Source organism: Roseivirga echinicomitans (assembly GCF_001592935.1).
Taxonomy (GTDB): Bacteria; Bacteroidota; Bacteroidia; order Cytophagales; family Cyclobacteriaceae; genus Roseivirga; species Roseivirga echinicomitans.
In genome coordinates, this window is record NZ_LRDB01000050.1 from 173,015 (window position 1) to 403,700 (window position 230,686).

Here is a 230,686-nt window from a genome sequence, read left to right on the forward strand (position 1 = left end):
CAATTCTTTTTTCATTGATTAAGGCAGCTGTCTTTTCGATCATACTGGCCTTATTGACCATGTATGGAATCTCTGTAACGATGATTCGCTCACGCCCAGAAGGCATGGTTTCAATTTCTGACTTTGCCCTCAACATTACCCTACCTCTACCTGTTTCGAAGGCAGATTTCACACCCGTATAACCATAAATGGTTCCTCCGGTTGGGAAGTCTGGTGCGGTAATGTGCTGCATCAATTCTTCTAAAGAGATATCGTTGTTTTCTATATAGGCGATGGTACCGTTCACTACCTCTGTAAGGTTGTGAGGTGCCATATTGGTGGCCATACCTACCGCAATCCCTGAACTCCCATTCAATAATAGGTTCGGAAGCTTTCCAGGAAGTACTGATGGCTCCTTTAGGGAATCATCAAAGTTGAACTGGAAATCAACCGTGTCTTTATTAATATCTGTTAAAAGCTCGTCTGCAATTCTTCTTAGCCTGGCCTCGGTATAACGCATGGCTGCAGGAGAATCTCCATCTACAGAACCAAAGTTTCCTTGTCCGTCAACCAACGGGTAACGTAAAGACCAAGGTTGGGCCATACGCACCATAGTGTCGTATACTGATGAGTCACCATGTGGGTGATACTTACCCAGCACCTCTCCTACGATTCTGGCTGATTTTTTATATGATTTGTTCCAGTTTACCCCAAGGTCTAACATACCAAAGAGTACTCTTCTATGAACGGGTTTTAAGCCGTCCCTTACATCTGGTAAAGCTCTTGAAATAATCACCGACATGGAATAGTCGATGTAGGCTCCCTTCATTTCATCTTCAATATTGATAGGGATGATTGTTTCGTTCGTTCCTTCTGCCATTTAGTCTAAAAATAGTTCGAAATATAATGTGGCAAGATACTAAATTTTGTTGGAGTAAAAGGGTAAAATACAGACTAAAAATGGCGGTTTTTAATCGTTTCTTCCGCCATATTTCACTTTCTTCTTTTTGTTCTGGCCGAACTGACCTGCACGTGGATTTTGTGGTTGAAATATAGACCTTCCACGATAGATTCTACCGTTGAAAACATGCTCCATTTGTACACGGTTGGCTCCATGACGATTCCTTGGATAAGTTGGGTACTTAATAAGTGCACCAATATCAATAGTGAAGAGGCTTAGCGAGTGCGCTGTGGTAATGAATTCATCGGATAGACTGTATTTTCTCATCTCGAAAGAAGGGCGTAGATAGAGCTTAAAATACTTCGAAACTTGCTTCTCCATAATAACCCCAACATTGAAGAAAGGGTCATAAGTCACCAAATCTTGATTAAGGTCTGACGCTTTAGTTTTCCAAAATCCCCCACCTGCATCAATCATGAAAGAGAAATCCATAAACGTATAGGCGTTGTAAGTCAATGACGCAAAGAGTTTTGTGGTAGAAATCTTGGTTTGAGGCACATTGAAATAGCCTAATCTATCATCTACTTCTTGATAATTAACCATGTTGGTGAATTTCAATGTTCCAGAACTAATTCCCACTCCTACACGCAGAAACTCTTTATCGGACATTACTCGCTCACCCGTGGTTTTTAGCCTCAGTTTGTCCACTTTATTTAGCGAGAAGGAAAGCCTCAACGTGAAAGGATTCACAGTTCCACTGTTTTTGTAAATAACAGAAGAGGTATCTGTTCTTACAATTTGAGAATCATCATCAATTCTATAAATACTCGTTGGAGTAAGGTCATTGAACCAGTTAGAGTATGCATGATAAGGTCCAGAGGTAGATTCTTGACCAATGGGGACAATATAAAGTTGATCGCCTCTCGGGTTGCGGACTACCGATACATCTGTCAATTCATTTTCATACAGAAAAAAGCCAGAGCCCTTTTCTAATTGCAGATTGAACTTGTTCAGCATTTCTCGCATGGGGCTTACCATTTTCACCTCTTCCTTTTCTTTGGCTTCGCCTGGAGTAAAAGCCTGCACATCGCTTTTATTCTTCTTTTTCCAAAATTGAGCATTTACCTCAGCAGAGGCTAATGAAGAAAGCAGCACCAGTAGAAAGAGTAAGCGTCCGTGTTTCAAGATTTGCAATGTTTAGACTAATAAAGAAAAACTATCGGATTTATTATCAAAGACAAATAAAAAAGGCCGCATCACTGCGACCTTTCTGACTTAGTATGTTAAGGTTGATTAAGGTTTCTCTGTTACTAACTCCGCCATCATTGCATCAATCTTCGCTTTAGTGTCTCCACCGCTAGCGTATGCTTTTTTAACAGCGTTGTATGCTGATGCTCCCAATGAGTATTTAGCCAAACTGTTTACTACGACTCCCGCAGCATCTGTTCTGTCTTTAACTCTCTTCTGAACAATCCCGTAGAATTGCTTTTCAAAATCTGTTGCATCTGCAGGCAATTTATTGATATCTCCTTTTGCAGCAGCATCTAGTTCCGCATATCTATTACCATCTATTCCATCTTGCTTTTCAATCAGATCATTAACATATGGGCTAATTTTGTCCGTGATAGCTTTTTGTGCCAACATAATAATGGCATAGTCTTTCATGTCTTGATCAGTGATTCCTTGAGCTCTTACAGCGGTTGAAGTCAAAGTCACCATCAAGCAAACCAATACAGCTTTCGTTAAATTTTTCATCATGTTTTCTCCTCTTAGTCGGTTAGTGTTAATTTTGATTCTACAAATAATAGCATTCGATCAAATAATACAAGAGAAAAATTGCCTAATGCTTCAATTGACCTCTATTTTTTTTCGTACGGTGGAAGAGTTAGTACTATTCAACGATCTTTTTAGTTTAAAGAATATAAATGCTTAATTACAACGAAATTAAAAGGGAGGTGAACTGAATGTTCAGTTTTTAAAATGAAAATTTAAATAATGACACTAAATAGCACAATGAAAAAAGTATACTACCTCTCTACTTGCTCTACCTGCAAACGAATTATGGACGATTTAAACCTATCGGGTTTCGAGCAACAAGACATTAAAACAAATGCCATCACTGCTGATCAATTGGATGAGATGAAGGATATGTCGGGTACTTATGAATCCCTCTTCAGTAGAAAAGCAATGAAATTCAGATCGATGGGACTCAACGAAATGACTTTGGGAGAAAAGGATTACCGCAAATACATTTTAGAGGAATACACTTTTCTAAAGCGCCCCGTATTTATAGTAGACGGTCAGATCTTTATAGGAAACAGCAAGAAGGTAGTGGAAGAACTAGTAGCCTTATTAAACTAAGGCTACTACCCTATTCTCTTTAACTCCTCGATTGTAGCCAATGGATCAAGTGATTTGAATACAAAGCTACCTGCCACAAGTACATCGGCACCAGCCTCCATTAATAATGGCGCATTGGTAGCATTCACTCCTCCATCAATTTCAATCAGGGTTTTAGCATCGTTCTCGGCAATGATCTCTTTGAGCTGACGTACTTTCTTGTACGTGTTTTCAATGAACTTCTGTCCGCCAAAGCCTGGGTTAACCGACATGATACAAACCATGTCGATATCGCAAATGATATCCTCTAGTAATTGAACATTAGTATGTGGATTCAAAGCTACTCCTGCTTTACAGTCCAGCGACTTAATTACTTGAAGTGTTCTGTGTAAATGATCACAAGCTTCATAGTGCACCGTAATGGTAGCAGCTCCAGCATTCCTGAAGTCTTCTAGGTAACGATCAGGCTGTGCTATCATCAAGTGAACGTCCAACGGCTTTTTTGCATGCTTGTTAATGGCCTCGCAAACGGGCAAACCGAAAGAGATATTCGGCACAAACATTCCATCCATAATGTCAATATGAATCCAGTCGGCTTGACTTTCATTCAACATTTCAACATCGCGCTGCAAGTTGGCAAAGTCGGCAGCTAATACAGAAGGGGCAATTATTGGAGCATTCATGCGCCAAATATAAGGCTAATATTTTATGATCTTCTTCTTGAAACTGGTTCTTTGACCATCGATTTTTAGAATATAGACCCCCGACATTCTGTTAGTCAGATCAATCTGCACTCTGTTGTTATTCAATTGCGGTTCAATTTGAAAGCTATTGAGCTGCTGTCCATTCATATCTACCAAGCTTACGCTAACGGATTCGCTTAAAAACCCATCGGGGAAAACAAGGTTGATGAAACTGTCGGAAGTTGGGTTAGGATAAACCAGCACTTGATTTTCGAGTGGTTCAGGCACAAAAGCCAGCTCATAGGCTTTAGCGTAATTAGGAATACCATAGCCTATTTCATAATCAGGCGTATCATATTGATGCGCACTCCTTCTAATTAAATCTAGCAATTGGAGGTTGGTTAAGTCGGGAAAGGCTTGCCAAAGACCAGTAGCAAAACCCGCCATGACGGGACCAGAAAAAGAAGTACCATTTTGAAATGCAATGTTTCCAGTAGCCGTAATCACTGCCGTCCCTTGGCCTAAAGCACTCACATCAGGTTTTACACGATTATCCGCAGAAGGACCAAAACTGCTAAAACTGGCCCTAATACCAGCGCCATCGACTGCCCCGACAGACAATACGTTTTTACTATCGGAGGGGGCGGTGATAAAATGCCAAACTTTATTTCCTTCATTACCTGCGCTATTGATGAGTGCAATACCTTTAGTGGCTGCTATGTTTGATGCTTTTGTAATGACTGTTGTTTCGCCATCCATATCACTATAAGTATAACTCATACTAGCATCATCAAACGTACTGTAACCCAGGGAGGTATTGATGACATCAACACCAGTACTATCGGCCATTTCTGCTGCAAATAACCAATTGTATTCTTCCACACGATATTCTCCTGCCGCTTCGGTTACACATAAAACATAGTTGGCTGCTGGTGCTGCACCGACATAGACATTCGCTTGATTAGCAGCGAGAATGGATAAAACCCTAGTGCCATGTGACTCATTATTTTCAATATTAGTCGTATTGGTCACAAAATTTTTTTTCATCACAATTCTATTGGAACTAATTAAAGCTTGTAGCGACCCAATTTGACTCATGTTCTGAAAGCCGCCATCAAAAACCCCAACCAACATTCCTTGTCCCTCAAAGCCTTCATCATGCATCTGATCAATGCCAAGCATGTTGTTTTGAAATTCTGTGGCTCCTCCATCAGCTAGTTTACCATTGACCTCACTCCCACCCGCACTGCCTACAGGTATTTGGCCTGGAGCTACATATTCTATTTTTTCAACAAAAGTTAAAGCCTGAACAAGATTCACTGATGAGGATTGCATTTCTACCAAAACCCCATTCATCCATTTAGTAGGGTGTATCGTTTTGATGCCTAAATTGTCTAATGCGTCTATATAGGATTGATTTACAGGAAGATCATTTTCGGCAATCGGAATGTTCTGCCGCTGTCTCCGGTCAATGGCCCTTTGTGAAAGGAAGTTAAGGGGGCTACTAATGGAATATGAAGAGTTGAATTTGTCGGTAAAGAAAACCATGTATCGATCTTGGGCAGAAAGCCTAAAACCAATGAGTAATAGAATTAGAATAAGGTTAGTTTTCCTATTCATTTATAAAACCATGTGCATAAATGGTTTCCCTGTAAAATCGTCCTGATTCAATACGTTCTTTGTCCAAACACTCTTGCCGAGAACATATTTTCACTACGTTATAAAGCTTAGAAATTAAGCCAATGCTATCCGCATAAATCTCCCTTCTAATATCCCTGAAGGTAATTCCATCTTCATCATTTTCTTGCTCAACCGTCAAAGTATATGTAGTCTCCAAGTCATTATTTACCGCAATATTGGTAAGCACTCCAAAGTTTAAAATCTTAAATTGATCTACTGCCTTAGTATTAAAGATGTTTCCATCCCAAACGCGCCCCGCCTGCGATGGAAAAACCATTTTAACAACAGAAATATTGTTTTCAATAGAAACAGCCCTGTCCTTTTCGATTCTGGCAGTCCATACTGAATCTAAAACCCAAGGTTGAGTGTCATTGGTGCGGCTTAATCTGTGGATAATTCTAGATTCTTCTCCCTGGCTATTAATGAACGACTCATGTACCTCTTCTCTCAATTGATAGATAAGCGTATCACTAATGTCCACGGCCGAATACCTGATTTCTCGTACATTGTACTCTCTATATTTATTCTCAGCCATAAAGAAATAGCTTTTTCCTCGGTCAGCATCTAAGGCCGGAATTGGATCTTCCCCCGACTGACAAGCCGAGAAAGCCAACATAACAACGAAGAAGAAGAGACAGACTTTTTTCCACATAAAACAAATATAGAACTTCAATACAAACGTATTATCAAAACGCTCAGTATAAAAAAATGGTACTGCAAAAACATTGCACTACCATTCACTTTATTTTCTCAAACAAATATAAGGGTTTAACTTATAGATGTCCTTACTTTTTGGGTGTATTCACGCAAAGCGGTTTTGAAATCCACATCGCTACTTTGCATCTTTTCTAAGATAAAGATGGCAGCAAATACGTGGGTGAGCTGTTCACCTTCATCTTCGCCCTTAATTTCTATGGCTGGTTTAAGCTCTTCCATAAGCGCCTCTTCAGCCGCTTTTAAATCTTCTAAAGCTACTTCTTCAACCAATTTCTTTATAACAGGGATCTTCATTTCAGTTCAATTTAGCAATGAGTTCTACCACTTGGTCTTCCTTGTTCGAAGCAATGGTGTCTACCAATTCTCCATTCTTGAAAATAGCGAAAGTAGGCAAATTAGACACTTTACCCAGATTACGTGCAATGGGACTTTCCTCAGCATCAACATCCAAAAACCTAATACCCTCAAAGCGATCGTCTGCCGAAAGCCTTTTGAATTTTGGAGAGAATAGCCTGCAACTGCCACACCAGCCAGCGAAATACTTTACCACCACTTTTCCATTTTCGCGAATTTCATTTTCGAAATTCGTATCGTTCACTAATTCAACTGCCATTTTTGATCTGATTCTTTGATAAATATGCTTAAAACTCAATTCTGAAACTGTTGCGACAAATTAATCAGAAGCTTCTGAATTGTATGCAAAACAGCATTAATTCTATTAGTTTTGCCAGCATTCCGAATTCAAACAATCAATTGATTATAGAAAAACTCAATAGGCATGGCATTAAGAACTTTTGTAAAAGTAAGCGGTATAAATAACCTGAGTGATGCCCGTTATTGTGCGGGAATGGAAGTGGATCAGCTTGGATTTGAAATTGAAGAAGGCGCTTCTAATTATACTGATATTCAAAAATTTAAGGAGATTAGTGAATGGCTTTCTGGCGTGGCCTATGTCGGAGAAATCACATCTACAGGCACTGCCATTAAAACACTAATAGATGGTTATCAGCTAGATGCCATTCAGATTGAAAACATTAGCCAAATCGCAGAAGCGTTGGAAACAGGCTTGCCTGTTAGCTTTTTGGCCCATGATATGGAAGCCGTAAGGGCCGCGTGGGAAGCTTCAGGGAAACAGTTGGCTTATGTGCTCTTCGATGCTTCTGAAATTAAAGAGGATGTTTTAATGGGCTTATCCAAAGATATCCCGATGGTTTTGGCTTCGGGCTTTGATGCTGAAACCGTAACCGAATTGGTGAAAAGCGACTTAAAAGGAATTGCCATTCAAGGTGGAAATGAAATTAGACCAGGGTACAAAGACTTTGATGAAATGGCTGACATTCTAGAAACTCTTGAGATTGATGATCTTGCCGATGAATAGTTTCCTTTACAAAACGCTAAAAAACTTTTTCTATATTGGCCTGAATTAATTGATAGACCATGAAAAATTTTTTATTCGTTGCCTTATTCTCTTTTTGCGTTTTAGGCTGTACGCCTCAACCTGCTGAAGTAGTTGACGTCCCTTCTACCACTTTCATTCTTGTGCGTCATGCTGAAAAAGGTACTGATGACCCTAGAAACCCTTCATTGAATGAAGAAGGAAACTTAAGGGCAGAAAAACTGCAGAATATGTTGTCTTCGGCTGAAGTTGGAGCCATATATTCATCCCCTTATAAAAGAACTAGAGAAACAGTAGCTCCCCTAGCTTCCCAGCTTGGAATTGAAATTCAAGAATACAATCCTAGTGAAAACACATTTGCGGATGAGGCTTTGAAGAGCTACCAAGGAAAGACAGTATTAGTGTCTGGCCATTCTAACACGGTTCCAGGGCTAGCCAACTATCTTTTGGGTGAAGAGAAATTCAAACAATTGGATGAAAGCGAATACAGCAAAATCTTTATTGTTACTGTTGATGAGATAGGAAAAGCCAGCGTAATGGTTTTGAATTATTAAATGCTTTTGCTTTTTGCCTCAACAGATTTGACCTGACGCAAGTAAATTAGCCCAATCAATGAGCTAAACAGTGTGATTAGGAAAAATAACGAGGCAAAAGCCATTGCTGCATTTTGATCTAAAATAAAGAGATCGGCACCCAAAACCATTACTCCTTCTCGTACGCCAAGCCCACCAGGTAGTGAAATTGGGAATGCGGCAGCCACTGAGGAAGCTAGGAATAACGTGAAGTAGTCCAAATAACCATCAGTAACTCCAAGACTTTTCAGCATAAGGTAGGCGCACAGCACTTGCAGGATTTGCGAACCTAACGATTGTAGATTCGTAATATGGTTTACCTTTTTAAAGGTTGGGAAAACGAACCGTACTAAAACATAATAACAAGGGTAAGCGATGATAAGTCCTACCCAAATCAAAAAACCGTAACCTTCTAAAAGCCCATAGGCTTCTCCGCCAATAAGCGCTAACAAAAAAGCCAAAAAACCCAGCGCCACTACCCCACTAATTCGGTCAAGTAATGTGGCGGAAATTAGGCCTTTCAGTGGTGTTTTGTATCGTTTGTTAAGTAAGTACACTTTATACCCATCTCCCCCAATACCCCCGGGGAAAACCTGATTATAGAGCATCCCAACATAATAAAGTTTGAGATTGAAACGATTATCGAGATGAAGTTGAATGGCCCGAAAGAAGTGATTTAACCTGAATGCAGCGAGAAACTTGGAAGCGTTAAATGCAATTATCGCTAAAACGAGCCATCCAAATTTTACCCCAAGAAGTCGGTTTTTATACTCTTCTAAGTCGATTTCACCAATTACAAAGTAAATGGCTACTGCAGCTATAACAAGTTGAGCCGCTAGCTTAAGCCACTTTTTACGCTTCTGCTTGTCCAACAAAGACTTCTTTTAAACGATAGACTTTTTTGTCTTGCGACTCATAGTATGTACGCATCATCAGTTCGGCAATAATCCCAACTGTAATGAACTGAATACCTCCCAGCAATAGAATAGCCCCTAAAAGCAATAGCGGTCTGCCCCAAATATCCTCTCCGTAACCAAATTTTACCACCAAAAGGTAGATGTTGATAATCATTCCGATGGTAAAGGTTAAGATGCCCAAGCCTCCGAAAAGGTGCATTGGCTTTCTGAAATACTTCTGAAAGAAAATCATCAGCATTAAATCGGCCATTACTTTAAAAGTACGGTTGATGCCGTATTTAGACTCTCCATGAATTCGAGCGTGATGATTCACATTTACCTCGGTCATTTTAGCACCTTGGAGCTTGGCCAAAACGGGGATAAATCGATGCAATTCACCATAAAGCCCGAGGTTCTTGGCGATGTCTTTTTTATAAATTCTTAATGAACAACCGTAATCTGAAAGACGAACATCTGTCAGGTTTCTGATCATCCAATTGGCTATTTTACTCGGGAACTTACGCAGTACAAAGCCATCTTGGCGATTGGCCCGTATACCAGCCACTACATCAAACTCGCCTTCTTCTAGCTTAGCAAGCATTTTAGGAATGTCGGCAGGATCGTTTTGCAAATCACCATCCATGGTTACGATGTATTCACCTTGCGCCATATCAATACCGGCAGACATGGCGGTACTTTGCCCATGGTTCTTATTGAAAATCAAAAGTTTGGTGCGGTTGTTCGCAAAAGATTTGACGTTTTTTACGGTATCATCAGTAGAGCCATCGTCTACCAAAATCAACTCGTAATCAATGCCTTCTAAGGCCTCGTATTCTTTCTGACAAAGGGGAATAACGTTGTCTTCTTCGTTGTAAACCGTAACAACTACAGATAGCTTCATAGTATATTTTTCTGCTTGCAAAATAAATGCTTTCAATCTTGAATACCTAACAGGACGTTAAGAGACTGAAAATGGTTCAAATCCATTCTTGATCATTGTGTGTACGTTCATCCACTACTTCACCCGTGTGCAGTGTGGCGGCCGGCTCAAAGAGCATTACCCAAACTTCTTCCCCGTTTTCTGTTCTCGGGTTATGCTCTACTCCTTTAGGCACAATAATCATTTCCCCTTCCTTAATTGTTTCTGTTCTGTCTCTAAATTCCATGATTAACGTACCCTTCCACACCAAGAACATTTCGTCTTCATTTTCGTGACTATGCCAAACAAAATCATCTTTCAGTTTGGCCAACTTGACCAATTGGCCATTGAGTTCTCCCACTATTTTTGGTGTCCATTGGGCTGAAAATTTTGAAAACTTTTCTGAAATATTGGCCTTTGTGTTTTTCATAAGTTGAAGCGATTATTTGATTAAGCCCGATCTATGGCATATATTTTTATCAGTTCGTTTTTACCTCTTAGTTCTTCTTCGCCCAATAGTTCGTGTACATATCCATTTTGATGACTGATTTTGTCATAGTAGCATTCTGATACAAGTAAAAGGCGATCATAATAATTACATTTTTCTTGAATTCTAGAAGTGATATTCATCGTGTCGCCATGGTAGGCTATTTCTCTTTTAATTTCGCCCACTTCTGCTGAAGTCACATCTCCCTTATTGATCCCTGCTTTAAAAACAGGAATCTGCCCATACTTGGTGATATAGTGATTCTTGCGTTTACTCAGCTGATCCTGAAAAGCCCAAAATGCTTTTATACAGACACTATAGTCCATGACTGGGGTTGTTTTCCAACTTAGTACTACCTCATCTCCCACATATTGATATACTTCAGCTCCATACTGCTGTACAACCTGCAAATCGAAGAAACAGTCTTGAATAAACTGACTATACCGAATATGACCTAATGTTTCGGCAATTGTGGTTGAACTCTTCAGGTCTATAAACATAAACACCCTGTTTTCTACACGTGGTGTATAGAAATCACCTCTGAGCAAACGCCATAAATTACCATCACCTAACGATAGGTTGATTTGCCTTAAAATGGCCATTACAAAATTGACTAAGACGGAATAAAAGAAAACCAATATGACAGACGGGTTTCGCAGGAACTGCCAAAAGTCAATGGGTTCATTAAAGTCAAATGTATTTTTGATCATGAAAAATGCCAGTACAAACATGATGGACATAATGGCAACATTGCTGATTAGGCCAAAAAGCTCTAATCTCCACAGCGGAATTCGTCTGTATAAATTACGTTCGATCTTAATTTGAGCCAAGCCAAAGAGTATCCCAGCCAAGGGACCGAAAATCATAACCAATCGTAAAGCATGAACTGGCTCTGGAGTGGCAGGTGCATTTACTGTGACCCCATAACTACGCATGACTACCCAAAAAGCAATGGCAATGATCCAACCAATGATGTAATCTCGTAATATCTTTAGGTTTCGTTTGTTCATGTAGGGTATTGAGCTGGCTAAGTTAAATCAGATATGTTTAAAGGCAATTTTTGAACCAATGCAAATTGACAGCATTATCAAACATTTACTTCAATTGGAGGTTAAGCAATTTGTGACGTACTCACCTAATAAGCATTGCTCATTTTTTAAAAGTATAATTATTCAAACTAATATTTAATATATTTGGCCCATGCCTCAAAGCGACACAAGGTTTAATTTGACGACCCCATTTTTCCTTGGCACTTTGTTCTGTTTTTTAATTTTCTCCTGCTCAGAACCAGAGGTTTCTAATACTGTTACGCTAGAAGTAAAACACATTGAGTTACAAAGTCCTGAAGATATCCTTCCTTTGAAGGATTCATTGGTGGCTCCTCTGCTATATTCCCACATCAAAGGGATCGATACGCTTGAGGTTAACGAAAAGAAAGACAAATTCATTTCTGCAATTCTACCTGCCATTTTGGTAGCGAAATACAGGATTGAACAAAACAGAAATAAGGTTAAAAAACTATTAAAGAAAGAAAATTGGACCGCTCAAGACAGCACCTTTTATAATCACCTCTGTTCGGAATACGGAACCGACAACCAAACGGTTTTACTAAACAGAATGGTTGTCCATCCCAATAGCATTATTTTGGCACAAGCCATTATTGAAAGTGGTTGGGGCAGTTCAAGGGTTTTTCAAGAAGCCAATAATATGTTTGGGGTTTGGTCATATAGCCTCAATGAGCCAAGAATAGCCGCTAAATTTCAAAGAGATGGAGAAACCATCTATTTACGTAAATATGATGATTTTGCAGATTCGATTGAAGATTACCTAAAGACGGTGGCGAGAGTGAATGTCTACCGAGAATTTAGAGCTGCAAGACTGGTTACTTCAGATCCATTTAAGTTAATCACCCACTTAGCCCATTACTCCGAAAGACGTGAAGAGTATGTTATAGAGCTTTCTGCCATGATTCGATTCAATGGGCTAACACAGTTCGATAGGTATATTCTCGACCCTTCATACATCAATTTAAGCGGCAGTATCCAATGAAAAAGGTCTTATTCCTCAGTCTGTTTCTTCTTTTATCTACTAGTGCCCATATTTTGGCCCAAGATATCCAGCATGAAATCACTTCACTGGTCTACCATAGGTTTGGGGATGATCGTTTTCCCTCGACTAATATTGATACCAAAATATTTGAAGAACACCTGAAATTTTTGAAAGCTGAAGGTTATACTTCGCTTACCATTTCAGAAACAGTAGATGAAGTAAACAATAGTAGATCCCCAAAAAGAAAATTAGTGGCCATTACAATTGATGATGGCTATAAAAGCTTTTATAAAAACGGGCTTCCATTGCTGAAGAAATATGGCTTTAAAGCCACATTATTTGTCAATACAGAGTCCATTGGCTATGCGGATTATATGACTTGGGAAGAAATAGCTGATGCCCAGAAAGCAGGCGTAGAAATTGGTAACCACAGCCATAGTCATCCTTTCTTTTTAAGCGTTTCTGAACAAACTAGAAGCAGCTTTTTCAAACAGGAAATGCAAGAGAGCCAGGAACTAATGAAAGCCAACCTCAACTTCACCCCAAAGGTTTTTGCCTATCCCTATGGAGAGCACGATGAAGAAATGAAGACAATTCTATCAGAAATGGGTTTTAAAGGTGCCGTTGCTCAAAATTCTGGAGTGATAACGGAGTATTCGAATGTATATCAGTTCCCCAGATTTCCTATGTCAGAATCGTATGGTGATTTAGATCAGTTCAAAGAAAAAATGAAAATGAAGGGCATGGCGATCAGTGAAGCAGAGGCCATTTCTTCTGGAGATGGCAATAGTGTGAGAAAACCCAAAGTCAGTATAGCGTTTTTCAAAAATGACTTGGTTGTAGAATCAATGCAGTGTTTTGTTCAGGGCAGCAGCTGCGCGAAGACCATGAAAATTACACAAGATGGAAAAGTAGCACTTTCAATTCGCCCCGAAACAGATTTAAAAAGAAGAAGAACACTATTCACGATCACTGTACCCGACTCAAAGGGAAACTGGCATTGGTACAGTTATTTGTGGGTGATCCCTGAAATTCAGTAATCAAGCGTTTAACACCTAATTACTCCCCAATTCCTTGAGTAATTGCTTGTTTGCAGGGTGCTCATTAAAACTGTCGAACTCCAAAAAGTAATTCCCTGGATCGTAACCGACAAAGCCTGAATATTTGCCTTCTTCATCCTTAGAGATAGTATTCTCTCTCAGTTCGAAAGGTTTTTGGCCTTGCACATAGTTAAACCAACCTTCTAGGTCGTTGACGATAAAGCCTACGTTTACCGCTTTGTCCTTCGCATAAGAATGCATTCCCCTACTCACATCTACCAAACCTATATAACTGTCGTCAGTGGTTCTGTAAATCTTTGTCCATACCTGATCTGCGGCCAACTCAAAGCCCATTACATTCTCATAGAAATTCTGAAGTGGCAATAAGTCTTTGTAATACAGCCAGGTAATTGAAGCATGAAAACCCAGCGTTGTTCCCTTATGATTCGCAGTCGTCAATACATCATGGGTATTGGCCAAATAAGGAATAAAGTTTTCATTCTCTTGGTCTTGCTTAAATACTTCAAATTCAAGCAAATAACCTTCTGGATCAATGGCTACAAAGCCATCGTGCGGGCCTCCCTCCTTTGGTTTGTAAGTGTATTTGATCTCTACCTTCTTTTCTTGTAAGTAGTCATACCATTCTGCCAACTGGCGGGTGAGAAAAGCTACAGCCACAGACTTGGGTTCATCAGCGGAATGCATGCCTTTGGCAGCATCGACTAGTGTTAGGAAAGATGTGTTGGAGATCTTTAAGATATTGGCGTTGTCATATTGGGCTACAATTGCCAAGCCCATGACTTCAGTATAAAACTCAGTAGCCTTTTGTATATCCTTGTAATAGAGAAAGACATTACTTGCCTTGATACCAAAATCGGTCAATCTGCTGTAATTGGTATTGGCAGTGAGTTTATCATTAATTCCTTTGGCCGAATAGCCCAGCAAGCACCCAAGTCTTCTGGCAATTTCTTGCCTTTCTGCCCCTTCATATAAGCCAGACTTCTCTAAGCTACTTCTGTCCGCCTTCAATTGAATATAGGCTTCATAACTATTGCCCTTGTACAAAATGAGTATTGCTTTCCCTTCGGCTATTTCCGCATCGAACAAATCGGTTTTAATCAGTTCAGTTTCTTGGACTAGCTTCACACCGTACTTGTCGGCTATGGCTTCTGCCATGGGTAAAAACGCATCCATTTCAGCTGCTGTCATCGGTTCGCTGAAAGCAATTTGCTTTGCGCCACTATCCACCATTTCAGCAAAGGCAGCTAAACTCCCGAGCTCATTACTGAACTTTTCTGGAGTACCACAACCCATTAAAAAAGCGGCAATCAAGACAATGGTTAAGGCTTTAGATTTCATTTTTACTTTTTTGTTGAAAACAATGGCGGGTGTTGCTCATCAAAGTCTGTCACATTTTGATACGCTTTGGCCAAGGCTAAAATCACTCCCTCATCGTACAAATTACCAATAAGTGTTAAGCTTGTTGGTCTATTGCGTTGATCGAAACCTGTTGGAATGGCGATTACAGGATGCCCCGTTAAATTGGTCGTCAGCAACTGGCTTCCGCGAGAAGTTTGGGAAATGATCACATCGTACTGCATAAACAAAGCATTCACTTCTTCAATCAGCTGTCTTCTTTGACGGTTGGCCTGTATGTATTCTACAGCTGGAATAAAGCGGGCTTGTCGTAATGAGTTGGCCCGCGAGCCTTTGGTTTGTTCTACCATACTGTCTGCATCGCCTGAACGTACCAGGTCATCAAAGAAGGCACCTGCTTCGGCACGAAGAATGATATCGAAAACATTGAATGGATAGTCAGTTGGTAATTCTATCGCAGTAGGCGTAATTCCCATTTCTTTAAATACAGCCAAAGCCGACCTGATGTTATTGCCTGTGGCGGAAGAATCTCGATCGATGTCTCTTTTCAAATAGGCCACTCTTAACTCGCTCGGCTTTTTGGTCGAACGATTAAAAGGCACATTGCTGGTGGTTGGGTCCTTTGGATCTTTACCATAAATGGCGTTGAAAACAATTTCACAGTCTTCAGCAGAACGACACATTGGGCCGATTTTATCCATCGACCAACTCAAACTCATTACACCATAGCGACTAACACGACCATAAGTCGGTCTTAAGCCTGTAATTCCATTTCTAGACGAAGGTGAGGTAATCGATCCCAAGGTTTCCGTACCCAATGAAAAGCCCACCAAGCCTGCTGAGGTAGCTGAACCTGGTCCAGCGGAAGAGCCACTTGCGCCTTGATTCAAATCCCATGGATTTTTGGTCTTCCCACCAAACCAGACATCTCCCCTGGCCAATGAGCCAGAAACCAGTTTCGCAATTAGCACCGCTCCTTGGGCTTCTAATTTCTTTACTACACTCGATGTATGATTGATCATTTGATGCTCATAAGGAGCAGCCCCCCAAGTGGTAGGATAACCTTCAACAGCCATCAAATCTTTCACCCCATAAGGAATACCATGCAATAGGCCTTTATAGTTTCCAGCAGCAATTTCCTGATCTGCTTTTCTGGCTTGTGCCATACCCAGTTCTTCCGTTAGGTTGATCACACTTTGAAGCTGAGCATCATAACGCTTTATACGATTGACATACAACTCCGTAAGCTCTACCGAAGTGATTTTTCTGTTCTTCAAAAGCGAAGCCAGTTGCGGAATACTATAAAATGCAATCTCCTCTCTATTGGCCGGCAATGCTACATTTTCAGGAATAACGAAGGCTGCGTTGGCCTGTGCTACTGGAAACTCAAAACCAGCAGGATGCGGATCGAAAGTCATCGCAGGGAAAGTTTCGTTGTAGGTTTCGTATTTCCTCAGGGTATCATAGCCACGTTTATTTCTGCCCAAGTATTGGTACATCGTGTCAATGGCGTCTTTATCGAAATCCAAGCCCATTAGCTTTTGGCTGCTTCGGACATCTTTTTTCGTAAAACCATATTCGTTGGTTTTACAGCCTACGGAAATAGCCAGAACAAAGCATACGGCCATGATGAGTGTGAATTGCTTCTTCATTTTAAGGTAGATTATAAGTTTAGCCAATAAGTGAGTTTAAATACCAATGCCCTAGATTTTGACCTTCCAATATCGATAAAACCACCATCTTCAGTGGCTAAATAATTGTCGGTGTAGACCAGGAAGAAATCGGATACTGGGGCAAATCGCCATTGAATTCTTGAGTTAATATTCAAGTTATCAATTTGGCTATTGTATTGTACAAAAGTGGTCCAGAAAAGCTTTTTTGTAAAGGTAAAATCAAAACGCGGCCCAATTAAAATCAGATTAGCGTCATTGTAGGGTTGCGGTAAGCGAATGCGGTTATAAGCGAAATTAATGCTTGTAAAACCTAGCGGTTGATATCTTAAAGAGACACTTCCTTCCAAATTCAAACGTGTTCCATTGTAATACTCCCCCGACCTTGTGCTGAGTGAATAAGAAACAGCCTTCCTTTGGTCTGATCGAAAACTGGCAATAAAGAGGTAGGTGGTATAATCTGTATCGCTGGGTAGCGCCAAACCGCCTGAACCGCTCGGGTCGAAACCATTGAAAAGGTAAGTGTACTGTTTTCTCAGTCGAAAACTGAGCGAAGTAGAATTCTTCCAATTCACATCATAGAGCAAGTTGGCATCCCAATCCAATAAGCCATATTCAGCATTGCCCACCATATCGAAATCAATACCTGGCCCATGTCGCTGAACTCCGCTATTGGCTGGAAAAAAGGAATACCGTGCCGTGCCATTGAGCTGTTTTACATTTCGTCTTCTTACAAAACCAACTTCTGGGTTATAATTTGCACCTACTTTTTGAGAGAACAAGTTCGCAGAAAGCTTGGGCACCCCATATGACAGGTTAAAGCCCGCAGCATAAGCCTCATCGGGTTGCACCTGATCTATGGATTGATGATAGAAGGCCTTTCCTGCCCATCTATTATTGGCTGAAGCCATGTTGTAATCCATGCCCACGGTTCTATTCCATTCCGTAAAGTTGGCAGCGTCATAGGCCTCTTCTTTCTGAAAAGTCTGCTTGTTCACCAGCAAGAATGAAACATTGGAGCGATTGAAAACCTTTTGCTGAAGCGATAGCACAGAGAAATTATAAGAAGGCAGCCCAATGCTTTCATCACTTCCCGCCTGCATAGAAAGAAAACCGAGACGCAAGTCATCATTTACTTTCCCGCTCAAACGTGTGCCTACTGGAATTGGGTTCTGAACGTTCTGACCAGTATTTTCATCCCGCGCCACCCCTATTCTTCTAGAGAAAAATGGCCGGGTACTACTCGTTCCATAAGCCGCAAAAAGGTCAGCATTTTCTAAAAAGAACTGGCGCCTTTCAGGAAAGAAGATCTCGAAGCGGTCTAAGTTCGTCACCTGCTGATCTACTTCCACCTGCGAGAAATCAGGGTTCACCGTAACATCAAGGTTTAAACTGGGCGTTACCGCAAACTTCAAATCAAAACCTGCATCAAAACTGTTTTCGGAAAGGCTTTCATCGAGGTAGTTCTTCTTGGTGCCTGCCGCCAAATAAGGAATGAAGGAGATGTTCGAGCCGGGTTTCTTGGTGGGCTCATCCCAATTCAAGGTGCGCATAGTACCCAAATTAACGATAGAAAAATTACGAGAAATAGGCGACCAAGTAGAGCGCTCAGTGTATTCACTGTCGATTCGATAGAAATTCACATTCCATTGGCTTTGATCTTCGGTAAAGCGCAACGTCTTAAAAGGAATGGCCATTTCTGCCACCCAATACCCATCATATTGTTTGACTACGCCTTGCCATTTATTGTCCCAGTCCAAGCTAAAGGCGCCATCTCCAGATCCTCCATTGGCAATTAAACCTTCCCTGCGGACGCCAAAAGGATTAATACCAAAAAGCACCGCATTGGTATTGTCCTGAAATGGGTCAAAAATAACAGAAAATGAATCGTTCGCTTCTCCCCTAAAATCTCTTCTGAGCGATGGTGTAATGTAATTTCTCTCCCCATTCGGGTTTCTCATTACACCCGAAACATAGATGAACTCATCATCATACAGTATTCTTGCCGTGGTTTGCGCCACTGCCAAGGAAGAATCATAAGGGAAATACTGTTTGAAGTTATAAGCCGAATCGGCAAAAGCCCAAGCAGCTTCATCAAGAACACCATCAAGCACGATAGGGCCAGTAGTTCTTCTAATTTCTAATTCCTGACTGAAAGATGAAAGCCCAATAAAAAGTAAAAACAGGGCCAAAGATGTTTTGAACATTATACAAAACTAAAATTTGCCAGTCATTTATAAGTCCAATTTACATCAATGGAAAATAAAATTTGGCACATTATGCCTACGCTCTTAATAGGACATTTCTGATTTGAACAACGGAAATCTATTACATCCCCCTTGAAAGACGGTAAAAAAATAATGGACTTCCCGCAAAGAGAAGCCCATTATCATGTTATAAATATATATTTTGGTTATTCCGCTCTCAAGGCCTTCACAGGGTTCGATTTAGCTGCCCTGATGGCATGATAGCTAATCACCAATGTGGTTAAGCCAAAGGCCAGGGCTGCGCTTAAAACAAACATGTCTGCACCTATGCTAATTTGGTAGGCAAAGTCTTTGAGCCAGTTGCTCATTAAATACCAAGTAAGCGGCACCGACAATACAATAGCGATGATCAACTGCCACGAAAAATCATTGAACAGCATTGCGAAGATTTTGAGTGGTGATGCCCCCAATATTTTACGGATTCCGATCTCCTTCACCTTCGTATTCACAATAAGAATAGTAAGCCCTAATAGCCCTATACTGGCAATCAACACACTTAATACGGTAGCTATGCCGACAATTTTATTTACCCTTGCTTCATCTTGATACATTAATCGCAACTTCTCATCCACAAAATCGAACCTCAATTCTTCGTTAGGGAAAGTGGAAGCCCAAGCCTTATCTAGTATGGATTTCACTTCTAAAAGGCTCGTTCCAGTATATTTGAACACCAATTTTGGGGTAGGCGAATCGTTAATACTAATATCATTGATGCCAGAAAATATGGTTTGGTCATTTTGTGTAATTACTAAAGGACGAACCTCGCTATGCAGCGACTCAAAATTGAAATCTTCGGTAATACCAATAATGGTGTTATTACCAAAGTCCTGCCCCGGAAGCTGCTTTCCTATGGGGTCAGTTAAACCGAAATAATCCACTGCGGCTTGGTTCAGAATAATGGATTCTCGCTTGTCTAAATCCAATGCAGGGTCAAAGTCTCTGCCCTCTTTCATTTGAATGCCAAAACTCGAAATATAATAAGGATCAACCACCAACAGGTTGAATTGCTTAAAGGCATCATTGTTATCATTGAAACCCACTTTCATCCATCCATTAGCACCGAAAATATGGCTTCCCATGGCGACATCCGAAACATCAGGGTTCGATTCTAGCTTGGTCTTCAATAGTTGACCGTTTTTAAAGCCAGAGGTAAAATTATCGCCTAAACCCTGTGCTTCAGGGGCTGGGTACAAAACCACAGAGACCATCGCATCACGATTGAAACCCAAGTCTTCGTTCTGAATAAAATTGAGCTGTTTTTTCATGATCAAGGTGCTTGAGATCAGGAAGACTGTAAGCAATAATTGAAAGACCAAGAGTGATTTTCGTAACACGTTCTTTCCGCCCATGCTGGACGAGCCACCACGAAGCACATTGGTTAATTTAAGGCTGGAAAGCACCAAAGCAGGATAAGCACCCGTAGCCAAACCGATGCCCAAAGCCATCACCAAATACACCCAAAGCGATTCAAAATCGAAGGGCATGACTAAATCTGTATTGGCCAAGTTATTGAAAAGCGGCAAGAGCAAATAGGCCACCACTAGTCCAATGACCATGGCAATAAAGGTGATCAGAACACTTTCCGAAAGATACTGCCAAACCAAACCTGATTTCTGTGCACCTACCACTTTTCTTACCCCAACTTCCTTGGCGCGTTTCATGGACTGCCCCATGGAAAGCGTGGTGTAGTTGATACAAGCAATCAAGAGTACAAGCAAGCCAATGGCCCCAAGCACATATACATATTTAGGATTGCCAACAGGCATATTTCCTAATGGAAATTCAGGATTCAGGTGAATGTCGGTGAGGGGTTGTAAGCCCAAAGTATACTCTCCTTCTTCTACCCTGTCGCCCAAAGCGGTTTTGACCATGGCAGGCAGTTTTTCTTCCGTAGCTGCGAGCGTAGAGTTCTCTCTAATCAGTACAAAGGTTTCTGGAGAAACATTGAACCAAGCTTGCAGTGCTTCTTTTCTATAGAGAATATCATCATTCTTGTTCGAGATCATCATGTCAAAACTGAAGCCTGTATTCTTGGGCAAGTCTTGCATAATGGCCGACACGTTGAATACGCGGTTCTCCCCATTGATCTGTACCGAAATGGGTTCGCCAATAGGCATTTTGCTTCCAAAGTATTTAGTCGCATAGGCCTCGCTGATGACGATGGACGTTCTATCCGCCAATGGCTTTTCTTGATTTCCATTCACAATAGGAAATGAAAACATCTCAAAGAATTCTGGACTGGCTATGGCAATGGGCTCGTTGATTCTTGCACCTTCTTCCCCCACCAAAAAATTATTACGGTTGTATTGCACCGCCATTTCTATATCGGGAATATTGTCTTCGAGCGCCTTTTCTAAAGGAAGTGGTGAGTTGGTGTAAAAGAACTGTTGGTCACCACCGTAATCTTCTAATGTCCAGGTACGGTAGATTCTATCTCCTTTTTCATGGAATTTATCAAAGCTTACTTCGCGCTTTACATAAAGTGAAATGAGCAAAAAGCAGGCGATGCCAATGGAGATTCCGGTTACATTTAAGAGGGTATTTACCTTCTGCCGCCAAAGTACCCTTGCGGCAATTTTAAAGTTGTTGCGTGTCATTGTTACAATATTTGAGTTGAACCTTGTTGTTTTCTTGATATTGGACCATTTGAAAAAGCGCAGCACATTCCAAGCGTAGCGCCAATTGGCCCTTCGTTTTCCATGGGTTTGGCAATTGACCTGATAGATCTCTTCTAAGTCGCCACTGATTTCTTCCAAAAACTCTTCCTTGCAGAAGAAGGTCAGGAAGCGATAGCTCCAGCGCGGTGGCTTTATGGATTGTTGTTCCTTCATTAACTGCCGAATGAGATGTTGGGAATGCGGTTGTATAAACTCATGCGCTGCTCTTGCACTTCGTCCAAAGCCTTTTTACCGAAAGCCGTGAGTTCAAAAATGCGTTTTCTACGGCCTCCCCTTTCATTCGTAGGTCCACCCATTTCGGAAGTGACAAAACCCTTTTCATCCAAGCGCCTTAAGGCAGAATGGATGGCACTAATATTTACCGATCGGCCTGTCTCTTTGGCGATATCGTCCATAATGCCCACCCCATAGGCTTCTGGATAAAGGGCGCCTACGGTAAGCAGCACCAGTTCTTCAAATTCTCCGAGGTATGTTCCTTTCATGCGTATGGCGGTTAGGTTATTACTTACGCAAATATAAAAGAAGTATATCTTTCACTTATGTACAACTAATTAACGGTAGTTAACACTGGGGAGGTATTGAATTGTGGAATATATGTGTTGAAGTGTGGATGTGTTGAGGTGTTGAAGAGTGGTTAGTGCTCGGTGCTCAGGGTTTAGTGTTTAATGTGTGGAAGTGGCAAAGTGTTGAAGTGTTGGGGTGTGATGAGGCAAACTCGTCAGACCTCTGAAAGTAGTCGGACGTGTGGCTTGTATTGGTAGAATCAAACACCTCAATTAACTATTAAATTAGTTGTTCGGTCGGTATGTTTTCTGCAATTTCCCGACTCAATCGAAAAACCATTACAAACACTACGCATGAAAACCTTCAAATACATTACGCTTACCCTTCTTGCCATCATCCTTTGGGCCGTTTTTATCATTTATGGTATTTCCGATGGTTTCATTTTAAAAAGCCTTTCTAAAGATGAAAGCCCAGAAGCTTTTGTAGAAGCCACCAAAGCGCAAATCGAGCAAGAGTTTGTCGGCAATATGGCCATGGTGTTGGTGGAGAATGGAAAAGTAGCGGAGCAGTTCTTCCATTCTGAGGATAAGCCCGTGCATGAAAACACCGTTTTTCAAATGGCATCGGTCAGTAAATGGGTGACTTCTTGGGGAATTATGTCACTCGTGCAAAATGGCCAGTTGGATTTAGATCAACCGGTGGACGACTACTTAACGCGTTGGCATTTACCCGCCAGCGACTTTGACAATAGTAAAGTAACCGTGCGCAGGCTGCTCTCCCACTCTGCTGGTTTGGTGGACGATTTGGGCTATGAAGGTTTTGGGCCCGATGAAACAGTGCAAAGCCTCGAAGAATCGCTTACGAAGGCGGCCGATGCAGGCTATTCAGATGGCGTGACCAAGGTGGGTGTAGCACCAGGAACGCAATACATGTATTCTGGAGGCGGCTATACTTTGCTACAATTGCTGATTGAAGAAGTCTCAGGTCAATCTTTTCAAGACTACATGACAGAGACGGTTTTTAAACCGCTGGGCATGAACAACTCTACCTTTGATTTAGCCCTGCGCCCTGACCTTGAATTGGCCACGCTTTATAAATCTGATGGTACTGTTTCTGCTCCTTACAAGTTTACTTCATTGGCCGCTGCCTCGCTGTATACTTCTGCGGCAGACTTAACCAAGTTCTTATTGGCCAATATCAACCCGAACCCAGTATTGAAGCCTGAGACCATCACACAAATGACCCAAGCGGAAACCTTTATTGGTCAAATAGGCGTCTATGGCATGGGACCTCATTTGTACAGCCAAAACGCTGAAGATTCTTATGTGATTGGACATGACGGCAACAGCAATAGACCGACCGTAAATACTGCGGCTCGCATTGATTTGATGGCTAAAAACGGCATTATCATTATGGAAATGGGCAGCCCTAATATTGCTTCCACCCTAGCAGACGAATGGTTATTTGAAGCCGCTGGCATTGCCGACTTTGTGGTCATTCAGCGCAATATGTCCTATTTGATTATGCTCTTCAGCATTGGTGCCCTTTTGATGATTATTGGCGCTGTGGTTTTAGCGAGGAGGAAAAGAGGTTAGATGGTAAGATCAATAGAAGCGGCTAATTAATCATCAGTTGAACGAGCAACCCAATAAAAATAGCGAGAGTAAAGCTTAACAGCGTCCCGATTAATATGTACTCTGTTTTCTTTTGTTCTTTGCCCTTCTTTAAATCGCCAAATCGAAAAACTGATTTTGCAGCGAGTAAAAAGCCTATGGGTTCCCATTGGTTGAAAATGATAAAGGTTAAAATGAGTAGTCGTTCTATGATGCCAATCCATTTGCCCGCATCTTTTAGGCTTTCTTGGTTTTGTTTATCGCTTAATTGCTCTTGCCATGATTTGGTGAGGTAGCCAATCAGTACACCTGATGGTAGCGCTACTATAATGTATGCAATAGCGATGATGAGGAACGTTGAATGAAATTCAAAAGAACTTAGATCAATCATTGCTGCGATTGGTTTTGGTATTAGCAGCATCCATAGCAAGATAATGCTGATAAAGTGAGCAAATTGATCGCCTAGATAAATCCACATGTTGTCTTTCTTGATGCTGATTTTTATCCAATCGATAATACCATGCGCAATGGCCATGGCAATTGGTGCCCACCAATTCGCCCAGTCGGCTATAAAGAGATAAGTCAACACCGCTACGATGACGAGGTGCCACCTGAATTGGGAAGACCTTGGGCCATTTTCTCTCTTGCCCTTGACCATGCCGTTGGTTTGAAAAACAAAATCGGCCAAGAGGTGAGCTATTATAAGTCTCAGTAATAGGGTTATACTAGATTCATCCATTTCAATTGTTTTTCAAATCTTTTCAAATAAGGCTTTATGGCATCTATCTTACTTAAGTTTAACCTTTTACTAATTACTCTTTGCGACTTACCTAGTATTTTCCCTATCTCTTCTTGAGTAGCCTCTGTAAGTAGAAGTGATCTATAAACAGCGTCTGCTTGCGCAGTGGTCCACCTGTCTGTGATTACCTCAATTAATGGTACTACGGCCTCTAACTCTGCATTGATCGATTCATCGTTGGTTTTGATTTGTATGAGTGTTCCTTTTTCTTTCATTTTATCGAAGGCCCTTCCAGAAATGGTAAATGGCTCGCCAGATGATTCGCTTAAATTATTTCCATTAGGATAATCCTCTAGTACACCAATACCAAGAGACATTCTGGCATCCCACTGCACTTCTTTACTCCCCTTCTTGTTGCTGTACCTCTTTAAACCTGCCTTAATAATTAATAGTACAAGTAGTGCTTTATTTGCTTGACGAGATATAGACTGAAAACTATCGCCTCTATAAATATCTAGAATGAAATGTTCATCTTGATGTTGTTGTATATCATCACCTATTTGATGCAGTACTTTTTTAAAATCAGCTGTGATTAGTGTAGACCCTACTATATCTCCTGTAATTACTGCTTTTATCTTATTGTTCATAGCTACAATTTAGAACCTTTAAAGGTTCTAAACAAGTAATAGAACCTCTATGGGTTCTATTACAAAGCCTACATTATTTGGTGCTATCTCTACTTTAGTACCTTCAGCAGTTCTAAGCGTGCTTTAGTACCTTTAGGAATACTAACAGTACTGAATCTAATATGTCGTTTGGAACATCAACCTGACCGGTAACTGCTGCCGTGATTCGTGCTTCTAGCCTAGCAGACGAATGGTGAGTTGAAACTGCGAGTATTGAGCCATCTTTTTGTTAAAGGTAAGGTGGTTTTGGGAAGAAGGAAAAGAGGTTAGATGGATAAAATCACTAAAAACAGCTAATTAATGATTAGCTGAACGAGCAACCCAATAAAAATAGCGAGCGTAAAGTTATTCGGTGTAAAACCTCTCTGTAATCACCTTCTATAGCTGTAGACCTAATAATATCACCTGTAATAACAGCAGTAACTATCTTCATAGCGTTGATTTTATAACCTTCTTGCGTTATAAACAAAGAATATAACCTTTAAAGGTTCTAAACAAGGGATAGAACCTCTAGTGGTTCTATTTAGTTAGCTTCTTGTAGTCCTCTTACATCAGTCTGACCAGTAACCGCTGAGGTAATCAAGGTTTCCACCCTAGCAGACGAATGGTGAGTTGAAGCCGCTGGCATTGCCGACTTTGTGGTCATTCAGCGCAATATGTCCTATTTGATTATGATCTTCAGCATCGGTGCCCTTTTGATGATTATTGGCGCTGTGGTTTTAGCGAGGAGGAAAAGGGTTTAGATAGTTGGGGGGATTTGTTGAGTGTCAATTTTCAATTGAAAGAGTTCTAGTTGATTCCTATCAATATCATCTTGAATTGTAATATACTTTCCATATATCCAGTTTTCAAGTCTCGTTTTGACATGTTGCAACGTTCTTTCCAAGTTTGTCAAGCTTCCAAAACACAGAAAATTGAACCCAAAAGCTATGAGCAATGTCGCTTCGGAATAGTTTAAAGTGTCTTCAAGATTATTGATATAACCCATATGAAAACCCAGCAACATTAGGCCCGCCCAAGCAGCGACAAATAAAACCCTAACCCATAAATAGATGCTTCTGAACCTTCTTTCTAGCTTCGTTTTAACTTCGATTTTCTTAGCTATAAGATCAACGAGCTTTTTGTGCCTGCTTTGAGCTTTTTCCTTATTTTCCTTGAATTCTTCTGGAAATCCCCCTTTAGCACCAATATCTACTTTTCCCAAAGTGGTTATATAGACTATGAGAGCAAAGAATAGTATCACAACTATTAAAACAATAAGCCATTTAGGGACTTTGACTTCATCATGTGCCATAATCGCTAGTTGATATGATACTTATAACTCTGCTTGATTAAGCTCATTAAGTAATCCAAGTCACTATCTGGGGTTACAACTACTTCATAGTCCCCTACTCCGAACGTTCCAATATTTGATACATCTCTAAATAGATTTTTAGGATCATCCAATGCTCCTTTTTTCAAATTGATTCTGAGTTTGAGCTTGTTTTTCTGTACCTCAAAATCCGTAACGATTCGTTTGTTGAGTTTGAATCCAATGTACTGTTTGACTGGATTGATTTCGATATTGTCTAATTCTAAAATTCGATCTCTAAAGGCGGTTGCCAACTCTCTAATCTCAGGGTTGCCTTTCTGATAGTGATCTTCTTCCGTATAAACCACTATCTCCTTGCTAACCTGTTCTGCCCTCTCATCTTTTGAGCTTATGGTTTTCACGCTCTCCTGGCTAGTGGGCTTGTGTTGATTGAGAATGACTGTGTCATTTGAATATTTCTTGATCTCCCAAAGATCAAATGGTAAGTCTTTAAATTCGATACTTTGTTTTTGAAAGGTTGTAAACTGAGGTGATATAAAAATTACTTTAGATTGACTCCAATCCACATCACCTTTTTTCAAAGATCTATTGGTGCATTCCTGATATTCTAAGATAAAATCAGCCTTATTATTTAGTAATAATGATAGATAAGAATAGCCCTGATCAATAACAGAATAGCTATGGCCTTTTTTGTACTCGATGATTACAAATGACTGGGACTGTTGGTCAAATCCAAGTGTATCAACCCTAAAGTTATTCAACTGAAATTCAGTCTTTACAAACTCAAGTCCAAATAGAACTTCTAAGTTATCTTCAACTAATGATTGAATGTCCTTTTCCAGTTTAAAAGGAGTGTTTCTAACTTCTTCGAGTTTAGATTTATTGATTTTGTATAAGTCCATTTATCTCCCTATTTCCGTGGCATGCAATGTGAATGAATCTGCATGATCATTTGTGATCAGTCCTTTATAAATCTTGTCAACCTCAGATTTGACTAGCCAACGTGAACCAATGAAATTCTTTTTAAAGAGTTCATCAAATGTGTTGCTGGATAATGTGGAATCTTCAATGTCCGCACGATATAAAATCTTGTCTCTTCTGCCCATTTTTGTGTAGGAATCTAAATCGCATATTTGGAGGTGAAACCCACTAGATTTTAGTGGACTATATTGATCAACCAATCTATCTGTTGGTCTTAGGAATGCACTACAGTGTGGACATCTATATTCATAAGATGATCCATCACAATAACCTTTGGAGCATATTTCTCGCGTCATTCGCTTAAGTTGATCGTCAAGATTGGTTGCTTGACTCCAATACAGAGCGTCACCGTCCCAGAGCTTATATTGTATGTGAACAAACCTGATTTTATCAGTTGCATGATCATAAACCTCATATATTAAATCGCAGCCCAATGCTTGCTCTACTTTACCAGGATGTGCGAATCTCACACGCAATAATTTGTTATCATTTAACTGATAATCTTTGTGTTTTCCATAAGCTTCTCTAAGAATTGGCATGTCCGAGGGGATATTGAAATCACGCATCAAAATTTCATTCTCAGTAAACATCATCTGTTGAGATTCGAAATAATTCAAAGCCTTATTTAGACGTTTTATTCTTCTATCAATCGCATCTGTCTCACTCTGTGAGTTTCTTTTAGATATTCTCAAACGATTAATATCATCACTTATCAACTTGACTGGGCTTTCACCTTCGGCAGCAGCCAATTGACTGTATTGTCTTACGATCTTAGGATCTTTGTTTTGTTTGATTAAACCGATGTCATCATGGAAAACCTCTGGCTCAATGTCTTGTGCACGTTGAATTGTCTCAGAATATGAAGGCTTCTTACCTTTTGCCATTCCAAACATGTCTCTTATTGCATTAAGAGCAGCCCATAAGTTGTTAAGTTGCTTTGATGATTCGGTCATTAGAAAATACTTAGTACCCTAATTCCTCCATTTCATTCTTTAATTTCTCAAGCCAGTCAATAACTTCACCTTGCTCTTTCAGCTCCCAAATTTTATCATCTAGCTTCCGTAATTTTTTTACGGCCTCTTCATTATCCTTATGATCTATAATGACTTTGGAGATAGTTGTTGCTAAAATCCTTTTTCCTCTTAATTTAATATCCCCAACAAAATTGGCATATCGATCTTGTGCCGCATAGCCAAATGGGTCTCCCCATTTAGAGCAATTGTCAAAAGCTGCTCTTACTATTCCCTCAAATAAGAAGGCTGGATCATCTTCATTTAAAAAATACATAATATATTATTTTGGATACAAGCTATAATTTACAATTCCCCTTTAAAAGCGGAATCCAATAAACTGGCCTTCAATGACTTAAGGTTATTTATTTTTACTTCTATTTCTTTGATTAGCATATTACTGCCATCATTTACTGTCCTAACTTTTTCATTGATTATTTCTTGATCTTTAGGGTCTATGGGGTATTTAATAATAGTCTCTTTCAGCATACTTGAGTTAACACCTGCTTGGCCGATCCATTTTTTGCAAATTCTGAGAAAATAGCCCTGCTGGTGAAGGTTCATTAAGTAATTGACTAAGTATTCAGCATTTATTTTATTCTTGTCAACTCGTATTCTAGTAAGATGATTACTGAAACCATAATCATAATCTTGATCAATCAGTGCTGTTTTTCCAACAAGCTCTTTACTATTTGTGTTATTGAATAAAATATCGCCTGATTTGAGTTTACTCTTCTTAAGATCTACTTTCCTGTTATCTATTTTGATGAGTAAATCAAAATTTAGCTTTCCTGTAAAGTCAATATTATGCGTTCTTAAATGAACAAACCCATTAGGTTTTTCATTGGATTTATTACAAGCAAAACCAGAAACCATCTCAGTTATTAAATTTTCTAGCTTATCTTCTTTCAAACTTATAGTCCTATTTAGCTCTCTATCTAATACACTTTTTCTTAGCTTTTTAGTTAGATTTTCTATTAGAGCATCATCCTCTTTGATTACATCTAAAAGATCTTTGGGGCTTTTATATTCGATTGATATTTCCTTGCTTGGATTCTTTGCTGAGAGATCGAATTCCTTGATTTCATTTACATGAACAGTCCAATCCTGTTTTCCTTTGTTTCTATTCTTTGGGTTTTTATAGAGCCTGACAAAATCAGCCATGTGTTCATCACTCAAAGGCTTATTCTTGGTCAGTTTGTAAGGAGGTTCTACTTCGTAATACCAAATGTCAGAAGTAGCTCCTTTTCGTTCGAAGAAGATTACGTTTGTCTTTACTCCACTATAGGGTAAAAACACGCCACTCGGCAGACTTAGTATAGTATGAAGATTGAAGTGATGTAGCAAATCCTCCTTTACTTTAGCAAAAGCTGCATTGGTTTGAAAAAGCACTCCTTCTGGCACAACAATGGCGGCTTTGCCATTCAGTTTCAGCATCTTCATAAAGTGTTGTAGGAAGAGGAGTTCCGTAGCATTGCTCTGGACTGGAAAATTTTGCTGAATCTGACTCTTTTCCTTGCCGCCAAATGGAGGGTTTGCAAGAATGATATCGTGCCGTTCTTTTTCCTGAATATCTCGGATGTTCTGAGTTAATGTATTCTGCTTGTAGACATTAGGGCTTTCAATGCCATGTAATATCATGTTCATCATGCCCATCACGTAACCAAGTGATGTTTTCTCAAAGCCAAAAAATGTATCCTCCTGAATCGTTTTAAGCTGTGTCGTGTTGTAAGACTCACGTTTTTCAGATTGCATCAAAAACTCAAATGCATCCACCAAAAAACCTGCACTTCCGATAGCACCATCGTAAATACTCTGCCCTACTCTAGGTTCTATTACTTCTACAATTGATTTGATTATTGCTCTAGGGGTATAGAATTCTCCTGAGTTTCCACCGTCACTACCCATGCCTTGCAAGAGCCCTTCATACACCACAGATAATTCATGTAGTTCTTCTTGGCTTTGGAAGTCCAAAGTATCTACTATGTCTAGTACCTCTCTAAGCGTATGCCCGCTAGCTATTTTGTTATCTAAATACTCGAAAATAGCCCCGATTTTATACTTTGGAGATTTAGGATGATTTATGCCTGATTTAGAAAAATCCTTTAAATATGGAAATAAGTGATCATTTACGAAATCATTCAGATCCTTCCCAGTATCAACTTTCTTTTTTGGAGTGCCATCATCATTCTTTGGACATGCCCATTGAGACCATCTAAATTGGGGCGAAATAATGAAATCATATTTTTCACCATTTAATTCAGCTGTATCGTACTTATTCTCTTCATAGTCATTAAAAAACTTAAGGAAAAGCACCCAGCTTATCTGTTCGGTATAGCCCATCGCTCCATTGATACCATCATCCCTTCTCAGGATATCCGTAATGCGATTGACTTTATTTTGTATCTCTTTTATACTCATAGGTTGTCTCTAAAAAAACTGTAAAGGTGTGTGATGTCTTCGGATATTTCAATAGCTGGAATTTGAGCGATCAACTGATCTAATTGTGTTTCATCAAAACCATTTGCTTTGTAAAATGGATGAGTTAATGGCTTACACCTGTATTCTGCTACGTCTCCATTCCCGTCACAATTATTGCCAATAGCAGGAATATTATTGGGAAATGCTCTTTGAAGCTCGGGAGACATGTCAAAATGATTGAATGCCGAGTTACTGATTAAATAATTTTCAATTTCTCTACGTTTCCAACTCAATAGAAAATAATTTGGCTGGTTTCCTGATTGATTTCTCAGCCTTTGAAACTCTTGCGGAATAGTTACACGGTGATCTACTCCAACTAAATTGACCCCTAAATCATCTTTATCGCAAAGGGCAAATATATTTCGAGTTTGAATTTCACGTCCATCGACTGCTATGATAAATTCCTTGACAAATCTGAGTTTACTCTCTCCAAATATCATATTTGGATTGTTATATCCAGAGTGCCTTTTCACTGGAATAATTTTATCTAAGATTTCAAGGCAACCAACACCTAATTTCTTGACAGATAATTTTTTAAAAATTGTCCAATCATCCTGATCATCAACCAGAACTATATCCATTATTCTAGAAGCAATGAAATATTGTTGATCAGTATCACCTATAATATCTGATAGCCTTTTAAGTAACTCATTTATAGCCAATCCGGTTTCTATTCGTCCGCTCTTGATATATCTGATTCGGTCAAAATTTGAATTCAATAATGAATCGGCTGAATGAGTTGTAGTTAAAACTCTTCCTTCAATATCATCCAGTCTATTCCAGAGCTTTTTAACATTCTTATAGTATAAATGGGAGTCCACTTCATCTAAAAGAAAAATGGTGTTTGGGGCATCGAACAAATCAAGCAAAGCGTACATGCTTAATAATTGATATTCCCCATCACTTAAGTACTTGAATTCTAATCCTGAACTGAACTTCAATTGAGATTCGTGCATTTCAATGTTCGAGAGCCATCCATGAGAACTCAAAGCGAAAAATGAGAATATTTTAGAAGCATCCTTATGGGTAAAAATGTCAAAGACGTTATTTGAATCTAATTTCACCCACCTTTTTACGAGATTGTCATTGTTTCTGAAATCAAAATCTATTTCTAACCCTTCAATTAGATTTTCCAATGTTTCATGAAAGTCTGTCTTCCTCAGCAATTGAGCTTCAGGATCAAACTCACCAGTTTCTTCAGCTGCGATTTCAGCTCTAATCTTTTGAGTATAATATTTACGCACTCTGAGCCTGAACCAAAACTCAGAGGACTCATCATCTCCCAAATCGTTTTCTGCTATGTAATTATGATCTACCAAGTATCTTCTTACAAAACCATCACGTTTTAGTTGACTCGCAAAGAAAATGAGAATTCTAACCCAATCATAATTGAAGTAAAAAGACTTAATAGATTGACCTTCTTCCCTAATAAACCGTGTGCTTTTCTTTTTATAAGTATTGAATAGATCACTGAACAGCTCATTCTGACCAGAAGAGAAGCATATTATTTTTTGGTCTTCATTGTCAAGGTAATCTTCAAATATGGATTCCAAAATTGAAGACTTGCCAGAACCATTTTCACCGATGAAAGTCGTGACACCTTGATTTAAGGTAAAAGTTTGTGGTCTCCGAACAAGTTTGGAAGTAAATGTTATGTCCATAGTTAACTAGCCTTGTAAATTTGTTCTTGAAGCTCATAGTAAGCTTCTTTTAATTTTTTTAAGTCACCAAAAATCAATTTGGCATCCTTTGGAGTACCCAGTTTCAATTTTACTAAGTCTCCCAGTTTATCTTTAGAAAGCTCATCTTCTCCATATTTTTCATAATGATCAAGTATAAAATCGATAAACTCCTTCGCCCTTAAATCCGAATAGACTGAAAGCGTTTGTGTTTGGCCTTTCACATGAATGACTCTTTCTTTCCTTGTTTTTATGTCGGACCTAAAAGAAATATGCGCTAACACATCAAATATGTCCACTTGAGGAGAAGCTACCATTAATCTTAAAGCATCTAATTGTTCTTTGTCAAAACCCAATTGCCCCAACTTTTCTAGAAGAGCAATTCTGGTTTCTGGATTCGACCAGGCTTGCCTTAACTGATCTTCATTCTTAAATAGATTAGGAAGGTTACCAACCAATTTTTCTAAAAATTCTCTGACTGTAAGCGGCTTACCATTTTCATCAATATAACGTGTTTCGACATTAGTCACTTTTAGACTATTCCCATTACTCAACTTGATTACCAGTTTTTCTTCTGGTTCTTTAAATGTACTGGGTTTTTCTGGTGGCGTTTTATACTTCTTTTTTTTTCTTGGTTCGCTTGCCCCTCTTTCTTCGGTATCTACTTCTTCCTCTGGTGGGCCATCCCAATCACTATCATAAAAGGCATTTGTAGCACCAGTGAAATCGATAATAGTGAAGAAATCCTTTCCATCAAAGAGTCTCGTTCCTCTACCAATAATTTGTTTGAATTCAACATGTGAATTGATTGTCCTGACTATTACAATATTTCTCACATTTCTGGCATCAACCCCGGTAGTAAGCATTTGCGATGATGTAAGTATCGCAGGAATGTCTTTATCATTATTTTGAAAATCTTCGAGATACCCAATTCCTATTGAACCTTCATCCGATGTTACACGAACGCAGTATTTTGGATCACCAATTTCCTTATGATTGTTGATCATATCTCGCATGGTCAAGGCATGCTCCTGATTTACGCAAAACACAATGGTTTTGTCCATTGGTTCAATTTGATTGAGAATTGCTCTTGCAATAAGATCGGTACGCTCATTTACGGTAATAATGCGTTCAAAATCTTTAATCTCATAGCGTCCTTTTGTCACAGCTCCCTTGATGACTTCATTGTCATTTGTATGAATATACTCATCAATGTTTGTTGTGATCCTTTTGACCTTATATGGCGTTAGAAAGCCATCTGAAATTCCGTCCTTTAGTGAATACTCATAAATTGGCTTACCAAAGTATTTGTATGTATCAACATTATCTTCTCGTTTTGGAGTAGCAGTAAGTCCCAAATGAACAGCTGGCTTAAAGTGATCAAGAATTAGTCGCCATGAACCTGCTTCATTAGCACTTCCTCGATGACACTCATCAATTATAATAATATCAAAAAAATCTTCAGGGTATTGACGATAGTACCCTCCTATATTCTCCTGCTCTTCATTTTCTCGATCTGCAAGTGCCTGATAAATTGCAAAGAAGATATATGCGTTAGTTGGAACTTCCCCATTCCTTTTTCTAACCTCTTCCCCATTAATTTTGATTAGATCATTTTCATAAGGATTAAAAGTGTTTATCGCTTGATCAGCAAGTATATTTCTATCAGCTAGAAACAATATTCTAGGTCTTCTACTCTCGCCATCTTTATTCCATTTACCCTCTAGAAGCTTATGTACAATTTGAAAGGAAATGAATGTTTTACCCGTACCTGTTGCTAGAGTAAGTAACATTCGATCTTTGCCTTCAGCTATATTTTCCATCACTTTGTTGACAGCAATCTCTTGATAGTATCTTGGAGAAAAAGAGCCTGTTAAATAAAATGGGATTGACAAAAGCTTCTTTTTTAAATTGTTTTGCTTGTCAAAATTCAGATTGAATAATTCCTCAGGATTGAGGAATTCATCAACATAATCACCCTTCCCTGTTCTTATATCGAACAAATAGAGTTGTTCACCATTGGTGGCATAGACTATATCAATTTTGAGTTTCTCGGCATATTCAATTGCTTGTTGCAATCCATCAGTTGGATGTTTACCAATTTTTTTTGCTTCAATAATTGCTAGGTTTGATCCGTTATATCGTAATAAATAATCCAGAAAAAGTCTCTTCCCTCTTTTATCACCAATCAACTTCCTACCGTCTGTGAAATAGTATTCACGAACAATATACCCTTCGTCCCATCCAGCATTTTTAAGCAATGGATCAATATATTTTGCTCTAGTATCCGATTCTGATAAATGTCTATTCATACCTCTTATGAGCTAGTAAATCTTTTGCATCAACATCCAATATTTCAGCAATACGATATAAATCCTCTAAACTTGGTTGTCTTCTATTTTGAACATATGAATTCACCATGTTATAGCTCTTTTCGAGCTTTTCAGCGAGCCAAGTTTGCTTGATTCCTTTCTCTTCTAAAACTGCTTTTATGCGGTTCATCAGCGCTTAGACTTTATGAGAATCGAATATAATGAAATGAAAGATTATTATCTCATTTAATGAGATAATAAAAAGTTAAATTGTAATCATTAAATAACTTTAATCAAGTAGAAAATGGAATTTGATCAGTTAGAAGATCTAACTCACAGGGTAATAGGCCAAGTAAACGATGATTTGATCAGTTATCTAAAGACAAAACCCAGCGATGGATATCAAAATGGATGGGAGCAAATATTGGATCAGGCTAAAGAGATATCACTCCATGAGTTTGTCTTTAAATATGAATTTTCGTTCATGGATTTATTAAGAGAATCATTTTTAAAAGCAGATTTAAATGGCCGAAAAATTAAGAAAGCAGCGGTTTTGTATAATAAGGAGTTTGAAGGAATCGAAGAAGAATATGAAAGGGACTTTTACGATAGCTATGATGATATTGATTTTAGAAAAGCTCTAAAATATAGCTTGATACAATTTCACCAATTAATTAGAGAGTGGTGAAATTAACCGCAAACCCGAAAACCTTTAAATGATTAGTTCTGACTGTTCCAAAGGAAGTAGTCTACCTCCTAGTCAACCCATAAAAAACGGCCACTTCGTTGACGAAAAGCTGGTGAAGCTTATGGCTGGCGTAAAATTAATTATCACCGAATTTATTAGATAATTCTGCCATTTCAAATTTTAATAATGTTCTCTTGATGCTTCAATAATGATGAAGCCAATGAATTTTCATAATCTTGTAGCGCAAACGAATACCCATTTTATGAAGAAGTTATTATTACTGACCACACTATTCATTTTCAGCCACACCCTTAAAGACGAGACCGTTTTTTGGGGTCAAATTGGTCACCGTGCTGTCGGTCATATTGCTGATGGTATGTTGACTAAAAAGGCACAGAAGAATGTGAAACGAGTTTTAGGTACTGAAACCCTGGCCGTAGCAAGTACTTGGATGGATGATATTAAATCTGATCGCTCTTTCGATTACGCCAGTGCTTGGCATTATTGCACCATCCCTGAGGGCATGACCTATGAAACTGCACCAACGCAAGAAGGTGGTGATGTGGTTTGGGCCATAGAAAAGGTAATCAAAGAATTAAAAGCGGGTGGCCTTACGCCTGAGCAGGAAGCGACTAACCTTAAGTTCCTAGTGCACCTTGTGGGCGATATCCACCAACCTATGCACGTAGGCAACGGAGAAGACAGAGGCGGAAATGACACGAAAGTGGAATGGTTTGGCAGCAACACCAACTTACACAGCGTTTGGGACAGCCGTATGATTGAGGGCAAACAATACAGCTATACTGAGTTTGCGGATATAGTAAACCACCCCACAAAAGAGCAAGTAAAGGGATGGCAGGCCGCCACGGTTCGCGATATGGCCATGGAGTCTATGAGCTACCGCGATAAGGTGTATGACATTCCTGAAAACGGTAGATTGAGTTATGAATACTCCTTCAAATATTTCGATATCGTAGAGCTAAGAATCGCCCAAGCAGGTGTTCGATTGGCAGGTATTATCAATGAGATTTATAAGTAGCTAGTCTTACGGGTCGCTCCTACGGAGCGTAATTTTCACTTTATACGTTTTTACAAACAGTTCGCCCCGAAGGGGCTTTAGGCTTGTGGTTTGGCGGGAGGTGCGACCCTGCTAGGGTCGAGGTTTGCACTGCACTGTTATTTTTACAAATGTATGACCCCGCTGGGGTCTGAAGGGTGTTTTGCAGATGTTTACTCTATAAACGCATGACCTCGATGGGGCTTTGGGCTCAACTCGAAAATTGATAGTCAAAAAAGCCCTGGACTACTTTTTCATATCAGTCAACACCCCGTAAAAGCTGGTACAGATCACTTTTACCAAAACCTTGAATCCCGTAGGGATTCCACATTTATAGCAATGTTAGTATGCGTAATAGTACCAACCCTGAAGGGGTTGTATATTCTATTCCTTCAACCAGTCAATGGGAGGTGCGACCCTGCTAGGGTCGAGGTTTGCTCTGCACTATTTTTTTTACAAATGTATGACCCCGCTGGGGTCTGAAGGGTGTTTTGTAGATGTTATACGCTATAAACGCATGACCTCGGTGGGGTTTTGGGCTCAACTCGAAAATTGATGGTCAAAAAGGCAAGGACTACTTTTTCATATCAGTCAACACCCGCTAAAAACTGGTACAGATCACTTTTACCAAAACCTTTAATCCCGTAGGGATTCCACATTTATAGCAATGTTAGTATGCGTAATGACACCAACCCTGAAGGGGTTGTATATTCTATTCCTTCAACCAGTCAATGGGAGGTGCGACCCTGCTAGGGTCGGGTTTTGCACTGCATTATTATTTTTACAAATGTATGACCCCGTTGGGGTCTGAAGGGTGTTTTGTTGATGTTTACTCTATAAACGTATGACCTCGATGGGGCTTTGGGCGTGGAACTCAACTCGGAAATTGATGGTCAAAAAAGCCCTGGACTCCATTTTCATATAAGTCAACACCTCGTAAAAGCTGGTACAGATCACTTTTACCAAAACCTTTAATCCCGTAGGGATGACCTGTTGGTAGCAGTGAATTAATCACTGCGTTAAGCTCCGTAGGTGCGACCTATTGGGTGGCCTTTTTCATTTATATTTTAGCTCTCTAGTTGATTTTCAACTGAAGACTGTTTTATAGATTTTTCATCCTGAGTGAAGCGAAGAAACTATAATTAAACCCAATACGCTGTACTCACTACTCAATACTCAATACGCTGTACTCACTACCAAATACTCTTTACCCAATACTCCTTTACTTCTGCTGCAAACTCTGCTTCCCTCCTAGAATTCTTTCTGAACGGAAAAGGTTGTCTGCCGCTTGCAAGATCTTCATTTTCAATTGTGCATTGTAATCAGGATTATTCTTAAGGAAGTCACGTACAATTTTCACGGCTGAAGCTGAATTGTAATTGCCCAAAGTTTGGTCCGTCCAACGGGTTGGGAAGAAGATATCTCCCGTTTCTTGAATCTCTTTAAGCAATTCAAGACTTGGCAAAATGTACTTTTCAGAAGACTCTTTTCTCAACGGATGATGCAAAGCACCCAAAGCAGAAAGCACCCAAGACTCGGTTTCGCGGTTTTTCGCATCCTTCAACGACTCAAAGAATGTATCGCGTACCTGTTGTGAGTTAGAAAGCGCAGGCATCACAAATTCGAATCTACGTTTGGTGTCAGGGTTTTTGATGGAATCCAGTTGCTGTTTCAGAATGGCATCTGCCCGCTCTGGTAAACGAATGGCCAATTGCGAAGCCAAACCTACTTTATCATTCTCTGATAAATTGAGCCCTTCCACTTTGGCGCCATTCCAAATGTCGTACAAACGCCCGGTGTTGTTATCGGTAATGGTCACATTACGGAAGGCATTAAAGAAGACTTTCTTTACACTTGGTTTATCCGACTTGGTTTCCATTAAGAAATATAAGGTGCGCTCCAAGTCGGGTGCTACGCTGGTCCTTTCGGCTTCGGTTAAATATGACCAATAGATATTATTCATTTGGCCTAAAACCAAGTTCAAAATCAGCTCATTCTCTTCTTTGGCAATGACCCATTTCACCATTTCTATGTAACCCACGCGAGGAAGTTTTCCGTCAAGGAAATTCTCATAGAGGTTCACAAAGGTGGTTCCCTTTTCAACGTCCGTCATGCGCGAATAACGTTGCGTCACCATATTCATATCGGCTTCAAAGAGGCCATAACCTCTTCCATCGGCATTCAGAACAATATCGCCCAATCGTAGAATAGGCAGGTCAACATTCAAAACCGCTTGTTTAGAGGCGAGCTTCTTGTATACCTTGGTTTGATCGAGCCAAGCCGCAGCACTAAAAACCTGTGGCCAGGTGCGGTCCTTTCCAGAAGGGTCAAACTGACTTAACTTGATTTCGTTGAGCATCCCCTGCTGACGAACAAGCTCCAACTGAAACTCGGGACGGCCAGCCGTATTCACCCAAACCTCACTCCATGTTTTCAAATCTTCTGGCGTTTTCTTGTCCAGAATATTGATCAAATCGGGCCATGTGGCATTGGTGAAAGAATAGGTTTTCAAGTACTCTTGCATGCCTTCTTGGAACAATTGTTCTCCAATGAGCATTTCTAGCTGACGCATCATAATGGGTGCTTTATTGTAAATAATGGCACCATACATTTGCCCCGCTTCGTTCAGGTTGTTCAGTTCTTGTCGGATTGGATTTGCCCCTTCCGTTCTGTCCACGCCATAAGCTGACGGATAATGACGCACCAAGAAATTTAACTCATGGTCGATTTCTGGAAAGCTTGGGTTCACCATTTTGGCGGCCATAAAATTGGCAAATACCTCTTTGGTCCACACATCATTGAACCAGTCCATAGTCACCAAGTCACCAAACCACATGTGGGCAGTTTCATGTGCAATTAAACTTGCTCTGCTCAATAACTGAGATTGCGATGGATCTTCATCCAAGAAAAGGCTATTGGCTTGGTACTGAATAGCGCCTACATGCTCCATTCCGCCATATTGGAAACTAGGAATGAGTGCAAAATCGAATTTCTTAAAGGGATAATCAATCCCTGTGTATTCTTGTAACCATTGAATTGAAGCCCCGTGTAGATAGAAAATCAAATCGAGGTTTCTGGCTACTTTTGCGCTGTCAGTTTCCCTGTGGAGCATGGTCATTTCCATTCCTCCCACATTTTGAGTTTCGGTTTTGAATTTACCTGCCACAAAAGAGAACAAGTAAGTACTGATCAAATCAGACTTTTCAAACTGAATGTTCTTTCGGCCATCTTTTACACTTAAAAGTGCCACAGGGCCATTGGCTATGGCCGTCCAGCTTTCGGGCAAGTCTAAGGTCAGTTCGTAGGTCGCCTTTAAGTTGGGCTGATCAAATGAAGGGAAAAGCGTACGTGCTCTGTCTGGAACCAACAGCGTGTACATAAACTCTTCCTTACGGTTGAGCGAAGTTTCTCCCGCAAAGAAATTGATCTCAATAATGTTCTTCCCTCTTCTCAATAAATCCTTACTAATAATGATGTGCTCATTCTTGAAATTGATTTCAGCCGATTGATCATTGACAATAATGCCTTTAAGCTTGTCAGCCGATTCTCTAAAATCTAAAAGCAGGTCTTCAGAATTGTCACTCAAGTTGAAACTCAAAGTTTCCAGCGACTGAATGGGTTGCGTAAGGGCTGCTGGCACCCTGAATTCAAGGTTATAATTGATATTGGAAACAATGGCTTTTCTAGATGTGGCCAAGGCCAGCGAAACCCCATTCTCAATGCCTCCAGACTCATCTTTGCTGTTACACGAAAAGATCAAAAAGGGAAGCAGGCAGATTAAAAGTAGTTTTTTCATATCAGAATAAAGTCTTTTCTCAATTCAGGAGGAATGCCAAAATGCTGGTCAACAAATCCATCCATGTCTTCTTTGGTTTCTTTGGAAAGCAAGCCGTTCAGTTCTTCTAAAGCCAAGCCTCCAATCATGTAAGGTGGCATAAAATTCGTCATCAAACGATCTCCCTTAAAAGAAGCAGCCACTTGAAACTCCGTCATTTCTTCTTTGGGTGTGCCATGAATCATACAATGGGACATCCACTTCTCAGGATCTTCTGGGTTTTCCTCAATGCGTTGCTGCATGGCCGAAAAATCCATATTGTTCATCATGTAATTGGAGAGGTTCTGCATGCTTTCCACAGAGAGGCTATCCTTCATTTTTTCATAGCAAACGCTGCACATGCCGTATTCGAAAAGCACTTGGGTGGAATCAAGGTGAGGGTATCTTTTAAATACCTTTTCGATCATATAAGAGCGATCGCCTTTTAACAACTCATAATCGCATTGAATGCAATGGGTGATATAGCCTTTGGTATCTGAATTTCTAAATATCTCGGGAATGGGAAGGCCTTCTTGCGGCACTTCGTCATTGAATTCTTCTTCGTACATCGTATTTCTTGTTCTTTCTGAGAAATGTAAAGCTTAGTTTTTCGCCACTAAAGTAGGCGAAGCCTGTGCGGCAGGTAAAATGAGCGTATCGGCAATATTCACATGCGCTGGTCGGGTAACAATAAAGCAAATAAGGTCTGCAATATCTTCTGCTCGAAGGGCATCAAAGCCCTCATAAGCCACTTTGGCTCTGTCTTTATCGCCTTTAAAGCGTACCAGTGAAAATTCAGTTTCCACCAAACCTGGGCAAACCTGAGACACCTTCACTCCTGTTCCGTTCAAGTCCATTCGCATGCCCGTATTAATAGCATCTACGGCATGTTTAGAACCGCAATACACATTTCCTCCCGGATAGGCTTCCTTGCCCGCAATAGACCCAATATTGACTACATGACCAGCACCTCGCTCCACCATATTTGGCACAATGGCTTTGGTGACATACAAAAGACCTTTGACATTGATGTCAATCATGGCATCCCAGTCATCAATATTGCCTTCGTGAATTTTGCCCAAACCATGTGCATTTCCAGCATTGTTGATCAACACATCAATCTGTTTCCATTCCGTTGGAAGTGAATGAAGGGCTTCCGCTACCGCAGCTCTATCGCTCACATCAAAAAGGAGTTCTAAGGTTTTTACGTCCACTTTTGCGGATAATTCTTGCAGTCGTTCCTTTCGTCTTCCACAGATAATCAATTGATAACCTTCCTTGGCCAGTGCTTCGGCAGTAGCCCAACCAATACCAGAGGTGGCTCCGGTAACCATTGCTATTTTGCTCATTCCTGTTCTAAATTCTTAAGGTTCGAATTTAGAAGAAATATGGGGAAGTATGAAGGTATTATTTATGATGTGAGTTGTGTTTTGGAATCGTTCCCATCTATTAAAGCCATTTCCCACTAGATGTAATACCTAAAGGTTATACAGCATGAATGTTACTACGAACACTCCTCCTTGGAGAAGGAGGTTGGGAGGATTGGGCTTTGGTCTCTGTAAAGAAGTAACTCTAATCCCCCTACCCCCCTTTTCGAAAAAGGGGGAAGTGCCCCAGTACTAACTTTTACTATAGCACTTTTAATAACTAATGATCGCTCACTTCTCTGCACTTCTATTAAGGGATCTTCCTTAGCAGATGAAGCCACTAAAGGCTATGCAGCACAAATATTTGCACGAACACTCCTCCTTGGAGAAGGAGGCTGGGAGGATTGGGCTTTGGTTTTAGTAAAACAGTAATTCTAATCCCCCTACCCCCCTTTTCGAAAAAGGGGGAAGTGCCCCAGTACTAACTTTTACTATAGCACTTTTAATAACTAATGATCGCTCACTTCTCTGCACTTCTATTAAGGGATCTTCCTTAGCAGATGAAGCCACTAAAGGCTATGCAGCACAAATATTTGCACGAACACTCCTCCTTGGAGAAGGAGGTTGGGAGGATTGGGGATTTGGTATTAATTTAACAGTAACTCTAATCCGTAAAGTGGAAATAGATAGAGAAGTTGTGCGTGGTAATTTGGCCTATGCCGTTGGAGTAGAAGTTGTTCGAAGGGTTTAACACATTCGTCAAGCCTCTGGAGTAGCGTATTTCAGGTTCAAGTTTGAAGAACTCAAAGTAATTTTCGAAACCAAAGCCAATTTCAGCCTTCAAGTTTCCTTTCCTTATTTCAAGTTTATCCACACCACCTAAATCTTCAGCTTTGCCCGAACGCATAGAGGCACTTACACCCGCAATCACGTACATTCTAAGATTATCGCGTCTGATGGAGCGGTATTTAACGAAGATACCAGGTTCTATTCGCGTGCTTTCAATCAGCTGCTCATCTACAGTGCCATCGGTCATATTGTACTGCACCAATTGCTGATAAAGACCAATTTTCACTGGCACAAACCTCAGGGTCAGTTGATCGTCTAATCTGAAATTGAGCATAAAACCCAAGTTAAATCCAGAATTCTGCTTAGATACGATGGAAGTTACGTCATCGTAATCGGGTCCATCAAAAGCATCGGAGTATTTTATTCCGTAGTAGTTCTGATGATAGCCCAAAAAGAAGCCATAGTTCACTTTTTTATCATCACTACCAATGCGGTTGAGCTTTACGGGAATTTTTTGCCCCAAAGCAACATTGCAAATAAATAATGCTAAACAGAAAACTATTTTTGACCGATGTATATTGAGCTTATACCAAAAGTTAGTGGCTTGCATTCAGTTTTGTTAAATCCTACTTCCCCTAAAATATTCAAAAATCTTTCACCATCGGGAAAAGCGGCTACCGATTCTGGCAAATAAGTATAAGCCGATTGATCTTTAGACACCATTTTTCCAATGACAGGTAAAATCGACTTAAAGTAAAAATTATAAAGCTGCTTCATTGGGAAAGTTCGTGGTTGCGAAAACTCTACAATAACTACCTTCCCTCCTGGCCTCAATACGCGGTGCATATCGCTCAAACCTTGCTTTAAGTTCTCGAAATTCCTTACGCCAAATGAAACGATCACGGCATCAAAGGTATTGTCTTCGAAGAGTAACTTCTCTGAATCGCCCATCTGCATATCTATGATATGATCAAGGCCCTTTTTCTCCATCTTCTGCTTACCGATTTCCAGCATTCCAGCAGAAATATCAACCCCTACTACACGGTCTGGGTTAAGGGCTAAAGCTTCAATAGCAAAATCTCCCGTTCCAGTAGCAATGTCCAAAATCTGCTTCGGCTGATGAGGTTTCAGCATTCTAATGGCCTTTTTACGCCACAGAATATCGATGCCTAGGCTTAAAAAATGATTCAAGAAATCATACTTGTGGCTAATGTTATTGAACATTTCAGCCACTTGCTCTTTTTTACTTGCTTGGTTCTCTTTGTAAGGTACAACCGCCATTTTTTCGAATTTGGGTGCAATAATACGAAGGAAACAGGGGGGATAAGAGTTTTGTTGCGATTAATTGCGGTGAAAATAGTGAGTGATCGCAGATTTATGGGGGTTATGGGATGGCGCAGATTAGATTGCTTTATACAAGTCATGTAGGGACGTGATATTTAACTTATTTAAGATTCAGTAAATTAATGAGTTCAAGACACCTTCATGAAATCTAGTTGTGTGCTCTAATAACTTTTCAATAAATTACATGGGATATGAACTCCATAAACGTGGCGCCTATATTAGGTTATAAGCAATTACCCTTATCAAAAATCGGTTGAACTTGTATGCAAACATTTAAAAATGAATGATAAACCGACATACGAAGCGTTGGAAAATCAGATTGCTGAACTCAAAAAGCAAAATGAAGCGCTACGATTGCATACCTCATCTCAAAGCGAAGTAGAAACAAAGGAAAGTAGGGAGTACATTCATGCCATCCTTAACAATATGGGTGATGCAGTATTCGTGAAGAACAATAAAAGTAAGTTGATCTTGGTGAACGATGCTTTTTGTGAGCTGTTCGGACTTTCAAGGACTCAAATAATAGGTAAAACCTTGGCCGAAAATGTATCTCCTGATGAACGAAAAAGTTTTTTGAAAATTGACAAGAAGGTACTTTCCAGTGGGCTCGAAAATATAAGCGAAGAGTCACTTACGGTAGACGGAGGCCAAACGCATATCATCTCAACACGGAAGTCACGGTTTATTGATGCTAGTGGGGAAAAATTTATTGTCGGAGTAATTCGTGATATTTCCGAACACCAAAAAGCAGAAGCAGCATTAAAAGAAAGTGAAGCCCGACTTAGGGCACTGAATACCACAAAAGACAAATTGTTCTCTATCATAGCGCATGATTTAAGAGGTCCGTTCTATAATATCATAGGCGTTTCGCAGCTGCTTATTAATGAGGTGAAGGACACTGAGAATGAGGCGACTCAAAAACCTATTGATATGATAAATTCAATAGCCAAAAACACGTTTTCTTTGCTTGACAACTTATTGAATTGGGCTAGAACTCAATCTGGTGAGCTTAATTTAGTACCCGAAAAGATCATTCTACCCGTTCTTATTCATGAAATAATAGAACTTAATAAACCGCTTGCAAGGGCCAAAGATATTACGCTGAATTATACCCTAACCGATGACATCGAGTTATACACGGACGAAAACATTTTAAGAACTGTTTTACGAAACCTCATTTCAAATGCAATTAAATTCACACATTTAGGAGGAAATGTCAATATTTCAGCGAACATCAAAAACCACCAGGTTGAAGTTGCTGTTGCTGATAGTGGCGTTGGCATGAACCAAGAAACGTTGAATAAACTTTTCAATCTTTCAACCAATGCAACATTGCCAGGCACCGCGAGAGAAAAGGGTTCTGGTTTGGGTCTAGTGCTCTGCAAAGAGTTTGTAAAAAAGCTTAATGGGGACATTTGGGCGGAAAGTGAAGTAGGAAAAGGAAGTACCTTCATATTTAATTTGCCTTTGAGTGCTTAATAAAATAAGTGATCTCGTCCCCTATTGGTGTTCCATTAAGAATAGGCAAGAAACCTTCTGTGAGAAATGAGTAATGACAGTAATGAAATAGAGATCCAGTTTTTAGACCATGTAGCAATCCGGGTGAAGGATTTAAATCAATCTGTTGAATGGTATCAAAAAGTCCTTGGCCTCAGGAAATATCAATTACCAGCATGGGGAGAATATCCGATTTTTATGCTTTCAGGGAAGACGGGAGTCGCTTTGTTCCCAGCAACGGTTACCGATCCACAGCTTGATCTAACATCAAAAAATGTAAAAATAGACCACTTTTCGTTCAATGTCACCAACGATAATTTTGAGAAAGCAAAAAGGAAATATGCAGCATTGAACCTCGAATTCACTATTCAAGACCATCATTATTTTCATTCAATTTATACCAAAGACCCCGATGGCCATACCGTTGAATTAACTACAATTGTAACTGACGAGGGAGAATTCTACGAATAAGAAACACACTGAATCCCACTAATACTCGTTTGTAACGAGTATTTACATTTCCTCAGCCCTGAAAGGGTTTCATACCAAAACGAAGGCGCAACCCTTCGAAACACCCACCCCCTATCCTTATTTAGTCCTGTAAGGACGAAACAACCTTCCGACAAAAAAAAACGAAGGGTAAAAACCCTTCGCATAACTACCTGACATATTCAATCGCCCCGAAGGACGGAATATTAATTACTTCAATGTACTCTTATTATAGTACTCCATCGCCTTTGGCAAGGCAGCGTTCAATCTTTCAATCCTAGTTTCATGACTTGGGTGCGTAGAAAGAAACTCTGGTGGGGCTTGACCGCTACTGCCTTCCGACATTCTTTCCCAGAACTTAGGTGCCTCACTCGGGTCGTAACCCGCAATCGCCATAAAAGTCAAGCCCAATTCATCGGCTTCTGATTCATGCGTTCTTGAGAATTTCAAAAGTCCAATATCTGTTCCAATACCTACTGCCTGAAACACCATTTGCTGTGCCAAAGTTGGGTCTTGACCCAGCGCCACTGCACCGATGCTTAAACCTACTTGTTTGGCATAACTCTGATTCATTCGCTCCTGACCATGTTTGGCTACCGCATGCGCTACTTCGTGTCCCATTACTACGGCAACACCCAAATCATCTTTACAAATAGGAATGATTCCAGTATAGAAGGCCACTTTACCTCCTGGCATTGCCCAAGCGTTAACTTGCTCACTTTCAATAAGGTTGAACTCCCAATCGAAACCATCCAAAAGACCTTCATAACCATTGTTGTTCATGTATTGCTCCACCGCTTTTTGAATTCTGGTGCCCACACGTTTAATCATGGCCACTTGCGCTTGATTATCCGAAAGCTTCACGGAATCCATTACTTGCTTGTAAGCATCAGCACTCATGGCAATCACTTCATCACTACTCACAACTCCAGTAAGTTGTCTTCTGCCTGTAATTGGCACAGTAGTACACCCAATCACTAAGGCTACTATAAAACTAAGTGCTACTAATTTTCTCATCACTAAAAGTTCTCTATTATTAAAAATGTATCTCCCTGAATAACAAGGTCTATTGTTATATTCCTTCGTTTCACAAAAATGATCATAAATGACAGGTTGTCAAATCAGATCGAAATTTTAATTTTGTGCTGAGGTTGCCTTTTGGTTATTCAACCCTAACTAAACTTATCCGAATGAAGATTGTTGCCATTGGACGTAATTATGCTGAACATATTGCTGAATTAAACAACGAACGCCCGACAGAACCGGTGGTATTTCTAAAGCCCGATACAGCCGTATTAAGAAATAGCGTACCTTTCTATCACCCTGATTTCTCAAATGATGTTCATTTCGAGGTAGAAATACTTTTGAAAATTAGTAGAGAAGGAAAACACATCGAGAAGAAATTCGCCCATAAATACTATGATGAAATTGGCGTGGGAATTGATTTCACTGCCAGAGATGTTCAGCAGCGCTGCAAAGAAAAAGGATTACCTTGGGAAAAAGCCAAGGCTTTTAATGGCTCTGCCCCTATTTCTGAATTTGTGAGCAAGGATAAGTTTGATTTGAATAACATCAACTTTAGCTTGCAGCAAAACGGTGAAGTAAAACAAGACGGAAATACCAATATGATGCTTTTCAGTTTTGACGACATCATTGAGCATATTTCGAAATACTTTACGTTGAAGAAGGGAGACATTATTTTTACCGGTACACCTGCGGGCGTTGGAAAAACGGTGATTGGCGACACACTTACTGCTTATATAGAGAATGAGAAAATGTTGGAAGTTGAGGTTAAGTAGATTTCATTTTATTCCCCTTTTGTTTGTTACCGTTTCGACCTTTGCCCAATACAGCAAGATCGAAAAAGGATATTATCAATTCCCCATCCAGCCAGAACGCACCAATTATCTGGCGGGAAATATGGGTGAATTGCGTGCCTCGCATTTCCATGCTGGGCTCGACATTAAAACCAATGGTGTGGTAGGACTAGATGTGTACTCCGCTGCCGAAGGTTATGTTAGCCGAATTGCTGTATCTACAGGCGGTTATGGTAATGCTGTTTACATGGTTCATCCCAATGGCACCACAACGGTATATGCCCACTTACAGCGCTTCAATAAAGAACTGGCGAAGTACGTACTGGAAAGCCAGTACAAACAAAAGTCCTTTGGCGTAAACCTATTCCCCGATCGCGGTCGTTTTAAACTGAAAAAAGGCGAAGTATTGGGCTACTCAGGAAATTCAGGATCATCTACAGGCCCACACCTTCATTTCGAAATCAGGGATGCCAGACAAGAAGTGCTTGATCCCCTCAGAATTGGCTTCACTGAAATTAAAGACAAAATCGCACCTATTGCGGAAAGAATTGCCTTGAAAACCATGGACATCAATTCAAGGGTAAATGGGCAGTTTGGTAGATTCGAATTCAACCTAGAAAAGCGAGGCAACGAATATGTGATTACTGACACCATTCGCGCAGCCGGAAAAATTGGCTTTGAAATTTGGGCACACGACAAACTGGATGGAGCAGCCAATAAAAATGGTGTCCCTGAAATTGATGTGTATCAAAATCAAGAATTGCTCTTCAGTCAAAGAATTGATTCTGTCAACTTCTCTTTACAAAACAACATTAAAGTCCACACCAATTACAAGGCTGAACAAGAAACCAACAGACGATACAACAAACTCTATGTGGATGATGGCAATGGCTTAGGTTTTTACAATGGCATCAAGAACAAAGGCTTCTTCCACCCGAAGCAAGACTCCATTTACCTTTTCCAGATTATAATGGCCGATGCTTATGGAAACCAACGCAGGGTTTCATTCAACGTAAAAGGCGCAAAGGCCTCTCCTGCCGAACTCGCACAAGTAGACCGCAGAGATCATTCCTATCTATTAGATAACACGCTTCAAATCAATAGGAAGCGTAAAGGCGAGCTGAACAATATCACTGTATATACCCAGCAAGGTTCGCACATTTTAGAGCCTGCTTATTCCGATGGTGAGGAAAACGTTTACTTGGTTGACTTGAATAGAGGCCTTCCAAAAACAATTGACTACGGAGATGATCAAGAGGAAATGGAATTCATGGATATGATTCCTTCCGAAAAAGAACACTCCTACCTTTCTAATTCCTTTTCGGCTGCTTTCGGCAAAAACACTTTGTTCGATACACTGTATTTAAAGGCAAGGCACTACATCGATGAGGAGAAGAAGATTGAAATATTGCAGATTGGTGATGACGTCTCGGCTTTAAGGGGAATCGTTGAAATTGAGCTTGTACCACTTTTACAATACGATTCCTTAGAACAATTTCAGGCCTACGCTTTAAGCAGCTCAGGTAACGCTAGCTTTGTGGGTGGTACTTGGAGCGAAGGAAAAATCAGGTTTGCCATTTCATCTTTAGGCAATTTTACGCTGAAGAAAGACTTAACACCACCGACCATAAGGCAACGCACGTCAAGCAATGGTATTCTCTATTTCAATATTGACGATGAGCTTTCGGGCATTAAAGATTACGAGGCCACCATTAACGGAGAATGGCTTTTGATGAACTACGACCCCAAGAGAAAATTGATTTGGTCAGAAACTTTAGATAAGAGCAAACCATTGAAGGGAGATTTTGCTTTAACAGTAACAGATTACGCTGGAAACAAGAAAACCCTAACGTTAAAACTTTAATTATGGCATTACAAGCAGGCGATAAAGCCCCAGATTTTGAAGGAATCGATCAAGACAGTAAGCCCATTAAGCTTTCGGACTTTGCTGGAAAGAAATTAGCCCTATTCTTCTACCCAAAAGACAATACCCCCGGCTGCACCGCAGAAGCATGCAACCTTAGAGATAATTATAATGCCCTTTTAGAGGCTGGATACGCAATTGTTGGGATTAGTTCGGATTCGGCAAAGAAGCATCAAAATTTTATTAATAAATTCGCACTACCATTTCCGCTAATTGCCGATGAAAACAAGAGTATTCATGAGCAGTTTGGGACATGGGTAGAGAAGTCGATGTATGGCAGAACTTATATGGGAACTGCCCGCACAACATTTATAATTGATGAAAACGGAGTGATTGAAGAGGTAATTGCGAAAGTGAAAACCAAAGACCACACCGCTCAGATATTGAAATAATTTTTAACCAATCATTAATACAGCGTGAATAAACCTAGTATTGAAACCCTAGAGAAAACAGCTTCTCAGGTAAGGCGTGATATTGTACGTATGGTACATGCCGTGAACTCTGGTCACCCAGGAGGCTCTTTAGGATGCACCGATTTCCTTACTGCTTTGTACTTCAACATCATGGACATCAAAAAGCCATTTGATCCAGATGGAAGAGACGAAGACATGTTCTTTTTGTCGAACGGGCACATTTCTCCGGTTTGGTATAGCATTTTGGCCCGCAGTGGTTACTTCCCTGTGGCCGAGCTTGCTACTTTCCGAAAGTTAGATTCTAGGCTTCAGGGCCACCCTGCTACCGAAGAAGGTTTACCTGGAATTCGTGTAGCTTCAGGTTCATTAGGCCAAGGCCTATCTGTAGCCTGTGGTGCTGCTCAAGCTAAAAAGCTGAACAAGGACGACAAGCGTGTGTATGTTTTGATGGGCGATGGAGAACTTGACGAAGGTCAGGTATGGGAAGCGGCCATGTATGCTGCTCACTGTAAAATCGATAACCTTATTGCTACAGTAGATTACAACGGTCAGCAAATTGACGGCCCTACTTCTGAAGTAATGGACCTAATGGATTTGAAAGCCAAATGGCAAGCCTTTGGTTGGGATGTGATTGAAAGCGATGGTAACGACATGAAGTCTGTCATCAATGCCATGAGTTTAGCAAAATCACTTTCTGGTAAAGGAAAGCCAGTAGTTAACCTGATGAAAACCGAAATGGGTGCTGGTGTAGACTTTATGATGGGTTCGCACAAATGGCATGGTGTAGCGCCAAACGATGAACAATTGGCTACCGCTTTGGCCCAGTTAGAAGAAACCCTTGGAGACTATTAATAAGCAGCAATGACGAAATTAACATACACAGAAAAAAAAGATACGCGTTCTGGCTTCGGTGCTGGTTTATTGGAATTAGGACGTACCAACCCTGAAGTAGTGGCGCTTTGTGCCGACCTTGTGGGTTCTTTGAAAATGCAGGATTTCATCGATGAATTTCCTGAAAGATTCTTTCAAATAGGTATTGCTGAAGCGAACATGATGGGTGTAGCTGCTGGTTTGACCATTGGCGGTAAAATTCCTTTCACAGGTACTTTCGCCAACTTCTCTACGGGTCGTGTTTACGATCAAATCCGCCAGTCGATTGCTTACTCTGGTAAAAACGTAAAGATTTGTGCTTCTCATGCAGGATTAACTTTGGGTGAAGATGGTGCAACACACCAGATTTTGGAAGACATTGGTTTGATGAAAATGTTACCGCACATGACGGTGATCAACCCATGTGATTACAACCAAACCAAAGCGGCTACCATTGCCATTGCTGAATTTGAAGGCCCTGTTTACTTGCGTTTTGGAAGACCAAAAGTGCCTGTATTTACACCAGCCGATCAGAAATTCGAAATTGGTAAAGCCATTAAAATGATTGAAGGAAATGATGTAACCATCTTTGCTACGGGTCATTTGGTATGGGAAGCCATTGAAGCAGAAGCGGTATTGGCCAAAGAAGGTATTAGCGTGGAAGTAATTAACATTCACACCATTAAGCCTTTAGACGTTCAAGCGATTATTGAATCAGCTAAGAAAACGGGTTGTGTAGTGACTGCCGAAGAACACCAAATGAATGGTGGTTTGGGCGATAGCGTAGCACAGACTTTAGCGCTTAACCTCCCTACCCCATTAGAAATGGTAGCGGTGAATGATTCTTTCGGTGAAAGTGGAACACCAGAGCAATTGATGAAGAAATACGGTATCGATGCTGAAAACATCGTGAAAGCCGTTAAAAGAGTAATGAAGAGAAAGTAATTCCCCTTCAACCCCTAAAATACTAAAAGCCCGATTCATAAGAGTCGGGCTTTTTTTATGTTGGTTGAATTGTAGCCCCCTGCCCCCTGGTTCTTGGCACTCCCGCTCTGATCAGACGGACTCTCACGGTTTCGCTCTTCAAGCTTCAACCTCAGAGTGACGGTTATTTTTAGCGTCATTCTGAGGGAATTCACTTGTGGATACACAATATGAATGACCGAAAGCTCCGAAGCTTCGGAGTGTCAGTGCTAAGCTCTCCCTCTCCGAACAAACAGACTCTAGCGGTTTTGCTCTCCAAGCTCAACCTCAGAGTGACGGTAATTTGTAGATCTCCATGTTCTTTGCGGTGAAGAAACCAATTCCCTGAAATACCACAAAGGCCGACTAGGTTTATTAATTTAGGGCTTGCCAATGAACAAGTCTACCTTTAAGCTCCGCCCCTTTTTATACAGTTTATTCATAATGATTGCCTTGGTGATTATTACAGACTTTGCGCTACCCGGAAAAGCCTTTACAGATCAGGTGATAAAAGTCCAAGCGGAACGACAACAGTATTACAATGCGGCCCAGAACTACCATTATTCATACACGCTAACTACTGGGCAACACGATTTTTCTGTGTCGGAAGAATTTGCCGAAACGGTCAATGAAGGAGATACCGTCAATTACCGTCTTTCCCGCATATTCAAGGAAGTTAATCGCTATCAGCTAAGTGCGGCTGAGAACATTCACACTGATTCTTTAAGGCGTTATTCTGGCCTGATCCTTCCATTGCTTATGCTCTTGGTCATGGGACTCGCTTTTCGACACGGAAAAAGAATGAGTGTGCTAATTTTTGTTTTGCAAGCACTCACCTTAGGCGACTTGGTGTTTTTGATGATGTGATGGGGCCAATTCGAAGCGTCATACTGAGCTTGTCTCAGTATCCCTCAATATTAACCTCCCTTTGCGTTTCTCCGCGTTCTTTGTGGTTTAATAAAGGTTAGTTATTTGCTTTCTCATTTTTAAAATCAGGCTTTTGCTCGTATTTTGACCCTATGACCAGAGAAGAAGCACGAAACATTCTAGCATCAATGACCAAAGGTGACAGCCTTTTGCGTCATGCCCGAAGTGTAGAATTGGTAATGGAAGCATATGGAAAGCATTTTGGAGAAGATCCAGAAGAATGGGCCATAACAGGCATGCTCCATGATGCCGATTATGAAGCGTACCCAGAAGAGCATCCCAACAGAATTGTGAGCATGCTTAGGGAAATGGGTGAAGAAAAAATCGCACATGCTATTTCAGCTCATTACACCAAATGGGGCGTTGAATATGAAACCAAGCTGGACAAAGCCTTACTCGCCTGCGATGAACTGACGGGTTTTACCATTGCTTGTTGCCAAGTTCGGCCAGAAAGCATTGAGGGTTTGTCGGCTAAATCGGTAAAGAAAAAGCTCAAGCAGAAAAGCTTTGCTGCCAAAGTAGAGCGTGATGAAATAGAAGCCGGAGTAGCACTCTTAGGTGTTGATCTGACCGAACATATAGAATTCATTATCAAAGTGTTAGAAGAGAACAGAAAAGAGCTGAATCTTTAATGAAAAAGCTAGTTGTACTTTCTGGGGCAGGCATAAGTGCCGAAAGTGGTTTGAAAACTTTTCGGGATGCAGACGGACTTTGGGAAGGTCATTCAGTCACAGAAGTAGCCACACCCGAAGGCTGGCATAGCAACCCAGCACTGGTGCTGGAGTTTTACAACCAGCGTAGAAAGCAAGCTTTAGAAGCCAAACCCAACAAAGCGCATGAAATTCTCAAAGAATTAGAAGCCCATTTCGAGGTAAGCATCATCACCCAAAACGTGGACAACTTCCATGAACAGGCGGGCTCAAGCCAAGTGATTCACTTACACGGCCAGCTTTTTCAGAGCCGTAGCGTGGCCAATGAATCATTGATTTATGAGATGGATCATTGGGAACTCAAACTCGGAGACCTTTGCGAAAAAGGATATCAGCTGCGTCCTAATATTGTCTGGTTTGGGGAGGCCGTTCCCATGATGGATATCGCTGCGGAAATTACCCAACAAGGCGATATCCTTGTGATTGTGGGCACTTCACTTGTGGTATATCCTGCTGCCAGTTTGGTGCATTATGTGGGCAATCACGTGCCTGTGTATATTGTAGACCCACATCAACCAGAAATTAGCCGTAGATCAAATCACCATTTTATTCAGGAAAAGGCCACTACTGGAATGGCATCGCTCAAAGAAATTTTACTTACAGATTACGCTTGAGTTTTGTAAAAAGAAAAAAAACTTCCACTTTTACGTCATCATGAAGTTATGAGAATTGTGTTTACCATAGTTGCCGTCAGTGCACTGGTCGCAGAAGCGAGCAAGTAGAATAGCTCGTACCCCTATTACTCATATTTTTACCATAATTTTTCAAGACAACAATGACAGATTTTTCAAAATCTTCTATTAAGAAGTTTATACACTATTTTAAAATAGCCATTACCGGTAAGGAAGAAGACTTCACTACTGGTAGCATTCGCAAAGCCATCTTTATGCTTTCCATTCCAATGATTTTGGAAATGCTGATGGAATCTACTTTCGCTTTGGTCGACATGATTTTTGTGTCACAGGTAAGTACCAACGCTATTGCCACGGTGGTACTCACCGAGTCAGTAATCACTTTAGTTTATGCTTTGGCCATTGGCTTGAGCATGGCGGCCACCGCTGTTGTAGCCAGAAGAACTGGCGAAAAGGATATGGAAGGTGCTTCTAAAACTGCAGTTCAAGCCATATTTCTAGGTACAATTATCGCCACAGTGATTGGTATTTTCGGCATTATTTATCCTAAGGAAATTCTCGGTTTAATGGGTGGAGAACCCGATTTGATAGAAGAAGGCTATCGTTATACCCAAATCATGATTGGGGGAAATATAACAGTAGTACTTCTTTTTCTAATCAACGCCATTTTCAGAGGTGCGGGCAACGCCTCCATCGCCATGTGGACCTTAGTGCTCTCTAACGGCATTAACATTATCCTTGATCCGATGTTCATTTTCGGTTTTGGCCCTATTCCAGCCTATGGCGTGGAAGGCGCAGCCATTGCTACCAACATCGGCCGTGGAGTGGCGGTAATAGGACAGCTCGTGGTGCTCTTTATGGGTGGTAGTCGCATTAAAGTTGGGCTTAAGGATTTGGTATTCCGAGGCAAAATCATGTGGGGTTTGATCAAGGTTTCTTTGGGCGGCATTAGTCAGTTCATTATTGGCACCTCTTCTTGGGTAATACTGACCAGAATTATTTCAGAATTTGGCAGCGATGTGTTGGCGGGTTATGGCATTTCCATTCGAGTAATGATGTTTACCATGATGCCCGCTTGGGGAATGAGTAATGCTGCAGCTACACTTGTTGGACAAAACTTAGGCGCTGGTCAACCTGATAGGGCTGAGAAATCAGTATGGACAACAGCTAAATACAATGCCATTTTTATGGTGAGTATTTCTGTGATCTACCTGCTATTTGCCAAAACCATAGTGGGCTGGTTTAAAGGTGATATTGCCGTGGTAGAAGCTGGAGCCTTAAGTTTACAGGTAATTGCGGCTGGTTATGTATTCTATGCCTATGGAATGGTGCTCACGCAGTCCTTTAATGGGGCGGGAAATACCAAAGTGCCTACGGTTATCAATTTCTTTTGCTTTTGGCTATTCCAAATTCCGGTGGCTTATGTTGCCGCGCTGGTGCTTGGCTGGGGTCCATTGGGTGTTTATTTGGCCATAACCCTTTCCGAAACCTTAATCGCGGCTGTTTCATGGTATTGGTTCAAAAAAGGAAAATGGAAAACCTTTAAAGTTTAGTATGCTACAAATTTGCTAGGAACGCCTTATATTTATATATTAAAAATAAGGCGTTTTTTTTATGGCCAATTTTAACCCACTTTTATGAATCCATTACATTTGATTCACTTCATAATTTCGAAGCCATGAAAAAGCAAGCTCTTTTACTCACCCTTTCTATTCTCTTCTGTTTTTCTTGCGAAAAAACAAGTGCACCCACACTAGAAATGAACTCAATTGCTGAAGCCTATGTAAAGCTGGTGTTGGAAATTGGTCAATACGACTCGGACTTTGTGGATGCCTACCATGGCCCAGAAGATTGGAAACCAAAAGGTGAAAGGCTAGCAGAACTTCCTTCCCAAGACTTTATTGAGAGGGCCTCTACCCTTTTATATCAGTTGGAAATGATAAATAGTGAAGGTTTTGGTGAGCTTGAACAGTCACGACTTAACATGATGAATAAGCAGTTGGTGTCTGTAAAAACGAAAGTGGAAATGTTGGCTGGAAAATCCTTAACCTTTGATGAAGAAGCAAAACTATTGTACGATGCAGAACCACCTCATTATGATCAATCCCATTTCGATAGTTTACTAAACTACCTAGACCATGCACTTGAAGGAAATGGCTCCATTTCTGAGCGATTTGTAGCGTATTCTAGTCAGTTCATAATACCAAGAGATAAATTGGACGCTGTATTTAAAGCGGCCATTACAGAAGCTCGAAAGCGTACTGATTTGCACTTCAACCTTCCTGAAAACGAGAATTTTGCTTTGGAATATGTGAACGATAAATCTTGGTCGGGTTATAATTATTATCAAGGCGAAAGCAAGAGTTTGATTCAATTAAACACCGATTTCCCAATTTATATTGAAAGAGCCATTGATTTGGCTTGCCATGAAGGCTACCCTGGTCATCATGTTTTTAACGCTCTGCTCGAGCAAAACTTAGTGAATGGTAAAGGCTGGATAGAGTTTTCAGTGTATCCGCTTTTTTCTCCTCAATCACTAATTGCAGAAGGAAGTGCCAACTACGGTATCGATGTGGCTTTTCCTGGCGAAGAAAGAATCAATTTTGAAAAGGAAGTGCTTTTTCCTTTGGCGGGTATTGATCCCAACATGGCAGATCAGTATTATGAAATTCAAGAATTGCGTTCTAAGCTAGACTATGCAGGAAACGAAGCGGCTAGAAAGTACTTGAACAAAGAAATCAGTAGAGAAGAAGCAGCCATATGGCTTGAAAAATATTTGCTCTACGAACCAGAGCGCGCTTTGCAACGCACCCGTTTTTTCGACCAGTACAGAAGCTATGTAATCAATTATAACCTCGGCAGAGACCTAGTGGATGAATATATCAAAGCCCAAGGGGGAACCGCAGATCATCCTGAACAACGATGGGCAATCTTTAAGAGTTTATTGAGCAACCCACACACCGCAAGTGGGTTGAAATAGTCGATATTATCTATTATTAAGAGGGAAGATTACTTATTACTGATCTTTCTATTTTTATCTAAACCAGCTTCGGCTACAGTGACTAATAAGGCCAACTTGATGGCGTCAGCACCATTTTTGTTTAACCACCATTCCGTCAATGAATGTCCGTCTGAGCCTACACCACCACGCCCCAAAGTAACCGCTGGAATCCCCAAGGCGATTGGGATATTAGAGTTAGTAGAACCTCTCGTCAATGAAGGTTCTTCCCCAAAATACTCAGTAGCTGCCATAGAACGTTGTACCAAAGCAAGGCTTGTGGCCAATTCGCCACTTGGCCTATCTCCTATTTGCTCAAGCACTAAAGTAAGTTTCTCGCCTTTGATTCCACTGTTATTGTAATCTACCAAGGCACGGTTCATGGCGTCTTTGAATATTTTGTCAATTTGATTTAAGCGATCAGGACTTACCGAACGCATATCCACTTCCATCCATGACTCAAAAGGAATAGAATTCACCGAAGTTCCTCCGCCCATTCTTCCTACATTAAAGCTTGTTCTTGGTCCCTCTGCTGTGAACTTAGAAGCATCTTGCGTAAAGTAATCAATCGCTTTTCCAATGGCATGATGAGGATTCCCCAAACCAAAGGCACCCCAAGAGTGTCCACCCGGCCCTTTGAAAATGGCCTTGTATCTTTTTGAGCCCAAACCCTGATTGTTCACTCGACCAATAGAACCTCCATCAATTGAAATCCATGAGTCAATTCTCACTTCGCCTGCTTCGAATAAATGACGAACACCTCTCAAATCGCCCAAGCCTTCTTCGCCCACAGTGCCTACAAAAAGCAAGTCAGCTTCTGTCTGTATTTCAGCCTTATTCAAAGCCCTTAAAGTAGTCAATACTACCACCAAACCTCTCGTATCGTCACCGATTCCTGGGGCGTACATCGTGTCTCCTTTGTACTTTACTTTTACATCCGTCCCCTCAGGGAAAACGGTATCTAAATGTGCATCTAAGGCAACAGTTCTGCCTCCTTTGGTGCCTTTCTTTAAAGCCAATACATTCCCGACTTCATCAATCCACACCCTATCAGCACCAGCTTCTTCCAGCATTTCCTTATACTTTAAGGCACGTTTGGTCTCCTTAAATGGAGGCGCTTCAATTTCTGTCAGTAATACCAAATCACTTTGAGATTGAGCCTCAAGTTCATCTATGACCTGGAAAGCCTTCTCCAGCTGCTTTTCCAAAGTAAGGTTCTTAATTTCTTTTGTATAGGCCTTTTCAACCTCTGCCTTTTGGGCAAAAAGATTGACGCTTAAGAATGTCACAAAAAGGAGGGCTATCAATTTCTTCATCATTGGGGTCTTTTATTTGGAATCAAGATAAGGTATAAATCTGAGTTGATTCACGGGTTTTTGATGAACGACATACCTTTGTCCGCTCCCTTTCCTTCTTCTCTTGCCTTAACTCTCATTTTCAACTATCTTGAACAGGTAATTAATTATTTAAACCACCAAATCTCTGATCCCCATGAAAAAGCTGACCAAAGAAGAAGTAAATCCAGAAATCTACGATCTGTATGATGACTATGCCCACAGTAAGATTGATAGAAGGCAATTTATGGAGAAGCTTTCCATTTATGCCATTGGTGGCATTACCATAACCTCCCTTATGGGCTTTATGATGCCCAATTATAAAGACACCATGTTGGTAGCTCCAGACGATGAAAGAATCAGTTCTGATTATATCAATTATGAATCGCCAAAAGGTGGCGGAACTATCAAAGGTTTGTTATCTAAACCCAACAATTCGAGCGGTAAACTACCGGGGATAGTTGTGGTGCATGAAAACCGTGGGTTAAACCCATATATAGAAGATGTAGGACGCAGAGCTGCTGTAGATGGCTTTATCACTTTGGCACCCGATGCCCTCACTCCACTGGGGGGGTATCCTGGTAACGATGATGAAGGTAGAGCCATGCAAAGCAAGCGCGATAGAAATGAGATGTTAGAGGATTTCATTGCTGCTTATGAGTATTTACGCAATCATCCAGACTGCAATGGAAAAATAGGCGTTGTGGGTTTCTGTTTTGGTGGTTGGATCGCCAATATGATGGCCGTGAAAGTACCTACTTTAGGCGCAGCAGTTCCTTTCTATGGTGGCCAGCCTTCGGCAGAAGATGCTGCCAAGGTAAAAGCTCCACTAATGTTACAGTATGGCGGTTTAGATACACGAGTGAATGCGGGATGGCCTGCATACGAGGAAGTATTAAAAGCAAATAATGTGAAGTATGAGGTATTTATTTATGAGGATGCAAATCATGGCTTCCATAACAATACCACACCTCGTTATGATGAAGCTGCTGCTACTTTAGCCTGGTCAAGAACCATCAAGTTCTTTAAGGATAATCTGGTTTAACTGATCATTCTTTCTTAATACAAGAAGTTATTACGCCCCTTCAGGGCTTATTAATTATATGTTGAACATATGGAATGGGTTGTACCCATTCCTATGATATTCCGCCCCGTTGGAGCTTTTTTTGGTGAAACAGTATTTAGTCTAAAATAGAAATCACTCTACCTATTAGCCCTGAAATGGCGTAACAACTAAACGAAGGGTGCAACCCTTCGACAAGTACAATCTACTTTCTTCAAAAGCCCTGAAGGGGCTGGATATAAAAACACATCAATCCTTTCAGTAGAAGTTTTCAAATAGTTCGTAACTATAAAAAAATGGCTCCCCTATTCATTAGAGAAGCCATTTTTTTTTATAGAATGATTGAGATTACATCTCAAATTCATTGATCAACTTTTCCTTTAGGTCTAGGAGTTGCTTCTTTTTCCCGAGGTTAAAACGCTTGTGTTCCCAACGGCTCATAAAAAAGCCAATGATAAAGAAACCAGAGATCAAAATAATGTTGAGTAAAGACTTATCGCTATTCAGCACAGTGTACATGGTAAATGCAATCACAATCAAGCAGAACCAAATCATAGATTGAGAAAGCTTAATGCGGTAATTGATGTTCTCGATCGCATTCTCTAAATCTCCCAAAATAGAAACATCCGTTTGCTGATCTCTTTTGATTCTTTGTGAGCGCATGAACAAAATATAAGCCCCTACAATCATCATCATAGCCCCCATACTCAACGCAGCTACATTACCACTGTTTTTCAGTAAGTGTGATATAATTACCACGCCTCCCGCACATAGGTTAGAGACGATAAGTATCACTTCCGAGAAACTGGTCTTTCTTTTTGTGCCCATTTTCTTCGCTTTAATTCTTCTGTGCAACGCATCTTCATTAATCACATAAAGTGCCTCATCGTTCTGCGTATCCCATATTTTTTTCATTTCCTTAAATTCCATGGCGATCATGATTTTTCTGATTTCGTGGTTAAATGTTTCTTGATTCGGTTGATCTTCACTCCTACATTACTTTCGGAAATTCCCAAAATCTTGGACATCTCTTTATAGCTGAACCCATCCAATAATAAGAGGGTGAGTGAACGGTCTACCTCATTGAGTTGGGCAATTTCCTCATACAACCAAGCCAGCCGATCGTCTGGCGGTTGATGACTTTCAATGATGTGCTGACTAACATCAATCGACTCATGTCTATCTTGGTGCTTTCGCTCCTTGGTAGTCCATTTGATGGCCGTGTTTAGCGCAACGCGATAGAGCCAAGTGGTTACCGCTGATTGCTGTTTAAAACTCGTCACAGACCTCCAAACCTGAATCGCGATTTCTTGAAAAAGATCATCTCTGTCTTCTTCGTTAAAGGCATAGGACCTTACTATTTTAAATAGTAAAGCTTTGTGCTGCTTTAACCAGGTTTGAAAAATGTGATTGATTTCGTTTTCCGTCATTTTGCCTTATTCTCAAATTACTAGTACCAACAGGCAATGGATTTCTTACACAAGGACGTAAATTTTTATAATTTCATACGCAGCACAATAAGGAGTTCCTTGTTTTATAAAGTCGAAATCAGGTTTAATCCCTACCTTTGCTGCCATAATTTTCAATCCTTTGTTTTATGAAAGAAGAGGCCGATAAACAGCTAAGTCAGGAAGAAATACAACGCTGTATTGAAGTAATGGAAGCCCTTATTGGCGATACCAATCAACTCTTTGAAATGCCCGAGGAGCAACGAGTGGCCTTATTTATGGCCGCTGGAAAATTAACTCGTCCCGACCGTGAAGAATTTGCAAGGCGCAGAAAGGACGCCAAAAAAGCCGCCAAGCGTAAAATGATTGAGCGTGATAAACACGCTAGAAAAACCACTGGTATTCGAAGTGCCCGAGAGCAAATTGTTTTTGAAGCGCCAAAACTCATTTCTTTGGTTGAACCGGAAAAACTGGACACACCAGAACTGGAATCACCAAGAAACTGCTACGTCTGCAAAGCGGTATACACCAAAGTGCACCATTTCTACGACACCATGTGCAAAGATTGCGGTGACTTCAATTATGCCAAACGATTTCAAACCGCAGACCTTACAGGCCAAGTAGCATTAGTTACTGGCTCTAGGCTTAAGATTGGTTATCACATTACCTTAATGCTCTTAAGAGCGGGCGCTACCGTGGTGGCCACTACCCGATTCCCTGTTGATTCTGCCATTCGCTTTTCAAAAGAGGCAGATTATGCCGACTGGGGTGATCGTCTAAAGATTCACGGCTTAGATTTAAGGCACATTCCGAGTGTGGAGATCTTCTGCAATTACATAGAGCAGAAATACGATCGACTCGATATTCTGATTAATAACGCGGCACAAACCGTAAGAAGGCCTTCTGGTTTCTACCATCACCTGATGGAGAATGAGGAAAAACCCATTGAGAAACTCACGCCTTATGTGAAAGACCTTTTGGCCGATCACCATTATTGTTTACAAGAATTGAGGACACTTTCTTCAGGTGCTTCGGACAAGAAGAACAATGCCCTTTCGGTCACTTGGCATGCACCAGAACCAGGTATTGGAATAAGGGCTTCTGCACAATTATCGCAGATCCCATACAGTTTCGATAATTCGCTTCCTACCAAAGAAGTATTCCCTGAAGGTCAATTAGATGCAGATTTGCAGCAAGTCGACTTAAGAAAGACCAACAGTTGGCGTTTGAAGTTGGGTCAAATTGAAACACCTGAAATGGTAGAAGTACAGCTCGTAAATGCCGTAGCGCCCTTTGTGCTGTGTAATCGCCTTTCGAATTTAATGCGAAAGGAAAACACGGGCATGAAGCACATCATTAACGTTTCAGCCATGGAAGGCAAGTTCCATCGTTTCCATAAAGAAGACCGACATCCGCATACGAACATGGCCAAAGCTGCCTTGAACATGATGACGCACACTTCTGCTTCTGACTTTGCCAAGGATGGTATTTATATGAATGCTGTAGATACGGGTTGGGTGACTGATGAAGACCCTGCAGAGCTCTCTAAAGCCAAACAAGAGGTACACGACTTTCAACCACCATTGGATATTGTAGACGGAGCCGCCCGAGTAATGGATCCTTTGTTTGACGGAATCAACACTGGAAAACACTGGTGTGGAAAATTCTTAAAGGACTACAGACCAATAGATTGGTAAACTAAACTTAAACTAAAAAAACAGCCCATTAATGAAATTCATTAAAGGGCTGTTTTGATATATAGGCTCGCTGTTACTCGCTTCTTAGTGCATCTACTGGATTGGACCTGGTGGCCAAAACTGATCGGTAACTCACGGTCAGTAATGCAATCGCCATGGTCATCAACCCCGCCACAATAAATGCGATTGGGCTGATGTTCACATGATAGACGAATCCATTCAGCCAGTTTTTCATGATCCAAAAAGCAAAGGGGCTGGCAATGATAAAGGCCAAAAACACCTGCTTCGCGAAAGTGGATGAAAGTAAATAGAACAAGCTCAACTGACTGGCGCCTAACACTTTTCGGATACCCAATTCCTTGATTCGTTTTTCAACCGTAAACGAAGCCAAACCAAATAGGCCCAAACAAGCCACGAAAATACTGAGCCCAGCCCCTACCTTGTAAATTACACTGGCCTGCTGCTCTGCCTGATAAAAGTTCGCCAATTGACTGTCTAAAAAGTGTGACTCCATGGCCGTGGCTTGATCGAACTTATTATGCACCTCTGTAAGGCCAGTCACCATATTCGCCATATTGCCCGAAGCTTTTACCGTAAAGTAATCTATAGTACCCGCAGGGTTATTCCAATAACCAAGAATCATTGGTGCTACTTTATTGTGTAGTGACTGAAAGTTGAAATCCTCTACCACACCAATGATCTGTACTCGTATACTTCTACCTTGTGAAGTTAATTCTATGGTTTCTCCAATTGGGTTTTCTAAACCAAAAGTAGCCACAGCTGTCTCATTCAGTAATATTTTAGTGCTATCAGTAGCGTCAATGCCAGTAAAGCTCACTCCATCCTTTAATTTAAAACTGAAAGTCTCAATCAGGTTTTCATCAAAGCCCATATAGAAAACGTCCACCGAATCCCGAGTCTGTTGATTTACATTGTTGGTGACTGCTGTAACTTCATCAATATTTTTCCATTCCCCTGGTACGCGAGTGGAAACAGATACCGATTCCACTCCTGTCACTTTAGCCAATTCGGTACGCATGGCTTTAAAGTTTTTTCTAACATTTGCATTGTTGATGTCAATTACTACCAAATTACTATCATCAAAACCAAGGTTCTTATCGTTGATATAGTTCATTTGCTGGGTTACCACAATGGTTGAAATGATCATGATAATGGAAAGCGAAAATTGTGCGATCACCAATATTTTACGCAAAGCAAATGGACTGCTGGTTTTGCGCTCCCCTTTTAGTACATCCACTGTTTTAAAACGGGTCATGAAAAAGGAAGGATAAATTCCAGAAAGCAAAGCGATAACAGCGGAAAGCCCAAGTAACATCGGTAAATATTCTCCTAAAGTAGCCCAGCTAAAGTCGAAATTCTTTTGAGTAAGATCATTAAAGAAAGGCATACTGAGGTCAGTAAGACCAATGGAGACAATTAGGGAGATTAATGTGATCAGCAAAGACTCCATTAAAAATTGAGTGACCAACTGCTTTTTAACGGCTCCTACTACCTTTCTTATTCCAATTTCTTTAGCCCTAAAAACAGCCCTAGAAGTAGCCAAATTCATATAGTTTACCGAAGCGATGACCACCAAAAATATAGCAATGGAAATGAAAATAAGGATATAACTCTTGTCGCCACTGGTTTGCGCTATACTTCGCTCAATGTCGGCTGATCCGAAATGGATATCAGAAAGCGACTGCAATTCAAAATCAACCATATCAGCGAAAGGTGCTCCCATTCTTTCATTCGCAATCGCTTCGGCTTTCTTTTGCACATCGGCAATGTCGGCTCCCTTGGTTAGCACTAAATAGGAACTAGGCCCAATTTGTTCCCAACTGGTGAGCATCTGTTGCCATTGAGGTTCAGAATAATTTTGCGAAATCAGCACATCAAATTTAATGTGTGAATTGGCTGGGGTGTTTTTTGAAATGCCTGTTACTTTAAATTCTCCTGCAAATGGCGAGGTGATAGTTCTGCCTAGAGCATCAGTTGTACCAAAGTATCGAATGGCTTCATTTTCACTCAACACCACAGAATTGGGCTCAGCCAATGCGGTAGCCCTATCTCCTTCCAAAAACTCAAAATCAAATACTTCAAAGAAAGATGGATTAGTGATAAAGTAATTCCTTTGAGCAAAACGCACCCCATCAATGGTGAAATTCATATGCCCACCTCGCATAAACAAGGTAGTGGCCTTGGTTACCTCTGGCAATTCTTCCACTAAAGTAGAAGCAAAGACTGCAGCATTAACAGCAAATTTTCTGGGTGCTTCTCCTGTCTTATCCACCGCAATTATGCGCACAATATCATCCGCTTTACTGTGGAATTGATCAAAGGAAGTTTCATCTTTTACATAGGTGAGCAAAAGTGTGGCTCCAGTAATACCAATGGCCAGGCCAAGGATATTAATAAAGGCGTAGCCTTTACTTCTAGCAAGGGTACGAAAGGCGATTTTAAAATAGTTTCTAAGCATGTTGTGTTGTTTTTGAGTTTATTTTATTCGCTTTTCAAGGCGTTTATTGGGTTGGCTTTAGCAGCTTTAATCGCCTGCAAACCAACGGTAAATAGTACAATCGCTAGAGAGATGACCAAAGCGACCAGAAAAGGCAACACTCCAATATCGGTACTATAAGCAAAATTGGAGAGCCATTCTTTGCCTGCGCCAAGCGCTAATGGAATTGAAATGACCGCAGCAATGGCCAATACCATTAAAAACTCCTTGAGAATAATGAAATTGATATTGGTGCCAGAAGCGCCCAACACTTTACGAATACCGATTTCCTTCAATTTTCGCTCAATTACGAAAGTGACCATTCCGAATAAGCCTAAAGCAGTGAGTACAATACTCACCATAGAAAAGAAGCTAATGGCCTTCAGTAACCTGGTTTCGCTGGCATAGAACCGCGCAAACTCATCATTGATAAAGCTGTAGGTAAATGCCTGATCTGGTTCAAATTCGGCCCATTTGCTTTCTAAGAATGCAAGGGTTTCAGTAATGTTTTCTGCCTTCATGTTCACGGATAGGTTCCATAAATTTCTGTTGGCAATTCTAAACGCTACTGGACTAATTTTCTGATGAAGTTTTTGAAAGTGGAAATCCTTCACCACGCCTATAATCTTCATTCCCCTGTTATTCGGGTTGTAAAGCGTCACTTCATCTTCCATCGGATTATCTAAGCCGAGTTGGGCAATAAAAGCCTCGTTTACAATAAGCGCACTGGAGTCTGATGAAGATTGAGGATCGAAATCTCTACCGTTCACCAGCTTCAAATCATAGGTTTTTAAGAAATCGAAGTCTACTCCAAAGATGGTGGTTACTGCACTCAAGTCCGGATTGGTCTTGGACATCATCGGTCCAGAGTTATTCGTATAGCCGCTTCCTAATACATCCGTGCTGACCGATGAAGCCACAACGCCTGGGTAGGCATCAATTTCACTTTTGAAGGACCTATAATTTCTACTTAAGTTTTTGGTCGAAACACTGAAAGTAATGACTTGGTCTTTGTTAAAACCTAAATCCTTCTGATGTAGAAATTGGTTTTGCTTAAAGGCGATTACCGTAACAGCGATCAAAAAGAGTGAGATCACAAACTGAACAAACATTAATGTTTTACGTGCCCTTCCTCCTTTCAAGGATTCACGAGCCGAAGCTTTAAGCGCCTGAGAAGGCTGGAAAGACGATAGCACCAAAGCCGGATAAAGACCAGAGAACAGGGAAGTAAAGAGCACAACCCCCAGTAAAACAGGCAGCAATCCTTCATTCATTAAAGTGGCAGTAGTAAATTCTTTGCCTGTAAGCTGATTGAAAGAGGATAAACCTACATCGATTAACAGAATAGAAAAAATTGCTGAGATGACCGTGACCAGAATGGCTTCACCCAAGAACTGGCGTATCAATTGCCCTCGGTGCGCCCCCATTACTTTCCTCACTCCAACTTCCTTCGAGCGCCTCGCTCCTTTTGCGGTTTGCAAATTGATGTAGTTGATACAGGCCACCACTAAAATGATAATGGCAATAAACAAGAGGGTTTGAATGGCCGAAGCACTTCCTGAAGCGAAAGACATAAACTGTATGTCTCCAGATTTTAAATACATATCTGTTACAGGAAAAAACTCGTAGCTGAAGTCACCTTCAAAACCTGGTTCCTTCGCTAACTTTTCATTCTTTAAACTTCGTATGTCATCAATACTAGTACCTGCTATGGTTTTTACATAGGTATAAAGCGAGTAGGCATAACCTTTGGCAGGCTGCAAGCCACTAGGAAAAGTCATTTCCCAAGGAATGATTGCTTGAAACTTGATGTGTGAGTTCTTTACATCAGCAGCAATCCCCCTCACTACCAATGCTTTGTCAGACAAAACCCCAGCCATGGTCACTGTTTTTCCAATGGCATTGGAAGTACCGAACAAGGCAATAGCGGTGCTTTCAGTAATGACGATGGAAGAAGGATCACTCAGTACTTGCGCTGCGTTTCCTTCTATTAAAGGGAAGCCAAAAAACTCAAAGAAATTACTGCTCGCATACCAATAGTCGATGCTTAGTTTTTTGGTTGAATTATCTTCTGGATAAAAATCACTGCTATTATTTCTGATAATCGCAGCTTCTTTAACTCCCGCATAGTTGCTCGACAAATCTTTATAGTCATCTTCTACCGAAAGCCCCACCTTTCTTGAATTCACGCCCGTTTGAGTGCCATATAGAAAATAGGTGTTCTCCTTTTCAGGAATGAAATCATCCATGGCATACTCATACTGCACATAAAGCAGTAAAAGCAGACTGCATGAAATACCTAAAGTAAGACCAATGAGGTTGGTGCCCGTTACCAGTTTGTTTTTCCAGAGGTTCCGGATAGCGAGTTTGAAGTAATTCTTAATCATATCTTGAGTATTTGACAATGCTCTAATGGCCAATTTTGAACCAACATTTTATTTCACTGTATATCAATAAGTTACGAGCAATCAACCCAATGTAACCCCTTTCAATTGTCCATCAGTAAAACAGGAGTGCCCAAAATTGGGCACTTTTCAATACATTCATATTACTAAAAGTAAATGAATCAGCATATTGTAAGCTTGGTATAAATTTGGTGCTTTAGGCAGTTATGAAAAACAAAGGTCGAATTCTAATTGTAGACGATGACAATTATGTGATGCTCTCCATTCGCATTTTATTGGAGCAGCATTATGACGATGTTCGGGGCATAAACAATCCGCTTCAAATTGAAACGGCCTTGGCCGAAAATGAATATGACCTTATTATTCTGGACATGAACTTTAAGGCAGGTGAAAGCTCTGGAAATGACGGATTATATTACCTCAATCAAATTAAGAGCATTTCCCCAGAAACTTCTATTGTGCTCATTACCGCTTATGGCGAAATCAATCTGGCCGTAGAAGCCATAAAACTGGGGGCCTTCGATTTCATTACCAAGCCATGGCAAAATGAAAAGCTGCTGACCACGGTTTCGGCTGCTTTTCAACTGAACAAATCAAAGCACAAGGTCAAAGAATTAAGTTCGAAGCAAACGGTATTGAATGCAATGCTCGATGCCCCCTTCACTGAAATTATTGGTGAATCGGAGAAGATCAAGCAAGTTTTTCAACAAATTGAAAAGGTAGCCCATACGGATGCTAATATTCTGATTACAGGTGAAAATGGTACTGGTAAGGAATTGGTCGCTAGAGCGATTCATCGTGCTTCCAACCGCTCTAAATCCATTTTTGTGAATGTTGATATGGGTGCCATCACGGAAACCCTTTTTGAAAGCGAACTCTTCGGGCATAAAAAAGGCGCCTTTACCGATGCTAAAACCGACCGCATTGGGAAGTTTGAGGCGGCCAATGATGGTACTTTGTTTTTAGATGAAATCGGCAACCTGATCAAGCCGCTTCAGGCCAAAATGTTACGCGTTATTCAGGATCGTCAGATTGTGCCTGTTGGGTCCAATGATGCCAAAGCCATTGATGTCCGTTTGATTTGCGCAACCAATGCCAATCTTCCCGAAATGGTGAATGAAGGCGAATTCAGGCAAGATCTACTGTTTCGAATCAATACCATCGAAATCCACCTTCCTCCCCTGCGCGAACGCAAAGAAGACATTGCGGTGTTGGCCGAGCACTTCATCAGTTTGTATAAAACCAAATATGGGAAGAAAGGCCTCTTTGTACCCGAATACGTCATTACCAAACTCGAAAAATATGATTGGCCTGGCAATATCAGAGAGCTTCAGCACAGCATTGAGCGTGCGGTCATCATGAGTGACGGCAAACAACTCCATGTTCAGGATTTCAATCTCAACAGCCAAAACACCAGCGACAACGCACAGGTAGAGAGCTTTAACCTTGAAGAGCTAGAAAAATGGGCGATTGAGACCTGTATCAAAAAGCACCAAGGAAACATTAGCAATGCGGCTGGAGAATTGGGGCTGAGCCGTGGCGCCTTGTACCGTAGAATGGAGAAGTATGAACTCTAAGCATTTTCAAATTCAGATTATTGTTAGGCTGCTGCTCATCACTGTGGGCTTGGCCTTTTTGCTGTTCTACATTTTTGAGGACCGTAATTACATCCGCTTGTTCTTTATTGTCATTTTCATCTTGTCGGCCCTGATTGAGCTTTTCTACTACATCAACCGGACGAACAAGGACACCAAGAACTTTCTTGAAGCCATTCTCCACAACGATTTCACCTTAAAGTATTCAGCGGATCATAAAGGAAAAAGTTTTGGCAAGCTCTACGATAGTTTCAATCTGGTAAACCAGAAATTCATCGTGGCCTCTCAGCGTGAAGCCAACGAATATCAGTACCTGTCGGTGTTGGTGCAGCAGCTCGAAATTGGCGTGCTTTCTTATGACGATAAGGAAAGAATTCATTTGGCGAATAAGGCACTCAAGCAGCTATTGGGCAAAGAAGAACTGATCACATTGAACAGTATAAAGACAATCAGTTCAATACTTTACGATACCATACTTCAACTAGAAATTGGCCAAAGCGAATTGCTGAAAGTGACAATTCATGGCAAGGAGTTTCAGCTTTCCATCAAGGCCTCTGTCTTCAAATTGAGAGGAACAAAATTCACATTAGTTTCTATTCACGACATCCATACCGAACTGGACAATAATGAAATGCTGGCTTGGCAAAAGTTGATTCGTGTGCTGACTCATGAAATCATGAATTCGGTGGCGCCTATTACTTCGCTCTCTTCAACGCTCAACCATATTGTAAGTCAATCACGCACTTCAGGTCAAGATTTGACCGAAGCCCAACTCCAATCCCTACAAGAAGGCCTCGATGCCATAGAGCACCGCAGTGCAGGGCTCATGACCTTCACTGAAGCCTACAGAAGCTTAACGCGTGTACCCCTGCCCCACATTAAACCCGTTGAAGGTCAACTTTACTTTCAGCGCATTGCTTCGCTTTTTAAGCCTACGCTGGCCCAAAGTAATATTCAGTTCCATATGGAGCTTCCCAAAGAAGCGTTCACCTTACACATCGACTCAGATTTGATGGAGCAAGCGCTGATTAATCTATTAAAGAATGCCAAAGAAGCCGTGGTAGCCAATACCGGAATCATCCGCCTAGCAGTAAAACAGCCAAGCCTATTGGAAGAAAAGATGGGTAGTTTTCAAATTTCTATTACGGATAATGGTGGTGGCATTCCAGCCGAAATTCAGGAAAATATTTTCATTCCTTTTTACACCACAAAATCCAGTGGCTCTGGGGTTGGGCTCAGTTTAGTCAAACAAATCGTGCAAGCCCATAAAGGTGAAATTGGCTTTACTACCGATCGAAACAAAGGAACTACTGAGTTTATGATTAAGGTGGCGGGAAGCGTTTGAGTATAGTAAAGGAAGGATTCGCAGAAACTATTTAGGAACGTCATTGCGCCTTTGTTGTAGTTATAGAGCAAGCCTAGTGAGGCTCTCAAATCGGAGCGTCATTGCGAACGCTTACGCCTTAGCTTTCACTGTTGGCCGTAGCCTATAGCGAAGGACTCAGCGTTGGCGCAGAAGCAGACTTCGCAATAGCGAAAGGCTGTTACGAAGCAATCTCTCGTACTACAAGTCAATATTGAAATTGCTTCACGTAAACACCATCACTTCGAAAAACTGCAGCAGGTTCGCAACGCTTGCGCTGAAGCTTCACCGCGTTCGCCTTAGCTTTAACGGTTGCGAAGCGAAGGCGCAATGACGGTTAACGCAGGCTTCTGAAGCAATTTCTAACTATTTCACCAATCCTTAATGTCATCATAAAGGTCTTCCCAATCTGGATTCATAGATTCTACCAACTCTATTTTCTTAACCCGTGATCCCCCTTTAATTCTTTTCTCTTCTTCTATTGCAGATTCTATATGACCGAAAGCCTGATAATACACGAGTTTATAACACTTGTACTTGGCAGTAAAGGAATTTGGTAAATGTTTTTCACGATGTTGAATAATTCGTGAAACCAAGTCAGAGGTGACTCCTGTATAAAGTGTAGAATGGGTTAAGTTGGTAACTATATATACAAAACCTCCTTTAGGCATAAACTCAAATTAATGAAATTCATTGAGATTGCTTCATTTTATCTTGATCACACCTAACCGCAAACGCCCAATCGGACCGTCATTGCGAGAAAACTTTCTTGCGATAGCAAAGAAAGGTGACGAAGCAATCTCTTGTACTACAACGCGACATTGAGATTGCTTCACGTAAACATAATCACTTCGAAGAACTGCAGCAGGTTCGCAATGACGGGTAACGCAGACTTTATTAGTATTTTAATACTAAATAGCCAACGAATGTTACTGTTCTAAAATTAATTTCGCTAAACTTATAACTTGTTAATAGGTGCGTATAGTACACCGTATTGGGGTGCTAACGCTCACTTTTTGTAAACTATTGGAAATATATCGCTCATAAATGTGAGCTATAGCCAACGTTAGATACCATCTCGCCAGAGATAGAAACAGATAGATGCGCGAACTCAAATTCCTTAACAAGAAGTTTACTTCACAACTTTCAACTGATGAAATCAAACAGGTAGTTGGTGAACTAGAAGAACGGGAAATTCTTGAAAAGTCAACAACAGAAGATGGGTTTAGAATCGTAACGAAAGCGAACAATCACTTTGGTTACGGTTTAACTTTTATGGCAAGACTCGAAGAGAGGAATGACGGACGAACTGACGTAACTATTAAAACTGAAACTCGCCATGACTTCTTTTGGCTCAACTTGATTTTTGGCGGTCTAACACTCTCAATTTTGCTGTTTGAGAACATTCGAATCAACGGTGAAATTCAAAGTCTTTCGAACAGGCTCTTTTACGCTCTAACTGCTGGCATTATCACAATACTGCTTAACGCCTATATGATATTTCTTCCAGCTCGATTTCTGAACAAGAAAGTTATAGCAAGAATTAAATAGAACAGCACGGTATCTAACAGACGCTGATCGTTGTGCGTCATTTAAAACCAATATGAAAACTAATTTCGAAATTGAAGATAATAACTCGGTCAATTGGAATGGACAACATATTGACCTACACAATAATTTTGATTATGCTGGACTAGTTGAAACGGAAAAGGATATATCTATCGTATTTGGACGGACCAATGGAAATTGGATTAAGAAAAATGAATTTAGAACGGTAAATTTTGAATTCAAAAATGTTAGCTATAAATCTATTGAAGATGGCGACCCTTTGGCTTCTGACGAAGACAAAATTCAGCTAGCCGAAATATCGTTTTTCCCGAATAATGCACGGGAAATTAATAACTCGATTATACCACAAAAAAAACCTAATCCAAATGATGACTTGATATTATTTTTTGAGGACGGAAAAGTGATTCGTATTGGTAGTGAAGAGATTAAATTGATTGCGGAATAAAAACGAACGCACAACAAAACCTATAAACAATACGGGCTTTGAGCTTAATCGCAAGGTTTGCGTATTTTTATAAGGTCCGCAAAATCTTTTGGATTTTGCTTTTTGGCTGGACAAAGAAAAAAAGAAAAACTAAAGATTTCGCTATGTTCGTGGCGGAAAGCAAACGCGAGTTTGCCCCCGTACTGTTCATAGCTCAACCGTTCGCTCAACCCCAATTACATAAGAACCTCTCCCTTCCCCCAACTAAAACACCCTTGAACCAATAATTTTCACCGTTACCTTCCTTCATTTTATAAGCTATTGATTAGTTTAGCAGCCTGAAAAGAATCCCATGAAGTCAAACGTTAATCGTATCATCGCTATTCTCGCCATTATCATTGTCAATATAGGCTGCGATCAAATCACCAAAGACATGGCGCGCGAGCAAATTGAATACAATGAGCGCATTGAAGTCATTGGCGATAATCTTATTCTTACCAAAGTTGAAAATTCAGGCGCTTTCTTAGGTATGGGTTCCGACCTATCTCCTATTTTAAGAGGTATTCTGTTGCTAGGCTTACCAGGCTTGGTCATGCTTGGTATTTTCGTGTACCTTCTTGTAGAGAAAAAATTAACCAAATTGGCCATTGTTGGCCTTTCGTTTATTGTAGGCGGTGGTATTGGCAATCTGTATGACCGCATTCTTTATGGCTCGGTGACCGATATGGTGCATATAGATTTAGGTGGAGTTTTTAGAACAGGGATTTTTAACGCTGCCGATGTATCTGTAATGATTGGCACGGGCTTAATTCTGCTAGAGCAATTTTTGACCAGAAAAGACCACAAGAAAGTAGAGGAAGCTAGTTAATTCACAACACCAGCCATAACAACAAGGCCACAATTAAGAGGATTGCTACCCAGCTAATTGCCTTGGACTGCGAAGGAAATTCATAAGCACAGATAGGGCAAACTTTGGTTGTTGAGTCAATTTCCATGGCGCATGAAGGACATTCTTTTTCCATTTGTGCAATTTATGAAAATATAAAAGCGCAAAAGCGTCTCACTTTTCTATTTATACCTGAAATACAAGTAGTTTTGCACCATGCAAACTGCCCATAAAAACCAAGAGGAAATCCTCGCCAAGCTTCGTATAGAAAAACTCAACCCGATGCAAGAAGCGGCTCAAGAAGCCATTCATCAGCATCCGGATGTAGTGTTGCTTTCCCCTACGGGCACAGGAAAAACCTTGGCCTTTTTGCTTCCAATCCTTCAGGGTTTAGATATCAATTGCGCTGAAGTACAAGCTTTGATCTTGGTACCCTCTAGGGAATTGGCCATTCAGATTGAACAGGTGATCAGAGAAATGGGAACGGGTTTTAAAGCCAATGCCGTGTATGGCGGGCGCCCTGCATCGAAAGACAGAATGGAGTTGAAACACAGGCCTGCTATCCTTGTGGGTACTCCCGGCCGTGTAGCAGACCATTTAAGACGTGAAGTTTTCCCTGTAAACGACATCAAAACATTGGTGTTAGATGAATTCGATAAGTCTTTAGAAGTGGGTTTCGAACTGGAAATGCTGGAGATCATCGCTTCGCTTACCCATGTCCAGAAGAAGATCTTGACTTCGGCCACCAACGAAACCGAAATACCGGGCTTTGTTAAACTCAAGTCACCCCAAATTCTTGATTTTTCAGATAATGGCGACTCTTCGCTAGAAATCCAACTGGTGCTTTCACCGGATAGAGATAAGCTAGAAACGCTCGTTGATACCCTCAATAGACTTGGAGACCAGCCGGGCATTGTGTTCTGCAACTTTAAAGATTCTATCGAACGCATCAGCCAATACCTTTTCGATCATGAAATTAACCATGGCGTGTTCTATGGTGGAATGGAACAAATAGACCGTGAAAGGGCACTCATTCAGTTCCGAAATGGCACTTATCAGTTGCTATTGGCGACAGATTTGGCCGCCAGGGGTATTGATATTCCAGAATTGAAATTCATTATCCATTATCACTTGCCTAACTCTGGGCCAGAATTCACTCACAGAAACGGTAGAACGGCCAGAATGAACTCAGAAGGCACGGCTTACGTGTTGCAATGGGAAAAAGAAGAATTGCCTGATTTCATTTCGGACCTTAAGCCGAAAAGCGGCCGAGTGCGTGATGTATTGGAAGGAATTTCAGCCCCTTCTCCATTGATGAGAACCCTGTTTATTTCGGGTGGAAGAAAGGACAAAATATCGAAGGGCGATATTGCTGGACTCTTCTTTAAGCAAGGGCAATTGCAGAAAGATCAGCTGGGCATGATAGAAATTAAAAACGATTGTGCTTTTGTTGCGGTAGCCGCCATAGAAGCCAAACGCTTGATTAAGAGCTTAAACAACACTAAACTGAAGAACAAAAAGGTAAGAATTACTGAAATTTAATCATTAGTTGTCCCCTATTTTTATTCTGGTTCGTCAATTCAATAAAACATGAAAAAGCTAAACCTTTCTCTCCTATTCGTTTTGTTTTCGTTTACCGCTTTTGGTCAAAACACCTTAAAGCTTGGTACTAACAAATCTCCCAAAGCAACTTTGGCCGATGTCGCTTGGATCAGTGGCCATTGGCGTGGCGAAGCCTTTGGAGGGATTACAGAAGAAATTTGGTCTCCTCCTTTGGGCGATTCCATGATGGGCTCCTTCAAACTGGTTTCGGAAGGCAAAACTACTTTTTACGAAATCTGCCAAATTGTAGAAGAGCAAGGCTCACTGTCCTTTCGCCTAAAGCATTTTAATAGCAACCTGACGGGCTGGGAAGAGAAAAACGAACGAGAGGAGTTTCCGTTGGTCAAAGTGGAGAAGGATGCTGCTTATTTTGATGGTTTTACCATCAAGCGAATTTCTGAAAATGAGATTCATATGTATGTCGTCATCAGCGATGAAGGAAAACCGGAAGAGGTTGAATTCAAGTATTTTAGATTCAATAACAAGTAAGTTCAGCACTCTGCCTGAACTTTTATAATTACTGATTTCAAATCAAAAAATGCTGGCCACTTCAGCGTTTTTTGAAATTTAAAGTCGTCTCGGAGTTCATTTTTACCTATTTTAGAAGAATTACGAACTATCTTGACCTTTATGAACAACCTCGAATACTGGCCAATCTTTATTATTCTGTCTATTGCCTGGGTAGTGCCTTTGGTGCTTTCTAGGCTAGAAATATCAAAAGTACCTTCCGTAATTGTCGAAATTGTAATGGGGGTTTTGGTTGGCCCTTTTATATTGGGTTGGGTAGAAGAAACGGCCATTACCAGCTTTTTAGCGCAAACAGGTTTCCTATTCCTTATTTTCTTGGCAGGAATGGAAATTGACGTCAATAAAATTATTTCATCATTTCCCCGAGGCCGCATCAAGTTTGTCGATTTAGTCAGTAACTCTTTGCTGGTCGCGCTCTTTATTTACTTTGGGTCATTATTGCTTTCCCTGCCCTTTGCTTGGCTAATGAACCAATTTATGGAGGTGGACATCGTATTCTACATGTTCCTATTGCCTACCGTAGCGCTCAGCATTACGGTTCCGATATTAAAAGCGGAAGGAGAATTGAAGCGTAAGTTTGGCCAAATCCTATTAATGGAAGGCGCCATTGCTACGGTAATGAGTATCATATTGATCTCCATTTATTCAGGCGTACTGAAAAAAGGATTTCAAGTAGAGTTGCTTCTTTTCGCCATCATTTTCATTGTATTCATTGTGGTTTACTGGCTTGGAAACCGAATGATGAAAGTACGCAGCTTTCAGCAATTACTGTATAGATTAGAACATGCAGCAAGCCAGATCCGAGTGAGAGGCGCTGTAGCACTACTCCTTTTCTTTGTAGTGATTGCCCATTTAATTGGCACTGAGTTGGCCATGGGTGCCTTTTTTGCAGGCACATTGTTGAGTCTTTTTGTAAGTAAGGAACGTTCGGCATTGCTGTTTAAGCTGGACGGCATGAGTTACGGCTTCTTTATTCCCATCTTCTTTATCATGGTTGGGGTGAATTTAGATTTATCCGCGCTGACGCAGTTTCAAGAGTCGATTCCGTTTATTCTTACCTTAATGGTGGGTTTTTTTGTTACCCAGCTTATTCCCGCTTTAATTATGATTAAAGTATTTGGGCTGAAGAAGGCTTTGGCTGGAGGCGTATTGCTTACTGCTAGAATGGGATTGACGATTGCAGCAGCTCAAATCGGACTTTCGTTAAACGTAATTAGCTCTGCAGATAATGCGGGAATTGTAACTACGGCCATTCTGGTGAGTCTAATTTCACCTTCTATTTACAAGATCTTTAATAACAGTAAAGAAGAGCACCATAACATCTATGTTTTTGGCGGAAGCAGAGCAAGCTTGTATTTGGCGGAAAGGCTTAAAATGCATGACATGTCATTTATCACGCTGATTCAGAAAAAGGAAATATTGCCTGAGTTCGATAAAAAGAGTTTGAACTATAAATTCATTGAAAACCTAAGTGCCAGTGTGGTAGATGGATTAAAACTCAGAACCGCAGACCTCGTCATTGTGCTCACAGAATCCAATAATTTGAATCAGGAGCTGACGCGTTACATTAAAAACGAACTAAAGCACAGCAAAATCATAACCAGAAAACAGTCTGCTACGCACGATCTAATTGATCCTCAAGGGGAAATCAAGTTCATCGATCATGATGTGGTCTTGGCCAGCCATATTGAAAATATGATTGCCAGTCCAGATTCAGTTTCTTCGCTTTCTGAAAGTTTTGGAGATTATCGTTTAGAAGAAATAAAGATCACGCGCAGCGATATCAATAGAAAGCTGGTGAAGGAAATCCCATTCCCCCCATCGGGCTCTTTGGTAATTCAAAAACGAGCTGGGGAAGTCTTTATCCCACACGGAAACACGCACTTATTGGTGGGTGATATCATGACCGTAATTGGTAGCCATGCTGCGCTGGCCGAGTTTAGGAGCATATTAGAAAAATAGCACGCTTTTTAAGACGTGCTATTGAATATTGTTTAGCTTAAAGAAGTGCTCGCTTTATTTTTCTGAAGCGTATTTCTTCTTAACGTAGCTTGGAAAATGCTTTTTCAACTTGTTCACCTTTGGTACGGCAACGTTGATGATGTAAGGATTCCCTGGGTTGAGTTCGTAATAATTCTGGTGATAATCTTCAGCCAGCCAAAACTCAGTATAGTCCGTTACCTTAGTCGCAATTGGACGGTTATAGTCTCCAGACTGATTCAGTTTTGAGATGTAATCTGTTGCCAGTTTCTTCTGATTTGCATCATGATAGAAAACTTCCGTACGGTACTGCGTTCCTACATCTGGCCCTTGACGGTTTACTTCAGTTGGATTATGCGTGTAAAAGAAAATTTCTAAAAGCTCTTGATACGAAATCACTTTAGGATCGTAATAGATTTGTATCGCTTCGGCATGAGTTGATCTACCATAACTTACATCCGCATAGGTCGGATTCTTCTCCTTGCCTCCCGTATAGCCTGAAACCACATTATTCACGCCATTCACTCTTTCAAAAACGGCCTCTGTACACCAGAAACAGCCTCCAGCAAAAGTGGCCACTTCACTGCCTTCTTGAACTTCAGTAGCAATATTAACCAACTCTGTTGAAGTCATTCCAGTGCAAGAAGAAACTCCAAAATTGAGTAATAAACTGGTAATCAATGTATAAGCTATATGCATTTACTTTTTGTTTTATCTACTGTCCTAACGCCATCCACAAGGGATATGTTTTTAAATACTGTCGTTCAAAATACTCTTGAGGTCGGCTGGTGAGTAATTCACTGATTTTAGGGTTTTATTATCTGCTGTTCTGTACACCAAAAAATGACCATCAGCTTTTTCTATATAGCTTTCGGTTCCATCTTTATCCATGTAATGTTTTTGGGTGGCTTCAGCTTCCTCTATGGTTTTGCAGGTTTTGCTCATATTAGAACGCTGAACCTCATCAAACAACGTCTTGAAGCTGTTGCCCATTCCAAACTCTAAAATGGCACCAGACAGGACATATTGAATGTCGCATAAGGCATCGGCTATTTCAACTAGATCGTTATCTGCAATGGCTTCTTCTAGTTCTTTCAATTCTTCTGCAATTAGCGAAACACGAAGTTTACATCTGTCAGCAGATGGAATTTGTGGTGTTTCTAAAATTGGGTGCTTGAATGTTTTATGGAATTCAGCAACTGAATTGAGTGATTGTGGTTCTTTCATGATAAAAATAAAAAGGCCTGTTAATACAGGCCAATGTTAAATAATTATTTGCGGTTGGTGAACTAGTTATTGTCTTTTTTAAACTTTGGAGGTGTTCCTCCTTCAGGAACAAAGATTAAAGCAGCTGAATTCAAGCAGTAGCGTAAACCTGTTGGCGCTGGGCCATCTTCGAATACATGCCCTAAATGAGAACCACTTTTGCTGTCTACCACTTCCCATCTTACCATTCCTTCGCTCGTATCCTTCACTAACCTGATCGCATCATCAGATATTGGATCCCAAAAACTTGGCCATCCTGATTTCGAATCATATTTGGTATCTGAACTAAAAATGGGTTGCAAACTGGCTGCAGAATAGTAGGTCCCTTTTTTATAGAACTTATCGTATTGGCCAGAGAACATGGTTTCTGTTGCTTGTTGTCTTAGTACAGCGTATTGCAAAGGGTTTAATCTTGCCTTCCACTCTTCCTCCGTTAACTGAATTTCGTATTTCGGTTTGTCTTGATCTAAATCTACTCCAGATAGTTCATCTTCTTGACCCCTGAGCGTGATAACACTGGCCACAAGTAAAATAGCCAAACCACTAATTAATATTATTTTGGTTTTCATGCCTCGTTTTTTTTAGTCTAACCTAATAAACGTAAAAATAGTTTGAACGGATCGGAATGAATTGGATGAGTGGTCTACCAGGCGATACTTTGGCTGAAAAAGCCTGTACTTTCGGGAGCTTCCGTTTCTTTATTAATTGGATAAAAGAAGATGTTAGGAAGCTTTACTTTTTTCCATGGAGCAATCATAGCCAATGCCTTCTTCGATCTCTGATCTGATTTAAGTTGGCTACTTGCATGCATAGGCTTTGAATTGTCGTAAAGCATAATCGAAACACCATCTGGTTTCAAACACCTCTTCAACTCCTCGTAGGCCAACTCCTGAACATCCTTTTCATAATTATTGATATAGTCAAAAGAGAACAACGCTTCTACCGAACTATCGTCAAATGGCAAATGATCTACATCTCCCAAAACTAGAATCGTTTCTCTCGGAAGTTCGTCCTTAACCGCCAACAACCTTGACAATGAAAAATCCATATGGAAATAGTATTTGAATGATCTACCATAAGTAAGGTTATGAATAGAGTCTACATCGTGCGTCACTACACTCATGAAATATTCACCTCCTTTGGGAAGAAGTCTAGCCAATTGAGTTATTTTTTCTTGGCTTATCGGGTTACTATTAAGTTCTTTTGAAGGTTTTTCTATGAAATTACCCTCTCCTATTCCATAAGTTTTATAAAATTGGGCAATCTCCTTTGGAGATACTCTTCTTAAATGATTGGCCGTTCTGTTTTTAGAAACAATGGCTGTATTCCGCTGTAGGTAACTAATGTTGTTTATAATAGGGTATATGTAAGTTTGGTTTGAAGTAACCAAAGCAGCCGTCAATTCAATATTTACAGGAGCCCCTGGATAGAAAAATAAATCACCGTGTTTAATCTGAGCATTCAATGAAACTAACTCCTTTTCTGTCATTAGCCTGAGTGACTTTTTTGTAAACGGACAAACCAGTAATCCTTCCATATCTTTTAGTTCTTTCACGGTAGTTGTATTTAATACACCAATACAGGCAAATGCCCTACCATATGCTAAAAAAGAGTTTTTGAGTGTATTTTGCTCAAAAAAATTCCCAAAATGGGAATTCAGTCCTTAATCAACACCCAGTGCCAAACAAAGGGTGTGGATGTTTCATACCTTTCGTTTCTTAAGCCTTGCCTTCTTGTTCGACCTTAATATACTTATGCCCGGCCAAAAGGATACTTGAATAAAAAAGTTCTTTACCAACAGTACTTACATCATTCACATACTTGATAATACGCTCAGATTTTTCCTGAGATTCATGCAGCTTACCTTCAGCGTACTTCAATAATTTTCCTCGAATTTCTTTAGTCTTTGTCATTGTATTTATGTTTGGGAATTCTATATCTTCTTAAGCGATTAATCCATCATTTTGTTTCAAAATCTATTCGATAAATAAAACAATTATTTCAGTGGTTTAACCTTACCAAGGTAGAGCTTTAAACATCTCGCCCAATACCCAAAGAAAGGTATTTTACATACCTAGTTATTGTGTAATGGTAAAACTAAAGTGGTAAACCGAACCACTAGGCAAAGAGGCCATAGTTCGGCTGGTGGGTTTGAGTGGTAAATTGAATCACCCTACGTTTGGAATAATACTGATTAATAATTCTCTGAATATCAGGCGTATCAGGATAATTTGTGATAATGTTCTTCACATCATCAATGGTGTCGAAAGCCAGATCGGTTTCATAGAAGCCAAAACCTAAGTACTTCCCATTTTCTACCAAAGCCACGGATTTCTCAGTGTGGGTTCTTCCCTGCCCCAACAGGCAAAACGACTGAGAGTTTTCTTTAATGCTTTGTATGGCTTTTTTGAATCTTTCGCGCTGTTCTTCGCTTCCTTCCCCACCTGTTTTTATCGAATAACCAAAATACATCATCATAGACGCAGGCAGACTGCATAGCTCGGGGTCAAGCTCAAACTTCTTTACCAATTCGATCAAGTAATCGCGTGCACGATCGAAAGATGTAAAGCCGATCAAAGGCAAGGTACCTTTCATCTTTTTGCCAATCGATAAGCGATCGAAGCCCTTACCATCTTGGTAATGATAGAGGCCGTATTTGGCATTGGTGAATTTCTGTGCCTTATTATAAATCGGGAAATGTTTTTTGATTTCTGATGACTCAAATAAGAAAGCGATCATTTCATCCCCGCATTCCTCATAAGAAATGTCGTACAGCTTGTCTTTCAATCCTTGTTTGTACACTACATCGGTATTCGAAAAATGGCCCTTTACCCGTTTCTTAATATTGTTGGCCTTCCCTACATAAAGAATTTCACCATGTTGATCATGAAAATAATACACCCCAGTAAATTCTGGTAAAGCATCAAAGGTGGCTTTAGGCAAATGAGGTGGTAAAAAGCCTTCCTTTGAATCTTTCTTTAGAAAGGCCTCAATATGGTTTTCATCATTTTCGATAATGAGGTCCATCAACTCAACAGTTGCTTTGGCATCGCCCATTGCCCTGTGACGCGCATGGTTAGCAATTCCAAAATGATCGCAGAGGTTCCCTAAACTGTAGGACTTCAACCCTGGAAATACTTTTCTAGAAAGCCTGACTGTGCAGAGTTTCTTGAGGTTTAATGTTCCTCCAAGTTGTTGAAACTCATTTTTAAGAAATGAATAATCAAAATTGACATTGTGCGCCACAAAGATGTTTCCTTCCAACATTTGGTAGATTTCTTTGGCCACTTCAAAAAACCGTGGCTCATCTCTTACCATTTCATTTGAGATGCCCGTTAGCGCAGTAATATTCATTGGAATCACTCGTTCGGGATTCAAAAGCGTCTGATATTCGTCCACTACCCGCTTTCCATCATGAATTAGAATGGCTACTTCGGTGATTTTTCCGTAATTGGCAGAACTGCCCGTGGTTTCTATATCGACTATGGCGTACACAGCTTCAAATTACATAAGTTTTATTTTCAATACGTAGCATTAACTCAATGAATACAATCCTTGTTAAGAAATACTCTGGCGAACTCGTTCCATTTGAAATAGAAAAATTAGAAAACTCCTTGTTCAAATCTGGCGCAAGTCCAGAACTCATTGAGGAAATCACCCAAGAAGTACTCGGTTGTTTAGTCGAAGGAATTTCAACCAAAGAAATATACAAAAGAGCCTATGGCATTTTAAGGAAGTCATCCTATGCCTTGGCAGGGAGGTACAAACTTAAAAAAGCCATTCTTGAATTAGGGCCATCTGGTTATCCTTTCGAAGCTTTTATTGCTCACTTATTTGAATACCAAGGTTACAAGGTTCAGTCAGGAGTAGTATTGGATGGTAAATGCGTATCGCATGAAGTGGATGTGAGGGCCGAAAACGATACTGAAATTCACTTTATGGAATGTAAGTACCACAGCAACCCCGGCTATAAATCAGATGTAAAAATTGCCCTTTACGTCCATTCTAGGGTCAATGACCTGATTGCACACTACCAGCCTAAGTTCCCTAACAAGAAGTTTACAGGATGGATTGTAGACAACACCAACTTTACCAGCGATGCCATCCGATATGCAGAATGCAGCGGACTTAAAATCATGGCTTGGAGTTACCCTTCCAAAGGAAGTTTAAAGGACAGGATTGAAATTTCTGGCCTGTACCCTATCAGTTGCTTGGTTTCGCTTACAAAGGCGGAAAAGCAAGTGCTCCTAAAAAAAGACATCGTGCTCTGCCAGCAGCTTTTAGACTCTGACGAAGCGCTTCATCTTATTGATCGAAGAAAGCACAATAAGGTGTTAGAAGAATGTCGAGAAATTACGCTTCCAATGGCTTCTCTGGCTTAACTAAATTGAAGAGATAGCTAAATAACACCACCAAAATACAACCGAAAGCATTGTACCAAAGGAAGCCCATGGTAAAGATTCCTGCAGCATCCTGCGTATTCAAATAGTGAATCACAATGATTACTATTTGACTGAGTATAGCGCCCATAAACACGGCATTGCTCCTAATTTTCTTAAAGAAGAATGCCACCACAAAAATACCTAAAACGGTTGGATAGAACAAGGAGCCAATCAAGTTGACTGCCTCTATCAGGTTATCAAAAAGAGATAAGGTAGACGCCACAATGATGGCGAGTATCCCCCAACCAAGAGTAAAGAGTTTTGAATACCTTAAGTAATGATTATCATCACCATCCTTTTTTACTGCTCGCTTATAAAAATCGATTGTTGTCGTGCTCCCAAGCGCATTCAATTCAGAGGATGTAGAAGACATCGCTGCTGAAAAAATAACCGCAAATAGTAAACCTACGATACCAATAGGCATGTTTTTCTGAACGAAATCCATGAAAATATAATCCGTATCCTTGGTTTCTGATCCTTCAACAGCCTCTCCAACCAGTGTAATCGCCCTACTCCTAACTTCATCAGATTTGGTTTGAAGTGCATTAACAGCTGTCTTCGCCTCTTCTATAGCAAGCTCATCTCCTGTTCTTACCGCTTCATTAAGCCCCTCAACCGCTGTGAGTTTTTCTGCAAATATTTCCGAGTATTCATCTTCAAAAGCCCTGAAATCATCAGCCCTATCGGTTTCGTAAACTTGCTCTTTCAGCGTTTCATTAAAAAATATTGGGGGTTGATTATATTGATAAAACACAAACACCATTACACCAATAAAGAGAATGATAAACTGCATTGGCACTTTTAGTAGTCCGTTCATCATCAGTCCTAAACGGCTCTCAGACAAGGTTTTTCCAGATAAATAACGTTGCACTTGAGATTGATCCGTTCCAAAATAGGACAAGAAGAGAAAAACCGCACCCGTCATTCCTGACCAAAAACTGTACTTATTTTTGAGGTCAAATGTAAAATCAACCACGTTGAGTTTACCCATTTTACCAGCTACACTTAGGGCATCATTCATGCTCACTCCTGAAGGCAGCGAATTCAACACCAAAATACCAGCTAGGATCATTCCCCCCATCATTACTGCCATTTGCGTCTTTTGGGTTTGTGTAACAGCCTTGGTTCCTCCAGACACGGTGTAAATAATTACTAAAACACCTATGATGATATTCGTTGCTCTTAGGTCCCAATCAAGCAGTGATGATAGAATAATTGATGGTGCATAGATCGTTATCCCAGCTGCAAGGCCACGTTGTACTAAAAAGATAAAGGCCGCAAGCATACGGGTCTTCACATCGAAACGTGTTTCAAGATATTCGTAAGCAGTATAAACTTTGAGCTTATAATAAATCGGTAAAAAGAACACCGAAATGATAATCATGGCGACTGGAAGGCCAAAATAGAATTGTATAAAGCCCATACCCTCTGTATAAGCTTGGCCAGGGGTAGAAAGAAAGGTGATGGCACTGGCTTGAGTGGCCATTATTGAAAGGCCAATGGCCCACCATTTCACATCGTCACCACCACGTAAATAACTATTAATGTTATTGTCGCCACGAGTTTTCCAAACACCATATACTACAATAGAAATCAATGTGCCGAAAAGCACTACCCAGTCAATCCAACTCATGCGTATGCGATTGTAAACCAGTAAAACAATAGAATTAATACAGCCAATGTACCCATCAGTAACCAGTACATTCCAGACCACTTCTTAAAAAATGGAGGTTTAGCATCCCTCGCTTCTTGTTCTGTTTGCGCGCTCATTAGCGTTTCTTTTCGATTTGATTCAGCTTGGTGTTCTTTGGTTTCTCGTTTCCAAGCGAAATCATATTACTAAAAATTCTAAAGGCTCCTGGAACACCTGCTGGTAATTCTCTGAACCATGAGTAGCCTGTATACACAAAATAGCCTTCGCCATATTGACCAACGATCAAGCCACCGTCATTCGGTTTGTCACCTGGGTCATTGCTGGAAAGGATTGCTGTATATTTTTCGTCCCATTGGTTAGGGAAATAAAGCCCTCGCTCCTGCACCCAACCTTCAAAGTCTTTTTCGGTAATCTTATTGGGCCCATTGATCAAAGGATGATCAGGCGCTAAGATTCTCACTTTAGCGTCTTCCACCGTTACCCTATCTCTTGAGATTTGAAAAGGATAAGGCCCAATCTCTGGTTGATCCCTCATGCTGGTGTTGTATTGTGCAATCACGGTACCGCCTTGCTTTACATAGGCCATTAAATCAGGTTGAATAAATGGCATTCTATCTACAGTGTTATAAGCACGCACACCAATGATTACCGCATCAAAATCAGCCAAGCTTTCTGCTGTTATCGTGTTCGGATCAAGAATAGATACGGTATAACCAATTTGTGTTAAGCTTTCTGGAACAGCATCACCTGAGCCCATAATGTAGCCCACGTACTGACCTTTTCTTTCCAAATTAAGGCGCACCACTTTGGCCGTACTTTCAGGGAAAATCGTTTGTCTAGGAATATGCTTGTAATCAATCACTTTCAAACCTTGGTGATATGACTTGCCATTGTAAGTTACTTTGGCCGTTACCTGCCCTTCTTGCTGTGTTGTTGGAGGCAATACCTGAAACTTGAATCGTGCTTCTTCTTGCTTTCCTTTGAGGTTATAGTCAAAGCTTTCAGGGCTTGATTTCCAGCCCGAAGGCAAATCCAAGCTTACCTTTCCAGAAACATTATTGGTACCGGCTTTCACGACCACATTCACCTCTTTGGTTGAGTTGTCGGCAAAGACCAACACGCTTTCAGCAATGTTTACATATACTGGAGGGGTCATTACAAATGGTCTGTATACTTCTCCGTCTACCCTATCATTCTCTTTATAAACCACCGATGTAGCATAAGCATAAGGCTTTCCGTTGATGGTTAAATTAAAAGTAGCGTTGAGTACATCTGTATTTTGAGCAAGCCCAATCAATGCTTGATCATCTACCCTATACATTCCTACAGTTCCTTCTTCGCGAAGCCAATAAGGTTCTGAGTTTGGAAGCTCAGGCAGGGTAAATTCTAAATTCTTTCTGAAAGACTGATTATTGGCCAATGACTGAGTGATTGTGGCTTTCTGGTTTAGCTCAGGGAAATCAATTGAATTGAGCGACACCTTAACATCCGAACGGTTAATGGCTTCAACACTAATTCTTAGCTTCTCTCCGCTTACTTTAGTTTCCTCGTCAGCAACTACTTCTAAATAAAGCCCAAGTACCGATTTGATGACCAAATCTAGTTCTTCCAACTTCACTTTCTTCCAATACTCATCTTCGATTGTCACCAATTTCTCACGGGCTTGCAGTAAATCGTCAATAATTACGGAAGGGTTGCTGAGGTTATAGTTCTTATTGGCTTTAGCGAGTAACGTGCCTATTTCAGCACCACCTTTTACCCTCGACCATGAAGAATTGATCCCTTCAAAAATATCGGCCTTTGGCTTTTCACCTTTCCAATACATCAATACTTCTTTGCTTTCACCTCTTCGGCCTGTGCTGCCAAAGCCTTGAGATTTATGTTCACTACGACCTAAGGATGAGATTTCGTCATATGAGAGGCCTAAAAGTGGGTTGTAGGCTCCAAAATCAATGGTATAATAACCAGGGGAACCATCAAACTCTTCTCCATCATTTCTACCACCAAAGTTATAGCCATTCCAATAGAGTGTTTGTGGTTGCCAAGGCTGAACATACTTCAACTGTTCAGGGTATTTGGTGGGGTCGTTGGCCAAATCAAAGGCTTGCATGGCCAAACGGGCCGAAGCCGTGTGATGACCGTGCATACTTCCGCTCGGTACCAAAGTGGTATCGAAGCGCGTAATGATAATATCTGGACGAAAACGTCTGATGTTCCAAACCACATCGGCCAAGGCATCATCCTTATCCCATACATTCAATGTTTCGTTCGGATCTTTCGAAAAACCAAAGTCATTGGCTCGAGTGAAAAATTGCTCTCCGCCATCTCTTCTTCTGGCAGCCAATAACTCCTGAGTCCTGATAATTCCTAAATACTCACGAATTTCGGTACCAATTAAGTTTTGTCCCCCGTCACCACGCGTCATGGCCAAATAAGCCGTCCTCATGTTCTTTTCATTCGCCATATAGGCAATCAGTCGGGTGTTTTCGTCATCGGGGTGAGCCGCCAAGTACAGCACCGAACCCAGTACTTCCAGTTTATTGAGGGCTTGCTTTATTTCAGCGGCATCCAGTTTTTTGGGTGCCTGCGCTTTGGTTACTGTTGAAAAGACAGTAAGCAGAATGCAGAAGAGCATTAGTTTAGAAAGGTGTTTCATTTTGGTTTTGATGAGTAACTGGGCTTGTAACGGGTTCTAAGTTATCAGGTTCTATTGATTATCCGAGTGGCAATTCTGTTAATGGAGCATATTTTATCGATTTAAAAGAGAAATGTCGAACAAACGACTTCTTCTCCAATTCTACCACCGAATATTCCTTTTCAGACCTTTTTTGATTTCATTCCCATTCTTGAGCATTATCAATTAGATTTGCAGACAATTCATGAACAAGCAAAAGTCACTTTTACTGATCCTCGTTTTAGCCGTTGCGGTGTGCTATGCCAACATTAGCGGTTTGGATGTTTACGCATTGGATGAAGCCAAAAATGCAGAAGCGGCCAGAGAAATGTTTGAGAGTGGCGACTATGTGGTTCCCTATTACAACTACCAACTGCGCACCGACAAGCCACCGCTTCATTATTACTTTATGGCTGCGGGCTATGCTATTTTTGGAGTAACCGAGTTTGGCGCACGCCTCTTTTCTTCCTTAATGGGCGTTTTCACCATCATGATTACCTTTCTATTTGCTAGGAAACACTTTGGCGAAAAAGCAGGGCTGAATGCTGCTCTAGTGCTTATTTCGTCTATTCATTTGGCACTGCAATTCCATATGTCGGTGCCCGACCCCTATTTGGTGTTCTTTATGACTTGGGCGTTTTATTCGTTTTACGAAGCCTACAAAACCAATAATAAATGGCAGTTGCTGTCTTTCTACTTTGCCATTGGCTGCGGTGTGCTCACCAAAGGACCTGTAGCGATAGGATTACCGGGCTTGGCGGCTCTGATTTTCCTCTTCTCCCAAAAAGACTTTAAATGGAAAACGATTTGGCGATTACAACCCTTTGGCGGTTTACTGCTCGCCCTATTGATTTCTGTGCCATGGTTTTATGCCGTGCATATTCAAACTAATGGCGCTTGGACAGAAGAGTTTTTCTTCAAACACAATTTCTCTCGTTTCTCCGATTCAATGGAAGGCCATAGTGGAAGTCCATTGTTGACATTTGCCTTTGTGTTTGGTTTGGGCATGTTGGCCTTTATTCCGTTCTCAGTGCAGTCGTTCAAAAATGCATGGAAGGAAAAACAGGACAGCGCAATGATGTATGTGCTTATCTCGGCTTCCGTGATTGTTGTGTTTTTCGCGATTAGCAGCACCAAGCTGCCCAACTACACGGTTCCGTCTTATCCACTCATTGCCATTTTAATTGGCGCTTACATTGCTAAAATAGACAACCAGTGGTTCGCTAAACTCGGAAACCGAATTGGTCTGTTTTTCTACGCTATTCTGCTGATTGTTTTCCCTATTGGCATCTATTTCGCACTCCAAGGCGATAAGTCTTTAGGTGAGCTGACGAATCTTGCGTTTTACTTTATCCCACTGTCTGTGGTGGGTGTTTTCATTTTCAAACAAGGTATTGCTAGAAAGAGCATAGAAAGCGTATTGTGGATGAACATCAGCGTTTGGTGCGTCACCATTATGCTTTTCTTCCATTTGATTTTTCCGCAAGTAGATGGGCAGAACCCTGTTCAACAGACTTTGCCAGAAATGGACACGAGCAAAATGATCATTGCCTTCAAACGACTTAACCCTGCATTCGTTTTTGCGCTACAGCGCGAAATTCCAATGTATAATGATGTGGAAACCATCAAGCAAATCATGGGAAGTCAGCCCAGTGGCTATTTGATTTCTCGAACTGAATTTCAAGAAGAACTGGAAAGCATTCCTGGTTTAGAATTTCAGGATAAAGCCAGAGACTTGTTTGAAAACCCTACCACTTTAGTGATGAGGTGGGGAATGGATTACTAAACCACTATCGGCTGAGATCACCATGGGTTTGTGAAATAATGAAACTATTTATACAGTCCATTTAACAACCTCAACTTTTGGAGGGTTTTCTAAATAATAAACCATTTTGGAGCTTAGGTCTATCGGCATAAGGCTTCATAATGTACCAAGCGATAAGCGCAGCGAGTATTCCAAAAACACTTCCAATATAGATATCTCTCAAGAAATGTTGTAATATATAAACCCTTGATATCCCGACCAATACAGCAGCTATAAAGATCAATACATTTAAAGTTTTATTCTTGCAAATACTAATTAACACAAAAGCCAAAGTAAAGGCCGAAGCGGTATGTCCTGAAGGAAAACTATCGAAACCACGGGTATTGACTCCTTCCACAAAATTAAGGCGATCTACCTGATCAGCAAAGAAGGTTTTGGGTCTTGGCTCACCATCGAATAACCATTGTTTGAAAATATGAACAAAGACTGTTTGCAGTGCAATGGCAATCAGCATATAGTAGAACTTGTGCAGATTGGTGAATAAGAAATACAAGGCTACAATGGCCAGCAAAACCCCATCACCAAGGTAGGTCCAATACTGAAAAAAGAAATCACCAAAACTAGTATGTCTGTCATTGAGCCAAAGCACAAAGTCGCCATGGTTGGTCATCAGCATCAAAACCCCAAAAGCCAGTACATAAACAAGTACAAGCCACTGCATTCCTTTGTCTATGAAGGGTCTATTTTCCATGGTCGAATCTAAATTTCATGTATTTAATGTTTTCACCAAGGTCATAGAATTTCTCTTCAAACTTGGTTTTAATGCCGTAATGATCATTCATGTACTCTGAATCATAGAGGTTACGGGTGTACTCCAAATCAATGATATCGTTTCGCTCACTTAACAGCTCAAGCGTATAATCGAAAAGCGGTGTATTGTCTGTTTTAAAGAAGACTTGACCATTTTCTGTAAGTAATTCCTTGTAGTACTCAAGGTATCGAGGCGATGTAAGTCTTCGTTTCGCATCACCATCTCTTCTGAAAGGATCGGGAAAAGTAATCCAGATGGTTTCTACTTCATTGGGCGCAAAGAAGCTTTCAATGCTTTGAATTTGAGCCCTCAAAAAGGCCACATTGGTAAGGTTCTCTTCAATGGCTTGCGTGCTGCCCACCCATAATCGATCGCCTTTCACATCAACGCCTACAAAATTTCTATTGGGATAAACCCTGGCCAAACCAGTCGTGTACTCACCTCTCCCACAGCCCATTTCAATGGTAATCGGTTGCTCATTTTTGAAGTATAACTTGTTCCAATTTCCTCTGAGTTGGGTATAGAGTGCCTTATAATCTTCCAGAACATTCTCACGCTCTTTTAACTCTTCAAACCTCTTCTGCTTCTGTCTCGACATTTATAACGCTTCTATTTCGGCCACCACAAAGGTACTACCTCCAATATAAATCATGTCATTTTTTGTGGCTTTTGACTTGGCCAAAGCAATTGCTTCGTTTACGTCCTGTACAAAGTCTGCTTTCAGGTGAAAAGGGCTTGTCAATTCCTCAATCCGCTCCAACTTCATGGCCCTAGGAACTTTGGCTTCGCAGAAAATAAATTCCGCTTGGGCTGGCAAACGTGGAATCAAGGTGTCCAACTTCTTATCGTTGACAAAGCCCAAAACCATGTACAGCTTTTCAAAAGAACAGGACTCTATTTGTGGAATGATATAATCGAAGGCTTCTTTATTGTGCCCCGTATCGCAAACAGTCAATGGAGCTTCAGAAAGAATTTGCCACCTGCCTTTTAGGCCTGTCTGAGTGCTCACATTGGCCAGTCCGTGGATCAAGGCTTCTTCGGAAATCTTCCAGCCCTTATTTCTTAACACATTGACAGCGGCCAATACGCCTTTAATGTTTTTGGCTTGGTAAGTTCCTGGTAAGTCAAGTGAGTAATTGGCTGTGTTCAAGGGCTCTTGATCTGCAAATATCAACTCGGAATTCATCTCTTTCGCCCTCTCTGTAAAAACAGGAGTTGTTTCACTTTGGGACTCTCCTATAACCACAGGAATATTTCGTTTTATTACTCCAGCCTTCTCAAAGGCAATTTCTTGTAAAGTATTGCCCAACATGTCCATATGATCGAAGCCAATATTGGTGATCAGCGAAAGTTCCGGAATGATGATATTTGTGGAGTCCAACCTTCCCCCCAAGCCTACTTCGATGATGGCAATGTCTACTTGCGCTTCGGCAAAGTAATCGAAAGCCATGGTCACCGTCATTTCGAAAAATGAAGGGTGAATTTCATCTATGGTAGGTTGAATTCTTGCTACAAAATCAACCACATTCTGTTCGGGAATTGGAGAACCATTGATTCTAATTCTTTCCGTAAAACTCTTTAAATGCGGGCTAGTATAAAGCCCTACCTTATAACCAGCCGATTGAAAAATAGAGGCCAACATGTGAGAAGAACTTCCCTTCCCATTGGTACCCGCCACATGAATGGACTTAAACTTATGTTGAGGGTTTTTCACGGCCTCGCAAAGTTTTAATGTATTGGTGAGGTCTTTCTTAAAAGCCACATTCCCCACCCTCTGATACATGGGTAAAGATGAAAACAAATAGTCGAGCGTCTGTTGATAGTTCACTACGCGAAGATAGTGTTTCGCTCATTATTTGCCGCTAAATCAAGCCCCTTGTTCTCCATTTCTTATCACTTAAAAAAAATAATTCATTTCCATACGTGTGGTGACAGCATCAATCGTCATAAGGATACAACAACAAACTCAAAAACATGAAACAGCAACATTTACTCTTAATGCCTTTTGCAATTTTAGCCCTTTCAGGTTGTTCACTAGATGACATCACGGGAAATGGCCCGATCATTAACGAATCACGTGTGGTGGATGATTTTCACTCTATAAGACTGCAGATTGAAGCAGACGTTTATTTACTTCAAGACGATGAGCAAACGCTCAGGGTTGAAACCCACGAAAATCTACTTTCTATTGTAGACACCTATGTGAGCAATGGCGAGCTCATTATCAAAAGCAATCACAATATAAAAAGGGCCAGAAGGTTGAAGGTCTATATTTCGGCTCCGGATTTCCAAAACATTACACTAACAGGATCAGGAGATATTGAAAGTGAGAATTGTTTGGATTTGGACAACCTGAATCTAAAGATCACTGGCTCAGGAAAAATCAACCTCTGCGGAATGGTTGACAGCCTCACTGCTTCAATTTCGGGTTCTGGAGACATTAACTCTTACGGATTAAATGCGAAGGACGTTGACGCTAGCCTTTCAGGTTCTGGAAATATTAAAGTGACTGCCGAAGAAAGCCTAACCATCAAAATCTCAGGCTCCGGAGATGTTTATTACAAAGGAGATCCGCAGATCAATTCTAAAATATCGGGCTCAGGCAGAGTAATCCGTACTTATTAGACATTACAAAGAGAGGGGTAATTTACACGACATTCTCCCCTCTTTTTTATTCTCACAAACCTCGATTCCCTTTCATTTAGACTATAAAAATCAGGTCCATAAATTTAAATGCTGATAAAGAAATACTACTTTGACTAAAATCCACTTAATTGTGATTATGGAGTCATTTCAATCGTTTCTAGCAGTAGTTCCTTGGTGGGGCTGGGTTTTATTTTTCTTATTCGTCCTTTTCTTAAGGGATATTATTCAGCGCAAGCACACCATCACACATAACTTCCCAATAGTCGGACATATTAGATATATGCTGGAAAAGATTGGTCCAGAACTACGACAATATATAGTAGCGAATAACCGTGAAGAACTTCCCTTCAACAGAAGTCAGCGCACATGGGTTTATGCCTCTTCAAAAAGGCAGAACAACTATACTGGGTTTGGTTCAGACCAAGATCAGGCATCTCCTGGTTATGTGTTCATTAACCCAACCATGCTACCTTATAACCCAGCCCCCAATCACCCGAATAGAACTCACATTGACCTAATTCCCTGCGCCAAAGTAATGGGGCAATACAATAAAAGGAAGAGGTTATTTCGCCCTAAATCCATTGTAAATATTTCGGCCATGAGTTTTGGCTCTTTATCCGCCAAGGCCATAGAATCATTGAACAAAGGCGCCAAAAAAGCGGGGTGTTATCATAATACCGGTGAAGGCTCTTTATCCTATCATCACCAACATGGTGCAGATATCGTCTTCCAGTTTGGTACAGGTTACTTCGGAGTTAGAACGCCAGAAGGCAATTTCGATATGGACAAGATGGTGAAATTGGTAAACGATTTTGATTACATCCGGGCCATTGAAGTTAAGCTCTCTCAAGGCGCCAAGCCTGGCAAAGGAGGCGTTTTACCAGCTTCCAAAATCACCAAAGAAATTTCAGAAATCAGACACGTCCCTATGGGGCAAGATGTAATTTCTCCGTCTAGCCACACCGCTTTTACAACTATTCCAGAGTTACTGGATTTCATCGAAGACATTGCCAACAATACTGGCTTGCCTGTTGGCTTTAAATCTGCCGTAGGAAAATTGGACATGTGGGAACAACTGACTGACCTGATGGTAGAACGTAACATTGGGCCAGACTTTATCTCCATTGATGGCGGTGAAGGCGGAACGGGTGCTGCCCCTCCAGCCTTTGCGAATCACGTAGCATTACCTTTTGTTTTTGCTTTTGCACAGGTGTATCAAATCTTTAAAAGAAAGAACCTAACGGACCGCGTGGTATTTATCGCTTCGGGTAAATTGGGTTTCCCTTCTAGTGCATTAATGGCTTTTAGTATGGGCGCAGATTTGATCAATCTAGCGAGAGAAGCCATGCTTTCCATTGGCTGTATTCAAGCGCTTTCATGTCATACCAATACTTGTCCAGCTGGAGTGGCCACACAGAAAAAGTGGTTGCAAGCAGGCATAGACCCTACGCTTAAATCAGAGCGTTTCTATAATTATGCTAAAACACTAAGAAAGGAAATTCTTGAAATTACGCATGCTTGCGGTTATGAGCATCCTTGCCAAATGGAAATGACGGATGTGGACATGAGTATGGGTGACAATAATTACACCACTACCCTGCGTCAGATCTACAATTACGAAAAAGTACCTGTCGACTTTATCAGCATGAAAAAATTGATTGAATGTGAGCATTTAGGTGGTCAAGACGGTAAGGCTTAACCCCCTATCAATTGCTTCCTCAAGAACTTCCATCAAAAATAACTGAGTTTGTTTGCTATTAACTATTTAAATAGTTTAATTCGGATAAAACTTAGTTACTATGAAAAAATCAACATTATTACTTGCTGCGCTGCTATTTGTTGCGTTCTCATGTTCCGATGAAGATATCAGCCTTGAACCACTAGACCAAGTGGGCCAAGTGGTGGGTATCGCTGGAGAGCAAAATTCGGATGAAGTTTTTCTTATTGTAGAGGAGCCCCCTACTTTCCCTGGAGGCACGGACGCCTACAGCAAACACCTTTTAACCAATCTTAAATATCCGGAACAAGCCAGAAAAATGGGTATTGAAGGAAATGTATTTGTGTCTTTTGTGGTGACCAAAGAAGGTAAATTGGAAGACATCAAAGTGGTAAGAGGTATTGGAGCGGGTTGCGATACCGAAGCGGTACGCATGCTACTTACCTCTCCTGATTGGATCCCTGGTAAACAACGTGGCCGACTGGTAAATGCCAGAATGAATTTACGCGTAGCTTTCAAATTGTCTGGAAGTGAAACCAAAGTGGATGAAGGATCACAAGCAATAGTAAGATCTCTCTCTAGTTTAAAATAACACCTCTTTCTGTCAGAAGGGTGAATGGTCAAGGTCAAAAACACTTGGTCAGATAAATGGGCGCCAATAATTATTGGTGTCCGTTTTTATTTTTAGCCGTTCCTACATTGGTTATCTTTGGACATGTTCCGAACCGAATTAAGCCCGAAATCCTCTTCTCATAAGATTCAGTTATCAACCCCATTGATTTCCATAGGCTCCTGCTTTGCGGATAATATTGGGAAGAAGCTTTCTCAGCATAAATTCAAAATTGAGCAGAACCCATTCGGCACGATCTTCAACCCCCTCTCCATTTTCGAGTTGATAGAAATAGCACTTGATGAAGAACGATTACCCGAAAGCAGTTTTTTGGTTCGTGATGGCATCCATTTCAATTACAAAGTGCATTCTGAGCTTCACGGAAAATCTCAAGAACAGCTGGAGTCTCACATTAATCATCAGCGCAACCGACTCACCAAGGCACTTCGGAAATCAAATACCCTGATGATTACTTTTGGTACCGCTTGGGTGTATGAAGAAAAAAAGACGCAGATGCTCGTGGCGAACTGCCACAAAACTCCCGCTGGCCAGTTCAACAAAAGGCTATTGAGTCCTGATGAGATTACCAATGCTTTTATGGTCCTGAAAGAACAGCTTCAAGATCGACACCCAGCACTGAAGATAATTCTCACCGTAAGTCCTGTGAGACATGTCAAAGACACTTTGGAGCTGAACATGGTGAGCAAAAGCATTCTGAGATTGGCTTGTCACCAGATTAGTACTTATGCCGATGAAGTGGATTACTTCCCTGCCTATGAACTCCTAATGGACGATTTGAGGGATTATCGCTTTTATGAAAAAGACATGTTGCATCCCAACGATTTAGCCAAAGAATACATTTGGGGGAAGTTTATGGACGTCTACTTCGATAAAGAAACGAAGGCCTTCATTAAAAGCTGGGACGAAATCCGTAGCGCCATGAAGCACAAGGCATTTCACCCCGAATCTGATGCACATCAGAAATTTCTTCAAAAGACCATCGAAAAGCTGGAACAGCTTAAGGGGCTGGTGAAGGTGGAGAAGGAGCTGGCGAAGCTTCGTAGTCAGTTAAGGGTTAAGGGTTAAGGGTTAAGGGTTAAGGGTTAAGGGTTAAGGGTTAAGGCAAACTTTTTTCAGGAAATTGAGTTCCCTACCTCACTGTTTTTTCGTTATTCTTTACCGATTTCCTTATCTCCTAGTTCGCACTTGCAGTGCGGACTGATCTTCCAATATTACGCTTATCGTTAAGGAATAAGATAGGCACGCACAACATGTGCACACCAGTGATGTTCCCATAACACACTTTTTGCCTCCCGTCCTAGTTCGCACTTGCAGTGCGGACTGATCTTCCAGTATTACGCTTATCGTTAAGGAATAAGATAGGCACGCACAACATGTGCGCGCCAGTGATCAACTGTTTCCCCTCGTAACTAATAACTAATACCCCATAACTACCCCCCAAATTTCCCCCTCAAGGCGGCCAACTTACTGGCCAGATCTCCTTCGGATTCTTTCTGAACTTTGGCTTTTGGTTGAGGTTGAGATTTAGGCTTTTCGCTTCTTTTCACCTGAGGTTTTGCTTCGCCTTTCATCGACAATGAAATTCGTTTCCGGCTGGCATCTACTTCTAGTACAGTAACTTCTACGCGTTGCTGTACGCTCACGATATCGGCAGGGTTGCTCACAAAAGTATCGGACAAATGGCTGATGTGCACCAAGCCATCCTGATGCACTCCAATGTCTACAAATGCACCAAAATTGGTCACATTGGTCACAATGCCCGGTAATTTCATGCCTGCCCTAAGATCTTCCATATTATTGACGCCCTCCATAAAACTGAAGGCTTCGAATTGTTCCCTGGGATCACGGCCAGGTTTGGCCAGTTCGCTTAAAATATCCTTTAGGGTGGGTAATCCAATTTGTTCGGTGATGTAATTCTTCAGGTCGATTTGCTTTCTCAGCTCCTCTTTCTGAATAAGGTCAGTAACAGAGCATTTCAAATCCTTCGCCATTTGGTTGACAATGGCATAAGATTCAGGGTGCACCGCACTCTCGTCCAATGGATTGACGGCTCCGCGAATCCGCAAGAAACCAGCCGCTTGCTCAAAGGCTTTTTCACCCAAACGGGTTACATTTTTAATCGACTTCCTGTCTTTAAACGGGCCGTTCTCATTTCTATATTCTACAATATTTTTGGCCAACTGAGGCCCTAAACCCGCTACATAAGTCAGCAATTGCTCAGAAGCCGTATTGACTTCCACGCCCACAGCATTCACACAACTCATCACCACATCATCCAAAGAATGCTTTAATGCGCCTTGGTCTACATCGTGCTGATATTGTCCCACTCCGATGGATTTCGGGTCAATTTTCACCAATTCAGCCAATGGGTCCATCAGCCTACGACCAATAGATACCGCTCCACGCACGGTAATGTCTTCATTCGGAAATTCATCTCTGGCAATTTGCGAAGCAGAATAAATGGATGCGCCACTTTCATTCACCATCACCACCGTGATGGATTTTGGCAAGCCTAATGTGCTTAGAAAAGTCTCTGATTCACGGCCTGCGGTTCCATTGCCAATAGCGATGGCTTCAATATTGAACTTCTCTGCCAAGTGCTTAATGGTAGCGCCTGCTTTGGTGGTTTGTCTTTGTGGTTCGTGTGGGTAAATCGCTTCAAAATGAAGTAAACTTCCTTGTTTGTCTAAACACACCAGCTTACAGCCTGTTCTAAAACCCGGATCGATGGCCATTACATTTTTACTGCCCAAAGGAGCTTCCATCAGCAGTTCTTTCATGTTTTTGGCGAATACATCAATGGCTTCTTCATCCGCTTTCTTCTTGGAAATCATGCGCAATTCCGTTTCCATACTCGGCTGAAGCAAACGCTTATAACAATCTCTAATGGCCAACTTCACTTGCTCGGCACTTTGTGAATGTCCTTGGATGAGTTGACGATCCAGCAGCTCAATCGCATCATCTTCAGGAGGGACAGTGTCCAACATCAGGAACATTTCGCTTTCGCCCCTACGCATGGCCAAAACTCGGTGCGATGGAGCTTTCGCTACGCCCTCTTCCCATTCAAAGTAATCTCTGTATTTCTGTGCTTCTACTTCCTTTCCCGGATAAACACGGGCTTTGAAAACGGCTTTCTCTTGGAAGAACCTACGCATTTTGGCCCTCACTTCTGGATCTTCATTCATCCACTCAGCCATAATATCACGAGCGCCTTGCAAGGCCTGTTCAATATCTTCTACCTGCTTTTCAGCATCCACAAAGTCAGCGGCTTTGGTGTATGGATCAGCATTGGTTTGTTCAAAAATAAACTTTGCCAAAGGCTCTAGTCCTTTCTCGCGGGCTATCGTGGCCTTCGTTCTGCGCTTTGGTTTATAAGGCAGGTAAATATCTTCTAAACGCGCCATGGTTTCGGCCTCGTTTACTTGTTTCTCTAATTCGTCTGTAAGCTTTTCTTGTTCTTTTAACGACTTTAAAACCGCCTCTTTTCTTTTGTCCAGTTCACGCAGCTGCAACAGTCTATCACGAATGTCAGCAATTTGAACTTCATCCAAACTGCCTGTTAATTCCTTTCTATATCGGGCAATAAAGGGCACTGTTCCTCCTTGGTCAAGAAGGTCTACCGTAGTGGCTACTTGCTTTAGGTTTACTGAAAGTTCTTTGGCGATTCGCTGAAAATGTGCTTGCATGTACTGGTCGTGTTTTAAAGGCAACAAAACTAAACAAAGATGAATTGCGAGAAAGGGTTTGAGGGGAAAAGATGTAAACAATTCAGAGTTTAGAATTTAAGGGTACAAAGTTTAGAGTTTAAGGGTTACGAATAGATTCTTCTTTGGAAACGTTAAGGTTTTTCGATAAAGAATATACACCGAAAGAGTATATACTCATATTACTCATAAGGGCTGGAAAAAAATAAAATCACCGTTAGACAATCTAAATATCAAAGTGTAGATTTATAAAGTGAGTATTAGCCAACAGTTTATCGTCAGCTAACGCTCATATTAAGTAAACCATTAGAAATATAACGCTCATAAAAGTGAGCGATACATAACATTAGTGGCAAGGCTATGACAACAAATCGCACAGAAAAAAAATGAATGAAAAGGAAATAAAGATATGAATCCAACAACCTTTGCACGACTATATTCAATTTTTAACGCAAAACGCTGGCACGACAAGGAAATGCACGAAGTTGTGTTTCGTAATTTCTGTGAGTTACTTGGCAACCTGAATGATAAGCAGCAAAATTTACTCCTTGAATTAGCTGAAAGATATACTTGGTTAACATTTACTGAATACCAAGGTAAATTAGTTCATATTTTCAACACCATAATTCCTCAAGAAGAAATCCATAATCTAAGCAAGATTATTTTGTTTCCTGTTATGAAACCTAAGGACGAAGAAGTGACAAAGAGTGGACACGGGGTTCTAATTATTTTAAGAGGGGTTAGACCTTTTTTTGAAAGATATAATCATTTAGAGTTTAAAGAAATTGAAGCATTTGATAAACTTGAATTACCATTTACTTTAGCAGAAAACGAGAGGATTTTTCTATTAGATGACTTTTTAGGAACAGGGGACACAATTAAATCAACAATTGAACAAATTTTATTAAACCCAAATATTACTTTAGATAAGATAAGAGTTATTACTGTTGCTTCACACCAGCAAGCCGTTAATTACATGGAAAGTATTGGTGTGAGATACTACACTGAAATAGTTACCCAAAAAGAAATTAGCGACCACTATACAACCCCTGAACTAGAGGAAAAAACAGCAATTATGAAAGAAATTGAAAAACTATTGCCTTCAAAGAAATATAGTTTCGGCTATGGACAATCAGAAGGATTGATCACTTTGTACAGGACACCAAATAATACCTTCCCAATCTTTTGGCACGATTATGAAAAAAATGAAGTAAACTATAAAGCACCATTCCCAAGATACTAGATATGGAAAAAGAAAATCTTTATATACTGCTAGATGTGATTTTTAGAAATGGTTCCCTAAAAAGACTTGCTAGGAAAGGAGTAGATTACAATGAAATTGCAAATCAAACTCAAATAGCCATTAAAGATGAATTAGTTAGTTACAACAAACAAAGAGTTATTTTAACTCCAAAGGGTTTAGAATTATTAAAGCAATTAGAAATCACTTATAAAAAAACCACAAAAAGTGAATGGATTGAGAAAGACGAAAAAAACCGTTTGGGTAAAAATAGAAGAGAAAAAAACTTTATATTTATACCAAGACAAAACGAGCTTACTTTTTAGTTCTTTCTTAAAATACTGTGTTGACTTTGGTTGACACCGGAGCAGTGAGTCACTGCTCTGTAATTGAATGGGTTTTCAAGCCTTCGGGTTTAAGTGGGGTTCCGCTGAGGCTCCACCCCGCTTAAACCCGTATTCACTAACTGAGTCGGGGGTATTGCCCTCGACTCATTAACGATTTTAAGAGATGAAATTTGAACAGTATAAGCAAGAATTTGAAATTAAAGCTTCCCAATCAGGATATTCAGCGGAAAACATTGTCCTTTGCTTAAATTACGCAAAACCATTATTAGATAAAGGCTTTCCAGTTATTTATAACACCTCTCATTTATCTGTTTTAGTTGGCTATAGAAAGGATTACATCAAGCGTGCAGTTGTTTATACACCTTACTTTTATAGAGACTTTGAAATAAAGAAGAAGAATGGGAAGATGCGAAAAATTTCAGAGCCTCTTCCCAGTTTGAAAGAAATCCAAGATTGGATTTTAGTGAATATTCTTGAAGTAGAAAAGGTAAGTCCTTTCGCAAAGGCATACAGAAAAAAGGTAGGTTTAATTGAGAATGTGAAATTTCATAAGAATCAGCCTAAAGTTCTAACTCTTGATTTAAAAGATTTTTTCCCTTCAATCAAAAGAGAAAATATAGAATCAATATTTCGTTCATTCGGATATTCAGCATTAATCTCAAACCTACTCTCTAAACTATGTACTAGGGACGGTTGTTTGCCTCAAGGTGCACCTACTAGTCCATATTTATCAAATATTTTTTTTAAAGGTGCTGATGATATAATTATTAAACACTGTTTGGCTAACGACATTAGATACACAAGATATGCTGACGACTTGAGTTTTTCAGGAAACTTTGACGAAAAAACGTTGATTGAGTTAGTTGAAGATACTGTAAGACAATTGGGTCTGACATTGCACCCCGATAAAATAAAATTAATGAAGCCAAACGAACGACAAACAGTTACTGGAATTGTCGTTAATGAAAAGCCTCAAGTTGTTTTCCATAAGAGAAACAAATTAAGACAAGAAATGCACTATATAATTAAGTTTGGGCTTCAAGATCATATGCAACGTAAAAACATAAAATACAGAAATTATATAGAGCATTTATTGGGTAAAATTAATTTTATACTACATCTCAACCCTAAAGACATAGAATTTAAGAAATACAAAGAACATTTAATCGGACTTAAAAAGTAGTAATTATGACTCCAAAAAAGCCCAGCCACTAACAGGCGTTTGGCTCATTGGCGGGTGATGTGGTTAATTGAACATTCTATCTGGCATCAACATTTGTAGTGTATTGACAGTTTCGTGCTTCAAAATCCGCCACAGCGCCAAGCGCCAAAACGTTAAAGTAATGGTTCGGTTATTTTTGGAAAGCAACCATATTATTAATTCCCTAAGTTCAACGTCAATATAGAGTTAAATGCTTAACCCAAACCTCCAAACCATTAAAGACAATATCTACAAGCCATTGGGTTTTGAACTGACCCATTTCACCCTAGAAAAGGAAAGTCAAGAATACGGAGCCTGCACATTCCAGCTTAATGGTTTACAGATTGTCAGCAGAAACGCGAAGGTCACTCCTACTAAAATTGGGCAGTTTGTTACGCTTTGGAAACGATTGAACAATGGCCCCATCCAGCCTTTTGATGCTTCGGACCAGATCGATTTTGTAGTCGTCAATGTGCGTTCCGACAATCAAATTGGGCAGTTCATTTTCCCTAAAAAGGTGTTGGTAGAAAAAGGCGTTTTCTCCAGTGCTTCCAAAGAAGGAAAAAGGGCCATTCGGGTATATCCTTTATGGGACAAACCTCTGAGCAAGCAAGCCCTCAAAACACAGCAATGGCAATTGGATTACTTCCTGGCCATAGATGAGGCCGGTAAAACGGATGTGCAACGCGCCAAAAAACTGTATTCAAAAGCCTCAACCTAATCTTCATAGAGGCTAAATAAGGGCTCACACTGGTCTTAGCGTCTCGCTGAGACCCCACCTAATATTAAATTATCTCTTTCAACCTAAGCAACCGCACCCACTAATCTTCGTTTGCAACGAGGATTTAAGCCCACCCCTACTAATAAAATCTAATAAGCTTTGTATTTTAGTCTTAGCGAGACGCTAAGACTAGTGGATCTGCAACGCGCCAAAAAGCTGTATTCAAAAGCCTCAACCTAATCTTCATAGAGGCTAAATAAGGAGTATGATTTGTCTTATTGACGGGCTTCGTCTATCTTCCTGTCATCGTCCCATTAGCTTGGGCGCATTTGATTCTATTCTACTAAAGAAACGCTTATGAAAAAATCATCGGTACTGAATATAGCGGCTTGCTTTGCGCTGCTCTTTTTGGGCTTTTTACCCATGGCCAATGCACAAAAGGCCGTTCCTGTATTCGAAAATGGCGAAGCACAGATTGTTCCCGCCTTCAACGATCCTGAAAAATGGATTCGACATGACCTTTGGGTTGAAACTGAATTTGACACGGATGGAGATGGCAAACCAGACCGCATGCACGTGGATGTCACCCGTCCGTTCCAAACCGATACTGAAGGTTTGAAACTGCCGATTGTCTACGAATCGAGTCCTTATTTTGCGGGAACCGCTTCTTTGGCTGACGGTGTTTTATGGAACGTGAAACACGAATTGGGTGCCACCCCACCTGCAAGGGTAAACCCTACGGTAACGCGCAGAGGCGAGCGACCAATCATTTCAAACTCTCAGATCAAAACATGGGTGCCACGCGGCTATATCGTGGTGCATTCTTCCTCACCGGGCACAGGGCTTTCTCAGGGCTCTCCTACCGTGGGTGGCGACAATGAATCCTTAGCCCCAAAAGCAGTGATAGACTGGCTGAACGGAAGAGCAAAAGGCTACACCAGCCCAGATGGAAATGAAGAAGTAAAAGCATTTTGGAGCACCGGAAAAGTGGGCATGACGGGTACTTCCTACAATGGAACATTGCCATTGGCAGCCGCTACTACGGGGGTTGAAGGTTTGGAAGCCATTATTCCTATTGCACCGAACACCTCCTACTACCATTATTATAGATCAAATGGTTTGATCAGGTCTCCGGGAGGCTATTTGGGCGAAGACATTGATGTGCTTTATGATTTTATTCACAGCGGTGACGAATCGAAACGTGCTTATAACAATAAGACCGTAAGAGACACGGAAATGAAAAACGGCATGGACAGGATCACGGGCGATTACAATGATTTTTGGGCAGGCCGTGATTACTTGAATGATATGGGGCCGATGAAGGCTGCGCTCTTGATGTCGCATGGTTTTAACGATTGGAACGTGGTGCCAGAGCATAGCTTACGTATTTCTGAAGCCGCCAAGGCAAAAGGCATTCCTACTCAAATATATTACCACCAAGGCGGACATGGTGGCCCTCCCCCAATGTCGATGATGAACCGTTGGTTTACGCGCTATTTACATGGCGTTCAAAATGGAGTCGAGAATGATGCGAAAGCTTGGATTGTGAGAGAAAACGACCCCAATGACAAGCCCACTGCTTATGCCGATTACCCAAATCCAGAAGCCAAACCTGTGCAGTTCTTCTTGTCCAAAGGTGCTCCGAAAGCAGGTGGCATCAGCACAAAACGTTCGGCTAATCAAGGCAAAGAGACTTTAGTAGATAATTACTCTTTCTCTGGTGCCACTTTAGCCCAAGCTGAAGTCACCGAACATAGATTGCTCTATGTTTCTCCAGTGCTTACTGCCCCAGTGCATATTTCTGGAAAAGTGAAGGTTTCCATTAAACTAGCGAGCAGTAAACCAGCCGCCAACCTCTCGGTTTGGTTGGTTTCTTTGCCATGGACGGAAGGTAGAAATTCTAAAATTACCGACAACCTGATTACCCGTGGTTGGGCCGATCCTCAGAACTATAAATCATTAAGAGAAAGCGAGCCTTTGGTACCGGGCAAGTTCTACGAAATGTCTTTTGAATTGCAACCAGACGACCAAATTATTGCCGCTGGACAACAGATTGGCGTCATGATTATGTCTTCCGACCGTGAGTTTACGCTTTGGCCAGCCCCAGGCACCGAACTCACCGTTGATTTAGACGGTACTAGCATTTCTATTCCTATTGTAGGCGGCACAGCCGCTTTTGAAAAGGCGGTGAAGGAGTAGTGAGTACTTTGTAATTGATATTAAGTAAAAAGGATTAAATCCCGTTTCTTCTGATAGAAGGGACGGGCCTTTTTGTTGAAGATTAGCACATTATTTATTACTAAACGGTTAACTTTAAAGTGAGTGATAGCCAACGTTGTACACAATTAGAAAAACTCATAGAATTTGAAGAAAATTATTTTACATCCATTAAAAGGAATAGAATTTGAGAATAAAGAAATTTTGGAATTGGGAACTTCTAAAACTGAATTAATTCAAAAATTTGGCAAAGCTTCAAGCGGAACTGACAAACAACTATTCTATGATGATTGGGAACTTAGAATTGACTTAGATAACTCAGAAAAAATAGAATTTATTGAATTCATTTATGGTCCTTTCCCTGAAAAAACAGAAATTAAGTTATATGGAATTAATCCTTTCAAGACTGATAGTCATAGTTTAATTGAAATTTTGACTAAAAATAATGTAGGTGAAATTGATACAACTGAGGAACCTTACTGTTATGCTTTTCTTGAATCTTCGATAGGGATTTTTAGAGATTCTTGTGAAGTTGATATTGAGGAAATGATATCTGAAATGAAAGAAAACGGAGATTATTCCGATAATGAAGAATGGGTTTTGGAAGACAAAGAAAAAGCAAAATACTTTTGGACTATCGGTTTAGGAAAAAAGATTATTATAAGTAATAACTGTGTACAACACGGTGTATAAAACATAGCTAATAAATGCTTAACCGAAAGGTTTGTGCTTATTTATAAAGTCCGCCAAATTTTTAATTTGGCTTTTAAAAAGAGAAAAGTTAAAAACAAAATATAAAAATTTGGCTCTGTGTTTATCCGAAAAGTTAGTGTCTTTTTACACGCTACGTTTCATACACAAACCGTTAGGTGTAATTTAAAATAACAATCCGAAATTGAAGAAAATATGAGCAAACACATTGATGCAAGTCCTGAAGCGGGAAAAGAATTTTATCAAAACTTCCACGACAAAGGAAAGGTAGTGATGTTGAACTTACTGAAATTTAGAGAAACGGCTGACTATACAAATTTAGAAGAATTAAAACCTACTAAAAACATCAGTGGAGAAGAAGCCTATCAATTATATATGGACAGCACTCTACCCGAATTAGAGAAAGCTGGAAGCCGAATTATCTATTTTGGAAAGAGCCGAAACTTTCTGATTGGACCTGACTCGGAAAAATGGGATGCGGTTTTGTTGGTAGAACACGAGTCTGTTTTGAAATTTATGGAATTCGCCCAAAACCAAGATTATCTTAAAAAAGCGGGACACAGAACAGCAGCGTTAGAAGATTCTAGATTGTTACCAACGAATGAAATAAAAAACTACACCTAATCGAGTAGACGGCCTCGCCAGTTGTAACTGACGAGGTGCGCCTCTCACACCACCTGCCGTACGGGTCTCGTAACAGGCGGTTCGTAAAGCATAGAATAATTGCTCTTTACACCAACTATCCCTTTCCGCTACTTTTAAGTATAGGCTATCATATGATTCCTATACGAATTTTTACTTCACAATACGTTCAGCCCTTCGTCAATTCGTGAGAACTCTGTAGTCCTTACAGCTCATGTCCCATTGACTACTATGGCCTCTGCTGACTTCTCCTTAATGTTCTCGACATCAGGAGATCTCCCTCGGTAAGGTAAATTGCTTTCCGGCTAACACTACCTGATCTACATGCTGTCCATATCCATCGAGACTGGGCTTCACAAAGATGTGCTTGTTCACCCTGTACAACATGCCTCTGTATCAGGTTCCTGTTCGTTAGTTCAGCCATTTGTAGTCCTGCTTACTCCAGATGTAACTTCACAGTTACCACCCTTGCAGCTTACTAATGCTTCCTCTCGACAGGCGCATAGGAGACTTTCACTCCATTAACTATATTTACCATTCAAGGCACACACAAAGCATATAGCTCATGGCGGGTGAACGGCTACCACCAAGGTTTTCGCTCCGTAGCAAACTTGGGTTTCGGTGGATAGGAAAGTGCTTCGAAACCGCCACAAGCCATATGCAAACCGTTGTGCTTCATTAGGGTACAATAAACCTTCCTACTTAACAATTGTAAATGGACTTCCATATTTTCTGTAAGGAACTTGGGAGACAAATATGATTAGTGGATTTGGTTTTGGAAAAAGCAGAATAAAAAATGGAGCTAACGGACAATAATGAGTATCGATTAACAACTACTTATGAAAACATACTTGAATCTATTAATGAATAAGCAGAATTTAATTTCAAATGTGATTTTATCTATTCTCTTTTTTTATTCTTTCTTTCTTATAGGACAAGCCTACATACAAGGACTAGATATTGGAAATTGGATTTGGGATAGACATCAAAATTTATTTTCTTGGTATTCTCGTCCTCTTTTTATTATTCCTGCCTGCTACTTCGCATATCATCATAAGTTATGGCACACAGGAGCGTGGATGGCTCTCATGTTTGCAAGTTTATTCTGGTTTTCTGCCCCACAACAAGTGTCTGAAAGTGTACAAGCATACCTAGAGTGGGAAAACAAATTATTTTTTAATGGAGATTCTATAGTTCCTTTAGTAGTCTTAATAGCAGGTGTATTAGCTTTTTTGTTTGGACTTTTTTATGCATTCTATAGACGAAACATGTGGTACGGCTTACTAGTATTTAACATAGGAACACTTCTTAAAATATTTGTGAGTTTGACTTGGGGTAAAGAAACAGGAGTGACGGCCATAGTCCCATCGCTATCAAGTATGTTATTTATTAATATTGTTGCATGGTTACTTTGGAAGAGAACAAAGAAAAAGAAATTTGAAAAGAAGTCTAATTGAAATGAAAACTGAGATTAATGATAAGTGAAAGTTCGTGAGACTTTTGGAGTGGAATAAACAAAATAAGAGGGATTAAAAAATAACGAAAGCACAATCGAGTAGAAGGCCGTGAGCCATAAGCCCACGGTGCGCCTCCCTCTGGTCTTAGCGTCTCGCTGAGCCCCCATCTAATATTATGATTGTAATTGTCTCTTTCAATCTGAGTAACCACTGCTACTAAAAAATTTAATCAGCTTGGTCTTCTAGTCTTAGCGAGACGCTAAGACTAGTGGGGGACTGAGAGTAATAGCCTAAAAATGGTTAAAACCATTGATCAAAACATTCATTCCTATAGCCCACGGTTTAAACCGTGGGCTATGTGCTCCCCTACCAATTTCAACCGTTTTAACGGTTTCTACTGATAGACCGAGCATTCCATTGGTATTCTTCACCAACAGGCCACCTAAGTTGAAAAACACAATAGTCATCAGAACACCCTCATAGCCTACTCCATTTAGATGATGAAAGTATTTTTAATAAATTACATGAGTTATAAGCGTCACAAAAGTGGTGTGTACACAAGGCTGTGCGTGATTGAAGTAAATGAGAATAAAAAAACCAATATTATTAATAGTCATAATTGTATTAGTCTTTATTAGGACGTATACAGAAAGCTATCTTGTACAATTAGGCTTGAATAATTAGGAATACTCAGATTTTTACAGATGCACAGTTGTTGGATGCTTTTTAAAATTCAAGTATCAAATACTCTTAGACATATTATCCTTTGGGATCTATTTCCTTTTGTCAAAACAATATCTAAGCTATGACAATAAGAAAGGACTATTATCATCTGCGATATTTGTTCTAATATTCATGTTGACTGATTTATATGAGATAATTGGAAGCTATATTGGAATCTTGACACCAGATTTAATTTTACGGACATTAGAATGGAATGACTCCCTTTACTGGTCTTTTGAATACTTTATAGGAATGTTAATTTCTATTTTCATAATGACTTTAGTAGTGAAGAAAATAAAAAAACGAACACACAACACAATGTAAAAATGCATTAAACGCTTGTTACACTAATCCATAACCATCATTTGAAGATACCTTCGATCACATTGAAAACGGAAACATTGGAACTGGGCAACCTCAGTCCTGAAGAATTTTGTAATTCAATCCACCAATATTTAATCAAAGCCCCGTCAAATAGCAGCCCAGGCAGTAAAATATTTGTTAGTGGAGAGGTGAATATTACTGACCAAGAATTTATCATATATCCTATAGTCCATGATGCATGGAACAGAGTCATTCTTTTGAATATGATGGGCAAGGTGAGTGATAGACAAATCCAATTACGTTTTGTAACCCCCATAACATCACTGGTCATTCCAGTACTCTGCAATGGATTTTTTCTCTATATACTCTTATCAGAAGGGTGGAGAGAAGTTGCTTGGCTCACTTTACCTTTCTCGGGGTTATTATTCATCATCGGTTTTCTTTTCTCTAGAAGATTTTACCGTAAGGACCTTCGAAATCATATAGAATTTATAACCAAAATGAATCCTCACTAATCCTAGTTTTTAACGAGGATTAGCTCCCCTACATAAAGACTAACACTTTATAAAGCAGACGTCACTCGACACAACCGAGCGACTGGGTGAGTGCAGTAGCCTATAAAATGGTTAAAACCATTGATCAAAACATTCATTCCTATAGCCCACGGTTTAAACCGTGGGCTATGTGCTCCCCTACCAATTTCAACCGTTTTAACGGTTTCTACTGATAGACCGAGCATTCCATTGGTATTCTTCACCAACAAGCCCCTTAAGTTGAAAAACAATATAGTCATCAGAACACCCCCATAGTCTGCTCCATTTAGATGATGAAAGTATTTTTAATAAATTACATGAGTTATAAGCGTCACAAAAGTGGTGTGTTCATAACGTTGGAATTCATTAACGATGCTCAATATGAATAATACAACCCTTAAAAAATTCAAAGATTACTTTGCCCAAATGGAGTTCGATAACGATACTATTTTAGAAGCCATCTATTCAAAAAACGTAGTATTTAAAGACCCCATTCACGAAATAAATGGAATTGAAAAACTCAGTGAGTACTTCAAGAAATTAAATGATAATCTAACTGAAGGTTCATTTCAATTTATAGATGAATCTACCATTGATAATAAGGCCTATTTGAGTTGGGAAATGCACCTTAAATTAAAAAGACCTAATAAAAGCGTTAAAGCATCTGGGATTTCCGTACTGACAATTGAAGAAAAGATAATTAGCCAAAGAGATTACTTTGACGCAGGAGAATTATTCTATGAAAACATTCCTGTTTTAGGAGGTGTAATCCGTTTCTTAAAAAAGAAATTAGCGGACTAATCAATATTAGCGCCTATTTTTAAAGGTTATAAATACCAACCCTCCCTCTGGTCTTCGCGTCTCGCTGAGACCCCATCTAATATTAAAAACAGAAATGTAATTAGCCCTTACAATCTAAGTAACCACCCCCACTACTGAAATCTAATCAGCTTTGTCTTTTTTCCGCCCTTGTTGGTGTTCTTCACCAACAAGCCGCCCCACTAATCTTCGTTTGCAACGAGGATTTAAGCCCACCCCTAATAATTAAAATGTAATCAGCTTTGTCTTTTAGTCTTAGCGAGACGCTAAGACTAGTGAGGCGACTGAGTGTTATAGCCTATAAAATGGTTGAAACCATTGATCTAAACGTTCATTCCTATAGCCCACGGTTTAATACCTCATCATCAAATTTCCAGTTATCTGGGTATGAAACCACAACCTTGAGTAGAATTCGAAAAAGATGATTAGACCAGAAAAAATAACGTCCACATTAACTTTAGTGAATGTTTAAAAAACTTATGCCAATTACTTTTGTAAGTATTAATGAAAAAAGTAATTCAGAAAATTATTCGATTTTTTATTTTATTACTAATCACTTTATCAATGAGTCTAGGTTCCTCCAATCAGGCAAGGGCACAACAAATGATAGATTCTTCTCAAATCTATATTCATGCTGAAAAAGAAAGTTTCAAATCTCAGTTTATTCAAAAAGCAGCCGCCATTTTTGGCGCAAAAAACATTCTTGAGAAAAAAATCAGTAAGAATAAGGTAGATCAAAAGCCTGCCAAGTTATCCAAATCAATAAAAAAGAATTTGGATGTAACTGAAACTACAAAAAAAGGAAGACAGACTTGGACCTTGAAGCCAAGAAATAAAGCATCTGAAAAGGTTATTCTCTATTTGCATGGTGGAGCGTATTATTGGAATATCTCCAAATACAATTGGTCGTTTGCAGAAAGGTTAATGCAGGAAACGAATGCAACTGTAGTAATACCCGATTACCCCTTAGCGCCTGACGCTACTTGCGATCAGGTGTATGAATTCGTATATGAAATCTATGAAGAACTAATTGCAAGACATAGTACGGAAAATATAATTCTAATGGGAGAATCAGCAGGCGGAGGCTTGGCATTAGGGTTTTCAATGTTTCTGCGCGAAGAGAAAAAGCATCAACCTTCACAATTAATATTACTCGCTCCATGGTTAGATGTATCCATGAGCAATCAAGATATTTTGGCCGTTGATGAAAAGGATAAAATACTAGGCATAAAAGGGCTTCAAATGGCCGGGATAGGATACGCAGGTCAAACGAAACTGGATAATTATAAAGTAAGCCCCATCTATGGTGACCTAGCAGACTTACCACAACTTTCAATTTTTGTCGGAACGCATGATTTACTTTTAGCAGATGCTAGGAAATTAAAAGAGAATGCTAAAACCTCTGGTGTTTCTATAAATTACTTTGAGTACCCTAAGATGTTTCATGTCTGGATTCTATTAAATAAATTAAAAGAAGCTCAAGTCGCAACCGCACAAATCATATCACTAATTAATGATTGAAACTAAAATAGATGCTAATAATACAAAAGCAGCATTAACAAAACTGGCTAGACTAAATAAAAATGACACAAAGAATGAATAAGTCGAAAGAATTCTGGGATATGGCTTCAAAAAATTATGATAAAACAGAAGAGCGTTTTGAATACATTCACACTAAGTCCAGGGAAAAAACTAAAAAATTTCTTAAGAGCGGTAATATTGTTTTGGACTATGGTTGTGGCACTGGTACAACATCCTGTGAACTCGCCAATCAAGTCAAAGAGATTCATGCTATAGATATCTCATCAAAAATGATTGAAATTGCAAAAGAGAAAGCATTCTTCAATAAAGTTGAAAATGTAAATTTCAAACAAACAGATATCTTTGATAAACGTTTCGGCAAGGAATCATTTGATACAATTCTAGCTTTCAACATGTTGCACACTGTTCCTACCCCCCAGGTTGTTATGCAGAGAATACATGAATTATTAAAACCTGACGGCTTATTTATATCTATAACCCCTTGCTTACGGGATAAAATGTCTTTTTTAGTTAGAACTCAGATTCTACTTGTTCAAGTATTGTGTAAAATCGGAATAATTCCCATAGCTATCAGAAGACATAAAAGTTCTGAATTAGATAATTTAATGGCAAATGGAAATTTTCATACCATTCACACAGAAAAAATATTTAAAGGAGCTACCAGTTATTTTATGGTAGCAAAGAAGACGGTTGAGATATGAAAAAATTATCAAAAAATCAGTCACCGAAAGGTATTTGGGTTTGCTCGTTCTGGTCTTAGCGAAAAACTAAGACTAGCGGGGTGAGTATTCTCAATAGGCTTAAAAACTCACAAATCATAGTGCGCGTCACATAACGTTAGCAAACATATAAAACCAAGATGAATAAATTTTTATCGATTTTCTTAATCTTAGTAACCTTTTTTAGTTGTAAAAACAACACTATTTCATACTTTGATCAAGAACCTCCTTCTACAATTCCTAAGTTATTTGCACCATCAATTGTTAATACTGCCAATATCGAACTTAATGTGGTTTTTAATTATGACAATACAGAAATGTTCTTTTCAAGAATTGTGGACAACAGCTTTGTTATTCACCATTCTGAATTAATTAATGGCAAGTGGTCTGATATTAAACCCATTAAAATGTATGACGATAATGTCTTAGTTTCAGTTGCTTGTGACCCCACAATTACCAAAGATGGAAAGACAATATATTTTCTCGGTGTAGACCCTAAGCTTTATAAAAATGATGTTACTCGAGAAGAACTTTACGCGATACCACCAGATATTTATGAAAGTAAAAAAGTGGACGGTAAATGGGAATTAGCCTCTAAAGTGGATTTTTTGGTTTCCACCGAATATTTAGAAACATATCCTGTTGTTACAGCGGATGGGAGTTTATATTTCCGCTCAAATAGACCAAGTGCTACAGGAGGAATGAACACTTATCGTGCACAATATTTAGGAAATGAAAAATTTGAAACACCTGTTATTATAGACACTAAGACAGAGAAAAAGGAACTAATAACTTATGTTTCACCAGATGAACGATATGCCATTACTAACGGACAAGGTAAATTTCAAATGACGTTTAATGATAATGGTGAATGGACAAAACCGAAAGAAATACCATTAAAATATGAAAGCAACTGGCGCTATTATTGTCCATATATGTCTTCTGACGGGAAATATTTCATCTACTCCAGAAGATATAATAACCCTAAAAAAAAGGGATGGGCAGGTGTTGAAAAAGGGGAAGTTTATTGGGTAAACGCTGATGTACTCTTCAATACAAAAATAGAATAAAACATTTGCTAACAATGGTCAGCGCAAAACCGAAAGGTTCGTGAGAAAAAACCCGTTACAACTCATACACAAACCGTTATAAACAATTAAATTCTCCACCATGATCTTACAAATGATAAAATTGAAATCCAATCTTCCTGAAGAAGAATTATTGAAAAGAGCAAAGGAAAGAGAACCTCAGTTTCAAGCTATCCCAGGGCTCCTTCAAAAATACTATGTAAAGACTGATCAATCTGGTGAATATGGAGGCATTTATGTTTGGGATTCTCCAGAATCACTGCAATCCTATCGACAATCTGATTTAGCCAAAAGTATTCCTGAAGCCTATGAGATTAATGAAGCTCCAACTATTGAAATAATGGATATTCTTTTTCAACTAAGAGAATGAAAAAATTAGTATCGAATAGCAGAACTCAATTGTTACATACGGAATTCCGCCCTTGTTGGTGTTTTTCACCAACAAGCCACCTAGAGGTGAAAACACCAACACCATTAGATAATTGTCTCTAAACGACTAACTTTAAAGTGAGCGTTAGCCAATGTTGTGCGTAATTAAAAACATGATTGAGTGGGTTTAAAAGAAAAAATTAGAACAATGATCAGTAAATTCAAAATACTGAACAAAGAAGAAATTGAAACCCTTGTTGAAAAGACTATTGTACATGAGTTTAAAAAAGGGACACTGTTGTTAAGAGAAGGACAAGTTCCAACAAAGTGCTTCATGGTAGTTGAGGGTTGTGTTAGAGAGTATATAATAAAAGATGGAGAAGAAAAATCTACGGCTTTCTTTATGGAAGGCGATACATTTACACCTCATTCCATTGACAGTAAACCCTCCAAATATTATTGGGAATGTACAGAGGATTGTATTTTAACCGTTAGTAATAAGAGTTATGAAGAAGAGGTACGTGCCTTACTTCCTCGACTTAATGATGTATTTCAAGAAATTGCTATCGATAAGTTAAACAAATCAAAAGAGGAATGGAATCATTTTATTTCTTCGTCACCAGAAGAAAGGTACCTGAATTTACTTGAAACAAAATCTCACCTCCTAGAGAGAGTCCCCCACCACCAGGTAGCTAGTTACCTTGGAATTAAACCACAATCATTAAGTAGAATTCGTAAAAGAATCTTAGACCAGAAAAAGTAGTCCGCAAATGATTCTTGGTTGACTTTCGAAAGCCTCCTTGGTATAATCAAAGATATCCTTTTCATTGATTCGGAAATCTAATCTCGTCCGTGAAACTGAGAAGAAACAATGCCCATTAACTTAAGTGAATGTGTAAAAAATTCATACCACTTAATTTTGCTGTATAAACATCAGAATTAAGACAATGAAGTATGAGAAAAGTTAAGATCTACCGGCACAAGCTATCAATATTGTCGGTTTACACTACTATTCTGGTAATTGCTTCCTTAACATTTTCAAGTTGTTCAACACACCATGCGGTTCGATTAAGAAATAAGAATAATAAAGAATCGAGTGCTTTTCAATGGAAGGATATTAAAACAAGTCGAGATAGTGAAGATGAAAAATGGACTATCTATTCCCGAAACATCAAAGGAACCAATTACTCAGAATATAAGATTGAAGGAGAAATAAAGGCATCATCAAAAGCATGTATTGCAGCCTTTAAACAGGACATTCATACTCAAGCCGCTGATTTGAAAAACAAGAAATATCCAACTTATGAAATCGTCAGTGAGTCAAATGACAGTCTCTTAACCTACGTCATTCACAATGAACCTCTCCCATTGAAAGACACTGAAATGAGTGTCATGTACGTCTTTTCCAATAATGAAGGCGGAACCACAGGAGTAACATGGCATGAAGCATGGGAGGTGAATCCAGTTCCTCCTTTTAAAAAACTAAGCCGAGTGGAGACGTTCAGAGGCTCTTGGGGTTTCGCCCCCACATCTAGTTATGCTACCCAAGCAGTTAACAGCGTACAATTTGACCCGAAAGGAATGCCCTTATGGCTGATTAAACCAATGGTAATCAAGTTTTTAAAAAGCGGATTGAAAAACGTTAGAGTGGAAACCACCAAAAAAACATGAAGGCTGTAATTTGCACAAAATATGGACCACCTGAAGTACTACAAATTCAAGAAGTAGAAAAACCTGTCCCAAAGGATAATGAAGTACTCGTGAAAGTTTATGCTAGCACAGTAAGTGCCGCTGATTATAAAGTGAGGAGCTTCGATCTTCCAACCTCTATTTGGCTCCCCGCTCGATTATTATTGGGGCTTAGAAAGCCTAGAAAATGTATTTTAGGAATGGAATTATCAGGTGTTATTGAATCTGTTGGTAAAAATGTAAAGTCATTTAAGGTTGGAGATCAAGTTTTCGCAGCTACCCTACAAACATTTGGCGCTTATGCAGAATACATATGTTTACCTAAAGACGGACCAATTGCTTTAATCCCAATTAATATTAGCTTTAAAGAAGCTGCGGCTATACCTATCGGTGCTCGAACCGCATTTCATTATCTCAAAACAATAGGTCAAATTAATATAGGTCAAAAAGTGCTTATATATGGAGCTTCGGGAAGTGTAGGTACCTATGCCGTACAATTGGCCAAATATTTTGGCGCAAAAGTTACCGCCATTTGTAGCACGGCTAATATGAGTCTGGTAAAAAGCCTGGGTGCTGATGAAGTGATTGATTATACGAGACAGGATTATATTAAACAATTAAAAAAGTACGATATCATATTTGTTACCGTAGATAAACTCCCCTTTAGTATATGTAAAAAGGCTCTGGACTATAAAGGGACTTATTTAAATGTGGGTAGACCCTTAAAAAACCTTGCTATGCTGTGGGCTTCCTTAGCAAGTAGTAAAAAAATTATTGTGGGTGAAAACTCTCCAGAGAATTCAGAAGTGCTTAATATTTTGAAAAAAATTGTAGAAGAAGGACAACTTAAAGCGGTTATTGATAGAAGCTACCATTTGGATCAGATCGTGGAAGCACATCAATACGCTGACCAAGGACATAAAAAAGGGAATTTGGTAATTACTGTAAATTGATAAAACGTGTGGTAGCACTGTATATAGCTAATAGGGCGTATCTTGGTTAACGAAAGTTTAAGGCTATTTACCAACACTGCCAAATTAAAAATTTGGCTTTTACAATGGATAAGGTAAAACAAAACAACAACTCGCATGCTTAAAAATTATATAAAAGTCGCTTTCAGAAGTCTACTGAGACAACCAGGCTATACTGCCCTCAATATTATAGGGCTAACCGTTGGAATTGCCTCTAGTCTTATCATTCTACTGTACATTTTTCATGAAACGAGTTTCGATAAACAGCATTCAAAGGGTGATCGAATCTATCGGCTTTCAACGGCCATTATTACGCCTGATAACTCATTCAAGTCAGCAACTATGACAAGTCAAGCTGCATTTACGGTTAAAAATGAAAATCCAGAGGTAGTACAGGCCGCTCGAATGCAAGGCCTAAGTGACCAAGGTGGAATGCGATTTGATTTCAATCAAGTGAACTACTATCAAGAAAATGTCTATGCTGCTGACTCCACGATTTTCGAATTATTTGATTACGAATTTATAGCTGGAAACCCTGAAACGGCACTGGAGGCTCCGAATTCCATTGTCATCAATAAGTCCATGGCCACCAAAATATTCAAAAATGAAAACCCAATTGGTCAAACCATTAAAAGTGGTGTCAATAGGGAAATGTCTTTGCAAGTAACAGGCGTATATAAAGACATGTCTAACGCTTCTCATCTTATTGCTGAGGCATTGATTTCTTGGAAGTCTGCCTTCCCAGATGGAGATACAGGTTGGGGACAGTGGGGTGTTTTTTCTTATGTTTTAGTGAATGAAGGTGTAACGCAGGAAGCGTTGCAAGCCAAGCTTGATTTGACAGTTGCTAAATACATAGATCCAATTTTTGATCCGCTTAACATCGAGACTAAAATGATACCAGTCCCGCTAAAAAGTATCCATTTGAATTCAGATTTCGATAATGAACCCGTTCCTGTTGGCAACATTCAGTATGTGCAAATATTCACTGCAATAGCAATTTTCCTTATCATTATTGCCAGCATCAACTATATGAACTTGGCCACAGCACGATCTACCAAGCGAGCAATGGAAGTGGGTTTAAGAAAAGTAATGGGTGCCCAAAGAAGTGGTTTAATAGGTCAATTTTTGACTGAATCAATTCTAATTACGCTCATATCCCTCATCTTAAGTGTTCTTGTTATAATTGCTGTTGTCCCTGCTATTAACAGTATTGTGGGTACTCATTTGGCTATCGAGGGATTACTAAACACGAATGTGATCTTGGCGGTCATAGGTATTGTATTTGTTACAGGGTTTCTAGGTGGCTGTTACCCTGCTTTCTTTTTGTCTTCTTTTCAGCCAGCGGCTGTGCTTAAAGGAGGTGCAGGAAAATCTGGAAGCAAATTATTAAGAAAATCCTTGGTGACGATACAGTTTGCCATTTCCATCTTCATGCTCATTGGCACTTTGGTTATTTATAGTCAAATGCAATTTATCAGGAACAAAGACTTAGGTTTTGACAAAGAGCAGATGATGCAAATCGACTTTAGAAGTACCGCAGATGCAGAGAAATGGAATGTGCTTAAAAATGAATTAGTCCAAAATGCCAATATAAGTGGAACCGGATCTTCGAGTTCAACTCCCGGAAATGGTTATTCTAAAAGTGTACATCTAATCGAAACTGAAGAAGGGCCAATGGACAACCGTGGAATAAACTTTTATTGGGTTGACTATGATTTCTTTTCTACCCTAGGTGTTGATGTGGTTGAAGGGAGAAACTTCTCATCGGATTATCCTTCTGATTCTTCTCAAGCCGTAATGGTAAATGAAGCCATGGTACGAAGAATGAATTGGACAAACCCCATCGGTAAAAAAATTAATTTGTTTGGAAATGATTCTATACCCTCTGCTCTAGTGGTTGGTGTGGTGAAAGATTTCCATCAACAGTCACTTTACGATCCAATCACTCCCTTGATGTTCATTCCAAGCCTTATAAATGGTTCTGCCATTGTTAAAATCAATGGAAATATCACAGCTACAATCGACTTTATCGAGGCCGCATGGGAAAGAACATACCCAACCACAGCATTTGAATATGTATTTGTTAACGAGCGATTCATGGAAAGTTACGAGGCTGACGAAGTACGTGGAAAGCTATTTTTAGGCTTTTCTGGCATGACCATCTTGATTGCTTGTTTAGGATTATTGGGCTTGGCATCCTACACGGCTGAGCAGCGTTCTAAGGAAATTAGCATTAGAAAAGTGCTTGGCGCTAATACGCAAGGCCTGATTAAACTACTCGTCAAAGACTTTGTGATTCTCATTATTATAGCTGCCATACCAGCGTCAGTCTTGGGCTATTTTTCTATGATGAGTTGGCTGGAAAGTTTCCAATTCCACATAACTCCTGGGTTTACAATATTTGCAACTGTACTGGTAGGTACTATTGTATTAACGGTGCTTACTACTGGTTATCACACTCTTAAAGCCGCTACTATTAACCCTGCACAGAAGCTGAGGGGTGAATAAGGAATCGAACAAATATGAATATGTAGATCTATTCTGGGTGGATACACAGATTATTGAGAATCTCAGGCCCAAATAGGTCAGAACGTATAATGTAGGCAAATCAAGAAATAGAATCTCAACTCACGGAGGAGTTCTCAGTCTAGCTTGGTTGTCATCACTGATGAATCATCTAGAATAATTGAACATAGTTATTATCATCACGCACAAATTATTTTGATAGAGAAAATCATAGCTTACTATTATTAGAGCATACAACAGTGCATGAAATTAGCCATATCCTTTTGTTTGTAAATGCAATGGTAGTCGTTAATTAAGCGATTACTAACTTTATACAAACCAGCTGTCTGTAATCTTGAAGTATAGAATATGACCTACCACCAACAAGCATCTAATAAGGGTTTGAAACAATATATCAGATGTTTTTGGTGGTTGGATAACGATTCATCCGAAAATCTTGAATACACGATTTACCCCACTAATCTTCGTTTGCAACGAGGATTTTGCCTCCCTTGTTGGTGTTCTTCACCAACAAACCCTAATTCTGGTCTTCGCGTCTCGCTGAGCCCCCATCTAATATTAAAAACAGAAATGTAATTATCTCTTTCAATCTAAGCAACGACCCCTACTAATAAAATCTAATCCGCTTAGCCTTTTAGTCTTAGCGAGACGCTAAAACTAGTGGGGAGAATTAACGTATCAACGCTTCATAACAGCCTTTATCGCATCATAGGCATTTACGAATCCGTGCCCACTTTGGTAATCAAAGCCCTCAGCCCCTATGTCTTCAGCAGTCTCTATCAGAATTTCTTTGATTTTCCATGGCAGTAAATCAGGATTTGCCGAGAACATTAACGAAACAATACCAGCCATATGCGGGCTAGAAAGAGAGTTTCCATTGGCCTTGTTCAATAAGTTACCTTCCGGATCTATGCAAGGTATCTCGAAGTTTAGTGTAGCAAAATCCGGCTTGGCTACCGTGCCCTCTTTATAGTAATCAGTATTCCATTCCACTGGCCCTTGGCTACTGAATACTGGTCGTTGCCCATCTTCACCCACTCCGGCAACTCCTAGCACCACGTTGGGTATATCCTCTGGCGTTCGCATCTGAACAGGAATCGCTGCCTCACTTGCTCCTGAAGCAAAATTCCCCGCACCTGAAATGAATACAACACCGCTCAATGTCCCGTGTTCTAGTACCTTTCTCCAATGGGTTCGGAATTCACCAAGGTTGGGCTGAGAAAAACTCATGCTATAAGTATCAGCGCCTTGCTCTATCGCCCATTCAACGGCTTGTTCAAAATTTGAACTTCCAATGACTGGCGCCCATTGTGAGTCCGGGGCAATGCCTACCGCCTGATTTGTATTGGTTTCAAGTGTCCCAGAAATCAACGCTGCGCACATATTTCCGTGAATGTTGGTTCCTCTTCGAATATTGGGTTCGTTCAGGTTGGCAAGTCCTGCATCAAAATTATAACCATGATAATCATCTATGAAGCCGTTATTATCATCATCCAAACCATTACCGGGTATTTCTCCGTCATTGGTATAAATAGTCTCTGCCAAAGCTGGAATATCTAACTTAAACCCAGAATCATGGACCACATTCAGTGTTCCTTTTCCTGTGATGCCAAACTCACTCCATACTTCTGGCGCACGGATTCTTTTAATATTCCAAGGATAGGATTCTACACTTTCAATGTCAAAACGAGAAACGGGTTTGCTTTCGATAAACTCCGGCCCCATATCTTCCCTTTTGGTATAGGATGGAGGTCGTTTCACAAATATTTTGTCTACTCCTTCTAATGCTTTAATAGAATTCAAGCCTTCTGTGGTAACCGTACAGGTGAAACCGTTGATAATCCAATGCTGTTTTACAGCCAAAACCTGTTCGGCACTTTCAAGAGCGTTGAGTTGGCCCTTAACTTTATCAAAAGACGTATTGCTCAATGCCTTCAAGGCCGACACCACTTCCACCCTTAGCTCTCCCCGCTTTCTGTCATTGAATTCTTCCGCCTTTTTTAAAAAAGAATCTTCATGCTCCAAATATTGATTATCGAACCATACTACAATCGTTTGCAAGCCGTCTGTTGCAATATAGGCAGGGTCTAGCCAAACAGTGTGCTCATTATTTACGGAGCACATTGTAATGGTCGATAACCACAAAGCGCTTATGATCATTAATATTGAAGCTTTCATAGTGACAAGTTATGGTTATTTCAGTGAAACATTTCGCCCCTGCTGATCCTTTACATCAACAAGCCACCAGACCAGAAAAACACAAACACTGTTAGGCAAATTATTGCTAAACGTTTAACTTTAACTGAGTCTTAGCCTAAGTTATAGTGCTTTGAAATAAGATGAGAAAAATAGACATTACTATATTGATATTGGTCTTAAGTGTTCTGAATTGTTTTGGTCAAAAACAAAAAGACGAGCCCACCAGCTACCTAGATGATTTATCTTTTGAATGGATAAATGATTTGGATACACTCAAGCTTGTGGCCAAAAACGAATTATTCACCCCTATTGAAATCTACTTTACGTCAAGAGAAACTCAGGAAGAACTAAGGTCTTTTCTACTAAAACCTAAAGACAGTTTAGAGCTCATTAAATATCATGGGCAAATACCTGAATCTACATATAAATCAAACTTTGCAGACAGTATTCGCATAGGTTATGTTTTTGGACATGATTCTGTAATTGAGCCAGATTTAGATTATTTGTACAGACTACCATTTAAGCGGAGAAAAAAGTATGAGCTAAGCCAAAGTTTCAATGGTAAATTTTCTCACAACAGCCTAGAATCCAAGTACGCGTTAGATTTTCAGTTAAATATAGGAGAACCCGTTTATGCTGCTAGAGAAGGCACTGTGGTGAAAGTAATTGATTGGTTTACCAAACAGGGTGGAAAGGAATTAATAAACGCTGCTAATAAAATCATTGTGCTGCACTCAGATGGCACATTAGCGAATTATGTTCATTTAGACTACAAAGGAAGTTTTGTTAAAGAAGGTGACAAAGTCGAAAGGGGACAAAAAATTGGAACCTCAGGATTGACCGGATATACACGCGGCCCTCATTTACATTTTGTAGTGCGAAAAGGAAGAGATATTTCAATTCCCATATACTTTGAAGGTTATGAAGGTAAAGTGCCAAAGATAGGGAAGCGGTATAAAGTATATTGAGGCAGTGCAACTAAGTATGTGAGGGTTAGCTATAAGTACCAATAATTAATAGAGCATCGTGACTAAAAACAAGTTTAGTGGAAAGTTGGGGGAATTGATTGAGAGAGCAGAACGTGGAAATGAAGAAGATGTCGATTATGTAATAAGCCATCTCACTGATAATTCTACTTTAGCCATGACTCGTTATGTCGACTTTGCTTTAAGCTTAGTAGAAAATCAAAAAGGAATATCACGTTTAGAGTATTACTTGTTTAATGGAACTCTTATTCAGCGCAATTATTGTTGCTTGTTTTTCAATCGGAGGTTAGATTATGAGCTTGTCGATCGAGCTTTCAGGGCAGGCTTAATAGATGAAATACAAGCATTTTCAAGGTAGACAAACTCAAGAATACCTGTTATTTAAGAGTGCTACACAGCTAAAATCATGTAAAAAGCATTAAAACTAATTTTTTAATTGACCGTTCGCTTATTGGAAAATCGCAATGAGAAAATTTAATTGTATAATTCTATCTCTGTTCATCGTCACTTTAACTAAGTGTGCAGCGCAACAAACCTTAGCGTTTAAAACAATTTTAGACGCGACCAAAACGAGTAACACTCCTTCAAAATTTACCAAATTCATTGAACCCTATGGATTTTGTTTTGTCGAGGAAAAAGAAATGCCAACGTTTACCTACTATACCCACTTTAAGTGTGGAACCAGTGATATAGGCACCGAAGGCATCAGGGTTAATTTTTCAGTATCAAATGATGGCTCTTTAAATTCTTCATTCTTGACAAGAAATGAAGGTATGGTTTCCGGATTCAAAAAAGAACTTGAAGAATTTAAGTTTATTGAAACCCAAGAAAACGTTGATTTATCAAGACAGAATGCCAAATGGTACACCTCTGACAATTACCCTGAGATATTAGTGTTGTGGGAATATAATCTTGACGAGAATAACAGAAAAGTTTGGCACATAGGTTTTGTATGGAATACACCCCAAAATTAGGTCGCCTTTAGCCCCCCACTGATAAATTAAAACAGAAAACGAACTGTGTTAATATAGAATTTCTACCTTTGTGGTCTGTTTAACTAATGCCACATATTATCTGTGTCTTTCTCAAAAGACAAACTCGACAAAACGAGTAACCAACGCATAGAAATCGCATGATTTCGTACTGCGCAGATAAGCATATCCACTTATTTCAACAAATTTTCAATAGAAGCAATTGATTACAAATCGCTTGCTTTATCACTTTGCAATGTGCTTTACATTTCAACAGTGATGATTATACAATCATTAGAAATGAACAGTAAACAGCTAATAAGCAGAAACATAGAAGCATTCTATAATAAAGCATCAGAAGAAACCAGGCTTGACAAAGGCATGGGAGTATTTGAATTTGAAAGAATAAAATCACTTATAGAAAAACACATCCCATCGTCCTCTTCAACAATAATAGATGTGGGTGGCGGTACAGGAAAATACTCCGAATGGCTCGCCAAAAAAGGACATCAAGTACATTTAGTGGAGCCCGTTGCTAAACATATAAAATTGGCTCAAAATAGAGCGAACAGGTTAAAAGACACGTTTTCTATTCAACGAGGTGAGTCTCGAAAACTAAATTTTCAAAATAATTTTGCCGACCTCATCATCCTACACGGACCACTTTATCACCTACAAAAAAAGGAAGATAGAGATTTGACCATTAGTGAAGCAAAACGAGTGTTGAAAAATGGCGGAATCATACTGGGTTTTGCCATCAATTATACGGCCTCAACGCTGGTTGGGCTTTTAAATGGTTTGATTCATAAAAGCCCATTTTTTGAAATGTGTAAAGCAGAATTGACATCAGGAATACACAATCCACCAGACGATTTTCCTTGGCTTTTGGCCGAAGCCTATTACCATACGCCTGAACAACTCAAAAACGAGTTTATGGACCAAGAATTAATCTACCTGAATACTTACGCGGTGGAAGGCATGGCTTGGTTAGACAAAGCCTACTTTACGAGTATGCTGAATGACCACCGAAAAAAAACATTACTAGAACTCATCCGCGTCACAGAAAACGATAGCTATCTTTTACCTTTTAGCCCACATATGATGATCGCTGTACAAAAAAATCAACTGATGGAAAGTAAAGAAAAGTACCACAAAGCACTGATAGACAACAATGGTCAACTCAATGAAATTGACCTTGGGGAAACAATTAGACTCTCAGAAAAGGAAACACAACAGATAATTGCACAGCTTTTATCAGAACATAAAATAGAATATGTCGAAAACGGAGCTTGTAATTATAGCATTATGAAAAGGGCGAATAAGAGCGGTAAAAACTGGTGACAAGGTTTAAGCAATACTGTCTCATTCTGGTCTTAGCGTCTCGCTGAGACCCCACCTAAAATTAAAAACTGAATTGTAATTATCTCTTTACAACCTAAATAACCACCACTACTAATAAAATCTAATCTGCTTTATCTTTTAGTCTTAGCGAGACGCTAAGACTAGTGTGGGCTGTCTATGGTTAACACCTCTCCTCCGAACAAACAGACTCTTACGGTTTCGTTTTCAAACTCAACCTTAGTTGACGGTAAATTGTAGATCTTTGCAATTAATACACCCCTTTCCGCCTTTGTTGGCGTTTTCACCAACAAGCCGCCTAGCCGCCAAAGGCTAGAAAAACACAATCACCATTAGACATTTATTACTAAAGGCTTAACTTTAAAACTGAGCCTTTATTCAAGCCGTTATGTCCAATTCAGTAAAACCGCACCGCCCTTAATAGCATGAAGAAGAAACAAACAAAACGAATACTCAAACTCACGTTTATTCTCGCCAGCATCGCCTCCTTGTTTTTCGTGCCTTGGATACTGGTTTGGGCTTGGATCTTACCACTGCCTAATACCGTTCAAGAACAGGTAAATGAGGCCCTTGATCATGGCTTTGAAGGCATTATCGTCTACGTGGACGAGGCAGGCAAAGCACCCGCATTTTATACCGCGGGCTGGCATGACAGAGAGAATAAAATTCCTGCTAAACCACAGGCTTTATTTAAGCTGGCCAGTATTAGCAAATTATATAACGCGGTGGCCGTCACAAAGCTTGCGGCTGACGGACGTTTGTCACTGGATAAAACGCTAGCTGATTACCTTCCAGAGCTTGTAGGCGGCATCGAAAACGCTGACAAGATCACCTTGAGAATGATGGTGCAGCACAGGAGTGGCATTCCCAATTATACAGACACACCTGATTATTGGGCTGCCCCAAAAGAAAGCAGCAAAGAAAACCTCGAATTAGTGCTTGGTAAGCCCGCCAATTTTAAACCCGATAAGGACTACGAATACAGCAATACCAATTATCTATTGCTTGCCGAAATCATGGATAAAGTGCTAGGCTACCCTCACTTTCAATTCATTCAGGAAGAAATTCTAAACCGACTTCAACTGAAAAACACTTTTGCTTCACTTGATGACGTTAATATAGATGATGTAATGAGTGGCTATCATGTCGGACATCCTTTTGACTTAAAGACCGACAAACAAGGAATGTTGGCTTCAGCACAGGATGTCGGTATTTTCTTGAGGGCGCTCAACGATGGGTCATTGTTTGATGAAGGAGAGCAATCCATCTATTCATCCATTTACGAGTATGAACATAAGGGATGGGTCCCTGGCTATCAGAGTATTGCCAAATACCACAAAGACATTGATGCGGTGGTGATTCAGTTTACAAACACCACTGACCCGAAATTATACAACTGGAATTTAGCGGACATTATACATGCTCGAATAGTAAAAAAACTGAGGCGTGGAAAAGACTCATAAAATGTAATCCATCCGCCCAGCCGCCCTTGTTGGTGTTTTCACCAACAAGCCACCTAAAGACAACGCTCTTCCCCACCCCAAATAATTTTTGTTACCTGTTGCATCCTTAGCCCGAGACTTTGAGCTATTCTTATGTAACTCTAAAGGGGTGGGAAAATATAAATCACCATTAGATATTTATATCTAAACGATTAACTTTAAAGTGAGCGTTAGCCAACGCTGTGTGGATTAGAAGAACAAAATATGAAAAGTGAAAATTGGATTGATGTAAACGATGATAAGATGGGTGCTGACAGGTACTTTGAACTACTTGTTAATGACTTCCCAATGATCCGAAATGAAATACAAGAAGAAGACTCTGACATGATTCACATGAGAATGGAATGTTTCGCAGATTACACGATTAAACAAATAAAAGGAGACAACGATAGGGAACTCAAAAGATGCTTTGACTTTCAAGAATCTAAAATTGACTTGATTAATTCTGACTTGGAAAATGCTCTAATTGTTTCCTACTGCGAATCAATGCTCTTGGGTGAAGTAGCAAAAAAAATGGATAGAATAGTCGATATAATGCCAGATAAATTGAGAAGAAAATACCTTGATTATGAAGCCTATTACAACAAGTTGGGTGAAACTTCAAAAAAAAGAACGCCTCACAACAATGGCTAAAAATATGGTTACGTTAGGCAAAATTAAAGATCGAATTGGTGATTCCAACTGGTTTTTATATGTACTTAAACTAGAAGAAAGCAAGTATTATATCGGAATAGCCATTAACCCTGAACAAAGATTCTCTGAACATCAAGAACAAGGGAAGAATTGCTCAAGTTGGTGTAAGAAATTCAAAGCATTGGAAATCTTGGAAATTGTTGATACTGGACATAAGAGGATGAAAGATGCTACGCTATTGGAGGACATTTTAACACTCAATTATATAAGAAGATACGGCACAGTTAATGTCAGAGGCGGAAGGTATATTGGAAGTGAACGTAAAGTTCAAAAATCCTCTGAGCATCATTTGAAAAGAGGTTATATAACAGTGATGCATAGACTTCTCGAACAATTCAATATTACATTTCACGAAATAAGTGAACTGGGTCTCAATGACTTTATTATGGATATCAGAAATGAAGCATTTTTAAAAAATATCATCGCGATAACATCTCACTCAGAGAACCCGAAAACTACACTTCTTGAAAAAATAACCAAAGCACAATCGAGTATACGGCCATGAGTGATAAGCACAGTGGCTCTATCTCCCTTTAATCCAGCCGCCCTTGTTGGTGTTTTCACCAACAAGCCAACTAAAGACCAACGCTTTTCCCTACCCCTAATCATTTTCGTTGGCTGTTGCATCCTTAGCCCAAGACTTCGAGCTATGCTCATGTAACTCATAAGGATTGGGGAAATATAAAATCACCCTTAGACAATATAGACCTTCAATAAACTTCCTTATAGCGACCTTGGGTTCTATGAGGAAGTTTCAATAAATTACATGGCACTTGTGATAACTGGCAGAACTTATAATGAATATGGACTATAAATTTAACGATGTAGGAAACGAAGATACTTCAATTGAGTTCTCAGCTCTTGGTCATAATCTTTCAATTACATCTTATGATTACGAAGAGGGGGCCGAAAACAACTGGGTGAACATTCAAATCAACAAAAATGATATTGACGAGCTAATTATTGCTCTTACGAACATTAAGAATGAGATTTCGGATTGGGAGAAGAAGGCAAAGTCTTGACTATGAACTCAAATGAACGTTTTCTATATCAGCACCGAATTCTCAAACTAAGTGAGAACAAACTCGAACAGTGGAACCGAAACGAAGAAGTTGATAAACTAATATTTGCAGCGGAAAACGGCATGTTTAACATTAGACTTAAATGTATTGAATTTCTTTCAGGAAGAATTGCTGAACATGATGTTAAGAACCTTTTAACTTCTATGATTTCAGATGATGTTGAAGCCGTATCCGAAGCTACAATGAAAGTTTTGGAACAGTCTGCAACATCTGAACTCTTAGAATTGATCAAACGAACTCGAAAGCATTGGAAAATCAAAAGGAAGAAAAGACCAGCGAATTCCTACATTACGAATGTCCAATTTGGAGACACAGGAAAAGCACGACCTAGCGAACGCCTAATGAGCAGACTAAGAGATCAACAACGGACTAATCAACCGCCATATGGATTCTAAAAACAATTGTCAATAACGTTCCGCCCTTATTGGTGTTTCACCAACAGGCCTCCTAAAGATAACCCTCCCCACCTCTTTAATTCCACCCCTCCATAAGCCGAAAAAATAAAGATTAGTTGATAAGTCGATAGTGATTCTTAAATTAGGATACTAATAAGCAAACGTTTGCAGGTCAATCCCCAAATCCCCATTGACTTTTGAACCATGACAAATTAACCTATGGAGAAAAAACACCTTAGCGATATTGCTATCGCCCAAGCCGCTGACATCAAACATATTAACTCGATTGCCGCCAAAATAGGCCTCTCAGAAGATGACCTGGAGCATTATGGCAAATACAAAGCGAAGCTTCCACTCAGGCTTATCAATCAAGCTAAAATCGAGAAGAGTAACCTTATCCTTGTGACCGCCATGACACCAACTCCTGCGGGAGAAGGAAAAACCACCACGTCAATTGGGCTCACAGAAGGACTCAATAAAATAGGAAAGAAAACAATTGTCGTACTGCGGGAGCCTTCATTAGGGCCTGTATTCGGTATTAAAGGCGGTGCAGCAGGTGGCGGTTATTCACAGGTAATTCCTATGGAGGACATCAACCTTCATTTTACAGGAGATTTTTCAGCCATTGAAAAAGCCAATAACCTGCTTTCGGCATTGCTTGACAATAACATTCAAAGCAGAAGCAATAACCTGAATATCGACCCAAGAACCATTGCATGGAAACGAGTGATGGACATGAATGACAGGGCACTACGACAAATCACGATTGGTTTGGGAGGCACTGCCAACGGTATTCCTAGAGAAGATGGCTTCAACATCACTCCCGCTTCTGAGGTAATGGCCATTTTGTGTATGGCTGTGAGCTTCGCTGACCTAAAGAAGAGACTTGGAGATATCTTTGTCGGCTACACTTTCGACAAGCAGCCCGTTTTCGCAAGAGACCTCAAGGCTGAAAATGCCATGGCCATTTTGCTTAAAGATGCCATTCAACCCAACTTGGTGCAAACCCTTGAAGGCAACCCAGCCATTATACATGGCGGTCCCTTTGCCAATATTGCGCAAGGCACAAATACCATTATTGCAACTAAAATGGGGCTTTCTCTAGCCGATTATGTGGTAACAGAAGCGGGTTTCGGTGCCGATCTAGGCGCTGAGAAATTCTTAGATATCAAATGCGTATCTGCAGGTTTAAAACCCAAAGCGGTAGTGCTTGTGGCCACGATTAGGGCTTTAAGGCACCATGGAGGCGCTAAACCAGAAGAATACAATACGCCATCGGTAGAAAGAGTGGAGAAGGGTTTTGCCAACTTGGCCAAGCACATAGAAAACATTAAAAAGTTTGGCATCAGTCCGCTGGTGACCATCAATGCCTTCCCTTCTGACACCGAGGAAGAAGTGAAATTTATTCAGCAGCACTGCGAAGCAATGGGTGTTCAGGCCGTGGTAGCCGATGGCTGGGCAGACGGTGGCGCTGGAATGACCAACTTGGCGGAAGCTTTGGTAAAAGTGGTCGAGGCAGATGAGAGTAATTTCAAACCTTTATACGACTGGAAGTCCCCTATTCGAGAGAAAATTGAAACCATCGCCAAAGAGATTTACGGTGCAGACAAAGTAGACTTCTCAAAAAAGGCTCAGCTTCAAATGAACAAAATGGAAAAGCTAGGATTTGGCGAATTCCCAATCTGCATGGCCAAAACCCAGAAGTCTTTGAGCGATAACGAATTCCTTCGTGGAAGGCCAACCAATTTTGATGTAGGCGTCAGAGAATTTGAATTTGCAGCCGGTGCTGGCTTTATCATTCCAATTCTCGGACAAATGATGCGTATGCCGGGCTTACCTGCTGTTCCTGCCTCAGAAGGCATGTCTATTGACGATGATGGTGTGATTTCAGGCTTGTCCTAAAAGTATCAAAGCATGGCCATTCCTGTTCAAGCAGTTGAAATAGTTCGCATCGGACCAAACGCTCCCGAAACCAAACCTGATTTGGTGGTTTCGGAAGAGCCACTGGAAATCCGTCTTGGACATGGGCCTGTGGATAATCGACAGCAATTCAGCTTGTCGGTCACCATGCGTACGCCTGGCAACGATGAAGCGCTTTGTCTAGGTTTTCTTTATACCGAAGGCATCATCAATGCAATGGATGAGGTCATCAGTGTCAAGTATTGCGAAGATTTGGGCAGAAACGAAGGCACGGAGAACCTGATGCGCGTTGAATTAAAACCATTCGTGGAAATTGACAACGAGCAATTCAAAAGGAACTTCTACACCACTTCCAGTTGTGGCGTTTGCGGAAAGGCATCCATCGATGCGATTAAAGTAAGCTGCGAAGCCCTGTCTTCAACGCCCATTCAGATGGGAAAGGAAGTGCTATTCAGCCTACCCGATCGACTGAGAGCCTCTCAAAATGTATTTAAACATACAGGGGGGCTTCATGCCGCTGGTCTCTTTGATGTACATGGTGAACTCATTGTGCATCATGAAGATGTCGGCAGGCATAATGCCTTGGACAAGCTCATCGGTTCAGGACTTATTAAAGGGAGTCTACCCTTCTCAAACTCCATATTAGTCTTGAGTGGACGTATCAGTTTCGAACTAGTACAAAAGGCTTTAAGGGCTGGTATTCAAATCATTGCAGCAGTAGGCGCTCCCTCAAGTCTGGCCGTAAACCTAGCCGAAGAGTTCGGTATGACGCTGGTCGGATTTCTCAAAACAGATCGATTCAATATTTATACAGGAAAAGAAAGGGTAATGGTATGAAGCTAAGAATTCAAGGGAACAGTATTCGAGTCAGACTCACCCAAACCGAAGTGAACCAGCTTGGTGAAGGCGTAGATTGCATCAGCAAATTAGACTTCCCCAATGGTCATCGCTTAAGCTATCAAATTAGCGTTGCGGCTGAGCTAGGTTGCACTTTCAGCGACAATACAATCACCGTTTTGCTCCCTGAAACTGAAGTCAGAGGCTGGGCCACATCAGATCAAGTGGGAATCAAGGGAGATTTGAGCTTAGAAAATGGAGATAAATTGAGTATTTTGGTTGAGAAGGATTTTAAATGTTTGACGGAAAGAGCTGAAGATGAAAGCGATCTATTCCCAAACCCGAAAGAAAGTCATTAACAGTAATTAAGTAAGATGTCAGAAAATCTTAGTGCATTATCCGGTAGAAAAGGTTTGGAAGAAAACCTCTTCGAACAATTGGTTGAGAAATCTAAAGTGACTGGTGCGCCAGATAACGAAGAACTGAAGGCCTTGGCCAAAAAGTACCTGATGGGTGAAGCCATTACTTATGGCACCGCTTCCTTTTATGACTTCTTGAAAAAGGAGCACGAAGGGGTTAAAGTCCATGTTTGTAATGGAAGCGCTTGTCTGGTAGCCGGTACTCAAGACCGAGTAAAAGTCAAACTTTCTCGACACTTTAAAGACGCTGAAGTGGGCCACATGTGCTGTTTAGGCCGATGCCATGAAAACAGCGCCTTCAACTATAACGGCACTAATTACTCAGGCAATGCCATCGATCAATTAGAAGACATTGTTCAAAAAACTGACAAAGACTTATCCGACAACTATAATGTTGGCGCTACTAGCGAGCGAGTATTGACTGGCGAAGCCATGACTGCTCAGCAATTCAAAGAGGAGTTTTCAAAAATATTGGCCAATGGCCCTGAATGGGCATTGGAGCAAATTAAAACTTCTAATATCCGTGGACGTGGTGGAGCAGGTTTCCCAATGAGTTTCAAACTCAATGCCTGTAGAAATGAGCCCGATCCTCAGAAATTCATTGTCTGCAATGCAGATGAAGGCGATCCCGGTGCGTATTCTGATCGCTACCTTTTGGAGCAACAACCCATGCTCGTGCTTTTCGGCATGATGACAGCTGGTTATATCGTGGGTGCCGATCATGGTGCTGTCTATATCCGTGGAGAATATCCTGAATCAGTTCGGGCCTGTGCCGAAGCGGTGAAAGAACTAGAAGCCATCGGTATGCATGGAGCAAACATTGGCGGCTCAGACTTTAGTTATCACTTTAAAGTAATTGAAGGCGCTGGCGCCTATATCTGCGGTGAAGAAACCGCGCTCCTCTCCTCTTTAGAAGGACAAAGACCTGAGGTAAGGGTGAGACCACCTTTCCCAGCACAAAAAGGACTTTTCAATAAGCCAACCATTGTCAACAATGTAGAAACCTTGGCAGCTGTGCCATGGATCATCAGAAATGGTGGCGATCAGTATGCCAAACTGGGAACGGAAAAATCAACGGGTACCAAACTCGTTTGTCTCGATTCATTCTTCAATAAGCCAGGCATGTACGAGGTAGAAATGGGGCATTCATTCAAAGACTTAGCGTATAACATTGGTGGTGGGTTCAAGGCACCTGTGAAGGCCGTTCATATCGGTGGCCCATTGGGTGGAATCGTCCCTACTCACAAGATTGATGATTTGAACATCGACTTTGAAAGTTTTGCCAATGGCGGCTTTCTGCTAGGACATGCAGGGATGGTTTCCATTCCTGAGAAATTCCCGATGATCGAGTACTTAGAACACCTCTTTGAGTTTACCGCAGACGAGTCCTGCGGGAAATGCTTCCCTTGCAGTATCGGTTCTGTGAGAGGAAGAGAGATGATTGCCAATGCTAGAAACGGTCAAAAAATGGATCGTCAACTATTAGATGACCTGTTAGAAACCCTAGAAATAGGTTCTCTATGCGCCTTGGGTGGCGGTTTGCCCTTAGGGATTAAAAACGCCCTTCAATATTTTAAAGAAGAACTAAAGAACTACTTTCTATAAACACGAAACATATGAGTGATTCAAAAAATATCGCCTATATCAACAACGAACCATTTCCGTTCGAAAGTGGTGAAACCATTCTTTCGTTGTTAAGAAGAAATTTCGGTCCAAATCCTGTCCCCACCCTATGTGATGCGCCTAATTTAGATCCTTTCGGTTCCTGCCGAGTGTGCAGCGTAGAAGTAGGCAGAGAACAAAACGGCCCAACACGTGTACAGGCTTCCTGCCATACACCAGTAATGGAGGGTTCCTATATCTACACCCACACTGAAAAAATGGAGCGACTACGAAAGAATATCGTAGAGCTTGTATTGACAGACTACCCCAAAGAGAAATTCGAAACCGATAATCCAAAGAATAACGAGCTTAAGCGAGTAGCATATGACGTAGGAATCAAGATGGAGCAAGTGCGTTATGCTCCGGGAAGAAACCACCTTGACCGCACCACAGACACTTCTCATCCTTATATGAGGGCCAATTTGAGTGCCTGTATCAACTGTTTCCGTTGTGTGCGGGCATGCGATGAAGTTCAGGGCGAAATGGTCTTGACCATGGAAGGCCGAGGTTTCGATAGTAAGATTGTAATGGGCATGAATGAAGGTTTTATGGAATCTGATTGTGTGTCTTGCGGTGCTTGTTCGCAAGCCTGCCCAACAGGCGCCATCAGCGATGTATTCGATTCCAAAACCAATGAACCAGAAGAAGTCACCAGAACAGTTTGTACCTACTGTGGCGTGGGCTGTAATTTGGATGTCGCCACGGCAAGCGGTGAAATTCTAAGCATTACCGCGCCCTACGATGCGGAAGTAAATCAAGGCCATACTTGCCTGAAAGGGCGTTATGCCTTCAAATTCTATGATCATCCGGAAAGACTTCGTTCTCCGATGGTCAGGAAAAATGGGGTGTTAGAAAATGTTTCTTGGGATGAAGCCTACAGCTACATCGTTGACAGAATCACGAACATTCGAGAAGAACATGGGCCAGATTCCATTGCTGGAATTTCTTCGGCCAGGTGTACCAATGAGGAAAATTACCTGATGCAGAAGTTCATTCGTGCCGTTGTCGGTACGAACAATATTGACTGTTGCGCTAGGGTTTGCCACTCTCCTACCGCCTTGGGCATGCAACGTTCCTTCGGAACTGGCGCTGCCACCAATTCTGTAATCGACATCAAATACACGGACTGTATGATGGTGATCGGTGCCAATCCAACGGCAGCGCACCCAGTAACAGGCGCCAAAATGAAGCAAGCGGCCATGAAAGGCACTAAGCTGATTGTCATTGACCCTAGAGAAATTGAATTGGCGAAATATGCCGATCACTTCCTACAACTCAGGCCCGGCACCAATGTAGCACTCCTCAACATGATGTTGTATTACATTATAGATGAAGGTTTGGCTGATCTTGCTTTTATTGAAAACCGCACCGAAGGTTATGACGACTTTGTTGCGAACATTAAGAAACTGGACATCAATGCGATGGAAGCCATTACTGGCGTAAATCGCGAAGAGGTACGAGCAGCGGCCATCACTTATGCCTCTGCTCCAAATGCAATGTCATTCCATGGTTTGGGGGTTACAGAACATTCTCAAGGTACATTCACAGTGCAACAAATTGCAGACTTGGCCATGATTACGGGAAATATAGGCCGAAGAGGTGTTGGTGTCAATCCGTTGCGTGGACAGAATAACGTTCAAGGCGCAGCAGATATGGGTGCACAACCGCATCAAGGAGCAGGTTATATGGATGTGACCAAGCCTGAAATGAATCGGCTTTATATGGACTTCTATAAGACTGACAAGATTCCGTCACACATTGGATATAAGATTCCAGAGATGTTCGATGCTGCCATTGCTGGAGACCTGAAGGTGATGTGGATCATTGGTGAAGATGTAGTGCAAACCGACCCCAATACCAATAAAGTCAAAAAGGCATTAACGAGTCTTGACCTTTTTATCGTTCAAGAGCTCTTTATGACAGAAACGGCAATGCTGGCTGATGTTGTTTTACCGGGTGCTTCTTTCCTTGAGAAATCTGGCACATTTACCAATGGTGAACGCAGGGTACAACGCGTGAATAAAGTGGTAGAACCAATTCCTGGTACTAAAGCCGATGGTCAAATCATTGTTGATGTAATGCAACGCATGGGTTACGATCAAGCAGATTATGCGCCTGATACCATGCTGGAAGAAATCTCTCAAATCGTTCCTTTCTTCAAGGGGATTACATGGGAAGAACTCGCCAAAAACGGAAAGCAATGGCCAGTACCAGAAGATGGCTCGAGTACTGAAATCATCCATATTGATTCCTTCAAAAGAGGTAAAGGCCTATTCACTTACTTCGACTGGAGGGAATCTGAAGAGATTGTAGAGCATGGAGCAGAGTATCCTTACATCATTACCACCAACCGAGAGTTAGAGCATTACAATTGTGGCGCAATGACTCGTAGAACGGGCAATGGCGAGATCCTGAAGGAAGATGTTCTACTCATCAATGCAAAAGATGCAGCAGACAATGGTATTGCTGATGGAGATATGGTCTGCGTGACTTCGGCACGAGGAAAAGTGGATATCAAAGCACGTATTACGGCTGAAGTGAAACCAGGTGTAATGAGCACGACTTTCCATTTCCCTGAGATCATGGTGAATTTGATCACTTCTGATGTACATGATTCAGAAGCCAAATGCCCAGAATATAAAGTGGTAGCGGTGAAAATCAGAAAATCTAAAGGCGTAAACAAGCTAATGAAGGCCGCACAAAGTGCCGGTATGGAAGCTGCTCCTTTGGACAAAAGAAAAGACTAGCTCTCGATAGTCCATGAAGGTAAAATCAGTCAAAGGCTTAATCCTCATGGGAGGGCAAAGCACGCGCATGGGCAGCGATAAAGCCTTTGTGCAGTGGCAAGGTCAAACATTGCTGGAAAAGGCCATAGATCATCTTTCAGGAATTACCGAAGATATTTATCTATCTGTGAATCCTGAGCAATATGATCTACTTCACAATGAATATGCTTGTATTCAAGATCGATACCCAGACAAAGGCCCTTTGGGTGGTATACTTTCGGCATTAGAAATACTGAAAGAGGACCTTATTGTTTTGGCAGTTGATATGCCCAACCTCAATACTACATGTGTCAAGGACTTGATCAGTACTGCCAAGGATTCCAATACTGTCACTTGTTATCAGTATAAAGAAGCCATTCAGCCCTTCCCCTCCTATTGGCCTGTTGAGTTATTACCAAAGCTTGAACAAAGTGTACTGAATAATCACCTTGCAATGATTAAATTCATCGTGGCGCAACAGCCTAATTTGATCCCAGCTAGTGATTCTGATCTTTTCAATAATTTTAACAGGCCAGATGATATGATTGAATGATTATTAGTTAGTTACCTCAAGTGCTATGTACTGAGTATTTGCAAAAGATTTCTATCTAAAACAAATTTGCAAAGTACGCCAAACGAATTGTTTTATAGATTTATTAAGAATGACAGCTCAAGAAATTTTAAGCAACATAGGACAGTTTTCAGACTTTGATACAGCGTTATTTGAAAAACTCACAAGCCGCAGAGTGTTAGAGAAGAATGAAATCATATTGAAAGAGGCTGAGGTTTGTCAGTCTATTTATTACATAGTATCGGGTTCATTTTTTCAATACCAGAACAAGGATATTTCCGAAATCATTATTGACCTGCATCTTCAAGGTGAATGGATGTATAATCATGAAAGCCTCGTAGGTCAAACACCATCTAAAACAATAGTTAAAGCATTTTCTAAAGCTGAAGTTATTGAGTTGACTTTAGAAAACTTTCATTTCCTGAGCTCAAAAGCACAGTCATTTTTACAATTTGGTAAAATCTTAAACCCGACACAGAGCAGAACATATATTTTTGACAACTCACTATCTCCAAGTGAGAAATATGATTATATTAAAAAGGCAAAGCCTCTATTAGCACAGGTATTCCCCATAAAAATGATAGCATCCTATCTGAAAATAGCCCCCGAAACTTTAAGTAGAGTAAGAGCCCAATACTGAATTTACTGATTTCGATCAAGTGGTGCTTCAACAGCTTATCACCAATTTTGCAGCGTAAATAAATCTCAAAATGGATAAGCAGCAAAGCCCTTTACAAAAGGCCAAAACCTATATCAAGGTATTAGGTAGTATATCATTGATATTAGCACCCTTACTATCACTTATTGGTTGGGGTATTTCGTACGATAGTCTCACTTCGCTTTTTTCCTTCAACTTTTCATATCAAGCTACCAACGGTGCTGCATACCTAACGCCAACCACGGACCCTGCTTTGGTGTTTAGATACTATCTTTTACCTCACTACTTTATATATGCCTCAATGCCAGTTTACATTGCATTGGGCTTGACCTTAATGTTTGCTACCTATAAAAAAACACCTTGGCTTTCTTTCATTGGAGCTATACTATCAATCATTGGGGCTGTGTATTTTATTGGCGTATTAGGAGCTTATCTCTCAGCTCCCATTGGCAGTGTGGCTATGACGAACATTTTAAAAATTTCGTTTGCTTTGTGCATTTTAGTATTTGTTGGAAACGTTTTACTGGGCCTATCTCTTTACAAAGCCAACATTACAGCCAAATGGACTTCACTGCTTTTTATCTTCGGTAATATCCTAATTTTAGTATTCCCGGGAATTGAAAACTGGATGGCATTAGGCTCATTAATGATGCTTATTGCTATGCTTCCATTAACGAAAATCATATTAAAAAGACACCCTTAATAAAATTATTATGCTGACAAACATAAATCCAAAATTACCCATGCGCGATAAATCTGCCACAAGAAACTATTATATAGATCAGTTAGGTTTTCAAGAAATAGGAGATTATGACGGGTATTTAATGGTTCAAAAAGATAAAATAGAAATTCATTTTTTTGAGTTTAAGGAACTTGATCCAAAGGAAAATTATGGCCAAGAATATATTCGCACCAACGACATTGATGCTTTATATGCATCTATGCTTGACAATAAAATTAAAATTCATCCAAACGGAGCATTGAAGGCATTGCCTTGGGGGCAAAGGGAGTTTGCCTTGCTTGACCCGGACAATAACTTGCTGACTTTTGGGCAGTCAATTTAAAGAAGAACGGCTACAGGCATTAATAAACTTATTGTAAACCAAGTTTCTTCTTTCGTTCTAAAGCTCTGCGCTGGCTTCGCCTGATGACAGGGTAACTCAAGACAGCCGCTAGAATAATGAGTGTTCCGTAATAAAAACCAGAGCTCATTTCTTCGCTTTCGCCATAAATAATGATGGCTAGTATTATACCATATACGGGTTCTAGGTTAATGGTCAAGTTCACCACATAGGCCGTAATCCGTTTCATTAGCTCTACAGAAGCAGAAAAAGCATAAACAGTACACACCACAGAAAGGATCGCTAGTAAGCCCCAATCTCTGGTGGTTGGGATGGCATAAGTCGTAGTTTCAGCCAAAAAGAAATACTTGTAGAACGGAATGAAGATCGCAATACCAATGGCAGCCGCGGCCATTTCGTAAAGGGTAATTGTGTACTGAGAAAGCCTATGCGTCAATTTACCATTCAATACAGAGAATAGTGCCGCCATAAATGCTGAAGCCATGGCCAGCCCCAAGCCTAGTGCATTACTGAATTCGAAACGAAAGATGACATAAAGCCCACTGATTACTACTAAGCCTAAAATCACTTCGAATGACCTGATTTTTCTTTTGTTCACCAATGGTTCAATGAGACTCGTCCAAAAAGTGGTGGTGGCCATGCCTGCCAAACTCACGGAAACATTAGAAACCCGAGCGGATTCGAAAAACAGAAACCAATGGATCGCAATTACAAAACCTGTTAGAATCAAGGGCCTCAAGTCGGAAATATTGACCTGAAATGTCTTTGATTTGAAATACATAAAGCCCGCCAACACAATACTGGCCAAAGCGGTACGATACATTACCACTTCTGTGGCAGGAATAGTCATCTCATTGCCGAGAATCGCAGTAAAACCCCAAAGAAAAACTATAAAATGGAGTTTTAGAAAATCCTTAGAAGAGGCTTCCATTACTTAGGAACAAAACGGTAGATAGAGATTCCGAGCATAGTAAAAATAATATTGGGCATCCAAACTGCAAGCAGCGCATCCATTGAGCCTGCCTCGGCAATGCTCTTTGTAGCGATAAACAAAAGTATATAAATAAAAGCCAAAAAGAAGCCCAAAGCAATCTGAAAACCTACTCCTCCTCTTGTCTTTCTTGAAGATAGAATCACCCCAATAAAAGTCAGAATTATGGCCGTAAAGGGAGACATAAATCTTGTCAGTTTTTCGATATGATAAATCGGAATATTATCAGCTCCTTTCAGCTTTAAATCGTCTATATAGGTGTATAACTCAGGAATGGTAAGGGTTTCTTGCAACCCAGTTTGACTAGAAAAATCGTCTGGGCTCATGTTTATTTTGATGAGGGTATCATTCACATTTTGGTATTGAAAATCCTCATCCATCTCATTAAACTTCCGTAGATTCCAATTCCTCAAAGTCCAAGAGGTTAGAGTAGAGTCCCACAATATCTCAGCGGCAGAGATCTTATAAAGCATCTCTTTGTCTACGATCTCTTCAAGCGTAAAGTCTCTTCCCGTATTTCTGTAATTGTTGTATGACCTTAAATAGACATAGGTAGTTGGACTCACCTTGAAATGGACATCTTGACCTGAATAAACAAAAGGTTTGTCGGCAAAGTATTGGTTTTCAAACTTCACCCTAAACTTATTGGCTTCTGGAATAATCCATCCTGTAAAAACAAAACTAATTACAGCTATGATTACAGCCCCCATTAGAAATGGCTTCAACATTCTTGGATAGCTTACCCCTCCTGCTAAAATGGCTACAATCTCGGTATGACTGGCCATTTTGGAAGTCACAAATACCGCAGCAATAAATACTGTAATAGGCGTAATTAAATTGGCAATATAAGGAGCATAAAAAAGGAAGTACTTAATGATTAACCAAGTACCCACCTCATTTTTAATGAAGTTTTCATTTCTTTCTGAAAAAGTAAGAATGAGCACGATGGCTACTAAAATACCTACTACAAAAAGGAAAGTCGTGAGGAACTTCGTTAATATGTACTTATCCAGTATTTTCATTTAGAGGCGTTGTGTCACTTTTTTGACCATTTGGTTTTTCCAATCAACAAACGTGCCTGCTAATATCTGTTTTCGAGCTTCTTTAACCAACCATAAGTAAAAAGTTAAGTTATGTATGCTGGCTATTTGTGCTCCCAAAATCTCCTTGCTAGTAATTAAGTGCCTTAAGTAGGCTTTAGAGTAAAATGTACTGTTATACCCACCCAAATTTGGATCAATCGGGCTGTGGTCATTTTTCCACTTTTCGTTACGCATATTCAGAATGCCTTCACTTGTAAATAGCATTCCGTTACGGGCATTTCTCGTAGGCATAACACAATCAAACATATCTACGCCCAAGGCAATTCCTTCCAAAATATTTTCAGGCGTACCCACCCCCATCAAATAACGTGGTTTGTCCTTAGGTAGAATATCACAAACAATCTCGGTATGCTCGTACATCATTTCTGCTGGCTCACCCACAGACAATCCTCCGATGGCATTTCCCTCGCGCTCAAACGAAGCAATCGTTTCTGCCGACTTCACCCTTAAATCTTTATAGGTACTGCCTTGTACAATCGGAAAAAGCGTTTGGCTATAACCATACTTTCCTTCCGTAGCATCAAACCTATCGCAGCAGCGCTTCAGCCAGCGGTGAGTCATTTCCATAGATTTACGAGCATATTCGTAATCGCAAGGGTATGGAGTACACTCATCAAAAGCCATCATGATATCGGCTCCAATGGTACGTTGAATATCCATTACAGCTTCTGGACTGAAAACATGTTTAGAACCATCAATATGAGATTTGAAGGTTACTCCTTCTTCTTTAATTTTTCGTGTGCCCGAAAGCGAATAAACCTGATAGCCTCCACTATCTGTCAAAATAGGTTTGTCCCAACCATTAAATTTGTGCAAACCACCAGCCGCCTCAATTACTTCTAAACCTGGCCTTAAATACAGATGATAAGTGTTTCCTAAAATAATTTGTGCCTGAACGTCATCTTTTAATTCGCGCTGATGAACGGCTTTAACCGAGCCAGCAGTGCCTACAGGCATAAAAATAGGCGTTTCAATTACACCATGGTCTGTAATTACCTCCCCCGCTCGGGCCTTCGATTGCTTGTCTACTCCAACTAAATTAAACTTCATTCCTCATTTTTGATCACACAAAAATAGCAGGAATCATTTATTCTTATTTCATTCAGGCATCATTTCATTTCCTGTGAGTTTAGAAATTATCTTTTGGTCCGTATTTATTCTGTTTTCAGCTATTCAACTGTACTATCACTGGGGGTATTTTAGTCGGCTACCCAATCATCTGATTTCGGATAATAAAAGTACAACACAATTGCCCGTTTCCATAGTCATTGCCGCTAGAAATGAAGTGAGGCTCCTACCCTCGTTAATTACCAAGTTGATGAGCCAAGACTATTCATTCTTTGAGATTATCATTGTCAATGACCGATCATCTGATGGTTCAGAAGCTTTGCTCAATTCGCTCAAGGAAGACAATCAAAAACTTAATGTTATTCATGTTCATAACTTACCAAAAGGTTGGAACGGTAAAAAGAATGCTTTGCAATTAGGTATTGAAGCCGCTCAGCATGAGATTATCTTACTCACTGATGCCGATTGTATTCCTAACTCTAATCAATGGGTTAGCAAAATGGCTGGCCGTTTTAAAAAGGAAACAGACTTTGTGTTGGGTTTTTCTCCCTACGAAAACAAAAAGGGTTTTCTGAATCAGATGATTCAATTCGAAACTTTACTCACCGCCATACAATACCTTTCATTCGCGATTAAAAGACAGCCTTACATGGGCGTTGGCAGAAATTTAGCCTATCGTAAGTCGGTTTTTTTAGCGCACTCATTTCAAGGTTTTGAATCTCAAACCGGAGGCGATGACGATCTGTTTGTCAATGCGCACGCCAATGCTACAAATACTGAAATCTGCATTCACCCCGATGCGCATGTCACCTCCATTCCAAAGGCGACATGGAGCGAATATTTTACTCAAAAAGTCAGGCATTTGTCTGTTGGAAAAAACTATCATAAAAAAGATCAAACGAGATTGGGTCTTTTTGCGTTAAGTTCGCTGATAGGTTGGATAATGCTGTTTTGGGCAATTTTAGCGGGCTTTAATATTGAACTCACTTTGATGATTATCGGTATCAAGAGCTTGTCATTTTATGTTATCTTTACCCTTTCAGGTCGCAAGCTGAAAATGAACATGGCCTACTGGGCACTTCCATTCCTCGATCTGTGTTTAAATTTGTATTACCCAATGGTGGGATTAGTGGCGCTATTAGCAAAAAAGGTTAAATGGAGTTAGGTAAGCAGTTTTCTGACAAAGCACTCAAAGATTTTAAATTAATAGACCTGGCAGTTGAGAATCATGATCAACAGGCCTTTGCGGAGTTATTACAACGCTATCGTAAACCTGTTTATCACATGATTTTGAAAATGATTCGGAATGTGGATGATGCCGAGGATTTAACAATCGAGGCTTTTGCAAAAGCTTTTAAAAACCTTCATAAATTCAAAAAGGACTTCACTTTCAGTACATGGCTGTTCAGAATTGCCACCAACAATACAATTGACTTTATCCGTAAGAAAAGGCTCGACACCATGAGTCTGAATACTTCATATAGTGATGACAATGGCGAGTCAGTCAATATCGATGTTCAAGACAGAAACTTGAACCCACAAGAAGAAGCTATTAAAGCTCAAAAGATTGAATTAGTTCAGCTCTTTGTCACTAAACTCCCCGCCAAATATCAGCGATTGGTGAAGCTTCGTTACTTTGATGAACTAAGTTATGACGAAATTGCAAAAGAATTAAATGCGCCTCTCGGCACTGTTAAGGCACAATTGCACCGAGCTCGTGAATTAATGTATGACCTTGTGAAAGGTAAAAAGGAACACATCTAATTCTTTTTTGTTAATTCGCACTCAAATGGAGTTAATCAAAAAACATTTCCCTGCCCTTTCAGAAAAGCAAATTGCTCAATTTGCTCAGTTAAAACCTTTGTATACGGAATGGAATGAAAAGGTAAATGTGGTTTCTAGAAAGGACATTGAGAACCTTTACGAGCGTCACGTATTACATTCTTTAGGTATAGCCAAGGTTTTTAAGTTTCCTGAAAATACAGACATTCTAGATGTTGGAACTGGAGGCGGTTTTCCTGGAATTCCATTGGCCATTATGTTTCCAGAATCCAATTTTCATTTGGTGGACTCCACCGGAAAGAAAATAGTGGTGGTGAAAAATATTTGTGAGGCGTTAGGCCTTAAAAATGTAGTTGCCGAACAAATACGTGCTGAAGCCATTAAGGATAGAAAGTATGATTTTGTAGTAAGCCGTGCGGTGGCTCAACTCAAAGAGTTTTATCCGTGGGTAAAACACAAGTTTAAGCCTACTACAGAAGTAGCTTATAAAAGCGGTCTACTTTATTTAAAAGGAGGAGATTTGACTACCGAAATCAAAGAATCTAAATTAGTTAAAGTGCGCGTTCACAACCTTGAGAAATTCTTCGAACCAGAATTCTTCGAAACCAAGAAAGTGGTTTTCGTTCCCCGACAGTAATTAGTTAGCTCTTCTTTCGAAGTCTTCCTCCTCACTAGGTTTAGCAGTGTAGATTATAATGCTGTACACTCCTACTAGTGTTCCAAAGGGAAAATTGATTAGCCCGATGATTCCATAAACAAGTGCTGGCATCATGGCCCACTTACGTCCATTTACTAAGCCAAAGCCTATTACGATTTTAGGAATAAGGAAAAGGATGGCGATTGCCCATAGTATGGAATCAATAAAATCAAATATCCACATTGCTTCGATTGGAATTGGATCATTATCCAGTGCGGCCATATTCAATATAAAATCCATAAAGAAATCATAGAATACTAAGCCCAATAGTCCGAGGGCACTAAAGGCAATGAAAAGGATGCCTAAGATTTTCTTGTGAGATGGTTCAGCAAAATTCATAGTTTCTAATTTTACTTCAATATAAAAAAAGCCCCGATAAATCGAGGCGCTTTCGTCAGCGGCATAAACCGCTTATTCAAATCTTAATGCATCTATTGGGTTTAACTTAGATGCTTTATTCGCTGGAATTACACCAGACGCTAAACCAACGAATACACAAACGACTAAGCCCACAGTGATCCATAGCCAAGGTATTATGAAGGCTCCTCCTAGGGCGGTAGCGAGTATGTTCCCTACTCCAATCCCCATCAAGGCTCCAGCAATACCTCCCATCTGACAGATTACAATGGCTTCTATTAAAAATTGTTGACGTATCCTGTTAGGTGTAGCACCCAAGGCTTTTCTAATTCCAATTTCTCTAGTTCTTTCAGTTACCGATACCATCATAATATTCATAAGTCCTACAGCTGCTCCCAAAAGAGTAACTGCCCCTACCACCAAACCACCAATTCGTAACCCATTGGTCATATCATCCAAAGCTTCAGTAGCAGAATCTGACCTCAAAACTTCAAAAGAATCCTCCTCACCTAATTTATTACCTCTAATCTTGCGCATATAGCCCGTAGCTTCCCCCATTGCATAATCAATTTGCTCTGGGTCTTGAATCATTACGGTGATATTGTAACGCATTCTACCACTTCTATCCAGCCTTTTTGCATTCAAAAGTGGTATGATAATATTTCTATCTTCTTCAGTATCGCCACCGAACCCCCCTTTTTCTTCTAAAACACCTATTACACGGTAGTTATTACCGTAAAATTTAACGGTCTTATTTAAAGGGTCTTCATTTTTATCAAAGAGTGATTTAACTATTTCAGTACCTAGAATACAAACGTAATTTCCAAATTCAATTTCTAAAGCAGAGAAATTTCTTCCTCGCTCTATTTTTACATCCTTGATAGAAAAGTAGTTTTCGTCTCCACCAGTAATACTCGTATTAGGACTGGTTTTTTTCTCCTCATATTTAATCTCTGCCGAACCAGAAGCTCTTGTATAAATAGTTACAGTAGAAGGGAAATTAAAATCATCTTTAAAACGAACAGCCTCATCGAATTTAATTGGCGCATAAGACTTTTCCCTAACTCCGTTCATGTTTCTTCTTCCAGAAGAACGGCTTGCCACATCGAAGCTATTGGCCCCTAAACCTGACATACTGGCTTCTATTTCACTTTGAATACCGTCTACAGCGGTAAGCATTCCCACCAATGAGGTGATACCAATGGCGATGATTAGACCTGTTAAAATGGTTCTAAGGGTGTTCGATTTAATCGACTTTATTCCTTCCCTGACGTTTTCTCTGAAATTCATTGAGATAAAATGAGTTTTTGATTGTTACGAATTTAGTCAACCATTGGTCAGATATTGCCAACAAATTTATAAATTCAACGATCGTTCTGTTAAACGGTTTATAATCCAGTTCACTATGAGAAGACTTTTGATTTTTTTGATTTTGGCTACGTTCAGCCTTTCTGGCTACGCATCCAAAATATTGATCCCAATGGATCTTTCACAATCAAATCACCTAAAAGCCTACGGCATTGCTTACTGGGTTCTCAGTAAAGACGTATCAATCGACTGGATGTTAAATTTTAGAGGAGGAAGTTTTTTATTACCCTCCTCAGCGAACATAGAGAAGGAATTAGTCATCCGTGGTGTAAGCTATGAAGTGATCTCGGATGCGACAGCCGCTCAATATGAAAGTCAGATTGCATCCCCTTCTTCAAACATGGACATGATGAAATTGGAGAAGGTACCAAAAATTGCTGTTTACACTCCGAAAACTAAAATGCCCTGGGATGATGCCGTAACATTAGCCTTGACTTACGCTGAAATTCCTTATGATATTATTTACGATGATGAATTAATGGCTGATGAACTAACAAAATATGACTGGCTGCATTTGCATCATGAGGATTTCACAGGACAATATGGTAAGTTCTATGCTAGTTACTCTCCCTACAGTTGGTACCAGCAACAGCAAAGAGATTATGAAGCTTCTGCCAGAAAACACGGGTTCGCGAAAGTGTCACAGTTAAAGCTAGCCATTGCTCAAAAAATTAGAACTTTCGTAGCGGGAGGTGGCTTTCTTTTTGCCATGTGCTCTGCAACGGATTCATTTGATATTGCATTAGCAGCCAATGGAGTTGATTTTATCGAAGCCATGTATGATGGCGACCCAGCTAACCCTGCTGCCGAGTCTAAATTTGATTTTTCACAAACTTTGGCTTTTGAAGACTTCAAACTAAAAAAAGACCCATTGGAATATGAGTTCTCAGATATAGACAATACCGATGCTAGGCGTTCAAGATCCCTAAATGAAGGAAACGATTTCTTTAAACTCTTTGAGTTTTCTGCCAAATGGGATCCTATTCCAACAATGCTAACCCAAAATCACACCCGTTTAATTAAGGGCTTTTATGGCCAAACCACTGCATTTAAAACCAGAGTAATCAAACCAGATGTGGTTACCATGGGGCAAAACGATGCCGCTGAAGAAGCCAAATACATCCATGGCGTTTTCGGAAATGGTTTCTGGACTTTTTATGGGGGCCACGACCCTGAAGACTACCAGCACAGGGTAGGTGAAGAACCAACTGATTTAAACCTCTACCCTAACTCTCCGGGTTACCGATTGATTCTGAATAACATACTATTCCCAGCAGCTAAGAAAAAGAAAAGAAAGACTTAAGCAATCTGAAGACTTTAGATAAACTATTGATCTACTAAGACTTCCTCAATATTCATCTGAGCGATGTTTACCCAACGTGAATCTGCTGGTAACTATAGCCCTGTGGGGTGATTGCTCATTTCGTTATTTATGATTCAAAGTTAAACCGTCAGCTCACATATTAAAAAAATAGAAGAATCATACACTTAATCTTTACCGAACATACTAAATTGCAAGATATTACATAAAGTCAATTTGATTAAATCAATTTTCAAACATCTACATCATGAAGAAAACATTACTCATTTGCCTTACCCTGTTGGTATCGTACGCTGCTCAGTCGCAAACGGCTGACTCCGTGAAATGGGAAAGAAAAGGCTCCTTAGGTTTTACGTTCGCAAACGTAGGCTTATCTAATTGGGCCGGAGGGGGTGAAAGCTCTGTTTCTTTAGGTACAATTTTCAATGCAGCCGCAGTCAGGAAAGCAACGCATTCTACTTGGAAAAATCAGGTTGACTTTGCTCTTGGTGGTGCCAAATTAGGCGACAGAGATTTTAGAAAAACTGATGATGCCATCATTCTTCTAAGCCAGTACAAGAGAAAAATCAATGAGAAATTTGGTTACAGCGTATCTAGCATTTTAAGAACTCAATTGTTAGAAGGTAACAATTACGTGGCTGATCCTTTAAATCCAGGAGAGCTAATTACCGAGAAAATTTCCAATTTCATGGCGCCAGGCTACCTTTCAGTAAACTTAGGTATGGAATACAGTAGTGGTGATGTTTTTACCGTTTCTTTTGCTCCTGCTGCAGGTAAATTCACTTTCGTAATGGACGATGAGCTTTCGGCTGCTGGTGCTTATGGTGTTGATCCAGGTGATAAGGTAAGGGCTGAGTTCGGTACTAACGTCTTGACCACCTTGAATTTAAAATTGATGGAAAACATTTCTTTCCAGTCTAACCTTAACTTCTTTACTGCATATAACAGTTTTGGAAATGTGGATACAAACTGGGAAACATTGTTAGTAATGAAAGTCAACAGCTGGTTCAATGCTACCTTTGGAACGCAGTTGATTTACGATGACGACATTCTAATCAAAGGTGAGGACGGAAACGTTTCTAGAGAAATTCAGTTCAAACACGTATTGAACCTTGGGGTTAACTTCAAGTTATTCAGCACAGGCAACTAAGATCTGATTTCTACCCAATTGCAGAAAGTCATTCTGGAATGCTTTATCAACTAAATTGATGAGGTTTTCAGAATGATTTTTTCGTTTAAAGCCACCTTGAATAAAGATACCCCCACAAACCTCCTTCCACAAAAAGGAGTGTTCGCGGTAACATTCTTGCCGTACAATACTTAGATGTGCCGCCTGCTATATAACTTCTCTGAATAAAAGGCTTCGAAAATCTACTAATTGTAGAAAGACCAACGTACGCCTAAGTCTAAAGTACGTTTTACGCCAGTATAATAAGGGGTTAAGAAATAACCTTCAGCAGTAATGCCTTCATTGAAATGCCCTGATTTAACGAAAAAGTGAAAGTTCTCTACTTTGAAATTCAAGAATAAATCGGCCTTAATAAAAGCATTATTCTCAAAGTCGTCTTGTAAATGATATTGCTGAACAATTGGATTGTAAGCATTGGCATAATATGCTGAACGATAATGCAAATCTATTCCAGTATGGACGATCATTTTACCGTCAAAAATCACATTTTTATATGCCAGTTGGCCATTTGCCAAGATATCTGGTAAACGATAAAGGTTTGAAGAACCTCCAGAAACTGTATTATAATAAAAGCTACTCGACCACTTCCATTTTGGTGACAAATTGAAATCAAAATGGAATCCTGGCGCTAAAATGACAATATCACTACCCGCCTGATTTGGGCGCTTGTCTTGATCATAATAAAGGTAATTGGCAATTCTATTGAACCTGATTAATGGCCTAAAACTCAAACCCGAGCTGTTAATTTTCACCTCACCATATAAATTCTCAGATTGCTCATTCTTAAAACCGTTAATCCAATACCCTTGTTGACCAGCATACAGCTCAGAAAGGTAAGAAGGCTGGCTAGAGACTTTAGACACTCTCGCATCGAAGAAACTACTTGTAAAGTCACCTTCCACAAAAAAACCACCCCCAATTAAATACTCGCCAGAAGCCTTCAAGAAAACTTTAGGCGTTATTTTCTGTCTTAGTGTTCCCCCCAAATAACTTTCCAGTTCAGCTCCTTCTCCACCCAAAATTCTATTGTCATATTTCAAATAGCGGGAGCGATAAAAAACGGTATATGAGAAGCTTTTGGTATAACCTTTGACTCCAAATTCATTTGAAAGCTCATTGTAAGATGTTCTATCCATGATAGAATCTTTTACCAAATTACGTCCCACAGATTTATAAACTAGCGAGTCCGAACCGGCCAAATTATACACATCGGTGTACCTCACCACTTGATTATAGAAGGTACCAGAGTGATACACCTGAAATACTGAATCTAAATTATATTGTTGAAAAATATGCACTCCACCACGCTTATCGTAGCTTTCTGCATCATCGAGTACTACATTTGCGTCTTTATATTTAAAATAAGTAGCCTTTACTTTTGGGTCATCATTGGCTGGATCGATAGCAGGGTCAAGAATCCCTCCCTGCTCATCCACGCTAAATTTCATTTGAGTTACATTGAACAAAGCCAAGTAACGAGGTAGTTTCTTGGGGCGAATAAATCCAAAGAAGTTATAATTAGTGCCTTTCGACTGAAAGTCGCCAGTACTTAAAAATGACACCTGTTTTTCTGCCCTGACGCTTTTATACTGGAAGCCTAAATTCAAATAAACACTATCGTTCAAGGCAAAAACGATATCGGTCCCCCCCCTTCGTCCACCACCATAAACCACATTGATTTCGGTGAACGGAGATTTTGTATCAAAATATTTAATATCCTCTGGCCCCACATAAAACTCATCATAAGCATTATAGCCCGATCTCCTTCCGATGGTCATCGAGGGCTCATAGTAGAGGTTTCTATAGGCAGTACCTAAGTTCCCCAAGTTCTGACCCAAGTTACCGTTCTTTTCAATGTCTGTATAGCGATGAAGGTTATCAGGAATTGTGTCTGGATAATTGAAAATGAGGTTGTTGAACTTAAAATTGTTCTCGTAAGTATAGCGGGTAGTTAATGGTCCATATACACTCTTTACCGTATCCTTTAAAAGTCGGTTCTCTCTCTGACTTTTAATAGAATCTCTATTGGCACTAAACGTGGTATTGCCCTGAGAAAAGGCCACAAAACCCAACACTAAAAAAAACGAAATAAATAATACCCTCTTCAACACGCCCAAAATTAACAATTCAACTGAGGTTTTTCTTTTCTTCCAGCAATTTAAACAGTCGACTAGTAAACTTCTCTTCTTCCTCTAAAGCAAAGCGAATAGGAATATAGAATACGGCAGTCTTCTTAAAAAGTGAATGCTCGGCAAGTGTCAAAAGTCGTACCATGTCTTTTTCTGTGGTTACTATTGGCAAACCTATTTGTTGTTGCATCATATATTCTTGAATGTCATCCATATCCTTTAATGTAAAGTTATGGTGGTCTTCAAAAATAAATTCCTTTTGAACATTGTATTTTGATGCCATTTGAGACTTAAAAACAGTATTGTCGGCAATCCCGGTAAGTACAACGACATCTCCTTTATAGGCCAACTGCTGTGTATTATGTTCAAAAACAAGATGCGGTTGATCATATTCAATATGACTAAAGAACACTGGCTTTTCTCCTAAATAACTCTTTATATTCGCCTTTATTTCTCTTCTCTCCTGCTCATCAATAGCTTCTGGGCTTTTGGTAATGATCACACAGTCAGCTCTTTTCGCCCCCTTTCTACTTTCCCGTAACTCTCCGGTAGGCAAAATATAGTCTTCATAAAAAGGGTGGTTAAAATCACTTAAGAGAATATTGAAATCGCGTGCCACTTTTCTGTGCTGATAAGCATCATCCAACAAAAAAACTTCAATTTCTTCTTTCTCCATAATGGCAGAAGGAATGGCCAAAACGCGCTCTTCCCCCACGCAAACGGAGATATTGGTTCCGAATTTTCTATAATATTGATACGGCTCGTCTCCCATTGTTTCGGCAGTATCGGTTTCCGATGCCATTCTATAGCCTCTGGTTTTTCTTCCGTAGCCCCTGCTTAATGTCGCCAACCGATAATCCGTTTGAAGCAATCTAATTAAGTACTCCACCATAGGAGTTTTGCCTGTTCCTCCCATCGAGAGGTTACCCACGGAAATTATAGTACGATCAAATTCAACTTGGGGCTTCTTACCTATATTGTATAGGTGATTTCTAAAGCTCATCAACCAACCGTAGAGCACGGAAACAGGAAATAATATCCATCGCAAGAGCTTCATTCTATTCAGGTTTCTATCTTAGCAGTTTAAAAGTTACAAAGATGGTAAAAATCAAGGAGATCATTGAAGAACTGGAAAAACTTGCGCCCCCCGCTTATCAAGAGTCTTACGACAATTCAGGCTTAATCACTGGAGATAAGAATTGGGAGGTAAGCGGAGTAATGGTGAGTTTGGATTGTATTGAGTCAGTTATTGACGATGCGATCGATAAAAAGTGCAACCTCATTGTTGCGCATCACCCTATCGTTTTTAAAGGCCTTAAAAAGTTGAATGGCAAAAGCTATGTGGAGCGAACCATAATAAAAGCCATTAAAAACGACATTGGCATTTATGCCATTCATACCAATTTGGACAATGTGTATTTAGGTGTGAATCAAAAAATGGCCAATCAAATTGGACTGGTCAACACCCGAATTCTTGCCCCAAAAAAGCAGTTGTTAGAAAAACTGGTGGTGTTTATTCCCAAAGAAGAAACCAACATAGTACTTGAGGCCCTGCACGCAATTGGTGCGGGAGAAATTGGCAATTACTCGCACTGTAGTTTCAAAGTAAATGGAACAGGCAGCTTTAAGCCCAATGAAAACGCTAACCCGGTAATTGGTGAAAGAGGTCAGCTAGAGCATGTAAATGAAGACCGGGTAGAAATTATGTACCCTAGCCATTTGAGCAGGAAGGTTATTCATGCCTTAAAAGAGAACCACCCTTATGAAGAAGTAGCCTATTACATCAGTCAATTAGAAAATGAAAATCAAGAAGTGGGCGCTGGAATGATCGGACAACTCAAAAAAGAGATGACCAGTCATGAATTTCTAAGTCACTTAAAACAATCAATGGGCTTGAGTTCAATCCGCTATACAGCAAAAAATGTGGATTCTATCAAAATTGTGGCCCTTTGCGGTGGTGCGGGGAGCTTTCTTTTGGCTTCAGCCATGGCTCAAAATGCCGATGCTTTTGTGACCGGAGATTTCAAGTATCACGAGTTCTTTGACGGTGAAGGGAAAACCATGATTGCAGACATTGGGCACTATGAAAGCGAAAAGTTTACAAAAGAGCTTTTGCATTCATTATTGACAGAAAAATTTGCTAATATTGCAACCTATTTGACAGAGGTGAATACGAATCCCGTACTGTACTTCTAAAAAAACGTGAATGGAAAAGACTGTAGCACAAAAACTTGACGCCCTTACTAACCTTCAGAGAATTGATTCTGAATTGGATGAAATCAAAAAAGTAAGAGGTGCCCTACCTGATGAAGTAGCTGATTTAGAAGACGAGATCGCTGGATATCAGACAAGAATTGACAAATTCAAGTCTGAAGCTGGAGAACTTGAGACTAATATTGCTGATTATAAAACTCAGATTAAAAACTCTGAGGCCTTAATCAAAAAATATAATGAGCAACAAATGAACGTGCGTAACAACCGTGAGTATGATGCCATTACTAAAGAGATTGAACTTCAAAATTTAGAAATTCAAATTTCTGAAAAGAGAATTAAAGAAGCTTTCGCTAAAATCGAAATCAAGAATGGTGAAATAGCCAAGACTGAAGAAGAGTTAGGCGAAAGAGCTAAAGACTTGAGCAGTAAAAAAGGTGAACTCGAAACTTTGACTAAAGAAAGTCATGATGACGAGCAGAAACTGATGAACGCAAGAACAAAAGCAACTAAGGACATTGAAGAAAGACTTTTGGTTTCTTACGTTAAGCTTCGCGATAACGCAAGAAACGGTCTGGCTGTAGTACCTGTCGATAGAGGTGCTTGTGGTGGTTGTTTCAACGTTGTTCCTCCTCAAAGACAAGCAGATATTCGTGAACGCAAAAAAGTTATCGTTTGCGAGCATTGTGGTAGAATCTTAGCTGACGTTACTGACGAAATCGTTGTAGAAGAAGCTAAGCCAAAAAGAAGCAGAAGAGTTGCAACAAAAGCCTAATTAGTTTTTGATGTTTCTAAACATAAAAAAATGGATAGGCGTTTTCGCCTATCCATTTTTTCTTTTAACGCAAGTAAGTTTAGCCCAAAGTCAAACCACCAATTTTGACTTGGCTTACACCACCACTTTGGATTTAGATTTCAAAGCCTCAAAATCTATTCTCTCCTCTTTAGAAAACACTGAAATACCCATGGGCGATCTTTACATCGCCAATCTTAACGATGTACTAGAACTCATTTTTAGTGAAAACGAAGAGCGTTACAACCTCCTTAAGAAGAATGAGGATAAAAGACTTAAGCAACTCCAAAATTCCTCTTCTGATTCTCCATACATAGATTTCTTTAGGGCTGAAATCAAAATGCAATGGGCATTTGTAAAGCTTAAATTTGGAAATACCCTCAGTGGCGTGTGGAGTTTAAGAAATGCTTACAAAATCACAGAAGACAACATTGAGAAATACCCAGACTTCAAACTCAACTTTAAAACGATGGGTTTGCTTCAGGTCATTTTTGGAGCTGTACCCGACAATCAACAGTGGGTATTAAATGTATTGGGACTGGAGGGAGATGTTGAGAGTGGCTTAATGCACTTAAAGGAACTCTCGAAAGAAGCTACTCCATTTACGCTTGAGGCTACACTCATCTCTTCTATGATTGAATCCTATCTTTTAGAACAGCATTATGAAGCCCTTGAGGGATTAAAAAACAATACTTCAGACCAAAAAACGATGGCCGAAGTCTATATTACTTCGCTGATTCTAATGAAGGCCCACAACGCGAATGCAGCAGCCTTACTACTTCAACAAGCCTTAGAAAAAGAAGAAGCCAATGCTCCACTCTTGTTTGAATACTTGCTAGCCGAAGCTCTTTTTCAAGGGGGAATGTACAATCAAGCGAAAACACATTATCTGGAATATATCGACCAGTTTAAAGGCAGAAACCAATTGAAAGATTCGAGAATGAAAGTAGCGATGTGCGAATACTTTTTAGGGAAAAATGCTTCTTTCAAAAACTATTGGGAAGAGGCCAAACAAACCAAAGGCGCTACTTCCGAAGCAGACAAAAATGCGGCCCATATTTTAGAAGCGACCACATTACCTAATTTCAAATTACTCCAAATAAGATATGCCATTGATGGTGGCTACTATACGTTGGCCAATCGAGCCGTCTCTAAATTGAATTTGGAGAAATTAACCATCATGGAGGTTCATGAAGTTACCTACAGAAAAGCAAGGTTGGCGCACCTAAAATCTGATTACACTGAAGCATTAAGGCTTTATAATGAAGTGACTTCTAATGCGGATATACTACCAGAGTCTTACTTTATACCAAACTCTTTTCTTCAAATGGGCTACATTAAAATGGAAGACAAGGAAAACGAAGAAGCAAGAGAGTATCTCAATAAGGTATTAGAATTCAAAAAGCATCCATACAAAAACAGTCTTGATAGCAAAGCTAAAATTGCCTTAGCAACTATAGATGGCGCAGATGACTAACTTCGTTATACCTGTCTAATACAAAGGTTTTCCCTGTAAATGTGATTTCATAAAGCCCCAAATTGTTGTGCAAGAAGTAATCCATCCCACTTATTGGATAATTGAAAATAGTAGCAAGCATTAAGCGCATCGCTCGGCCGTGCATACAAATCAAAACACTAGGTTCATTATCTTTGGCCATAATATAGGACAGGCCCGCACGTAATCTTTGCGCTAAACCTTCAGGGCTCTCGCCACCTTCGATCGCCTTGCGTGTTTCGCCCCTCTGCCAACTACTTATCATATCGAAATAATAAGCATGTTGCTCTTCGTTTACTTCGGCCCCCTCATGAATCCCCCAGCTGATCTCATCTAATTCAGGCAGCGCTTCATAAGACAAGCCTTGCGCTATAAAACCCTCCATTGATTGAGCAGTTCTTTTAAGCGATGAGATGTATAGTTTATCAAATGATATGTGCTTGTAAGCTTCGTGAAAAGCCTGAGCCTGAGCCCTTCCCATTTCGTTTAGGTCAGAATCCACACCTCTTCCCTGAACAATTCCCTGTTTATTGAAATCTGTCTGTCCGTGACGTGTGAGGTAGATTTTTTTGATCATCAATTTTGTTCTATTTTTGCCCTATTCAGGTACAAATCTAGAAACTAATTCAGAACCATCATGTTTCAACCAGGAGTTAATATTTCAATGCTTAATCAGTTCAGCAAGAATACCATGGTTGAATATTTGGGCATAGAAATAACAGAAGTAGGCGCTGACTTTATGCGGGCCAAAATGCCGGTTGATCATAGAACCAAACAGCCTTTAGGCCTGTTGCACGGTGGTGCATCATTGGCTTTGGCCGAAACCTTGGGTAGCGTTGCTGCTCATTCTGTAGTAGATCCAGAAAAACAATATTGTGTAGGTTTAGAAATCAACGGAAACCATATTAAATCCGTAAAGGAAGGCTGGGTTTATGGCGTGGCAAGACCGCATCATATTGGAAGAAAGACGCAGGTTTGGGAGATTAAAATTACCAATGAAAATAATGACCTGGTCTGTATCAGTAGAATCACCATGGCGGTGATGGATAAAAAATAAGAAATGAATCAAAAGCAATCAGCAACATCATCCCTTGATTTTTCGGGATATGAAAAGACTCATGCGCTAAGATCAATATTTCAGGTAGCCGTAAATTTAGAGCTTCCTTTAGCCGTTTGGCGATCTCCGCATCAAAAAGAGATTAACTTGATGCTATCTTTTAATAAGGTTAAAGAAGTTGAAAGACCAGATTTAGAAACTTCTGACAAAGGCTTCATCTTCTCTCCTTTCGACCCTAAAAGCGGTGCCACATTGTTTATCAAGAGTGATTTTCATGTGTCTTTTGATTTTGATGAAATCATCCAACATGAAGATCTGACCAGTCGCGAAGGTGCACTTCAGGCGGAATTTCTAAAGAACGTAAAACAGCAACTCAGTACGCCACAAGAAAAAGTAAATTACCACGTTAAAGACCAAGCCAGAACAGAAGCCGATCTTGACTATAAAGACTTGGTACAGCTTGGAGTAAAGGCTATAAAAAACAACGAATTCCAGAAAGTAGTACCTGCTAGATCGAAAACTATTTCACTCAATGCTGACTTTGACTTAATCACCAAGTATTTACAGCTGTGCGATGCCTATGCAAACGCTTTTGTTTCCATTGTTTCCATGCCCGAAACAGGAACTTGGTTAGGTGCTACTCCAGAATTACTTTTGGAAGTAAACCATTCGCAGTTTAAGACCGTAGCTTTAGCTGGCACCCAAAAAAGAGATATTGATAAGCCAATTTCTGATACGGCCTGGACACAAAAAGAAATCGAAGAGCAAGCCTTAGTAAGCCGATACATTATCAATTGCTTTAAAAAAATCAGGTTGAGGGAATACAATGAGAAAGGCCCCAAAACCATTATAGCAGGAAATCTACTTCACCTCAAAACGGAGTTTGAAGTAAATATGAAGGAAACAAACTTCCCTGAACTCGGCACTGTAATGTTAGAGTTACTACACCCTACTTCTGCTATTGCAGGAATGCCGAAAGAAGCCTCCCTAAATTTCATTCATCAACACGAAGGTTTCGACCGATCCTTTTACTCTGGTTACTTAGGCCCTGTTCAAATCGAACAAAAGACTTCAATCTTTGTGAACCTTCGCTGTATGCAGTTATTAGAAAATGACGCAATCTTATACGCTGGCGCTGGAGTAACCGAAGACTCGGTTGCTCAAAAAGAATTTGAAGAAACGGAAATGAAATTCAATACATTGCTCAATATTTTGAATTCAGCATCTTGATCCTTCAACACATCTACGATATCGCAAGTGTTTGTGCCGCACATGGCATCAAATCAGCAATCATTTCACCGGGTTCAAGATCGGCTGCGCTTACTTTAGCTTTTGTCCGTCATCCAGAAATTGAGACCAAAATCATTCCTGACGAGCGCTCTGCGGCTTTTATCGCTATGGGAATGGCTCAGCAACAGGGCAAACCAGTCGCCTTAATTTGCACTTCAGGTTCAGCAGCCTATAATTATGCCCCTGCCATAGCTGAGGCATTTTATCAGGAAATTCCGTTGCTGATCCTTACCGCAGATCGTCCTCCTGAATGGACCAATCAGTATGACGGGCAAACGATTCAACAATCAAATATTTACGGAAAGCATGTTTTGGCCAGTTATGATTTCCCTTCTGAAGTAAATCATGAGGATGCCAAATGGCATTGCAACAGAATAGTCAACGAAGCCATTAACGCGGCTATAAGCAGAAAAGGCCCAGTCCATATCAATATCCCGATAAGAGAACCGTTCTATCCTGACTCAAATGAACCAGTAAGTTTTCCAGAAGTGCGGATCATCAAGAATACTCCAATTGAGGACACTATTCATCGCTCGCAATGGCTTACTCTTGGAAAAAAATGGCAAAATCACACGAGAAAGGCCATTGTGATTGGTCAAATGGAATACTCCAAACCACTGTACACCGCACTTTATCGTTTTGCTGAAATGGCGGGCATTCCAATTATTGCAGATATCATCTCCAATCAGCATGATTTACCTGGAGTAATCCACAACCAAGACTCTTTTTTAAACCCTCAGCTCAACACTATACATCAAGAGTTAGCTCCAACCCTATTGATTACGCTGGGTAAGTCTTTGATTTCGAAAAATCTAAAGCTTTACTTAAGAAACAATCCTCCTACTGAACACTGGCATATTTCTTCTTCTGAAAAGTTGAATGACAGTCTTCAACACTTGACTGATTTGATTAAAATCGATCCAGCCATTTTCTTTGCTGAATTTGCTCAACATGTTGGTGGAAAAGGCAGTTTCAGTTATTTAAATCAATGGCAACAGGCCGACCATGCCGTTGAAAAAGGAAAAGCTGACTTCATGAAAATGAAGAAGTTCAGTGAGTTTCAAGCATTCAATACTGTGCTAAACATGGTTCCAGATAAAGCAAGGCTACATTTCGCGAACAGTATGACCATTCGCTATGCGAATATTATTGGCGCACCCAAAAATAAGCAGATAAAGGTTTTCGCTAATAGAGGTACCAGCGGAATCGATGGTAGTAATAGTACTGCTGTCGGTGCAGCACTCTCACAAAAATTACCTGTCGTATTATTTACGGGTGATATGGCTTTCTTCTATGACCGAAATGCATTTTGGCATAACTACAATCTCAAGAACTTAAGAGTGATTATTTTCAACAATCACGGGGGAGGTATTTTCAGAATGATTGATGGGCCAAAAAGACAGCCTGAGCTAGAAGAGTATTTTGAAACCAAACAAAAGCTGAATGCCGAAAACACAGCAAACGACTTTGGCTTTGATTACCACTGCTGCTCTAACCTAAAAGATTTGAACGAGTGTTTAGAGGAGTTCTTCAGCACCTCTAAGAATGCCAAAATTCTTGAAATTCAAACCAACTCTGTGCGAAACACAGAAGTGTTTGCCGAGTACAAAAAAGCCATCTTAGATGCCTTTAAGGCATGAAACCATTTACTTATTGGCAGAACGAGTGTTCTTATAATCAATAGGCATTAAATCCCCCATTTTTTCAACGCCCCAATAATCCGATACCAGATAATCCAGCGGATTATATACATAACCATTCTGCTCAAATTCTATGTAAGTTTTCCCTTCAAGAAGGAAAAAGTGTGAGCGTTGTTTATTCCCTGAAACAGGTACACCAGAAACATTAACAGAAATCCCCATATGGTTGGGGATCAACTCCTTGGTATAAGTGACATAAAGGATATTCTCGAACTCCAATCGCTTAGAGTTTGCTGTCGAACCTGGTTTTACAAACTGGTATAAATCCAGTTCATTTCTATCCAAATACCTTTTTCCTTCCACATCCTTAGCCATTTGAACCATGTAGCCATCTTCCTTAAGTTTATTATTAAAAAGGCTGCTAAAAAAATGATCCACAGAACCCATATAAGCGACTTCTCGATTTCTCAACCATTTCGCTCTCGGTTTCTTATCACCCCTTAATTCTTCATAAGATGGATAACCCCAATAGGACGAATACTTCTCATTGAAGTACACCATATAGCCTTCCAAAACATACTTGATTCTATACCCAAGCGCCCGGTTTTCAATAATTAGTGGTTCACTAGCGAAGGCTTCGAAAATATTTTTCTCTTCATCAAAATAGAAATCAATTACTTCTTCATTAAGAATCTTACATTCTCTGGCAAAGGGGGATGTCCCTAAAAAGCCTCTTTTGAAATCTTCAAGGTTGCGCTTCCATTTTTCATCCTTTTTGGCAGTTACTGTTACCCCTCGCATTTGTCTTGTTTCCACTTCCAGCTTTGCATTGACCTCAAGGGTTTGCGCTTCGAAAAATTGAGTGGACTTGATAAAGGTCTTGTAGCCTGCAAACTTGATAATCAAATCATAAGAGCCCGGTTTTGGTACACGGAGCACAAAGTCACCCTTATCATTCGTTACTGTACCGACCGTAGTGTTGGCCAAAAAAACAGCAGCAAAAGGAAGTGTTTCTCCAGTCTGTCCGTCTGAAACATTTCCCTTGATCACAAACTGTGAAGCGCTTTGTCCAAGAACTGAAAAGGTTAGAAAAATAAGAAAGGCGAGCGTTAAGGTTTGAACTCTAATCATAATGAACTAAAATTGGCCTATGAGCGGCAATTTGATTTGGAATGGGACAAAAAATAGTTTTTCAAAATTGCTTTTATCACAAGAATCAAGCCATGATCAGTCCTATATTTCAGCCGCTAAGTTCATAAATGAATGGCGTTCTGGCAAGGAAAGTTTTGCTCAAAACACGTCTGGCTCAACTGGAAAACCGAAAACCATTTACATCTCAAGATCGCAGATGATCGCCAGCGCCAAAAGAACGGCCAAAGCGCTAAACCTAGATAAAAACATTTCTGCCTTATTGTGCATCAACCCCGAATTTATCGGAGGAAAAATGATGTTGGTTAGGGCAATGGAATTTGAATGGGATCTTACGTTAGTTCCTCCAAGCTCGAACCCAGAGGAGCATTTGGAAGATGATGCCAAATTCTCTTTTGCGGCCCTTGTCCCCCTTCAGCTTGAACGTATGTTGGCAACTGAAAAGGGAAGAAAGCAACTCAACAGTATTGAAACCATTATTGTAGGTGGTGCGCCCATTAGCCGTCAACTTGATGAAGATATACAATCGCTCTCTGCTCAGGTTTTCAGCACTTACGGAATGACTGAAACCGTCTCCCATATAGCCCTAAGAGCCATGAATGGCGCTAATAAAAGTGACTTTTTTACGGTATTGGATGGTATTTCAGTTGAAATAGATGAACGTGATTGCTTACGCATAAGAGCAGATGTTACCCTAAACGAATGGATTCAAACTAACGATGTGATGGAACTCAAAGGTTCAGAGTTTAAGTGGCTGGGCAGGGCGGATTTTGTGATCAATTCTGGCGGAATTAAAATACATTTAGATCAACTCGAAAACCAGCTTGAGCAGCTTCTAGATACAGAAGTGATCCTCTTAAAGAAAAGTCACCAGCAGCTTGGGGAAACCTATGTAGCGGCAATCGTTAATAAGCACAACAGGACTATTGAGGAACTGAAATCCGCCATAGACTCGTCTTTAGAGAAATACCATAAACCGAATGCGCTTTTTTTAATAGACATACTGCCCAGAACAGCTTCAGGGAAAATTGATAGACTGGCCCTTTCTGAGCAACTAAAAATCGAATAGACTAATTGGATCTTGGGTTGGGATCTTTGAGTTTAATCACCTCCTGTTGAAGCTCCAAAACAATACTTTTCAATTGTTCAAAGTCCATCTTATCGTCTGAATAATCTGGCAAGTCCATACTCAAGTAGGCTTTAGCTTCCCAAATTTCAATGACATCACTCACCGGAATATCGTATGGTGAATAAGATTTATTGTCGGACACCAAAAACAGCTTCCCATTTTCCAAAGTATAATCAAAAACTCGTTTGTACACCACTCCTTCTTCTTTAGAAAGAATAACATAGCAACGTCCATTTTTAATGTCAGCCACCTCTTCCAAATACTTACCAATAACGATAGTACCGGGTCTAAGCGGAAGCATAGAGTCACCAGTAATTTCAAAAGCCCTGTAAGTACCCGACTTTGGTAAATTTGGCAACTGAAACTTTGGAAGCTCTTCCAAATATTCTGGATCAGCATAACCATTCAAATAACCGGCCGAAGCCTTTTGAGGAATCAGATCAATCAGTTCTTCATTATTACTATCTACCGTGATAGAGAGCACTTTTGACGATGGCTTTCGAGGAGCTGATAATTTTAGAATTTGCTCTTCATTAAGGTTTGAAAGGTCTTTCGAAATCAAAAAATCTACAGGCACCTTAAACACCTTCGACATATTGAGTAAGTTATTCAATCTTGGGTCTGCCCTACCTTCTTCATACGCACCAACAAGAGATCGCTTAATGTCAATTTTTTCTGCAAAATCACCCTGCGTCCAATTTTTAAGTTTTCGTAGGTGCTTAATGTTTTCCGAAACTATGCTCATGTTAAAGATTTTAAAAGCTAAAAATACTAATTATTTTAGATCGTTATCAAAATATTTTAGTATTACTTATATTTAATTTTTGGCACATTATTGGCTTAAAACCAAAAGTCAAAACAACCAACAACATGTCAAAATACTTTTTAATACCTGCCCTACTTCTCTTTTTCCCAATGTTCTCAAATGGCCAATCTACTTTCGGTCTAAGTTTAAACGGCTTTGCGCCCGTGGGGGAACTAAAAAAAGACTCACCCGGAATCTGGGGTGGTGGTTTCAGTTCCGATATCGCCTTTCAAATCAATGGCTCTCCTATTCACTTGGGCGGTATGCTCGGTGTAACGCGCTACGGCTCCGAAGTTCGAGACGGTTGGCATGGTGAAGATTTAGGTGATGTAAGGATCAGAAGAAATAACGAAATGGCCTATATGCTTGGACTGATCAGGGTTAAGCCGCCAGTTTCAGGAAACTTTCAGCCTTATGCCGACTTCTTTGGCGGCTTTAGTTACATCGCCACTTCGGCTCATTTCAGAGATGGCCCTTTAAAAGAAGAATGGGATTCCGTTACTGACATAGACGACTTTGCTATGAATTACGGCTTTGGTGGTGGTTTAGAAATTTTCATCAATGAATTCCTCAGTTTAGACTTCAATGTAAAAAGTATAAAATCCTCCAGTGTCGAATACCTAACCCCACAAAGCGTTAGCTACAACAAAACCGATGAAGTCTATGATTTAACTGTGAAAAAATCTCGCTTCGACCACCTAAATTTTGGTTTTGGTATTAAGCTTCTGATGAGCGAATGGTAAAGAAAGCACTGACCATTCATACAACATTGTTTGCGCTCTTACGAATTGAATTTCTCTTTCTGAGTTCTTGGTTTAAATTGTTAAAATTTCATTTTCAATCAAATCAACAACTTAATGAGTATTCAGCATTTAAAGCTATTTAGACCTTCAAAAATCAGATCGATTTTGGGTTTAACATTCATGCTACTCTCTGCTTTGGCCTTTGGTCAAAAAGTAGACATGGATCTTTTCAAAGACATGAAAGCCAGGAGCATCGGACCTGCTGCCATGAGTGGTAGAATCACAGCCATTGATGTAGTAGAAAGTAACCCTGAAATTATTTATGCAGGTGCCGCCTCTGGTGGTTTATGGCGTTCAACTGGTGGTGGCCTTAATTGGGAGCCTCTTTTTGACGATGAAGCCGTGCTCGGTATTGGCGCTATTTCTATTTATCAGAAAAACCCGGACATCATTTGGGTAGGTACTGGTGAAGGGAACCCACGTAACTCTGTTAGTGGTGGTTATGGTGTTTACCGTTCCATCGATGGTGGTGAAACTTGGGATTTGATGGGCCTTGAAAAAACCCGTAACATCCACAGAATCTATATTCACCCAGACAATCCTGATATTGTATATGTTGGTGCAATCGGTTCACCTTGGGGCGAACATGAAGAAAGAGGTCTTTTCAGAACCAAAGATGGTGGAAAGACTTGGGAGAAAATCCTTTATACAAATAATCTCACTGGAGTAGCCGACATGGTTGCGGACCCTTCTAACCCGAACAAGATCTTTGTTGCCATGTGGGAACATAAAAGATGGCCTTGGTTCTTCAAATCAGGAGGCCCAGGTTCAGGACTTTATGTAACTAACGATGGTGGTGACACTTTCAAAAACCTCACTGGAGAAAAAGGATTACCAAAAGGTGATTATGGTAGAATTGGTTTAGCTATTTCAAGAAGCAGACCAGATTACGTTTATGCCATGATAGAATCTAAGGCCAATGGTCTTTATCGTTCAACAGATGGTGGTATCAACTGGGAGCTAAGAGCAGCTTCTGCAACTACACAAAACATTGGTGACCGTCCATTCTATTATGCCGATATTTTTGTAGATTCAAAAAACGAAAACAGAGTATACAGTCTTTTCTCAAGAGTTTCTAGGTCTGAAGATGGTGGAAAGTCATGGGAAGAAATCATCCCTTACTCAGGCGTTCACCCAGATCACCATGCATGGTGGATTCACCCTGAAGATCCTTCTTACATGATTGATGGTAATGATGGTGGTTTGAACATTACACGTGATATGGCCAAAACATGGAGGTTTACTGAGAAACTTCCAGTGGGACAGTTCTACCATGTAAACGTGGATAACGAAATGCCATACAATGTATATGGTGGAATGCAAGACAACGGTTCTTGGGTTGGACCAGCTTATGTTTTTAACAGAGCAGGAATCAGAAACCACGACTGGCAAGAATTAAGCTTTGGTGACGGTTTTGACGTTGCTCCTATTCCTGATGATTCCAGATATGGCTACACCATGTCTCAGCAAGGAAGTGTCACTCGCTATGATAAAGAAAGTGGCTATACCAAAACAATTCAGCCAACAGCACCAGATACTGCAACCAACTTACGATTCAACTGGAACTCGCCAGTAGCAATCGACCCACACAATTCAAATGCTGTTTATTTCGGTTCTCAGTTTGTTCATTACAGTACAAACAGAGGAGATGACTGGACAATCATTTCTCCAGATCTATCTACTAACGATCCTGAAAAACAAAAGCAAAATGAAAGTGGAGGTTTAACACTAGATGCAACTGGTGCTGAAAACCATACTACGGTAATTGCTATTGCTCCAAGTCCGATCGACAGAAATGTAATCTGGGCTGGAACTGATGACGGAAACGTTCAGGTAACCAAAGACAAAGGAAAGACTTGGACCAACGTAGCTGCTAAACTTCCGGGTTTACCCGCTGGTAGCTGGATTCCTCAAATTAAAGCATCTCACCATAATGCTGGTGAAGCCTTCGTAATTGCTAACGATTACAGAAGAAATAACTTCACTGCTTATGCATACCATACTGCAGACTACGGCCAAACTTGGACAAGAATTGTAGATGATAACGATGTATTTGGTTACACACTTTCTATTCTTCAGGATGAAAGAGAGCCTAATTTGATTTTCTTAGGTACTGAAAATGGAATGTATGTGAGTTTTGATAAAGCTCAAAACTGGAACAAGTGGAACCACGGATATCCAAATGCTTCTACCATGGATTTGGCTTGGCAAGAAAGAGAAGACGATTTAGTTATCGGTACTTTTGGTAGAGCCTTCTATATTTTAGATGACTTGAGACCTTTAAGAGAAATGGCTACTAAAGGCATTGAAACTGTCAAAAATACAGATATCGTAATGTTCGATGTAGCTGATGCTTATCAAATGACTTACCGTCAGCCTCCTGGGATGCGTTTTGCAGCAGATGGAGGTCCATTTGAAGGTGAAAACAAATACTTAAGCACTGCCAATGTGAAGTTCTGGGTAAGAGATGACGCCAAAAAAGAAGAAGTAGCTGACGACAGTAAATCATCGCGCAGAAATCGCAACAACAAAGCAGCAGAAACAACAGAAACTCCTGCGAAGAAGCTACCTACTAAAGTGAAAATGATTGTTCTAAATGCTAACGGTGACACTGTTCGTACCAGAACAACTAACATAAAGAAGGGTGAAATCAACACTATATCTTGGAATTTGGACAGAAAAAACCCTTACCCAGTTGAATTCTCCGGTGGAGGAGGTGGCGGTAGGTTTGGCGGATTCGGTGGTGGCGGAGGCCAAGACCGCGAGCAATCTGCTGGATCAGCCTTACCGGGTACTTACAAAGTTGTTTTAGAATTTGGCGATCAGCAGGTTTCTAAAATGGTGAAAGTACACCTTGACCCAAGAATGGAAATCAGTATGTCTGAGCTTCAAGCCAATAAAGCTTTCGAAGATCAAGTTTTGAAAATGACTCAGTCTTTTGCTGAAGTAACAAGTCGTGTTAGAACTGCAAATGAGATCATTGAGAAAGTAGAAGCGCAAATGAAAAACGTGGATGCTGACAAAGTTAAAGACTTGAAAAAAGCTGTTGAAGCAGTAAAAGAGAGTTTCGAGCCTGTTAGAAAATTAACGATCGGTTTACCTGGAGAAAGAGGTCAAGCCGTGGTTAGAGAGCGTTTCACAACTGCTAACAACTATATTCAGGAAGCCAGAAGATACAACAACTCTCGTATGGGAGCTCCTGGTGAAACAGAAAGAAATGCTGTGAAAAAAGCAGAGCAAATGATAAAGCTTACAGAAGAAACAACGAATGCGTTTTTCAATACTGCATGGCCTAAATTCAAAGCTGCTTATGACAAGGCTGACTTGAGTTTCTTCAAGGACTTTGAATAATAGGATAAGTGGAGATTATTAATCACTAAAAAAGGGCACTCAGAAATTCTGAGTGTCCTTTTTATTTTCCGTGAAATACAGCCCATTCACATTAACTGTATAGTAAAGAATTAACAGTTTTGCTAGCTTTGAGCTATGTCTAAGAACAGTTTATACCTCCGTGTAGTCCGTCAAATTCTCCCCTCTCCTTTTTCCATTGCGGTTATTCTAACCTTGCTCACTTTTATACTGGCTTTGGCCTTTACCGATAGACCAGAAAACGCTGGTTCGGCTTATAGCTTGGTTATTTTAGGCTACTGGGAAATTGGTTTCTGGGAACTGCTAGAGTTTACCATGCAAATGGCCTTGATCCTGATTTTAGGACATGCCTTGGCGCTCACCCCTTTTGTCAATTCCATTATTGATAGATTCACCGTTTATTGTAATACATCGGCCAAAGCAGCCTTTACCATTAGTTTGCTCACCATTTTAGTAAGTATGATCAACTGGGGATTGTGCTTAGTTTTTGGTGCTATTTTCGCCAGAAAAGTAGCTGAAAGGGCCAAAGCCAACGGATGGAAAATGAATTACCCATTGCTAGGCGCAGCAGGCTATAGCGGCATGATGTGCTTTCATGGAGGTTTTTCGGGTTCAGCCCCTTTGGCCGTAGCCAGCAATAATCACTTCCTCATTCAGGAAATTGGGCAAATAGGCATTGGGCAAACGATACTTTCAACGGCTAACATTATCACCTTTGTCCTACTCCTCATTATCATTCCTTCGGTATTCTATCTGTTGGGAAAAAGAAGCCACGACTCAGAAATCAATATAGTATTTAGAAAAGAAACACATCACCAAGAAGAGAAAGGCCATGGAGCAGAAAGAATGGACAATTCTAAAATTGCTGCAATTGCCTTAGGTGGACTGATTTGTTTTATCGCCATCAGAAAAATGTGGGTCAGCCCAGCCTTGGTCGGCTTGTCCTTTATCGACCTGAACTACATCAACTTCTTCTTTTTCGGTTTAGCCATTTTGCTTCACGGGTCATTTGCCAAGTTTCTTTCCGCTATTGAAGAAGCCATTGGGGGTTCCGCTGGAATCATCATCCAATTCCCGCTTTATGCAGGCATCATGGGCATTATGACCTATTCTGGCCTTGGTGCATTATTCTCTCAAGGTTTTATGGAAATTTCAAATGCTACCACATTACCGATTTTCACTTTCTTTAGCGCAGCCATTGTGAATATTTTTGTTCCTAGCGGTGGCGGACAATGGGTAGTGCAAGGCCCAATTGTCACCGAAGCGGCTCAAAACCTTGGCGCTTCAATACCAAAAACCATCATGGCGCTTTCTTATGGCGACCAACTGACAAATATGCTGCAACCTTTTTGGGCGCTCCCCCTATTGGGCATTACCAAGCTTAAGGCGAAAGACATCCTTCCCTACTCCTTTATAATTATGCTCGTAGGAATGGCTATCTTCCTGCTTTCTCTGTTGGTCTTTTAATATTTGAGAAAGAAACTCTAATAAGACTGCGTTTTAAGGCTTTTTAGTCTGAACTCTTGATTTTATTATTTGCGAAAAGTGATAACTTTGTCAACCCTTGACGAGTTATAATTTTATATACCCAAGAACCCAAAAAATCCATTATGGCATTTGACATAGACATGATCAAAGCTGTTTACGCGAAGTTCCCTTCACGTATTGCAGCCGCACGAAAAGCAGTTGGGAAACCCCTAACCCTATCAGAAAAAATTCTTTACTCACACCTTTGGGACGGAGACGCCACCTCAACATTCGAAAGAGGTAAGTCTTATGTAGACTTTGCTCCAGACCGCGTGGCCATGCAAGATGCCACGGCTCAAATGGCTCTACTTCAGTTTATGCAAGCTGGAAAGCCTACCGCAGCAGTTCCTTCAACGGTACATTGTGATCACCTTATTTTAGCCAAAGAAGGCGCTAAGGATGATTTAAGAAACTCATTAACTGCTTCTGGCGAAGTATTTAACTTCCTAGAGTCGGTTTCTAACAAATACGGTATCGGTTTCTGGAAACCAGGCGCGGGAATTATTCACCAAGTGGTATTAGAAAATTATGCATTCCCTGGTGGAATGATGATTGGTACCGATTCGCATACAGTAAACGCTGGCGGATTAGGTATGGTCGCCATTGGTGTAGGTGGTGCTGACGCTGTTGACGTAATGGCGGGCATGCCATGGGAGCTTAAATTCCCGAAACTCATTGGTGTAAAACTTACAGGAAAACTAAGTGGCTGGGTAGCCCCTAAAGATGTAATCTTGAAAGTAGCTGGTATTCTTACCGTAAAAGGTGGAACAGGTGCTATCGTAGAATATTTCGGCCCTGGCGCAAAATCAATGTCGGCTACGGGTAAAGGAACCATCTGTAATATGGGTGCCGAAATTGGCGCTACAACTTCTACTTTTGGTTATGACGATTCTATGGATCGTTACCTAAGAGCAACGGATAGAGCTGATGTGGCTGATTTAGCCAACGAAATCAAAGAACACCTTACTGGTGACGATGAGGTTTACGCTAACCCACAACAATATTTCGATCAAGTCATCGAAATTAACTTAGACGAAATGGAGCCGTACATCAACGGACCATTTACGCCAGACAGAGCTACTCCTGTTTCTAAAATGAAAGAGGAAGCTGAGAAAAACGGCTGGCCAATGGACGTAGAATGGGGATTGATCGGTTCTTGTACCAATTCATCTTACGAAGATTTATCAAGGGCTTCTTCTATCGCGCAACAAGCCATTGACAAGAATTTAAAAACGAAGTCTGAATTTGGGATTAACCCAGGTTCGGAACAAGTACGCTATACTGCCGAAAGAGATGGCCTTTTAGGTATTTTCGAAAACTTGAACGCCACCATCTTTACCAACGCTTGTGGGCCATGTATTGGTCAGTGGGAAAGAGCAGGCAATAATACAAGAGTAAACACTATTGTTCACTCGTTCAACCGTAACTTCTCTAAAAGAGCGGACGGTAACCCAAACACTCACGCTTTTGTGACTTCTCCAGAAATGGTAGCGGCCATCGCAATTTCGGGTAACTTAGGTTTCAACCCATTAACCGACACCCTAACCAACGAAAACGGTGAGCAAGTAAAATTAGATCCACCAGTAGGTTCTGAATTGCCAGCCAAAGGTTTTGCTGTGGAAGATAACGGTTACCAAGCACCAGCTGCCAATGGCGGAAGTGTAGAAGTAAAAGTGAACCCAGACTCTAAGCGTTTGCAGCTCCTCACTCCTTTCACTCCTTGGAATGGAAAGAACATTACAGGCGCTAAGCTTTTGATCAAGGCATTTGGTAAGTGTACTACTGACCACATTTCTATGGCGGGTCCATGGTTGAGGTTCAGAGGTCACTTAGATAATATTTCTGACAACTGTTTGATTGGTGCGGTAAACGCATATACCCAATCGACTAACTCAGTTAAAAACCAATTGACAGGCGAGTATGGCCCAGTACCAGCTACAGCCCGTGCATACAAAGCGGCAGGCGTTCCGTCTATCGTGGTAGGTGATCATAACTATGGTGAAGGATCTTCTCGTGAGCATGCGGCCATGGAGCCAAGGTTCTTGGGCGTGACTACAGTTTTGGTAAAATCATTTGCTAGAATTCACGAAACTAACCTGAAGAAGCAAGGAATGCTAGGTTTGACATTTGCGAACGAAGCAGATTACGACAAAGTACAAGAAGATGATACCATCAACTTCTTAGACCTTGACCAATTCACTGAAGGCAAGCCATTGAACATTGAGTTTGTACATGCCTATGGTTCTAAAGATGTAATTGTGGCCAACCATACTTACAACGAAGCCCAAATTGGCTGGTTCAAAGCGGGTTCTGCCCTTAACTTAATTAAAGAAGAGAATAAGAAAGGTTAATATAGTATTGAGTAGCTAGTACTTAGTATTTAGAAAAGTTGAAAAGCCTGATTCGTAAGAGTCAGGCTTTTTTTGTGTTGGTTAAATCAGAAATTTTGGGGAACTTTAAACAAGCTCCCTTTAAGCTATCGCTCAGAACCATAGTCCTCCTTTTCATCCGAGCGTTCCCCCAACTGTCGCAGGTTCTCCGATTTATTTGCCATTAGGCAGGACCTGTGACCAGCTATTCATCAAGGACTCTGTTCGCTTTCTTAAATCACCAAAAGCAGACATATATTGGAGTTTTAACCTCTAACTATTATAGATTAGCAAACGGATCCTGAGTCAGGCTCAGGATGACGGTCTAAAATGAGCTCATTCGGAGCGTCATGCCGAGCTTGACTCGGTATCCCTCAAATAACCTTTGCGCTTCTTTGTGCTCTTTGCGGTTAATACATGCCTGTGCTTGACACTCCCTCTCCGAACAAACAGACTCTCGCGGTTTCGCTCTTTAAGCTCAACCTCAGAGTGACGGTAAGTTGAAGGACTTTGCGTTTCTGCACTTTCCGCCATTGTTGGTGTTCTTCACCAACAAGCCGCATAGGATCTACACTCCCGCTTTGCTTTCAGTAATCGTGTTGTTCAGACCTTTTTTGTTCCCCACTACAAACAAAAACACCGCGCAGAAGCTCGAAAGCTTATACGCAGTGTCCAAAACAAATAAATACTTTTAGCCTTAGGCTACTTTCTCCATCATTTTCAATTTAACAATGGTCTCTTCAATTCTGAATTTGTGATTTTTCAACATATTCGTGACACTTGGCGGAAGCGAAAGATCACTTTCCAAAATGTCTTTGTAATCGTCACTTGCTGTTTCCTCTCCTCGAATACACTCTTGCAATACTTTTTCAGTATTGTTTGAAGCGATAGAAGATTTTAGATCCATCCAAGCCCTGTGCAGTGAAGCTTTAAAGCTACTTTGAGTCACTGGATCTCCACCTAATGCTGTTACTTCGGTGGTTAATTCTTGAGCAAATCTCCTTCTTTCCATTACTTGGTTCTTGAAGAAGTTCTTCAACTGCTCTTCATTCATATCGTCAATGGCGTTTTCGTAACCTTCCATTGCATCGTAAGAACGTCTTAACACATCATTCAACTTGTCGATTAATTTTTCGGTATAACTCATTTCTGTGATTTTTAAATTTTCAATTACCAACATATTCGAAAGAACTATGCCAAGACCGAAAACAGTATCCATATGCCCTTAAAAGCTATTTTAATGATAAACAGACAGGCATAAAGTAGAAGAGATTCCACACTATTGGTAGAAGTAGCCACAGCGGTTTGTTATTATGCGAGTATCAAGACTTTGTGCTCTTAAACATGTCGTTCTGTAAATCCTCAGACTGTAAAAATCCCTATTGATTAGCGCTATGTGTAACATTAGTCACAAAAAAGCCAAAAGTGGAGAGTTACCTTTATTCCATAATCATAGACAGAAAATCATGGAACAAATTCAAGAACAAGAAATCATTAGCATGCCAAGAATTGGTGATGCTGCACCAGAGTTTAAAGCTGTGACCACACAAGGGGACATCAATTTCCCTTCTGATTACGCTGGTGACTGGGTTATTCTATTTAGCCACCCTGCTGACTTTACCCCGGTATGTACATCGGAGTTTATGACTTTTGCCAGCATGGAAAATAAGTTTGCAGAAGCGAATTGCAAATTGGTAGGTCTCTCAATCGATGGTCTTTATAGTCATATTGCATGGCTACGTACCATCAAAGAAAAGATCGAATACAAGGGAATGAAGAACGTAGAGGTAAATTTTCCATTGATAGAAGACATCACAATGGATGTTGCCAAAAAATACGGAATGATTCAGCCCAATGAAGATTCAACAAAAGCGGTCAGAGCTGTGTTCTTTATTGATCCAAAAGGAATAATCAGAGCTATCATTTACTATCCGCTTAGCCTAGGTAGAAATTTTGATGAATTGTACAGGGTAATCATTGCTTTACAAACTGCAGATGCATTTGAAGTGGCAACTCCCGCTGATTGGTACCCAGGAGATGATGTAATCATTGGCCCTGCTGGTTCTTGCGGTACAGCAAAAGACAGAATGGAAGACAGTGATATTGATTGTAAAGATTGGTTCTTCTGTACTAAGAAGCTTGACAAAGACCTTGTACTCAGCAAAGTACTCAAAAAGAAATAATAAGCTTAAAACCTTTACCCTTGTCGCAGGTTCTTTGAGCCTGCGACATTTTTTTTTATAAAGGACGCTGTCCTGAAGTAGTCCCCCTACCACTTTCCCGCCCTTGTTGGTGTTCTTCACCAACAAGCCGGGTATTAAGGCCTCGTGCTTCTTAGCGCTCTTTGCGTTTATTTGACGGTAAGTTGTAGATCCTTGCGGTTAATACGCCCCTTTCATTCTTGTGCATTTACTCTGATCAAGTAAATAGGCTCATTGTGGTAATGAAACTCTTCAATTACTGAATAGCCAGTAGTAGGTAGGTTATTGGTATACACAAAGTAAAAGCCTTCCCTCAGTTCATCGGTCTGGTATAAAACCGCTTTCCGCTCCGCTTCTAGGTAATAAACAATTGTAAGCGACATGCGGACATCTCCCAATCGGTGTAAAGACTCTCCTTTAGTTATTTCAGCAATTTTTAGTCCTAGGGCTTTATCTTCGGCTGCTCCTGTAGTTTTTTGGCGGGTTACAGGCACCGTAAACGAATAACCAAGGCGCAGCACCAATAGCACTCCAAGAATGATCATATAGGCTTCAATTCCCTTTTTAGCATACAACCACCATAGCGCAATCACCATCAATTCCAAACCAATTGCTATCAAGAGCAAGTGATCTACTACTTCGAGTTCTTTCACAAAAAGCATGGCTGGAAAAGTCAAAGTAGCTACGGAAAGTAGGAATACAGTAATCACTTTAGCGTACTTTTTCAACCAATCGGCATCAGTTTTTTGAATGCCATAAAGCACAATAGCAATCAAAACAGGAAACAGCGGGTAGAGATACCTCGATTTTGCTTCAGCCGAAAACCAATACACCACAAAATTGGCCACAAACAACAGTGCTAAAAACACCATCAATCTATTCGACATCAGCCTTTCCCTCACCTTCTTAATAAAGAGCACTGGAATAAATAAGGTCACCGGCAGAAGATTCGCCAATGTGGTCAATGGGAAAAGAACAAGGTGTTTTAACAAAGCCGAAAAACCACCTCCAACTGCCTTATCTGCTGATTCAGAAAAGAGTGTGGTGTACCAGCCACTCGGGTCTTCGTATAGAGAGTAGGCATAGAAATAACCCGCTAATACCGCAAAGAAGGCCAAAATTGACACAATGTGTTGAATAGAAAACAGTACCCTAAACTTCTTCTCATAAATAAAGAAGACCAATAATGATATCGCTAAAAACGGCAATGAAGTAAGTCCTTTGGTCAAGAAACCAATGGCCGTAAGCAGGTAGGCGAATAAGAACAATGGCCAATACTGTTCTAGTTTCCCAAAATGGTAAATCACTACAAAAACCAAAAAAGTAACCAAGGCATAGAATAAATCAATCTCCCCTATCATGCTGAAATAGAAGAGTATATCTACACAAGCCACATAACTTAAAGCGGAGTAAACTGCGAGCCTCTTTCCCAATCTAAATTTGAAGAACCTGTAAATTACTACACCCGTAACCAAAGCTGACAGCACGGAAATAAGGCGGGTGGCAAACTCAGAATAACCCCCAAATATTTGATAGGAAAGGATGATCAGCCAATTGTAAAATGGTGGTTTTCGATAGTATAAGTCTCCCGTTTGCGTAGGCACCCAAAGGTTATCTTGGAACATCATTTCCAAGGCAATCAAACCGCGTCTGGGTTCTTCTAAATACAGCGGATAAATACCAAGGTTAACAAACAGGGCACAAAGCAACAATACCAGCATGCCTACCAGCACCCATCGCTCATTACGGTTAAAATCGCCCTCCTTAATTAACATCACCCAAAATTAGTGCTTTATGTGATAATCCGTTCACACGGAAGTAGAATCAGCAGATCAATTTGCATTTATAACAAGCAGATGCGTTAGTCCACTGTTTTACTTTAAGCGATTCCTGCTTACTTTCGCACATGGATTCTGAGCGCATATTCCTTGATCACGTAGCACAAACCACCCCTTATCCGCTTAAGGTTGAAGTGGCACGTGCGGAAGGCACCAGCATTTTCGATACTGCTGGAAAGGAATACCTCGATTTCGTTTCTGGAATTGCCGTCTCTAATATTGGCCACCGCCATCCGCATGTGGTAAAAGCCATCAAAGACCAACTGGACCAATACATGCATGTGATGGCTTATGGTGAGTTTATCCAAAGCCCGCAAAACCGATTGGCAGAAAAGCTTGCTTCACTCCTTCCCGAGCAGCTTAGTACCAGTTATTTTGTAAATTCTGGAGCCGAAGCCAATGAAGGCGCGTTGAAACTGGCCAAGCGAGTAACAGGCAGAACTCAGATTATTTCTTGCAAGAAATCGTATCATGGTGGCACACATGGCGCACTGAGCGTTTCGGGTAATGAAATGAAAAAATACGCTTTCAGGCCTTTATTGCCCGATGTTTACTTTATTGAGTTCAACAATATTGACGATTTAGCACAGATTACAGAAGCAACTGCCTGCGTTATTATTGAGCCCATTCAAGGCGATGCGGGAGTACGAATTCCTTCCAAAGCTTATTTGAAAGCATTACGTGAAAGGTGCACAGAAACGGGTGCGCTTTTGATTTTTGACGAGATACAAACGGGTTACGGACGTACAGGTTCCCTCTTTGCTTTTCAGCAGTTTGACGTTGTTCCTGATATATTGACCATTGCCAAAGCCATGGGCGGAGGCATGCCAATGGGCGCTTTTATTTCTTCCAAGTCCCATATGGAACAACTCACCTTCAATCCAGTATTGGGCCATATCACCACTTTTGGCGGGCACCCTGTCAACTGTGCAGCTGCAGTGGCTAACCTTGAGGTGATTGAAAATGAAAACCTGATTGAAGGGGTAGAAAAGAAAGGTCAGCTGATTGAATCATTGATCGGTCACCCTGATATTATCGAAATCAGAAGAATAGGTTTAATGTTCGCTGTTGAGTTTAAAAGTGCTGAACGTGTAGCCAGAATCGTAAATCAATGTTTAGAAGATGGATTGATCACTTTTTGGTTTCTCTCTTGTCCAGAAAGTTTCCGCTTAGCCCCACCCCTCACCATTTCAGAAGCAGACATCAAACGAGGCTGTGCTATTATCAAAAATGCAATTGAAGTAACGATGGAGCTTTAGGTGATATCCCAAAAGGATTGATAGTTATACAATCAACTTGATTATTAGAATGACAACTATGAGCGTTAGAATTCCAACAATCCAATTATATAAACTGTGATACTTTCTTTCCGAGTTATAAAATGATTTGAAAGACTCCCTTTTAAATGGAGACAAAAACAAGAACCTAACCATTCCACCTATCAAAGGCACAAGTTCAGCAAGAGAAGTATCCATGAAATAGATTAATTTTCAACACTTATAACTAATATACTAATTAACTACACTGTATATCCACCATCCGCTGAAATTACGGCTCCCGTAACGAACTTAGAGGCATCTGAGGCCAAGAACAGCGCTAACCCTGCGATATCTTCTGGTTGGGCGAGCATAGGTAAGGCTTGTTTCATCATCACCACTTTCATAATCTTTTCATTACTGGTAAGTGCTTCGCTAAACTTAGTATCAATAAGTCCCGGACAAATTGCATTAGCACGAATGTTATCACGCCCCCATTCCCTGGCCAATACCTTGGTCAGTTGAATCAAAGCCGCTTTACTGACAGAATACAGTCCCAAACCATGCCCTGGTGTAATTCCTTCGATGCTAGAAATATTGACTACCGAACCGCCACCGCGACTCTTCATGCTTTCGTAAGCATATTTGGCCAAGTTGAGCGGGCCTTTTACATTCACCGCCATGATTTTGTCAAAAGCCTCATCACCAGCATCTTGAACAGGTCCAAAAACTGGGTTAGCAGCCGCATTGTTCACGATGATATCGATGCCGCCTAGGTTTTTAATGGTGCTGTCTACCAAGGCCTTAATTTGTTCATCATCGCCCATATGGCATGGAAAAGCCACCGCTTCCAAGCCTTTCGACTTAAATTCTTCAGCTACTTCCGTTACTGCTTCCAATTTTCTGCTAGACACCACTACCGTTGCACCTTGTTGTGCCAAAGCCATTGCAATGTATTTCCCAATGCCCTTACTGGCACCAGTAATAATGGCTACTTTACCTTTCAATTCAAATTTCTCAAATATCTGCATGGGTTTTTCAGCTATTGTTATGCATAGCCAAGATAAATAATTTAATTTGTTATGCATGACGAGTATTTACCTTTCGTCACTGCGAGGAACGAAGCAGTCTTTTCAAATAAATAGAACAGAATCATGAAAGCAGTCCAATTTACCTCCCTAGGCCTACCCACCGAAGTACTCAAAGTCGTTGAACTCCCTAAGCCAGCACCGGCCGAAGGCGAGATTCGAGTAAAGGTTACCAAGGCGAATATCATTCCTGCCGATATTATGTTTATTCAAGGTAAGTATGGAATCAGGCCAGAGTTACCTCAAATTGGTGGTTTTGAAGGCACTGGAACTGTAGATGCTTGTGGCGCTGGCGTAGAAATCCCTTTGGGTACCGGGCTCATTTTCACAGGTTCAGGCGTTTGGGCAGAATATGTATGTATTCCAGCCAAAACTGCCATTCCAAAACCTCAAGCCATGAGCGATGATGTAGCTTGTCAGGCTTTTGTCAATCCATTTACCGCCTTCGGTATGTTAATGGAAGCCGACTTACAAGCAGGAGACTGGGTAATGTTGACAGCGGCCAACTCTGCATTTAGCAAGTTTGTCATTCAATTGGCTTCGCAACGTGGGATTAATGTAGTGGGTACAGTGCGTAGCGATGAGCAAAAGCAAGCTTTGCTGGATCTGGGTGCCAAAGCCATTATCAATGAAAAAACAGAAAACATCTATAAGGCCGTAAAAACCGCAACCGATGGCGCCATGGTAAAAGCCGCCTTTGATGCCGTGGGCGGTGAGCTTGGCGACAAGGTGTTGAATGCCATGCAGGCCAATGGAAAAATGTTTGTTTATGGATTATTGAGTCTTCAGCCTATTCCATTGAATTCAGGACTTTTGATTTTCAAAAACTTGACCATCAAAGGCTTTTGGCTCAGCACATGGATGGCCAGCTTGACCAGAGAACAGCGTTCCACTATTATTCCTGAAGTATTGACCATGCTCACCAAACAAGAGTTAAAAGCAGATGTTGAGGCTTATTATGGTATTGATGAAATTAAAAAAGCTATTGAGCATATGGAAGGCCCTGGAAGAAGTGGTAAGGTATTGTTGGACTTCAACAAATAAAAATATTCCTTTACTATAATAGATTTTTAGAGGCGGGTTAATCCACCTCTTTTTTTTGGAAGACACTCCAATTCCCAAATTCACCAGTATAAACATCTGAATAACTGTTGACATAAGGAGTGAAATAACATTACTATAAGACGGAACAACAGAAAAAGTAGTCAATCTTTAAAGTTCACTTTCTTGGTTTATCAAGGATTGATTGTATATTTTTGATTCTCAACTATTGCGATTTTGAATATTGTGACGTCATAATGATGTTCAAAATGATGACTCTATGTCTTCTTTCTACCCATTCTAGTTTTATATTACTGCCATCTACAATTATATACATATGAAGAATGTACTGATCATTGATGACCATGCCGACATGCGCAGAACAACAGTTGATTTTTTAACCCTCCTAGTAGACAATATTCAAATTGATGAGGCTGAAGACGGTGATCAAGCTTTATTACTCATAGGAAAGAAAAAATATGACCTGATTTTATCAGATCAAAATATGCCAACCCTATCCGGTACTGAATTGGCTTCTATTCTTAGTAAGTCAGGGGAATTTAAAACGGACAAGTTCATTATTATTACTGGAGTAGAAATAGAGAAAGTTAAATTGAATGAGGATTTAAAAGTTGAAGTTTTTGACAAAGCTCAACTCCTTGAGAAAGTTATTCCACGGATAAATGAGTTACTACTTTAGTAGATTCTTTTGTTTAGGATACCATTTCTAGATTCATACTATTCCATATCCCACATCATAATCATAGGCATCCATTCCTTCATTTCGCTTTAGCCACTTGGTGATATAACTGGTGAGTGGTAGTGCAATTATTTCGTAGATCATTTTGGTTAACACTCCCGAACCGATCAATATAAATAGCTGATCAACCGAGTAAATACCATAAAAGGCAATGAAAGTAAATATTATTGAATTAAGCCCCTGCCCTACAAGTGAAGAACTAAGCGCTCTAAGCCAAAACCGTTTTCCTTGATCCCATATTTTCATTTTAGACATTACCAAAGCATTCAGGTATTCACCCATAAAATAAGCCACCATACCTCCCGCCACAACCCTTGGAACAAAGCCAACGACAGCTGAAAACTCATTCTGAAGACTCCAATAATCAGGATAAGGCAAGGCATCGCCAACCAAAAACATAACGCTCATAAGCAATTGACAAAAAAGGCCTACCCAAATAACTCTCCTTGCAATTTTAAAGCCATACACCTCGGTAAGAATATCTCCGGAAATAAAAGCAATTGGAAAGGTAATGATACCAGCAGGAGCATCTAAAAAGCCCAAAGTGATTACCTTAATGGATAGTATGCTCGAAATCAAAAGTGAGGTAACAAAAAGCATACTTACAATATGCAAGTACTTCAAACCTAGTGAGTCGGGCTTCATTTGTCGATTTGTATAATCTGTGCTCATAAATACACCCTTCCAGAAAAAGATGAAAACTGAACAGTACTGACTTCCGCTATATTCATATATACATACAGTTAGTGTGTGCTTAACTCTCTGAAGTAATGAATAGTTATTGGCCGCTCTGGTAATGAGGAATACAAAACTACAACTTATGATCGACTTAAAATACCCATAAAGCAATATTCTTACTTCGATTCAGTGTGTATTTGTGTATCAAGTATTTCATAAAAGTAGGAATAATTAAAAAATGGATTACCCTTAAATAAGAATTAAACAATTCTCAATTCAGTTCATCTATACTTATTGCCTATTCACCGACATTAAACTGCTTTTAAGCATTCGAGACTTATCTTTGTAAAAAAAACATATGATAAAGGGCTTGAAATTTTTCTTAATAATCTGCTTGTTCATTTCTCAAACAGCGTTTGGGCAAGGAAATACAGCATCACATAGTATCACTATTATCTTACCTGAATTGGCGACATTAGATTTCAGCGCTAATTCTAAAACGACTGCCTCAGAACTTTCTCAGAATATAGTTATGAACTATTCAGGAGCACTTTATACCGAAGGTTCAATACAAAAAGAACGCAAGGTAGAAGTCCAAATGCTATCTGGTAGTGCTTTGCCATTAGCACAAGAACTTCACTTGATCTATAATCAAGTCTTTGCCGATGAGATCTCAAATGATTTAGGCTTTAATGAAATCGTTTTCAACAACCTGATGATGGATGAAGAGTTTCCTCTGATTTCAGATTTCGGTCATAACGACTCTTATATGAAAAATACGGGCCTTGGTATTTCATATAAAATCCTTGGGGCAAATACGGTAGAAATGATTTCTGATCTGAACACGGTACAATTGCAGTACACACTTTCCGATTTCTAAAAAATGCATTTCCACATAAAAAGCCCTTGAAAAAATCAATTCTTCAAGGGCTTTTTTATTACCCACATCCGGTTTTTAAAGACTTCAAATCTATATCTTTGCGGCCAAATTGATCCCCTATGATTTCAGTAGATGCTGTTGGTGTTGAGTTTAGTAGCGCCACCCTATTTAGCAATGTTACTTTTAATGTGAATGATAATGACCGTATCGCCCTGATGGGAAAGAACGGTGCAGGTAAATCCACTTTGTTAAAAATTATTGCTGGAGAAAGCAAACCTACCTCAGGCAAAATTTCGGCTCCAAAAGATGCGATTGTAGCCTACTTACCACAGCATTTGTTAACAAAAGACGAGTGTACTGTTTTTGAAGAAGCCTCAAAGGCCTTCTCAAAAATCATAGACATGAAAAAGCAAATGGATGATTTCACCCATCAGCTGGAAACTCGTACCGATTACGAATCTGATGCCTACAGCAAAATCATTGAGCAGGTTTCTGAACTCAGTGAAAAGTATTATAGCATTGAAGAAATCAATTTTGACGCGGAAGTAGAGAAAACGCTCATGGGCTTGGGCTTTGTTCGTTCCGACTTAACCCGTTCTACAAGCGAATTTAGTGGGGGCTGGAGAATGCGTATTGAATTGGCCAAGATCCTTTTACAGAAGCCGGATCTTATTCTTCTCGATGAGCCTACCAACCACCTCGATATTGAATCGGTACAATGGTTAGAGGATTTCTTAAAAACTAGCGCCAAAGCCGTAATCGTTATCAGTCACGACAAAGCCTTTGTCGATAACCTCACCAACAGAACCATAGAAATTACCCGTGGTCGTATTTACGATTACAAAACTAACTACAGCCATTACTTAGAATTGCGTAAGGAAAGACGCGAGCAGCAGCAAAAGCAATTTGACGATCAGGCCAAACAAATGGCAGATATTCAGCAGTTTATCGATCGCTTTAAAGGTACTTACTCTAAAACCCTGCAAGTTCAATCTAGGGTGAAAATGCTGGAGAAAATGGAGATTGTAGAAGTGGATGAAGTTGATTCTTCTTCTCTGAATTTGAAGTTCCCTCCTGCTCCCCGATCTGGCAACTATCCAGTAATTGCAGATGGACTGACCAAAAAGTATGGTGACCATACGGTTTTCAAAGATGTATCACTCACCATCGCTAGAGGCGAAAAAGTGGCCTTTATTGGTAAAAACGGTGAAGGGAAGTCGACTTTTGTAAAAGCCATGATGGGAGAAATTGACTTTGATGGCAGCTTACAAATGGGACACAATTCCATGATTGGCTACTTTGCGCAAAATCAGGCTTCACTGTTAGACGAAAGTCTTACCGTTTTCCAAACCATAGATGAAATCGCGCATGGCGATGTGCGTACAAAAATCAAAGACATGCTTGGTGCTTTTATGTTCTCTGGCGATGCCATTGAAAAGAAAGTGAAAGTACTTTCAGGTGGTGAACGTACCCGTTTGGCCATGATCAAATTACTGCTTCAACCAGTGAACGTTTTGATTCTCGATGAGCCAACCAACCACTTAGATATTCGCACCAAAGACATCTTAAAAGATGCCCTCAAAGCATTCGAAGGCACTTTAATTCTTGTTTCTCACGACCGTGATTTCTTAGACGGTTTGGCCAATAAGGTATTCGAATTCGGTAGCCAACGCATCAAAGAACACTTTGAAGATGTGACAGGCTTCTTGAGGAATAAGAAGTTGGAGAATTTGAAGGAAGTGGAGCGTAGGGGTTAGTGACTAGTGCCCAGTGTTTAGTGCTTGGTGCTCAGTATATAGTGATCCGTGTCACTGAGATGTCACATTAGTGTTTAACACCGTACACATAACCGTCATGCTGTAAGTTCCGAAGTCTCGGAATTTCAATAACCTAGCATTTTAGAAATACAGTGAGCAACAAACTTACCAGCGCTTCGTGAAAAGATCCCTACAGGGATAACTTCGTAGCAGGCTTTACTACTCAAGCAGAACTAGTCGCACATACTTCTAAGCTAAGTCATGCTGTAAGTTCCGAAGCCTAGGAACTTCAGTAAACTAGATAATAGAAACAAAAAGACCTGTCAGGTTTTTGAAACCTGACAGGTCTTAAAAAAGGCTCGCTAAATCAATTAGCAAGCCTTTTACTATCTACAAATTACCGTGCACTGAGCACTGAGCACTAAATACTAAGCACTATTTATTCTCCCAAACGTTGTCCGCAGCATTGTTATCTGGGAACCTACCATCAGGATCTAATGTAATTTTCTTGATTTTTCTTCCACCAAATTTCAATTCAGCATTGAAAGTACGGTCTCCATTGAACCAAACGCTGGCTGGCCAAGTAACAATCGCTGTATTGGCATCAATCATTTCCGCATTGCTCATTGACTTGATGGCTGCACCACTGGTTTCAAATTCTACTTTTAACACCACTGGTGAAGGCATTTGACCTGCTTGGTGTACTGTCACTTTCGTTGTAGATCCTGGGTTCACGCTTTTTATTGAACCATCCACCGACTCGGTAGTCCATAACCAATAGTACCAAAACCACTCAAGGTTCTGATCTAATTCATTGTTCATAAAGAACACATAATCCCAAGGCGAAGGGTGTTTGAAAGCCCAAGTTTTGGTGTACTTCTTCATGGCGTTAATCACAGCTTCATCTCCTACAATGCCGCCTAACATGGCCAGCATCAAAGGTGCTTTACTGTAAGTTTGGTAGCCATAACCGTCTCCAGCGTAATTCGATAACCACATCATTGTGGCTTCATCGTCATCTCCGCTTCTACGGCCGTAGCTCGCTCCTCTTCCATTCAAATTGGCTGGCTCGCCTCTACTATCCGCAGCAGAAAGAATGTTCATATAGGTGTTAAAACCTTCGTCCATCCATCCGTAACGCGTTTCGTTAGTACCTACCATCATTGGCCACCATTGGTGGGCCACTTCATGATCAGCAGCTCCTTGGTTTGAGTTAACCACCATCGGATATTCCATTCCAGCACTTGGCCCATCTTGCATGGTCATTTGAGGGAAAGGATACGGTGCCCAAAGATCAGAGTAGAACTCTAACGCATGTCTTGTGATCTCTCCTGCCCTCGCGAAAAGTCTTGCCCTTTCTGGCAAGTATACCATGTGAATTGGAATTGGCCCTTTTTCAGGAATAGTAGCTCTTGTGGCTGTCCACATAAAGTCTGGCGAAGTTGCCCAAGCAAAATCATTCACTTTATCGGCTACAAACCTCCAAACTAAGCTTTCTCCTTCAGCAGTTGCTTTTCCAGCCCCTCTTTCATCTTCACCTACAATTACAATTTCATCATCAGAATCTAGCACTTTTGTTAAACGCTCTCTGGTTTGTGCCGAAAGCACTTCTTCAGGGTTTTGCAAAACGCCTGTTCCACTCACGATCCAACCTGCAGGCACGTCAATGCTTACATCAAAACGACCGAAGTTATTGAAGAACTCAGTTGGGCCTAGGTATACGTTGGTCTCCCAACCACGCATTTCATCAAACTTGGCTAAACGCGGGAACCACTGTGTAGGCTGAAAAACATTACTTCCCCAACGCTGGGTCATTCTATGTCCTCTACCGTTTTCACCACCTGGTAATTTTGTATTCCAATCAATTTCTAAAGTACCTGTGCTTTTCGCAGGAATTGGCTTGGCCAGCATAATTGTGGCTACGGTTTGTTGCAAGCCAGTGGCTTGTAATTTCGGTTCCCCACCACCTCTTCTTCTAAAGCTAGAACGAGCACCCAAATCTACTTCATCGCCATTCACTACCATACGTGTAATGACCATTCCCTCAGTAGTTTCGGCTGGAACAGAAGAACCTCTTGGTACATCAGCACGGAAAATATTGTGGTCTAATCTCAATACAATTCTGTCCATCGGCTGATCCCCATTATTATGGATTTTGATTGTTTCACTTCCCCAAATGGTTTGGGTTTGTGGGTTTAAACTGGCTTTGATCGTATAATCAGTTTCTAACTGCCAGTAGTTTGGCCCTGGCTTTCCTGAAAAATCTCGAGTTTTGGCCTCGAAAGCATTCATAATGGGGTTTGGAAGCGGTACATCCATGCGGATAGCACGCTTTGATGTTTCCACCGACTTCCTAAGCGGAAGTGTGTTCTGCGCCATCACCACCGTGGTAGCAAGGAGCATTAATAAGGTACAGAGGCGTTTAATCATTGTTTGAGTTTTTATAAAAAATGAGCTTAAGCATTAAATTGATCAAACAATATAAGGCTATGTGCGCTCAGATAAAAACTGATATTTCCGAGTGGTTAGAAAGTGAGATTGAAGGCTACAAAAATCTAGGAAACACCACAGGAGTTTTTGTTTTGTAAACATCAAACGCCTCGTTCCCCTCGTAACGTTTTTCTAGCATGGGCACGCCAGAAACCTTCAACAATAGGAAAGTAATAAACACAGGACTGATAAAGGCCAGCCCACCATAGTTGATGGGCAATACCATAACCGCCAAAGACCACCACATTACGATTTCTCCAAAGTAATTCGGGTGACGGCTGTATTTCCATAAACCCGTTTGGAGGATTTCATCCTTACTATTTCTTTTTTTCTTGAATTGCTTGAGTTGGTAGTCGGCTACGGCCTGAAAAAAAAACCTATCAACCAGAATGGAATGGCGATGTAAGTAACCCAACTTATCACTCCTCCAAAGTAGGCCACCAAAGTAACGGGAGAGCTTATCACCAACAAAATAACGACCTGCAACAAGTACACTTGCAAAAATGAACGCCAATAAAAAGTCTTTCCCCACTCTTCCCTCCATTTTAGATAGCGGAAATCTTCGGACTTCTTCATGTTTCGTAAACCGATATGAACACTCAAACGAACGCCCCAAATGCAAACCAAGGCATAGACCAACGTGCTTAAATCACTTCTTTCAGTATTGAAATAAAGATAAACGCAGAGCAGCACATAGCCCAAGCCCCAGGCCACATCGGCAATGTCGTTGCGCTTTAGGATCAGGGAAACGATAAACCATAAGGTTGCGTAGCCAAAAGCTAAAAGGAAAATATTAGAAAGCAGGTCTATCACGCTTGCAACCATCGCGTAATGCCATAACCCGAAGCACTGACAGCAGCAGTGAGTACCGAGCCCCAAATAATATCGATGAACACGATTTTAATGGGCCAATCTTTCAATGTAGCCAAATTGGTAAGGTCGTAAGTAGCGTAAGTAAAGAACCCAAAAAGTGCGCCCATCATAATGGCGTATTTGAGTGATTCTTTGTTGACGGCTGGAACAATGGCGAAAATATAAATGCCTACGATGAACAGCAGGTAGAAAATTATGGCGGCTGTCCAATTCACTTGATCCGCCAATAAGCCCCCCAAGTGCTTATTGTATAGATTTTTAGCCACAACCCCAAGCCAGACCAAGTCGATGGCGAAAAATACGATGGCCGTAAGTAAGTAACTTTTAAGCAGTAGTATAAAAGACATATCTCAATTTACGGAAATAACAGCAACCGAGTAATTATTGTTTTCGGTCTGTACTTATTCGAATAACATGCTTATTATTAACTCATGAAAAAGAAACTCTTACTCACCCTGCTAAGTCTGTTCATGCTTCCACTAGTTGCATTTTCGCAAACCATTCTTGAAGACAGTGTAATGAATGGAAACAATTTCCAAAAAGCAGCTTTTCGCTTATGGATTGGAAAGGACATTCAAATAGTAAGAGGAATAATCGTGATGGTTCCCGGCTCGAATGGCAATGGCCGTGATATGGTGAACCAACCAGAGTGGCAAGCCTTGGCCAAGAAGCACAACATGGCCATCTTGGCGGCAGACATTAAAGACAAGCGCAGCCCGAATATGGCCATTGAGCAATATGCCGATGTGAAAAACGGAACAGGTCAGGCCATGCTAGATGTACTGAGTCGATTGGCAACAAAAAGCGGTCACCCTGAACTGAATACGGTACCATTTGCATTGTGGGGCATGTCTGCTGGTGGCGAATTCAACTATGAATTTGCTTGTTGGAAGCCAGAAAGGGTGATTACGTTTATCGTGAACAAAGGGGGCGTTTACTACACGGCCTTGGCTTCTGAAGCGACAAGAGCAGTGCCAGGCGTTTTCCTCACGGGCGAAATCGATAATCCCTATCGCAACAATATTGTTAAAGGCATTTACTCTGTCAACCGCAGGTTTGGCGCCAAATGGATTTTTGCAGAAGAGCCAGGTCAGGGACATGAGTTCGCTAAATCAGAAGTATTCACCTTGAAATACTTTGACGAAATCATTCCTATTCGACTTGATGAAAACGGCAACTTAAAACCCTTAAGCGAAATGGCTTTCCTTGGAGAAGTAGGTACTGGGAAAACGGCTGATACTGAAACTAAAAATCCATTTACAGACATTACTTCTTGGTTACCAAATACGGTTATTCTCGAGTTATGGAAATCGCTGTTTCAGTAAAAAACTATCCTAGTCGTAGCGTCTCGCTGCGACTAGTCTAGGAAATTGTACTTTGGATGCTTGTTGGTGAAGAACACCAACAAGGGCAGCAGAAATGGAAACCGCTGCCGCTTCTCTAGTTCGTACTTGTAGTGCGGACTCGTCTTCCTTTCTTAATAATGCGCTACAAGCGGATAACAAGATAGGTACTCGCCACTGGCCTGCTTTCCGCAGGCAGGCAAGCACCAGTTACATTAGATGTAAAGAATCTATTACCAATCCCCTTTAATCGGTGAAGTGCCAGCAAAATTGACTACTTTCTCTCCGTAGATCGGGTCATAATAATGGCCGCCTTCCTTGAATTCTGGATTCCACTTTTTAGATCCATCGGCTTGAAGGGTATACAAAAATGGAGAAAGCAATAGGCGCTCTAAATGCCAGCGACCTTCGGCACCGCTAGGAATTTCTTCGCCATCACCATAGACCATCAAACCACCTTCGGCAAATACTTCGTTTTCTGGGTTAATGTCCTTGTACTCATGACTTACATTAATCACCTTATGCCCTATTTCATGCGCTACAGTCCCTCTCAGCCTGTCCTCACGCTCTAAGTTGGTGATGGTAATGATACCCCGTAAATCCTTTGGAATACTAGTAGTATAGGAATATGGAGGAAACGAAAGCCCACCCGTTCTCACCGATTTGATCATCCAATTTCTTCCTTCAGAAACATCTAAAAAGGGATAAAAAACTTCCTGCAAAACAGTCATATACACCGTTCGGTGATTGTCTGGGTTGGGTTCAATAAAAGTACGAAAGGCCATTTCTGTTTCTGGGGTAAGCTCAGCAGGGTGACGCTGCATATGCTGATAGGTATTGGCATACTCTGTTTTTGGAATGCCCGGAGTTTTGTTCGCTTGCACGGAAAGGTAGCGCGGATCGATATCGCCAGTTTTTACCCACAATAAGTTGATTTGCACCCCCGTTGGCGCATAAATTTCTTTGGCCGCTTCAACACTGTACATCAGTCTGTCTAGCGTTACTTTCTTAAAGGCAGTATCTAAGTTGGAAGGAAAATATACCCCCAAATCCACTGTGAGTTTACCGGGTTCTAAATCTGCATTGAAAGCTTCAATATCAATTCCATCTATTACACGCCATTTTACGGTTGCTACTTTGGGTGATTCATTTTCAGTGGCCTCCTCTGTTTTATTTTGAGGTGAAAAACAGCCGAAAAGGCACAGGATTAGTGAGATGCTTAGTAGTTTTTTCATGGTTGATTCTAAAGTCTGTGCAGAAGAAACAACAATTTACTTATAACCACAATTCACTCCTGTTGAATGGTAAGCTAAATCAGCATATTCCCCCACTGGTCGTAGCGTCTCGCTGCGACCTTATCCAACATAGAAACTCACACTGGTTGTAGCGTCTCACTCTGGTTGTAGCGTCTCGCTACGACCACCTACAACACTCTCTAATACAAAAAGCTTATCTCAATAATACCTTTTTGATCCTCATAATCCCTCGCACTACTAAAAACCCAATCTGACGGCTGATCTACAAACCCAGCTTCAACTGGGTTATAATGAACATAATTAAGGCGTTGAATCATTATTTCCTTGGTAGAAAGCTCGATGGGGTGATTATGCTGTTGCCAAAACTGAAAGTCTTTATTATTTAGCTTCTTTTCCCCAGCCCTCTTCATCATTCCCAGCATCCATTCCCTTCTGCTCTCCTGAGGGTTATTTTCCATGTACTTCCTAATATGTCTGGAAGTATAGCTTTTCAAATCTCTGATGATGTCCTCCAGTTTGAAAGTTCCTTCTGCGCCCAAGATTAAGTGAACATGACTGGTCATAATGCACCATGCGCCCACCAAAAGCCCTTTCTCTTGCTGACAATACTTTATAGAATCAATTAGAATATTTCGATACTCTTGCCTAATAAAGACATCGAGCCAATTTACCACTGTGAATGTCACAAAGTAAAACTCATCTTGACTGCGAATGGCGTACTTTCTCCCCATAACTCAAGTTAACATTTATCAACTAATTGATATATAATGTTTTGCTGTATTTTAGGTAGAAGGTCTTAGTAGGTCGCAGCGAGACGCTACGACCAGTGGAGCTTTGTAAAGGAGCCAAGTTTCTTACGCTATACATTTATTATGTTTTATATCATAATAGTCAGGTTAAAGCTGACCTTAGTACTATGAATAATAAATATGAAAATTATTTTTTGTATCATTGTAGTCAGGTTAAAGCTGACCTATAAACTATGAAACATAAATTCATTTCTACACAATCAAATGAGATTCTGACTTTCTTCAATCAGATGAACAAGGATTGTTTTGATTATTCTGAGGCCATGACAGCTTTGCCTAACTCCAATGAGAGTGCTTTAAAAGAACTTCTTAGCGACATGGTCAAAAGAGGCCTTCTGATGCGCTTAAAAAAAGGATTGTACTACATCATACCTTATGAGCAAGAAGCGGAAACTTTTATGCCTGACTGGCATTTAATCGCAGCGCATTTAACAAAAGGAACTAAGCATTACATCGGCTACTACTCTGCTTTACAAATACATAACCTGATAACTCAACCATCACTTAAGGAACAAATAGTAGTTGCAAAGCAGATGCGACCATCAACCCTAAAGATTAAGAACACAACTTTTCAATTCATTTACCACAACGAAAAACACTTTTTTGGCGCCAAGAAAATATGGATTGATAGTTTCAATAAAGTGGAGTGCTCCGATCTTGAAAAGACATTTGTCGATTGTCTATTTAAACCTGATTATGCAGGAGGTATTGTTGAAGTTGCAAGAGCAATATATACCTCAAAGGATAAAATAAAATTCGACAAGCTACTTGAATATACTGAGCGTTTTAAATCACAAGCAGTGATCAAACGATTGGGATTCCTTCTTGAAACACTGGAAATAGAATCGGGCATCATCAAGAAATTACAGAAAGCGAAAACAGCTTCTTACGTCCTGCTAGATACTGAACTACCAAAATCGGGCAAGATGATTAGCCGATGGAGCATTCAACAGAATTTAGAAACAGAAACCATTAAATCTGCCATCTACACATGATTAAGCCGGGAGAAATACAAAACAAAGCCCGAGAAATTGGTGTGCGAGATCAGCAGATCGAGAAAGATTATATCCTTTCCTGGATACTGCAAGGCATTGCTCAACATGGGCAGCTTTCAACAACTATAGTCTTTAAGGGCGGAACAGTATTGAAGAAAGTCTACTTTGAGGATTATCGATTTTCGGAAGACCTTGATTTCACCTTACTCGATAATGATATTTCCAATGAACAGATCTTTGAGTGGTTCACTGAAGTGTTTGAATACATCCGAGAAGAAGCCAATATTCCCCTTGAGATCATTGACCCCGAAAGTCACCTGGACAAACATGAAGATGCCCACCTGCCAGACCTGTCTACCGAACAAGCAGGCGGACAAGGTGGCATCAATTTCTACATTAGTTATGTGGGCCCACTTGGAGGAATAGGTGCAAATAAGCGGGTTAAAGTTGATATTTCAAGAAGTGAGCAATTACAATTTAAGCCTGTCATGCAAGGCACTTTCTTAGATTATTCAGATCAGGAAGAACACCAATTGCTCTGTTACCCTCTTGAAGAAGTCTTAGTCGAAAAGTTGCGTACAGTAATGCAGCGAATGCAAGCACGAGATTTCTATGACATCTGGTATTTGTTAGAAATCCATGGAATGGATGTTGATTTTTACACTGAAGAGTTCCGGGCAAAATGTGAAAGCAAGGCAATTGACCCCACAGATTTTCATAACAAACTTGCACAGCGATTGCCTCAATATAAGGGCCGCTGGAAAGCATCCATGACTGATCAGATTCAAGATTTACCAGACTTTGATAAAGTAGAAAGAGAAGTTATGCGTCACCTGAAAAAACTTGAATTTTAATTTCCCCTTTCTAATGTTCGTAACTGCTAGGCTTAGACACTAACTTTTATTTTGGCGTGGCCGGACTCAATACATTCCCGCTGAATTTGTTTTTTATCCCCTATTATGGACTGGCCATCATTTCGTTTTTTGGACATATTTCAGCCGTTCATTCTAAAAAAATGAAAAGCAAACTGTTGGGCATTGCCCCCATTCACCAATCCTATGGCATTTTAATGATGGGAATAATTCTAACCGGAGTACTACTTTTTGGACTCACCAATGGCTTTAATGGCGTGGAAATACCCAAAGAATACGAGATCATGATTGGGAAATAAAAACGGCTCGGTACTTAACCGAAAAGTAGTTCATTATCTTAGGCGTAGCGCCTCGCTACTCCCCTCCCTGGCATAAAAAAGAATTTTAATCATTCCCTTTCCAGTGCGCTTAACAAGTGACGTTTATATATTAAACATCATTATACATTATAAAAATGAATATATTCACGGCTGTACGTCACTTTTGTGACTGATACATAGTGTTGTATGGCGTTTGAAAGAAGGAAAATCCAACAGCACATTTTAGCACTTTTGGTTTTTGCTATCGATTTTTTCCAACACTGAAAAACCAAAAAAGCTTGAATATATAACAACGCTCTACAGAAACGAATAAAGAAGAAAAACAAAAAATGAATTTAGATACTCAAAGCTTACAGCCAATCATCAACTTCATCTGGACAGTTGCAGATGATGTATTAATTAACAAATACCTTGAAAACCAGTATCAGGATGTAATACTACCTATGACTGTATTGAGAAGGTTGGATTTGGCTTTAGAGCCTTCCAAAGATCAAGTGTTGCTCACACACAATGAATTTAAAAGCAAGATTGACAATCTTTCGGGATTGTTAACGAGCAAAGACCATGGTTCTGGATTGGCATTTTACAATACTTCACCTTATACCATGAAGAGGCTGTTGGCTGATCCGAAAAACATAGACGCCAACTTGTTAGACTATCTGAATGGATTTTCTGAAAATGTGCAGGATATAATCAGCAAGTTCAAGTTCAGAAACCAATTAGAAACATTTGAAAATACAGGCATCACTTTTTCATTGATTGAAAAATTCTGTAACCCAAAAGTCGAATTAGGCCCCGACAAGATTTCGCCTATGGCAATGGGTTATATGTTTGAGGACTTAATCAGACGATTCAACGAGAAAACTAATGCTGCAGCAGGACGACACTTTACGCCAAGAGAAATCATTGAGTTGATGACACACTTGGTGTACCTGCCTGTAAAAGACAAAATACAACAAGGTACTTATTTGGTGTATGACCCCTGTGCGGGTTCGGGTGCTATGCTTACCCAATCTAAAAGGTTTGCAACTGATCCCGATGGCAAAGTAAAATCACAAGCCACTTTCCATTTGTATGGACAAGAGAATACGGGCGAAATGTATGCCGTATGCAAGTCGGATATGTTACTCAAAAACGAAGACCCTGACAAAATCAAGTTTGGTTCTACATTAAGCGAATACGGTTTTGAGCCTGACTTGAAGTTCAACTTCATGCTAACCAACCCGCCTTATGGTACAAGTTGGAAAGAAGACATTGGCAAGTTGAATGTTGGAACAGAAAAGAAAATTAGCATCGTTGATAGACGTTTTAATCTACCTATTAAAAACTTCAAAGGAGAACTTGAAGAAACTTGTTTGACTTCTCGAAGCAATGACGGACAACTCATGTTCATACTTCACATGCTTTCTAAAATGAAAGACTCGAAAGACGGTGGCAGTCGAATCGCTTCTGTACAAAATGGCTCTGCTCTTTTTACTGGTGATGCCGGAAGTGGAGAAAGTGGAATCAGACAATATATACTTGAAAATGACTTATTAGAATGCATTATTCAATTACCCAATGACATCTTTTACAATACAGGGATAGCCACTTTTATTTGGATTATTAGCAATGTAAAAGAGGAACAGCGCAAAGGAAAAGTACAGCTTATCAATGCTTCATCTGATTCCTTTTTCAAAAGGATGAGAAGAAGTTTAGGAGACAAGAAAGTGGAGCTACTGGATTCGCATATTCAAGACATTCAAAACCTGTACTTCAATTTTGAAGAAAATGAAAACAGCAAAATCTTTGACAATGAAGATTTTGGTTTTTATCAGATCCCTGTTTTTCAGCCACAAAGAGACGAAGACGGCAATATCATACGAGATAAAAAAGGAAACTCAAAGTCTGACGCTAGTTTAAAAGACACTGAGAATGTCCCAATGAAAGAAGATATTCAAACCTACTTTGACAAAGAAGTTACTCCATATTTACCAGCTGCCTGGTATGAAACCAAAGGAGCAAAAGTTGGATATGAGATTCCTTTTACAAAATTCTTTTATCAACACACTTCAATTAGAGACTTGTCTGAAATTGAAAATGATATCCTGCAACTAGAGAAAGAAACCGAAGGATTACTTAACGAGATAATCGATTAATGGGTGATTTAACTAAATATTCGTCTTACAAAAGCACTGAAGAAAGTTGGTTTCTAAAAATCCCTGAACATTGGTCTATTTATCGCTTGAAGCATGTTTTTGGAATTACAAAAAGAATAGTGGGTGAACTTGGACACGATGTTTTATCCATTACGCAAACAGGAATTAAAGTGAAAGATACAGAAAGCGGTGCTGGTCAACTTTCAATGGATTATTCTAAATACCAGCAAGTAGACAAAGGAGACTTTGCCATGAATCACATGGACCTCTTAACGGGGTATGTTGATATTTCAAAGTTTAACGGTGTAATAAGCCCTGACTATAGAGTCTTTAAAATGACTTATGCCGAATGTGAATCCCAATATTTGTTATACACCCTACAACTGTGCTATACAAATAGAATCTTCTTCAAATATGGCAAAGGAGTCTCGATGCTTGGCAGATGGAGATTACCAGCTGAGAATTTTAAGAATTTTCTTATCCCTATCCCACCTAAAGAAGAACAAACTAAGATAGCCACCTTCCTCAATTACAAACTCGCTAAAATAGACCGCTTTATCCGCAAGAAGCGGGTACTTCTAAATCTTAATGTAGAAAGACGAAAATCATTTACAAGCCAAATAATTAAATCAGATACTGTCCAATTACTTCGCTTGTCATCTGTAACAAAGTTCGAAGAAAGGCAAATAGAAAGGAGTGATAATGAAACCTACACTCCAATAGGACTTTATAATCGTGGACGAGGTATTTTTCATAAAGAACAAACTTTTGGAAAGGATTTAGGAGATTCTACATTTTATTACATCAAAGAAGGAGATGTAATATTAAGTGGTCAATTCGCTTGGGAAGGAGCAGTTACCTTAGCAAGTTCAACAGATGAGAATTGTGTTGCTTCCCATAGATACCCAATTTTAGGATGTGATTTAGACATCATAAAACCTGAATTCCTTTATTCATACTTTACAATATCGGAGGGTTTTCTTCTTTTAGATTTACATTCAAGAGGTGCAGCAGGTAGAAATAGACCTTTAAATCCTAGGCGATTAGTAAAAGAAAAAATACCTATTCCTTCAATCGCGCTACAAGAAGAGTTAGCCAAAATTTATCACAATGAAGAACGGTTAAAAGCAACTGTTTTAAATGAAATTAAAATTGTTGAGGAATATAAAACAGCTCTCATTGCAGAAGCGGTTACAGGTAAAATAGATGTGAGAGATTTTGAGATTCCCGAAACACTGGACGAAGAAACCTATGAAGATTTAGAAGAGGAATTGAGTTTAGCTGCTGAGGATGAAGCTGAATACCAAACCGAAGAAATTGACTGATGGTAGAGGTAAGCACACTACCCTTCGAAGAACTATTTGCCCAAGGTAAAAAAATCATCATCCCTGAGTACCAGCGACCATATACATGGACTGTTGATAAAGCAGAAGAATTAATTCAGGATTTTGAGGAATTTTTCGCAGAGCAATCAGATACTACTAGCGCCTATTATATGGGTAGTATTCTCTTTTATCATAACAAGAGTAAAAACGTTCTTGAAGTCATAGATGGTCAGCAGCGACTAAGTACGCTTATTGTATTGCAGTATGTATTAGATGGGGCGTTGCAAGACCATCAAGATCTACAGTTCAATGGGCACACTTCCTATAATGCAATAAGGAAAATCAAAGCGTTTTTCACCTCTCGAAAATACACTTTACTAGCATTGGCAAATGATCATGGTTTGCTAAAGCGACTCAGCTTCACAGTGATCACATGCCTAGAAGAAGACTTAGCATTTACGTTTTTTGATACTCAAAATAATCGTGGCGTATCTCTTAGTGCCGATGACTACCTCAAAGCATACCATTTGCGATCTGTAGTCTCCGAAGATCAACAAGATGTCTTGGCTACAGAGTGGGAACATGCCGCACTACTGGCTCAAGATGAGGATCATACCCATTTGAGTTTATCCTACCTTTTTTATCAAATGCTATACAAAGGCAGGATGTGGAGAGGGCAGAAACATTTGGTGCCAGAGGGTAAAGATGAATTGCTCCAAACCTTTCAAAAAAAGACTTTAGCGGCCGACAACGGTGGTTCCTTTCCGTTGTATCATAGCAAAAGCAATATGCGCTATACAGCTGCCAAGATTGAAGATGGTGACATTGCGTGGCAAGACAATGAGCAGGAGATGGCCACTAAGGCTGATCTACCTTTCTCTATGCGTCAACCGTTGCACAAGGGATATCATTTCTTCGCATTCACCAGTAAGTATTACGCTATTCATCAATTACTATTTGGGGACAAGTCTGCTGAAAGGGCTAAGGATACTGAATTAGTAAAGTCAAGGGGTTTCTATGATATCGTCTATAGTAAATCCATGTCGCCTTTCTTATGCGCCTATATGCAGCTATGTCTAATCCTATACTATGATGTATTCAAGGCCAAAGAGATATTCAAAGCCATCCAATTTTTTGACTACTTCATAGGTAGTATTAGGCTGGATAAATACTATGTCCGCAAAGAGTCTGTCAAGAATAGCTTGATAGAAGCCCAAAACAATTTGTTGGATGTGATTACCCAGGCTTATCTGCCACAGGAAATATTTGAATTTATTTCTAATGAACCTAGCACCAAAATTAAATACACCAAAATTGAAATCGACAAACTCAATACAATCAGACATAAATACATAAAAAGAGTGACGAGTTGCTATGAAGGTGAGGTTGATATTATAAACAGATTGCAATGGATCAAGTAAAGTCAGAAAAACGCAACCTGCAAGAGTTTATCAATGATGGGTACTACTACAATATCCCAAGGTATCAGCGATTATATGTCTGGGGTGATGAGCAAATAAAGACTTTGTTCGAAGATGTACATGCAGCTTGTACGTCAGGCAAGTCTATGTATTTTTTAGGTGCGGTCATTACAGTCAAATCACAATATCACGACAACTGCTTTGACTTGGTGGATGGACAGCAAAGATTTACCACACTGTGGTTGATCGCCAATGAACTACAGGGAGATTTGTCTGCTTTCACCAAAATAGGAGAAGAACTAAGATTGAAATTTGCCATTCGAAAAGAGGTGTACGCTTATTTTGATCGGTTGAAAAAAAATCGACAAGAACAGGGCTTAGATGAGGTAGGGAATGAACTATACAAAGTAAGTAAAGCGCTTAAAGCTATCAGATCACTTATATCTGAAAAGTTACGAAGTGAAGAAGATAAGCAGGCATTTATTCAATACCTACTTACGCAGCTATACATTATTGTGACAGAAGTCCCAAAGGACACCAACCTTAACAAGTTATTTGAAACGTTAAACAATAGAGGTATACAACTCAGTCAACATGAAATATTAAAGAATAAGCTGCTCAGTAAAATCTCCAACAAACAAGCGAGAATACGCTTCGGTAAGCTTTGGAATGCGTGTAGCAACATGGGGGAATATGTGGAACGCAACATAAATATAGAAGTAGGTGTCAACTTAGCTAAACACAAAAAAAAGCATGACCTTTTTCTATACCCAAAGGACGTTTTTGACGAACTGATAAAGCAAGGCAGGCATGATAGCCAAGCTTTTCAATTGACTAAAATTTTAGGAAGTAAAGAAGATAAAGCGACTGAGGAAAAAAGTATAAGTAAATATTATGCTTCTAACACCAACGATGATGAGTTTGAGAGTATAAGAAGTATTCTAACCTTTCCTCAATTGTTACTACACACCCTGAGGATATATCAATTCCGCAATGAATTACCCGACATAAGGAGAATCAACGAAAAGGAATTATTATCCATTTTTGAAGAGGTGCTGATTTCAAAAAGTAATTTTGAGGAAAATATCAGTAAAGATTTTGTTGAAACACTTTGGGAAGTGCGGCAAGCATTTGATAAGTACGTGATAAAATGGGTGAAAGAAGACGACTCAAAAACCGATGAGACTCATGTTATTAAACACTTGGAAATTCAGAACCAAAAGAAAGGTGGTTGGACATATTATTTCAGGAGGATAAAGAAAGAGGAATATAATGGATTGGCTCTTCTTCAAAGCATGCTTTATCATTCTCAAGAAAACATAACTCAGTATTGGCTTACTCCATATTTGCTTGAAGTTCTAGAATATCCACCAATCGAGGAGGCTTATCAATTTTTGAAGCAACTAGATAATGTGCTCCTGACTTCAGACACAAATGAAGAAGTTCTGTCAGAAAGGACTTGGGCGTGTATGGCAGAATTTCCAACTTCCAGTTATAGTCTAAAAATATTTGACACAAATAAGAAATTAGGCACAGGATTTCCCCATTACTGGTTTTACAAATTAGAGTTTGTTCTTTGGCACGAAAGGTTCATATTGAATAAAGCTGAAGAATGGAAAGATTATAAACTTAACTCCAGAAATTCGGTGGAGCATATCGGGCCACAAAATCCAAAAGACGACAGAGACAAAGTGTGCATTGAACAGTTAGATGATTTTGGAAATCTGGTATTGGTGACTCGAAGTATCAATTCCGAATATGGATATTTATCCTTTAAAGAGAAGAAAGCCAAATTTGAAAACAAAAAAGAAAAAGGTGGTTTTGACTCACTTAAATCTGATTTAATCTATTCTAACAACAATTGGAGTGATGAAAAAGCAGCAAATCATAGAAACGACATGATCCAACTACTTATGTCATATCTACAAAAAACTAGAATTGATGACTAAATCAACAGATACATCAGAAAAAGGATTAGAAAGTCATATCACCAATTATTTGGTAGATGTAAATAGCTATGTCCAAAGAGAAAGCAAAGACTACAACAACCTGACCTGTTTAGATGAGGAAATGCTATTCCGGTTTCTAGAAGCCACCCAATCCAAGGCGCTAGAAAAACTCAAGAGGTATCATAAAGAGCTATATCAGCAGAAAATCATTAAACGCATCAATGACCAAATTCAAGCAAAAGGTGTCATTGAAGTATTGCGAAAAGGAATAGTAGATGGCTTTACCGATAACAAACTTCGCTTGTTTTATGACAAACCTGTTTCAGCATACAACGTAAGTGCCAATGCTTTGTACCAAGCTAATACCTTTTCGGTCATTCGTCAGGTGTACTATTCCGCTAAGAATAATAACTCGTTGGACATGGTGGTTTTCATCAATGGTTTACCTGTTATTACTTTTGAGTTGAAAAATGAACTGACCAAGCAAAATGTGCAACATGCGATATGGCAGTATAAAAAAGACAGAGATCCAAACGAAGAATTGTTTCGCTTAGGCAGGTTGGTTGTCAACTTTGCAGTAGATACAGAAGAAGTTTGGATGTGCACCCAGTTAAAAGGTGAAAACTCATACTTCTTACCTTTCAACAAAGGAAATAACAACGGACCAGGAAACCCACCAAACGCGGGAATCAAAACCGATTATCTCTGGAAAGAAATTTTAACCAAACATAGTCTCACAGATATCATTCAGAACTTCTCGCAGCTCATTACGGAAGAGAAAGAATACACAGACAATAAAGGCAAAAAGAGAACGAAGAAAGAAAAGAAACTCATCTTTCCACGCTATCATCAATTATCAGCAGTTAGAGAAATTCTGGTTGATGCCCAAGAACAAGGTTCAGGTCAGAAATACTTGATTCAACATTCAGCAGGCTCGGGCAAATCAAACTCCATTGCATGGCTGGCTCATCAGTTAATCGGATTGCATGATAAATCAGGAACAAACAACCTTTTTGATACAGCCATAGTAGTTACTGACAGAAGGGCATTGGATGCTCAAATCCGAGAAAACATAAAGCAATTCCAACAAGTTGGCGGTGTAGTTGAAGCGATTACTGAAGGGAGTAAACAATTAAAAACTGCTTTAGAAGAAGGCAAGAAAATTATCATCACCACAATTCAGAAGTTCCCTCATATTGTAGAGGAAATTGGAGAATTGCCAGGAAACAATTTCGCTATTGTTATTGATGAAGCACACAGCAGTTTGAGCGGTCAAATGGCAAGAAAGCTGAATGAATCTTTATCAAAATTGAATGATGAAGATGAATTAAAAGCTGACTTGGAAGATTATGATGAAAATGAAAGTAGTGAGGTGACTGGGGAAGATTTAATCAGAACATTGGTTAAGTCAAGAAAACTCTTACCTAATGCCAGCTACTTCGCTTTCACGGCAACTCCAAAAAACAAGACATTAGAACTCTTTGGAGTTCCTTATCAAGAAGGCAACAAAACGAAGTTTAGAGCCTTTCACTTGTACTCAATGAAACAAGCCATAGAAGAAGGCTTTATCAAAGACGTACTTCAAAATTACACCACCTACCAAAGCTTTTACGCTTTACTTAAAAAGATAGAGGACGACCCAGAATACGATAAGAAAAGAGCACAAAAGAAACTCAAAGCTTATGTAGAAAGTCACGAACACGCCATTAAGAAAAAATCAAAACTGATGGTTGACCACTTTATGGAAAACGTGATTCAAAAAAAGCGAATGGGTGGAAAAGCAAAAGCTATGATGGTGACCAGTAGCCGAAAAAATGCAGTGCAATATAAAAAGGCTTTTGACGCTTATCTAAAATCCATAAACAGCCCTTATAAAGCTGTGGTGGCATTCTCTGGTGAAATAGATGGAGAAACGGAATCTAGTTTGAATGGCTTTTCGAGTAGCTCAATTCCTTCAGAATTTGAAAAGAGTGAAAACAGATTTCTGTTAGTTGCCAATAAATTTCAAACAGGGTTTGATCAACCGCTTTTGCATACTATGTATGTAGATAAAAAACTGGGTGGTGTAAACGCTGTGCAAACACTTTCGCGACTAAACAGAAGTCACCCTCTGAAAAAGGACACTTTTGTGTTGGACTTTGCAAATGCAGCCGAAGACATAGAAAATGCTTTCAAGCCATATTTTGAAAGCACCATTTTAGGTGAAGCAACTGACCCAAACAAATTGTTTGACTTACAAGATGCAATGGACAATTATCAAGTGTATTCTCGTGAACAAGTAGAAGAATTCTCGAATAAGATATTGGCGAATGTGCCAGTTGACCAATTGCACGCTTCTTTGGATGAATCATCGGCAATTTTTAGAGATGATTTAGAAGAAGAACAGCAAGCAGATTTTAGAGCAAAGGTTAAAACCTATGTTCGGCTATACATTTTCCTTTCGCAAATTGTGCCATTTGAAAACCCATATTTAGAAAGACTTTACATTTTTCTAAATCACCTACAAAACAAGCTGGGTGGCGATACTTCGGTGGATTTAGCAAAAGGTGTTTTGGATAACATAGATATGGACAGTTACCGTCTCCAATTGGAATCAACAACAAATGTGGTTTTAGAGCAAGGTGAAGATTTAAAACCAATCCCAACGGAAATGCGAGGTGGAGTAAATGACCCTGAAATAGACAGACTTTCAAATATCCTTCAAACCTTCAATGACCGATACGGAACTGAATTTGAAGATGCAGACAAGGTGCGACAAATGGCAGAAAACATCGCAGCTGATGTAGCTAAGAACAACGAATTAATAAGCTCAATTCAACATTCAGATGACCAGAATGCGAGAATTACCAGTGATAAAATAGTTGGGGAAGAATTACTAAAACACATCACTACCAACTTTGATTTGTATAAGCTGTATTCAGACAACAATGAATTCAAAGAAGACTTTTCCGCAATGATGTTTGGAGTGGTGAAAGAATTGATAAGTAAAGGTATAAATGCACAGAAGTAAAAGATGCTGAAAGTAATTGAAATAGAGCATGTAAAAGGGATTCAACACAAAAAGTTTTAAGTGAAAATTTCAACCCTTCACTCCTTTCCGCAGCAATGCTTGTACTTCTTTCCGCTGCCGCAGGGACAAGGTGAGTTGCGGCCAATGGCTTTGGGTTTAGCGTAAGAATCTTTGTCAATGACAGCGGTTAAATCTTGGTGAAACACTTTGCTGAGGGTTTCATACAATTGAGGATGCTTCTCTTTGAGTAAATGGGGTCTTTCAAAAAAGTATTCACTGGCCACGGCAAAAAACTCTTGTCGGTTGGTGCTGCCATAACCGTCAATATCGGAGTGGCTGGCCAATATTTCGTCTGTTTTCTTTTTCACAAAGTCCAACCAAGGCAAGGCGTAAATTTTATCTTCAAAGCCCGGAGGAATGCCGTCTACTTCCCCATTTTCCTTATCAAATAAATGCGCAAACTCATGAATGCCTACATTCTTCTTGTCGTTGGTAATATCGAAACCCGCATGCAAAGCAGGTTTGGAGAGGATCATTTTGCCTTCCATGGCGCCTGTGCCCACCATTCCGGTAATGATTTCGGTTGTGCTTCCGATATTATAATCTCGGTCGAAAGAACTCGGGTAGAGCAGCACTTCATCTAAGTATTTGTAGTTCCAAGCTGGAAAGCCAAACAAGGGAATAACGGCACTGCTGGCCACTAAAAGTCTGTCTACCAAGTCCACCGTGGTTTGAACTCCCGTAACGGGTGTATCTGCTAAAAAGTGCTGTACATTCGATTCGAACTGCTGCTGCTGATGGGCATCGAGGTTACGGTAAAAATGGACATGCTCGGTGAGGATCGCTTTCCATTTTGGAGGCGTGGCTAAAAGCTTAGTGACCTTCTTTTTCTTTCTTCCCCCTAATTTTAAGGCCAAAAGAAATACCACCATAAAGCCAAGGATAATACTGAATACCATAGGAGCGCAATTATTACAAATCCTTTACCTCAGCAATCAGTTTCTCCAATGAATCTTTCGCGTCACCAAAAAGCATTCGGGTTTTATCATGAAAGAAAAGCTCGTTTTCTATGCCTGCATAGCCTGTGCCCATGCTTCGCTTCATGACAATCACATTTTTGGCGTCCAACACCTTGATAATCGGCATTCCATAAATTGGGCTCGAAGGATCATTTTCTGCGGCAGGATTCACCACATCATTGGCACCAATCACCAATACCACATCGGTACTGGCCATTTGCTCATTGGCCTCTTCCATTTCTAGCAATTTAGGATAGGGCACATCGGCCTCTGCCAACAACACATTCATGTGGCCCGGCATTCTACCCGCCACAGGATGCACCGCATAACTGAACTCCACTCCTTTTCCTTCTAATATTTTTTCGAGGTTATGCACCGTATGTTGAGCTTGCGCCACTGCCAAACCATAGCCCGGTACCACAGAAACACGAGTGGCATAAGCCAATAGAATAGCAGCATCAGAAGGGGAAATTTCTTTAATAGTACCACCATGTTCTCCAACAATGCCCGCTGTGGCAGAGCTTCCACCAAAGGAGCCAATAATTACATTCGTCAGCGAACGGTTCATGGCCTTGCACATCAGCACGGTAAGGATCGTCCCTGCGGAACCTACTAAGATCCCGCCTGTAAGCATGGCTTGGTTGCCATAAAGGAAACCTCCAAAAGCAGCGGCCATCCCCGTAAAACTGTTTAGCAGGGAAATGACTACAGGCATATCTGCCCCACCGATAGGCATCACCAATAAAACACCGTAGAAAAGGGACAATGCCAGCAACAGATACAAATGCATAGGATTAAGCACCCCAGCAGTGGCCATAAATACCGCCAAGCCTAAAATACCAAGCAGCAATAGGATGTTAATCACCTGCCCACCCGGCAATGCTTTATCGTTGATCTTCCCTTCTAGTTTGCCATAGGCGATAATACTTCCAGCAAAGGAAACACTCCCGATGATCAGACCGAGTAAGATGACGATCATCATTCCTTTATCCACCGTTCCAGCGTACATCACGTGGTCAAATTCAACAATGGAAATTACGGCAGCACAAGCGCCTCCCATTCCATTGAAAAAGGACACCATTTGCGGCATGGCGGTCATTTTTACTTTCATGGCCATTCGCTTACCAATCAAAGTACCGACCAAGAGACCAGCCAAAATCAATACATAATTCAGGGTTTTGTCGCTGCTGAGTTCTTCTTTAAAAAGAATAGTAGCCACAATGGCCAAGCCCATCCCATAAGCGGCATATAGATTTCCTTTTCTGGCCTTATCGGGGCTACTTAGCATTTTAAGGCCCATGATAAAAGTGACTGAAGCAATAATATAGCAAATCTCAAGAATGCTGTTTCCGAGTAATTCCATCATAGCGCCCAATTATTTCTTTTCCTTCTTTTTGAACATCTCTAGCATCCTGTTGGTCACCACAAAGCCTCCAACGACATTGAGCGTACCCAATACCACGGCAATGAAACCTAAGATCAAGGCGAAGTAATTGTCTGGAGAAGCTTCTAGCATGATGATAATGGAGCCAATCACCACCACGCCATGAATGGCATTCGCACCCGACATCAGTGGAGTGTGCAGCACGGCTGGCACATTGGAGATGACTTCAATTCCTAGAAAAATAGAAACTAAAATAAGGAAGATGAACTCCCGATTTTCGTAAAAAAGTGTCAATAGACTCTCCATAGTTTATGCGTTTTCAGGTTGGAAAAGGATGTTTTTAATGCGTTCGCTCATGACTTCTTTGGCATGCGTAACGCAGGTATTGGCTACAATATCGTCTTCGAAATTAAGGTTCAGGTTGCCCTCCCCATCGATGATCAGTTTCAAGAAATTAAGCATGTTCTTGCCAAACATTTTACTGGCGTCCATTGGTAAGGTAGATGCTAAATTGGAATCACCGATAATACACACCCCATGTTTATGGATGATTTTATTGTCTTCGGTGCCTTCGCAATTCCCTCCCGTTGAAGCAGCCAAATCAACAATAACAGACCCCTTAGGCATTCTTTGAATGGTTTCGTCTGTAATCAGAATCGGTGCTTTTCTACCCGGAATTTGAGCGGTGGTAATAATGATATTCGCCTTGGCAGCGTGTTCTTGCACCAAAGCCCTTTGTTTGGCTTTATATTCTTCGGATTGCTCCACGGCATAACCGCCAGCAGTAGATTCATCTTTGGCGCCTTCTACCTTTACAAATTTGGCCCCCAAACTTTTCACTTCTTCTTCGGCAGCAGCCCTTACATCAAAAGCTTCTACCACAGCGCCCAATCTGCGGGCCGTGGCGATGGCTTGCAAACCCGCTACCCCTGCGCCTAACACCAATACCTTGGAAGGAATAATGCTCCCTGCGGCTGTCATAAACATGGGGAAGAATCGAGGGGAATGTGTAGCCGCCATCAATACCGCTTTATAGCCCGCCACGGTCGCCATGGAAGACAAAACGTCCATTGCTTGCGCCCTAGTGGTTCGGGGAATATTGTCCATGCTGAAGGAAGTAATTCCTCCATCCATCAGCTTTTCTACCAACGCACGGTTGGTCATGGGCTGGAAAGCACAAAGCAATACCTGTTCAGGTTTTAATTGACTGATTTCATGATCATTAGGAGGATTGATACCAACAATAACATCACAGGCTAAAACAGCAGATCGATCTGCTGTTTGGGCTCCTATGGTTTCATAATCGGCATGAGTCGCAAAAGCGAGATCACCCGCCCCTAATTCTACTGTAATATTTGCTTTGAGTGCTATAAGTGCTTTTACACTTTCAGGAAGCAGCGCTACACGGTTTTCACCTTCGGGCTCCTTTAAAAGACCAATTGTCATAAGGCAGTTAAATGATTCTACATCTACAAGTTATAGATTCTACCGACTTATAAAAATGATTAATATGTAGGCAGTAATTTATTTTGTATTATAATCTACTTCAAGCCCTCCCATTTGGTCAACATCTCTTTTAATCTTAGCTCCAGTTGTTCAATTCCAGAAACTACCGCATTGGTCGGTTGCGCCTCTACACTTTGTAAAACCGATAGCATATAAAGGAATTTGCTTTGAAGCCCTACTAAAGTCTCGCTGTCCAGCGTATTGGCACGAATACTCCCATAGAGGAAATCGCCAGCATTGGCGGCTCCATTCCCCCTAAAACTTTGCAATTTCTCCTTCTCCCCTTTTTTCCATTTCCTTTTCGAGTCATTGAGTTGTTTGTCAATGGCTTCAATAATAGACTGCACTTGGTGGTAATTATTATACACCTGTAAGGACAGATCTGTTTGCTGCTGCAGTGCCGAAGCGCTGATCTCTGTGCGTGGGTCAAGCCTCACATTAATACTCTGTTCCGAAGTCTTTCCATCCACCGTCAATCGAACAGTGTACTTCCCTGGATGCACATAAGGCCCAGAAGGGTCGCTTGGCGTGTTTTTGTATACTGCCGTGATGGAGAAACTACGGTTGGCGCCTCTTGGCGGATCATATTTTAAATCCCAAATAAATCGGTGATGACCAGCAGAAGTACCCAAACTTTGCTGAGGTCGAAGCCAATAGGTAGGATGTCTCAAATCCGTAGAGTCAATTTCTTCAGGCAAATCATTGCTCGAATAAGTGCGCACGGCCACTCCTTTCCCATTCAAAATCTCCAGTTTAACTGTGCCGTATTGCTTTGGCAATAAGTAATCCACTGCCACACCATCATAAGGATTTTGACCATTAGGCTCTTCTGGCGGAATTGGGGTATCGCTGAACATATTGAAGCGTACCCTCGTGGCCAAAGAAGGCTCGAAAAGAACGGGATCACTACTTTTCAAACCAGCAGCCAAGCCCCTCAGCGGACTTACATCATCCAAAATCCAAATGGAACGACCGTGGGTTCCAATTACTAAATCACTTTCATGCACCACTAAATCACGAATGGAAGAAGCTGGCATATTCAGCCTTAAGGATTGCCAATCAGCACCATCATTGATCGAAAAATAGACTTCACGTTCCGTTCCGGCATAAAGCAATCCTTTTTGTTTGGAATCTTCACGCACCACATTCACGGGGCCGTTGATTTCCATGCCCTTCACTACCTCTTGCCATGTGGCACCAAAGTCATGGGTTTTATAAATATGAGGCCTCATATCGTCCTTACGAATCCAATTAACAGCTACATACACGGTGCCTTTATCGAAATGGCCTGCATCCAATTGAGAAATTTTATCCCATGATTTAAGCTGAGGCGGTGTAACGTTCTTCCATGTTTTGCCGCCATCTCTGGTCAGTTGCACCAAACCATCGTCCGTTCCAGCCCAAATGATATTTCTATCTAAAGGAGAAGGGCCAATGGCATAAATAATGGCACGTTGCGGCATGGTATTCATGCTTTCCGTTTTGAAATCGCCCACACTGGCGGGAACTTCTGGTTGCTTGCGCGTCAAATCAGGACTAATCACTTCCCAGTCTTGACCTCCATTCATGGTTTTCCACAATACATTGGTACCGAACAAAAGCATATTATCATCGGCTGGATGGAAAATTAAGGGCATCGTACGCACGCCACGGAAATCACCAGAGCGTAAGGCTTCAGGCGCTACATTCTGGTTCTGTCCCGTTTTTTTATTGAAGCGGGTCACCCTTCCACCATAAATGATATTGGAATCTTTAGGGTCGGGTGCTACATAAGCATATTCATCGGCCCCCACACCCATAAACTCTCGGAAGGAAATCTGCCCTCCATTGCCTCTGCTGGCCACGCCAATGGCTCCGCTCTCCTGCTGACCGCCATAGACCCAGTAAGGGAAGTTATTGTCTGTAATGACATGATACAGCTGTGAGGTGGGTTGGTTGTACCATGAACTCCAGGTTTTACCTGCATTCACCGTCACGACAGCACCCTGGTCGGCAGCAAACAGCATAATATCCGGTTGAAGCGGGTTGATCCAAATTCTGTGGTAATCGTCACCACCCGGAGCGCCTTTAAAGGACATCCAGGTTTTACCGCCATCTTCTGAACGATAAGCCGCTACATTGGCCACATAGACCAAATCAGGATTTTTTGGATGCACGCGAATTTCAGCAAAATCGCTACCCCTGCCCCAAAGTCTTCGGTCTTCAGCAATCAAAGCCCAACTTTCTCCGCCATCATCGCTACGGTACACGCCTCCATTTTGGCGGGCATCTACAGTAGCATAAATACGTTTTGAATTGCTTGGGGAAATACCAATTCCGATACGACCCAAGCCTTGTTCAACAGTGGGTAAACCCTTTTCTATTATCTTCCAGCTTGTACCTCCGTCCGTAGACTTGTACAAGCCACTATTTGGGCCTGAAAAAGAAGCATTCTCCCACGGCCCTTCCTGATGCTCCCACAAATCGGCAAACAGTACATTCGGGTTACTTGGGTCGAATTCTACTTGTACCGAACCTGTGTTATGATTGATGTACAGCACCTTCTCCCAATTCTTGCCTCCATCTTTCGAACGGAACACACCACGCATTTCATTGGCGCCATAAGGATGCCCAAGCCCCGCTACAAATACAATATCTGGATTGGTAGGATGAACAATCACCCTCGCAATCTGCTGAATGTCACCCAAGCCTATAAACTGCCAATTTTTTCCTCCATCCGTAGATTTGAACATTCCATCACCCACCGACAAATCTGGACGATGAAGGCCTTCGCCTGTGCCCACATAGATCACATTCGGGTTAGAAGGCGAAACGGCAATATCCCCCACAGAACCTGTAGGCGCTTCATCGAAAATAGGATTCCAGGTGCGGCCATAATCATCGGTTTTCCAAACGCCACCATTGTTTACGCCCATAAAGAACACATTGGGTTGTGTGGGAATACCGACAGCGCCCACAGTTCGCCCCGCCCTAAAAGGACCAATCATTCTGTACTCCATGTCCTGATAAGCGGACTTCGGAACAGATTGTGAAAAAGCAAACTGACTTAGAAAGAGAAGTGAAAATGCAAAAAGTGTACGCATGGCAGTAAAGATTAAGGCTTGATTATCAGAATAAGTTAGTGCTTTTTTTGAAGGAATGGGTTTTAGTTTTTAGGGTATCAAGCTCCAGATTGATGAGTGGTTGATAGCTTTTATGTAAACCCCTCCGCTCACTTCCGATTAAAATTTTTTAAGTATTTTAAAAAATATGTACATACATGAAACTATATGTATGTACATGTAGTTTACCATTTGAACGAGAACATAAAAACAATTAAGAATATGACAACTTTAACAAAAACGAAATGGGCCATTGACCCTACACACAGTGAGGTTCAATTCAAAGTAAAACACTTAGTGATCTCCACTGTAACAGGAGCATTCAAAAGCTTTGAAGGCGGTTTAGAAACGGAGGGTGATAATTTTGATGGCGCCAATGCCTCATTCAGTATAGCTACTTCTAGCGTAGACACCAATGTAGCAGATCGTGATGCACATTTGAAAAGCCCTGAGTTTTTCGATTCAGAAAACCATCCCAACATGACTTTCAAAGGGCACTTAAAGCAAGTTTCAGGTGATGATTACAAATTAGAGGGAGACTTGACGATCAAAAACACTACTAAGAAAGTTGAATTGACTGTAGAACACGGTGGTATCATGAAAGATGGTTACGGACAAACCAAAGCTGGTTTCGAAATCACTGGAAACATCAACCGTAAAGATTTCGGCCTAACATGGAGCATGGTCACTGAAGCTGGCGGTGTGGTAGTGGGCGACAATGTGAAGCTATTACTCAACGTGCAGTTGACTAAAGGGTAATTCAAACGATATTAACAACAAAGCAAAAGGCTACTTGAGTAATCAGGTAGCCTTTTTTCATACCCCTTCCTGCCCTTGTTGGTGTTCTTCACCAACAAGCCTGAAATGATTCACCTACCACCAACGTTGGGCTCAACTTCCAAAGTACTCCATATAATGTGTGAGAAAAGGAAATCTACACTCTTCCCTCTCATAATAACTGGAGGAAGAGTAAAGATAATTTGCTGGCTCGTCAGTTAGCATCCACTTCCCTTGAACAGGGTTATTATGAATGTAATCCAGTTTTTGTTCAATCACTTCCCTACTATATAAATCTATGCTTAATGGGTTTCTTTGCCATATTTGGTACTTTCTATCTTTTAAGTTTACCTCAAACTCTTGGTGCAAACTGGGGTTATTCGTTCTTAAGTCCTTTTGGATTTGTTGACTCGTAAATTTCATAAAGTCTCGCTGAACATTCTTTAGCTTATGTTCTTTTTGCACTTGCCAAATGATGTGAATATGATTTGGCATAATCACAAAGCCGTAGATTTTAACTCTTTTTGCCTCTGCTAAAAACTTTAAGCTCCCTATTATAATTGATTTGTAACTGTCGTTAAAAAATAATGGCTTCCATTTAAGAACTGTAGCGGTAAAGAACTGAACATAATACGATTCCATTTCTCAATATAAAAAAGGATAAGTTCAGTGTGAAATTAACTTGGCAGCCTGTTTCTGAAGAACACGAATGGTGCGAGAATTTAATAAAGTCTCACTGAATATTCTTTAAGCCATGCTGTTACGTTACTTCTGTGGCTTGTTGGTGAAGAACACCAACAAGGGCGACAAAAATAATGGCTTCCATTTAAGAACTGTAGCGGTAAAGAACTGAACATAATGCGATTCCATTTCTCAATATAAAAAAGGATAAGTTCAGTGCGAAATTAACTTGGCAGCCTGTTTCTGAAGAACACGAATGGTGCGAGAATTTCATAAAGTCTCGCGAAATATCCTTTAAGCCACACTGTTACGTTACTTCTGCGGCTTGTTGGTGAAAAACACCAACAAGGGCGACAAAAATAATGGCTTCCATTTAAGAACTGTAGCGGTAAAGAACCGAATATAATACGGTTCCATTTCTCAATATAAAAAGGATAAGTTCAGTGTGAAATCAACTTGGCAGCCTGTTTCTGAAGAACACGAATGGTGCAAGAATTTCATAAAGTCTCACTGAATATTCTTTAAGCCATGCTGTTACGTTACTTCTGCGGCTTGTTGGTGAAGAACACCAACAAGGGCGACAAAGCTGCGTACCGATTTGGGAATACAGTAAAATAAGCTCCTTGTTAACAGCAGCTGCGGCTTTGTACCTGCTTTGTAATATTTGTGCTTTTATTTCACCCAGAAAAATGCTGTACTCCTTTTCCATGGTTTTTGTATTTAATCAGGAATTCGATTTATAGCTCCAGTTGTTCTTGGTCTTCTCCCTCTCCTGGTAACTCTAAAGCCTTTACCGACTGAATGGCATTGCCTGCAATTCCTTTGATTGAACCATACATATCTACAGTATTCGTAATCACCTTGTCGATTTGCTTTTCGCGCTCTTTCCAAATCCGTTGCATCGCTCTTTTCTCGCTGTCCAAGCCAGTTTTCATGGCAGTAAAGCCCTCTACAATGGCTTCTACTTGCATGCGGAAGGTATTGCTGGTGAGGAAATCGTAGAGCATGTGCATTTTATCGCCTTTGTTTTCCTGAGAGCTGACCGCCATACTCAGTTGCACAATGGATTCGCGAATCACGGCACAAAGCCCTTTGAACTCGTCATAATTACAAATCCAAATGCCGTCTCTTAAGCCCATGCGATCCATATCGGATGGCATTACCTCGGTAACTAGAACACCAATATTGGCGCCTCTTTCACGGATGTCGGCCTTAAACTTCTCAATCCAGCTGGGCTGAAAGTCTTTGGTACGCTTACTTTCGTAATATATGGTGCCGCAATTCTGGTGGGCACGGGTATTCACTACCTGAATACAATCGCCTCCCCTTGCGCCTTTCTTAATTTCTTCAATCGTGTCTAAAGGAAATTGCCCCATCAACCATTCTTCAATGGCCAATTCTTGCACTTCCCCTTGCAGTTGCATAGAACCCTGCTCCTGCTTGCGCTTCATTTCTTCGGTAAGCTTCTTTTGATCTTCGAGCTGCTTTTGCATTTCTTTGAAACGCATTTCGTTCTTCTCTTCCTCCGACTTTCTGATTTTCTCTTTCTCGGAAATTAATGTGGCATTGAGGTTCTTTTGAGCTTCGGCTTCAGCGATTTCTTTCAGTTCCGATTTCTCGCGTTTTAGCTTCTCTATTTCAGCTTTTGTGCGATTAAGCTCTTTAATCTGCTCTGATTTCTCGTTCAGTTCTTTTTGGAGTGTATCAAATTGATCCGATTGCTCTGCTTTGAGTTGTTGCTTTAACTTCTCCTCTATTGTTTTACGGTCTTCGCGTAATTGCTTTTCTACGCGCTCCTTGAAAAGCTCATTGGCTTCTTTCTTCTTCAGCTCAAACTCATCTTTCGCTTTGTTCAGAGATTCAACTTCAGATTGATACCGCTGTTTTTCTTGCGCCAATTGCGCCTGATACTTCTGCTTGATCTCATCTTCTAACTGATGAGAGAGAATATCTTGCACATCGATACTGGTACCACAATTAGGACATTTGATCTGATTCTTGTTCTGCATGAGCTTAAGCGTTCTTCAATTCTGTTGTACTAATGTTCAATTAGCGTTTCTTTCTTCTTTTCGACCTTTTGGCCTCAAATTCAGCCTTTTCTTTATCGGCATCCTTGATCAACTGCTGCCAGTTGTTGGCCTTTGCATCCGATATATCCAAGGTGTATTGGTAATCGTCATTGGTCACTTCCATGCGCTGAATTGGCTTGCCCAAGTTCTCTTCAATTTCAGCCAAAACTGGTTTTTCTTCTTCGGCACAAAACGAAAGCGCTTGTCCTTTTTGAGAGCCACGCCCCGTTCTTCCCACACGGTGAACATAATTCTCACCAGTCTCTGGCATATCGTAATTGATCACATATTCTACATTCGGAATATCAATTCCTCTCGCACTTACATCCGTGGCAATCAGTATCTTTAAGTCACCTGACCTAAAGCCTTGCATCACCGACTTTCTTTCCTTTTGTTCTCTATCACTATGGATGGTATCGGAGAGAATATCCACGCGCTCCATGGCCTTCTTCACCCTTTCTGCCCTCACTTTGGTCCGCACAAAAACGAGAATCTTCTGGTCTTCATGTTGTTTGATAAAGCGCTCTAAAAAGAAACGTTTATCATCCATCTCAATAAAGGCAATGGCGTGCTCAATATTCTTAGCAACGGGGTCTTTCGGGGAAATCTGAATTCGAATAGCGCGGGTGACTAATGAATAGGCCAAGTCCTTAATTTCTTCATTAATGGTAGCCGAGAAGAAAAGTGTTTGACGCTTCTTCGGCAAGTGCTTCATCAAATCTCGAATATCCTTGATAAAGCCCAAATCCAACATATGATCGGCTTCATCCAATACCAAGATTTCAACACGCTTTAAATTTAAAGCCCCCTGACTTACCAAATCAAACATTCTACCTGGCGTAGCAATCAATATATCGACTCCTTTTTCCAATTGCTTGATCTGTGGCTCTTGGTCTACCCCACCGTGAATACAATAAGTCACCACTCGGGTATGTTTGCCCAAAGTTTTGAAAGTCTGCTCAATTTGTAGGGCCAGCTCGTGGGTAGGCGCCATTACCAAGCATTTTACGCCATCGGGACGACTCCCCAGTTTCCTTTCCTGAAGAATATGCAGAATTGGGATGGCAAAAGCCGCGGTTTTCCCTGTGCCCGTTTGGGCAATGGCCAATACATCTTCTCCTTTTAAGATTGGAGGAATAGATTTGTACTGAATATCGGTTGGTTTTTTATAACCCAGCTTTTCAATACTGGTTTTAATGCCTTCGGCAATGCGGTATTCTTCGAATTTCATATAAATGTTGTTGCTCAAAGGGTTTTACCGCCCTTTGTTTTGGTGCTAAAAGCTCTTATTGGAAAGGCTTCTGACTTAATCGGCAATTTACGCAAAATATCCACCAACTTTAGCAGAAGAATTAGTCTAGGTAGAATGTAAAAGATGAAGCTGTTCGAACTTTGTCTAAGCTCAAAAGTTACTTATTTGTGTGATTAATAAGAGGTAAGGAATCAATAAACCCATAAGATGAAAAGAGCTTTACAAATAGTACTCGCAATAATTGCCCTGATAATGATTTACTTGGGTATAATCAATTCAATGCTACCTCCTGCTTTAACAGGTCTTGGCTTTATTGTAATACTTATGCTGTTTAACAGCTACCATAAAGTAAAATCTTAGAGAATGATTAGCCACAAAAGGGCATAAAAAAACAAATCACATACAAGAGATTGAAATACCCTGAGGCTTTTCAGTGGTTTGGCTTAACACCAAAACCGTTCTAAGTATATAATTTGTCTTTCTTAATTAGGTATAAAAGAGATTAATCGATTACAGTTACGTTAACTGCGTTCAATCCTTTTTTGCCTCTTTCTACTTCATATTCAACTTTATCGTTTTCACGAATTTCGTCAACTAGACCTGAAACGTGTACGAAAATGTCGCTGCTTGAGTCTGATGGAGTAATGAATCCAAAACCTTTGGTTTCATTGAAAAATTTTACTGTTCCTTGCATTATTAATTAATCATTGTTATTAAAGCGGGTCTGAGTTAGTGTAAACTAAAGTGGCACTCAAATCCATGTTTTTATAGGGCCAAATCCTATTTTTTATCTTATAACGGCCGTAAGCCGAAAAGGTCTAATTTATGATGTAAAAAAACCGAATTTAAATTAATCTAAATGTAAACAAAGAGATAATCGAGGAGGGTTATTAACTTTTACAGTGGCAAAGATACGCAATTAGTTGGTCTTTTATATCTTTTTTATTAATCGGCAAAGAAATAGCCAAATATTTCGCTCAAGCTTGTTTAAACGGTGAATTAAATTTCCGAATCCACTGATTAACAGGCCTTTTTGAATTAGAACACCACAAAAACAATTTGCAAACCATAAAAAAACCTGCCATTAAATGGCAGGTTTTCAATATCTAGTTGTAGAAGACTACAATCTTCTTCTTTTTGGTCTTCCTTTATCACGGTCAGGACGCTTACTACGGTCAGGACGTTTACCGCGTCCTCCGCCTCCACCACCGTAGCTGCTTCCGCCTCCACCATAGCTTCCACTCCCACCTTTGCTGAAGTCTCTTCTTTGTCTCGGTCTTCCGTCATCATCTCTGTTGACACGGATGCTTCTACCATTGACTTCTTTCCCTTCAAAGCTTTCACCAAAACCTTTGTCTTGTGTGCTGTCTACATCGAAGTATGAACAGTTCTTTTGAAGCGATAAATCGCCAAAGTATTTCCTATCCACTCCTGATTCATCAGCCAAGAAATGTACAATATCCGCATTAGTCATACCATCGATAGAACCTACATTGATAAAGTAACGGTTGAATCCAGTTCTCTCACGGTTCGAAGTAGAACCACCACCTTGAGTATCGTTCAAGTTCGAATCCTCATCTGGTGTCATTACATGATCCAGTTGAGTTGTGATCAAACGTCTAAGAATATCTTCTTTGCTTAAATCACTGAAACGCTCACTCACCGATTCCAAAATGCTATCGGCTTGGTCGTCTACTTTCGTGTTGATAATTAAATTCGCCCAGCTGTTAATTCTGCTCGACTTCATCGCCTCTAAAGTAGGCACTTCGATCTTCTCAAATTTTACTTTGATTCGTCTTTCGATGTCAGTGATTTTTCGGGTCTCCCTTGGATTAATAAAAATCAATGAAGTTCCTTTGTTACCTGCCCTACCCGTTCTACCACTTCGGTGCGTATAGCTTTCCAATTGATCTGGAACAGAATGATGAAGCACGTGCGTTAAATCGTTCACATCGATACCTCTTGCCGCTACATCAGTAGCAATAAGCAATTGCATTGAACGTGTTTTAAAACGTTTCATTACCGCATCTCTTTGCGCTTGAGAAAGGTCACCGTGAAGTGCCTCTACTCCGTAGCCCATTTGGCCTAATTCATCTGCAATCTCTTGTGTTTCGCGTTTAGTACGACAAAACATAATACCTCGCATGTCAGGCTGAATGTCTAAGAATCGCTTTAGAGCTGGCAATTTATTAGACGCCTTTGTAATCACATATTTATGTGAGATGTCTACATTACTCTTTTGCTCTGTGTTTACCGCAACCTCCAATGGGTTGTCCATGTACTTGCTTACAATTCTTCTGATCTCTTTCGGCATTGTAGCCGAGAAAAGCCATGTCACTCTATCTTCTAGCGTATAAGAAAGAATTTCATCTATGTCTTCTTTAAAGCCCATGTTGAGCATTTCATCTGCTTCATCGAGCACGACATATTTTACATTCTCTAATTTCACCGCTCTCCTTTTGATCAAATCAATCAATCGGCCCGGTGTTGCTACAATAATTTGCGTTGGTCTCTTTAGCGCCTTAATTTGGCCCATGATGGGCGCACCACCATAAACCACTTCAATATTAAGGGCTCTATTATTTTTCGCAAAACTTACCAGTTGTTGCGCTGTTTGTTGCCCTAGTTCACGTGTTGGAGCCATTACAATGGCTTGAGTTGTAGGATCTTCCAAATCGATCAAATCAATCAATGGAAGTCCGAATGCAGCTGTCTTACCTGTACCCGTCTGAGCCAATCCAATAAAGTCTGTTGGGTCGTTTTGCAACAGCATTGGTATCGACTTTTCTTGTACAGGGGTTGGAGTATCGAACCCCAGTTGATCAAGAACTTCAATTATGGATTGAGAAAGTCCTAGTTTGCTAAAATTATTCAATAATTATTTGTTAAATGAGCTGCAAAGGTAACTAGATCATTTTAGATTAGCGGTGTGATTGACTGGTTATTTGGTTGTTGACGGTTAAGAATGCAACAAAGGCCTTTTTCACGGTTTCAGACCACTAATTATTGTGAACGCCTTGAATCACAAAGGACTAGCCTTTGAAGAATGAAGCCAAATGGCTAGAATAAGTTAAAAAAAGAGCCGACTTCCAAAAGGAAAGCCGGCCCCGGTCAATCTCAAAACAACAATTTATCTTCGATAGGCTACAGTATTACAAAAATCAATGTAGCTGTTACTTCTTAAGTCTTCTACAGAATAAGTGAGCACGATGTCACTGTATTCTATATGTCCAACACCTTTAATGAGGTAACCGTTCACCGTTTGACGAGGGATTCTTAATTCGTCACCATAAACATTGGCATATATTTCAATATCTGCTCCGTAAAAATTTCTTAGGTAAATCACGTTACTATACAGATCTCCATCTTTCACCACACGCATATCGTATAGGGTGAGTTCATCATAAGTTTCGCTGTATTCTTCTACCTCATACCGACCAGTAAAAAGGTTTCTTGAATCAATGGGAGCTTCTTCTACATAAATAACATCGCAGCTGGACATTAGTAAGAGTAGGCTTAGACCGAGTAATGCTTTTTTCATTTTGAGTTTTATTTGGTTGTACAAGGGTACTTTTCCAAAAACGTGCCAAAATGAAAATAACCACGAAAAAGGGGTTCTAACCGCAAAGGGCGCGGAGATGCGCAAAGGGAATCATAAGAGATATTAATGGTGAATTATAAGATACGGACAGAGTCCTCAAGCTCATAATGAGTCACAGGTTCTGAGAACCTGCGACAGTGAGACGATAGACATTAGACGATAGACTTGCTTCAATTATCTGGTAGAGTTTATAGAAGCTAAAGGGCATTGTTTCAACTACTTAAAAAGGGTCTTTAGCAATAAAGAACACGGAGATGCGCAAAGGACAGATAAATCTAAGAACCTGTGTCAGTGAAAGCGTCATTCCGTAGGCCCCGAAACTTCGCGGGTTTTCACGTTCCACAAGTTAATTTCCTCTGTGTTACTGAAAAAGACCCTTACAGGGTGACGATGAAGCGAGCTATTTGCTCTCTCCTTTTCATCCTGAGCACAGCGAAGGAACTATAAATCAACTTTAGACCCTTCGCGAACACAGGGAAAGAAGCACTTAATGGATGCCTTTAACTGCAAAGAAATTCATAAGGGACTAAAAGAAAAAACCCTCTTTTGGAGGGTTTTGACTTGTTTACTTCTTCCAGTTCTTAAGATTCTTCATCTGGGTTTCATAAGGAATTCCTTGCTGAATCCAAGGTTCAATGGGCTCTCCTTTGAGATAATGCCCAAACCATTTCAGAATCCTCATCTGATAATCTGATCTATTCTTGTCTTGCCCCAAGCCATGCCCTTCATTGGCATATACGAGCAACACAAATTGCTTTCCAGCCCTTCGCGCAGCATTATAATACTCAATGCCTTGTCGCCAATCGACATTCTGGTCGTTATCTCCTACTTCGAAGAGTAATGGCGTATTCAGTTTTTCTACGTTGAAAACAGAAGAGTTTCGGATATAACGGTCTACATCCATATAAGGAGCTACTTCCATTCGCTCTTGGCTTACTTCGAAATGCTCATTTTCTGGTGCCCCGCCAAAAGCCCAAGCAATCATGCCATACATACTGGTCAGGTTGGTGAGCCCCGCCCCTGCTACGCTGGCTGCAAAAATATCGGTTTGGGTAACGGCATAACCTGCTTGATAACCGCCCCATGAATGACCAATTAGCCCCACTCTCTTTTCATCCACTACCCCCATGTCCACCACAGTTTTCACGGCAGCTTCCATCGTTCTTACCGAAGAAATACCCGGGTCGCCTGCATCGAAAAGGATATCGGGCATGAGCACAAAATAGCCTTCTTGGGTAAATACGCTGTTGTTATAATAGCTGCGTTGAGATGGCACCACATAAGAATGGAGACCATCTGAAAGCAATTCATAGATGTAAGTGATCATTGGATATTTCTTGCCCGGCTCGTAATTGGCAGGATAGAAAAGAGAGCCTTGAAGTTCTTGCCCATTGGCATTGGTGTATTGTACCAATTCATTTCTGCCCCACTGATATTCGCTTTGGAAAGGGTTGGTATTTGAAACCTGCTTGGCATCCGTCAATGCACCTGAACCGACAAAATAGTCTGGGGAATCACTAAAGCTTTCAATGGTATAGGCATAACGTTCTGCATTTTCGGCTTTGTTCAAACGGCCTACACGGGCATCTTCCCAAATGAGTTGTTTTGGCTTTTTACCTGGGGTTACCATGCCATAGCCTGACTTTTTACTCCATGTACCGAAAAGACTCACATACATGGCTTCCTTTTCATCGATATAATCTTCAAAATCGATATAGGCATATCTTGAGCGCATTTGCTCGGCTTTTCCGTCTGTTATTTTTCTTGGTTTTGAACCATTGGTATAGAACTGCCACAAATCGAATTTAGAATGCACAAAGAATGAAGCGCCCTTCTTTTCCCAAGCCACAAAGCCATAAGGCCTTTTGTCTGGGGTGGGGTGATCGTCATCTTGATTGACAAATGAGGTATCCAAACCTTCAGAAAGGACTTTCTTCGACTTGGTTTTGATATTATAAACAAACACATCCTTCCCTTCTACATAAGGCACAAACTGTGCATCTGGGCTCACCGCATAGATGTAATTGACTTTGGTCAGGATCTTCTCGCGCGCCCCGGTCATGATGTCCACGGTGTAGGCGTCTATATTTCCACGGCCAAACATGGCTTCTTTCTCATAAGGAGTCGCATCAGAGCCAATCAGGATGGTAGCATCGGTTTGCAAACGCACCGACTCGGTCAAATCATTGGCGAGTTGCACGAACTTATTATTGGACAAATGCCAAACCGAGAGGTATTGGTCTTCTCTCCTTCTTTTGGCCAGTTGCTCTTGTTCTGGAATTACCTGAACATCTGTGCTGTGCCAAATCTGTAAGGCAGGTGCCTCATCTGTTAAATCTTGACTGTCCTTCTTTTCTTCATCTTCTTTGGCCTCAGCCTTCACGGGTTTCTTTTCCCATACTTTAATTTCGAAGAAAATAGACTGCCCATTTTTTGACCAAGTCAGCGAACGGTTATTCACTACCCGATTGTCTGCGGGGAAACCGATTATGCTTTGTTGATCGAAGACCGAAGCTACAGGTGCTTTTGTGGTCAGTTTTTGCCAAGCCAAAATATGCTGGGTGCTGTCTTCATACTCTTCGTTTTTGAAGGAACGAAAAACCGCTAAATCATCACTTTCTTCTCTCCAATTTAAGCCTGTATAAACGGCCTCTTTGCTGTCCAACACTTGTAAAATATTGGTTTTGGCATCGAACAATTGAACACCATTTCCAGCTTTACCATCGGCATCGATAGTCATGGCCAAAAGGCTTCCGTTTTCTTGCCAAGCAAAGTCCGACACATTACCGAAATTAAATGCTTTGCCCGTTTTAAGGTTTCTGATAATCAAGTCTGCGCCATCACTCTTCTTACCCGAAGCGGTATAATGTTTCATGGCCAAAAACTGGCTGTCATCGCTAAATGAAAAGGCGTTTACATCTTCTACCGTAAGGCTGTCGGCTCCATTTAAGCTCAATAAGCGGAATTGGCTGCGCAAAGGCTTTTTACTTTTCTCACGGGCTTCGGCTGTGGGGTTAATAAAATAGCCCAACCACTGGCTATTGGCCGAAAACTGCGCTCTGCTTCCTTCGGGAAGCACTTTTAATGCGTTATCGGTTAAATGATGAAGCCTGACCTCGTTCTTATCATTGTTTCTTCTGATGTCGTAGAAGAACCAATTGCCATCGTCTGAAAAAGTACTGCTGAAACCAAGGCTTTCCCATTGGCCGTAATCGGCAACGGTAAGTGGTTTAAGTTGTCCGTTTTGCGCCATGCCTGTATTGGCAAAAACAAAGGCGAAAAGGACCAAAAAAGACTTGAGTGATTTACGCCATGGGGCTTGAAAAAATTGATGCATAATCTTGAGTGTTTTTGAATGCATCAATCTACAACCTATTTATGAAAATGGTAAACCGACTGTGGAGAAATGGGGTGGAGAAGTATACTATTTGGTTAAGAAATTGGAAAACGGATCAAATGATACGGACAGAGTCCTCGGTCCAATAGTGAGTCACAGGTTCTGCCAAAGGACAGATATATCGGAGAACCTGCGACAGTGGTTAGTATTTTTTATTTTCTCTTCCCCCTCTCTGATACCTCTTTATAGGTATAGGCAATAACCACTCTTTTAGGGTAACAATACACTATTACAATCACCCAAATTTGAATAGACATTGAGCCTGAATAGGTCAAGGTTAGGGTCTAGGCAATCCGAAAAGCCTAAAACTAGAAAACCAACTAAATACATTTTTATGAGAATTCTTGAGCTTTATGCACGATTGGCAAAAGATACTTCAACAGAGAGGTCACTATTTACTGGTAAATTCGATAGTCTCAAAAGCATCAGCATGAAACTATCCCAATCGGCAACTGGAACTGCCCATTTCGTTATTTTTCAAAATAATGTAGAAAAAATCAGTAAGGACTTAACTGCTGGCCAAATCATGAGTTATGTACCTCTATCAAATTCTATCATAGAGTATCAGATCAACAATTATAACGAGACCGACTTGCCTCAAGTCCATATTATCATTTCGTAAAAATTACAGCTGTTATAACCCCTTTAAACTTATTGGGTCACTGTAGAAGTGTCCATTTTGAATCTACACTACTTTCCCGGCAGGAATAAAGAGACTAAAGACCACAGTCCACAAACCAAAAACTCCAACCACTTTAGAGTAGTTGGAGTTTTTGTATGCTTACAGAAGGATGCTTCCGAGACTTCGGAACGTTTCCTCCCTAGGGTCGGTAACTCAGCATGGCGGTTCTACGCTTAGCCAACATTGGTGTACACCCCTTGAACATCATCGTCTTCGTCAATCTTATCAATCAACTTGTCGATTTCTTCCATTTGCTCTTCGGTAAACTCTACCGGAGTAGTTGGGAAACGCTTTAAGCTGGCGCTTTTAATATCGATTCCTTTTTCTTCCAAGGCCTTTTGTAACTGACCGAAGTTCGTGTAATCGCCATAAATGGCCACCATCATTTGATCTTCGTCTTCTTCGGTTGGGTATTCTTCAATTTCTTCTAGCCCCGCATCAATAAATTCGAATTCCAATTCTTCCAAATCCATATCATCGGTTTTCAAAAACTCGAAAACAGATTTTCTGTGGAACATAAATTCTAAAGAACCATTGGGCACCACTGCCCCACCCGCTTTATTGAAGTATGATTTTACGTTGGCTACTGTACGGTTCATATTATCGGTAGCGCATTCTACAAAAACCAATACACCATGAGGGCCTTTGCCTTCGTAGTTCATTTCTATATAAGCCTCAACATCTTTGCTTGTCGCCCTTTTGATGGCCGAATCGATGTTGTCTTTAGGCATGTTTTGCGCCTTGGCATTTTGAATGGCCGTACGCAATGAGGAATTCATGTGAGGGTCGCCACCGCCTTCTTTAGCGGCCATAGTGATGGCTTTAGCTAGTTTTGGAAACACGCGGGACATCATGCCCCATCTCTTCATTTTTCTACCCTTACGAAATTCAAATGCTCTTCCCATAATTTCAAATGCTTAATTCCACCCAAAGCCTAAAAATTGATATCAAAAGCTGCCCGGGGTTTTAACAACCGCAAAAATAAGAAGACTTGGGAATTAGGCTTTACAGATGGGCGCTTTTTTTAAGAAGAAAGAAAATAGCGCATAAACTAAAAGCCCAACTTCTAGGAGTTGGGCTTTTATAATTAACAAACCACTTTTAACAAACTCAGATGATCGTGCTGAGACCGACCTGAATGTTATTTTGAGAGCCTGAGGCTTCACCGTCTAGAATATGGTTGACAATAAAATCACCCACCCTGTCGGTGCCAAAACCTTGGCCTTTTGATAAATCTTGTGTTACCATTCCATTGTGCAGCGAAGCATTTACCGCTTGCCTTACTTCTATGGCTTCATCGATTAAATTCAGATGGTCCAATAACATGGCTACAGATAAAATAGTCGCAATTGGATTGGCGATATTCTGGTCTGTCGCCTGTGGGTATGAACCATGAATAGGTTCGAACATGGCTGTTTTATTTCCTACCGAAGCAGAAGGCAATAAGCCCATGGAACCACCAATGACGGAAGCTTCATCAGAAATAATGTCGCCAAACATGTTTTCAGTAAGTACTACATCAAACTGCTTTGGATTCTGAATCATTTGCATGGCGGCATTGTCCACAAACATACAATCGAGCGTTACATCAGGATATTCCTTGGCCATGGCGGTTACTTTCTCTCGCCATAAGCGGGAAGTTTCCAATACGTTGGCCTTGTCAATCAAAGTCAGTTTCTTCTTTCGGTTTTGGGCGGCCTTAAACGCCAAATGTGCGATACGCTCAATTTCCGCATAAGAATAAGTACAGTGATCGTAAGCAGTATCTTCTGTTCTTCCTTTTTCACCAAAATAAATACCACCAGTCAGTTCTCTGTAGACCACAAAATCAACCCCCATAACGCGGTCTACTTTCAGTGGCGACATGTGCAAAAGGCTATCATAAGCCGTTACAGGACGGATATTTGCAAAAAGTCCAAGTTCCTTCCTCAGCTTAAGCAAACCCTGTTCTGGTCTTACTTTGGCCGATGGGTCATTGTCATATTTTGGATGACCAATGGCACCAAACAAAAAGGCATCTGATCGCTTACAAACCGCTAAAGTTTCATCTGGCAATGGATTGCCCGTTTCATCAATGGCAGCTGCGCCTACTAAGGCATATTCATAGGTGAACTTGTGACCAAATCGGGATGCAATGGCATCGAGCACTTTGATTCCTTCTGCTACCACTTCTGGGCCTATGCCGTCTCCCGGCAACACTCCTATTTTCTTCTTCACTCCCATTATATTGTTATCGCCTGCTTTTCGAAGGCTTCTATTTCGTTCTTAATACTTACCAAATAATCAATGTCGTCATAGCCGTTAATCAGGCATTCCTTTTTATAAGAATTCACTTCGAATGACTCCTCAAACTCATTGAATGAAATGGATTGATTTACCAAATCCACTTCTACTTCAGTGTCAGGCCTCAACTTTACGGTCTCCATTAATTCCTGAAGAAAATCCTCGGACACTTGAACAGGTAACAAGCCGTTGTTCAGTGCGTTGCCTTTAAAAATATCGGCAAAGAAGCTCGACACCACCACTCTAAAACCATAATCGTAAAGCGACCAAGCTGCATGTTCACGGGAGGAACCGCAACCGAAATTTTTCCCTGCCACTAAAACACTTCCCTCGTAGGTCGCATTATTCAACACAAAACTTTCCTTCGGGCTATTGTCGGCATTATATCGCCAATCTCTGAAAAGGTTCTCTCCAAAACCTTCTCGAGATGTGGCTTTTAGAAAACGGGCCGGTATGATTTGATCCGTATCAATATCTTCATTGGACAATGGAACCGCCCTACTGAGTACTTTTACAACTTTCTCCATCTCAATTCAAGAATTCAGTAATGTCAACAATTTTACCTTGCACCGCGGTGACCGCAGCCACCAACGGACTTGCCAATAAGGTTCTAGCACCGGGGCCTTGTCGTCCTTCAAAGTTTCGGTTCGAAGTGGAAACACAGTAAGCGCCCGCAGGAACTTTGTCATCGTTCATACCCAAACAGGCAGAACAACCCGGTTCGCGAAGCTCAAAGCCTGCTTCTTTCAATATTAAATCCAAACCTTCGGCTATGGCTTGTTTTTCCACTTGTTTAGAGCCTGGAACAATCATGGCTTGCACATGAGCGGCTTTTTTCTTGCCTTTCACATAGTCGGCAACAATTCTTAAATCTTCGATCCTAGAATTGGTGCAACTGCCAATAAACACATGGTTAATTTCTTTCCCCATCAGCGATTCGCCTGGAAGGAAACCCATATAGTCCAAAGATTTGTGGAAACTGTCTTGGCTTGAAGCCGCTAATCTCTCTGGAATATTGCCTTTGATTTTAATGCCCATGCCCGGATTGGTTCCATAAGTAATCATTGGCTCAATGTCAGCTGCATCGAAATGGTATTCTTGATCGAAAACGGCATCAGCATCAGAATGAAGGGTTTTCCAATAGGCCACCGCTTGTTCAAACGCTTCGCCCTTAGGCGTAAATTCTCTACCTTCAATGTAATCGAAAGTAGTTTCGTCAGGCGCTATCATTCCGCCCCTCGCTCCCATTTCAATACTCATATTGCAAACCGTCATTCGGGCTTCCATAGAAAGCGAACGAATGGCAGCACCTGCATACTCAATAAAGTAACCTGTACCTCCAGCGGCTGTCAATTCAGCAATAATGTGAAGGATTACATCTTTGGCCAAAACGCCTTTGTTCAGTTCACCATCAATGGTGATTCGCATGGTTTTAGGCTTGGACTGCAACAAACACTGAGTCGCCATCACTTGGGCCACTTGGCTCGTGCCAATCCCAAAAGCAATTGCTCCAAAAGCTCCGTGGGTCGAAGTATGTGAATCGCCACAGACCATGGTTCTACCCGGCAGGGTAATGCCCAATTCAGGTCCGATTACATGTACGATACCTTGAAACGGATGTCCTAAGCCATAAAGCTCTACATCATATTTGGCGCAGTTTTCTAACAAACGATCTACCTGATGCTTAGAAAGGGCATCTTTGATCGGTAAATGCTGGTCCTTTGTAGGAATATTATGATCTGGCGTGGCCACCATTTTCTCCTTACGGAAAAGCGGTAGGTTCCTTGTTTCCAGTTCCGAAAAAGCCTGAGGGCTAGTGACCTCATGGATCAAGTGACGATCGATGTACAACACATCAATTCCACCATCGATTTGTTTCACCACATGGGCGTCCCAAACTTTGTCAAAAAGTGTCTTTCCCATATTAAACCGCCATTTGGTATTTTAAGTCCGACAATTCGTGTAAGTCTTCATCGAAGACCTCCTTTTTACTGTCTGCCACCTGAAGGAAGTTAGCGTAAACCACATCCAGCTCATCGCGGGTGAGTTCATAACCAATGTTCTTCATTCGATAAGCCAAAGCAGCCCTGCCGCTTCGGGCAGTAAGAATGATGGAAGAATGGTCTACCCCTACATCTTTTGGGTTGATAATTTCATAAGTATCTCTTCGCTTAATCACGCCATCTTGGTGAATTCCTGAAGAGTGTGCAAAAGCATTCGCGCCTACAATAGCCTTGTTCGGTTGCACAGGAACACGCATGGTTTCGGACACATATTTCGACAAGGCTGTTAGTTGCTTGGTGTCAATTCCTGTGGTTTTTCTGAGGTAAGGGTGTTGTTGCAAAACCATCACCACTTCTTCTAAAGCCGTATTCCCTGCCCTTTCGCCAATACCGTTAATGGTACATTCAATTTGCGTAGCGCCATTGATCACTCCTGCAATGGAGTTAGCCGTGGCCATCCCCAAATCATTATGGCAATGGGTGGAAATGGTTACATTTTCTATGCCTCTCACGTTGAACTTGAGGTAGGCAATCTTCTCTCCATATTCACTCGGCAAACAATAGCCCGTAGTGTCTGGAATGTTCACCACTGTTGCGCCAGCCTTTATCGCTTGCTCGCATACATAAGCTAAAAATTCATTGTCGGTTCTTCCTGCATCTTCTGCATAAAATTCCACATCTTCTACATACTTTTTGGCCAAAGTCACTGCTGCTACTGCGCGTTCAACAATTTTCTCTCTGGTAGTATTCAGTTTGTATTTGATGTGTGATTCGGAGGTTCCAATTCCAGTGTGGATTCTTGGTCTAACGGCATGTTTAACTGCTTCTGCAGCAGTTATAATGTCTTTTTCCACGGCCCTACTTAACGCACAAACCGTGGCGTTTTTCACCAATTTCGAAATGGCTTGAACAGACTCAAAGTCGCCTGGGCTTGAAATAGGGAAGCCAGCTTCAATTACGTCAACACCAAGGAACTCTAGCCTTTCTGCTACTTCCAATTTCTCCTTGGTATTCAACTTACAGCCCGGCACCTGCTCGCCATCGCGTAATGTCGTATCAAAGATTTGTATTTTCTGTCTATCCATTGTTAATTTGGGCTCTGTACTTTATTCTTTAAACACATATTTATTCTTAATTAAAATTAGTGGGCGCCTACTGCGAGGCCAAAACTGATGCTAGAGTTTCTACTATTTTTATAGCGAACTCTATATTTTTATATCCCTGTATATCAATTCATTAAGAAGAATAAAATACAATGGCTAACCCGAAGCAGGATTCATTATTTGAGCTGATAAAATCGCTGACCAAATCAGAGAAGCGACATTTTAGAATGTTCGTCAACCGCAGTGGAAATTCAGAAGATGTGAAGTTTGTCAAGCTATTTGATGCCATGGACAGCATCAAACACTATGATGACAAGCTTATTTTGGATAAGGTAAAAAGTATTAAAAAGGAGCAACTGTCGAACCAGAAAGCCAACCTCTATAAGCAGATTTTAGCCAGTTTAAAGCAATTTCATATTGGGCATCATGTGGATATGCAGTTGCGCGAAAGCTTAGATCATGCTAAACTTTTATACAACAAAGGATTTTACAAACAGGCCTTAAAACTACTCGACAAGGCTAAAAACCAAGCCAAAGACACGAGGCATCATGCCTTAGTATTGGAAATACTGGAGTTCGAAAAAATGATCGAGTCACAATACATTACGAGAAGTATTGAAACCCGTGCCGAGCAACTGACTAATGAGGTGAATGAAACTTCGGACTTACTTGTATCTACCCACCAGCTGTCCAATTTGACGCTGAATCTTTATAGCCTCTTCCTTCAGAAAGGCTATGCTAAAAACGAAGAAGACTTCATCTATGTCACCGCTTATTTTAAAGCCAATTTTCCAACTTTAGATACAGCCAACCTCAGTTTCTACGAGCAAATGTATTTTCACCAATGTCAGATTTGGTACAATAACATTATTCAGAATTTCCCTAACTCCTACAAGCACGCCAAGGCCTTGGTAGACCTGTTTAAACAAAACCAAGACATGGCCACCAAACAGCCCGTTTTGTTTATCAAGAGTTATAGCAATTTACTCTCTGCCCTCTTCCAGCTTCAGTATTATTCTGTTTTTTGTGAAGTATTGAACGAAGTAGAAGAGCTTTCCAAAAACAAAGACATTGTAAAAGACCTGAATACCGAGGTATTGATTTTTAAGTTCTTGTGGGTTTCTAAAATTAACAAAGCCTTTATGGAAGGCAACTTTGAGGAAGGAACACACATGGTGCCAAAGCTTTTGAAAAAGCTGACTGAATACGAAGAAAAAATTGATCCTGAACGGGTATTGCTGTTCTATTACAAAATCGCAACCCTTTACTTTGGTAGTGGAAACAATAGAAAGGCGATATTCTATCTCAATAAGATCATCTATTTTAAGGACATTGGCCTAAGGGAAGACATTCATTGTTTTGCTCGAATCCTTAACCTGATTGCGCACTTTGAGGATGGGCAGGACTTCCATTTAGAGTATCAAATCAAGTCCACTTTCCATTTTATAGGAAAAATGAATGACCAACAGGCTGTACAAAAGGAGATCTTCAACTTTTTAAGAAAGACAGGCAAGATTAAACCCGATGAACTGAAACAGGAATTTCAGCTGCTATATAACCGATTAGAAGCGCTCAACAGTAACCTTTATGAAAGGCGTCCTTTCCTTTATTTGGATATTCTTTCGTGGCTCAAGAGCAAAATTGAAAACCGTCCAGTACAAGAAGTGGTGCAAGAGAAGTTCAAAACTTTAAAGTAGGTTTTCACTTTGGCATTAAACCAAAAAGAGACTGACTTTCAATGAGCAGTCTCTTTTTATGTTCTGAAATTGATTTTAGCAATTGAGCTTACTCAATTGTGGTGGTACTTTTTACAGATGAAGCCAATGAATAGGTAGTTCCCTTTTTGGCATACACCCTATAGTAATATTTAGTTTTGGCAGTCAAACCAGTGACTGTTACGCTTGTTTCAGTTAATTCCTTTTTGTCGAAATCAGTCACTTTAGGACTAAAAAAAGCTTCCGGGGAAACGTCTAATAAATACATATCAACACCGGCTACCTCTGTCCAACTCACGTTGAAAGTAGTGGCAGTAATTTCTGTAGCGGCACTCACCGTTGGTGCAGCAACCAGCGCAGAGTCATCGTTATCATCACTTTTACAAGCGTTAATACTGAACAAAAGCGTAATCAGAAAAGTGAATGAAAGTACTTTCAGTGTGCTACTTTTTTTGTCGATCATTTTATATTTACTTAAAGAGATATGGAACATATTATTATGCTCATTTGACGCAAATATCTCAAATTCAGTTGGAATGAAAAATTGAGAATTGACTAAATATTTTCATTTCAAAATATAGTCACTTAAGCACAATCAGCACTGCAATACTTTCGCTCTAAATGGTTTCACAGACAGCTGCAAGACCTCATTCACCTCAATTATAAAGCGGCAATGATGTAATTCATGCTACCACCTTTTATACCATCGGTAAGCCTCTCTTTAACTTAGATTAATATCTTGGGCAAAAATTCAAATCAATTCAAAATGAAAAGATCACTCAAATTATTTATGATTTTGGCGTTCTGCTTGAGTATCAATACTTACGCTCAGGACACTAAAGCCGTTGTAGACAAAATCGTAGCCGAGGCCAATGACAATTCTCAGTTAGAGAATTTGGCTTACGAGTTATTAGACAAAAACGGACCTCGTTTGGTGGGTACTCCACAAATGAATTCAGCCAACGACTGGGCTGTAGCAAAATACAAAAGCTGGGGTATTGACGCCAGAAATGAGAAATGGGGAGAATGGAAAGGATGGGAACGCGGAATCACTCACGTAGACATGGTTTCCCCTCGTGTAAAAACTTTAGAAGCTATGCAATTGGCATGGAGTCCTTCTACTAACGGTAAAGACGTAACTGGTGATGTAGTAGTCATCCCTAATGTAGCTAACGAAGCTGAGTTCAAAACTTGGTTAAAGGGTATCAAAGGTAAATTCGTAATGATCGACATGGCACAGCCTACTGGTCGTCCGGATTATAACTGGGAGAAAAACGGTACTGAACTTTCTGTAGAGAACATGAAGAAAGACAGAAGCGAAGTGTCTAGAGCTTGGTCTCAAAGAGTTAGAAACACAGGTTTGACATCACGTACTTTGCCTGCCGCTTTAGAAGAAGCTGGTGCAGCTGGTATTTTGATTTCTAACTGGTCAAGAGGTTTTGGTGCTAACAAAATTTTTGGTGCTGCTACTAAGAAAGTTCCTACTATCGATATCGGATTAGAAGATTACGGAACACTTTTCAGAATGGCTGAACACGGTGATACTCCAAAAATCACTGTGAAAACTACTGGTAAGGAATTAGGCATGATGCCAACTTTCAACACAGTAGCAGAAATTAGAGGTTCTGAATTGCCTAACGAATATGTTGTACTTTCTGCTCACTTCGATTCTTGGGATGGTGGAACTGGTGCTACTGATAACGGCACAGGTACTTTGGTAATGATGGAAGCCATGAGAATCTTGAAGAAGATTTATCCTAACCCAAAAAGAACAATTCTTGTTGGACATTGGGGTAGTGAAGAGCAAGGCTTGAATGGTTCTAGTTCATTCGTTCAAGATCACCCAGAAGTGATTAAAGGGATGCAAGCGCTTTTCAACCAAGATAACGGTACAGGTAGAGTTGTAAACATTAGCGGACAAGGTTTCCTTCATGCTTATGAGTTCATCAACAGATGGTTAGCTCCAGTACCTAGTGCGATTAGAAGAGAAATTGACACTAACTTCCCTGGTACTCCAGGTGGTGGTGGTTCTGATTATGCTTCTTTTGTTGCAGCTGGTGCTCCAGGTTTTAGCTTAAGTTCTACAAGCTGGGATTATGGCGCTTATACTTGGCATACCAACAAGGATACCTATGATAAAATTGTATTCGAAGATGTAAGAAACAACGCTATTCTTACAGCTATTATGACATACATGGCTTCTGAGGATGATCAATTCTTCCCAAGAGATCAAAGTGTATTGCCTCTTAACCCAAGAAACGGTCAACCAATGTCTTGGCCAACACCAAGAAACCCAACTAGAAAAGGTGGAGGAGAATAATTCCATCTAAATCTAGAGAAATTGAAAGGCCTCGATATATCGAGGCCTTTTTTAATACTTAGGCGGCTTGCGCATATCCTTTTTTTCGGAATGATTCTTTTTGCTTGTGAGCCGTTTTTGAATAGCACCTTTAGAAGGTTTTGTTTTCTTGCGGGGTTTGGGCTTGGTAAAGGCCTGCTCTACTGCCTTTCTGAACTTGGCAATCACTTCATCCTTATTCCGCAGCTGGGTTCTATGCGCTTCGGAACTAATGAGAAGATCCCCTTCATTGGTCAATTGCTTTTCCCATTTTTTCACTAGATGCTCTTTTTCCTCTTCATTCAATACGTTTGAACTTTGAAGATTAAACCTGAGCGTTACCCGCGTTTCAAGCTTATTTACATTTTGACCACCTGGCCCAGAGCTCCGCGAAGTCTGAAATTGAAGTTCGGGCAAAAAATCTCGTGAGGCTATGGTTTTTGGGTCTTTCACAATTTCTTAAAACTAATCTCTTTTAAACAGCAAGTTCCTTTCATCAGAACCCGCTTCATCAAAATAGTACCCCTCGTAATCAAAGCCTTTTAATAGTTCCACTTCGTTGATTCTATTTTTAATAATGTACTGCGCCATCAAACCCCTCGCCTTTTTGGCAAAGAAGGAAATGATTTTGTACTGCCCATTTTTGAAGTCTTTAAACTCAACATTGATCACCTTGGCTTTGAGTACAGGCCTGTCGATGGCTTTGAAGTATTCTTGCGAAGCCAAATTGATTAATACTTTATCGCCCTGCTTCTTCAAATCACGATTCACCTGACTGGCAATGGTGTCCGCCCAATAGTTATAAAGGGTAGTATAATCATCAAAAGCCAAACGAGTGCCCATTTCTAAGCGGTAAGGCTGAATCAGGTCCAAAGGCCTGAGTAAACCGTAAAGGCCAGAAAGGATACGCAAATGCCCTTGTGCGTAAAGGATGTCTTCGTTCGAAAGCTCTTCTGCTTCAAGACCAATATATACATCGCCTTTAAAAGCATAAACCGCCTGTTTGGCTGCTTTAGAGTCTTTAGACTTCCTAAACTTGTTGTAGCGATCTACATTCAGTTCAGCCAAATTCTCACTGATGTCCATTAATTCTTGAATCTCTTCAGGAGTTTTCTCTTTCAGTACACCAATCAATTCCAACGTTTCTTTCTGAAAACGAGGGTATGTTTTTTTGGCATTGCAAGGGGTTTCGAAATCGAGAGTTTTGGCGGGAGAAAGTACAAATAACATAATTGATCTTAAGCTTTACACAAACATACTAGTTGAGGGCTAGACTTGTTTGAGAAAAGTATTGAAAGTTTAAATGACCAATTGAAAACTTAGAAAGGACTGAAAATGAAAAAAGCCCTTTCGGGCTTTTCTCATTCAATTATTTCTGGACTTGTTTATTCCCTTCTTGCCAAGCGACAATGCCGCCCTGAAGCTCATAGATTTTCTTAAAGCCCATTTCCTTCATCATTTCAAAGGCCTGGTTACTTCGGGCTCCTGAATGGCAGTACACCGCCACAGCTTTGTTCTTGTTCAAGCCTTCCAGTTGAGATTTAAAACCAGGGTCATTAAAATTCATCAAGGTTGAATTTTTAATAAATCCTTGTGCGTATTCATCTGGTGTTCTTACATCAATAATCTGTACCGAAGCATCATCAGCCATCAATGCCTCAAACTCATTGGCATCTACTTGCTTGGCAACTTTTTCGGCACAACCTAAGGTGAAGAAGGCTACTCCTAAAATCAATAATAAGGTTCTTTTCATCATGTCAATAAATTTCCGTCATCATCCCAGGTGGCAATATCTGTCCGTTTGGTTTGGTCCACACACTTGGCCAACCATTCTTCCTCGTAAGCCATACCTTGTTGTTTCAACACATCTTCTGGAATACCATCCCAAACACCAGGTGAATTACCTTTATAGCCCAAGTCCT

At 40.4% G+C, this 230,686-nt stretch carries 200 protein-coding genes and 1 pseudogene (2 of these 201 cut by a window edge); 107 read left to right on the forward strand and 94 right to left on the reverse strand.

The genetic code is table 11. The features are described from left to right. From gyrA to AWN68_RS14930, 3 genes are all read right to left on the reverse strand, one after another. Positions 1-859 carry the beginning of a DNA gyrase subunit A gene (gene gyrA / locus AWN68_RS14920; protein WP_068417351.1) on the reverse strand. Its footprint begins 1,691 nt before the window's first position, so the window shows 859 of its 2,550 coding nt (coding positions 1-859); it begins with the start codon at positions 857-859; its stop codon lies off the left edge, out of view. Between the two features lie 90 nt (positions 860-949). Next, the gene (locus tag AWN68_RS14925; RefSeq protein ID WP_157716247.1) at positions 950-2,065 is read right to left on the reverse strand and encodes a hypothetical protein; all 1,116 of its coding nucleotides are present in this window, start codon (positions 2,063-2,065) and stop codon (positions 950-952) included. A 108-nt stretch (positions 2,066-2,173) separates the two neighbouring features. Continuing rightward, positions 2,174-2,638, reverse strand: coding sequence for a hypothetical protein (locus AWN68_RS14930; RefSeq protein ID WP_068417356.1), 465 nt, complete (start codon positions 2,636-2,638; stop codon positions 2,174-2,176). A 255-nt stretch (positions 2,639-2,893) separates the two neighbouring features. Here AWN68_RS14930 and AWN68_RS14935 point away from each other — a divergent pair, with 255 nt between their 5' ends. Further along, entirely contained in the window at positions 2,894-3,241 is a 348-nt protein-coding gene (locus tag AWN68_RS14935; protein WP_068417359.1) for an arsenate reductase family protein, read from the forward strand. 5 nt (positions 3,242-3,246) lie between these two features. Here the strand turns inward: AWN68_RS14935 and rpe are convergent, their stop codons facing one another. From rpe to AWN68_RS14960, 5 genes are all read right to left on the reverse strand, one after another. After that, positions 3,247-3,903, reverse strand: a complete 657-nt coding sequence (gene rpe, locus AWN68_RS14940; RefSeq protein ID WP_068417363.1) for a ribulose-phosphate 3-epimerase — start codon at positions 3,901-3,903, stop codon at positions 3,247-3,249. Between the two features lie 15 nt (positions 3,904-3,918). Further along, the gene (locus tag AWN68_RS14945) at positions 3,919-5,523 is read right to left on the reverse strand and encodes a S8 family serine peptidase (RefSeq protein ID WP_068417365.1); all 1,605 of its coding nucleotides are present in this window, start codon (positions 5,521-5,523) and stop codon (positions 3,919-3,921) included. After that, positions 5,516-6,235 carry a hypothetical protein gene (locus AWN68_RS14950; protein ID WP_157716249.1) on the reverse strand — a complete coding sequence of 240 codons (720 nt, stop codon included), beginning with the start codon at positions 6,233-6,235 and terminating at the stop codon, positions 5,516-5,518. The genes AWN68_RS14945 and AWN68_RS14950 overlap by 8 nt, the downstream gene beginning before the upstream one ends. A 116-nt stretch (positions 6,236-6,351) precedes the next feature. Then, positions 6,352-6,594 (reverse strand): DUF6952 family protein, encoded by a 243-nt coding sequence (locus AWN68_RS14955; RefSeq protein ID WP_068417374.1) that lies wholly within the window; start codon positions 6,592-6,594, stop codon positions 6,352-6,354. Between the two features lies 1 nt (position 6,595). Further along, complete coding sequence (locus AWN68_RS14960) at positions 6,596-6,913, reverse strand: thioredoxin family protein (protein ID WP_068417376.1); 318 nt, start codon at positions 6,911-6,913, stop codon at positions 6,596-6,598. Positions 6,914-7,078: 165 nt separating this feature from the next. Here AWN68_RS14960 and trpF point away from each other — a divergent pair, with 165 nt between their 5' ends. Together trpF and AWN68_RS14970 are read left to right on the forward strand one after the other, a co-directional pair. Continuing rightward, on the forward strand, positions 7,079-7,678 hold the full coding sequence (trpF, locus tag AWN68_RS14965; protein ID WP_068417379.1) for a phosphoribosylanthranilate isomerase: 600 nt from the start codon (positions 7,079-7,081) through the stop codon (positions 7,676-7,678). Between the two features lie 59 nt (positions 7,679-7,737). Further along, positions 7,738-8,250, forward strand: a complete 513-nt coding sequence (locus tag AWN68_RS14970) for a SixA phosphatase family protein (RefSeq protein WP_068417382.1) — start codon at positions 7,738-7,740, stop codon at positions 8,248-8,250. Here AWN68_RS14970 and AWN68_RS14975 read toward each other — a convergent pair. From AWN68_RS14975 to AWN68_RS14990, 4 genes are all read right to left on the reverse strand, one after another. Next, positions 8,247-9,140 (reverse strand): lysylphosphatidylglycerol synthase transmembrane domain-containing protein, encoded by an 894-nt coding sequence (locus tag AWN68_RS14975; RefSeq protein WP_068417385.1) that lies wholly within the window; start codon positions 9,138-9,140, stop codon positions 8,247-8,249. The two genes, AWN68_RS14970 and AWN68_RS14975, sit on opposite strands and share 4 nt — an antisense overlap. Continuing rightward, positions 9,121-10,065 carry a glycosyltransferase family 2 protein gene (locus tag AWN68_RS14980; protein ID WP_068418519.1) on the reverse strand — a complete coding sequence of 315 codons (945 nt, stop codon included), beginning with the start codon at positions 10,063-10,065 and terminating at the stop codon, positions 9,121-9,123. The genes AWN68_RS14975 and AWN68_RS14980 overlap by 20 nt, the downstream gene beginning before the upstream one ends. A 76-nt stretch (positions 10,066-10,141) precedes the next feature. Continuing rightward, complete coding sequence (locus tag AWN68_RS14985) at positions 10,142-10,513, reverse strand: cupin domain-containing protein (protein WP_068417387.1); 372 nt, start codon at positions 10,511-10,513, stop codon at positions 10,142-10,144. 20 nt (positions 10,514-10,533) lie between these two features. Further along, positions 10,534-11,580 carry an adenylate/guanylate cyclase domain-containing protein gene (locus AWN68_RS14990; RefSeq protein WP_068417389.1) on the reverse strand — a complete coding sequence of 349 codons (1,047 nt, stop codon included), beginning with the start codon at positions 11,578-11,580 and terminating at the stop codon, positions 10,534-10,536. Positions 11,581-11,824: 244 nt separating this feature from the next. Here AWN68_RS14990 and AWN68_RS14995 point away from each other — a divergent pair, with 244 nt between their 5' ends. Both AWN68_RS14995 and AWN68_RS15000 read left to right on the forward strand, forming a co-directional pair. Then, positions 11,825-12,619: a glucosaminidase domain-containing protein gene (locus tag AWN68_RS14995; RefSeq protein ID WP_172796075.1), complete on the forward strand. Its 795-nt coding sequence runs from the start codon at positions 11,825-11,827 to the stop codon at positions 12,617-12,619. Next, positions 12,616-13,659 carry a polysaccharide deacetylase family protein gene (locus AWN68_RS15000; RefSeq protein WP_068417393.1) on the forward strand — a complete coding sequence of 348 codons (1,044 nt, stop codon included), beginning with the start codon at positions 12,616-12,618 and terminating at the stop codon, positions 13,657-13,659. Before AWN68_RS14995 ends, AWN68_RS15000 begins: the two co-directional genes overlap by 4 nt. Before the next feature lie 15 nt (positions 13,660-13,674). Here the strand turns inward: AWN68_RS15000 and AWN68_RS15005 are convergent, their stop codons facing one another. The 5 genes from AWN68_RS15005 to AWN68_RS15025 form a co-directional block, all read right to left on the reverse strand. After that, positions 13,675-15,018, reverse strand: a complete 1,344-nt coding sequence (locus AWN68_RS15005) for a VOC family protein (protein ID WP_068417398.1) — start codon at positions 15,016-15,018, stop codon at positions 13,675-13,677. A gap of 2 nt (positions 15,019-15,020) precedes the next feature. Then, the gene (locus AWN68_RS15010) at positions 15,021-16,688 is read right to left on the reverse strand and encodes an amidase (protein ID WP_068418522.1); all 1,668 of its coding nucleotides are present in this window, start codon (positions 16,686-16,688) and stop codon (positions 15,021-15,023) included. Between the two features lie 11 nt (positions 16,689-16,699). After that, the gene (locus AWN68_RS15015) at positions 16,700-18,913 is read right to left on the reverse strand and encodes a DUF5916 domain-containing protein (RefSeq protein ID WP_068417401.1); all 2,214 of its coding nucleotides are present in this window, start codon (positions 18,911-18,913) and stop codon (positions 16,700-16,702) included. Between the two features lie 206 nt (positions 18,914-19,119). Beyond that, positions 19,120-21,804: an ABC transporter permease gene (locus AWN68_RS15020; protein WP_068417404.1), complete on the reverse strand. Its 2,685-nt coding sequence runs from the start codon at positions 21,802-21,804 to the stop codon at positions 19,120-19,122. Beyond that, complete coding sequence (locus tag AWN68_RS15025; protein ID WP_068417406.1) at positions 21,804-22,133, reverse strand: PadR family transcriptional regulator; 330 nt, start codon at positions 22,131-22,133, stop codon at positions 21,804-21,806. Before AWN68_RS15025 ends, AWN68_RS15020 begins: the two co-directional genes overlap by 1 nt. 375 nt (positions 22,134-22,508) lie before the next feature. Between AWN68_RS15025 and AWN68_RS15030 the strand changes: the two genes are divergently transcribed. Then, positions 22,509-23,750 (forward strand): serine hydrolase domain-containing protein, encoded by a 1,242-nt coding sequence (locus tag AWN68_RS15030; protein WP_068417408.1) that lies wholly within the window; start codon positions 22,509-22,511, stop codon positions 23,748-23,750. 22 nt (positions 23,751-23,772) lie between these two features. Here AWN68_RS15030 and AWN68_RS15035 read toward each other — a convergent pair whose 3' ends face one another. The 11 genes from AWN68_RS15035 to AWN68_RS15080 form a co-directional block, all read right to left on the reverse strand. After that, positions 23,773-24,507, reverse strand: a complete 735-nt coding sequence (locus AWN68_RS15035) for a DUF3307 domain-containing protein (protein WP_068417412.1) — start codon at positions 24,505-24,507, stop codon at positions 23,773-23,775. Next, on the reverse strand, positions 24,489-25,154 hold the full coding sequence (locus AWN68_RS15040) for a hypothetical protein (RefSeq protein WP_068417416.1): 666 nt from the start codon (positions 25,152-25,154) through the stop codon (positions 24,489-24,491). The genes AWN68_RS15035 and AWN68_RS15040 overlap by 19 nt, the downstream gene beginning before the upstream one ends. Before the next feature lie 562 nt (positions 25,155-25,716). Beyond that, positions 25,717-25,839, reverse strand: a complete 123-nt coding sequence (locus AWN68_RS19230; RefSeq protein ID WP_262501384.1) for a hypothetical protein — start codon at positions 25,837-25,839, stop codon at positions 25,717-25,719. Positions 25,840-25,932: 93 nt separating this feature from the next. Then, positions 25,933-26,487: a hypothetical protein gene (locus AWN68_RS15045; RefSeq protein ID WP_068417419.1), complete on the reverse strand. Its 555-nt coding sequence runs from the start codon at positions 26,485-26,487 to the stop codon at positions 25,933-25,935. Between the two features lie 5 nt (positions 26,488-26,492). Then, on the reverse strand, positions 26,493-27,407 hold the full coding sequence (locus AWN68_RS15050; protein ID WP_068417422.1) for a DUF5655 domain-containing protein: 915 nt from the start codon (positions 27,405-27,407) through the stop codon (positions 26,493-26,495). Further along, the gene (locus tag AWN68_RS15055; protein WP_068417427.1) at positions 27,408-28,439 is read right to left on the reverse strand and encodes a hypothetical protein; all 1,032 of its coding nucleotides are present in this window, start codon (positions 28,437-28,439) and stop codon (positions 27,408-27,410) included. A gap of 10 nt (positions 28,440-28,449) precedes the next feature. Then, complete coding sequence (locus tag AWN68_RS15060) at positions 28,450-28,773, reverse strand: hypothetical protein (protein WP_068417428.1); 324 nt, start codon at positions 28,771-28,773, stop codon at positions 28,450-28,452. 29 nt (positions 28,774-28,802) lie between these two features. Beyond that, positions 28,803-30,917, reverse strand: coding sequence for an N-6 DNA methylase (locus AWN68_RS15065; protein WP_084362882.1), 2,115 nt, complete (start codon positions 30,915-30,917; stop codon positions 28,803-28,805). Next, the gene (locus AWN68_RS15070) at positions 30,914-32,638 is read right to left on the reverse strand and encodes an ATP-binding protein (protein WP_068417429.1); all 1,725 of its coding nucleotides are present in this window, start codon (positions 32,636-32,638) and stop codon (positions 30,914-30,916) included. Before AWN68_RS15070 ends, AWN68_RS15065 begins: the two co-directional genes overlap by 4 nt. Positions 32,639-32,640: 2 nt before the next feature. Beyond that, positions 32,641-34,968: an EcoAI/FtnUII family type I restriction enzme subunit R gene (gene hsdR, locus AWN68_RS15075; protein ID WP_068417432.1), complete on the reverse strand. Its 2,328-nt coding sequence runs from the start codon at positions 34,966-34,968 to the stop codon at positions 32,641-32,643. Continuing rightward, positions 34,961-35,158 (reverse strand): helix-turn-helix domain-containing protein, encoded by a 198-nt coding sequence (locus AWN68_RS15080; RefSeq protein ID WP_068417435.1) that lies wholly within the window; start codon positions 35,156-35,158, stop codon positions 34,961-34,963. The genes hsdR and AWN68_RS15080 overlap by 8 nt, the downstream gene beginning before the upstream one ends. A gap of 114 nt (positions 35,159-35,272) precedes the next feature. Between AWN68_RS15080 and AWN68_RS15085 the strand changes: the two genes are divergently transcribed. Together AWN68_RS15085 and AWN68_RS15090 are read left to right on the forward strand one after the other, a co-directional pair. Further along, on the forward strand, positions 35,273-35,656 hold the full coding sequence (locus tag AWN68_RS15085) for a hypothetical protein (protein ID WP_068417437.1): 384 nt from the start codon (positions 35,273-35,275) through the stop codon (positions 35,654-35,656). Positions 35,657-35,918: 262 nt separating this feature from the next. Continuing rightward, complete coding sequence (locus AWN68_RS15090) at positions 35,919-36,695, forward strand: S1/P1 nuclease (RefSeq protein WP_068418524.1); 777 nt, start codon at positions 35,919-35,921, stop codon at positions 36,693-36,695. Positions 36,696-37,935: 1,240 nt separating this feature from the next. Here AWN68_RS15090 and AWN68_RS15095 read toward each other — a convergent pair. The 5 genes from AWN68_RS15095 to ubiE form a co-directional block, all read right to left on the reverse strand. Continuing rightward, the gene (locus AWN68_RS15095; protein ID WP_068417439.1) at positions 37,936-40,509 is read right to left on the reverse strand and encodes a M1 family metallopeptidase; all 2,574 of its coding nucleotides are present in this window, start codon (positions 40,507-40,509) and stop codon (positions 37,936-37,938) included. After that, on the reverse strand, positions 40,506-41,096 hold the full coding sequence (locus AWN68_RS15100) for a hypothetical protein (RefSeq protein WP_068417442.1): 591 nt from the start codon (positions 41,094-41,096) through the stop codon (positions 40,506-40,508). The genes AWN68_RS15095 and AWN68_RS15100 overlap by 4 nt, the downstream gene beginning before the upstream one ends. A gap of 33 nt (positions 41,097-41,129) precedes the next feature. Beyond that, positions 41,130-41,876 (reverse strand): SDR family NAD(P)-dependent oxidoreductase, encoded by a 747-nt coding sequence (locus AWN68_RS15105; RefSeq protein WP_068417446.1) that lies wholly within the window; start codon positions 41,874-41,876, stop codon positions 41,130-41,132. 682 nt (positions 41,877-42,558) lie between these two features. Next, entirely contained in the window at positions 42,559-43,293 is a 735-nt protein-coding gene (porT, locus tag AWN68_RS15110) for a type IX secretion/gliding motility protein PorT/SprT (RefSeq protein WP_084362883.1), read from the reverse strand. Beyond that, complete coding sequence (gene ubiE, locus AWN68_RS15115) at positions 43,242-43,964, reverse strand: bifunctional demethylmenaquinone methyltransferase/2-methoxy-6-polyprenyl-1,4-benzoquinol methylase UbiE (RefSeq protein WP_068417450.1); 723 nt, start codon at positions 43,962-43,964, stop codon at positions 43,242-43,244. Before ubiE ends, porT begins: the two co-directional genes overlap by 52 nt. Before the next feature lie 342 nt (positions 43,965-44,306). On the opposite strand from ubiE, the gene AWN68_RS15120 reads away from it, so the two are divergent. Together AWN68_RS15120 and AWN68_RS15125 are read left to right on the forward strand one after the other, a co-directional pair. Continuing rightward, complete coding sequence (locus AWN68_RS15120) at positions 44,307-45,506, forward strand: PAS domain-containing sensor histidine kinase (protein WP_068417451.1); 1,200 nt, start codon at positions 44,307-44,309, stop codon at positions 45,504-45,506. Positions 45,507-45,572: 66 nt separating this feature from the next. Beyond that, positions 45,573-45,995 (forward strand): VOC family protein, encoded by a 423-nt coding sequence (locus AWN68_RS15125; RefSeq protein ID WP_068417452.1) that lies wholly within the window; start codon positions 45,573-45,575, stop codon positions 45,993-45,995. Between the two features lie 228 nt (positions 45,996-46,223). Here AWN68_RS15125 and AWN68_RS15130 read toward each other — a convergent pair whose 3' ends face one another. Next, a complete protein-coding gene (locus AWN68_RS15130; protein WP_068417453.1) occupies positions 46,224-47,030 on the reverse strand; it encodes a M48 family metallopeptidase in 807 nt (268 codons plus the stop codon). A 173-nt stretch (positions 47,031-47,203) separates the two neighbouring features. On the opposite strand from AWN68_RS15130, the gene AWN68_RS15135 reads away from it, so the two are divergent. The 10 genes from AWN68_RS15135 to AWN68_RS15180 all read left to right on the forward strand — a co-directional run bounded on the left by AWN68_RS15135 (position 47,204) and on the right by AWN68_RS15180 (position 57,249). After that, the gene (locus AWN68_RS15135; protein ID WP_068417456.1) at positions 47,204-47,812 is read left to right on the forward strand and encodes a fumarylacetoacetate hydrolase family protein; all 609 of its coding nucleotides are present in this window, start codon (positions 47,204-47,206) and stop codon (positions 47,810-47,812) included. After that, positions 47,799-49,694: a M23 family metallopeptidase gene (locus AWN68_RS15140; RefSeq protein WP_172796076.1), complete on the forward strand. Its 1,896-nt coding sequence runs from the start codon at positions 47,799-47,801 to the stop codon at positions 49,692-49,694. The genes AWN68_RS15135 and AWN68_RS15140 overlap by 14 nt, the downstream gene beginning before the upstream one ends. 2 nt (positions 49,695-49,696) lie before the next feature. Then, positions 49,697-50,146: a thioredoxin-dependent thiol peroxidase gene (gene bcp / locus AWN68_RS15145; RefSeq protein ID WP_068417462.1), complete on the forward strand. Its 450-nt coding sequence runs from the start codon at positions 49,697-49,699 to the stop codon at positions 50,144-50,146. Positions 50,147-50,170: 24 nt separating this feature from the next. Continuing rightward, on the forward strand, positions 50,171-51,019 hold the full coding sequence (locus AWN68_RS15150) for a transketolase (RefSeq protein WP_068417464.1): 849 nt from the start codon (positions 50,171-50,173) through the stop codon (positions 51,017-51,019). Positions 51,020-51,028: 9 nt separating this feature from the next. Beyond that, a complete protein-coding gene (locus AWN68_RS15155) occupies positions 51,029-51,982 on the forward strand; it encodes a transketolase family protein (protein WP_068417469.1) in 954 nt (317 codons plus the stop codon). 411 nt (positions 51,983-52,393) lie between these two features. Next, on the forward strand, positions 52,394-52,867 hold the full coding sequence (locus AWN68_RS15160; RefSeq protein WP_157716251.1) for a hypothetical protein: 474 nt from the start codon (positions 52,394-52,396) through the stop codon (positions 52,865-52,867). Between the two features lie 152 nt (positions 52,868-53,019). Beyond that, positions 53,020-53,559, forward strand: a complete 540-nt coding sequence (locus AWN68_RS15165; RefSeq protein WP_068417473.1) for an HD domain-containing protein — start codon at positions 53,020-53,022, stop codon at positions 53,557-53,559. Next, a complete protein-coding gene (locus AWN68_RS15170) occupies positions 53,559-54,251 on the forward strand; it encodes an SIR2 family NAD-dependent protein deacylase (RefSeq protein WP_068417476.1) in 693 nt (230 codons plus the stop codon). Before AWN68_RS15165 ends, AWN68_RS15170 begins: the two co-directional genes overlap by 1 nt. Before the next feature lie 161 nt (positions 54,252-54,412). After that, positions 54,413-55,822: an MATE family efflux transporter gene (locus AWN68_RS15175; RefSeq protein ID WP_068417478.1), complete on the forward strand. Its 1,410-nt coding sequence runs from the start codon at positions 54,413-54,415 to the stop codon at positions 55,820-55,822. A 125-nt stretch (positions 55,823-55,947) separates the two neighbouring features. Further along, positions 55,948-57,249, forward strand: a complete 1,302-nt coding sequence (locus AWN68_RS15180; RefSeq protein WP_068417479.1) for a hypothetical protein — start codon at positions 55,948-55,950, stop codon at positions 57,247-57,249. A 29-nt stretch (positions 57,250-57,278) separates the two neighbouring features. On the opposite strand, the gene AWN68_RS15185 is transcribed toward AWN68_RS15180, so the two are convergent. Further along, positions 57,279-58,586 carry a M20/M25/M40 family metallo-hydrolase gene (locus AWN68_RS15185; protein WP_068417483.1) on the reverse strand — a complete coding sequence of 436 codons (1,308 nt, stop codon included), beginning with the start codon at positions 58,584-58,586 and terminating at the stop codon, positions 57,279-57,281. A gap of 172 nt (positions 58,587-58,758) precedes the next feature. On the opposite strand from AWN68_RS15185, the gene AWN68_RS15190 reads away from it, so the two are divergent. Then, a complete protein-coding gene (locus AWN68_RS15190) occupies positions 58,759-59,646 on the forward strand; it encodes a dienelactone hydrolase family protein (protein ID WP_068417484.1) in 888 nt (295 codons plus the stop codon). Between the two features lie 366 nt (positions 59,647-60,012). Here AWN68_RS15190 and AWN68_RS15195 read toward each other — a convergent pair whose 3' ends face one another. Together AWN68_RS15195 and AWN68_RS15200 are read right to left on the reverse strand one after the other, a co-directional pair. After that, on the reverse strand, positions 60,013-60,594 hold the full coding sequence (locus tag AWN68_RS15195) for a hypothetical protein (protein ID WP_157716253.1): 582 nt from the start codon (positions 60,592-60,594) through the stop codon (positions 60,013-60,015). 5 nt (positions 60,595-60,599) lie between these two features. Further along, positions 60,600-61,094 carry an RNA polymerase sigma factor gene (locus tag AWN68_RS15200; protein WP_068417490.1) on the reverse strand — a complete coding sequence of 165 codons (495 nt, stop codon included), beginning with the start codon at positions 61,092-61,094 and terminating at the stop codon, positions 60,600-60,602. Positions 61,095-61,261: 167 nt separating this feature from the next. Between AWN68_RS15200 and AWN68_RS15205 the strand changes: the two genes are divergently transcribed. Then, positions 61,262-62,809 carry an SDR family NAD(P)-dependent oxidoreductase gene (locus tag AWN68_RS15205; RefSeq protein ID WP_068417494.1) on the forward strand — a complete coding sequence of 516 codons (1,548 nt, stop codon included), beginning with the start codon at positions 61,262-61,264 and terminating at the stop codon, positions 62,807-62,809. Positions 62,810-62,882: 73 nt separating this feature from the next. Here the strand turns inward: AWN68_RS15205 and AWN68_RS15210 are convergent, their stop codons facing one another. Together AWN68_RS15210 and AWN68_RS15215 are read right to left on the reverse strand one after the other, a co-directional pair. Further along, the gene (locus tag AWN68_RS15210) at positions 62,883-65,288 is read right to left on the reverse strand and encodes an ABC transporter permease (RefSeq protein WP_068417496.1); all 2,406 of its coding nucleotides are present in this window, start codon (positions 65,286-65,288) and stop codon (positions 62,883-62,885) included. Positions 65,289-65,311: 23 nt separating this feature from the next. Then, a complete protein-coding gene (locus AWN68_RS15215) occupies positions 65,312-67,693 on the reverse strand; it encodes an ABC transporter permease (protein ID WP_068417497.1) in 2,382 nt (793 codons plus the stop codon). A 224-nt stretch (positions 67,694-67,917) separates the two neighbouring features. Here AWN68_RS15215 and AWN68_RS15220 point away from each other — a divergent pair, with 224 nt between their 5' ends. After that, positions 67,918-69,288, forward strand: coding sequence for a sigma-54-dependent transcriptional regulator (locus tag AWN68_RS15220; RefSeq protein WP_068417498.1), 1,371 nt, complete (start codon positions 67,918-67,920; stop codon positions 69,286-69,288). Continuing rightward, a complete protein-coding gene (locus AWN68_RS15225; protein WP_068417499.1) occupies positions 69,278-70,651 on the forward strand; it encodes a sensor histidine kinase in 1,374 nt (457 codons plus the stop codon). The genes AWN68_RS15220 and AWN68_RS15225 overlap by 11 nt, the downstream gene beginning before the upstream one ends. A gap of 389 nt (positions 70,652-71,040) precedes the next feature. On the opposite strand, the gene AWN68_RS15230 is transcribed toward AWN68_RS15225, so the two are convergent. After that, positions 71,041-71,340: a GIY-YIG nuclease family protein gene (locus tag AWN68_RS15230; RefSeq protein ID WP_068417500.1), complete on the reverse strand. Its 300-nt coding sequence runs from the start codon at positions 71,338-71,340 to the stop codon at positions 71,041-71,043. Between the two features lie 430 nt (positions 71,341-71,770). Here AWN68_RS15230 and AWN68_RS15235 point away from each other — a divergent pair, with 430 nt between their 5' ends. From AWN68_RS15235 to AWN68_RS15260, 6 genes are all read left to right on the forward strand, one after another. Further along, complete coding sequence (locus tag AWN68_RS15235) at positions 71,771-72,220, forward strand: hypothetical protein (protein ID WP_068417504.1); 450 nt, start codon at positions 71,771-71,773, stop codon at positions 72,218-72,220. A 52-nt stretch (positions 72,221-72,272) separates the two neighbouring features. After that, on the forward strand, positions 72,273-72,683 hold the full coding sequence (locus tag AWN68_RS15240) for a hypothetical protein (protein ID WP_068417507.1): 411 nt from the start codon (positions 72,273-72,275) through the stop codon (positions 72,681-72,683). 331 nt (positions 72,684-73,014) lie between these two features. Then, positions 73,015-73,530 (forward strand): signal peptidase II, encoded by a 516-nt coding sequence (gene lspA, locus AWN68_RS15245; RefSeq protein ID WP_068417510.1) that lies wholly within the window; start codon positions 73,015-73,017, stop codon positions 73,528-73,530. A gap of 234 nt (positions 73,531-73,764) precedes the next feature. Next, positions 73,765-75,090: a DEAD/DEAH box helicase gene (locus tag AWN68_RS15250; RefSeq protein ID WP_068417513.1), complete on the forward strand. Its 1,326-nt coding sequence runs from the start codon at positions 73,765-73,767 to the stop codon at positions 75,088-75,090. Between the two features lie 48 nt (positions 75,091-75,138). Then, entirely contained in the window at positions 75,139-75,639 is a 501-nt protein-coding gene (locus tag AWN68_RS15255; protein WP_068417515.1) for a DUF6265 family protein, read from the forward strand. Between the two features lie 141 nt (positions 75,640-75,780). Then, positions 75,781-77,640: a cation:proton antiporter domain-containing protein gene (locus AWN68_RS15260; protein ID WP_068417518.1), complete on the forward strand. Its 1,860-nt coding sequence runs from the start codon at positions 75,781-75,783 to the stop codon at positions 77,638-77,640. Between the two features lie 54 nt (positions 77,641-77,694). Here AWN68_RS15260 and msrA read toward each other — a convergent pair whose 3' ends face one another. The 6 genes from msrA to AWN68_RS15290 form a co-directional block, all read right to left on the reverse strand. After that, on the reverse strand, positions 77,695-78,357 hold the full coding sequence (gene msrA, locus AWN68_RS15265; protein ID WP_245658019.1) for a peptide-methionine (S)-S-oxide reductase MsrA: 663 nt from the start codon (positions 78,355-78,357) through the stop codon (positions 77,695-77,697). A 51-nt stretch (positions 78,358-78,408) separates the two neighbouring features. Next, on the reverse strand, positions 78,409-78,885 hold the full coding sequence (locus AWN68_RS15270) for a pyrophosphohydrolase domain-containing protein (protein WP_068417520.1): 477 nt from the start codon (positions 78,883-78,885) through the stop codon (positions 78,409-78,411). A gap of 62 nt (positions 78,886-78,947) precedes the next feature. Continuing rightward, complete coding sequence (gene msrB / locus AWN68_RS15275) at positions 78,948-79,493, reverse strand: peptide-methionine (R)-S-oxide reductase MsrB (RefSeq protein WP_084362884.1); 546 nt, start codon at positions 79,491-79,493, stop codon at positions 78,948-78,950. A gap of 74 nt (positions 79,494-79,567) precedes the next feature. Next, positions 79,568-80,479: a methyltransferase domain-containing protein gene (locus tag AWN68_RS15280; protein ID WP_084362885.1), complete on the reverse strand. Its 912-nt coding sequence runs from the start codon at positions 80,477-80,479 to the stop codon at positions 79,568-79,570. Between the two features lie 163 nt (positions 80,480-80,642). After that, positions 80,643-80,837 (reverse strand): hypothetical protein, encoded by a 195-nt coding sequence (locus AWN68_RS15285; protein WP_068417525.1) that lies wholly within the window; start codon positions 80,835-80,837, stop codon positions 80,643-80,645. Between the two features lie 205 nt (positions 80,838-81,042). Continuing rightward, the gene (locus AWN68_RS15290) at positions 81,043-82,419 is read right to left on the reverse strand and encodes an exonuclease domain-containing protein (protein ID WP_068417528.1); all 1,377 of its coding nucleotides are present in this window, start codon (positions 82,417-82,419) and stop codon (positions 81,043-81,045) included. Positions 82,420-82,466: 47 nt separating this feature from the next. Between AWN68_RS15290 and AWN68_RS15295 the strand changes: the two genes are divergently transcribed. Continuing rightward, positions 82,467-83,306, forward strand: a complete 840-nt coding sequence (locus AWN68_RS15295) for an ATP cone domain-containing protein (protein WP_068417531.1) — start codon at positions 82,467-82,469, stop codon at positions 83,304-83,306. Here AWN68_RS15295 and AWN68_RS15300 read toward each other — a convergent pair. Then, complete coding sequence (locus AWN68_RS15300) at positions 83,278-84,999, reverse strand: sodium:solute symporter (RefSeq protein ID WP_068417533.1); 1,722 nt, start codon at positions 84,997-84,999, stop codon at positions 83,278-83,280. The genes AWN68_RS15295 and AWN68_RS15300 overlap by 29 nt on opposite strands. Before the next feature lie 136 nt (positions 85,000-85,135). Continuing rightward, a complete protein-coding gene (locus AWN68_RS15305; protein ID WP_068417534.1) occupies positions 85,136-87,676 on the reverse strand; it encodes a PIG-L family deacetylase in 2,541 nt (846 codons plus the stop codon). A gap of 223 nt (positions 87,677-87,899) precedes the next feature. Here AWN68_RS15305 and AWN68_RS15310 point away from each other — a divergent pair, with 223 nt between their 5' ends. After that, complete coding sequence (locus tag AWN68_RS15310; RefSeq protein WP_068417536.1) at positions 87,900-89,480, forward strand: ArnT family glycosyltransferase; 1,581 nt, start codon at positions 87,900-87,902, stop codon at positions 89,478-89,480. A 70-nt stretch (positions 89,481-89,550) separates the two neighbouring features. Here AWN68_RS15310 and AWN68_RS15315 read toward each other — a convergent pair whose 3' ends face one another. From AWN68_RS15315 to AWN68_RS15325, 3 genes are read right to left on the reverse strand one after another with little or no spacing between them, the layout of a single operon-like run. Then, positions 89,551-90,210 (reverse strand): phosphatase PAP2 family protein, encoded by a 660-nt coding sequence (locus AWN68_RS15315; protein WP_068417541.1) that lies wholly within the window; start codon positions 90,208-90,210, stop codon positions 89,551-89,553. Continuing rightward, complete coding sequence (gene trmB / locus AWN68_RS15320; protein ID WP_068417543.1) at positions 90,200-90,868, reverse strand: tRNA (guanosine(46)-N7)-methyltransferase TrmB; 669 nt, start codon at positions 90,866-90,868, stop codon at positions 90,200-90,202. The genes AWN68_RS15315 and trmB overlap by 11 nt, the downstream gene beginning before the upstream one ends. Continuing rightward, complete coding sequence (locus AWN68_RS15325; protein WP_068417546.1) at positions 90,869-92,098, reverse strand: bifunctional folylpolyglutamate synthase/dihydrofolate synthase; 1,230 nt, start codon at positions 92,096-92,098, stop codon at positions 90,869-90,871. Positions 92,099-92,244: 146 nt separating this feature from the next. Here AWN68_RS15325 and AWN68_RS15330 point away from each other — a divergent pair, with 146 nt between their 5' ends. The 4 genes from AWN68_RS15330 to AWN68_RS15345 all read left to right on the forward strand — a co-directional run bounded on the left by AWN68_RS15330 (position 92,245) and on the right by AWN68_RS15345 (position 96,329). Then, positions 92,245-92,895, forward strand: coding sequence for a head GIN domain-containing protein (locus tag AWN68_RS15330; RefSeq protein ID WP_084362886.1), 651 nt, complete (start codon positions 92,245-92,247; stop codon positions 92,893-92,895). 157 nt (positions 92,896-93,052) lie between these two features. Further along, complete coding sequence (locus tag AWN68_RS15335) at positions 93,053-94,615, forward strand: FMN-binding glutamate synthase family protein (RefSeq protein ID WP_068417552.1); 1,563 nt, start codon at positions 93,053-93,055, stop codon at positions 94,613-94,615. Between the two features lie 100 nt (positions 94,616-94,715). Beyond that, on the forward strand, positions 94,716-95,225 hold the full coding sequence (locus tag AWN68_RS15340; protein WP_068417555.1) for an energy transducer TonB: 510 nt from the start codon (positions 94,716-94,718) through the stop codon (positions 95,223-95,225). A gap of 123 nt (positions 95,226-95,348) precedes the next feature. Continuing rightward, a complete protein-coding gene (locus AWN68_RS15345; RefSeq protein ID WP_068417556.1) occupies positions 95,349-96,329 on the forward strand; it encodes a GSCFA domain-containing protein in 981 nt (326 codons plus the stop codon). 365 nt (positions 96,330-96,694) lie between these two features. Here AWN68_RS15345 and AWN68_RS15350 read toward each other — a convergent pair whose 3' ends face one another. Beyond that, the gene (locus AWN68_RS15350) at positions 96,695-98,950 is read right to left on the reverse strand and encodes a Tex family protein (protein WP_068417557.1); all 2,256 of its coding nucleotides are present in this window, start codon (positions 98,948-98,950) and stop codon (positions 96,695-96,697) included. A gap of 427 nt (positions 98,951-99,377) precedes the next feature. Here AWN68_RS15350 and AWN68_RS15355 point away from each other — a divergent pair, with 427 nt between their 5' ends. The 18 genes from AWN68_RS15355 (at position 99,378) to AWN68_RS15440 (ending at position 118,792) form a co-directional block, all read left to right on the forward strand. Next, positions 99,378-100,211, forward strand: a complete 834-nt coding sequence (locus AWN68_RS15355; protein ID WP_157716255.1) for a phosphoribosyltransferase-like protein — start codon at positions 99,378-99,380, stop codon at positions 100,209-100,211. Between the two features lie 2 nt (positions 100,212-100,213). After that, a complete protein-coding gene (locus AWN68_RS15360; protein WP_068417563.1) occupies positions 100,214-100,534 on the forward strand; it encodes a hypothetical protein in 321 nt (106 codons plus the stop codon). Positions 100,535-100,718: 184 nt separating this feature from the next. After that, positions 100,719-101,738 carry a reverse transcriptase family protein gene (locus tag AWN68_RS15365; protein ID WP_068417566.1) on the forward strand — a complete coding sequence of 340 codons (1,020 nt, stop codon included), beginning with the start codon at positions 100,719-100,721 and terminating at the stop codon, positions 101,736-101,738. Between the two features lie 229 nt (positions 101,739-101,967). Next, a complete protein-coding gene (locus AWN68_RS15370) occupies positions 101,968-102,477 on the forward strand; it encodes a MepB family protein (protein WP_068417568.1) in 510 nt (169 codons plus the stop codon). Positions 102,478-102,834: 357 nt separating this feature from the next. Then, positions 102,835-104,676 carry a Xaa-Pro dipeptidyl-peptidase gene (locus tag AWN68_RS15375; protein WP_068417573.1) on the forward strand — a complete coding sequence of 614 codons (1,842 nt, stop codon included), beginning with the start codon at positions 102,835-102,837 and terminating at the stop codon, positions 104,674-104,676. 165 nt (positions 104,677-104,841) lie between these two features. Continuing rightward, positions 104,842-105,387: a hypothetical protein gene (locus tag AWN68_RS15380; protein ID WP_068417578.1), complete on the forward strand. Its 546-nt coding sequence runs from the start codon at positions 104,842-104,844 to the stop codon at positions 105,385-105,387. Between the two features lie 213 nt (positions 105,388-105,600). Continuing rightward, positions 105,601-106,029, forward strand: coding sequence for a hypothetical protein (locus tag AWN68_RS15385; RefSeq protein WP_068417581.1), 429 nt, complete (start codon positions 105,601-105,603; stop codon positions 106,027-106,029). Positions 106,030-106,886: 857 nt separating this feature from the next. Beyond that, the gene (locus AWN68_RS15390) at positions 106,887-107,504 is read left to right on the forward strand and encodes a hypothetical protein (RefSeq protein WP_157716256.1); all 618 of its coding nucleotides are present in this window, start codon (positions 106,887-106,889) and stop codon (positions 107,502-107,504) included. A gap of 1,088 nt (positions 107,505-108,592) precedes the next feature. Further along, a complete protein-coding gene (locus AWN68_RS15395) occupies positions 108,593-109,066 on the forward strand; it encodes a hypothetical protein (protein ID WP_157716258.1) in 474 nt (157 codons plus the stop codon). Positions 109,067-109,465: 399 nt separating this feature from the next. After that, a complete protein-coding gene (locus tag AWN68_RS15400; RefSeq protein ID WP_157716260.1) occupies positions 109,466-109,885 on the forward strand; it encodes a nuclear transport factor 2 family protein in 420 nt (139 codons plus the stop codon). Between the two features lie 522 nt (positions 109,886-110,407). Beyond that, positions 110,408-111,424 (forward strand): alpha/beta hydrolase, encoded by a 1,017-nt coding sequence (locus tag AWN68_RS15405; RefSeq protein ID WP_068417595.1) that lies wholly within the window; start codon positions 110,408-110,410, stop codon positions 111,422-111,424. A 74-nt stretch (positions 111,425-111,498) separates the two neighbouring features. Beyond that, positions 111,499-112,146, forward strand: coding sequence for a class I SAM-dependent methyltransferase (locus AWN68_RS15410; protein WP_068418537.1), 648 nt, complete (start codon positions 111,499-111,501; stop codon positions 112,144-112,146). Positions 112,147-112,304: 158 nt separating this feature from the next. Then, a complete protein-coding gene (locus tag AWN68_RS15415) occupies positions 112,305-113,234 on the forward strand; it encodes a TolB-like translocation protein (RefSeq protein WP_068417596.1) in 930 nt (309 codons plus the stop codon). A 100-nt stretch (positions 113,235-113,334) separates the two neighbouring features. Further along, positions 113,335-113,622: a YdhR family protein gene (locus AWN68_RS15420; protein ID WP_068417599.1), complete on the forward strand. Its 288-nt coding sequence runs from the start codon at positions 113,335-113,337 to the stop codon at positions 113,620-113,622. A gap of 180 nt (positions 113,623-113,802) precedes the next feature. After that, positions 113,803-114,384: a Crp/Fnr family transcriptional regulator gene (locus tag AWN68_RS15425; RefSeq protein WP_157716263.1), complete on the forward strand. Its 582-nt coding sequence runs from the start codon at positions 113,803-113,805 to the stop codon at positions 114,382-114,384. Positions 114,385-114,575: 191 nt separating this feature from the next. Continuing rightward, complete coding sequence (locus tag AWN68_RS15430; protein ID WP_068417606.1) at positions 114,576-115,292, forward strand: SRPBCC family protein; 717 nt, start codon at positions 114,576-114,578, stop codon at positions 115,290-115,292. Further along, the gene (locus AWN68_RS15435) at positions 115,289-116,263 is read left to right on the forward strand and encodes an NAD(P)-dependent alcohol dehydrogenase (protein ID WP_068417609.1); all 975 of its coding nucleotides are present in this window, start codon (positions 115,289-115,291) and stop codon (positions 116,261-116,263) included. Before AWN68_RS15430 ends, AWN68_RS15435 begins: the two co-directional genes overlap by 4 nt. Before the next feature lie 135 nt (positions 116,264-116,398). Continuing rightward, a complete protein-coding gene (locus AWN68_RS15440; RefSeq protein ID WP_068417610.1) occupies positions 116,399-118,792 on the forward strand; it encodes an ABC transporter permease in 2,394 nt (797 codons plus the stop codon). Between the two features lie 696 nt (positions 118,793-119,488). Here the strand turns inward: AWN68_RS15440 and AWN68_RS15445 are convergent. Then, positions 119,489-120,988, reverse strand: coding sequence for a S8 family peptidase (locus tag AWN68_RS15445; protein ID WP_084362887.1), 1,500 nt, complete (start codon positions 120,986-120,988; stop codon positions 119,489-119,491). A gap of 161 nt (positions 120,989-121,149) precedes the next feature. On the opposite strand from AWN68_RS15445, the gene AWN68_RS15450 reads away from it, so the two are divergent. From AWN68_RS15450 to AWN68_RS15535, 18 genes are all read left to right on the forward strand, one after another. After that, the gene (locus AWN68_RS15450) at positions 121,150-121,977 is read left to right on the forward strand and encodes a M23 family metallopeptidase (protein WP_068417617.1); all 828 of its coding nucleotides are present in this window, start codon (positions 121,150-121,152) and stop codon (positions 121,975-121,977) included. A gap of 58 nt (positions 121,978-122,035) precedes the next feature. Next, positions 122,036-122,353, forward strand: coding sequence for a hypothetical protein (locus AWN68_RS15455; RefSeq protein ID WP_068417620.1), 318 nt, complete (start codon positions 122,036-122,038; stop codon positions 122,351-122,353). Between the two features lie 106 nt (positions 122,354-122,459). Continuing rightward, a complete protein-coding gene (locus AWN68_RS15460) occupies positions 122,460-122,969 on the forward strand; it encodes a hypothetical protein (RefSeq protein ID WP_068417623.1) in 510 nt (169 codons plus the stop codon). Between the two features lie 297 nt (positions 122,970-123,266). Beyond that, positions 123,267-124,307, forward strand: a complete 1,041-nt coding sequence (locus AWN68_RS15465; protein WP_084362915.1) for a class I SAM-dependent methyltransferase — start codon at positions 123,267-123,269, stop codon at positions 124,305-124,307. 443 nt (positions 124,308-124,750) lie between these two features. Beyond that, the gene (locus AWN68_RS15470; RefSeq protein ID WP_068417627.1) at positions 124,751-125,788 is read left to right on the forward strand and encodes a serine hydrolase domain-containing protein; all 1,038 of its coding nucleotides are present in this window, start codon (positions 124,751-124,753) and stop codon (positions 125,786-125,788) included. A gap of 243 nt (positions 125,789-126,031) precedes the next feature. After that, positions 126,032-126,460 (forward strand): DUF7674 family protein, encoded by a 429-nt coding sequence (locus tag AWN68_RS15475; RefSeq protein ID WP_068417629.1) that lies wholly within the window; start codon positions 126,032-126,034, stop codon positions 126,458-126,460. Then, complete coding sequence (locus AWN68_RS15480) at positions 126,396-127,025, forward strand: GIY-YIG nuclease family protein (protein WP_084362888.1); 630 nt, start codon at positions 126,396-126,398, stop codon at positions 127,023-127,025. Before AWN68_RS15475 ends, AWN68_RS15480 begins: the two co-directional genes overlap by 65 nt. 298 nt (positions 127,026-127,323) lie before the next feature. Continuing rightward, complete coding sequence (locus AWN68_RS15485) at positions 127,324-127,542, forward strand: hypothetical protein (protein WP_157716264.1); 219 nt, start codon at positions 127,324-127,326, stop codon at positions 127,540-127,542. A gap of 2 nt (positions 127,543-127,544) precedes the next feature. Further along, complete coding sequence (locus AWN68_RS15490; RefSeq protein ID WP_068417638.1) at positions 127,545-127,997, forward strand: hypothetical protein; 453 nt, start codon at positions 127,545-127,547, stop codon at positions 127,995-127,997. Between the two features lie 219 nt (positions 127,998-128,216). Next, positions 128,217-129,899 (forward strand): formate--tetrahydrofolate ligase, encoded by a 1,683-nt coding sequence (locus AWN68_RS15495; protein ID WP_068417640.1) that lies wholly within the window; start codon positions 128,217-128,219, stop codon positions 129,897-129,899. Between the two features lie 12 nt (positions 129,900-129,911). Further along, positions 129,912-130,754 (forward strand): formate dehydrogenase accessory sulfurtransferase FdhD, encoded by an 843-nt coding sequence (gene fdhD / locus AWN68_RS15500; protein WP_068417643.1) that lies wholly within the window; start codon positions 129,912-129,914, stop codon positions 130,752-130,754. Next, the gene (locus AWN68_RS15505; protein WP_068417645.1) at positions 130,751-131,113 is read left to right on the forward strand and encodes a DUF7009 family protein; all 363 of its coding nucleotides are present in this window, start codon (positions 130,751-130,753) and stop codon (positions 131,111-131,113) included. The genes fdhD and AWN68_RS15505 overlap by 4 nt, the downstream gene beginning before the upstream one ends. A 15-nt stretch (positions 131,114-131,128) precedes the next feature. After that, a complete protein-coding gene (locus tag AWN68_RS15510) occupies positions 131,129-132,778 on the forward strand; it encodes an NADH-ubiquinone oxidoreductase-F iron-sulfur binding region domain-containing protein (RefSeq protein WP_068417648.1) in 1,650 nt (549 codons plus the stop codon). A gap of 11 nt (positions 132,779-132,789) precedes the next feature. After that, the gene (gene fdhF, locus AWN68_RS15515) at positions 132,790-135,582 is read left to right on the forward strand and encodes a formate dehydrogenase subunit alpha (protein ID WP_068417651.1); all 2,793 of its coding nucleotides are present in this window, start codon (positions 132,790-132,792) and stop codon (positions 135,580-135,582) included. 13 nt (positions 135,583-135,595) lie between these two features. Continuing rightward, a complete protein-coding gene (locus AWN68_RS15520; protein WP_068417654.1) occupies positions 135,596-136,153 on the forward strand; it encodes a molybdenum cofactor guanylyltransferase in 558 nt (185 codons plus the stop codon). Positions 136,154-136,262: 109 nt separating this feature from the next. Then, entirely contained in the window at positions 136,263-136,811 is a 549-nt protein-coding gene (locus AWN68_RS15525) for a Crp/Fnr family transcriptional regulator (RefSeq protein WP_068417657.1), read from the forward strand. A 70-nt stretch (positions 136,812-136,881) separates the two neighbouring features. Next, on the forward strand, positions 136,882-137,532 hold the full coding sequence (locus AWN68_RS15530) for a hypothetical protein (protein WP_068417663.1): 651 nt from the start codon (positions 136,882-136,884) through the stop codon (positions 137,530-137,532). Positions 137,533-137,542: 10 nt separating this feature from the next. After that, entirely contained in the window at positions 137,543-137,893 is a 351-nt protein-coding gene (locus tag AWN68_RS15535) for a bleomycin resistance protein (RefSeq protein WP_068417667.1), read from the forward strand. A gap of 28 nt (positions 137,894-137,921) precedes the next feature. Here the strand turns inward: AWN68_RS15535 and AWN68_RS15540 are convergent, their stop codons facing one another. From AWN68_RS15540 to tgt, 3 genes are read right to left on the reverse strand one after another with little or no spacing between them, the layout of a single operon-like run. After that, a complete protein-coding gene (locus tag AWN68_RS15540) occupies positions 137,922-138,842 on the reverse strand; it encodes a DMT family transporter (RefSeq protein WP_068417670.1) in 921 nt (306 codons plus the stop codon). Continuing rightward, a complete protein-coding gene (locus AWN68_RS15545; RefSeq protein WP_068417675.1) occupies positions 138,842-139,924 on the reverse strand; it encodes an LptF/LptG family permease in 1,083 nt (360 codons plus the stop codon). Before AWN68_RS15545 ends, AWN68_RS15540 begins: the two co-directional genes overlap by 1 nt. Continuing rightward, positions 139,925-141,055, reverse strand: a complete 1,131-nt coding sequence (gene tgt, locus AWN68_RS15550) for a tRNA guanosine(34) transglycosylase Tgt (RefSeq protein ID WP_068417677.1) — start codon at positions 141,053-141,055, stop codon at positions 139,925-139,927. A 73-nt stretch (positions 141,056-141,128) separates the two neighbouring features. Here tgt and AWN68_RS15555 point away from each other — a divergent pair, with 73 nt between their 5' ends. Genes AWN68_RS15555 through rsmG form a run of 3 tightly spaced genes read left to right on the forward strand, consistent with a single transcriptional unit; the run spans position 141,129 to position 143,492 of the window. Further along, on the forward strand, positions 141,129-142,238 hold the full coding sequence (locus tag AWN68_RS15555) for a glycosyltransferase (protein WP_157716266.1): 1,110 nt from the start codon (positions 141,129-141,131) through the stop codon (positions 142,236-142,238). Further along, entirely contained in the window at positions 142,229-142,837 is a 609-nt protein-coding gene (locus AWN68_RS15560; RefSeq protein ID WP_068417682.1) for an RNA polymerase sigma factor, read from the forward strand. The genes AWN68_RS15555 and AWN68_RS15560 overlap by 10 nt, the downstream gene beginning before the upstream one ends. A gap of 25 nt (positions 142,838-142,862) precedes the next feature. Further along, entirely contained in the window at positions 142,863-143,492 is a 630-nt protein-coding gene (gene rsmG, locus AWN68_RS15565; RefSeq protein WP_068417685.1) for a 16S rRNA (guanine(527)-N(7))-methyltransferase RsmG, read from the forward strand. Here the strand turns inward: rsmG and AWN68_RS15570 are convergent, their stop codons facing one another. Both AWN68_RS15570 and AWN68_RS15575 read right to left on the reverse strand, forming a co-directional pair. Then, on the reverse strand, positions 143,493-143,891 hold the full coding sequence (locus tag AWN68_RS15570) for a hypothetical protein (RefSeq protein ID WP_068417688.1): 399 nt from the start codon (positions 143,889-143,891) through the stop codon (positions 143,493-143,495). Positions 143,892-143,963: 72 nt separating this feature from the next. Continuing rightward, the gene (locus AWN68_RS15575) at positions 143,964-145,199 is read right to left on the reverse strand and encodes an ABC transporter permease (protein WP_068417691.1); all 1,236 of its coding nucleotides are present in this window, start codon (positions 145,197-145,199) and stop codon (positions 143,964-143,966) included. Positions 145,200-145,314: 115 nt separating this feature from the next. On the opposite strand from AWN68_RS15575, the gene AWN68_RS15580 reads away from it, so the two are divergent. Both AWN68_RS15580 and AWN68_RS15585 read left to right on the forward strand, forming a co-directional pair. Beyond that, positions 145,315-146,580, forward strand: coding sequence for an asparagine synthetase B (locus AWN68_RS15580; protein ID WP_068417694.1), 1,266 nt, complete (start codon positions 145,315-145,317; stop codon positions 146,578-146,580). Positions 146,581-146,845: 265 nt separating this feature from the next. Continuing rightward, positions 146,846-147,748, forward strand: coding sequence for a DUF3078 domain-containing protein (locus AWN68_RS15585; protein ID WP_068417697.1), 903 nt, complete (start codon positions 146,846-146,848; stop codon positions 147,746-147,748). Positions 147,749-147,972: 224 nt separating this feature from the next. On the opposite strand, the gene AWN68_RS15590 is transcribed toward AWN68_RS15585, so the two are convergent. Next, positions 147,973-149,895, reverse strand: coding sequence for a putative porin (locus tag AWN68_RS15590; protein WP_157716268.1), 1,923 nt, complete (start codon positions 149,893-149,895; stop codon positions 147,973-147,975). A 19-nt stretch (positions 149,896-149,914) separates the two neighbouring features. Then, complete coding sequence (gene lpxK / locus AWN68_RS15595) at positions 149,915-150,973, reverse strand: tetraacyldisaccharide 4'-kinase (protein ID WP_084362890.1); 1,059 nt, start codon at positions 150,971-150,973, stop codon at positions 149,915-149,917. A gap of 41 nt (positions 150,974-151,014) precedes the next feature. Here lpxK and AWN68_RS15600 point away from each other — a divergent pair, with 41 nt between their 5' ends. The 3 genes from AWN68_RS15600 to AWN68_RS15610 are packed head-to-tail and all read left to right on the forward strand — an operon-like array spanning position 151,015 to position 154,397. Continuing rightward, positions 151,015-152,112 carry a Nif3-like dinuclear metal center hexameric protein gene (locus tag AWN68_RS15600; protein ID WP_068417709.1) on the forward strand — a complete coding sequence of 366 codons (1,098 nt, stop codon included), beginning with the start codon at positions 151,015-151,017 and terminating at the stop codon, positions 152,110-152,112. Between the two features lie 10 nt (positions 152,113-152,122). Then, on the forward strand, positions 152,123-152,902 hold the full coding sequence (locus AWN68_RS15605; RefSeq protein ID WP_068417712.1) for a zinc ribbon domain-containing protein: 780 nt from the start codon (positions 152,123-152,125) through the stop codon (positions 152,900-152,902). 10 nt (positions 152,903-152,912) lie between these two features. Further along, positions 152,913-154,397, forward strand: a complete 1,485-nt coding sequence (locus tag AWN68_RS15610) for a tetratricopeptide repeat protein (RefSeq protein ID WP_068417714.1) — start codon at positions 152,913-152,915, stop codon at positions 154,395-154,397. Here the strand turns inward: AWN68_RS15610 and AWN68_RS15615 are convergent. Beyond that, entirely contained in the window at positions 154,375-154,992 is a 618-nt protein-coding gene (locus AWN68_RS15615; RefSeq protein ID WP_068417717.1) for a histidine phosphatase family protein, read from the reverse strand. The two genes, AWN68_RS15610 and AWN68_RS15615, sit on opposite strands and share 23 nt — an antisense overlap. A gap of 60 nt (positions 154,993-155,052) precedes the next feature. On the opposite strand from AWN68_RS15615, the gene AWN68_RS15620 reads away from it, so the two are divergent. Genes AWN68_RS15620 through menD form a run of 3 tightly spaced genes read left to right on the forward strand, consistent with a single transcriptional unit; the run spans position 155,053 to position 158,402 of the window. Continuing rightward, entirely contained in the window at positions 155,053-155,472 is a 420-nt protein-coding gene (locus tag AWN68_RS15620; RefSeq protein WP_068417720.1) for a hotdog fold thioesterase, read from the forward strand. A gap of 3 nt (positions 155,473-155,475) precedes the next feature. Next, the gene (locus AWN68_RS15625; RefSeq protein ID WP_084362892.1) at positions 155,476-156,702 is read left to right on the forward strand and encodes a chorismate-binding protein; all 1,227 of its coding nucleotides are present in this window, start codon (positions 155,476-155,478) and stop codon (positions 156,700-156,702) included. Further along, the gene (menD, locus tag AWN68_RS15630; RefSeq protein ID WP_068417726.1) at positions 156,699-158,402 is read left to right on the forward strand and encodes a 2-succinyl-5-enolpyruvyl-6-hydroxy-3-cyclohexene-1-carboxylic-acid synthase; all 1,704 of its coding nucleotides are present in this window, start codon (positions 156,699-156,701) and stop codon (positions 158,400-158,402) included. The genes AWN68_RS15625 and menD overlap by 4 nt, the downstream gene beginning before the upstream one ends. Positions 158,403-158,408: 6 nt before the next feature. On the opposite strand, the gene AWN68_RS15635 is transcribed toward menD, so the two are convergent. Continuing rightward, on the reverse strand, positions 158,409-159,533 hold the full coding sequence (locus tag AWN68_RS15635) for a carboxypeptidase-like regulatory domain-containing protein (RefSeq protein ID WP_068417729.1): 1,125 nt from the start codon (positions 159,531-159,533) through the stop codon (positions 158,409-158,411). Between the two features lie 19 nt (positions 159,534-159,552). Here AWN68_RS15635 and AWN68_RS15640 point away from each other — a divergent pair, with 19 nt between their 5' ends. Next, complete coding sequence (locus AWN68_RS15640) at positions 159,553-160,620, forward strand: AMP-binding protein (RefSeq protein ID WP_068417732.1); 1,068 nt, start codon at positions 159,553-159,555, stop codon at positions 160,618-160,620. A 1-nt stretch (position 160,621) separates the two neighbouring features. On the opposite strand, the gene AWN68_RS15645 is transcribed toward AWN68_RS15640, so the two are convergent. Beyond that, complete coding sequence (locus AWN68_RS15645) at positions 160,622-161,425, reverse strand: XRE family transcriptional regulator (RefSeq protein ID WP_068417736.1); 804 nt, start codon at positions 161,423-161,425, stop codon at positions 160,622-160,624. A gap of 125 nt (positions 161,426-161,550) precedes the next feature. On the opposite strand from AWN68_RS15645, the gene AWN68_RS15650 reads away from it, so the two are divergent. From AWN68_RS15650 to AWN68_RS15665, 4 genes are all read left to right on the forward strand, one after another. Continuing rightward, positions 161,551-162,228 carry a hypothetical protein gene (locus AWN68_RS15650; protein ID WP_157716270.1) on the forward strand — a complete coding sequence of 226 codons (678 nt, stop codon included), beginning with the start codon at positions 161,551-161,553 and terminating at the stop codon, positions 162,226-162,228. A gap of 114 nt (positions 162,229-162,342) precedes the next feature. Then, a complete protein-coding gene (locus tag AWN68_RS15655; RefSeq protein ID WP_245658020.1) occupies positions 162,343-165,639 on the forward strand; it encodes a WD40/YVTN/BNR-like repeat-containing protein in 3,297 nt (1,098 codons plus the stop codon). Between the two features lie 135 nt (positions 165,640-165,774). Beyond that, on the forward strand, positions 165,775-167,124 hold the full coding sequence (locus tag AWN68_RS15660) for a short-chain fatty acid transporter (protein WP_068417743.1): 1,350 nt from the start codon (positions 165,775-165,777) through the stop codon (positions 167,122-167,124). A 143-nt stretch (positions 167,125-167,267) separates the two neighbouring features. Further along, positions 167,268-169,535, forward strand: a complete 2,268-nt coding sequence (locus AWN68_RS15665) for an aconitate hydratase (protein ID WP_068417745.1) — start codon at positions 167,268-167,270, stop codon at positions 169,533-169,535. A 715-nt stretch (positions 169,536-170,250) separates the two neighbouring features. Here the strand turns inward: AWN68_RS15665 and AWN68_RS15670 are convergent. Beyond that, complete coding sequence (locus AWN68_RS15670; RefSeq protein WP_084362893.1) at positions 170,251-170,772, reverse strand: ferritin-like domain-containing protein; 522 nt, start codon at positions 170,770-170,772, stop codon at positions 170,251-170,253. 247 nt (positions 170,773-171,019) lie between these two features. On the opposite strand from AWN68_RS15670, the gene AWN68_RS15675 reads away from it, so the two are divergent. Next, entirely contained in the window at positions 171,020-171,736 is a 717-nt protein-coding gene (locus AWN68_RS15675; protein WP_068417751.1) for a peroxiredoxin, read from the forward strand. A gap of 212 nt (positions 171,737-171,948) precedes the next feature. Here AWN68_RS15675 and AWN68_RS15680 read toward each other — a convergent pair whose 3' ends face one another. After that, on the reverse strand, positions 171,949-173,529 hold the full coding sequence (locus AWN68_RS15680) for an ArnT family glycosyltransferase (RefSeq protein ID WP_068417755.1): 1,581 nt from the start codon (positions 173,527-173,529) through the stop codon (positions 171,949-171,951). A gap of 131 nt (positions 173,530-173,660) precedes the next feature. Between AWN68_RS15680 and AWN68_RS15685 the strand changes: the two genes are divergently transcribed. After that, positions 173,661-174,851 carry an aspartate aminotransferase family protein gene (locus AWN68_RS15685; RefSeq protein ID WP_068417757.1) on the forward strand — a complete coding sequence of 397 codons (1,191 nt, stop codon included), beginning with the start codon at positions 173,661-173,663 and terminating at the stop codon, positions 174,849-174,851. 260 nt (positions 174,852-175,111) lie between these two features. Here the strand turns inward: AWN68_RS15685 and AWN68_RS15690 are convergent, their stop codons facing one another. After that, on the reverse strand, positions 175,112-175,879 hold the full coding sequence (locus AWN68_RS15690; protein WP_068417761.1) for a glucose 1-dehydrogenase: 768 nt from the start codon (positions 175,877-175,879) through the stop codon (positions 175,112-175,114). Positions 175,880-176,002: 123 nt separating this feature from the next. On the opposite strand from AWN68_RS15690, the gene AWN68_RS15695 reads away from it, so the two are divergent. Continuing rightward, positions 176,003-176,980, forward strand: a complete 978-nt coding sequence (locus tag AWN68_RS15695; protein WP_068417765.1) for a zinc-dependent alcohol dehydrogenase family protein — start codon at positions 176,003-176,005, stop codon at positions 176,978-176,980. A gap of 334 nt (positions 176,981-177,314) precedes the next feature. Further along, positions 177,315-177,677 (forward strand): response regulator, encoded by a 363-nt coding sequence (locus AWN68_RS15700; protein WP_068417767.1) that lies wholly within the window; start codon positions 177,315-177,317, stop codon positions 177,675-177,677. 33 nt (positions 177,678-177,710) lie between these two features. Here AWN68_RS15700 and AWN68_RS15705 read toward each other — a convergent pair whose 3' ends face one another. Further along, positions 177,711-178,382: a queuosine precursor transporter gene (locus AWN68_RS15705; protein ID WP_157716274.1), complete on the reverse strand. Its 672-nt coding sequence runs from the start codon at positions 178,380-178,382 to the stop codon at positions 177,711-177,713. 565 nt (positions 178,383-178,947) lie between these two features. On the opposite strand from AWN68_RS15705, the gene AWN68_RS15710 reads away from it, so the two are divergent. Then, positions 178,948-179,295: a hypothetical protein gene (locus AWN68_RS15710; protein WP_157716276.1), complete on the forward strand. Its 348-nt coding sequence runs from the start codon at positions 178,948-178,950 to the stop codon at positions 179,293-179,295. A 119-nt stretch (positions 179,296-179,414) separates the two neighbouring features. Then, positions 179,415-181,052 (forward strand): ABC-F family ATP-binding cassette domain-containing protein, encoded by a 1,638-nt coding sequence (locus tag AWN68_RS15715; protein ID WP_068417776.1) that lies wholly within the window; start codon positions 179,415-179,417, stop codon positions 181,050-181,052. A 435-nt stretch (positions 181,053-181,487) separates the two neighbouring features. Here the strand turns inward: AWN68_RS15715 and AWN68_RS15720 are convergent, their stop codons facing one another. From AWN68_RS15720 to AWN68_RS15730, 3 genes and pseudogenes are all read right to left on the reverse strand, one after another. Next, entirely contained in the window at positions 181,488-183,482 is a 1,995-nt protein-coding gene (locus tag AWN68_RS15720; protein WP_068417779.1) for a M1 family metallopeptidase, read from the reverse strand. A 115-nt stretch (positions 183,483-183,597) separates the two neighbouring features. Continuing rightward, positions 183,598-184,367: pseudogene (locus tag AWN68_RS19290) on the reverse strand (DUF1295 domain-containing protein). Next, positions 184,352-184,762: a DUF2177 family protein gene (locus tag AWN68_RS15730; RefSeq protein WP_068417783.1), complete on the reverse strand. Its 411-nt coding sequence runs from the start codon at positions 184,760-184,762 to the stop codon at positions 184,352-184,354. Before AWN68_RS15730 ends, AWN68_RS19290 begins: the two are co-directional and overlap by 16 nt. An 84-nt stretch (positions 184,763-184,846) precedes the next feature. Here AWN68_RS15730 and AWN68_RS15735 point away from each other — a divergent pair, with 84 nt between their 5' ends. Further along, positions 184,847-185,740: a hypothetical protein gene (locus AWN68_RS15735; protein ID WP_068417787.1), complete on the forward strand. Its 894-nt coding sequence runs from the start codon at positions 184,847-184,849 to the stop codon at positions 185,738-185,740. Positions 185,741-185,991: 251 nt separating this feature from the next. Here the strand turns inward: AWN68_RS15735 and AWN68_RS15740 are convergent, their stop codons facing one another. Further along, a complete protein-coding gene (locus AWN68_RS15740; RefSeq protein ID WP_068417791.1) occupies positions 185,992-186,993 on the reverse strand; it encodes a hypothetical protein in 1,002 nt (333 codons plus the stop codon). Positions 186,994-187,193: 200 nt separating this feature from the next. Further along, entirely contained in the window at positions 187,194-187,745 is a 552-nt protein-coding gene (locus tag AWN68_RS15745; RefSeq protein ID WP_068417795.1) for an REP-associated tyrosine transposase, read from the reverse strand. Positions 187,746-187,996: 251 nt separating this feature from the next. On the opposite strand from AWN68_RS15745, the gene AWN68_RS15750 reads away from it, so the two are divergent. The 8 genes from AWN68_RS15750 (at position 187,997) to AWN68_RS15785 (ending at position 199,853) form a co-directional block, all read left to right on the forward strand. Continuing rightward, the gene (locus AWN68_RS15750) at positions 187,997-188,818 is read left to right on the forward strand and encodes a type IV toxin-antitoxin system AbiEi family antitoxin domain-containing protein (RefSeq protein WP_068417798.1); all 822 of its coding nucleotides are present in this window, start codon (positions 187,997-187,999) and stop codon (positions 188,816-188,818) included. Next, the gene (locus tag AWN68_RS15755) at positions 188,815-189,672 is read left to right on the forward strand and encodes a nucleotidyl transferase AbiEii/AbiGii toxin family protein (protein WP_068417802.1); all 858 of its coding nucleotides are present in this window, start codon (positions 188,815-188,817) and stop codon (positions 189,670-189,672) included. The genes AWN68_RS15750 and AWN68_RS15755 overlap by 4 nt, the downstream gene beginning before the upstream one ends. Before the next feature lie 161 nt (positions 189,673-189,833). Further along, positions 189,834-189,989, forward strand: a complete 156-nt coding sequence (locus AWN68_RS19035; protein ID WP_157716280.1) for a hypothetical protein — start codon at positions 189,834-189,836, stop codon at positions 189,987-189,989. A gap of 350 nt (positions 189,990-190,339) precedes the next feature. Continuing rightward, positions 190,340-192,148, forward strand: a complete 1,809-nt coding sequence (locus AWN68_RS15765; protein WP_068417808.1) for a type I restriction-modification system subunit M — start codon at positions 190,340-190,342, stop codon at positions 192,146-192,148. After that, a complete protein-coding gene (locus AWN68_RS15770; protein WP_068417811.1) occupies positions 192,148-193,473 on the forward strand; it encodes a restriction endonuclease subunit S in 1,326 nt (441 codons plus the stop codon). The genes AWN68_RS15765 and AWN68_RS15770 overlap by 1 nt, the downstream gene beginning before the upstream one ends. Then, complete coding sequence (locus AWN68_RS15775; RefSeq protein ID WP_068417814.1) at positions 193,473-194,894, forward strand: DUF262 domain-containing protein; 1,422 nt, start codon at positions 193,473-193,475, stop codon at positions 194,892-194,894. Before AWN68_RS15770 ends, AWN68_RS15775 begins: the two co-directional genes overlap by 1 nt. After that, on the forward strand, positions 194,882-196,843 hold the full coding sequence (locus AWN68_RS15780) for a DUF262 domain-containing protein (RefSeq protein ID WP_068417817.1): 1,962 nt from the start codon (positions 194,882-194,884) through the stop codon (positions 196,841-196,843). Before AWN68_RS15775 ends, AWN68_RS15780 begins: the two co-directional genes overlap by 13 nt. Further along, positions 196,836-199,853: a type I restriction endonuclease subunit R gene (locus AWN68_RS15785; protein ID WP_068417819.1), complete on the forward strand. Its 3,018-nt coding sequence runs from the start codon at positions 196,836-196,838 to the stop codon at positions 199,851-199,853. The genes AWN68_RS15780 and AWN68_RS15785 overlap by 8 nt, the downstream gene beginning before the upstream one ends. A gap of 77 nt (positions 199,854-199,930) precedes the next feature. On the opposite strand, the gene AWN68_RS15790 is transcribed toward AWN68_RS15785, so the two are convergent. The 5 genes from AWN68_RS15790 to AWN68_RS15810 all read right to left on the reverse strand — a co-directional run bounded on the left by AWN68_RS15790 (position 199,931) and on the right by AWN68_RS15810 (position 206,845). Beyond that, the gene (locus tag AWN68_RS15790) at positions 199,931-200,812 is read right to left on the reverse strand and encodes a zinc-dependent peptidase (RefSeq protein ID WP_068417821.1); all 882 of its coding nucleotides are present in this window, start codon (positions 200,810-200,812) and stop codon (positions 199,931-199,933) included. Between the two features lie 13 nt (positions 200,813-200,825). Continuing rightward, a complete protein-coding gene (locus tag AWN68_RS15795; protein WP_394330279.1) occupies positions 200,826-202,238 on the reverse strand; it encodes an NAD(P)(+) transhydrogenase (Re/Si-specific) subunit beta in 1,413 nt (470 codons plus the stop codon). A gap of 9 nt (positions 202,239-202,247) precedes the next feature. Further along, entirely contained in the window at positions 202,248-202,562 is a 315-nt protein-coding gene (locus tag AWN68_RS15800) for an NAD(P) transhydrogenase subunit alpha (protein ID WP_068417823.1), read from the reverse strand. A 3-nt stretch (positions 202,563-202,565) separates the two neighbouring features. Beyond that, entirely contained in the window at positions 202,566-203,702 is a 1,137-nt protein-coding gene (locus tag AWN68_RS15805) for a Re/Si-specific NAD(P)(+) transhydrogenase subunit alpha (RefSeq protein WP_068417826.1), read from the reverse strand. Positions 203,703-203,797: 95 nt separating this feature from the next. Beyond that, positions 203,798-206,845 (reverse strand): WD40/YVTN/BNR-like repeat-containing protein, encoded by a 3,048-nt coding sequence (locus AWN68_RS15810; protein WP_068417829.1) that lies wholly within the window; start codon positions 206,843-206,845, stop codon positions 203,798-203,800. Between the two features lie 240 nt (positions 206,846-207,085). On the opposite strand from AWN68_RS15810, the gene AWN68_RS15815 reads away from it, so the two are divergent. Next, the gene (locus AWN68_RS15815; RefSeq protein WP_068418542.1) at positions 207,086-207,622 is read left to right on the forward strand and encodes a YceI family protein; all 537 of its coding nucleotides are present in this window, start codon (positions 207,086-207,088) and stop codon (positions 207,620-207,622) included. 132 nt (positions 207,623-207,754) lie between these two features. Here AWN68_RS15815 and AWN68_RS15820 read toward each other — a convergent pair whose 3' ends face one another. The 7 genes from AWN68_RS15820 to AWN68_RS15850 all read right to left on the reverse strand — a co-directional run bounded on the left by AWN68_RS15820 (position 207,755) and on the right by AWN68_RS15850 (position 218,580). Next, entirely contained in the window at positions 207,755-208,282 is a 528-nt protein-coding gene (locus AWN68_RS15820; RefSeq protein ID WP_068417833.1) for an REP-associated tyrosine transposase, read from the reverse strand. Positions 208,283-209,058: 776 nt separating this feature from the next. Beyond that, positions 209,059-210,330, reverse strand: a complete 1,272-nt coding sequence (locus AWN68_RS15825; protein WP_068417836.1) for a DUF2130 domain-containing protein — start codon at positions 210,328-210,330, stop codon at positions 209,059-209,061. A 40-nt stretch (positions 210,331-210,370) separates the two neighbouring features. After that, on the reverse strand, positions 210,371-211,621 hold the full coding sequence (locus AWN68_RS15830; RefSeq protein WP_068417839.1) for a DEAD/DEAH box helicase: 1,251 nt from the start codon (positions 211,619-211,621) through the stop codon (positions 210,371-210,373). Between the two features lie 523 nt (positions 211,622-212,144). Further along, the gene (locus AWN68_RS15835; RefSeq protein ID WP_053224098.1) at positions 212,145-212,339 is read right to left on the reverse strand and encodes a cold-shock protein; all 195 of its coding nucleotides are present in this window, start codon (positions 212,337-212,339) and stop codon (positions 212,145-212,147) included. A 423-nt stretch (positions 212,340-212,762) separates the two neighbouring features. Next, a complete protein-coding gene (locus AWN68_RS15840; protein ID WP_068417843.1) occupies positions 212,763-214,517 on the reverse strand; it encodes a DEAD/DEAH box helicase in 1,755 nt (584 codons plus the stop codon). A 255-nt stretch (positions 214,518-214,772) separates the two neighbouring features. Next, positions 214,773-215,183, reverse strand: a complete 411-nt coding sequence (locus AWN68_RS15845; protein WP_068417844.1) for a hypothetical protein — start codon at positions 215,181-215,183, stop codon at positions 214,773-214,775. 625 nt (positions 215,184-215,808) lie between these two features. Then, entirely contained in the window at positions 215,809-218,580 is a 2,772-nt protein-coding gene (locus AWN68_RS15850; protein WP_157716281.1) for an alpha/beta hydrolase family protein, read from the reverse strand. Between the two features lie 394 nt (positions 218,581-218,974). Between AWN68_RS15850 and AWN68_RS15855 the strand changes: the two genes are divergently transcribed. Continuing rightward, entirely contained in the window at positions 218,975-219,262 is a 288-nt protein-coding gene (locus AWN68_RS15855) for a hypothetical protein (protein ID WP_157716282.1), read from the forward strand. A gap of 233 nt (positions 219,263-219,495) precedes the next feature. On the opposite strand, the gene AWN68_RS15860 is transcribed toward AWN68_RS15855, so the two are convergent. The 5 genes from AWN68_RS15860 to AWN68_RS15880 all read right to left on the reverse strand — a co-directional run bounded on the left by AWN68_RS15860 (position 219,496) and on the right by AWN68_RS15880 (position 224,693). Next, a complete protein-coding gene (locus AWN68_RS15860) occupies positions 219,496-220,227 on the reverse strand; it encodes a YebC/PmpR family DNA-binding transcriptional regulator (protein ID WP_068417852.1) in 732 nt (243 codons plus the stop codon). 205 nt (positions 220,228-220,432) lie between these two features. Continuing rightward, the gene (gene leuB / locus AWN68_RS15865; RefSeq protein WP_068418543.1) at positions 220,433-221,539 is read right to left on the reverse strand and encodes a 3-isopropylmalate dehydrogenase; all 1,107 of its coding nucleotides are present in this window, start codon (positions 221,537-221,539) and stop codon (positions 220,433-220,435) included. Between the two features lie 5 nt (positions 221,540-221,544). Continuing rightward, on the reverse strand, positions 221,545-222,132 hold the full coding sequence (gene leuD / locus AWN68_RS15870) for a 3-isopropylmalate dehydratase small subunit (protein ID WP_068417855.1): 588 nt from the start codon (positions 222,130-222,132) through the stop codon (positions 221,545-221,547). A 1-nt stretch (position 222,133) separates the two neighbouring features. After that, positions 222,134-223,528, reverse strand: coding sequence for a 3-isopropylmalate dehydratase large subunit (leuC, locus tag AWN68_RS15875; RefSeq protein WP_068417859.1), 1,395 nt, complete (start codon positions 223,526-223,528; stop codon positions 222,134-222,136). A gap of 1 nt (position 223,529) precedes the next feature. Further along, a complete protein-coding gene (locus AWN68_RS15880) occupies positions 223,530-224,693 on the reverse strand; it encodes a 2-isopropylmalate synthase (RefSeq protein WP_068417862.1) in 1,164 nt (387 codons plus the stop codon). A gap of 170 nt (positions 224,694-224,863) precedes the next feature. Between AWN68_RS15880 and AWN68_RS15885 the strand changes: the two genes are divergently transcribed. Next, positions 224,864-226,408 (forward strand): hypothetical protein, encoded by a 1,545-nt coding sequence (locus AWN68_RS15885; protein ID WP_157716283.1) that lies wholly within the window; start codon positions 224,864-224,866, stop codon positions 226,406-226,408. Positions 226,409-226,496: 88 nt separating this feature from the next. Here AWN68_RS15885 and AWN68_RS15890 read toward each other — a convergent pair whose 3' ends face one another. Further along, positions 226,497-226,889, reverse strand: a complete 393-nt coding sequence (locus AWN68_RS15890) for a fibronectin type III domain-containing protein (RefSeq protein ID WP_157716284.1) — start codon at positions 226,887-226,889, stop codon at positions 226,497-226,499. A gap of 303 nt (positions 226,890-227,192) precedes the next feature. Between AWN68_RS15890 and AWN68_RS15895 the strand changes: the two genes are divergently transcribed. Continuing rightward, positions 227,193-228,746 carry a M20/M25/M40 family metallo-hydrolase gene (locus AWN68_RS15895; RefSeq protein ID WP_068418544.1) on the forward strand — a complete coding sequence of 518 codons (1,554 nt, stop codon included), beginning with the start codon at positions 227,193-227,195 and terminating at the stop codon, positions 228,744-228,746. Between the two features lie 51 nt (positions 228,747-228,797). On the opposite strand, the gene arfB is transcribed toward AWN68_RS15895, so the two are convergent. From arfB to AWN68_RS15915, 4 genes are all read right to left on the reverse strand, one after another. Next, complete coding sequence (arfB, locus tag AWN68_RS15900) at positions 228,798-229,217, reverse strand: alternative ribosome rescue aminoacyl-tRNA hydrolase ArfB (protein WP_068417867.1); 420 nt, start codon at positions 229,215-229,217, stop codon at positions 228,798-228,800. 12 nt (positions 229,218-229,229) lie between these two features. Further along, the gene (gene yaaA, locus AWN68_RS15905; protein WP_068417869.1) at positions 229,230-229,994 is read right to left on the reverse strand and encodes a peroxide stress protein YaaA; all 765 of its coding nucleotides are present in this window, start codon (positions 229,992-229,994) and stop codon (positions 229,230-229,232) included. Between the two features lie 139 nt (positions 229,995-230,133). Continuing rightward, positions 230,134-230,520, reverse strand: a complete 387-nt coding sequence (locus AWN68_RS15910) for a rhodanese-like domain-containing protein (RefSeq protein WP_068417870.1) — start codon at positions 230,518-230,520, stop codon at positions 230,134-230,136. Beyond that, positions 230,517-230,686: the 3' end of a gluconate 2-dehydrogenase subunit 3 family protein gene (locus AWN68_RS15915; protein ID WP_068417873.1), read on the reverse strand. 532 nt of this gene lie beyond the right edge of the window; 170 of the gene's 702 nt are visible here — the last part of the coding sequence; its start codon lies off the right edge, out of view; it ends in the stop codon at positions 230,517-230,519. Before AWN68_RS15915 ends, AWN68_RS15910 begins: the two co-directional genes overlap by 4 nt.

Bases quoted from the DNA above. Each gene is read 5' to 3' on its own strand.
- leuC (WP_068417859.1), bottom strand. From the start codon at position 223,528: ATGGGAAAGACACTTTTTGACAAAGTTTGGGACGCCCATGTGGTGAAA.
- AWN68_RS15070 (WP_068417429.1), bottom strand. From the start codon at position 32,638: ATGGACATAACATTTACTTCCAAACTTGTTCGGAGACCACAAACTTTT.
- trmB (WP_068417543.1), bottom strand. From the start codon at position 90,868: ATGTCGAGACAGAAGCAGAAGAGGTTTGAAGAGTTAAAAGAGCGTGAG.
- AWN68_RS15445 (WP_084362887.1), bottom strand. From the start codon at position 120,988: ATGAAAGCTTCAATATTAATGATCATAAGCGCTTTGTGGTTATCGACC.
- AWN68_RS15365 (WP_068417566.1), top strand. From the start codon at position 100,719: ATGAAATTTGAACAGTATAAGCAAGAATTTGAAATTAAAGCTTCCCAA.
- AWN68_RS15615 (WP_068417717.1), bottom strand. From the start codon at position 154,992: ATGATCAAAAAAATCTACCTCACACGTCACGGACAGACAGATTTCAAT.
- AWN68_RS15305 (WP_068417534.1), bottom strand. From the start codon at position 87,676: ATGAAACACCTTTCTAAACTAATGCTCTTCTGCATTCTGCTTACTGTC.
- AWN68_RS15700 (WP_068417767.1), top strand. From the start codon at position 177,315: ATGAAGAATGTACTGATCATTGATGACCATGCCGACATGCGCAGAACA.
- AWN68_RS15240 (WP_068417507.1), top strand. From the start codon at position 72,273: ATGAAAACTAATTTCGAAATTGAAGATAATAACTCGGTCAATTGGAAT.
- AWN68_RS15655 (WP_245658020.1), top strand. From the start codon at position 162,343: ATGAGTATTCAGCATTTAAAGCTATTTAGACCTTCAAAAATCAGATCG.
- AWN68_RS15790 (WP_068417821.1), bottom strand. From the start codon at position 200,812: ATGGTATTCAGTATTATCCTTGGCTTTATGGTGGTATTTCTTTTGGCC.
- AWN68_RS14985 (WP_068417387.1), bottom strand. From the start codon at position 10,513: ATGAAAAACACAAAGGCCAATATTTCAGAAAAGTTTTCAAAATTTTCA.
- AWN68_RS15690 (WP_068417761.1), bottom strand. From the start codon at position 175,879: ATGCAGATATTTGAGAAATTTGAATTGAAAGGTAAAGTAGCCATTATT.
- AWN68_RS15030 (WP_068417408.1), top strand. From the start codon at position 22,509: ATGAAAACCTTCAAATACATTACGCTTACCCTTCTTGCCATCATCCTT.
- AWN68_RS15720 (WP_068417779.1), bottom strand. From the start codon at position 183,482: ATGATTAAACGCCTCTGTACCTTATTAATGCTCCTTGCTACCACGGTG.
- AWN68_RS15785 (WP_068417819.1), top strand. From the start codon at position 196,836: ATGACTAAATCAACAGATACATCAGAAAAAGGATTAGAAAGTCATATC.
- AWN68_RS15120 (WP_068417451.1), top strand. From the start codon at position 44,307: ATGAATGATAAACCGACATACGAAGCGTTGGAAAATCAGATTGCTGAA.
- AWN68_RS15000 (WP_068417393.1), top strand. From the start codon at position 12,616: ATGAAAAAGGTCTTATTCCTCAGTCTGTTTCTTCTTTTATCTACTAGT.
- AWN68_RS15165 (WP_068417473.1), top strand. From the start codon at position 53,020: ATGACCAGAGAAGAAGCACGAAACATTCTAGCATCAATGACCAAAGGT.
- AWN68_RS15540 (WP_068417670.1), bottom strand. From the start codon at position 138,842: ATGGAAGCCTCTTCTAAGGATTTTCTAAAACTCCATTTTATAGTTTTT.
- AWN68_RS15740 (WP_068417791.1), bottom strand. From the start codon at position 186,993: ATGAAAAAACTACTAAGCATCTCACTAATCCTGTGCCTTTTCGGCTGT.
- AWN68_RS15705 (WP_157716274.1), bottom strand. From the start codon at position 178,382: ATGAAGCCCGACTCACTAGGTTTGAAGTACTTGCATATTGTAAGTATG.
- AWN68_RS15800 (WP_068417823.1), bottom strand. From the start codon at position 202,562: ATGGAGAGTCTATTGACACTTTTTTACGAAAATCGGGAGTTCATCTTC.
- AWN68_RS15370 (WP_068417568.1), top strand. From the start codon at position 101,968: ATGCTTAACCCAAACCTCCAAACCATTAAAGACAATATCTACAAGCCA.
- AWN68_RS15435 (WP_068417609.1), top strand. From the start codon at position 115,289: ATGAAGGCTGTAATTTGCACAAAATATGGACCACCTGAAGTACTACAA.
- AWN68_RS15795 (WP_394330279.1), bottom strand. From the start codon at position 202,238: ATGATGGAATTACTCGGAAACAGCATTCTTGAGATTTGCTATATTATT.
- AWN68_RS15105 (WP_068417446.1), bottom strand. From the start codon at position 41,876: ATGAGCAAAATAGCAATGGTTACCGGAGCCACCTCTGGTATTGGTTGG.
- AWN68_RS15530 (WP_068417663.1), top strand. From the start codon at position 136,882: ATGGATAAGCAGCAAAGCCCTTTACAAAAGGCCAAAACCTATATCAAG.
- AWN68_RS15190 (WP_068417484.1), top strand. From the start codon at position 58,759: ATGAAAAAGCTGACCAAAGAAGAAGTAAATCCAGAAATCTACGATCTG.
- AWN68_RS15205 (WP_068417494.1), top strand. From the start codon at position 61,262: ATGAAAGAAGAGGCCGATAAACAGCTAAGTCAGGAAGAAATACAACGC.
- AWN68_RS15480 (WP_084362888.1), top strand. From the start codon at position 126,396: ATGAAGCCTATTACAACAAGTTGGGTGAAACTTCAAAAAAAAGAACGC.
- AWN68_RS15575 (WP_068417691.1), bottom strand. From the start codon at position 145,199: ATGAATTTCAGAGAAAACGTCAGGGAAGGAATAAAGTCGATTAAATCG.
- AWN68_RS15665 (WP_068417745.1), top strand. From the start codon at position 167,268: ATGGCATTTGACATAGACATGATCAAAGCTGTTTACGCGAAGTTCCCT.
- AWN68_RS15210 (WP_068417496.1), bottom strand. From the start codon at position 65,288: ATGCTTAGAAACTATTTTAAAATCGCCTTTCGTACCCTTGCTAGAAGT.
- AWN68_RS15600 (WP_068417709.1), top strand. From the start codon at position 151,015: ATGGTAAAAATCAAGGAGATCATTGAAGAACTGGAAAAACTTGCGCCC.
- AWN68_RS15635 (WP_068417729.1), bottom strand. From the start codon at position 159,533: ATGATTAGAGTTCAAACCTTAACGCTCGCCTTTCTTATTTTTCTAACC.
- AWN68_RS15130 (WP_068417453.1), bottom strand. From the start codon at position 47,030: ATGAGAAAATTAGTAGCACTTAGTTTTATAGTAGCCTTAGTGATTGGG.
- AWN68_RS15340 (WP_068417555.1), top strand. From the start codon at position 94,716: ATGAAAAAATCAACATTATTACTTGCTGCGCTGCTATTTGTTGCGTTC.
- AWN68_RS15775 (WP_068417814.1), top strand. From the start codon at position 193,473: ATGGTAGAGGTAAGCACACTACCCTTCGAAGAACTATTTGCCCAAGGT.
- AWN68_RS15200 (WP_068417490.1), bottom strand. From the start codon at position 61,094: ATGACGGAAAACGAAATCAATCACATTTTTCAAACCTGGTTAAAGCAG.
- AWN68_RS15770 (WP_068417811.1), top strand. From the start codon at position 192,148: ATGGGTGATTTAACTAAATATTCGTCTTACAAAAGCACTGAAGAAAGT.
- AWN68_RS15850 (WP_157716281.1), bottom strand. From the start codon at position 218,580: ATGCATCAATTTTTTCAAGCCCCATGGCGTAAATCACTCAAGTCTTTT.
- AWN68_RS15250 (WP_068417513.1), top strand. From the start codon at position 73,765: ATGCAAACTGCCCATAAAAACCAAGAGGAAATCCTCGCCAAGCTTCGT.
- AWN68_RS15625 (WP_084362892.1), top strand. From the start codon at position 155,476: ATGAATCAAAAGCAATCAGCAACATCATCCCTTGATTTTTCGGGATAT.
- AWN68_RS15650 (WP_157716270.1), top strand. From the start codon at position 161,551: ATGTCAAAATACTTTTTAATACCTGCCCTACTTCTCTTTTTCCCAATG.
- AWN68_RS15095 (WP_068417439.1), bottom strand. From the start codon at position 40,509: ATGAAAAAACTACTTTTAATCTGCCTGCTTCCCTTTTTGATCTTTTCG.
- AWN68_RS15510 (WP_068417648.1), top strand. From the start codon at position 131,129: ATGTCAGAAAATCTTAGTGCATTATCCGGTAGAAAAGGTTTGGAAGAA.
- AWN68_RS15220 (WP_068417498.1), top strand. From the start codon at position 67,918: ATGAAAAACAAAGGTCGAATTCTAATTGTAGACGATGACAATTATGTG.
- yaaA (WP_068417869.1), bottom strand. From the start codon at position 229,994: ATGTTATTTGTACTTTCTCCCGCCAAAACTCTCGATTTCGAAACCCCT.
- AWN68_RS15085 (WP_068417437.1), top strand. From the start codon at position 35,273: ATGGAATTTGATCAGTTAGAAGATCTAACTCACAGGGTAATAGGCCAA.
- AWN68_RS15640 (WP_068417732.1), top strand. From the start codon at position 159,553: ATGAGCGGCAATTTGATTTGGAATGGGACAAAAAATAGTTTTTCAAAA.
- AWN68_RS15470 (WP_068417627.1), top strand. From the start codon at position 124,751: ATGAAGAAGAAACAAACAAAACGAATACTCAAACTCACGTTTATTCTC.
- trpF (WP_068417379.1), top strand. From the start codon at position 7,079: ATGGCATTAAGAACTTTTGTAAAAGTAAGCGGTATAAATAACCTGAGT.
- AWN68_RS15450 (WP_068417617.1), top strand. From the start codon at position 121,150: ATGAGAAAAATAGACATTACTATATTGATATTGGTCTTAAGTGTTCTG.
- AWN68_RS15910 (WP_068417870.1), bottom strand. From the start codon at position 230,520: ATGATGAAAAGAACCTTATTATTGATTTTAGGAGTAGCCTTCTTCACC.
- AWN68_RS15825 (WP_068417836.1), bottom strand. From the start codon at position 210,330: ATGCAGAACAAGAATCAGATCAAATGTCCTAATTGTGGTACCAGTATC.
- AWN68_RS15270 (WP_068417520.1), bottom strand. From the start codon at position 78,885: ATGAAAGAACCACAATCACTCAATTCAGTTGCTGAATTCCATAAAACA.
- AWN68_RS15180 (WP_068417479.1), top strand. From the start codon at position 55,948: ATGAAAAAGCAAGCTCTTTTACTCACCCTTTCTATTCTCTTCTGTTTT.
- AWN68_RS15830 (WP_068417839.1), bottom strand. From the start codon at position 211,621: ATGAAATTCGAAGAATACCGCATTGCCGAAGGCATTAAAACCAGTATT.
- AWN68_RS15080 (WP_068417435.1), bottom strand. From the start codon at position 35,158: ATGAACCGCATAAAAGCAGTTTTAGAAGAGAAAGGAATCAAGCAAACT.
- AWN68_RS15685 (WP_068417757.1), top strand. From the start codon at position 173,661: ATGGATTCTGAGCGCATATTCCTTGATCACGTAGCACAAACCACCCCT.
- AWN68_RS15330 (WP_084362886.1), top strand. From the start codon at position 92,245: ATGAAACAGCAACATTTACTCTTAATGCCTTTTGCAATTTTAGCCCTT.
- leuD (WP_068417855.1), bottom strand. From the start codon at position 222,132: ATGGAGAAAGTTGTAAAAGTACTCAGTAGGGCGGTTCCATTGTCCAAT.
- AWN68_RS14950 (WP_157716249.1), bottom strand. From the start codon at position 6,235: ATGTGGAAAAAAGTCTGTCTCTTCTTCTTCGTTGTTATGTTGGCTTTC.
- AWN68_RS15605 (WP_068417712.1), top strand. From the start codon at position 152,123: ATGGAAAAGACTGTAGCACAAAAACTTGACGCCCTTACTAACCTTCAG.
- AWN68_RS15355 (WP_157716255.1), top strand. From the start codon at position 99,378: ATGAATCCAACAACCTTTGCACGACTATATTCAATTTTTAACGCAAAA.
- AWN68_RS15820 (WP_068417833.1), bottom strand. From the start codon at position 208,282: ATGGAATCGTATTATGTTCAGTTCTTTACCGCTACAGTTCTTAAATGG.
- AWN68_RS15580 (WP_068417694.1), top strand. From the start codon at position 145,315: ATGAGAAGACTTTTGATTTTTTTGATTTTGGCTACGTTCAGCCTTTCT.
- AWN68_RS15710 (WP_157716276.1), top strand. From the start codon at position 178,948: ATGAACTATTCAGGAGCACTTTATACCGAAGGTTCAATACAAAAAGAA.
- AWN68_RS15430 (WP_068417606.1), top strand. From the start codon at position 114,576: ATGAGAAAAGTTAAGATCTACCGGCACAAGCTATCAATATTGTCGGTT.
- bcp (WP_068417462.1), top strand. From the start codon at position 49,697: ATGGCATTACAAGCAGGCGATAAAGCCCCAGATTTTGAAGGAATCGAT.
- AWN68_RS15255 (WP_068417515.1), top strand. From the start codon at position 75,139: ATGAAAAAGCTAAACCTTTCTCTCCTATTCGTTTTGTTTTCGTTTACC.
- AWN68_RS15170 (WP_068417476.1), top strand. From the start codon at position 53,559: ATGAAAAAGCTAGTTGTACTTTCTGGGGCAGGCATAAGTGCCGAAAGT.
- AWN68_RS15765 (WP_068417808.1), top strand. From the start codon at position 190,340: ATGAATTTAGATACTCAAAGCTTACAGCCAATCATCAACTTCATCTGG.
- AWN68_RS15440 (WP_068417610.1), top strand. From the start codon at position 116,399: ATGCTTAAAAATTATATAAAAGTCGCTTTCAGAAGTCTACTGAGACAA.
- AWN68_RS15895 (WP_068418544.1), top strand. From the start codon at position 227,193: ATGAAAAGATCACTCAAATTATTTATGATTTTGGCGTTCTGCTTGAGT.
- AWN68_RS14935 (WP_068417359.1), top strand. From the start codon at position 2,894: ATGAAAAAAGTATACTACCTCTCTACTTGCTCTACCTGCAAACGAATT.
- AWN68_RS15730 (WP_068417783.1), bottom strand. From the start codon at position 184,762: ATGTCTTTTATACTACTGCTTAAAAGTTACTTACTTACGGCCATCGTA.
- AWN68_RS15495 (WP_068417640.1), top strand. From the start codon at position 128,217: ATGGAGAAAAAACACCTTAGCGATATTGCTATCGCCCAAGCCGCTGAC.
- AWN68_RS19035 (WP_157716280.1), top strand. From the start codon at position 189,834: ATGAAAAGCAAACTGTTGGGCATTGCCCCCATTCACCAATCCTATGGC.
- AWN68_RS15155 (WP_068417469.1), top strand. From the start codon at position 51,029: ATGACGAAATTAACATACACAGAAAAAAAAGATACGCGTTCTGGCTTC.
- AWN68_RS15520 (WP_068417654.1), top strand. From the start codon at position 135,596: ATGAAGGTAAAATCAGTCAAAGGCTTAATCCTCATGGGAGGGCAAAGC.
- AWN68_RS15560 (WP_068417682.1), top strand. From the start codon at position 142,229: ATGGAGTTAGGTAAGCAGTTTTCTGACAAAGCACTCAAAGATTTTAAA.
- AWN68_RS15525 (WP_068417657.1), top strand. From the start codon at position 136,263: ATGACAGCTCAAGAAATTTTAAGCAACATAGGACAGTTTTCAGACTTT.
- AWN68_RS15805 (WP_068417826.1), bottom strand. From the start codon at position 203,702: ATGACAATTGGTCTTTTAAAGGAGCCCGAAGGTGAAAACCGTGTAGCG.
- AWN68_RS15335 (WP_068417552.1), top strand. From the start codon at position 93,053: ATGGAGTCATTTCAATCGTTTCTAGCAGTAGTTCCTTGGTGGGGCTGG.
- AWN68_RS15585 (WP_068417697.1), top strand. From the start codon at position 146,846: ATGAAGAAAACATTACTCATTTGCCTTACCCTGTTGGTATCGTACGCT.
- AWN68_RS15385 (WP_068417581.1), top strand. From the start codon at position 105,601: ATGAGCAAACACATTGATGCAAGTCCTGAAGCGGGAAAAGAATTTTAT.
- AWN68_RS15225 (WP_068417499.1), top strand. From the start codon at position 69,278: ATGAACTCTAAGCATTTTCAAATTCAGATTATTGTTAGGCTGCTGCTC.
- AWN68_RS15400 (WP_157716260.1), top strand. From the start codon at position 109,466: ATGAATAATACAACCCTTAAAAAATTCAAAGATTACTTTGCCCAAATG.
- AWN68_RS15285 (WP_068417525.1), bottom strand. From the start codon at position 80,837: ATGACAAAGACTAAAGAAATTCGAGGAAAATTATTGAAGTACGCTGAA.
- AWN68_RS15100 (WP_068417442.1), bottom strand. From the start codon at position 41,096: ATGTACGAAGAAGAATTCAATGACGAAGTGCCGCAAGAAGGCCTTCCC.
- AWN68_RS15235 (WP_068417504.1), top strand. From the start codon at position 71,771: ATGCGCGAACTCAAATTCCTTAACAAGAAGTTTACTTCACAACTTTCA.
- AWN68_RS15375 (WP_068417573.1), top strand. From the start codon at position 102,835: ATGAAAAAATCATCGGTACTGAATATAGCGGCTTGCTTTGCGCTGCTC.
- rsmG (WP_068417685.1), top strand. From the start codon at position 142,863: ATGGAGTTAATCAAAAAACATTTCCCTGCCCTTTCAGAAAAGCAAATT.
- AWN68_RS15670 (WP_084362893.1), bottom strand. From the start codon at position 170,772: ATGGATACTGTTTTCGGTCTTGGCATAGTTCTTTCGAATATGTTGGTA.
- AWN68_RS15090 (WP_068418524.1), top strand. From the start codon at position 35,919: ATGAAGAAGTTATTATTACTGACCACACTATTCATTTTCAGCCACACC.
- AWN68_RS15735 (WP_068417787.1), top strand. From the start codon at position 184,847: ATGAAAAAGAAACTCTTACTCACCCTGCTAAGTCTGTTCATGCTTCCA.
- AWN68_RS15195 (WP_157716253.1), bottom strand. From the start codon at position 60,594: ATGGAATTTAAGGAAATGAAAAAAATATGGGATACGCAGAACGATGAG.
- lspA (WP_068417510.1), top strand. From the start codon at position 73,015: ATGAAGTCAAACGTTAATCGTATCATCGCTATTCTCGCCATTATCATT.
- AWN68_RS15185 (WP_068417483.1), bottom strand. From the start codon at position 58,586: ATGATGAAGAAATTGATAGCCCTCCTTTTTGTGACATTCTTAAGCGTC.
- AWN68_RS15045 (WP_068417419.1), bottom strand. From the start codon at position 26,487: ATGGCACATGATGAAGTCAAAGTCCCTAAATGGCTTATTGTTTTAATA.
- AWN68_RS15660 (WP_068417743.1), top strand. From the start codon at position 165,775: ATGTCTAAGAACAGTTTATACCTCCGTGTAGTCCGTCAAATTCTCCCC.
- AWN68_RS15035 (WP_068417412.1), bottom strand. From the start codon at position 24,507: ATGGATGAATCTAGTATAACCCTATTACTGAGACTTATAATAGCTCAC.
- AWN68_RS15570 (WP_068417688.1), bottom strand. From the start codon at position 143,891: ATGAATTTTGCTGAACCATCTCACAAGAAAATCTTAGGCATCCTTTTC.
- AWN68_RS15040 (WP_068417416.1), bottom strand. From the start codon at position 25,154: ATGAACAATAAGATAAAAGCAGTAATTACAGGAGATATAGTAGGGTCT.
- AWN68_RS15810 (WP_068417829.1), bottom strand. From the start codon at position 206,845: ATGCGTACACTTTTTGCATTTTCACTTCTCTTTCTAAGTCAGTTTGCT.
- AWN68_RS15390 (WP_157716256.1), top strand. From the start codon at position 106,887: ATGAAAACATACTTGAATCTATTAATGAATAAGCAGAATTTAATTTCA.
- hsdR (WP_068417432.1), bottom strand. From the start codon at position 34,968: ATGAATAGACATTTATCAGAATCGGATACTAGAGCAAAATATATTGAT.
- AWN68_RS15260 (WP_068417518.1), top strand. From the start codon at position 75,781: ATGAACAACCTCGAATACTGGCCAATCTTTATTATTCTGTCTATTGCC.
- AWN68_RS15405 (WP_068417595.1), top strand. From the start codon at position 110,408: ATGAAAAAAGTAATTCAGAAAATTATTCGATTTTTTATTTTATTACTA.
- AWN68_RS15360 (WP_068417563.1), top strand. From the start codon at position 100,214: ATGGAAAAAGAAAATCTTTATATACTGCTAGATGTGATTTTTAGAAAT.
- AWN68_RS15880 (WP_068417862.1), bottom strand. From the start codon at position 224,693: ATGGATAGACAGAAAATACAAATCTTTGATACGACATTACGCGATGGC.
- AWN68_RS15755 (WP_068417802.1), top strand. From the start codon at position 188,815: ATGATTAAGCCGGGAGAAATACAAAACAAAGCCCGAGAAATTGGTGTG.
- fdhF (WP_068417651.1), top strand. From the start codon at position 132,790: ATGAGTGATTCAAAAAATATCGCCTATATCAACAACGAACCATTTCCG.
- AWN68_RS15060 (WP_068417428.1), bottom strand. From the start codon at position 28,773: ATGTATTTTTTAAATGAAGATGATCCAGCCTTCTTATTTGAGGGAATA.
- ubiE (WP_068417450.1), bottom strand. From the start codon at position 43,964: ATGGCGGTTGTACCTTACAAAGAGAACCAAGCAAGTAAAAAAGAGCAA.
- AWN68_RS15860 (WP_068417852.1), bottom strand. From the start codon at position 220,227: ATGGGAAGAGCATTTGAATTTCGTAAGGGTAGAAAAATGAAGAGATGG.
- AWN68_RS15545 (WP_068417675.1), bottom strand. From the start codon at position 139,924: ATGAAAATACTGGATAAGTACATATTAACGAAGTTCCTCACGACTTTC.
- AWN68_RS15620 (WP_068417720.1), top strand. From the start codon at position 155,053: ATGTTTCAACCAGGAGTTAATATTTCAATGCTTAATCAGTTCAGCAAG.
- msrA (WP_245658019.1), bottom strand. From the start codon at position 78,357: ATGCATATAGCTTATACATTGATTACCAGTTTATTACTCAATTTTGGA.
- AWN68_RS15505 (WP_068417645.1), top strand. From the start codon at position 130,751: ATGAAGCTAAGAATTCAAGGGAACAGTATTCGAGTCAGACTCACCCAA.
- AWN68_RS15055 (WP_068417427.1), bottom strand. From the start codon at position 28,439: ATGACCGAATCATCAAAGCAACTTAACAACTTATGGGCTGCTCTTAAT.
- tgt (WP_068417677.1), bottom strand. From the start codon at position 141,055: ATGAAGTTTAATTTAGTTGGAGTAGACAAGCAATCGAAGGCCCGAGCG.
- AWN68_RS15475 (WP_068417629.1), top strand. From the start codon at position 126,032: ATGAAAAGTGAAAATTGGATTGATGTAAACGATGATAAGATGGGTGCT.
- AWN68_RS15410 (WP_068418537.1), top strand. From the start codon at position 111,499: ATGAATAAGTCGAAAGAATTCTGGGATATGGCTTCAAAAAATTATGAT.
- AWN68_RS15745 (WP_068417795.1), bottom strand. From the start codon at position 187,745: ATGGGGAGAAAGTACGCCATTCGCAGTCAAGATGAGTTTTACTTTGTG.
- AWN68_RS14960 (WP_068417376.1), bottom strand. From the start codon at position 6,913: ATGGCAGTTGAATTAGTGAACGATACGAATTTCGAAAATGAAATTCGC.
- AWN68_RS14955 (WP_068417374.1), bottom strand. From the start codon at position 6,594: ATGAAGATCCCTGTTATAAAGAAATTGGTTGAAGAAGTAGCTTTAGAA.
- AWN68_RS15460 (WP_068417623.1), top strand. From the start codon at position 122,460: ATGAGAAAATTTAATTGTATAATTCTATCTCTGTTCATCGTCACTTTA.
- AWN68_RS15780 (WP_068417817.1), top strand. From the start codon at position 194,882: ATGGATCAAGTAAAGTCAGAAAAACGCAACCTGCAAGAGTTTATCAAT.
- AWN68_RS15005 (WP_068417398.1), bottom strand. From the start codon at position 15,018: ATGAAATCTAAAGCCTTAACCATTGTCTTGATTGCCGCTTTTTTAATG.
- AWN68_RS14980 (WP_068418519.1), bottom strand. From the start codon at position 10,065: ATGAAGCTATCTGTAGTTGTTACGGTTTACAACGAAGAAGACAACGTT.
- AWN68_RS15015 (WP_068417401.1), bottom strand. From the start codon at position 18,913: ATGTTCAAAACATCTTTGGCCCTGTTTTTACTTTTTATTGGGCTTTCA.
- AWN68_RS14970 (WP_068417382.1), top strand. From the start codon at position 7,738: ATGAAAAATTTTTTATTCGTTGCCTTATTCTCTTTTTGCGTTTTAGGC.
- AWN68_RS15415 (WP_068417596.1), top strand. From the start codon at position 112,305: ATGAATAAATTTTTATCGATTTTCTTAATCTTAGTAACCTTTTTTAGT.
- AWN68_RS15345 (WP_068417556.1), top strand. From the start codon at position 95,349: ATGTTCCGAACCGAATTAAGCCCGAAATCCTCTTCTCATAAGATTCAG.
- AWN68_RS15845 (WP_068417844.1), bottom strand. From the start codon at position 215,183: ATGAAAAAAGCATTACTCGGTCTAAGCCTACTCTTACTAATGTCCAGC.
- AWN68_RS15715 (WP_068417776.1), top strand. From the start codon at position 179,415: ATGATTTCAGTAGATGCTGTTGGTGTTGAGTTTAGTAGCGCCACCCTA.
- AWN68_RS15610 (WP_068417714.1), top strand. From the start codon at position 152,913: ATGTTTCTAAACATAAAAAAATGGATAGGCGTTTTCGCCTATCCATTT.
- AWN68_RS19230 (WP_262501384.1), bottom strand. From the start codon at position 25,839: ATGACCACAAAGTCGGCAATGCCAGCGGCTTCAACTCACCATTCGTCT.
- AWN68_RS15310 (WP_068417536.1), top strand. From the start codon at position 87,900: ATGAACAAGCAAAAGTCACTTTTACTGATCCTCGTTTTAGCCGTTGCG.
- AWN68_RS15675 (WP_068417751.1), top strand. From the start codon at position 171,020: ATGGAACAAATTCAAGAACAAGAAATCATTAGCATGCCAAGAATTGGT.
- AWN68_RS15890 (WP_157716284.1), bottom strand. From the start codon at position 226,889: ATGATCGACAAAAAAAGTAGCACACTGAAAGTACTTTCATTCACTTTT.
- AWN68_RS15680 (WP_068417755.1), bottom strand. From the start codon at position 173,529: ATGTTAATTAAGGAGGGCGATTTTAACCGTAATGAGCGATGGGTGCTG.
- AWN68_RS15065 (WP_084362882.1), bottom strand. From the start codon at position 30,917: ATGAGTATAAAAGAGATACAAAATAAAGTCAATCGCATTACGGATATC.
- AWN68_RS15135 (WP_068417456.1), top strand. From the start codon at position 47,204: ATGAAGATTGTTGCCATTGGACGTAATTATGCTGAACATATTGCTGAA.
- AWN68_RS15300 (WP_068417533.1), bottom strand. From the start codon at position 84,999: ATGAGTTGGATTGACTGGGTAGTGCTTTTCGGCACATTGATTTCTATT.
- lpxK (WP_084362890.1), bottom strand. From the start codon at position 150,973: ATGAAGCTCTTGCGATGGATATTATTTCCTGTTTCCGTGCTCTACGGT.
- rpe (WP_068417363.1), bottom strand. From the start codon at position 3,903: ATGAATGCTCCAATAATTGCCCCTTCTGTATTAGCTGCCGACTTTGCC.
- AWN68_RS15350 (WP_068417557.1), bottom strand. From the start codon at position 98,950: ATGCAAGCACATTTTCAGCGAATCGCCAAAGAACTTTCAGTAAACCTA.
- AWN68_RS15645 (WP_068417736.1), bottom strand. From the start codon at position 161,425: ATGAGCATAGTTTCGGAAAACATTAAGCACCTACGAAAACTTAAAAAT.
- AWN68_RS15490 (WP_068417638.1), top strand. From the start codon at position 127,545: ATGAACTCAAATGAACGTTTTCTATATCAGCACCGAATTCTCAAACTA.
- AWN68_RS15125 (WP_068417452.1), top strand. From the start codon at position 45,573: ATGAGTAATGACAGTAATGAAATAGAGATCCAGTTTTTAGACCATGTA.
- AWN68_RS14930 (WP_068417356.1), bottom strand. From the start codon at position 2,638: ATGATGAAAAATTTAACGAAAGCTGTATTGGTTTGCTTGATGGTGACT.
- AWN68_RS15215 (WP_068417497.1), bottom strand. From the start codon at position 67,693: ATGATTAAGAATTACTTCAAACTCGCTATCCGGAACCTCTGGAAAAAC.
- AWN68_RS15885 (WP_157716283.1), top strand. From the start codon at position 224,864: ATGGCTAACCCGAAGCAGGATTCATTATTTGAGCTGATAAAATCGCTG.
- AWN68_RS15855 (WP_157716282.1), top strand. From the start codon at position 218,975: ATGAGAATTCTTGAGCTTTATGCACGATTGGCAAAAGATACTTCAACA.
- AWN68_RS15695 (WP_068417765.1), top strand. From the start codon at position 176,003: ATGAAAGCAGTCCAATTTACCTCCCTAGGCCTACCCACCGAAGTACTC.
- AWN68_RS14945 (WP_068417365.1), bottom strand. From the start codon at position 5,523: ATGAATAGGAAAACTAACCTTATTCTAATTCTATTACTCATTGGTTTT.
- AWN68_RS15485 (WP_157716264.1), top strand. From the start codon at position 127,324: ATGGACTATAAATTTAACGATGTAGGAAACGAAGATACTTCAATTGAG.
- AWN68_RS15295 (WP_068417531.1), top strand. From the start codon at position 82,467: ATGAATACAATCCTTGTTAAGAAATACTCTGGCGAACTCGTTCCATTT.
- AWN68_RS15010 (WP_068418522.1), bottom strand. From the start codon at position 16,688: ATGAAGAAGCAATTCACACTCATCATGGCCGTATGCTTTGTTCTGGCT.
- AWN68_RS15025 (WP_068417406.1), bottom strand. From the start codon at position 22,133: ATGAAAGGAACATACCTCGGAGAATTTGAAGAACTGGTGCTGCTTACC.
- AWN68_RS14990 (WP_068417389.1), bottom strand. From the start codon at position 11,580: ATGAACAAACGAAACCTAAAGATATTACGAGATTACATCATTGGTTGG.
- AWN68_RS15420 (WP_068417599.1), top strand. From the start codon at position 113,335: ATGATCTTACAAATGATAAAATTGAAATCCAATCTTCCTGAAGAAGAA.
- msrB (WP_084362884.1), bottom strand. From the start codon at position 79,493: ATGAAAACCAAAATAATATTAATTAGTGGTTTGGCTATTTTACTTGTG.
- AWN68_RS15535 (WP_068417667.1), top strand. From the start codon at position 137,543: ATGCTGACAAACATAAATCCAAAATTACCCATGCGCGATAAATCTGCC.
- AWN68_RS15050 (WP_068417422.1), bottom strand. From the start codon at position 27,407: ATGGACTTATACAAAATCAATAAATCTAAACTCGAAGAAGTTAGAAAC.
- porT (WP_084362883.1), bottom strand. From the start codon at position 43,293: ATGCAAGCCACTAACTTTTGGTATAAGCTCAATATACATCGGTCAAAA.
- AWN68_RS15465 (WP_084362915.1), top strand. From the start codon at position 123,267: ATGAACAGTAAACAGCTAATAAGCAGAAACATAGAAGCATTCTATAAT.
- AWN68_RS15750 (WP_068417798.1), top strand. From the start codon at position 187,997: ATGAAACATAAATTCATTTCTACACAATCAAATGAGATTCTGACTTTC.
- AWN68_RS15315 (WP_068417541.1), bottom strand. From the start codon at position 90,210: ATGGAAAATAGACCCTTCATAGACAAAGGAATGCAGTGGCTTGTACTT.
- AWN68_RS15230 (WP_068417500.1), bottom strand. From the start codon at position 71,340: ATGCCTAAAGGAGGTTTTGTATATATAGTTACCAACTTAACCCATTCT.
- AWN68_RS15175 (WP_068417478.1), top strand. From the start codon at position 54,413: ATGACAGATTTTTCAAAATCTTCTATTAAGAAGTTTATACACTATTTT.
- AWN68_RS15020 (WP_068417404.1), bottom strand. From the start codon at position 21,804: ATGAAGGAACAACAATCCATAAAGCCACCGCGCTGGAGCTATCGCTTC.
- AWN68_RS15815 (WP_068418542.1), top strand. From the start codon at position 207,086: ATGACAACTTTAACAAAAACGAAATGGGCCATTGACCCTACACACAGT.
- fdhD (WP_068417643.1), top strand. From the start codon at position 129,912: ATGGCCATTCCTGTTCAAGCAGTTGAAATAGTTCGCATCGGACCAAAC.
- AWN68_RS15160 (WP_157716251.1), top strand. From the start codon at position 52,394: ATGAACAAGTCTACCTTTAAGCTCCGCCCCTTTTTATACAGTTTATTC.